This is a genomic window from Pontibaca salina (genome assembly GCF_016307205.1).
GTDB classification, from domain to species: Bacteria; Pseudomonadota; Alphaproteobacteria; order Rhodobacterales; family Rhodobacteraceae; genus Pontibaca; species Pontibaca salina.
This window is the reverse complement of record NZ_JAEIJD010000001.1, coordinates 1-224,601: the sequence shown is the minus strand read 5'-3', so window position 1 is coordinate 224,601 and position 224,601 is coordinate 1. Positions and strand designations below refer to the sequence as shown.

The window sequence follows — 224,601 nt, the reverse complement described above, 5'->3', positions numbered from 1 at the left end:
TGGTGACCAAACGTGCGCCCGAGCCGGACGAACTGGCTGATTTGCTGTTTGCGTGGAAGATCGCCAAACATGTGAAGTCGAATGCCATCGTCTATGTCAATGGCGGCGCGACCGTTGGCGTCGGGGCCGGGCAGATGAGCCGCGTGGACAGCACCCGGATCGCGGCGCGCAAGGCCGCCGATATGGCCGAAACATTGGGGCTGGACGCGCCGCTCACGCAAGGGGCGGTAGTGGCTTCGGATGCGTTCTTTCCCTTTGCTGACGGGTTGATCACGGCGGCCGAAGCGGGCGCACGCGCGGTCATCCAGCCCGGCGGATCAATGCGTGACGACGAGGTGATCGCGGCGGCGGACGCGGCGGGGCTGGCGATGGTGTTTACCGGCATGCGCCATTTCCGGCACTAGGGGACCGGAATGATGCTCTTTTTCGCGTCAGGGTTTGCCGCGTTCTTGATCGACCAGCTTAGTAAGTGGATGGTCGTGCACTGGATGGATCTGGCGCGGGTCCGGGCGATCGACGTGCTGCCGCCGCTGCTGAACTTTCGCTATGGCGAGAACCGGGGCATCAATTTCGGGCTGCTCGACAGCGATTCCGACCTGTCGCGTTGGCTGCTGATCGTGTTTTCGCTGGCGATCTCGGTGGCGGTGATCTGGTGGGTGCGGCGCTGGCACCGGCGGCCAATCATGCTGATCTGTGGTGGCCTGCTGGTGGGCGGGGCGCTGGGCAACGTGCTGGACCGGCTGGTCTATGGCTATGTTCTGGATTTTCTCAACATGTCCTGTTGCGGGATCAATAATCCGTTTGTGTTCAATCTGGCGGATGTCTTCATCTTTGCCGGGGCCCTTGGGTTGTTGGTGTTCGATACCGGGACGCGACGCAAAAACGCCCCGTGACGTCGCTGACGGAATGGGTTAGAAGCAACCAAACAGGCAGGAGAGTGGCCATGCGGATGGCACTGGGTGCAACCATTTTGACGACAACTTTGGTTCTGGCGGGCTGTGCCGACCGAGGGTTGCGCAGTTTGCAAAGCCCCTCTGACGGGCCCGAGGAATTCATGGTCCTGCCGGTCAAACCGCTGAGCATGCCAAGTAACATCTCAGCCCTGCCGCCCCCTGCGCCGGGGCAGGGTAATCTGGTCGATACCAATCCGCCGGGCGAGGCGGTGGCGTCGCTGGGTGGCAGCGCCGCTGCGTTGAATCCTACGGGGGCTGTTCCGGCCTCGGATGCGGCGCTAGTGGCGCAGGCCGGGCGTTACGGGGTGCCGGAGAACACCCGCGCGGTGCTGGCCGCCGAGGATGCCGCGTTTCGTCAGCGTCAGGCCCGGATGTCGAGTTTCCGCCTGTTTCCGGTTGACCGCTATGAACAAGCCTATCGAAAACAGGCGCTTGATCCGTTCAGCGTAACCCGTCAGGCGCGTGGCCAAGGATTGGCCACCCCCTCGGCTCCGCCCGAGACTGCTCAATAGCAGGGCCCAGCATTCACGTTTGCGACAGCCGTACTTGAACCCGCGCAATCCGCGTTGCAGGGTCACTGGCTCCGCCTGCCAAGAGAGGATGTCCGATGTTGCGCGTTTTTGTGTCTTTCGTCGCTCTGCTCACCTTGACGCAAATTGCGCTGGCCGCAGATGCCGGATCCGAGGCGGTGACCAGTTTTGAACTGGACAATGGTATGCAGGTCGTGGTGATCGAGGATCATCGCGCCCCGGTCGTGCAGCAAATGGTCTGGTATCGCGCCGGATCGGCGGATGAACCGCCCGGATCGTCGGGGGTCGCACATTTTCTGGAACATCTGCTGTTCAAAGCCACCGACACGATGGCAGCGGGAGAATTCTCTGCCACCGTCGCGGCCAATGGCGGGCAGGACAATGCCTTTACCAGCTATGATTACACGGCCTATTTCCAGCGTGTCGCCGCCGACCGTCTGGAACTGATGATGCAGATGGAGGCCGACCGGATGGTCAATCTGCGCCTGACCAAGGATGTAGTCGCGACCGAACGGGACGTCATTCTTGAGGAACGCAACCAGCGCGTCGAAAACAATCCTCGTGCCTTGTTTGGCGAACAGATGAACGCGGTGCAGTATTACAACAGCCGCTATGGCAGCCCGGTGATCGGCTGGCGGCACGAAATGGAAGCGTTGGACCTGGACGATGCGCTGGGTTTCTATCGCAGCTTTTACGCACCCAATAATGCGATTTTGGTCGTTGCGGGCGATGTTTATCCGGATGCGGTTCGGGAAATGGCGCAAAAGACCTATGGTGTGATCGCGGCCAACCTCGATCTGCCGCCGCGCGTGCGTGCGCAGGAGCCGCCGCAACGGGCTGCACGTCGCCTGAAATTCAGTGATGCACGGGTGGCGCAACCCTATGTCAGCCGCTCTTACCTTGCACCCGCGCGCAAGAGGGGGGCACAGGAAAAAGCCGCAGCGCTGACTTTGCTGGCCGAGGTATTGGGCGGTGGGACCACATCGGTGTTGGCCGAAAAGCTGCAATTCGATGAACCGGTGGCGATTTATACCGGCGCATTCTATAGCGGGACGAGACTGGACCAAACCACATTCGACCTTGCGGTGATCCCGGCGGAAGGCATCAGTCTAGAACAGGTTGAGACGGCGCTGGACACGGTGCTGGCGGACTTCATTGAAACCGGTGTCGATCCCGAACAACTTGACCGGATCAAGCTGCAATTGCGCGCAGCACAGATCTATGCGCGGGATAATGTGAATGGGCTGGCCAACCGCTATGGCAGCGCGCTGGCCATCGGATTGACCATTGACGACATTCAGGGCTGGCCCGACGTGATCCAGTCGATCACCGGCGAAGACATCATTGCCGCTGCGCGCGCGGTGCTGCGTCCCGAGGCCTCGGTGACCGGTTGGCTGGTGCGGGAACAAGAGGTAAGCCAATGAAACGCCTGTTCGCAGCACTCGCTCTGACGCTGCTGTCCTTGCCCGCTTGGGCCGAGGTCGACATCGCTGAAATCACCTCGCCTGAAGGCATCACCGCCTGGCTGGTCGAGGAACATGAAATCCCGTTCACCGCTTTGGAACTGCGGTTTCGTGGCGGAACATCGCTTGACCCCGAGGACAAACGTGGTGCGGTCTATCTGATGACCGGGCTGCTTGAGGAAGGCGCAGGCGATCTGGATGCGCGCAGCTATGCCCGTGCTCTGGAAGAGGTGGCGGCCAGTATCGGCTATGACGCAAATTCGGATTACGTCTCAATCTCGGCCCGTTTCCTGACCGAAAACCGCGATGAAGCCGTTGCCCTGTTGCGTCAGGCCATCCATGCTCCCCGCTTTGATCCAGAGGCGGTCGAGCGGGTGCGGGCGCAGGTGCTCTCGGGCCTGTCCTCGGATCTGAAACGGCCCAACGCCATCGCTTCGAACGCGTTTTCGCAGATGGCTTTTGACGGCCACCCCTACGGTTCGGACGGCAAAGGGACGCTTGAATCAGTTGCCGCGCTGAGCCGCGAGGATCTGTTGGCGGCGCATGGCGCGGTATTCGCGCGCGACCGTCTTTATATCGGGGCGGTGGGCGACATAACCGCCGAAGAACTGGGCAAGCTTGTTGACGACTTGTTAGCCGACCTTCCCGAGTCCGGTGCGCCGATACCGCCGCTGGCCAAGGTTGACATCACCGGTGGCACCACCGTGATCGATTTCGATACACCGCAATCGGTCGCCGTGTTCGGCCAGCAGGGCATCGATCGCGACGATCCCGACTTCTTTGCGGCCTATATCTTGAACCAAATCCTTGGCGGCGGGTCGTTCGAAAGCCGCCTGATGCAGGAGGTACGCGAAAAGCGTGGCCTGACCTATGGTGTCTATACCTATCTCGCCCCGCGGGATCTTGCGGCACTTTACATGGGCGGTGTCGCGTCGGCCAACAACCGCATGGCCGAAACAGTGGAGGTGATCCGTGCGGAATGGGCGGATTTGGCGGAAAATGGTGTAACACAGGACGAGCTGGACAAGGCCAAGACCTATCTGACTGGTGCATATCCACTGCGCTTCGATGGGAATGCCCGGATCGCGGGCATCATGGTTGGCATGCAGATGCAAGGACTTCCCATCGATTATATCGCCACGCGCAATGATATGGTGAATGCGGTGACTCTGGACGAAATCAACCGCGTCGCAAGCGAACTTCTGCGCCCCGAGCAATTGCATTTTGTGGTGGTGGGGCGGCCTGACGGGTTGGATTCAGACGCGATCCAATAGGTTTCGCTATTTGCGTCGCATGGCGATCTGCGCTTCGACCTCAGCGCCGGTTTCGATCACCAGATGCTGATAGCTAACCGTGCCATTGACCTTCGCGCCGGTATGTAAGGTCACCGAATCGCCGCTGATCTCGCCGTTGACGCGGCCTTTGATGGCGATGGATTTCGCCGAGATCCCGCCATCGATCTCGCCCGGCTCACCGATAACGACCGTGTCGGCGATGACCTTACCGTCGATCCGGCCAAGGATTTCCACCCGACCCGGAAATTCCAGATCACCGGTGATTTTTGAGTGACGGCTAAGGACCGAGCGATCACCAGTGGCGTCGTGCTCATCGTTGCTGGGGTATGGGGCGGTCAAGGCCATGGTATCACGTCCGTTCATTGCGGTGGGCAGCCCTTCGCGCTAGCCCAATTCAGGCAGAGCTTAACCGCAAGTTTCCGGTCAAGCAAAATAAGAAACCATATTATTCGACGCGGGATGTCAAAGCGCCCGGCTTGGTCAATCAGCGTCTTGTTCGATCCCTGCCGCGAGATCGGAGAGGATCGGGCAGAAGGAGCGCTGATCGCCAGCACATTCATGGACCAGATGGGTCAGAGTGGCGCGCATTGCCTCCAGTTCTGCCAGCTTGCTTTCAATCCGGGCCAGATGGCCTTGGGCAATCGCCTTTACGTCGGCGCTCGCACGGCTGCGGTCATCGTATAAGGCCAGCAAATTGCGGCAGTCTTCGATGGAAAACCCCAAAGACCGAGCCCGGCCCAGAAAGGTCAGCTTGTGCAGATCGGTTTCGGCAAAACGGCGATAGCCATTTCCGCCGCGTTTTGGAGTGACGAGGGCGATGTCCTCATAATAGCGGATTGTCTTGGCTGGTAGGCCTGATCGTTCGGCAACTTCACCGATTTTCATGGGAGCGTTTCCTTTCATTGCGCCGGGGCAGGGTGAGGGGCAGGGCTTCTCCCCCGCGCCGGCGTGTCGGTTTCGGACAGGACGGGGCGCACACGGCGTAGGCGCAAGGCATTGACCAGAACGAAGACACTGGAAAGCGCCATTGCGCCGGCGGCCAGCATCGGTGAGAGCAACATCCCAAGGGCCGGATAGAGCAGGCCCGCCGCAACCGGGATTAGCGCGGTATTATAGCCAAAAGCCCAGAACAGGTTTTGGTGAATGTTGTGCATGGTGCGGGCCGAGATGTCGAAGGCATTGACCACGCCGCGCAGATCCCCAGACATCAGCACCACATCGGCGGCCTCGATGGCGACATCGGTGCCGGTGCCAATGGCCAGCCCGATATCCGCATGGGCCAAAGCGGGCGCATCGTTGATCCCGTCGCCGACGAAAGCAACTTTTCTGCCATCTTCGCGTAACGTATCGAGAGCGGTGACCTTGCCCTCAGGCGCCACCTCGGCGACCACGTGATCAATGCCGATGCGGGTTGCGATCGCCTGCGCCGTGGCGCGGTTGTCGCCGGTGATCATCGCAACTTTCAGCCCCTGTTCGTGCAGCGCGGCAATGGCGGCATTGGTGGCCGGTTTCAACGGATCGGCCACCGCGATGGCCGCTGCGATCTTTCCGTCAATCGCCACATAGAGCGGTGTTTTGCCCGCGCCGCCCAGATCGGCGGCGGTCGCGTCCAACCCCTGCATATCGATGTTTTCACGGATCATCAGCCGATCTGCACCAATCAGCACCTGCCGCCTCTCGACTGTGGCGCGCAGTCCGTGGCCTGTAATCGAGGCAAACTCCGACGCTGCGGGCAGATCCAGCCCGCGCGCATCGGCGGCGCGCAAAAACGCCTGTGCGATGGGGTGTTCCGAGGCGGATTCGGCAGCGGCGGACAGGCGCAGAACCTCGTCTTCGCCCAGTTCACCGGCAAGATGAATGTCGGTCACTTCGGGGCGGCCTTCGGTCAAAGTTCCAGTCTTGTCGAAAGCCACTACGTCAATGCCCTGCAAGGCCTGCAACGCGTCGCCCTTACGAAACAGTACGCCCATTTCCGCCGCGCGCCCGGTGCCGACCATGATCGAGGTCGGCGTCGCCAACCCCATCGCGCAGGGACAGGCGATGATCAGCACCGCAACCCCCGCCACCAGCGCATGGGACAGCACCGGAGCGGGGCCGAACAAGAGCCAGATCAGCACGGTGAGGGCTGCGGTCGCAATCACTGCCGGAACGAACCACAGCGTGACCCGGTCCACCACCCCCTGAATCGGGAGTTTCGCGCCTTGCGCCTGTTCGACCATGCGGATGATCTGCGCCAGCGTGGTATCTGCCCCGACTCGGGTGGCGCGAAAGCGAAAGCTGCCAGCGGTGTTGACGGTGCCGCCGACCACCTCGTCGCCCGAGGCCTTTGACACCGGCAGCGGCTCGCCGGTGATCATGCTTTCATCGACATGGCTTTCACCATCGGTGACGATCCCATCCACGGCAATGCGTTCGCCGGGGCGGACCAACAGTGTATCATCGGTCTGTACCTGATCGACGGGAATTTCGACCATATCACCATCGCGCATCAGTGTTGCGGTCTTCGACTGCAAATTCAGCAGCTTATGGATTGCTTCGCCGGTGCGGCCTTTGGCACGTGCTTCCAGCCAGCGCCCCACAAGGATCAGCACGACAATCACCGCCGCCGCCTCGAAATAAACCGCTTGGGTGCCTTGCGGCAATATTTCCGGCGCAAAGGTCGCGATTACCGAAAACCCGTAAGCGGCGGCAGTTCCGACCGCCACAAGGCTGTTCATATCGGGCGCGCCGCGCAGCAGCGCCGGAAAGCCCTTGGTATAGAATTGCCGTCCGGGTCCGATCAGCACCAGCGTCGTCAGAGTGAACTGGATGATCCAACTGCTTTGCATGCCGATCGTTCGCGCAATCCAGTCGTGAAAGGCGGGCACCATATGGCCGCCCATTTCGAGCACGAAAACCGGCAGCGCTAGCACTGCCGCGAACAGGACGCGCCGCGCAAGCTCGGATGCTTCGGCTTCTTTGCGGTCATGGGCGTCGCTGCTAGCGGTGGCGTTATCTTGCAGTCGTGCCGGATAACCTGCCTGGGTGGCGGTTCGCGCCAATTCCTGCGCCGTGACGTGACCCGCAAGATATGTCACAGTGGCAGTTTCCGCGGCAAGGTTGACGTTGACCTCAAGCACGCCAGCCACCGCCGCCAGCGCCTTGTCCACTCGTCCAACACATGACGCGCAATTCATATTCTGAATATTCAGGATCGCCCGGTCAATGCGGGCAGGATAGCCGGCCCTATCCAGCGCATCCCGGACCGCGACCGCATCGGCAGCACCGGAAAAGCGCAAGGTGGCGCTCTCCGAGGCCAGATTGACATCGGCCTGTTGAACGCCCGGCACTTCGGCCAGCGCCTTTTGTGTCCGCTTGACGCAAGACGCGCAGGTTAGGCCGTCGATCTGTACTGTTAGATAAATTTCGCGGATCACAAGACTCATCCCTATTGGCTGTGTTCGCAAAATAGATAATGGTTCCAGTAACTGGAGGGTCAAGGGCTTGAACAAAACTATCGCAGCGCGAATGTCCTGCCTTGCATCACCAGAATGCGCAGTTACAACGGCCCGGAAATTAATCTGGAGGGTTCCGAGCCGGTGCATCCGAACGTGGTCATGGGCGCCGGATGATGCTAATCGGATAGGACATGGCCAGCAACGGAGGTAGTTTTGCGCGCGATCTATCTGACGATTTGTCAGGCGCTTGATCGGATCACCGCGTTGCTGTGCGCGCTGGCCTGTCTGGTTCTGACCGGGACGATCCTGAGCGTCGTGATCCTGCGGTTCGGGTTCGATACCGGGTTCGTAAAGCTGCAAAACCTTGGCGGTTATGCCTTTGCTGTTCTGGCGATCCTGTCACTGCCTTATTGCCTGCGGCGTGGCGGTCATGTCCGGGTCGAGGTCTTCGCCGAGCGGATGCCCCAAGGCTATGGGCGTATCGCCGATATTGTCGCGCTATTCGCCTTCGTGATCCCGGTTTTCGGTCTGCTGGCATGGGCCTGGTTGCCCGATCTTGCATATAGCTGGTCGATCCGCGAAGGCGCGATCGAAACCGGAGGCTTAGGGGGCATTTATCTGGTCAAGACGATGGTTCCTCTGGCGGGTGTCCTGATGATTTTGCAGGCGATTGCGGTGTTGCTGGACCCCCGTATTACCCATCTGGACCGGGAAGAGATGCAGCAATGATCGCGCACGAGGTTTTCCTGCTGGGGATGATGCTGGCGCTGTTCGCGGGGATTCTGAGCGGTATTCCGGTGATGCTGGCGATTGCCGGTGTGCCGTTATTGACCGCATTGCTGGGCAGCCTAGCCGGTGTTTTTGACATCGGTTTCCTCAAGTTCTTTCCGGCGCGTGTCTTCGGGATGATGTCCAATCCGCTTTTGATGGCGGTGCCGCTTTTTGTGCTGATGGGCGTGTTGCTGGAAAAATCCCGTCTGGCCGAGTCGATGCTCAAGGTTCTGGGCCGAATGCTGGGCGGATCGTCCCGCGGCATGGCGTTGTCGGTTCTGGCATTTTCGACGATCATCGCCGCCTCGACCGGTATTGTCGGGGCAACGGTGGTGATGCTGGTGCTGATCAGCCTGCCAACGATGCTGGAAGCGGGCGTTCCCAAACGGCTGGCAACCGGGATCATCTGTGCCAGTGGCACGCTGGGTCAGATTATCCCACCATCGATTCTGCTGGTTTTGCTGGGCGATCAGATCGGCAACACCTATCTTGAGGCACAGCAACAGGCGGGAAATTTCGCCCCCGATCCGGTGTCGGTGGGGGATCTGTTCGCCGGCGCATTGTTGCCGGGGCTAATGCTCGTCGGCCTCTACGCGATCTACATTTTCGTATGCTTACGCCCGATGTCTGGGCAGCCAAAGTCCCACGGCCCGGCCATGGCCTCGGTGCGCAGCAGTGAAATCCTGTCGAGTTTCGCCCCGCCTTTGCTGTTGATCTTGGCGGTACTGGGTTCGATTCTGGCCGGAATTGCCACCACAACCGAAGCCGCCGGGCTGGGCGCTGTTGGCGCGCTGATGCTGGCGGGCTATCGCAGCGGAGTAAAAGGCATCGGGCGCGGGCTGGTCCTGCTGGCGGTCGCGGCGGCATTCGCATTGATGGCGCTGCGCTTGTTCAGCGGTGCGAATACCGAAAGCGCGGCGCTGGGCGTCATTGCAGCGATATTGGCGCTGCTGATGGTTCTGGGCGTGTTGGTGGCTGGCATCCGATTATGGAGCGGCGGTCTTTTGCAAGGGGCGTTGGGTGACACGTTGCGTATTTCCGGCATGGTGTTCGGCATCGTGGTTGCGGCGTCACTATTGGCGCTGGTATTTCGGGGATTCGGCGGCGCGGAATTGGTGATGGAAGCGATGGCAGAGATCCCTGGTGGCACATGGGGTGCGCTGATTGTCGTTATGGCCATCGTGTTTGTGCTGGGTTTCATTCTTGAGGCGGTCGAGATCATCTATATCGTCGTGCCGCTGCTCGGGCCGCCGATATTGGGCAGTGACATTTCGCCGGTGTGGTTCGGGGTGCTGCTGGCGATGAATCTGCAGACCAGCTTTCTTACGCCGCCCTTCGGCTTCGCGCTGTTTTACTTCCGCTCGACGGCGCCGCGTCACATCACCACGGCCGACATTTATACAGGAGTCGCGCCGTTCGTCTTGCTGCAATTGCTGGGCTTGGGTCTGCTGATTGCGTTCCCGTCGCTGGCCACGTGGCTGCCCGATCTGATATTCGGGAACTGACAATATTCTAACACAGGGATAAGGATGCCCGATATGAAACGCAGAACCTTTTTGACATCGGGGGCCGGAGTTGCTGCTGCGGCCACCGCCCTTGCCAGCCCCGCAATCGCCCAGGGTAAAATTCAGTGGAATTTGCCGACCGCCTTTCCCAAGAACGCTCCGGGCGTTGGCGCGAACGTCAATAATTTTGCCGCTAAGGTCGCTGCCATGTCGGATGGGCGGCTGAGCTTCAAGGTGTTTGGCGGCGGCGAATTGGTGCCGCCCTTTGCGGTCGAGGACGCAGTGCAGCAGGGCAATGCGCCCGTGGGCCATGGGCCGACCTATTATGCTGCCGGCAAGAACCCGGCGCTGCACTGGTTTACGGCGGTGCCCTTCGGGATGACCGCCAGCGAGCATTTCGCCTGGCTGAAATTCGGCGGCGGGCAGGAAATTTGGGATGACATCTATGCCCAGCGGGGATTGAAACCGTTCTATTCCGGGAACTCCGGCACCCAATCGGGCGGCTGGTTCAAGAAAGAGGTCAACACGCTGGATGATCTCAAAGGATTGAACATGCGCATTGCCGGCCTGGGGGGCGAAGTCTTTCGCAAACTCGGGGTGAACGCGGTGCTGATGCCTCCGCCGGAAATCTTCCAGTCATTGCAATCGGGCGCGATCGATGCGGCGGAATGGGTCGGGCCGATGCTGGATCAGGCATTCGGTCTGCAAAAGATCACCAAGCTGTGTTATCTGCCAGCTTTGACCGAACCGGGCGCGGGACTGGCCATCGTGTTCAATCAGGATGCTTGGAACGAACTGCCAGCCGATCTGCAAAATATCTGTGAAAATGCAGCCTATGCCGCAGCACTGGAAAATCACGCAAATTTCGATTTCCATAACGTGCAAGCCATGGCCGCCCTGCAGGAGGACGGTGTGGAGTTTCGTCCATTTAGCGACGAGATCGTCGCCGGAATGCGTAGCGCGTGGCACGAAGTGCAGGATGAGCTGGCCAAAGGCAGCGAGGATGTGGCGCGGGTGCGCGCAAGCTATGATGCCTATCTGGGCCAAGCTGAAACCTATGCCAAAGCCATGATTCAGCCGATGCTGTCCGGGCGTATCTGAGGGCAATCGGATCAGGCCGGGCTCAGATAGTGCCCGGTCTGAAACAAATCTATGTGATGTTTACACTACGCGTCCGATGCACTGTTTCTGACCTGTCAGAAAGGCACCGGTACCTACTTATCAGCGCACCACGAATTCGGCGTGGAGCGCGCCCGCCGCCTTCAGGCTTTTCAAAATGTCGATCATGTCCCGGGGTGCTACCCCAAGCGCGTTTAGCCCCGCAACCACTTCAGAAAGCGACGTGCTTTCGGGCACTTCGGCCAACGAGACCCCCTCTTCCTCATCAATAGAAGCGCCGGTTCTGGGGACAATAACGGTTTCGCCTTGCGCAAAGGGATTCGGTTGCACGACTGCCGGAGCCTCCTCAATCCTTAGCGTCAAATTCCCTTGCGACACGGCGACGCGAGAGAGCCGGACGTCGCTGCCCATGACGATTGTTCCCGACCGCTGATCCACGACCACGCGCGCTTTGCGCTGAGGTTCGACCAATACATTCTCTGCCCGGCTCAGGGCGTGCGCCGTGGATGCCGACCGCGTCGCTAAAATGTCGAGAACGACCGTCCCCGAATCGCGCATCACCGCAACCGCGCGACCAAATTCACGATTAATTGCTGTTTCTATTCGGCCTGCCGTCGTGAAATCAGGCTCGCGCAGGGCGAGACGAACATTGGACAATGAAGTAAGATCAAAATCGATTTCGCGTTCAACGCGGGCTCCCGATGGAATTACACCAGATGTTGGCACCCCCTTTGTGACCGAGGCAGCCTGACCTTCCGCGACGACCCCGCCAGACAGGATCGTTCCTTGGGCGACCGCGTAAATCTGCCCGTCCGCAGCATTCAGCGGCGTCATGATCAATGTGCCACCCAGCAGGCTTTTAGAGTCTCCGATCGCTGATACTGTCACATCGACTTGCGCGCCGACCCGCGCAAATGGTGGGAGGCTTGCGGTGACAAAGACCGCCGCAACGTTTTTTGGACGAAATTGCTCTCCGGCAACGTTGACCCCCAGCCTTTCCAGGATATTTGACATGATCTCCTCGGTGAAGGGGGCATTGCGCAACCCATCGCCGGTGCCATTCAATCCAACCACAAGGCCGTATCCGATCAGGTCATTGCCACGAACACCGTCGAACTCCACCAAATCCTTGAGCCGGATCGCACCGGCTGCGCAAACCATCGGCAGGAGCAAAATCGTCAGCACTGTCGCTAGGAAGGTTTTCATTTCAGAAATGCCAGCAGCGACAGGCGCGCTGCGCGGACAGTGACGGAATAAAGGCTTTCAAGCTGAAACTGTATTTCCTCCAAACGCGTTGCGGTCTCGTAAGGGTCAACGGAAAGCAATTCATTGCGGGCGTATTCAAGGCTGCTGATCGTCGCGGAATTGCGCGCTGCGGTTTCTTCTATTTGCGATTGAACAAATCCAAGGTCGGCACGCGCTTGCGTTAATGCGTATTGACCATTTAGGATCTCGATCCCGGCGCGCTGTAAAAGTTCATGTTTTGTTTCTGCGCTGAGGCCAAGAGTGGGATCATCGGCGATTGCGGCAGTCGTTAGCTGCCGCAGAGCATCGCGAAATATCGGATCGTCGGCGCGAAGCGGAGTTGAAACCCGTTTTCCGGGACCGATTTCAAATGGGGCCAGAGGCTCATTGGCACCAGCGTACATGACCGTTTGAAAGCCTGCGGGATCATCGAACCATGCTCGCGCTGCCTGCTCAATATCTGCTATCGTAGTCAAGCCAGTTAGTACGGAGCGCAGGGATTTAACAAGCAACTGACTGGAGAGCAAAGGCGTACGATCTGAGGCTATTCCAGCGAACAGGCTGCGCCCTGCAGATCGGCTGTTGAGCGATTCAACGACTGTGTCCAGGCCCTGACGCGCCCGGACGGTGGCGTGTGATCGGTCAGCCTGTTGATTGATACCAAGGAGGGCACTGCCAACCATGCCAAAAGTATCATCAATATGGTCGAGGTTGATTTGCATGGATTGTGTGAAAGCCGCCGCCTCATTTGTAGCGATTGCATAACCTTGCAGCCGCGTCAGATTGTGCTCAATATCAGTGAGGTGAGAAAGGTCACCGCCCATTCGGCTGGATAGATTGTTGGTTTGGCCAGAGCTCAGTTCTTGCGCCAAGACAGCAATAGTCGATTTGAGTTGCGCGTTCCGGGCACGGAGCATCAGGCTTTGAGCGAGATCGCCAATGGATGTCACATTCATTTTATAGCCTCAGGATTGTCTTCATCATATCGTCAAGGGCTTGAATCATGCGTGCATTTGCGCCGTAAAGGTGCTCGATTGCCATCAAGGTCTGAAGTTCGGCATCGGTGTCCACGCCCAATTGCTGCTCAATCCGGTTGAGCTCAACCTGCGCCGCAGCTGCAAAGCCAAGGGTATGATCTGCTCTCGTACTGCGATGGGCTGCAAAGGATAACATGGAACTGCTCAGGTCCGAGGCATTGAACTGGCCTGTTCCGAAGCCGCTCGCAATTGTGGGCCGTTGTTGGCTCAGAGACGCGATGAACCTTTGCAGTTGCCGCGCATCGCCGGTGGCACCCGCAGATTGTGCGCCAATGCCTGCGCGCAAACGCCATGTCTTTCCGCTTGCCTTTGGGTCAGCTCGGGCGTTCAAGTGCAATCTTCCTGCCAGACCAATTATATTTCCTTCGTCGAAACGGTCCCCCGCGTCAGTGAACAGACCCGCTTCGCCAGTTGCGAGGGTGGGATCAGCGTTTTCGAATCGTTCGATCAAATCGCCCGCCACGACATCCAGTTCGGACTGGGCCTGCGGAGCAAGAATGTCGCGAACTTCGAAAAGAGCGCTCAATGTCCCGCCGCCGATCGGCCCGGCTGCTGCCGTGCGCAGTGACAAACTGTTCAGGGTGAGCCCGGATAATTGGCCATTCCCCAGGGTTATGTGAGCGTGCGCGTCGCGGACGGACTCAAATCCGAATGTTCCGGCTGGTCCGTCCAGAATGATTGCGCCGCCATCCGTATATAGCGCAATCTGGCCGTTGTCGCGCGAAACGACATTGATCGGGATGTTGTTGTTGATCTGGTCCACAACCTTTTGCCGCTGGTCCAGAAAGGCGTCTGTACTTTGCCCTGATACGGTGGCAGCGGTAATTGTCTTGTTCAGGGTATGTATCTGTTTGAGTGCTGCGTTCAGTTGGTCAACCTGTACGCCAATTTCGCGGTCCGCCTGATGGCGTAATTCACGTAGACCGTCGGAGGCGTGGATGAAAGATTTTGCCAGATCGGAAGCGCTGCCGGCCACAGCGTCAAGTCGTTGAGCCGAATCGGGGCGGCTGGCCGCGGCGATAAGGCTGGATTCAAATTGCGCCAGTTTTTGGGTGATCGAGGCGGCGTCAGTTGGATCACCCAGCAAATCCTGAAACCGGCTGTGAAAGTCCGCAATTACCTTGGCGTTGCCTTGTTCGGCGTCAGCATTGCGACGGTTGGCGGTAATCGCCGGATCGCTATGGCGCTGCACGCCGACCATCTGCACGCCCCGACTGCTCTGTAAATTCGATCCGAGTTCGGCCGAACGGCGAGTGTACCCCGGGGTCATAGCGTTCGCGATGTTTTCAGAAACCATCTGCGAGACCCGTTTGGCGACAGTTAAGCCACTGATAGCACTGTTAAAAGCGGCCGAAATGCTCATCCTTGCGGCTCCATTTCAAGGGCGGGATTATCGTTTCAGGTTGGCGGTTTCCTGCAGCATCTCGTCGACGGTCTGGATCACTTTCGCATTAGAGGAATAGGCGCGCTGGGTCTGAATCATGTCGGTAAGTTCGCTGGCGACATCGGTGGCGGATTCCTCGCGCGCGTAACCGATGATGTCGCCGGTCGGCCCATCGCCGGCATCCCAAAGGAAAAAGGATCCGCTTTCGGGAGAGGGAATAAAGGTCTGATAGTCTAGTGCCACCATTCCATTCGGATTAGGCATGTCGACCAGTGGCACCTTGTAGATCGTCCGGTTAAGACCAGTGTCGAACAAGGCTCGGACGTAACCCATGGCGTCTACCTCAACCGAAATAAGATTGCCGACGGGCGACCCATCTCTTGAAATGGAAACCGGCGCAAAACTGGCGGAAAGTTGGGTAAGCCCAGTGCGTTCACCAATCTGTCCGATGCTGACCTCAATGGGGCCGCTATCGACATTAACGATCACTGCTCCGGACGCCGGGTCATATGCGCCACCGGACACGGCATTGACGGATGCCAGGGTGCCGCCGTTGATCCGGTTGTCATTGAACGACAATGTATATTCACCGATCAGGGCCCCGGCAGCGGCGGAGTCGCGCAGTTCCATCGTCCATTCGTTCGAGGGACCGTTGGCGAGAACGGTTGGCACAAATGTCACTTGAATGCTTTCCGCCCGGCCCAGGTTGTCGAAATATTCGACCGGCAGCTCCTGACTGTTGCCCCCGGCAACGGCTTCAGTTGCGGCCGCCGGTAGATTGATGCCGAGCATTATTTGCGTGGTTGGCTGGCCAGAGAGCTGATTGATGTTGATCTGCACCGGCTCAAGCCCGTCAGCGGTATCGCGAGGATAGCTCGGAGTGGTGCCGTCCGATTTGATCGGCCAGCCTAGAAGGGCCAGGCCGGATTCGGTTGTCAGATAGCCATCTGCATTGGGGCGAAAGCTTCCGGTAGTCGTCAACAGCATTTGAGATTTATCACTGCCAGCCTGAATCTGGCTTTGCTGGGTGACTGGCAACATACCACGCCCGCGCACTGCCAAATCGGTGGGATTCGCGGTTGAAACAATACCGGAGCGCTCGTCTATCAGCTGTTGCGTCGATGCACGAACGCCACCTGCGATATAGGCACCGCCAACCGATGGGGCGACCATAGAATGAAAATCTGTTTGTACCCGCTTATAGCCAAAGGTCGAGGAGTTGGCGATATTGTCCGATATCGACGCCATTTTCGAGGCGTGCACATTCAGCCCCGCAACTCCGGCATGTAGCGATGAGGATATGGTCATGCGGATGAACCTTTCTGGCGCAGTAAACGTAAACTTGGGATCCAAACTAACGCGTGAGGGTTTAATACTGTGCTAACGTGTAAAATTTTCCCTATTCGGATTTTACTTGCGCAGCACGGTGACTTCGATCCGGTCATTGCGGACCGACATTGGGTTGTCTGTCGTCAAGGCGCGGTCTGCATGGCCCGATACGCGCTTGATCCGAGCTGGATCCATTCCGGCCACTCCAAGCAATCGCTGCGTGCGGCTGGCGCGGGCGAGAGAAAGCGGCCATGCTGGGTTTTTTGCCAGAACGATGGGGTGCGCGCGGACATGGCCGGAAATGGCGATGCTATTGCTGACTTTTCTCACGGCCCGCGCCACGATATTTATTAGGTCGCGCATCATCTCGGTCGGGGTGTCGGTTCCCTCTTGAAAAAGCGGCGCGCCGTCGTTGGCATAAAGCTCGATCACCAGCCCGTCGTCGGTGACGCGGGTGAGGATGTGTTTCAGCATTTCAGGCGCGACAAGGCTTTCGCCGCTGATGCCCATCAGTTCCTCTTCGATCATGCGCAATGGGTCGGTTTCGCTGTGCACCTGCGATGGTTGCTCGACGCCTGTCGCGCCACGTGCCTGCAGGGCGTTGTCTGGATTGCGGATTGTTGCGCCTAATCCGTTGCGGGCCAGTTGGTCTTCGGAGAATATGCTGTCGCCACTAAAGGCATCCTCACCGCCGCCTGAGACCCGACTTATCGGAGTGGTCGGCGAAAAGTAATCCGCCAAGCCTTTCCGTTGTTTCTCGGTTGTCGCGTTCAAGAGCCACATCAGCATGAAAAACGCCATCATTGCGGTCACGAAATCGGCATATGCGACCTTCCAGGCACCGCCATTACGCCCGCCTGCAACAATGTTTTTCTTACGCTTAATGATGACCGGCGCGGCTTTGTTGCTCACAACTATCTTTTCCCTTTGTTCACTCGCCACGAGATAGCAAATCGGGTGTTAAGGTGGTTCTAATGGGTGAATTTGGCAAAAGTTGGACGCGCCTACCGTTTGCGTGAGAAGGCAGGCCGGCGCAGTTGAGTTTAAGGGGCAAAGCGCTTAAATCAGCGCTGAATGCGCCACGCAAAGGACACATGATTTTGGCAAATTACCTGCATCAAAACGACCTGCCCGACGGGCTGGACCTTGGCCCGATTGTGGCCATTGACTGCGAAACCATGGGGCTGAATCCGCATCGCGACCGGCTCTGCGTGGTGCAGCTTTCGGGCGGCGACGGGAACGCGCATCTGGTGCAGATTGCTAAGGGGCAGACAGCGGCGCCCAATTTGGCCGCGCTGCTGGAAAACCGGGCGGTGCTCAAGCTGTTTCATTTCGGGCGGTTTGATATTGCGGCGATGTATAACGCCTTTGGCGCATTGGCCGCGCCGGTCTATTGTACCAAGATCGCCAGTCGGCTTGTGCGGACCTATACCGACCGGCACGGACTGAAGAACTTAACGCAGGAACTGATCGGCGTGGATATCAGCAAGCAACAACAGATGAGCGACTGGGGCGCTGAAACCCTGAGCGACGATCAGGTGGAATATGCCGCTTCGGACGTGCTTTATCTCCACCGGTTGCGTGACGAACTGGATAAACGTTTGAGTCGGGAAGGGCGCAGCGAACTGGCGCAGGCCTGTTTTGATTTTCTGCCTGCACGTGCACAACTCGATCTGGAAGGATGGCCGGAAATCGACATCTTTGCACATTCATGACTGGCTTTGTCGACGCCGCCCGCCGCGTTATCCGCATCGAGGCCGAGGCGCTGAACCAACTGGAAGCCAGCCTGAACCACGATTTCGATCGGGCCGTCGCGCTGCTGTTGAATGCGCAGGGGCGGGTGATCGTTTCGGGCATGGGTAAATCCGGCCATATTGCGCGCAAGATCGCGGCGACATTTGCCAGCACCGGAACACCCGCGCATTTCGTCCATCCGGCCGAGGCCAGCCACGGCGATTTGGGCATGATGGCGCAGGGCGATGTGGTGTTGGTATTGTCCAACTCGGGCGAGACGCCAGAACTGGCCGATCTGGTCGCCTATACCCGTCGTTTCGGGATCCCGTTGATCGGCGTGGCCAGCCGTGTTGGTTCGACCCTGCTCAAACAATCCGACGTTGCGCTGGTTCTGCCGCAGGCAAAAGAGGCGTGCAGCACCGGGGTCGTGCCCACGTCATCGACCACGATGACCCTTGCGCTGGGCGATGCGTTGGCGGTGGCGCTGATGGAGCATCGGGCCTTTACCCCTGAACATTTCCGCGAATTCCACCCCGGTGGCAAACTGGGTGCGCGGCTGAGCCGAGTGCGCGATCTCATGCATGTGGGCGCTGCTCTGCCGCTGGTTCAGCTTGATACACCGATGAGCGACACCCTGATCGAGATCAGCCAAAAAGGGTTCGGTGTGGCAGGTGTGGTCGGAGCTGAGGGCGCCTTGGCGGGAATCATCACCGACGGCGACTTGCGGCGCAAGATGGACGGGTTGCTATCGCACAGCGCGGCCGAGGTCATGACCGCCGATCCCACGACCATCGATCCCGGTGCGCTGGCCGAAGAGGCGGTGGCGCTGATGAATAAGCGCAAGATCACCTGCCTGTTTGTGGTCGATCCCGAAGGGCCGGGAGAGCCGCTGGGGTTGCTGCATATCCACGATTGCCTGCGCGTCGGGCTCGGATAGGTCAAAAGGGGGCGGGAATGGACCTTTATTCGCGGTGCGTCGCCCTTTTTAAGGTTCTGCTGCCATTGGCGGCACTGGCCATATTGGCGACGCTGTTCCTGCTGTCTCGCGGTGTCGACTTTACCGCCACGCCCTTTGCCCAAAAGGATCTGGCCGAACGAATGCGCGACCAGCAGATCACCGCGCCGTACTTTTCTGGGGTCACGCCAGAGGGCGACGAAATCATGTTCAAGGCTGGAGTTGTGCGCCCTGGCAGCAAGGGCGCACCGGCCGAGGCGGACGATCTTTCCGCAAAGATTACCCTAGTCGATGGTGCAAAGATCACCCTGAAATCGCAAAAAGGCAGTATCGACATGCGCCAGGATTTGGCGCATTTCAAAGGCGATGTGCGCATCACGACCTCGACCGGCTATGTGGTGACAACCGATCAGCTGGATACCGCGTTGAGCGGGGTCGCGGCGCGCACGCCGGGGCCGGTCGCAGGCACCGGGCCTTTGGGCGATTTTACAGCTGGTGGCATGACCCTGAAGTCCGAAACACCCGGTGCTTCCGTACACATGCATTTTAATCGGGGCGTCCGAATGATATATCATCCCCAAAAACCGAAAGATTGATCAGTGCCTTGTTTTCGAGTCTTGTTTATCGGTGTTTCAATCGCCCTTTTTGCCGTCGCGGCACAGGCTCAGGGGGCAAATGTCGCCTTCGGTGCGATCAAGGCCGATCCAACCCTTCCGGTTGAGGTTACGGCCGACAGTCTTGACGTCGACCAGCAGAGCGGCAGGGCTGAATATATCGGGAACGTTGTGGTCGGGCAGGGCGAAATGCGCATGTCAGCAGATCGGCTGCTGGTCATTTTCAGCGACGCAGTTAACGCGATCGAACGGCTTGAGGCCACCGGTGACGTCATTCTGGTAAGCGGCCCCGACGCCGCCGAAGCCCAGCGTGCCGAATACACGATCGACAGCGGCGTTATCGTGATGACGGGAGATGTCCTGCTGACACAGGGGCAGAACGCGCTGACCTCGGACAGCATGACGGTAAATCTTACGACCGGCACGGCGCAGATGGCGGGGCGGGTGAAGACGATTCTAATCACGGATGATGAATAATGACTCGGCCCGCATTGACACTCACCCCCGGCTCGTCTGGTTTGCGCGTTGATAATTTGCGAAAATCGTTTCGCAAACGGGCGGTGATCCGCGATGTCTCGATGACGTTGGATCGCAGTGAAGTGGTGGGATTGCTGGGCCCGAACGGATCGGGCAAAACCACCACATTCTATATGATTGCGGGGCTGATTTTTCCCGAGGCCGGCAGCGTGACCATTGACGGGCATGATGCGGGATCGCTGCCGATGTATCGCCGCGCCCGCCTTGGTATCGGCTATCTGCCGCAAGAAATGTCGATTTTTCGCGGGCTCAGCGTTGAAAACAACATATCTGCGGTTCTTGACATCACCCATTCGGATCCACATCGGCGACGCGAGCGGCTTGAGGAGCTGTTGTCAGATTTCTCGATCGAACATTTGCGTCGCGCCCCCGCACTTGCGCTGTCCGGGGGCGAACGCCGGCGGGTGGAGATCGCCCGTTGTCTCGCCGCCGATCCGAAATACTTGCTATTAGATGAGCCTTTTGCCGGCGTTGATCCGATCTCGGTTGCCGATATCCGGCATCTGGTTGCCGACCTCAGAAAACGCGGAATCGGTGTCTTGATTACCGATCACAACGTGCGCGAAACTCTGGAAATCGTTGATCGTGCCTATATATTGCATGATGGACAGGTTTTGATGTCCGGAACCCCCGCCGAGGTGGTCGAGAATGAAAATGTCCGACGGGTCTATCTTGGGGACGGGTTCCGCATCTCGTGACACAAAGGAGTTTGATTTTTCTGACCAGACAAACTCGATATTGCGCCGCTTTTCATTGACAGTTTCACTCAACCTTGCCTCAATCGATCTTACGGCAAAGGCTTGGCGCGATGGCGATCCCTGCCTATCCTGTTGATGCGGGGGATCGGTTGTAGACATCGACGAGGGTTCCCTGTCGTTCCGGCCTAGACCCAACGGGTAATGGGATGATCATTGTGAAGGAGAGCACATGCGTTACCAAATCAGCGGAAAGCAGATTGATATCGGCGAGGCCCTGCAGACCCATGTCCGCACCGAACTCGACGAAGTGATCACCAAGTATGCCATGCGCCCGACGGATGGTACTGTGGTTTTTTCGCGTAACGCGCATGAGTTCGTCTGCGAGGCAACGATTCACCTCTCGACCGGGCTGAATGTGACGGCTAAGGCGCATGCGATCGAAATTTATGCTGCTTTCGACGCTTGCGGGGAGAAGATGGAAAAGCAGTTACGCCGCTACAAGCGCCGCCTGAAGTATCATTACAAACAGCGGCCCGAACCGGTTGAACTCTTTGAGGCGTCGTCTTATATCCTTGCCTCGAAAGAGCAGGCGGACGAGGCAGAGCCTGAAACATTACAACCAATCATTGTCGCCGAAATGGAAACTCAGATACCTTCGCTTTCGGTGGGCGAGGCGGTGATGCAGATGGAGCTTGCCGGCGCGCCGGTACTGGTCTTTCGTAACGAGGGCAAAGGCGGGGTGAATGTCGTCTACCGCCGTGAGGACGGCAATATCGGTTGGATCGATCCCTGATTCAGGTACAGGCGACGCCCCGTTTCGGGGCGTCATTACGGAGCAAAGCATAGATGCAACTTACCAACATCCTCGGACACGAGGCCGTCAAGGTGGTGACTTCGGTTACCAGCAAAAAGCGGTTGTTTCAGGAAATCGGAGAGTTGGCCCATAACGTCCTTGGGCTGGATGCGACGGCGACAGTCGATGCGTTACTCGATCGCGAAAGTTTGGGGCCGACCGGGGTGGGTCATGGGGTTGCCTTGCCCCATGCGCGCATGGCCGGGATAGACCGCGTGGCGGGTGTATTCATTCTGTTGGAAAAGCCCATAGATTTTGGGGCTGTGGACCGTCAGCCAGTCGATATCGTCTTTGCGCTATTTGCACCGGAGCAGGCGGGCGTGGAGCATCTTAAGGCATTGGCACTTGTGGCGCGAACCCTGCGCGACCCGTCGCTTTGTTCAAAGCTGCGGGCAAACCCTGACAGCAGCACGGTTTACGCAATATTGACAGCATCGCAATCAATCGCTGCCTAGCTTTCGGCCCAGGACGCAAATCCGAAAGTCTGGTAGTCACGCTGATAAATGTCGGCGACCAGATTTTCGATGGCCTCATCGTAGATCTCAGCCAGAGTGAATGGCGTATCGGCGGGGGGCGGTTGCAAGGCGGGAGGTGCTGGGTGGCCAAGTTGTTGCGCGAGGGCGGGTAGGCAATCATTCAGTTGTTCTTCCCGCAAGATGTGGTCAGGCGGCATGACTTCACCGAATCCGGCCAACGCTTGCGCCTGAGAGCACCATTCTGCATCGACTCGGATGGCTGTCTGACCAGCCAAGTTGCTTTGCAAGAACCGTAGAAAGGCCTGAAATGCCGTGCGATGGGTGGCAGCCGTATAGTCGCGGTCTACGCCAGCGCGCGGGATTTCCAGCTTGAATTGGCGGCGAAGTTTTGCGCGAATTCGTGTGTAACTGCCGGGTGCCGTCGAAAGGATGCGCCGACAGAACACCGCATGCGCCCGCGCCACCGGATGGCGAAGCACGGTAAAACTGCGATGGCCCGGACGGCTGCTTTTCCACATGCGCAACTGCTTGTGATGCAGTTCGGTTGTGAGGTCCGCAGGGTCAACCCCGTCCAGCGCCGCCAGCCAATCGACGATCTCCTGACGGGGGCCGCCCCCAATCGGCAGATACAGCAGATCGGTCTTCGCCGCAGCGACATAGCTGCGCACCGCTGAACTCCGTCGCGGTTCAAGTGTGGGTATGCGCTTCACGTCCAGCCAGTCAATATCTGCCAAAGCGGCGGTCATGACATCTGGATTGGAAACCTTTCCTATTACTGAGCCCGGATTTTGCAGTTTAAGACGCGTATCGAGCGCATCGAGCCGCCCAGAGACACCCAGCCATTGCGCCAGTCCGTTTATCACCTCGACATTGTGCAAATCGTCGTAACCTAGATAAAATGCAGTCTGGCCACTGACCTGAAGGCGGTTCAAAATCTGCGCCTGAAACCTATGCAACCTATTCACATAGGCGGTGAACTCGGCGGGCTCGAATGCGGCTTTGGCTGTTCTGCGGCGGGTTAGATTGGTCAGTTTCCATTGCCCGGTCGCTTGTGCAATCTTCCACGACACATAGCTGTCCAGCGGATTGCGCGTCAGGATGACCTTTGCGCACCGCGGATCGCCTAGCGCGAGCTCCAGAGCACGCGGATCGTGATCATGAAAGAACCGAAAGCCGCCCAGCCCCTCGCTCTGTTCGCTTATGACGGCAATCAGGCGGGCCGGATCGGCGTCGCGCATTGCCTGCGTCATGCCGAAAAGTTCGCTGCGGTTGGGATAGCCGATGAAATAGGGATTGAAGGCTTCGCCATGGCAAACCAGCCCATCAATGGTGTTCAGGTTGGCTTCAAGAAAATTTGACCCAGTGCGCATTTCTGCCAGAAGGATGAAGTAATCGTAAGAATCTGCCATGGTATCTAGCGAACGAAATTAGGTGTGCGGAATTGGCCGCGCCTCAGCTTGGGTGCCGCTTCCACTGGAAGTTCCCCCATCAGATAGGGGTGCATCCCCTGATTGCGCAGATTTTGCAAGAATTGGCTGAAACCTTCTAAATCGGCCAGCTTTGGTGTTTCCGTTAGACGCTGCCCCTTGCTTGAAGCGATACCATCAAGCACCGACTGTAGCGGGGCCAGCGGCGCCTCAATGCATTCGGCTATGGTCCAAATGCGCACGCGGGCGCGGGTCTCCCTTTGGCGTAAAAAGTCCAGATACCCGCTTTCGATCTTTTGCAGCCGCGCCGCATCCCGACGCAGATCGGCAAAATCACGGCTTGAGCGAAACAGAGAAAGCGCCCAGGCCCCCGCAATCACCGAGATCTGCGCGTTCGGATCACGCGCGATTGTCGCGGCAATCGACTGGTTATCCTTGGGCCCGAACTGAAAACACTGATGTTCGCCTTGGGTATTCCATATCAGACTGGTCAGAAAAGCCTGCGGGTCATAATCGCGCCGGGCTGCGCTGTCTGACAGGGCACCGTGGTATAAGGTCTGACCATTCGCGAACTCGACGCGCTTGGGGGCGAAAAGATGCCCGTGGACGCATGCGCCGCTTGCTGCGGTCAGCCAGTCTTTAAACTCCTCAAACAAGTCGCAAAACCCTTGCAGAACGGAATAGGGGCCAGCCGTCAGGCCATTCTCCCAGCCATGCGCGGGCAGGCGGCTTTGCATGTAAAGTCCCGGACGCCCGCGAGTGCGCCGTTCGTTTGCTCGCATGAAGGTGCGGTTGATCATTCCGGGAGCGGGCTCGGCCCGTGTCACCAAGTCGTCCTCATCGGTCAGTAACGCGTCATATAACCCAGCGGCATGCGGCCAGATCTTGCGCGCGACAAAACAATCTGAGCGCCGCAGCATCTGCAAGTGATCGTCATAAAACACATGCGGTTTTCCTTGGAAGTCAAAGCTGGACAGGGTCAATGAGCGGCTTTCGATCGTCTTTGAATGGCGGCGGGCGAGAGTCTGAAAATAGCTCTCGTCAGGTATCCATACACGCCGAAAGTAATGGTCATAGATTTGCCGCGCGGGATCCTGCAGGATGGCAGAAAGAGTCTGGCGCGTCAGGCACCACCATTGGCTTCCGATATGGGGAACCAGCCCCGGCGGGGGGCGGCGTTGCAAGCCCAGACGGCGCTGAAGCCGCACGTAGCGGTCGAACAGATATCGATGTCGTTTCCAGGAAAACGGAAACCGCAGGGTAAAGCGTTCGTGATCCAGCCCACCCACCGTCCAGGGCACATCGGCTATTGTTGCGCTTTCGATAAAATCAATGTTTGGGCGTGCGGCAAGATAGGTCACAAGGTCGCGCACCGGACGTAACGGCAGGCATGACCCCGATGTCAAAAAGACATGGTTAATCTGGCCAAAGCTTTCCAGCATTAATTCGGCAGCCGATTGAGAGGCCGCGACGAGACTCCAGTTACCCCATTCGCAACGGTATCGTTTGCAAAACCGCACCAACGGGTCATCTGCTAATGCGTTGCGGAACTTGTCGAATGTGACGCCGTCGACCTTGCGATCCACATGCACAACCACAGGGCAGCCCGCAGCGGTCCAGTGGCGTGCCACCTGTTCGGCCCGGCTGAATGCCGTGTGGACCAGCATGACAATGCCCAGACTCATGTCCAGTTCCCTTTTGACATGAGCCCGAGGATTTCAAGTTGCTGCCAGTTGATGTATTTCTCTGACCATTTGCACCACAGATTGAGATCATCTGCCATGCAGTCGGCGTAAGCCTTGTACTCGATTGAACCGGAAAAATGCTGGCCACGTCCCAGTTCTTCGATCGCTTTGGAACCGAAACTATCCAGAAATTTGGGGTGCAAAAGTAGACCCGATGTCTTTTTGCCGCCCCATTCATCGTAGACGCGGTTTAAACCGCGCGGCAGCAGCGTATGGGTCGAACTGACATAGGTGTAGCGCCGGTGCCATTTTACCAGCGGTATCTTGTTCAACGCCGGTGCCTTTTCCGGTGTGTCGGGAAAGAACACCCGGCTACGTGGCCCACCCTGGATCCACAGATTTTCATATCGGTCGTTTTTGCGCAGGGTATAATTTCCGCTGTCGAACCAACTGGCGATGTCCATCGGATTGGTGCCGGGAAGATAGGGTTGCTCATCCAGCCCTCCCTTGGGGTACATGTCGAGCAGCATGGCGCTGAAGGATCTGATCGAGGATGCATCCAGCCAATCGGTCAGCGCCCGCAACGGGCGCGTGTCACAAAAAGGATAGATCAGGAACTCATCCGGATCGACCACGAGGCACCAATGGCCGTGGCCATACCAGCGTTGCAGCCAGTTCAGCCAATCCACTCCGAAACGCGCCCGCTTGTAGCTGGCCGTGGTGTGCCAGAGGGACACATCCGGTTGTTCAGCAAGATAGCTGCGCGAGTTGTCATTGCTGTCGTTGTCAACGATCAGGAAATGATTGATGCCGAGATCTCGATAGTAATCCAGGAAAAATGGCAGGCGTTTATATTCGTTGCGCTGGGTGCTGAACAGCAAAAGATCGTCAGGCCGGATCGCCGAGGTGCGATTGGCGACGGGCACAAGTTCGCGTCGCTTTCGAAATGCACGAATCCGCCAACGCAAGCGCTCATTCCGCAGGCGATATGATTGCCATAGCTGCAATTTCTGCCCCTTTCGACCTCGTTACCGCTTATCTACCCTGCGCGGATCACACTGACTCCAACACCACACGGAAATGATCTTGCCATCGGGGTGCTACAAAAACTCCATGAGAGGCATCGGATTTCGTGGTCGTTGTCTTATTGGTTAACGCTCGGATTGCATCGGCCCACTGATAACGGCATGTTTCTGCTAGGTAAATGGGAGTGTTACCGATTACTTCACGATAGACGGGCAGATCATTGCAGATAACCGGCACGCCGCGCGCCGCCGCTTCGACCGCGGGCAGACCAAATCCCTCGGCGCGGCTGGGGCACAGCATCGCCTGCGCACCAGAGACAAGCGCAGCGACGGCACCATCCGTCAATCCGGCCATTTCGCGCACCGGTCCGCCAGAGGGAAGGCGGTCAAGCCGGTCGAATACCGCGCGATTGTTCCACCCGCGGGTGCCGCAGATCAGGAGGGTTGGCGGGTGCTTGATCTGACGGGCAAGAACCTCCCAGACATCCAGAAGAAGATCATGCCCCTTGCGTGGTTCGATGGTGCCAAGGGTCACGAAATAGGGATCGGCTGGCAGAAGCCCGGCAGGGAGGGCAGCAGGATCGGCTTCATGAATATTAACGCCCAGATGGGCAACCGTGGCGATAGGGGGTGGCCCCCACTGTGCCATATACGCCTCGGCGCGTTGCCGGGTGTGTTCCGAGTTGTAAATCACAAGATCAGCATTGCACACGCTGCAACAGTGCAGTGAACCGCGCAGGCGTCCCCTTGCGTTGATAGTGCGGATAATCCAACGGAATCACGTCGTGAACCAGAACGGCAGTTCGCCCCCTGGTCTTGCGCACTGCCGATAGGATTCGGTCCGACAGATTTGCATGACCGGTGTTAAAATAGGTCATGCCAGCGGGCAGGTGGCGGTGCAGCATGGCCGACAGATTGCGGGGGAGGCAGCGGTCACGGCATAAGCGGCGCAAATCGCTCTCAGCGCGGCGCAAAACCGCGTCGCGGCGGGGGGCAAGACGTGACAGTCGATCCGTTGCGCCCCATGGCCGTGCGCCGGTCAGGCGGGAAGAAAGGCGCGGCAGGTTTTCCGGCCCGATCAGGATGAAGCCAAAAGCTGTGCGTGCAATCGCAAATAACGGCTCGGGCCGCGCCGAAAGGTGCACCAGATAGGCCAGTTCCACCCGGTCGATCCCGGTGGCGATGCGGCCCACGCGGCTGATCATACGGGTGATATCAAGCAGGCGGGCAGGTGGGGCCATGTTATCTGTCGTATAGGCCGGTCTGATGCCAACGCCATGCATCGGCGATCATCTGCTGCAAATTTGACCGGACCGGTTTCCAGCCAAGTTCGGTTTCTGCCCGGCTCGACCCTGAAACCAGTCTGGTGCAATCGCCCGTACGTCGCGGACCGATCACGTATGGCACTTCTCGGTTGGTCACGGCGCTGGAATGATTGATCACTTCGCGTACAGAGAAACCCGCTCCGGTGCCCAGATTGAAGACCCGGCTGCCTTTGCCTTGCTGTAGCCATTTCAGGCCTAGAACATGAGCGTCGACCAGATCGCAAACATGCACGTAATCGCGGATGCAAGTGCCATCCGGCGTATCGTAATCGGTGCCGAACACCGTCAGCGCATCGCGCTTGCCGTCAATTGCGTCAAGCATGAGCGGTACCAGATGCGTTTCGGGGCGGTGGCATTCGCCGACTTCCGCGTCGGGGTCGGCACCGGCGACGTTGAAATAGCGGAAAATCACGTGGCGCAACCCATATGCGGCCTCGAAATCGCGCAGCATGTCTTCGATGGCGCGTTTCGAAGCGCCATAGGCATTCAGCGGTTGTTGCGGCGTGTTTTCATCCAGCACCACGTTGTCATGTTCGCCATAGGTGGCACAGGTCGAGGAAAATACAAAGTCCAGGCAGCCCGCCGCCACCGCCGCCTCAATCAAGGTAAGCGACGCGCAGACATTGCCGCGCCAGTATCGGCCCGGTTCGGACATCGCCTCGCCGACCTGACTGAGCGCGGCGAAATGCATCACCGCCACCGGGTTATACTGATCAAACACCTGATCCAAGCGCGCCCGGTCAGCCAGATCGCCGTATTCAAACGGGCCGAATTTAACGGCCTCTTGCCAACCGGTAATCAAGTTATCATAGGTAACCGGTGTGTATCCGGCTGCTTTCAACGCTTTGCAGGCGTGCGAGCCGATATAACCCGCACCGCCGGTCACAAGTATATTTGCCATTTCCGTCCCCCGGGGTCGCCTCTTACTGGGCGGCTTTGTCCAGCTGTACCATTTCGTGCAGATATTCGGACAGGTCATTGCGCAGATCGTCACGTGCCAACGCAAAGGCGACCGTGGCCCGTAAGAAGCCTGCCTTCGAGCCGCAATCAAATCTCTGACCGTCGAAACGGTAGCCGTAAACCGGGTTCCCGGCCCGGATATCATCGGCGATGGCGTCGGTAAGTTGATATTCGCCGCCCGCGCCCTTCTTCATGGAATCAAGATTTTGCAGGATCGAGGGCGTCAGGATATAGCGCCCGATTACAGCCAGATTCGAAGGTGCCTCGTCGGGTTTTGGCTTTTCCACCATGCCTTTCACCGACACGACCGAACCCATATCCTCGGCCACATCCAGAACCCCATAGGACGCGGCCTTTTCAGCCGGAACCTCCATCGCGGCGACCATGTTGCCACCGGTTTCGGCATGTGCTTCGACCATCTGTTGCAGGCACGGTTTTTCGGCCGCAATCACGTCATCCGGCAGAATGACGGCAAAGGGTTCATCGGCGATCAGGCGGCGGGCGCACCATACCGCATGTCCCAGTCCCAGCGCACGGTGCTGGCGGATATAGGCGACGGCTCCGCTGTCCATATAGGTGGAATTGAGCGTCGCCAGCAGATCGTTCTTGCCTTTCTGTTGTAACTCCTGCTCCAGAACGGGCGCATGATCGAAATAATCCTCCAGCGCGCCCTTGCCGCGCGAGGTGACAAAAATGAACTCGGTAATGCCCGCCGCGCGCGCTTCGTCGATGGCGTATTGCACCAAGGGGCGGTCGACCAAGGTCATGATTTCCTTGGGGACAGATTTGGTCGCAGGCAGAAAACGCGTTCCCAAACCGGCCACCGGAAAAATTGCTTTGGTAACTTTCTTTTGCATAAATGGACCTCTTTAATAGGAGTGGCTGGCGAGCGCAGTATTCTGTTCCAGCAAGCCTATATCAATTGCCGTACTGTAGCATCCATAATCCTTAGCGCCACGCGCGGATCAGCCGGAGTTCAGATTCTGCGCGGTTTTTCAGGGCAGGACCCGCACAGAGCCGACCCGTTCGATTTCCGCCGCGACCCGTTTCGAGAACCTCCAAAACGAAAACAACTTCTGGCTGCGCTCGCTCTTGCCGAATATGCCGCCGCTTTGCTCCCAATAGGTGCCACGCCAACTGACCCGATGTAACAGGGCAGTAGGGGATAACAGTATTAACGTCACGTTAACGCCGTCCGCAGCCATATGGCGGGCGCGACGGCGCAACATGGGTCTTTGCCAAGGACGGCCCGCCAGAAAAACGGGCGGCTTGGTTGTGACAGCGGGAAAACGCAGAAAGCACCGCGTGGGCTTGGGCAGCAGGGGAAGGGGGGCAGGGTGGCGCTGCAGGCCATGTTCGAATCCTGCCTTCAGGCTGGCCAACAGGCGGCGCATGTCCCGGGGCTCCAATCCGCCGCGCACAAGGTGTTGTATCAATCGGGTGCGCTGTTCGTGTTGCACACGGCGCAACGCCGCCGCGCGTTCCTCAGGCACGCAATGAGCCGCGAGAAAAACGCTGCAGCTTGCCCCGATCTCGAATAGATCTAAAGGCACGCGATCAGACCGTCGTCGCGCGCTGGCAGCAAATCCGTGATGCACCTGCGCCAGCGGTACGATGGCGGTACGCACTCCCAGATCCGCGAGGCGCATGTTTACGTCGGTTTCATCCAGAAAGAACCGATAGCGCGGATCGAACCCGCCCATCGCGGCCAGTACTGACCGGCGGAGCGCCATGTTGGTGCCTTCGGTCTTGATCGCTTTGTCTCGTGTCGGGGCGAGGACGACCGGATTCGTGTCGCGCAAGTGGATCGGCGCGGTCTGGCCGGTGCCGTCCACGGATTGCGCGCGCGTTTGGAACGAGATGCCGTTCCGCCCGCGCACATAGCCGCCTGTGGCCGCCACATCGGTCTCGGCAAAGGGCGCGGTCAGGTGATGCAGCCAGGTCGGTTCGGGCACAGCGTCATCATCAATGAAGGCGACGATCTCGCCCGCTGCCGCTGCAATCCCAAGGTTGCGCGCCTGCGAGATATTGGCCCCATCAAATGCGATCAGATGCACCTGCCGGAGAAGCGGCAGGCGTCGCAACATGGTGCGGCCCATTTCATCGGCCACGACGATGATCTCGAACGCGTCATATTGCAGGCGGGAGAGTCCGGTCAGGCAGCGGCGCAGCGCATCGGGGCGGCCCCGGCTGACCACCACCACACTGACCGGCAGCCGGTTCATTCCAGGCCCATGGCCGCCATCATTGCCTCGATCCGGGGGATGTCCTCGGGGTTGTTGAGTTCCCAGAACTGCCGCCCCCGTGCCTGCACCTCGACGCACAGAACTTGGCGACTATTCTCCAGAAACCGCAATTGCTCCAGCCCCTCCAATTGTTCCAGCGGTCCTGCCGGCCAGCCGGGATAGGCGGCCAGCGCCTGCGGGCGATAGGCATAAACGCCGACATGGTGGAAGACTGGTGTGTCGGCAGTGTCGGCCCAGGTCGTGCCGGTAAAGGGGACGACTTCTTTGCTGAAGTAAAGCGCGCTGTGATCGGCGCCGAAGACGGCGGTTGTGCCGCCCACGCGGCCCGCTTGGCGGTCAGCCAGAAGTGCATTCAGTGTTGCGCCATCGCAACGCAATACTGGCGTGGCGATTTCCGCAGCCGGGTTCGCGCGCAGTCCCGCGATGAGATCCTCGATGAACCAATGCGGTGTCAGCGGAGCGTCACCTTGCAGGTTCACCACAATCTCGAACTCGCCACCCAAGGCAGCGTGGGCTTCGGAGCAGCGTTCTGTACCATTGACGCAATCGGGCGAGGTCATCACTACCTCGGCCCCAAAGCCGTGGCAGGCATCGCGAATCCGGGTATCATCCGTTGCTACCACGATGCGATCCGCGCCGCTGACGGCGTTGGCAGCCTGCCATGATCGTTCGATCAGGCTGCGTGCTGTGCCGCTTGCGCCACGCAGTTCGGCCAGTGGCTTGCCGGGATAGCGGGTCGAGGCATAGCGCGCGGGGATAACAATCAGGACCGACATCAGACGCCCTTCAGCTGCACGCCTGGTGCGAAGGCAATGAAGAACGGGTTGGCGTAACCGTCCTTGCCATAGGTCAGCGGGGTGTGATCATCGAACCGGACAACTTTGCCGCCCGCACCGGCAAGCACTGCATGACCGGCGGCCGTGTCCCATTCCATGGTACGCCCGACGCGCGGATAAAGATCGGCCTCGCCCGCGGCGACGAGACAGAACTTCAGCGACGATCCCGCGCTTTTCATGTCCTTGACCGCATATTTCGCGATATAGTCGTCGGTTGCTTGGTCGCGGTGGGATTTGCTGGCCACCACCATCAGGGCGTCGTTGTCGCTGTCCGCCACGCGGAGCGGCGTCGTCGCGCCGATTTTATCGGCGTCGAACGGGCCGGCTTCCTCGACTGCGGTGCCATCGGCCAGGGTCAGGAACATGCGATCACGCGCCGGGGCGTAGACCACACCGCGCGTGGGGGTGCCGTTCTCGACCAGTGCTATATTGACAGTAAAATCGCCGCGTCGGTTGATGAATTCCTTGGTGCCGTCCAGCGGATCGACAATCAGGAAAGTATCCCCGGACGTATCATGGGAGTCGGCCTGTTCTTCGGTTACCAGCATAATGTCGGGAAACTCTGAACGCAGCCCGGCAGAGATCAGTTCATCGGCAGCCTCGTCAGCTTCGGTGACGGGACTGTCATCGGATTTTGTCTTCACCTCAAAATCGTCGGAGTTGTAGATTTGCATGATCCGGTCTCCGGCTTGAATAGCCAGTTTGCGGATCACACGGGCAAGGTGATCATAATCCATCAGCGGGCGCTCCGTCCTTCTGCAGTCGTTGAAAAGCGATAGTGGCCCACTTATGGTGCCACGGCAACGAAACGGCAAGAATTCCCTACAGTCGCGCCATGATGCAGGAACACCGATAGATGTTTCATCCCCGCCAGAGACTGACCAAACTGGCAGGCGCCCTGCAGATATTTGAACTTATTTTTCACTCGATTGTGCGCAACATACGAAAAAAGCACAACAATGCCTTCATAGCGATATTGGTGAACATTCTACAGGTCGTGGTTTTCGTGATCGTGTTTTACGTCATGTTCACGGTTCTGGGCATCCGCTCCGCGGCCATTCGCGGCGATTTCCTGCTCTATGTCATGTCGGGGATCTTCCTGTTCATGTGCCATACCAAGGCCGTCGGTGCGGTGTCAGCGGCCGAAGGGCCAAGCAGCCCGATGATGAAACACGCACCGATGAACACAGCCATCGCCATTTCAGCGGCGGCGCTGGGGTCGCTTTACATCCAGGTTCTGTCGATGTTCGTTATCCTGTTCATCTATCATGTCGCCTTTACCCCAATCACCATAGATGATCCGATCAGCGCCTTTTCCATGGTGCTGTTGGCATGGTTCACTGGAAGTGCTGTGGGCCTGATCTTCTACGCTTTGAAGCCTTGGTTTCCGACCTTCGTGGGAATCGCGACGATCGTCTATCAGCGTGCCAATATGATTGCGTCGGGCAAGATGTTTCTGGCCAATATGTTGCCCGCTTTCATGCTGGCAATGTTTGACTGGAATCCGCTTTTTCACAGCATCGATCAGGCGCGTGGCTATGTGTTCATCAACTACAATCCGCATTTCACCAGCTGGCAATATGCGTTTTGGGTGGGGGTTGTCTTGCTGATGATCGGGCTGATGGGTGAATTTCACACCCGTCGCCATGCTTCGGTGAGCTGGGGCGCGCGTCAATAGGGCGCTTTTTCACGCCGCCTCGTCCGGGGTCAAAAGACCCGCAGCAACCAGCACGTCGGCCCAGCCAGCGGAGCCACGAAACAGATGGGTTTGCCAGCCCCGGTTGCGGGCACTGGCGATGTTGTCGGCGCGGTCATCGGTGAACAGCAGAGTTTCGGGGGCCAGCCCGCAATCGGTTTCGACCTGCCGATAGATTTCGGGGTCGGGCTTGATCACCTTCATATGGCCCGAAATGTAATGCCGGTCGAACTCGCGTAGAAACGGATAATGCGTCACCGCATGATCGAAGCTTTCGGTGCCGAAATTCGTCAGTGCGAAGACCGGAACGCCCGAGGCTCGCAGCGCCCGCAGCAGGCGCAGCGAGTGGTCGATGACGGGGCTGGCCAGTTCGATCCAATTATCGTGCCACATGCGGATTTCGTCGTGCCAGTCGGGATAGGCGCGGGCGGTGTCATAGACGGTGCCGGCGAACGCGCCGCCCCGGTCGATGTGGTCGTTCATGCCGTGAAGGTCGACAGCGGCGAACATGGCGCGGCGGCGTTCGTCTCCGATCATGCGATCATAGAACCGTTCCGGCTGCCATTCGATCAACACGTTGCCAATGTCGAATATCACTGCTTGTGGACGCATCCCGCGTTATCCGTTTCGGGGAGTAACATGGCTGGACTGGCTCCGCACCGCAGCCCGGATTTCCTGTTCCAGCGCGTCCAGAAAACGCGACTTGTCCGCCCGAGTGAAAGGTCTGCCGCCGCCTCCGACCGTATTAAGCGGATTGGCGGCGCGCAAGTCGGTCATCAGATCGCGCATGGCCAGTTGTTGGCCGATATTGGCCTGTGTTAGCGCACTGCCGTCGTGCCGCAGCACCCGGGCACCGGCGGCAACACATTTCGCGGCTAACGGAATATCTGCGGTTACCACCACGTCGTCAACGCCGCAGCGTTCGGCAATCCACATGTCGGCCTCGTCGGCACCCTCGTCGACGATCACCGTTTCAACAAGTGGGTTGGCGGAGGGCCGAAGCCCTCCGTTAGATACCAGATACATTTGCAGCCCGTGCCGGGTCGCGACGCGCTCGGCCTCACCCTTTACGGGGCAGGAGTCACCGTCGATGTAAAGCGCGACCACCGGCTTATGACCAGAGCGCTTCGGCGTGGAAGGCAATATGATCTTCGATGAAGGTCGAGACAAAGAAATAGCTGTGGTCGTAACCGGGCTGCAGACGGAAGGTTGCTTGCTGGCGACGCTTGGAAATGGCATCGGCCAGTGTTTCGGGGCGCAACAGATCGATAAACTGATCTTTGGTACCGGTGTCGATCAGGATCGGCCCGTCGAAGCCCTTTTCCAACATCAGCTTCGAGGCGTCGTGTTTGGCCCATGTGCTTTCGTCCTCGCCCAGATAGGCGGTGAACTGCTTGCGTCCCCAATCGGAATCGATCGGGTTAGAGATCGGCGAAAAAGCCGAGACCGAGCGGTAGCGGCCCGGCAGGGTCATTGCCAGCGTCAACGCGCCGTGCCCCCCCATAGAGTGGCCAGTGATCCCTTGGCGCTCGGGATCGATGGCGAACTTCTCGGCCAGCAGCGCGGGCAGTTCGTCGGCGATATAATCCCACATCTTGTAGTGCTTGGCCCAGGGGTCTTGTGTTGCATTGACATAGAAGCCCGCGCCTTGGCCGAGATCGAAATCGTCATGGTCGGCGACGCCTTCGCCGCGCGGCGATGTATCAGGGAAGACCAGCGCGATACCATGTTCGGCGGCCCAGCCCTGCGCCGCGGCCTTGGTCATGGCGTTTTCATGGGTGCAGGTCAGCCCCGATAGGAACCAGAGCAGGGGTACTTTTTCCTCTTTCGCCTCGGCGGGGAGGAACAGGCCAAAGGTCATGTCACCATCACAGGCAGTTGAGGCGTGGCTGTAAACCCCTTGGGTGCCATCAAAACAGGTGTTTTCCGAGATAGTTTTCATTAATACAGTCCTTTCTGCAAAGTTGCGTCATGGCTACAAGGCGGGGCCGAGGCCATCCAGTGCGGGAGCCTCCGGCGGGTATTTGGAAGAGAGTGAAAAGATCAGATGAGCGCGGTCAGTGTGATAACAAGCGGAATGGTCAGTATGCTGAGCGCGGTCGAAATCAGAATCGTCGCCGAAACCCGGTGTGGTGCCACGCCGTAATGCTGCGCTAGCATATAGACATTGCCGGCGATCGGCAAGGCGGCGGCGGATATCACCACAGTGGCCGAGAAACTGTCGACCGGGAACAGCACGAGCACGCCCAAAGCAACCGCAGCAGGGTGCAGCGCCAATTTGCAAAAGCTGAGCCATCCTGCGATCTGAACCCGCTCGGCGGATTTGTCGGCCAGAGAGGCGCCAATCGCGAACAGCGCGCCGGGCGTCGCGGCGGCCCCCAGCAATGACAGAAATTCATTCAGCGGGGCAGGCATCGGCAACTGAAGCCCAGACCACAGCAGCCCCAGTGTGATCGACACGATCATCGGGTTCTTCAGCAGACCCAATCCGATCGTGCCGAAGATGGCCGGCGTAAGATGCGAGCGGGCAGCGGTGAACAGCACCACGATCAATGACGAAAACACGATCATGTCGGTGGCCAGCACCAACATCATGGGGCCGATCGCGGCCTCGCCAAACAGCAGTGCGAACATGGGCAGGCCAAGAAAACCGGTATTGCCGATTACTGCACATTGGGCTTCGATCGCGGCAGTGGACATGTCGAGCCGGCGCAACATGGCGATACCGGTGGCGATGGCATAGACCACCGCGCAGCCGAACAGGTAACCCATCACCAGCGATCCATCGAACACCTTGGCCAGTGGTAGGGTGGCGGCAAAGCGGAACAACATCGCGGAAAGCGCGAAGTAGAAGACGAACTTCGTGAGCCAAGCGGTCGCTTCCGGTGGGAAGAACCGGGTGCGTCCCGCGCCGAAGCCTAGGCCGATCAAAGCGAAAAACGGGAGCGTGCGCAGGAATATTTCGACCATGTAGAAGGGGTAGCTACTGTAACACAGAGCTGCAAGCGCGTCAGCCGCTGCCGATCAGGATACCCGCCGCTAGCACCAGTGCGCCGCCCAAGACAACCTGAAACGCGGCGCGAAAGAATGGGGTTTGCATATAGCGGTTTTGGATCCACGCGATGGCCCAAAGCTCGAAAAAGACAATGAAGATCGCCAGCCCTGTGGCAGTCCAGAAATCGGCGATCAGATAGGGCAGGGCGTGACCCAGACCGCCAAGCGTGGTCATCACCCCCGAGGCCGCGCCCCGTTTCACCGGCGAGCCGCGCCCCGAAAGTTCGCCATCATCTGATGCGGCCTCGGTGAATCCCATCGAAATGCCCGCCCCGACCGAGGCAGCAACGCCAACCAGAAAGGTGGTCCAAGTGTCATGGGTGGCAAAAGCGGTGGCGAAAATCGGGGCGAGTGTCGAGACCGAGCCATCCATCAACCCCGCCAGTCCCGGTTGCACCCAAGTCAGGATGAATTGACGATGTGCGGCAGCGTTCTCTTCGGTGCGGATAGATTTGTTCAGGTGCGAGTCGGCCAGATCGCGGGCCAGCGTCCCGTGCCTTGCCTCGGCAGCGGCCAGGTCTCCAAGCAGGCGACGGGTTGCTGAATCCGTGATGTGTTTTGTGGCGTTGAGATAGAAGCGTTCAGCATCGCGCTCCATCGACGCGGCTTCTTCGCGGATGCGCTCAAGACCCAGATTCTCGATCAGCCAGACCGGGCGGCGGTTGAAATATCCTGCCACATGTTCGCGCCGGATCAGCGGGATCGTGGGGCCGAAGCGCTGTTCGTGAAGGTCGATGAGTTGCGCGCGGTGGGCATCCTCTTCGGCGGCCATCGCATCGAACGTCCGAGCGCTGGCGGGATAGGCGGGACGCAGGCTCTCCGCATAGCCGCGATAGATCCGCGCATCGTCCTCTTCCGAGGAAATCGCCAGTGCAAGGATCTCCTGTTGGCTGAGATCCTTGAACCGTTTGCGTTGGCTAAGGAAGCGCATATCGCACCGCAGATTAGAACTATTCTAACTTACGGCGAGGGCACCCGACGCGCAAGAATCAATCGATCCGGCGCACGAGCAGTTGATTGCCGTCGCCCCGTTTGGTTTCAAAGACCTTGAGTGCGGCGACCAGATCGCTCAGCTTGCGCTTGCCAAAGCTGCGGGTATCGAAATCGGGATTGGCAGCGGTGATGAATTGGCCCAGCGGCCCCAGAGCATACCAATCGTCGTCCTGATCAATCGCATCCATCGCCTTGAGGATAAGATCGCGCGCATCATTCAGCGACTTGCCGGTGGGTGCCGGGGGAGTCGTGGTGCGCTGCTCTGGCGCGGCGGTTTCAAGGTTTTCAAGATAGATGAACCGTTTGCACGCCTTGACGAAAGCTGTTGGAGTCTTGCGCATGCCCATGCCGAAAACATCCAGCCCCTGTTCGCGCAGGCGGCTGGAAAGGCGGGTGAAGTCGCTGTCGGAACTGACCAGCACGAACCCATCGAACCGGCCAGTATGCATCAGGTCCATGGCGTCGATCACCAGCGCGATATCGCTGGCATTCTTGCCGACGGTATTGGCCGGCTGGTGATGCGGGACCAGACCGAATTCGGCCTGGACCCGCGACCATCCAGCCATTTGCTGGCTGGAAAAATCGCCATAGCAGCGCCGCACCGACGCCTCACCCAAGCTGGCGATCTCGTCAAAGATCGCCTTGGTGTACCGGGGCGAGGTGTTGTCGGCGTCGATGAGGACGGCGAGAAGCGTACTGCTTGTGGACATTTAGTAAAGAACGACCGAGCGGATTGACTCGCCCTTGCGCAGCAGTTCGAAACCGTGGTTGATCTCGTCCAGCTTGAGGGTGTGGGTGATCATTGGGTCAATCTCGATCTTGCCCTGCATGTACCAGTCGACGATCTGGGGAACATCCGTGCGTCCGCGTGCACCGCCAAAGGCCGAACCTTTCCACGTCCGGCCGGTGACCAGCTGGAATGGGCGGGTAGAGATTTCGGCCCCTGCAGGTGCCACACCGATGACGATGGATTCGCCCCAACCGCGATGGCAGGCTTCCAACGCCTGACGCATGACGTTGACATTGCCGGTGCAGTCAAACGTGTAATCGCAACCGCCAATCTGGTCGAATGGGGTCTTGGTCATATTGACCAGATGCTCGACGATATTGTCGGTATCATTTGGGTTGACGAAATGCGTCATCCCAAAGCGGTTGCCCCATTCCTCGCGATCGGGGTTGATGTCGACGCCAATGATCATGTCGGCGCCAGCCATACGCAGCCCTTGGATCACGTTCAGCCCGATACCGCCGAGGCCGAAGACCGCACATTTTGCGCCCTGCTCGACCTTGGCGTTGTTCAGCACCGCGCCGATGCCGGTGGTCACGCCGCAACCGACATAACAGACTTTGTCGAACGGTGCGTTTGGATCGATCTTGGCCAGCGCGATCTCGGGCATCACGGTGTGATTGGCGAATGTCGAGCAGCCCATATAGTGATAGATCGGCGTGCCATCCAACATGCTGAACCGCGTGGTGCCATCGGGCATCAGGCCCTGACCTTGGGTCGCACGGATCGCGGTGCAAAGGTTGGTCTTTTGCGACAGGCACGAGGCACATTCGCGGCATTCTGGCGTGTAGAGCGGAATAACATGATCGCCGGGTTTCAGGCTGGTAACGCCTTCGCCCACTTCCTGCACGATCCCGGCACCCTCGTGGCCGAGAATGGCGGGGAACAATCCCTCGGGATCGTCGCCGGACAGGGTAAATTCATCAGTATGGCAGATGCCGGTGGCCTTGAGTTCCACCAAAACCTCGCCCGCCTTGGGACCTTCGAGGTTTACATCCATGATTTCCAATGGTTTTCCGGGCTCAAGGGCCACGGCTGCACGTGTGCGCATTAGAATTCTCCTTGGGAATGAGTTTGGCTAAGATTGTGCGCCAATTGCTGGGGGGGTTCAACCACACAATTTTTGCGGAAACAGGGCGCACGGGCGGGCTGTCGAGAACGGCTGACGATTGCTCGCGGAGTGCTGTGCATGATCGTATTGGGCCATGCATCCTGTTGAGCGACAGGAAGCTTCGGTACCTGATTCTGACCGGTCGATCGAAAAAAACAGGCGACCGACCAAGAAGGCTGATCACCGCTCTTGGCAAATGATAGCTTGATTTGCGGCGCAATACGGCCAAGTCTGAGATATGACCTTTTTGCCGCCTGATCCTTTTCCGCGTAACGCCGTTTCAGGGCAGATTGCTTTTCATCGCAGTGAACTGGCCGTCATCATGCCGCTTTACGGACGCATGGTCGCCGCCGGAGAATGGCGTGATTATGGGATTTCCTGCCTGCGTGATCTGGCGGTGTTCTCGGTCTTTCGCCGCACTGCAGAGCACCCGCTTTATCGCATCGAAAAACGCCCGAAATTGCGGAACAAACAAGGGCAATATGCGGTTGTGGCGATGGATGGCCGCATTTTGCGGCGCGGCCATAACCTAAAGGCTGTGTTGCGAGTTCTGGAACGCAAGCTGATCCGCGCAGTGGATTAGATTTACAGTCTTCGATGGGCGGTCACGCCACCGCCATCCTGGGCTGCGATCCGCTGGATTGCATCTTTCAGAGACTCCTGCACCACCGCCATGTGGTAGGCGTTGGCATGGAGCAGCCGATCCGGGCCGGCGATCAGGCCGACATGGCCCTTCCAAAAGAGCAAATCACCGCGCCGGGGGGCACCATCAGCCTCTTGGCCCAATGTCTGTTGCAGGTCGCTGTCACCGGGACAGGGCAGGGCGCAAGCCAGAAGCGCCGCCTGCACGAGCCCGGAACAGTCGATTCCCCAGCGGCTGTTGCCGCCCCAGAGATAGGGCGTGTGCAGTAATGTTTTGGCCACCGCGACCGGATCGGTTGCGTCGTCTTCTATTTCGCGCAAATGTGTGCGGGGGATGAAACCCTCGGCGGTTTCGATGAAATCACGATGTTCGGCCTGTGCCGCGATCCTTGCCCCTAGAGAAAGCGCAAAAAGATCCGGCGACTTGATGTGAGCGTCGCGATAAACATGGCTCGCGGGGGCCGCGACCCAATGTGTCGGCACGGTGATCGGTCCAAGTGCGCTGCTTGGCAAATAGCCGACATAGCCGTCCTTATCAGCCTGAACAAAGCTCCAGCCATTGCGGTTCTCATACACGGTAACGGGATCACCAAACAGCAATTGACGGTCGCGCGGCCCGTCGGGAGCGCGCAAGAGGTCCACTAGCGAAACGATGATCTGACGTGGCTGGCCCTGCACCCGCGTCAGCCCCGGATCTACGCTATCAAGATGCGCGGCAGCGACGCGGGCGTTGGCCGGGGTGAGACGGCGATCGCTCATAGCTTCAACAGGGCGGGCAGGGCATCGAGCAAGGCGCGCGCCCCTTGACCAACCCCGCCCTTGGGACGCCCCGGCGCGGCCTTGGGCTGCCAGCCGTAGATATCCCAATGCACATAGCGACCCTCTCCGGCGAAGCGGCGCAGAAACAGCGCGGCGGTAATTGCGCCCGCAAAGCCGCCGCCGGGGGCATTGTCCAGGTCGGCAATGTCGGGTTCGATATCGGCCTCATAGGGCGCATGGAAGGGCATGCGCCAGATCGGATCGGCGACCCGACCGGCGCCAGCGGCCAGCGCCAGCGCCGCACCGTCGTCATCGGTGAAGAAGGGGGCCAGGTCCGGCCCCACTGCCACCCGGGCGGCGCCGGTCAGCGTGGCCATCGACACCAGCAGATCGGGGGCATCTTCAGCGGCGAGTGCCAGCGCATCGGCCAGAACCAGCCGCCCTTCGGCATCGGTGTTGTTGATCTCGACAGTCAGCCCCTTACGCGAGGTCAGGATATCGCCGGGGCGCATGGCGTTGCCGGAAATTGAGTTCTCTACCGCAGGAATCAGCACCCGCAGACGCAGTTTGAGCCCCAGCGTCATGATCATCTGGGCCAAGCCCAGAACGGTGGCGGCCCCGCCCATGTCTTTTTTCATCAGCGCCATACTGTTGCCGGGCTTGATGTTGAGTCCGCCAGTGTCGAAACACACGCCCTTGCCGACAAGGGTTAGATGCGGGCCGGTGTCGCCCCATTCCATGTCAATCAGCCGGGGCGCGGCGGCGGCGGCGCGCCCGACAGCGTGGATCATGGGGAAGTTCTGCTCTAACAGGTCGTCGCCGGTGATGACTTCGATCTGGGCACCGTGCTGTTCTGCCAGATCCCGTGCTGCTTGTTCCAGTTGATCTGGCCCCATGTCTGCGGCAGGGGTATTGATCAGGTCGCGGGTCAGCGCCTCGCCTGCGGCGATGGTTTCAATCTCTGTCTTGTCCACACCTTCGGGGACAACCAGTTGCCGGTCGCGCGCCTTGCCGTCTCGATAGCGGTCAAAACGGTAACCTGCCAGCAGCCAGCCCAGCGTTTCATGGGAGCGGGCAGCCTCGGGCAAGCCCGAGGCGACGCGGTAGCAGCCTTCGGGCAGTTTGCCGGCCGCTGCGGCCAGCGCAAATCGGCCCCGCGCGCGAGCTTGGGCAGAGCCATAACCCGCCAGCGCCATCAGGGGCTTGCCCCCGGTGCTCGGCACCATGAGTGCCTCGCCCAGATTGCCCTTGAACCCGTTGGTGCGCACCCAGTTGGCGATGTCATCCGGTTGCGTGCCCAGCCAGTGAGTCAGGTCCGACGATTCGATCACATGCAACGGCAGGGCATTATCATTGGCGGGAATCAGGCGGTGTGACATTGGCAGAGGTCCATCTTGAGATATCGTGGGCTAACCTAAAGCAGCGCACGGTGGCCGCAAGCCCCGCCAAAATGGCTTCCTCTTGCGCCTCATTGAGCGCTGCCAGCGACCGGCCGCCTCACCGCATCAGTCATGAACGGATCACCCTTCCTGCTTAATTAATCCAGCCATGCGACCAGAAACGCCCCAATCGGTTATCAAAAGGTTGCGAAATATACGTGTTATCTCTCGAATTTGGTGCCTATCCAGAGTATTCACGCAGATCGAACGCCATGACACCAACAGACAGGACAACGGGAATGGAATACGCCAAACCTCTGCCGGGCTATCTTGTGCAGCGCTATCACGGCTGGAAAGCGACATCCTATAAGGAAAATGAAGTTTGGTATCGTCGGCTGGCGACTGATGGGCAGCATCCGCGCGCAATGGTGGTCTCATGCTGCGATAGCCGCGTCCATGTAACGTCAATTTTCGGCGCAGATCAGGGCGAGTTTTTCATCCATCGCAATATTGCCAATTTGATCCCACCCTATGAGGACAGCGGGAATCGACACGGAACCAGTGCAGCCATCGATTATGCGGTCAATGTGCTGAAGGTCGCGCATCTGATCGTGCTGGGGCATTCACAATGTGGTGGCGTGCAGGGCTGCATCGACATGTGCGAAGGCCTCGCGCCCGAACTGGAAGCCAAAGAAAGCTTCATTGGCCGCTGGATGGATATTCTGCGTCCAAAATACGATCAGGTCGCCAATATCAAGGATCGTGCTGAACAGGCGCGGGAGTTGGAAAGGCAGACCGTGGTCGTGTCGCTGGAAAACCTGATGACATTTCCCTTCGTTGCCTCAGCGGTGAAAGATAATTCGCTGAGCCTGCATGGCCTTTGGACCAATATCGGCGAGGGGGGTCTGGAATGTTACGATCCTAAGCAGGGCCGTTTCCATCAGGTCTGAAATGTACCCTCCGGTGCCGTAACACCGGAGGGCGGGCCGTTCAGCCCTTTTTTAGGACTCGATTGCCCAGCGTTTCGGCAATCTGGACCGCATTCAGCGCGGCGCCCTTGCGCAGATTGTCGCTGACACACCACAAGTTTAGACCGTTTTCGATGGTCGAATCCTGTCGGATACGGCTGATGAAGGTGGCGAAATCGCCGACGCATTCCACCGGGGTGACGTAACCGCCGTCTTCCCGCTTATCGATCACCATGAGGCCGGGGGCTTCGCGCAAGATGTCGCGGGCCTCGTCCTCGTCCAGATGGTCTTCAAACTCGATGTTGATCGCCTCGGAATGCCCGACAAAGACCGGCACCCGTACGCATGTCGCGGTCACCTTGATCGACGGGTCGATGATCTTTTTCGTTTCGACGACCATCTTCCATTCTTCCTTGGTCTGGCCGTCTTCCATGAACGAATCGATATGCGGGATCACGTTGAACGCGATCTGCTTGGTGAACTTCTCGGCGGGTTTGTTGTCGACCGGATTGTAAATGCTCTTGGTCTGGTCCCACAGCTCATCGACGCCGTCTTTGCCCGCGCCGGAAACCGACTGGTAGGTGCTGACCACGACGCGCTTGATCCGGGCGCGGTCATGGAGAGGTTTTAGCGCCACGACCATTTGCGCAGTTGAGCAGTTCGGATTGGCGATGATGTTTTTCTTGGCGTAATCTTCGACCGCCTCGGGGTTCACCTCGGGCACTACCAGCGGTACGTCGGGATCGTAACGATAGAGCGACGAGTTATCGATCACGATGCACCCGGCTTTGGCCGCGCGCGGCGCGTATTTCTCGGTCGCTTCCGAGCCGATTGCGAACAGCGCCATATCCCAACCGGCGAAGTCGAATGTGTCCAGATCCTCGGTTTTCAAAGTCTTGTCGCCAAAGCTGACCTCAGTGCCAAGCGACCTGCGGCTGGCGAGAACGGCGATATCCTTCACCGGGAACTGGCGTTCGGCCAGAATATTCAGCATTTCGTGGCCCACATTGCCAGTGGCCCCAACGATGACGACGCGATAACCCATGTCAGTCTCCTGATAATTTCCGATACGTTTGACCGGTCGCGGTCCTATAACGCCATTGACTACGTGTTTAAAGGGGCCGTATTGGCGAAAGCATCGCAGCGGAAACTGCACTATATTGCCGTCCGGTATGAATTGCTGTCCCCGCCAAGCAACGATCAGGCGCCGCCGCGTTTGGTTTTGCGACTGGACCGGCGGGTGCCAATTGGCTAAGCGCTGGGGTACCTAGATACAAGGATATACAATGTCCGCAAGCGTTGCTCCTATTCCACTTACATCCGCACCATGTGGTCCGCTGTCTGGCGTGGCCGAAACGCCGGGGGATAAATCGATCTCGCATCGGGCGCTGATTCTTGGCGCGATGGCCCTGGGTGAAACCCGCATCACCGGCTTGCTGGAAGGCGAGGACGTGGTCGATACGGCGCGGGCCATGCGCGCCTTCGGTGCCGAGGTGATCGACAATGGCAGCGGAGATTGGACGGTGCGGGGCGTGGGTGTCGGCGGGTTTGCCGAACCCGAGCAGGTCATCGATTGCGGCAACTCCGGCACCGGTGTCCGGCTGATCATGGGGGCTATGGCGACGTCACCGATCGCGGCGACCTTTACCGGGGATGCCAGTCTCAATTCGCGACCCATGGCGCGGGTGACCGATCCTCTGGCACTGTTTGGCTGCCAGACCTTCGGGCGCGCTGGCGGACGGTTGCCAATGACGCTGCTCGGAGCGCAGGATCCATTGCCGGTGCGCTATACGGTGCCGATGCCATCGGCACAGGTGAAATCGGCGGTGTTGCTGGCGGGATTGAACGCACCCGGCCAAACCGTCGTGATTGAACGCGAAGCAACCCGCGATCATACCGAGCGGATGCTCTTGGCGTTCGGTGCCGAGATTGCCGTCGAGGATAACGACGAGGGGCGCGTCATTACCCTAACCGGCCAGCCTGAACTGCGCCCGCAGACCATCGCCGTCCCGCGCGATCCATCAAGCGCCGCCTTTCCCGTGTGTGCGGCACTGATCGTGCCCGGATCGGACGTGTTGGTGCCGGGGATCGGGCTGAACCCGACGCGGGCCGGGCTGTTCGATACGCTGCGCGAGATGGGGGCGGATCTGACCTATGAAAATATGCGAAACGAGGGTGGCGAACCCGTCGCCGATCTGCGGGCGCGGTTTTCGCCCGATATGAAAGGTATCGTGGTGCCGCCCGAGCGTGCCGCCAGCATGATTGACGAATACCCGATCCTGTCGGTTGTCGCGGCGAACGCGCAGGGCCAGACCATGATGGCGGGGGTTGCGGAGTTGCGGGTCAAGGAAAGCGACCGGATCGACGCGATGGCGGTTGGGCTGCGCGCCTGTGGCGTCACCGTGGAGGAGGGCGAGGATTGGTTTGCGGTTGAGGGCAATGGTGCTGGCAGCGTGGCAGGCGCGGGGGTTTGCGCCAGTCATCTGGATCACCGCATCGCAATGTCATTCCTAGTGCTGGGCATGGCTGCGAAACAGGCCGTAAGCGTCGACGATGGCGGCCCGATCGCCACCTCGTTTCCAAGCTTTGAAACGCTCATGGCGGGTCTTGGCGCGACGATCCGGCGCGGCGATTGCTAAACGGAGGGACAATGGCATTCACCATCGCAATCGACGGACCGGCAGCGGCCGGAAAAGGCACCATCAGCCGTGCTGTGGCAGAGCATTTCGGGTTTGCGCATCTAGACACTGGGCTGCTTTATCGTGCCGTTGGCGCGTGCACGCTGACGGGTGCCGATCCAGTTAAGGCCGCGCGGGCGCTGGTGGCAGCGGATTTGAACGCGGACAATTTGCGCGGTCCTGCCGTGGCGGATGCAGCCAGCAAAGTTGCGGTGATCGCTGAAGTGCGCGCTGCGCTGGTTGATTTTCAGCGGGCCTTTGCGCGACGTTCGGGCGGTGCGGTCGTGGACGGGCGCGACATCGGCACAGTGATCTGTCCTGACGCAGATGCCAAACTGTTCATCACTGCTACCCCAGAAGTCCGTGCCCGCCGCCGTTTCGACGAGTTGAGAGAGCGGGGGGTCGACACCACCCGTGATGCCGTGCTGGTCGAGGTCCGTGCACGGGACGAACGCGACATGTCGCGATCCGAATCTCCGCTCAAACCTGCTGATGATGCGGTGACCATCGACACTTCCGCCATGACGATTGCAGAGGCGGTCAAGGCTGCGGTCACCGCTGTCGAGGCGCGCATGTAATTAGCCTTAGAGCGGGTGGCTAAAAGCGCGACAGCGCCAGGCCAGCCGCGACCAGCCCCGCCGCAGCAAGGCGGGGCAGGATGATGTCGCGTGCCGGCAGGCCGATCAGCCCTAAATGATCGACGGCCAGCGCCGCAATCATTTGCCCCAGAATCAATATTGAGGCAGTGGTGAGCGCGCCCAGAATCGGGATGCTCCATAAGGCTACCCAGACATAGAACTCACCTAAAGCGCCCCGCCAAAATCCGGCACCCCGCTTCAGTGATAACAGAAACACCAAGGTGACAATTTACTTCTCGAAGGCCAGCTTTCCGAGATGGCGGGCGATCGCAGGCCGCCCGCGGCGAAGGTCAACTCTCCGCCCATCCGGGCAGAACCTTTCCCTTTTCGTTTGACGCACGATATCGAACAACACTGCCTACAAGGCTCTGTGAAAGCCAATCAGCAGAATTTTAAATATTCATTTCGTCTGAGCGTCCGATTCAAAATGGGATGAAGTAATTCATGGCCTTGCGAGATGTCTCGTCAGCCGCCGGATATGAGCGATGAGGGCCCATGCATCAGCGCTTTCGATGGTTTTCTCCCAATCCTTGGCCAATCGGCGGCAACACGCAAGCCAGGCGAAGGTGCGTTCGACAACCCAGCTTCGTGGGGTCACCCCGAAACCTTTGGCCGTGTCGGAGCGCTTCACAATCTGAATGACCCATGGCCCGATCTGGGCAGCGCTTCGCTCGCGGCAAAGTTCGTCACGGCCCGTACGGTGCCAAAGATCCTAGTGATGCTGCTGCCTGCAAGGCCACGAGCGATCAAGACGTCACGAAAGGCGTTGGCGTCAGCCTTGGTGTACGCGTCGAGGTGTTTGTCCCCGCGGGCATCTATCACGTAGCCACAGGCCCTCTCAGCCGCTCTGTGGAATGTCACGGGGCGATCCTTGCCCTTGTGATGCAGATAAATGCCGACAGCTTCAGACAGCAGAACAGATGACGCTGAGATAGTGGGAGTGTGATCGGCAAAGGTCGCTCCAGCAGAGATTCTCCTCTGCCTCAGCATATGCTTCCCGGGCAACGTCACCTCACGAGACCTCAGATGATACCAGTACTCGTCAAGCTGATCCGCAGCGCCTCTCGCTCTGGCTTCGGCGATCTTCGCGGACCTTATGCGAAGCGAATAAGTGATCCGAGGGGACGTGTAGTGAGGCTTCAGCTCTTTCGGGATGCGACGGCTGAAGTAGAAAACACCATCTTTGACGAAGGTAAACGCGGGGGAAATGGTCTCCGACATGGTCTACGGCTCCTAACAAATGTTAAAAGTTGGAGTAAAACCAATGAGTTAGCTGAAGATGTGGTGCCCGGGGGCGGAATCGAACCACCGACACGAGGATTTTCAATCCACTGCTCTACCCCTGAGCTACCCGGGCATGGGAAAGGCTTGGGCCTTTGGGTGCAGGCGTTCTAGGCGCTGCAGGAGGCAGTGTCCAGAGCGATTTTGATAAATGGCGCGCTCGAAGAGTTTGAATTTGCTGGCTCAGTGAAAACTGCCGGACTGGCCGCTGAAGGCAGGCTAAACTTCTCTGTAGCCATTGACCAAACAGGTGTGCCAGGCGCGCGTTCTTAACGGGGTCAGTGACCAAGCGGTTTGACACAGAGCCTTGAGAAAAAACTAAACGACCTTGGACAATCAGAGACGTCGAAAACCGCAAATAGTTCGCAGTGCCATCTCGGCAGGTTTTAAACCATCCCGGAGAAATCGGCGGCGCTTTCCGCGGTTATATATAGAAATTCTGAGGCATGACCTCAGATAAATCTCGGGATTCGGTGCGGAATCGGTGAGTTAAGGCCTATAAATTCGGTTTATCTAAGCGCTCGCATAGCTGCTGTTGAGCCTGCTCAATATCTTCGGGCTCGTGCGATGCGATCGCGTATGAGCCGCGGAGCCATTTGACAAGGTCAAGATCGGCGCAGCTGGCAGAACAGAAAGGCCGCCAGTTACGGTCGGTGGGCGTCTGACATAAAGGGCACTTCATCGAGAAATCTCGCGCAGAGGCACGCGGCCGCGTTTGCGTTGCAGTTCGTAATGGCCGAGCGGGGTCCAGCCGGCCAGTATCGTTTCTTCGCCATCGGCGCGCAACGCAGCGCGTAGCGTGGTTTCGAACAGGCGCCGCTCTTTCTTGGGCATCGGAGCCAGATCCAACGTGATCTGGCCGCCAAGACCGCGAATGCGCAGGGCGCGGGGCAGGGTACGGGCGCAGGCCAGGTTGGCTTTCAGCCCCGCCGCAGGCGACAGGTCAGTGCCGGTGTTGACGTCTACAGCGACAAGGGCGCGTGTGGGTTCGATGAACAGCACCGCACCCCCGGTAAGCGGTTCGCGAGAACCTAGCGCCGTGTCGATCGCGGTTATGACATCATGGGTTTCCAGCGCACCCGCATCAGTGACAATCTCGGCCGGATCGGTCCACTCGCGCCATGCCAGCGCATGTGGTCCGTCACCATCGACCAATGTTTCCAGTGCATCCGAATCGTCATTCAGGAGCTGATCAGCCAATGTTTTCATTGCCGTGATATCGGCGGCGATGGCGTCGTCATCGGCTCCGGCACAGGACGACCGCAAGATCAGCCCGAATGACGAGTCTGCCATGGTGTCATGAGCGATTTCCAGCAGGCGGACGCGTTCTTCTTCGTCGCGAATCGTGCGCGATATATTCAGGCCCGGCGCATCGGGTGTGATGATGGCGTAACGGCTCTTGAGCAGTAGTTTCTGTGTGACCGGTATCGCCTTGCCGGGTTCGGCATATCCACTGACCTGCACCAATAAGCGGTCGCCGGGCGCCAAGCCTTTAACCTTGCGCAAAAAGGCGGGGCCATCGCTGGTGGTCAGAAAGACGCCGCCCTGGCCCTTGACGGGGCGGTCGGTACGCGCACGGTAGATCGTGCCGGGGGCAGGGGCGTCACTGGCGATCAGCAGATCCTCAAGGCGACCATCGACCATCAGGGCGGCGGTTTCGCGCCCTTGCAAGTGATCGAGTATGATGGTCCGGCCCTTCATGTACGGCCCTGATACAGGGGATAGCCCGCTGTCTGCAACAGGGTGGCGGTTTCGGCCAGCGGCAGGCCGACAATTGCGGTGAACGATCCGCTGATCCACGGAATGAATGCGCTGGCCGGACCCTGAATGCCGTAGCCGCCAGCTTTGCCCTGCCAATCGCCGGTGGCAAGATAGTCGTTGAGCTCAGCTTCGCTCAGGCGTTTCATCCGGACTTGGCTGACAACGTCACGCCGCCAGATTTGCTCCCCGCGGCGCAGGGCAATTGCGGTCACGACCCGGTGCCGCCGTCCTGACAGCGCGCGCAGAAAACGCGCGGCCTCTTCGGCGTCGGCGGGTTTGCCCAGGATACGCCGCCCCATCGCCACAGTAGTATCAGCGCAGAGCACCAGATCTTCTGTGTACGATGGAACTGCCCGTACCTTTTCCAGCGCCATGCGCATGCAATAAGGCCGGGGCAACTCACCCTTTTGAGGAGTTTCGTTGATGTCCGGGGGGCGAATCGCATCCGGCGTGACGTTCAACTGCGCCAGCAGGTCGAGTCGTCTCGGACTGGCGGATCCCAGAATAAACGTCACGGGTCGGTGGCGTTTACTTGAAACGATAGTTGATCCGACCCTTGGTCAGATCGTAGGGGGTCATTTCGACCTGCACCTTGTCGCCTGCCAGAACGCGGATGCGGTTTTTGCGCATCTTGCCTGCCGTGTGTGCGATAATTTCATGGCCATTTTCAAGCTCGACCCGAAATGTCGCATTGGGCAGGAGTTCTTTCACGACACCGGGGAATTCAAGCGTGTCTTCCTTGGCCATGTTGTCTCCATATGTAATTGCTCCGCGATAAGCGGTTCGCTGGCTTAGATGGGCCTAAATGCCCTGATTTTCAAGAGAGCAATTGACAGGCCCGGAGGTTTTCGCACCGTCGCGCGATTTTGCTGTTTTTCCTGCGTGATTCTCGGCCATCCGGGGCCGATCAGGCACCCTCTGTCGGCTCGCCCCATTTTTTTTTCAGATGGGTGATGATCTGATCGCGCGACTGTCGGTAATGTACCAGCTTCTCTGCACGTGCCTCGCCCAATCCGGCGGGGTCGAGAATAGGCCAATAAACCACCTCCAGGTGAAAGTATCGCGTCAGTTCCAGCGCGCGGCGCTGGCTTGCGGGGGACAGCGCCACGACAAGATCGAATGACCCCAGATCATCGCCCCATTCCTCCATCTCGTCGAAAGACCGTGACCGGTGACGTGACAGCTCGACATTGATCTCGTCGCAGACAGCGACCGCAAAGCCGTCGACCTCCATATCGGTGCTGACGCCGGCTGACTGCACATAGGTGCCGGTGCCGTAGAACTTTTTCATAATGCCCTCGGCCATCGGTGACCGTATTGCGTTATGATCGCAGCAAAACAGCACCGACTGAGGAAGCGGCTCGGCCATTCAGCCCCCGAAATGCAGCACGCAGACCAGCGTGAATAGGCGGCGAGCGGTATGATTATCGATCTCGACCTTGCCGTTCAATCGTTCCTGCAGCACCCGGCTACCTTCATCGTGGATCCCGCGCCGGGCCATGTCGATGGTTTCGATCTGGCTGGGCGGCAAGGTTTTGACTGCTTCGAAGTAGCTTTGGCAAATCTGAAAGTAATCTTTAACAACTTGCCGGAACGGCCCCAGGGACAGGTGGAATTCTGCGGCGCTGTCGCCACTCTCGGTCTGTACGCTGAACACCAGCCGCTTGTCCCGAATCGACAGATTCACCCGATAGGGTCCCTCGGGCGCTGGGCGGTCGTCACTGCCCGGCAGCACAAAGCTGTTATCTTCGAGAATGTCGAATATGGCGACTTTGCGCTCTTGTTCGATTTCCGGCGTCGGTGTCGGCAATCCCGAGTCATCAAGAACGATATCAATGATATGCGACATGGGCAGCCTACCTGTTCAGATGATCGAGACGGGCGCGCACCGACAGGCCGTGCGCCTCAAGGCTCTCGGATTGCGCAAGCGTCTCAGCGGCTGGGCCGGTGGCGTGCAGCGCTTCCGGACTCATACGGGTCAGGGTGGTACGCTTAAGGAAATCCAGCGCCGACAACCCCGATGAAAACCGGGCCGAGCGCGCGGTGGGCAGAACGTGATTCGGTCCAGCGACGTAATCGCCGATCGCTTCGGGCGTCCACTGACCGAGAAAAATCGCTCCGGCATGAATGCATTGGTCGGCCAGCCGCTGCGGTTCTGAGACGCATAGGGCCAGATGCTCCGGTGCGATCCGGTTTGACAGTGCCGCCGCCTCGTCGAGATTGCGAACCACGATGACCGCGCCATAATCGCGCCAACTGGCCCCCGCGATTGCCCGCCGTTCCAGCGTTTCCAACCGCCGGTCCACCGCCTTGATCACCAGTTGCGCGAAATCGGCGTCATCGGTGATCAGCAAAGACTGCGCGCTTTCGTCGTGCTCGGCCTGACTGAGCAGATCCAGCGCGATCCAGTCGGGATCGTTATTGCGATCCGCGATCACCAGAATTTCCGAGGGACCGGCAATCATGTCGATCCCGACCCTGCCGAACACCCGGCGTTTGGCGGCCGCGACATAAGCGTTTCCGGGGCCGGTGATTTTGTCCACGGGGGCGATGGTTTCGGTTCCATAAGCCAGCGCCGCCACCGCCTGCGCGCCGCCGACGCGATAGATCTCGTCAACGCCCGCGATCTGCGCGGCCAGAAGCACCAGAGGATTGATCACACCATCGGGCGTTGGCACCGCCACAGCAAGGCGTTCAACACCTGCCACCTTGGCCGGAATCGCGTTCATCAACACTGATGACGGATACGAAGCCAACCCACCCGGCACGTAAAGCCCGGCCGCAGAAACCGGCGTCCAGCGCCAGCCAAGGGTTGCACCGGTTTTGTCAGTCCATTGCGCATCTTCGGGCATCTGGCGGGCGTGGTAGGCGCGGATGCGCTCGGCGGCCAGTTCCAGCGCGGCACGCTCCGGGTCCGAGACCTGCGCAATGGCCTGAGCGATTTCTTCAGGCGAAAATGCCAGGCGCTCTGCTGTCAGCTCCAATCTGTCGAAGCGGGCGGTCAGTTCGATCAGCGCCTGATCACCGCGCGTCCGGACATCGGCGATGATCTCGGCCACGGCAGCGTCAACATCGGGACTGTCCTCGCGTTTGGCGCCCAGTAGAGCGGTAAAACGCGCGTCAAAGTCGGGCTGGGTGGTGGTCAGCGTTATAGGCATGGCAAAGCTCCAGTTAGGATGCTCTTTTAGAGATGCGCAGAGGCAGGCTCAAGGCGCGCGAACATGTATCGGTGTCGTGGCGATCAATCGTTGTGTTCGGGTGTCTTGCCGGACGGAGCGACATAAGGCCGAGTCACGTCCTTGAGCGAGATCTCCAGCGTTTCAACATCCAGACGGATTGCACCGTCCCCCGCGAGGATGAGAAGGACCGTTCCGCTGACCTCGTCGGACGGCTCAAAGCTGATCGACAAAAGCGAAAGGATCACATCCTTGTCGCTGCGATCCAACCCTTGGCTGGAAACATGTCGTACGTTATCCACCACCAAAAGTGAGCGCACCCGCTGCGGAGCGTGGCGGTTTCGGCCCTCGTCTTCCCAACGAAAGCGATTGAGCAGGATCGCGAAACGGTGCCGCGCCGGAGTCCACGACATTTCAGTCATGGGAAACACCGAATCCTGTGCCAACGAGGAGATGACTTGTAGATCCTCTGCCTCCAGCGCGCCAAGGTTCAACGGAACCTCGCGCCCCTCTTCAAATGTTGCGTCTCTGCTCACTTGCCCTTGATCCGTTCTATTTTCGCGCCCACACCTTGCAGCTTGCGCACCACATGCTCATAGCCGCGATCCAGATGATAGACCCGGCTGACAAGGGTTTCCCCTTCGGCCGCCAGCCCGGCCAAGATCAGCGACACGCTTGCGCGCAGATCCGTCGCCATGACCGGCGCACCTTTCAGCCGCTCGACACCGGTGACCGTAGCGGTGCCGCCGTGAACGTCAATATCTGCGCCCATGCGGATCAACTCCGGCGCATGCATAAAGCGGTTCTCAAAGATGGTTTCTTCGAGAACGCTGACCCCGTCGGCAGTGGCCAGCAGCGCCATCATCTGCGCCTGAAGATCGGTGGGGAAGCCGGGGAAGGGCTCGGTTGTTACATTCACCGCTCGCACATGATCGCTGCGCCGTTTCACGCGCAAGCCATTTGCGGTTTCGGTGACTTCCACCCCAGCCTCGTCAAGCTTGTCGCAAAAGGCCCCGACCAGATCATAGCGTCCGCCCAATAGTTCGACCTCGCCGCCGCAGATCGCGGGAGCCAGCATATAGGTGCCCAGTTCGATCCGATCGGTCACAACAGGGTGGGTCGCGCCGTGCAGGCGCTCCACCCCCTGAACGGTGATAGTACCGGTTCCCGCGCCTTCGATCTGCGCCCCCATGCGCCCGAGGCATTCCGCCAAATCAACGATTTCGGGTTCGCGCGCGGCGTTTTCGATCACCGTCGTGCCGCGCGCCAGCGTCGCCGCCATCAGGGCATTTTCGGTCGCGCCCACCGAGACCACGGGAAAGTCGATGTGCCCCCCTTTCAGGCCGCCCGGCGCCTTGGCATGGACATAGCCGTCCCGCAGATCCAGTTCTGCTCCCAGCGCCTCTAGCGCACGCAGGTGCAAATCCACAGGTCGCGCGCCGATGGCGCAACCGCCGGGCAGCGAGACAATGGCATGACCGTCGCGGGCCAGCATCGGCCCCAGCACCAGAATCGACGCGCGCATTTTTCGCACGATTTCATAGTCGGCCTTGTGGTTGCTCAGATTGTGGCTGGACATGGTCAGAACCTGCCCGTCCTGCAGGCTGCAAACCTCGGCCCCAAGCGACCCGAGCAGTTCGGTCATGGTGCGAATGTCGCTGAGCCGTGGCGCATTGGTCAAAGTAAGCGGTTCATCGCTCAGCAATGTGGCGGGCATTAGCGTCAGGCAGGCGTTTTTGGCCCCCGCAATCGGGATCTGCCCATTAAGGGGCCCGTTCCCTGTTACCAGAATTGAATCCATGGGCTGCTAGTCCTCGCTCTTGCCTGACTCATCACCCGTGTTTTCAGCCCGGGCACGCGCCTGCGCTTTGCGCTTGGCCATGTTGGCCTTCAACGCTGCCTTGAGTCTGTCCTGCCGGTTTTGCACCGGTTTGTTCGGGCTGGTCTGTGTGGGTTTGTCTGCCATGGTTCCCTCCTACAGCCTTGGCCACTTGCGGTCCAGATTTTGCATCGCGGTTTCTGCAATGGCGGTGAAAGCACCGCGCACGTTCGGGGGCTAATTGCGGAACCGAAGCAGAATCGTGAAAATGCGCTTGCACGGTCTTAAAATAGCGTCTAGTCACCCGCTGCAACGGCGCTGCTGTAGCTCAGAGGTAGAGCACTCCCTTGGTAAGGGAGAGGTCGAGAGTTCGATTCTCTCCAGCAGCACCAGAAAACCCCACAAATTCAGATACTTATCCCAACACACGCTGGGCGTGTGAAACTACAAATCATGCGAACGCATGATGCAAGTTTTTGAATAGGAAGCGTTTGTAGGTCGAGTGTAGGCTACAAAGCCAAGGAAAACCTTGCGCATCCACATCCGCCGAAGCGGCCTTGCAGGTCCGCCGGACATGTGGAAGCTCTAAACCAATATCCGGCAGACTAGCGCCGACCACCAATAGCGCGAGCGTTGTCGCCGTGTCGAAACCCAGACCAAAGAGAGCGGCGACGGGATACATCTTCCACGGTTTGTCCTCCCGGCAGCCACCGGAGCGAGGATACGCGCCAGCAAACCGCGACGGGCCAGCGCGTCAGCGATTTATGTATGATCAGGGGTTTCGCCGCGTCACATTGTCGATGGCGGCGATATGGTCGGGGTCAACCCCATGACGCAATCCCAGCGTAAATGCGGTGAGGGCGAGGCCAGTGCTGAATACACCGCCTCCCGGCAAAAGATAGTTACCGCGCAATACCGCTCAGAAAAACCCTCCCCAGCCGATGACGACAAGGCCAATGATGGCCAAGGTGATAGCGATCAGCGGTCTTGCGATGCTGTGCGGTGGTATCGGCTTGAGATATGAGCTTCCTTTCCGCTTGGCCTTTCTTCAGTCGTGGCTGTGACTGTGGGGATGTCCATGCTCATGGCTGTCCGCGTGCGGGTGATGATGCGGTGCCATCGGGCCGGGATCAATGGGGATATGTCCGCCGGCGGCGTAGGTCTTGTGCATCTGCCGCACCCAGTCGCACAGTTTTTCCACTGTTTCTGGGCGCTTGCGCGACAGGGGTAGAACCGGCGCACCGTCACGCGCATTTTCAGCATCAGTAACCATTTGCACGACGTCCACATCCACATGCTCGCCCAGATCGATCTTGTTGATGACCAGCAGATCGGCCCGGCCGATTCCGGGCCCGCCTTTGCGCGCCACATCGCCACCGCCAGCCACGTCCAGCACAAAGATCTGCGCATCGACCAGCGCCGGCGAGAAAGTCGCGGTGAGATTGTCGCCGCCGCTTTCCACCAGCACGATGTCAAGCGGGGCAAAGTCGCGCTCCATATCCTCGACAGCCATCAGATTCATCGTCACGTCGTCGCGGATCGCCGTATGCGGGCAGGCACCGGTTTCGACGGCGCGGATACGCTCTTCGGGCAATACGCCTTCTGATTTCAAGAACCGCGCGTCCTCGTCGGTGTAGATGTCATTGGTGATCACCCCAATGGCAAATTCATCGCGCAGATGGCGGCACAGGGCGGCAATCACTGAGCTTTTGCCGGTACCAACGGGACCGGCAATTCCAAGGCGCAGGGCGCGCGTTTCTTCTGTTTTATGCTCGTCTGTCATCACTGGTTCTCCTTCAAGTCAGATCGCCCAAGGCGGCCCGAGTTCGTTCAATCCTTGAGTCAGCAGGCGACGCAATGCCAGGCTGTCGGGCGCCACTGCACCAATGGCAACGCCGGGTCCGGCCAGAGGGGTCAGGGCTGCGGTTTTGTGAAAAGGCGTGGCTTGCGGGGGCATATCCGTCCAATCAGGGTCCACCGCGATGATCGATCCGACCGCGCGCCCCTGATCCACCACAGCGGCACCGTCCCAGCCGTCCGCCGACGGGCCGAAACTTAACTGCTGGTCGTAAAGCGCCGCGCCATCGCGTGTGACGCGCAACCGGCCGGTAAAATCGCCGGGCGATTCGCCATGGCGGCCCAGCAGGATTTCCTCGCGCAGGACCATCCGCGCGTTTGGGGCAAGCGCGATGCGTACATCGTGGCGATGGTCGCAGTTCGCGGCCGCGATGATCGGCTCGGGCCACCAGACGAATGTCGCGCCGTTTTCCACGCAAACGGTGATCGACATATGCGAATGACCGCCTTCCGCGCCGGGCAGGACCAGCATTGCCGAAACTTCGCTCAGCACCAGTGTGCTGCCGGCCCCGACATGGACGTCCAGCGCATAGCGGTCTCCGCCCAGCGGTCCCGCCGTACCCGCTGCGAGCGCGACGCGGGCAATGTCGTGCCGCCGCTGAGTCAGCGGTTCGGGCCCTTTCGGATGGCACGGGCGCAGCACGAGCGGGCCGTCAGAGCGCAAGGTTTCCACCCGGCTGGTGCGGCCGTCGGCGGCAAGCTTGCTGGCGAGCACCGCCCGGCCCGACATCGCACCGGCCAGGCGTTTTGGTGGTCTACGAGGCGAAGAGTCGTACATCGCTCCTCCTGTGGTGCTCGGCCGCGATGTCGGTCAGCGGCGATCCGGGCGCGGGCAGATCGGCAAACGGACGGTTCACAAATTCGGCCGCTTTTACTGCCAGCCGGTCCAGACGAGCGGTCATGCGGGCCAGAATTGCATGAACCTCGAAGGGATCGATGCGCATGAGCTTTGCGGCCGCGGCCGCGGCTCCGGCCGTGTTTTCATGCAAAATGGCCAATGCGGCCTCACGCGGGCCAAGCCCAAGCACCGCCGCCGCGACGCCCATTACGACGGGTTGATGCGGTGCCCTGCCGAGTGCTGCAAAGTGCGAGTGCGGGTGGATGCTGTTCATGGCGCGGCGCAACTGCCGCCCCAGATCGCGCGACACCTTGCGCAGCTCCGGTGACGGGATGCGGGCGTCAAGTTCGGCTTCCAGCATAGGCAGTCCTGATAGATCGCCGCCCTGCGAACCTGCGCAGGCCGCCGCCGCGAAACTGGCAGCAAGCGAGCCGGCGGTTTCGGTGCGCCCGATCAGGAACCGTTCCAACCCGGCCACATCGGTAACACGGCCAGCAGTGATCGCAGGTTCCAGCCCGCCTGAATGGGCATAGCCGCCCGCAGGCAACCGCCCATCTGCCAGCAGCAAAAGCGCCGCTTGTTTCCCAATCTCGTGAACCTGCATTCAGAATAGGAAATATCGTTGGGCCATTGGCAACTCGTCCGCCGGCTCGTGATCGGCAAGTTCGCCGTCGATCCTGACGGCATAGGTGTTGGGATCGACCTCGATCTTCGGCAATGCGGTGTTTTCGGGCATATCCTCCTTGGTGCGGCCACGGGTGTTTTCTATGGCGACAAATCGGCGGTTAGTGTTGATCCGATCCGGCAGCCCGTCCTCCATCGCCGCCTGCGACACGAAGGCAAGACTGGTTGCACCGGATGCAGGGGAGTGAACGTTGAATCCGATGCGCTCCATCACCGGTTGCGGTGTCGGAATCGAGGCGTTGGGATCACCCAGCGCCGCTGTAGCCACCATGCCGCCCGTGAACACCGTATGCGGCCGAATCCCAAATAGCGCCGGTTGCCACATCACGATGTCGGCCTTCTTGCCAACCTCGATCGAGCCGATCTCGCGTTCCATCCCATGCGTAATCGCCGGACAGATCGTGTATTTCGCCACATAGCGCCGCGCGCGGTGGTTGTCGGCGCGGTTATCGCCCGGAGCCGAGCCACGCAGCTTTTTCATCTGATGCGCGGTCTGCCAGGTTCGCATCACCGTCTCGCCAATCCGCCCCATCGCCTGTCCGTCCGAGGACATGATGGAAATCGCTCCCAGATCCTGAAGAATGTCCTCGGCGGCGATGGTTCCGGCGCGCACGCGGCTTTCGGCAAAGGCCAGATCATTGGGCACCTGTGGGTTCAGGTGATGGGCGACCATGACCATGTCCAGATGCTCGGCCACAGTGTTGCGGGTGAACGGCCGCGTCGGATTGGTCGAGGCGGGAAGAACGTTGCGCTCTCCGGCGATGCTGATGATGTCGGGGGCATGTCCGCCACCCGCGCCTTCGGTGTGGAAGGCATGAAAGGTGCGGCCCTTGACCGCCTTCAGCAAATCCTCGACGAAACCGGCCTCGTTCAATGTGTCCGAGTGAATCGCCACCTGAACACCGGACTCTTCGGCCACTGACAGGCAGGCGTCGATGGCTGCAGGCGTCGCGCCCCAGTCTTCATGCACCTTAAAGCCGCCGACACCGCCGCGGAGTTGTTCCCACATCGCCTCTTTCGACATGGTGTTGCCGCGCCCGAGGAACAGAACATTCACCGGCCACGGGTCGAACCCTTCGAGCATTCGTTCCATCCACCACGCGCCGGGGGTGGCCAGCGTGGCTTTTGACCCTTCGGTGGGGCCGGTGCCGCCGCCGGTCACAGTGGTCACGCCCGAAGCCAGCGCCAGTTGCAACATCTGCGGGCCGACGAAGTGGACATGAGTATCGATCGCACCGGCGGTGGCAATCAAACCGTTGCCTGCCATTATCTCGGTCGAAGGGCCAATCACCAGATCGGGGTGGATCCCGTCCATCGTGTCGGGGTTTCCGGACTTGCCAATCGCCGTGATCCGCCCGTCGCGGATACCGATATCAGCCTTGATGACCCCCCAATGATCCAAGATGATTGCGCCGGTGATGACCAGATCGGGCGTTCCCTCCGCGCGCGTGTGCGCCGATTGGCCCATGGATTCGCGGATCGACTTGCCGCCACCAAAGACCGACTCGTCGCCACCCCCCGAGCGGTCTTCCTCGACCTCGATGGTCAGGCAGGTATCGGCGAGCCGGATGCGGTCGCCCTTGGTTGGTCCGTAGGAGGCGACATATTCGCGGCGATCAACCTTTTGCATTGTCCAACTCTCCTTTACACAGCCCGCGCAGACCCAGAACAATGCGTCTGCCCCTGATTGGAACCAGTTCCACTTCCGCGACAGCGCCGGGCTCGAACCGTTCGGCCCCGCCCGACAGCACCGCAAGACGCTTGCCCCAAGCGGCGTCGCGGTCAAAGTCAAGCGCTGCATTCACTTCGGCAAAATGATAATGTGATCCGATCTGGATCGGGCGGTCTGATGTATTGGCCACCCGTAACGTGGTGATCTCAAGCCCCTCGTTGATGACGACATCGTCCTCGGCATATAGGATTTCGCCGGGGATGATCGGGTCTGCCTCAGGCTCAAGAGGTGCCTCCGATTGCCGTCGCGGGGCTTGTCGGGTTCCTCCGCCAGGGCGGCGCGGTTCGCTCGGGGCGCTGGTGCCGGACGACCGAGTTTGCTCTTGCGCATCGGAACTGGACTGGTCGTATTCGCGACCGGGGTCGTCGGTTTCGTGGGCGGCGGCTGAATCGTCGACTTTCTTAGATAAAAGCTTTGCGAAGGGATTGGGTTTCAGGGTCATCGGATTGGCTCCGTCACAGTGACAAGTTTGGTGCCATCCGGGAATGTCGCCTCGACTTGGACTTGCGCGAGCATTTCAGGGACACCTTCCATGACGTCATCGCGGCTGAGCAGATTGCGCCCGGATTCCATAAGGTCGATCACCGTCTCGCCGTCGCGGGCGCCTTCAAGAAGGTAAGAGGTCAGGAGCGCGGTTGCTTCCGGAAGATTGAGCTTCAGGCCCCGCTCTTTACGTTCCAGCGCTAACTTGCCCGCCGTGTAGACCATGAGTCGTTCCTGCTCATGCATGCTGAGTAACATCGCTCATCCTTTCAGTTGTTCGAAGCACCATGCGCCCGGCAATAGTTCCCGTTAAAGGGGAACCGTTTTGTCTCGCATCCGGTTCCATCTGTCCTGCCAAACATTGCACATAACAGTATTTCTGTCATCAATTTCTCACGTCAGAAGAACACTTCGTTTCAGCAAACGGCGTGTTTTTTGACGATCTCGCGTTCATAGAATGAGCCGACAAGTATGCCACCAACGCCAGCGCCAATCACGAACGACGGTGCTGCCGCGCAAAGGTCCTACAGGTTCAAAAATCGGAGATCTCGGAGCAAGCTGTTGCCGACGCGGTCATCCCGCTAAAGGCTGAGACGCGGGCCATCCGCTGTCGTTCAGTGCAGGTGGCAAGGCGCGGTGTCGTATGTAAGCTTGCCGAATTTTTCGACGAGATGCGATTCGTCGCGATCGCTGGTGCTTGATGCGCTGTGATCGCTCAGCCAAAATCGGAAAGGCTTGATTTTATCGATCGACACGATGCGCTTATTGACTGGACCAATAGCGTTTTTTGGTGCTCGAATAAAAAAAGGCCGAGCATTACGCTCGGCCAAAGTCCAACAGGGAGGTATGAAGGCCTCAACCTTCATGAGGCAGAGATAGGCACCTGCCAGTGCCCATTCAAGGCCATTTTGCAGGCGCAGCAGCATGCCGGGCATGCGTGCTTTGCATGGCTAGGTTTTTGCTAGATCTTTCAATTGCTTACGCTGGGCAATGATCTCTTCTTGGATGAAGTCGCGGAAAGCGGAAACCCGCTTAGATTGACGCAGCTCCTCGGGATAGGCGAGGTAGACCGGCACCACCGACGACTCTATTTCTGGAAGTACACGCTCAAGACTGGGGAAGTACTCGGTCACGTAATCGGGTAAAACGCCGATTCCCAGATTGTTGAGCGCCGATTGCAGGACTCCGAAATAATTGTTTACGGTCAGCAGTGAGCGGGGGTTATAGGTCAACAACTGCTTAACCAGTTCTGCTCCGGCAGATACTTGGGGGGAGGCGGCATTCTGGCAAATAAGCCGGTGTTTAGCCAGGTCTTCAAGCTGCGTGAGGGGTGCGTTCTGGGCGAGGTATTCATCGGTAGCGAACAGACGAATCTGCACCGACATCAATCGTCTGCGGACCAGATCGGCCTGACTTGGTTCCTTCATGCGGATGGCGACGTCGGCCTCGCGCATGGGCAGATCCATCACGCGCTCATCCAGCATTAACTCGACCTTGAGGTCGGGGTATTTTGCAAACAGTCGGGGCAGACGGGGCGCCAGCCAGATGGTGCCAAATGCCATTGTGGTGGTCACGCGGAGTTCGCCCAGCACCTCTTCTTCGCTGTCACGAATACGAGCGGTCGCGGCATCCAGACGTTTTGCCATCGCCTTGGACGCATCAAACAGAAGTTCGCCCGGTTCAGTCAGAATCAGGCCGCGCGCGTGGCGATGGAATAAGGGCGTGTTCAAAGCCTCTTCGAGGGCGCGAATCTGGCGGCTCACCGCAGATTGCGACAGGTTCAGAACCTCACCTGCGTGGGTTAAACTCCCCGCATCGGCAACGGCATGAAAAATCCTGAGCCTATCCCAGTCCAATGCGCTCACTTTCGGTCCTAATCTTTATGACTTATAACGCGATACACCCATCTATGTACGCTATCAGTGGTTGGCAAGGAATCTCGACGGTTTCGGCTATGCGGGTCAGCCTGTATGACCTATGAGTCCAGCCATTGATATTGATGCCCAACAGAGAGGCGGGAGATGTCCACGCAACGAATCTCATTGAACGACCGTTTCGATTTGGACCGCAGCCCGGTGCTTCTGAACGGGACGCAAGCGCTGGTGCGGCTGATGCTGATGCAAAAGGTGCGGGACCGTGCAGCGGGACATAACACAGCCGGGTTGGTGACGGGCTATCGTGGCAGCCCTCTTGGCGCGGTTGATATGCAGATGCAGCGCGCAGCTAAGCCATTGGCAGAGCATGATATCGTCTTTCAGGCCGGGTTGAACGAAGATCTCGCCGCGACCGCACTTTGGGGCAGCCAGCAAGCAGAGCTGCGCGGCGAGGGGCGTTTCGATGGCGTCTTCGGCCTTTGGTATGGCAAGGGGCCGGGCGTTGACCGCTCGGGCGATGTGGTCCGGCATGCGAACATGGCGGGAACCAGCGCGCTGGGTGGTGTCCTGATGGCGATGGGGGACGATCATACCGGCGAAAGCAGCACTGTGCTGCACCAGTCCGAATGGGCGCTGTTGGATGCCTATGTGCCGATAGTCAGCCCGGCGGGGGTGCAGGAGATACTGGATTACGGCATTTACGGCTTTGCACTGTCGCGGTTTTCCGGGCTGTGGGTCGGGCTCAAAACCATGAAGGACACAGTCGAGGCGACCTCGGTCGTCGATGGTCGCCCCGAGCGAATGCAGCTGGTCACACCCGATTTCACCATGCCACCGGGCGGGCTGAACATCCGCCTTGTCGATACGCCCGCCGCGCAGGAAGCGCGGGTGATCGATCACAAACGCTATGCGGCCGAAGCGTTCGCGCGCGCCAACGGGATCGATCGGCGCGTCTGGGGGCGAAAGGGGGCGAAGATCGGCTTTGTCGCGGCTGGCAAGAACTGGTTGGATCTGGTGCATGCGCTGAAGCTGCTGAACATCGATGAAGCCCGCGCCGAGGCGCTGGGCATCACCACCTATAAGGTGGGGCAGGTATTCCCGCTTGATGTGCGCGGGGTCAGGGACTGGGCCGAAGATCTGGACCTGATCGTGGTGGTCGAGGAGAAACGCAAGCTGATCGAGGTGCAGATCAAGGAGGCCATCTTTGATGAGCGGCGCGGCCGCCGTGTCTGGGGCTGGCACAAGGGGGGCGGCGCGGGGGTGATGCACGGGGAGGAACTGTTCCCGACGCGCGGCGCGCTGGACCCGATCATGATTGCCGAGCAACTGGGAAAGATCCTGATCGACGAGGGGCGCGACAGCGAGGCAATTCGCGCTGGTCTGGCCAGATTGGCCGAGGCGCGGGCAGGGGATAATGCCGAAGATATCGCCGCGCGCCTGCCCTATTTCTGTGCGGGCTGTCCGCATAGCACCTCGACAAAGATACCCGAGGGCAGTCACGCCTATGCCGGGATCGGCTGCCACTATATGGCGCAATGGATGGATCGCGACACATTGGGCTTCACCCATATGGGCGGCGAGGGTGCGAACTGGATCGGCGAAGCGCCGTTTTCGACGCGCGGCCATGTGTTCCAGAATATTGGCGATGGCACTTACAATCATTCTGGGATTCAGGCGATTCGCGCGGCCGTGGCTGCCGGCACCAAGATGACCTACAAGATCCTTTATAACGACGCCGTCGCCATGACCGGCGGGCAGTCAAATGACGGCGAACTGGACGCAACCCGCATTACTGCCGAGTTGAAGGCGATGGGCATCAAGCACCTTGCCGTAGTCTATGACCAGAAGGAAGATGTGGATCTGAACGCCTTTCCCGAAGGTGTCGAAATTCATGAGCGCGCTGACCTGATGGCGGTGCAAAACGCATTCGCACAACATGAAGGTGTGTCGGCTATCGTCTATATCCAGACCTGCGCCGCCGAAAAGCGCCGCCGTCGCAAGCGCGGGCTGTTTCCGGACCCCGACAAGCGCGTCTTCATCAATACCGATATTTGTGAAGGCTGCGGCGATTGCGGGGTGCAGAGCAACTGCGTGGCGATCGTGCCCAAGGAAACCGAACTGGGCCGCAAACGGGCCATCGACCAATCGAGCTGCAACAAGGATTTCTCCTGTTTGAACGGCTTTTGCCCGTCTTTCGTGACGCTGGAGGGGGCGACGCCGAAAAAAGAGGCGACCGCCGAACTGGACCTGCCCGATCTGCCCGCACCAATCCTGCCACAGATCGACGGCACCCATAACGTGGTCATCACCGGGGTCGGCGGCACCGGCGTCGTCACGATCGGGGCAGTGCTTGCGCAGGCGGCGCAGATCGACGGCAAAGGCGCGGGAATGATCGAGATGGCGGGCCTCGCCCAGAAGGGCGGGGCGGTGCATATCCACGTGCGCATTGCTGAGGAACCGTCGGATATCAGCGCGATTCGTGTGGCCACGGGAGAGGCCCATGCGCTGATCGGCGGCGATCTGGTGGTCAGCGCGGGAGCCAAGACGCTGGGCCTGTGCCAGAGCGGGCAGACCGGCGCCGTGGTCAACAGTCATCAGATTGTCACCGGAGATTTCACCCGCGATACCGAATTCGCTCTGCCCTATGACCGTTTGGAACTGGCGTTAAAGGCACGGATGAAAGACCGCCTGAACCTGTTCGATGCCTCGGAACTTGCGCGGGCGGCGCTGGGCGATTCGATCTTTTCCAACATGATGATTTTCGGCGCAGCGTGGCAACGCGGGCTGATCCCGCTGCGCCACGGTGCCATTATGCAGGCGATCGAATTGAACGGCGCGGCGGTCGAACGCAATCAGCGCGCCTTTGAGATCGGGCGCTGGGCGGTGTTGCACCCGAATGACGCGGCAGCGTTAACCACGCCCAAGAACGTGAGAACGCCGAAGTCTCTGGACGAGAAGGTTGCCTTTCGCGGCGCTCATCTGACGGCCTATCAGGGCAAGCGGCTGGCGGAACGCTATCACGCAATGCTGGAAGGTATCGAGGATGACCGGCTGAAGGAGGCCGTCGCGAAGGGCTATCACAAGCTGTTATCCTATAAGGATGAATACGAGGTCGCGCGCCTGTTGCTAGAGAGCCGTGAAAAGGCGCGGGGCGAGTTTGACGGCGATTTCCGTATAACCTTCCATCTTGCGCCGCCGTTCTTGGGTGGCACCGGGGCGGACGGGCGGCCCAAAAAGCGGCGATTTGGTGCATGGCTGGAAATGCCGCTGCGGGCGTTGAAACGGCTGAAATTCCTGCGTGGCACCGCGTTCGATCCGTTTGGTTATAGCGCCGAGCGGCGGATGGAGCGCGCCCTGATCACGCAATATGAGGCCGACCTGCGGGAGATTTTGCCGAAGGTCACGCCGCAGACCCGCGACATCGCAATTGCGCTCGCCGCCTTGCCGTTGGAGATTCGTGGCTTCGGCCCGGTCAAGACCGCCAATCAGGCGCGCGCGGCCAAGCGGCGCGAAGAGCTGCTGGCCGTATTCCGGCAGGGTGGCGCGGATATGGCGCAGGTGGCCGAATAGCTGTGGCAGAGGCGGCAATGGATTTCCGCAGGAAAGCTGCTTATGTGCACTGGGCGACGCGACTGATCGCCAAATCCACGGGGACGCACCTCAAATGAAACAGGCGCACATATGGCTGTAGGTATTTTCGATTCGGGCCTGGGGGGTCTCACGATTCTGGACAGGGTGCAGGCGCGCCTGCCAGATGTGGAGTTCCTGTATCTCGGCGACAATCTGAACGCGCCCTATGGTGTGCGCAGCGCCGATGATCTGTTCGATCTGACGGCGAAATCGGTCACCACATTGTGGGATCGTGGCTGTGATCTGGTGATATTGGCATGTAACACCGCCAGCGCTGCGGCTCTGCGCCGGTTGCAAGAGGGCGGGCTGCCGCCCGGAAAACGGGTGCTGGGTGTGTTTGTGCCGCTAATCGAGGCCCTGACCGAACGGCAATGGGGCGATAATTCCCCACCGCGTGAAGTGGCGGTCAAGCACGTCGCACTGTTTGCAACGCCGGCAACAGTGGCAAGCCGCGCCTTCCAGCGCGAATTGGCATTCCGTGCTATTGGTGTCGATGTCGAAGCACAGGCCTGCGGCGGGGTTGTCGATGCCATCGAAGAGGGCGATCTGCTTTTGGCGGAAGCTTTGGTGCGCAGCCATGTCGACGCGTTGAAGCGCAAGATGCCCAACCCCGAAGCGGCAATATTAGGATGCACGCACTATCCTTTGGTGGCGCAAGCGTTTCAGGATGCGCTGGGGCCGAATGTGCGGGTCTTCAGTCAAGCGGATCTGGTGGCCGCCAGCCTTGCCGACTATCTCACACGCCATCCGAACATGTTGGGCACCGGAGCAGGGGGCTATCTGACGACAGGCAATCCACGCCGGGTCAGCGACCGCGCGACCCAGTTTCTGCGGCGTGGCATCCAGTTTGAAGCGGCATGAACTGGCAGATGAATTTGAAGGAAGAACTCGAACATGGCTCATAAAATCGCAATTCTAGGCGCAAGTGGCTATACTGGCGCGGAACTGGTCCGGTTGATCGCCCTGCATCCCAATATGGAGATCGCGGCCCTGTCGGGCGAGCGCAAGGCGGGATTGGCCATGGCCGAGGTCTTTCCGCATCTGCGCCATCTGGAACTGCCGGCGCTGTGCCGTATCGACGAGATCGACTTTTCCGAGATTGACCTGTGCTTCTGCGCCTTGCCGCACAAGACCAGCCAAGAGGTGATCCGCGCTCTGCCACGCAATATGAAGATCGTCGATCTGTCTGCCGATTTCCGGCTGCGCGATCCGGGCGATTACGAAAAATGGTATGGCAACCAACACGCCGCGCTAGAGCAGCAGGATGAGGCGGTCTATGGGCTGACGGAATTCTATCGCGACGAGATCCGTAGCGCGCGGCTGGTGGCCGGGACCGGTTGCAATGCCGCCACCGGGCAATACGCACTGCGCCCGCTGATTGCAGCGGGGGTGATTGATCTGGACGATATCATACTTGATCTGAAATGTGCCGTCAGCGGGGCGGGGCGCAGCTTGCGGGAAAACCTGCTACATGCCGAGTTGAGCGAAGGGTACAACGCCTATGCGATTGGCGGCACCCACCGCCATCTGGGCGAATTCGATCAGGAGTTTTCGCGGCTCGCAGGGCGCCCGGTACAGGTGCAGTTCACGCCGCATCTGATTCCGGCGAATCGTGGAATTCTGGCGACAGTCTATGTGAAAGGGGAGGCGCAGGTCATTCACGAAACCTTTGCGGCGGCCTATCGCGGCGAGCCCTTTGTGCAGCTGCTGCCATTGGGCGAAGCGCCGAGCACACATCATGTGCGGGGGTCAAACCATGTCCACATCGGTGTCACTGCCGACCGGATCGAGGGGCGGGCTATCGTCATTGCAGCGCTCGACAATCTGACCAAGGGCAGCAGTGGGCAGGCATTGCAGAACGCGAATCTGATGCTGGGAGAGGACGAAACCGAGGGGCTGATGATGCCTCCGCTTTTTCCGTGAGGACGACATGAAAAACCTTAAGAAACAAAGACGTATACAGATTATCCTTGTCGCTACGGTGGCGCTGGTGCTGGCCACCGGACTCATTGGATACGCCATGCGCGACGGTATCAACCTATTCCGGGCTCCAACACAGGTTCTGGCCGACCCTCCGGCCCCAAATGAAGTATTCCGCATCGGTGGGCTGGTGGCTGAAGGCAGCATTACGCGCGGGCAGGGCGAGGTGATCCGCTTTGAGGTGACCGACGGTGGGGCCACGGTCCCGGTCAGTTTCAGAGGTGTCTTGCCCGATTTGTTCTCGGAAAACCAAGGCATGGTCGGCACCGGCAGCTATGTCGACGGTGTCTTCGTCGCGACCGAGATACTGGCCAAACATGATGAAACCTATATGCCCAAAGAGGTGATCGACGCGCTGAAAGAGCAGGGCGTTTATCAAGACGCCGAGGGCAGCTGAACGCCGCTGCGCTTCGTTCCTTCGGCGAGGATATTTGTTGCAAGAAGAAGTGCGGGCCTGCGGAGCAACGCCCGGTCCGGTTCATCTAGCTTAACTAATCTGGATCAGGGTTTCCTTGCCATAGGTGAAGGAGCCCGAATATGCAGACCGTACGCGAGATTGCAGAAGCGATCGTTGCCCGCGAAGGCGGTTTCGTGAACGATCCGGATGACCCAGGGGGGGCGACCAATCATGGGGTGACTATCCACACCCTGCGTCGCCTCGGGTTGGATGTGAATGGCGACGGTGTGGTTGACGTCGCGGACGTGCGCGCCCTTGACCGCACGCATGCGGTCGAGATTTTCATCAATCATTATTACGAACGCCCGGGTATCGACGCGATGCCGACGGGGCTGCAGCCCAGTATGTTTGATATGTATGTGAACGCCGGAGTGCAGGCGGTGAAGATCCTGCAGCGGCTGCTGAGCCAGATGGGCTATGGGGTGGCAGTGGACGGAGTGATCGGCCCCCAAACGCTGGCGGCGGCGCGCGATGCGGCAGAGCCGGATGAGACATTGCTGCGCGACGCTTATGGGGTGGCGCGGCGAAATTACTATCTAGATCTTGCCGACCGCCGCCCGGCCAGCCGCAAATTTGCCCGTACTCGGGCGGGCGGCAAGGGCGGGTGGATCAAACGGGCCGAAGAGTTTTTGTCGCCGCGATATCACCTGAGCGCTGCGGAGTTTTCACAAAGAGTTGCCGCATGGGAGTGATCAGGCAAATTCTGCGGCTTGTTCTGGGCAATGGCCGCAATGTCGTGCGTGACACCGTCGAGGTCTTTCGGGAAAACGCCGAAGCGGGCGCGCAGCGCGGAGCCGAAGCGCAGGCGCAAGCGATGGCTCAGTTCGCGGCCGAATTCGCGCAATCGCAGCCGTCGCGATTTGACCGCTTTATCGACGGCGTGAATCGCTTGCCCCGCCCAATGATGGCGCTGGGCACACTGGGGCTGTTTGTGGCAGCGATGGTCGACCCCCTTTGGTTTGCCGAGCGGATGCAGGGCATCGCTTTGGTGCCCGAGCCGCTTTGGTGGCTGTTGGGAGTGGTCGTGTCGTTTTATTTCGGTGCCCGGCATCACCGCAAAAATCAGGAGTTTCGCCGAGATATGGCGATAACGATGGCGCGTGCCCCCGAGGTAATGAACAATTTGGATCGCTTGCGAGATATGCGTGCCGTCGAACCGGCTGCCGCAAACCTGCCAATGCAGGACAATCCGGCGCTGGAGGACTGGCGGGCGCGGCGCGGGCGTTGACCCCGCGACAATGTGATCTTTGGGCGGTGTGGAAAACCATTGGAAGCCATGCTGTCCGCAGCGTATAGAGAGGCCATGATTACAGAGCTTGGCCATTTCACCCTTATACTCGCCTTCATCGTCGCCATCGTCCAGACGGTGGTGCCCATGGTAGGGGCGCAGAAGCGCTGGCCCGGCTGGATGGCCGTGGCCGAACCTGCCGCGAATTTGCAGTTTTTTCTGATCGCGTTTTCTTTCGCGGCGCTGACCTGGGCCTTTGTCACCTCGGATTTCTCACTGCTGCTGGTGGTGGAAAACAGCCATTCGGCAAAGCCGATGCTCTACAAGATCAGCGGCGTCTGGGGGAATCACGAAGGATCGATGCTGCTTTGGGTGCTGATTGTGGCCTTGTTCGGGGCGATGGCGGTTTGGTTTGGCGGCAATCTTCCCCCCGGATTGCGGGCGCGGGTGCTGTCGGTGCAGGCTGCGGTCGGGGTCGCGTTTCTGGCATTTATCCTGTTTACTTCTAATCCGTTCCTGCGTCTGGAAGTGCCACCTTTTGACGGGCAGGATTTGAATCCGTTGTTGCAGGATCCCGGCTTGGCCTTTCACCCGCCGTTTCTTTATCTTGGATATGTCGGGCTGAGCATGGCGTTTTCCTTTGCCGTTGCCGCCCTGATCGAAGGTCGGATTGATGCCGCTTGGGCGCGCTGGGTACGGCCATGGACCTTGGCGGCGTGGGTTTTCCTCACCATTGGTATCGGCTTGGGGTCGTGGTGGGCCTATTACGAACTGGGCTGGGGCGGGTTCTGGTTCTGGGATCCGGTGGAAAACGCCAGTTTCATGCCTTGGTTGCTGGCTACGGCTCTGCTGCATTCAGCAATTGTGGTGGAAAAACGCGAATCCTTGAAAAGCTGGACCATTTTGCTGGCGATATTGGCGTTCGGCTTTTCACTTATTGGGACATTCATCGTGCGCTCGGGGCTTTTGACCAGCGTGCACGCCTTTGCCAATGACCCAGAACGGGGGTTCTTCATACTGATCATCCTTGCAGTGTTTACCGGCGGCGCACTGGCACTTTATGCCCTGCGCGCAGGGGCAATGGAGGCGCGGGGCGTCTTTGGCGTCGTTAGCCGCGAAAGCGCGCTGGTGGCCAATAACGTGCTTCTGGCCGTGGCCTGTTTCGTTGTGTTCATCGGCACGATGTGGCCGATTTTGGCCGAAATGTTCTTTGACCGCAAACTGAGCGTCGGCGCACCGTTCTTCGATATGGCTTTTACCCCCTTCATGGTGTTGCTGGGGATGATTCTGCCGATTGGCGCGATGCTGCCATGGAAGCGCGGGCGGGTCGGGCGTGTGGCGTGGTCTTTGCGCTATGCTTTCGTTCTGGCAGTGGCCGTGGCGCTTCTGGTCTGGGCGACGCAGACGGGGAAAAGCGTATTGGGGCCGGTGGGGCTGTTTCTGGGTTCCTGGCTGGTCTTTGGTGCCATTGCCGATCTGTGGTCGCGTACCGGGCGCAGAGGCGGACGGTTGGCGCGGCTGACGCGGTTGCCGCGCGCCGATTGGGGCAAAGCAGTTGCTCATGGCGGGCTGGGCATAACCATGTTTGCCATCGCCGGGCTGACCGCATGGGAAGAAGAAGACATTCGTATCGCCTATCTGAACGAACCCTTCGAGGTCGGAGCCTACAGGTTGACGCTGGATAAAGTGCGGCGCGGCGAGGGGCCGAATTATTTCACCACCATGGGTCATGTGATCGTGGAGCGAAATGGCCGCTTCGTGACCGAACTCTATCCCGAAAAGCGGGACTACCCGGTGGCGGGGATGCCCACGACCGAGGCGGCGATCGACAACGGTTTCCTGCGCGATATCTATGTCGTTATCGGCGACCGGCAGGGTGACGGTGGCTGGACCATGCGTACCTATATCAAACCCTTTGCGAACTGGATCTGGGGGGGTGCGATCCTGATGGCGCTGGGCGGCGCGCTGAGCCTGTCCGACCGCCGCTTTCGCGTTGCAGCCGGGGCGCGCAAGTCGCGCCAAGAAGCGGTGCCAGCGGAATGAGGGTTTTCGGGCGCGGATGGCGGGGTGAAACTGCGCCCTATATTGCCGCCCTAATGGCGGTTCTTCTGGCGGGGCCGGTGGCGGCGGTGGAGCCTGACGAAGTGCTGGACGATCCGGTGTTGGAGCACCGCGCGCGGCATATCAGCAAGGATTTACGGTGTCTGGTGTGCCGGAACGAGAGCATCGATGAAAGCAATGCCGATCTGGCGCGCGACCTGCGCCTGCTGGTGCGCGAACGCTTGGTCGAAGGCGATAGCAACGAAGAAACGGTGGATTTCATCGTTGACCGTTATGGCGAATATGTGCTGCTGCGTCCGACCACGGGCGGCGCGAACTGGCTGCTTTGGGCGGCTGGGCCGTTGATGCTGCTTTTGGCGGGGGGGATTGGCTTTGGTTACCTGCGCGGGCGGGCGAAAGCCCCGGGTAATGCCGATGCCGTATTGACGAATGAGGAACAGGAACGGGTGCGCCGCATTCTCGAAGACTAGCGGCTTTGGTCTGTTCCGACAGATGCTCGGTGAAATGCGCCGGACGGGCTATGCCGCCGCTCTATGCCGTAGCGGAAGATAACGTTCGGGCTTACGGGGCGCTGGGGCGGCAAGCCAAGCAGGGATTACTCGCGGCCGTGCTTGGCCCAGTCTGTGAGTGTGGTTTCAAGATCGCCAAAGCCGGTTAGGCGGCGTTCAAACGCAAGACCAAGGCGCTCGGCGCAGAGGCGGGCGTGATCGGTCAGGGCGGGATCATCGGTCTGGGCCTGATAGACCAGTTTTTCATAATTGCCGAAATATATCTCGCGCAATTCTGGATGGCGGTCGAGGCCGAGCGGTTTCCACACGAACGCATCGAACTGGCGGACAAGAAAATCGGTCAGGTAGAAGGTCGTGGCCTCGTCCCGCTCGGCGAATGCCGCGTTGCCCTCGTAAAAGCTATAGCAATGCGGGCCGGCGATCATTTCAACGCCCATTTCGGCGCAAGCGGCTTGTAAATGGCCGCCAGTGCCACAATCGGCATAGACAACGAATATCCGCTCGTAATCCTTGCGGTGACTGGCGACCGCCTGACGCACCGCGTCGGTTATCCGTTCGGGATGATTGTGCAGGATCGCCGGCAGGCAGGTCAGGTCCATATGATCCCAGCCATTGCCCTTTTTCAGCGCCATGATCTCGCGCGCCAGCGCCCCGCAGGCAATCAGCAAGATCCGCCCCGGCTTGCCCGACGGAGCGGACAAGCCGGATTGGCTCAACGTGACATCGTCAAGGGCGCTTTGATTCGCAGGGGTTGCGGCGGGCGGCAATGTGGGCATTCGCCGGGCGGGGCGGCTGCGCCGTGCCATGGTTTAGGCGCTCACCCGGTTGTGTTTGCGGTGCATGAAGTCTTTGGCGGTTTCCACGGCTACCGCAGCATCGCGGCAATAGGCATCGGCCCCGATCGCGCGACCGAACTCCTCGTTCAGGGGGGCCCCTCCGACCAGCACGACGTAATCGTCACGCTTACCTTGTTCGATCAATGTGTCGATCACCACTTTCATATATGGCATGGTGGTGGTTAGCAGCGCCGACATGCCCAGAATGTCTGGCTCTTCGGTTTCCAGCGCCTCAAGGTAATTCTCGACCGGATTGTTAATCCCCAGGTCGACGATTTCAAAGCCGGCTCCCTCCATCATCATGCCAACGAGGTTCTTGCCGATGTCGTGGATGTCGCCCTTGACCGTTCCGATCACCATCTTGCCAACGCGGGGCGCGCCGGTTTCCGCCAACAGAGGCTTCAAGATCGCCATGCCGCCCTTCATGGCATTTGCCGCCAGAAGCACTTCGGGAACGAACAGGATACCGTCACGGAAATCAGCGCCGACAATCGTCATTCCGCCGACAAGGGCCTTGGTCAGAACATCGTAAGGGGCCCAGCCGCGTTCGAGCAGGATACCTACGGCTTCCTCAATCTCTTCCCTGAGGCCATCGTAAAGGTCGTCGAACATTTGCTGGACAAGTTCCTCGTCGTCCAGTTCCGACAGGATGATATCATCTTCTTGCGACATGGCGGTCACCTTTCGATATGCGGATCCTAGCAGGGATCGGCAGGTTGCTCCCTTCCTTTCTGCGACAGACGGCGTTTTTGAACTGCGTTGTTTGCGACCTCGCCCAACTTGGAACCGACTTGTCAGCCGCCGAAACGGGTGATTCCGGTTGAGATCGTGACGATCTTCATACCGAACTGGCTCCGAGCGTGTTCACGCCAAGCATCCACTTTCGGCCCTTGCATGGGCAGCCGAAGCTACAGTCGCCTGTTGTCAGCCCAAGCTGTTCAGTTGGTGCGCCGCCGTTTGCCCCGGGGCGGGCGCGCGGGTGCTGTATCCTCGCCAGTGCCGTCATTGGCGGAACTGAGTGGCCCCAGCACCTGCGTGATCAGGTCGAGCGTCGGGCGCTCGCCGCGGGGGCGTTCGTCGAGCGCGGCGCGCATGCGGCGCAGGTGTTCCGGCATGGTGCCACAGCAACCGCCGATAATGCGTGCGCCACAATCCCGAGCCATGACCGCGTATTCGGCCATCAAATCGGGCGTGCCGTCATAGTGGATGTGCCCATCGACATATTTCGGGATCCCGGCGTTGCCCTTGGCAATGATCGGCCGCTCGGTGCCCTGTGCGGCAAAACCCAGCACCGTGCGCAGCAAGTCTGAGGCACCGGTGCCGCAATTGGCACCGAAAGCAATGGGCGGGTGGTCCAGGGCTTCGACCATCTGCACCATCGCCGCCGAGGTCACGCCCATCATAGTGCGCCCGGCAGTGTCGAAGCTCATCGTCCCGCACCAGGGCAGACCGGCGAGGGTGAAGGCTTCGGCTGCTGCGCGGAATTCTTCGGGGGATGAAATCGTCTCAAGCCAGGCGATGTCGGCTCCGCCTTCCTTCAGCCCATCGGCCTGTTCGTGAAACATCTCTACAGCCAAGGCATGCGACAGCGTCCCCACGGGTTCCATAATCTCACCGGTGGGGCCGACGGAGCCAGCGACGATGATCGTCCGCTCGGCCTTGTCGGCGATGTCGCGGCCCAATTCGGCACCTACACGGTTCAGTTCATGCACCCGCGATTGCGCGCTATGCAGTTTCAGCCGCGACGCATTGCCGCCAAAGGTGTTGGTAAGAAACAGATCGCTGCCCGCCTCGACTGCCCCGCGATATAAAGCAAGGATCTTTTCGGGCGCATCCGTGTTCCAAAGTTCGGGTGCGTCGCCCGCCATCAGTCCCATGCCGAAAAGGCTGGTGCCGGTCGCGCCATCGGCAAGCAGAACGTCGTTGTCAGCGAGCATGCGGGTCAGCAGATCAGTCATGGGGGCAGTCCTGTGTTAGCAGGTTTCAGGCTTGCAATGCCGCGCCGATGTTATCACGCCCCGAAGGGCAGGAATATGTGACAACCGGAAGCGCGCGGCATCGTATTACGCAACGGGCGATGCACGGTCAGTCTAGTTCTTCCATGATCTGTGCCTTGGCGACCGGCAGCAGCTCGTCCATCTTGGCGCGGATCGTATCAGCGTCTGCCTTGGAGCCAAGATCGGCGGCGACCTTGCGCACTACGTCTTCGTGTCCGGCTTCTTCGAAATCGGACCGAACCACCTCCTTGGCGTATTCTGCCGCTTCGTCATCGGACTTTCCCAACAGTTCGGCGGCCCAGAGACCGACCAGCTTGTTGCGACGGGCTGTGGCCTTGAACAACATTTCCTCGTCATGGGCGTATTTGTTTTCAAAGGCTTTTTTGCGTTCGTCGAAGGTTGTCATGGAGGCGGCCTCTTGAGTTGAATGCAGTAGGATAAAGATATGCCTCTCCGGAGCGCTGCGCGCAAGAGGCGCGCGCGGCTTGCGACGCTCATGGCCTTGCATTATAGCGGCGCCAGATGGTGGATGATCCACTGTCCCGATCTCGAAAGGCGAAGCATGGCGCGGCGCAAAAAAATTTATGAGGGCAAGGCCAAGATCTTGTATGAAGGGCCCGAGCCCGGCACAATTGTGCAGTATTTCAAGGATGATGCCACTGCGTTCAATGCCCAGAAAAAAGATGTGGTGGATGGCAAGGGCGTGTTGAACAACCGCCTGAGTGAATATTTCATGACCGGGCTGATCAATATCGGCGTGCCGACTCACTTCATCCGGCGCCTGAATATGCGCGAACAGCTGGTGCGCAGTTGTGAGATCATCCCGCTTGAGATCATCGTGCGCAATTTTGCCGCCGGGAGCCTGTCCGAGCGGCTGGGTATCGAAGAGGGCACACAGTTGCCCCGTCCCATTGTCGAATTTTGCTACAAGGACGACGATCTCGGCGATCCGCTGGTTAGCGAAGAACATATCGCCGCGTTCGGTTGGGCCAGTCAGCAGGACATGGACGATATTCTCAGCCTTGCGCTGCGGGTCAACGATTACCTGTCTGGCGTGATGTATGGCGTCGGCATCAAGCTGGTGGATTTCAAGATCGAAATCGGGCGCGTCTTTGACGGAGATTTCCAGCGCCTTGTCGTTGCCGACGAAATCAGCCCCGATTCCTGCCGCTTGTGGGATATCGAAACGGGCCGCAAGCTCGATAAGGACGTATTCCGGCGCGATCTGGGCGATTTGACCGACGCCTATTCAGAAGTCGCGCGCCGTCTGGGCCTGCTGCCCCAAACAGCGGTGGTCAAGCCAACTCTGATCAACTGAAAAAAAGACCAAGGGAAAAGACCGATGAAGGCAAGGATTCAGGTGATGCTGAAGACAGGGGTTCTCGATCCGCAGGGCGAGGCCGTGCGCCACGCCTTGGGAGCGATGGGCTTTGATGGGGTGAATGGTGTGCGCCAGGGCAAGGTGATCGAACTTGATCTCGATGACAGCGTAAGCGAAGAGGATGTGACCCGCATGTGTGAACAGCTTCTGGCCAACACGGTGATCGAATCCTACAGCGTGGAAATGGGCTGATGCGGGCGGGTGTTCTCGTATTTCCTGGCTCGAACGGCGACCGTGATCTGGCCGTCGCGTTTCGCGCTGCCGGGTTTGACGTCAAAATGGTCTGGCACAAGGATAGCTCGCTGCCGGACAATCTAGATATCGTCGGTATCCCCGGCGGGTTCTCCTATGGCGACTATTTGCGTTGCGGCGCCATCGCGGCGCAATCCCCGATCTGTCGGGCGGTGGCCGACCATGCGGGTCGGGGGGGATATGTGCTGGGGGTCTGCAACGGCTTTCAGGTACTGACCGAGACGGGTTTGCTACCGGGTGCATTGCTGCGCAATAGCGGACTGAAATATGTCTGCCGCACTGTTGGGTTGCAAGTCGCCACTGCGGCCAGTGCTTTCACCGAAAACTACAGCGCCGGCGACACGGTCGAGATTCCGATTGCGCATCACGACGGCAATTACTTTGCCGATGACGATACGCTGGCGCGCCTGCATGGTGAAGATCGCGTGGCCTTCACCTATCTCGACAATCCGAACGGATCGGTGCAAGATATTGCCGGCATCCTGTCCGAAAATCGCCGGGTTCTAGGCATGATGCCCCACCCTGAGCGCGCCGCTGATCCGGTGCTGGGTGGCACTGACGGCAAGGCGATGTTTCATGCTTTGGCGGGAACCTTTGCCACCGCGTGACTTGAGTCGGCTGCGCGCAGCACATAGTTTGATGTGATGTCAACGTCGGGCAAACATTCTCCTCCATCGGAGACCGGCCCTGCAAGTCGCAGTCAGCCGGTCGGTTGGCGGGTGCGGGTGCTGCTTTTGATTGTGTTGGTGGCCGCGGTGGCAACCGTCTGGGTCACCAATCGATTGCTGACCGAGCGGTTCACCAAAGACACCCGTAACCGCGCCGAAGTGCGACTCGCGTTATACGGGGGCAACTTGCTGAGCGAATTGCGCCGCAACGCAATTGTACCTCAGCTTTTGGCGCGCGACCCGACCCTGATCGCCGCGCTCAATTCGAAAGATTTCAGTCAGTCCACCCAGCGCCTGATTTCGTTTGTCGACGAGATTGACGCGGCATCGCTGATGCTGCTCGATAATAACGGGCGCACGGTGGCGGCAACGGATCGCAACCGCCTTGGCTCATCGCATCGTAGCGAACCCTATTTCGTAGATGCCGTCCGGGCAAATTCTACCGTGTTCTCTGTCATCCCGCGCGAAGCGGGCGGTTACCGTTTCACCTATTCCCGCCGTCTGGAAAGCGGAAATTCGATTTTGGGCGTGATCGTGGCGGAGGTTGATCTGCAAAAATTCGAGCGCGCCTGGGCCGGGATTTCCGACGCGGTGATGGTGATGGACTCCACTGGGACCATCATTCTGGCGACAGAATCGCGCTGGCGCGGCTTGACCGAAGAACAGGCCGTGCAGCTGCAGACCCCGCAAAATGCCATCGAACGCGCGATCCGGGCCACCACCGATTGGACGGCAGTGCCCGCCGACGCTTATTTGCGCGGCGAGGCAGTGATGCGCACCCAGGCCCGGATTCCCTTCCGTGGCTGGCGGATGGCGTCTTTCACGACTTACGAATCAATCCGTGAGCGGGTGAACGGTGTGCTGGCACTCGAAATTATGGGATTCGCCATTCTTTTGGCGGCGGCTTTCTATCTGCTCAGCCGGAAGACCGCGGTGCGCATGGCGCTGTTTCAGCGGGAATCTGCCGAGTTGCGGGCATTGAACAGCCGCCTGCAGCGGGAAATCGCCGAGCGCGAACGAGTTCAGGAAAACCTTGCGGTGGCCGAACAGACCTTGGCGCAATCCAGTAAACTGGCGGCGTTGGGTGAGATGTCGGCCGCAGTCAGCCACGAACTGAACCAGCCGCTGGCGGCGATGAAAACCTATCTGGCTGGCGCGCGCTTGCTGCTGCGCCGCCACCGTCCCGAAGAAGCGCTGGCCTCGTTCGGGCGGATTGATGACCTGATCGAACGTATGGGCGCGATTACTCGACAGCTAAAATCCTATGCCCGTAAGGGAAGTGAAAGCTTTTCACCGTTGAATATGAACGATGCGCTTGCTTCGGCGCTGTCGATGATGGAGCCCCAATTGCGCCATCGACAGGTGCAGATCGCGCAAATTCTGCCCGATACGCCGGTCTATGTAATGGGCGACCGGATGCGGATTGAGCAGGTGATGGTCAATCTTTTGCGTAATGCGCTGGACGCTACCAAGACGGTCGCTGATCCCGAAGTTCAGATTATTCTTGCCGCCGGCGAAACGGCGACATTGACGGTGCGTGACAACGGTCGGGGAATCGAAGATCTGGATGCGCTGTTCGAACCGTTCTATACCACCAAGACCCCCGGCGACGGTGTCGGACTGGGGCTTGCCATCTCGTCCGGGATCGTCAGCGACCTTGGCGGACGGCTAACGGCCCGCAATGCGCAGAACGGCGGCGCGGTGTTTGAGATGCAGCTTCCAATTCACGAAGATGGAATGGAAGCGGCAGAATAGCAAAAGGTGACGAGCGATGGCGCAGGCGATGAAAATTGCAATCGTGGACGACGAACAGGATATGCGGCAAAGTATCAGCCAGTGGCTGGCGCTGTCGGGGTACGACACCGAAACCTTTTCCAGCGCCGAAGAGGCGCTGAAAAAGCTTGGCCCTGATTATCCCGGAATCGTCATTTCCGACATTCGTATGCCCGGCATGGACGGGATGCAGTTTCTGAAGAAACTGATGGGCGCCGACAGTGCGCTGCCGGTCATCATGATCACCGGGCATGGCGACGTGCCGATGGCGGTCGAGGCGATGCGCGTGGGCGCCTTCGATTTCTTGGAAAAGCCGTTCAATCCCGACCGAATGTCTGAATTGGCCAAACGCGCCACCGGCGCGCGTCGGCTGACGCTGGACAACCGCGCCTTGCGCCGCGAGTTGAGCGACGGCACCCAGTTGATGAAAAAGCTGATCGGGTCGAGCCCGGTGATGGAGCGCCTGAAAGATGATATTCTGGATCTGGGGCAGGCAGACGGTCACGTGTTGATCGATGGCGAAACCGGCACCGGCAAGACGTTGGTGGCCCATGCCCTGCACGCGGTGGGCAGCCGTGCGGGCAAGAAATTCGTCCTCATCAGTTGCGCCGCGCTAGAGGAAGATGCACTTTCCAAACGTCTGTTCGGCCCCATGCAGCCCGAGGACACGCAACTTCCGGCAATCGAGGAAGCGCGCGGCGGCACGTTGGTGCTGGAAGATATCGACGCGCTCAGCGAGACTTTGCAGGCCAAACTGCTGAGCGTCATCAATGAGCAGGGCACCCCCGCCGAAACCCGTATCGTCGCGATTTCCAACATGCAGGAGGCAGGGCGCACCCTTGAGGACGCCCTGCGGCCCGATCTTTTCTACCGTCTGGCTGCGTTGCGGATCACCGTGCCGCCGCTGCGCCAGCGTGGCGAGGATATCCTGATGCTCTTCACGCGCCTGTCCGAGCAGTTCTCCGACGAATATGGCTGCGAGGCGCCGCAAGTATCCGCACAGGAGGCGGCACAACTGTTGCAGGCGCCTTGGCCCGGCAATGTGCGCCAGTTGATTAACATCGCGGAACGCGCAGTGCTGCAATCGCGGCGCGGTTCGGGCACCATCGCATCGTTGCTGATGTCGGATCATGAAGAAATGCAGCCAGTGATGACCACCGAGGGCAAACCGCTCAAGGAATATGTCGAGGCGTTCGAGCGCATGCTGATCGACAACACCATGCGCCGTCACAAAGGTAGCATCGCCAGTGTCATGGAGGAGTTGTGCCTTCCCCGCCGGACACTGAACGAGAAAATGGCCAAATACGGCCTGCAACGATCAGATTACCTTTGACGCATTCCGGTTGGCGGCAGATAGGATTTTGACATTAGGTGTCGAAGGCGCTGCGCGTTGTTTCGGCAGAATAATAACGCTCGCCCGGCACCGCGCCCGGCAAGGGGGGCGAAATTTCCCATTGTCATCCCCCTACGCTTGGCCATATTGTGAAATGACGGAGCGCGTCGACATAAACCGCGATCCGCTAAGAGTTTCGCTGAGTCGGACTGGGCTGCAAGCCGCGCCCATGGACCGTTCAGACCGATGTGATCCTATCCGGGATCAACGTAATGCCTTTGACCGTTTAATATGTCGGCAAGGGGAATAATGGGCAGAGTCGGGGCCGCCCCGACCTGTCGGAGAAGAACCGCGATGACGCGTGCGCGAGGATTGAGCACAAGAGCAGGGGGCCAATGGGCCATGCCCTGCCTGACTGCATGCCGCGCTGCGTCTGACATCGCCCTGACAAGACATCACCCCAAACGCTCCCGTCCGCCAGGGCGGGCAGTTTTGCCGTGGTGCACCAAGGTAACATGGCCAATAAAATGCTTATCGACGCCACCCACGCGGAGGAAATCCGCGTCGTGGTGGTTGATGGAAACAAGGTTGAAGAATTTGATTTCGAATCCGAAAACAAGCGGCAGCTTGCCGGCAATATCTATCTTGCCAAGGTAACCCGCGTCGAACCGTCGCTACAGGCGGCGTTCGTGGATTATGGCGGAAACCGGCACGGATTTTTGGCGTTTTCCGAGATCCATCCCGATTATTACCAGATTCCCGTCGCCGACCGCGAAGCGTTGATGGAGGAAGAGCGCGCCTATGCCGAGGCGCTGGAAGCGGAAGAGAACGCCGCTGAGTCCTCGCGCGCGCGCCGTGGGTCTCGGACAAAATCGGTGGCCGAGGCGACGAAATCTGATGATGCTGTTGAATCGACCGATATCAATGGCATGGAAACCATTGATCCGAGCGAAGATGATGCCGCAGAAGGTACATCACCGATGGAGCGGGTTGCCGAAACGCCGGTCGAAGAGCCGCTGGGCGATCAGAACGGCGACGCGAACAGTGTGTCCGGTGCAGAGCACGGCAACGGCAGCGATCCTGTCGCTAAGGATGACACAATCGAATCTGTTGCGGATGACGATGACACCGAAGATCTGCGCCCGATCCGTAAACCGCGACCGCGTAAGTACAAGATCCAAGAAGTTGTGAAGGTGCGCCAGATCCTTCTGGTACAGGTCGTAAAGGAAGAGCGCGGTAACAAAGGCGCGGCGCTGACCACTTATCTCTCGCTGGCGGGTCGGTATTGCGTCCTGATGCCCAACAGCGCGCGCGGTGGCGGGATTTCTCGCAAGATCACCAACGCTGCCGACCGGCAGAAGCTCAAGGATATCGCCGCTGAAATCGACGTGCCCAAAGGGGCCGGGTTGATTGTGCGGACTGCCGGAGCGAAGCGCACCCGAACCGAAATCAAGCGCGATTACGAATATCTTCAGCGCCTATGGGAGCAGATCCGCGAACTGACGCTGAAATCGGTTGCACCGGCAAGTATCTATGCCGAAGGCGATCTGATCAAGCGTTCGATCCGCGATCTCTACAGCCGCGAAATCGATGAGGTTCTGGTCGAGGGCGAGCGCGGCTATCGCATCGCCAAAGACTTCATGAAGATGATCATGCCGTCGCACGCCAAGAACGTGAAGCATTATCAGGATACGATGCCGCTGTTTGCGCGGTATCAGGTCGAAAGCTATCTCAGCTCGATGTTCAATCCGACGGTACAGTTGAAATCGGGTGGCTACATCGTGATTGGGGTGACTGAGGCGCTGGTGGCGATCGACGTCAACTCGGGGCGTGCGACCAAAGAAGGCAGCATCGAGGAAACGGCGACCAAGACCAACCTTGAAGCCGCCGAGGAAATCGCGCGCCAATTGCGTCTGCGTGATCTGGCCGGTTTGATTGTCATCGATTTTATCGACATGGACGACCGCAAGAACAACACGGCAGTGGAAAAACGGTTGAAAGACAAGCTGAAAACCGACCGCGCACGGATTCAGGTGGGCCGGATTAGTGGCTTTGGTCTGCTCGAAATGAGCCGCCAGCGTCTGCGCCCCGGTATGATTGAAGCGACCACCCAGCCATGTCCGGCATGTCATGGCACTGGGTTGATTCGCTCGGACGATAACATGGCGCTCAATATCTTGCGCCAGATCGAGGAAGAGGGCGTTCGCGGTCGCTCGCGCGAGATCGTAGTGCGCGTGCCAGTCAATGTCGCCAACTTCCTGATGAACCAGAAGCGCGAGCATATCGCCCGCATCGAAACACGCTATGGTCTGTCGGTTCGCATCGAGGGTGACGTGCAATTGGTCAGCCCCGACTTCTCTCTTGAGAAGCTTAAAACCGCCAGTCGCAATGTGGAGGTCGCAGCCGATCCAGTCGTCTCGGTCGATACATCGCTGATGGATCAGGTCGATGCCAAGGCTGATGATAGCAGCACCGACATTGGCGGTGACGGTGACGATGACGAGACGCCGGCCAATGCAGAGGGTGGAAATGGCGACGGCAAAACGAGACGCCGCCGCCGCCGCCGTCCACGGCGCAGCAAAAACGGCAGGCCTGACCAAACTGGCACCGATGATAGCCAGCAGGGAGAAACCGGGCCCGAACCTGTTGAAGGTGATAGTAAATCCCCCGAACCGGCTGCTGCCGCCGCCACCACCGCTGGCGAGGACGAGAAAGAGGATGCTCAACCCTCCGCGACCCAGTCTAGGGCACCGCGCAGATCACGCTCCAGGCAGCCCAGACGGACACAGACTGACGACGTAACGCAAACGCAATCGGGTGACGCCCCGACAGCTGGTGATGCGCCCGAGGATACACCTAAAACGGTGGTGCGCACGCGGTCGCGCCGTTCCGCGCCGGCCGCTGCAAGGGCCAGCGACAAACCAGCCGTAGCCGTGGCGGCTGCGGCCGATAAGACGACGGTTGCACCAGCGAGCGACGATGCGGCAGCCAAAAGCAATGGACCGGCGGCTGAGACCAAGCCGGAACCAACGCCCAAGCCGGTCGCAGCCGTGGAGCGGCCCAGCTCGGCACCGGAGCCCACGGCAAAGCCAGACACCGAAAGGACGCCGAAACCGGTTGAAGAAGCGGTCGATACTGCGCCGGAAGACGCGGCCAAACCCAAACGACGTGGCTGGTGGTCGTTGAACCGTTAAGCCAGAAACGGCAAGGGCGGGTCCGAAAAGGCCCGCCCTTCAACATTTCCGTTTATTATCAGGCAATGGCGTTATCCGCCGCCCTTGCGGATCAGGTAGGTCTGCACGCCGCCGCTTTCCTCTTGCGCCACTAAAGTATGGCGCGCTTCGGCGCAGAAATGTGGCACATCCACCACTGCCGCCGGATCGTCCGCAATCAATTTGAGCAGCGCACCATCAGGCAGCGACCTCAGCTGTTTGCGTGCTTTGAGAACCGGCAACGGGCAAAGCAGGCCGCGGGCATCGAGAGTGTGGTCTTCATCAATCATGGTTTTCAAATAGGCTATTTCGCAGGCAAAGGGAAATCTTCCGGTGCTTGTTCAGCTAACAGCTGTCATCGGGCACGGGTTTGTGACCAAATGCGCCGTGACCTTGCAGCTATGATGGCCTAAAGGGGAGTCATGTTTGGGATTGAAATAATTGACGCCGCACTTCTGCCGGCAATGTTCGTGGCCTTGTTTGCGGGCGTTCTCAGCTTTCTCTCGCCTTGTGTGCTGCCTATTGTGCCGCCCTATCTGGCTTATATGAGCGGAGTTACGGTTCAGGATCTGAACACCGGCGCCCAAGGGCACAATCGCGCAATGTTACCGGCGCTATTTTTCGTGCTGGGACTTTCAACGGTGTTTCTTTTGCTCGGGTTCACCGCATCGGCAATCGGCACCATGTTCCTGCAATATCAGGACTGGTTCAACACCATCGCAGGCGTTTTGGTTATGGTGATTGGTGCGCATTTCGTTGGCGTCTATCGCATTCGCTTCCTTGACCGCGAAGCCCGGCTGGATGCCGGTGACCACGGGGGGTCCGCTTTCGGGGCTTATATCTTGGGGCTTGCCTTTGCCTTTGGTTGGACGCCCTGTATCGGCCCGCAATTGGGCGCGATCCTGTCGCTGGCTGCTTCCGAGGCCTCGGTGACGCGGGGTACTTCGTTGCTGGCGGTCTATGCAATCGGCCTGGGCGTGCCGTTCCTGCTGGTCGCCGCCTTCTTGCCGCGTCTGGGCGGGCTGATGGGCTGGATGAAACGGCACATGGAGCAGATCGAACGCGTCATGGGCCTGTTGCTGTGGACCATTGGTCTGCTGATGCTGACCGGCGGCTTTTCCAGTTTTTCCTACTGGCTGCTGGAAACCTTCCCGGCGCTGGCCAGTCTAGGCTGACTTGCGGCAAGCTGATAGCATCACGATGCCGGTACGGCGGCGCAGGGTGCTCTTCATCCCCGGCTATGATCCGTTTCCTCCCCGCCGCTACCGCGAACTTTACCGTCGCGAGAGCGCGGCGCAGGCGGCGATTTCAGGCTACGATCTCGCAGTGACCTGCGAGGCGCGGGGCGGCATCTACGGATGGCACGTGGAGGCTCAGATCGACGGGGTCACGACCGAAACCGACGTGGAGGTTCTGGTTTGGTCGGATATCGTTCAAAGCAGTATGGCCAACGGCATCGCCACCACCTATTTGCAACTGCTGCGCACGGCGTGGACCTACATCGCCAGTGGCGCACTGTGGCGGCTGATGCGACTGCGCAAAGGGCCAGTGATCGCGGCGTTTTATCCTGTCGTATTGCTGCTGGCGCAACTGGCGCTGGCAATGTTGGCGGCGGTGCTGGCCTTCCCAATGCTTGGGCGATTGCAGGCACTTGGGACAATCGGGCAGGGCGCAGCGCTGGTTGCGACGGGTTTGGTGGTCTGGGGTGTGCTGCGATGGTTCCGGGCACAGGACGGGCGATTCTATGCGCACTACCTGATGCATGATTACGCTTTTTCTGCCCGCCAGAACGGTGCCAACCCGCTAGAAATCGAGCAGCGGATCGCAGATTTCGCCGCGCGAATCGCCGAGGCGCTGGCCGCAGAAGTCGACGAGGTGCTGGTCGTCGGGCATTCTTCGGGCGCGCATCTGGGGGTGTCGGTGCTCGCGGACCTGCTCCGCTCAGGGCGAATGCCGATCAATGGGCCGGCGCTGTCGTTTCTGACCTTGGGGCAGGTGGTGCCGATGGTGTCGTTCCTGCCCGATGCCGACCGGCTGCGCACCGATCTGCGCTATCTCTCGGCGCGGGATGAACTAACTTGGGGCGATGTGTCCGCCCCCAGCGACGGCTGCTCGTTCGCGCTTTGCGATCCGGTGGCGGTCAGCGGGGTCGCGCCCGAGGACAAGAAATGGCCACTGGTCCTGTCGGCGGCATTCACGAAAACTCTGTCTCCAGAACGCTGGAAAACGCTGCGCTGGCGGTTTTTCCGGCTGCATTTGCAGTACCTATGCGCCTTCGACCGTCCCGGCGATTATGATTATTTTCACATCACCGCCGGGCCACTGACGCTAGGCGCGCGTTATGCGGGCCGTGCGCCATCGCGTTCGCGGATCGACGTGCCGGTATCGCGCCATGTCTCGGTACGGCCCGCATGATTCCGCCAAAACCGGCCGCGCGCGCCGATAAGGTGTCGTTCTGGCGCTATCTGCGCCTGTTCCGGGCCGATATTCTGTCGGCCCAGCCCGCGCGGCTTTATCGTGCCTGGATGGCCGAATTCCGCACGCCGTTTTTCCATTCCTTCCTGCTGAACCAGCCTGATCTGATACGTGCGGTACTGAACGATCGGCCCGAGGATTTCCCCAAATCCGACCGGATCAGTGAAGGGTTGCGGCCTTTGCTGGGAAATTCGGTGTTCGTGACGAATGCCAAGGCGTGGAAACGCCAACGTCGTATCATTGATCCGGCCTTTGAGGGGGGGCGGCTGCGTGACACCTTCCCCGCCATACGCGCCGCCGGCGCGGCGATGGTGACGCGGCTCGAGCGACGGTGCGGGCAACTCGTCGAGATCGAGGCCGAGACCAGCCACGCCGCAGCGGACGTGATTTTTCGCACGCTGTTCTCGATCCCTATCGAACACGAAGTCGCGGCGCAGGTCTTTTCCCGCTTTCGCACCTACCAACGCAGCCAACCGATCCTGAACGTTGCCGCACTTGTCCCGTTGCCGCACTGGATGCCGCGGTTCTTCGGACCGAGCACCCGGACCAGCGCGGCGCGAATCCGCGCACTGATTGCGGCATTGACCCATGCGCGGATGCGCGAGATCGAGGCCGGGACGGCACCCGACGATCTGGCAACCAAAATCATGACCACGACCGACCCACAGACCGGCGAACGGTTCAGCGTTGAGGAAATGATCGACCAAGTCGCGATCTTTTTTCTGGCCGGCCATGAAACCAGCGCCTCGGCGCTGGCATGGGCGCTTTATCTGCTGGCGCTCTACCCCGATTGGCAGGAACGCGTGGCCAGCGAAGCTGCAGCGCTGGAAGACGAGACTTTCGCGGCAATGGCGAAACTGCGCCTGTCGCGCGACGTATTCCGCGAGACCCTGCGCCTTTATCCGCCAGTACCGATGCTGGTGCGCGAGGCACGATGTCCGGCGCGATTTCGCGACCGCGAGGTTCCAGCAGGCGCGCAGATGGTGGTGAGTCCCTGGCACCTGCACCGGCATACACGGCTTTGGGATAATCCCGACGGTTTCGACCCCGCCCGCTGGCAGACCGAAAACGGCCAGATCTGCCAACGCGAGGCCTTTATCCCATTTTCCGCCGGTCCGCGCGTCTGCCCGGGTGCCGGGTTTGCCATGGTTGAGGGGCCGCTGCTTTTATCGATGCTGCTGCGCCGATTCCGGGTGCGAGCGGTCAACGGGCGCGAACCGGTTCCAGAGGCACATCTGACGGTGCGTTCGCGCGATGGAATCTGGCTGGAGTTGCAGGAGCGATGAGTCGGCCTCAGCCCAACACGCCGAGCCAGAACCACACCGTCAGCACCGAAAACGCGGTCGCAATCAGCAACGACGCCGCTGCCACGCGCTTGGCGTGGCCATACATGTTGGCAAAGACATAGCCGTTCACTCCCGGCGCCATCGACGCCATCAACACGCCAGAGCGGAACAGGTCAGTCGGGACGTCAAGTGTAGTCCCGAAACTCCAGACCAGCGCCGGGTGGATCAGCAGTGACAGCGTGCAGATATAGGCAATCACGCGAGCATCGCCCTCGGTACGATATTGCACCAGCACCCCGCCCAGAGCAAAGAGCGCGCAGGGAATGGCCGCGCGCGCGATCATCACCAGCGCGTCGTCAACGACCGTGGGTATGGGCAGGCGGGAAACGTTGACGATGAACCCCATCAAGATGGCGATGATCAGCGGATTGCGGAAGATCGCGTTGAACACGGCGCGGGCAAGGACGCGCCCGGTCGCGCCACGGTTACGGAAATACTCCATCACCGTGATCCCCAGCGCGTAGCAAAAGGGCGAGTGAAACGCGATGATTGCGAAATTGCCGACCAGATTGTCAGCCCCATAGGCCCGTTCGGTGATCGGCAGGCCCAGGAGCACGCCGTTCGAGAACAGGCAGCAAAATCCGATCACCACACTATCCTGCCATGGACGGCTAAAAATTACGCGCGCGCCGAACAAGCCGGCGACAAAACATAATGTCGCACCAAGATAAAAGCTGGCGAGAAGCCTTGGGTCAAAGCCCACCGAGAGATCGATGGTGGCAATGGCGCGAAACAGCAGGCAAGGAATGGCAAAGTTCTGAGTGAAGCGCATCAGCCCATCGGTGAGATCACCGCTGAAATAGCGCGCCCAGACCGCGCTATAACCCGCCCCGATAACGATAAAGACTGGCAGGATCACGTCGATCAGGGTGTGAAACATGGCCGATCCTTACGTTTATAGCAGCGTCAGGGAGCCTCCGGCGGGGATATTTTCCGCAAGAAGAAGCCAGAGTGGAGGTCAGAGGGGGACGTGCAGCACCATACCATCATGTGCCGGTGTGACATGGTCGGGCGTGTCGCGGTCGACTGCATCGTAATCCATATCGATGTGCATATTGGTCAGCACCGCGCGGCGCGGCCGGGCGCGGGCGATCCATTCGAGCGATTTGTCCAGATGCGCGTGGGTCGGGTGCGGCGTGCGGCGCAGCGCGTCAAGGATCCAGCAATCGAGATTATCGAGCTCGCGCCAAGCGGCAGCGGGAATTTCAGCGACATCGGGCAGATAGGCCATTCCGCCGACCCGAAAGCCGAGCGAATCGATCGAACCGTGATTAACCAGAAAGGGGCGCAGCTCTATCGTGCCGCCGGGGCCAGTCACCTGAAACGGTCCCTCGATGGTGTTCATGTCGAGGATCGGTGGATAGTGCGAGCCCTCGGGTTGCACGAAGGCATATCCGAACCGGGCATAGAGCGCGTTCTGGGTCGGATAGTCAGCCCAGACCGGCAGGCGCTGGCGCATGTTGAAGACAATCATGCGCAGATCGTCGATGCCGTGCACGTGGTCGGCATGGCTATGGGTGTAAACCACCCCATCCAGCCGCCCAATGCTGGCGTCGAGCAACTGGCTGCGCATGTCGGGCGAGGTGTCGATCAGCACGGTCGTGGTGCCTTCGGGTCCGTCGCGTTCCACCAGGATCGAACAGCGGCGGCGGTGGTTTTTCGGATTTTCCGGGTCACAATCGCCCCAATGGCCGCCAAGGCGAGGCACACCGCCAGAGGAGCCGCAGCCCAAGATGGTGACACGCAAGGTCTCGCTCATGATGGCGTCCAGGCGGCGGCCTTGGCGAACAGCCGCTCAAAGTTCTGTTGTGAACGCGCCGCGAATTCGGCGTAGTCCAGATCGAATATCTCGGCGCCAACCCGCGCCGTATGGCTGGCAAAGGCGGGCTCGTTGCGTCTGCCGCGATGGGGCGGCGGCGCGAGATAGGGCGCGTCGGTTTCAACCAGGATACGATCAAGCGGGGCGGCGGCGAAGATCTCGCGCAATTCGGTGCTTCGCGGGAAGGCGGCAATGCCCGACATCGACAGATAAAAGCCCAGATCAAGCGCCGCGCGCGCCAAGTCTGCGCCCGACGAAAAGCAGTGCATGACGCAGGAATAGGCGCCAATGCGATATTCCTCGGTCAGGATCCGGGCCATGTCGGCGTCAGCGTTGCGCGCGTGGATGATCAGCGGCAGCATGGTTTCGCGCGCGGCAGCGATATGGATGCGCAGCGATTCCTGCTGCGCTGCTGCGCTTTCGGCGGTGTAGTGGTAGTCTAGCCCTGTCTCACCGATGCCGACAAATTTGGGATGGCGCGCCAAGCCGATCAATTGGTCGGCGCTGGCCATCGGGCTGTCGGCGACACTCATCGGGTGGGTTCCGGCGGCGTAGAACACAGGCGCGTGTGTATCGGCGATGGCGCGCACTGTCGGTTCCTGTGACAGTCGCGTGCAGATCGTCACCATCCGCGTCACGCCGGCGGCGGCGGCATTCGCGATGATGGTGTCAAGCTGGCCTTCGAAATCTGGAAAGTCGAGGTGGCAATGGCTGTCGGTGATTTCTGGTATTTCGGACATGCGGCCCCGGTATTTCTCGCCGCGCGGCGGCCCTGTCACGACTGCGCGGTCTTTTGTATCCTGAAAACCGTATCTAGGACAAGCGCGGCAGGGTCAAGGTTGACCGCCTGCCCGTGCTGGTTGCGCGCGGTGATTGTGGCCGCGGTATCAGCCCAGGCGCGGCCCTTCGCGGGCGTTGCGGCTAGCCGGCTAAGGATCGCGGATTCGTCGCGCGCGGCCTCGGGCAGGGGCGGGGTGCCGGTGGCACCGCAGCGCGCCAGACGAGACAGGGCAATATCGATCAGGTTCAGCAGCAGGTCAAAACGTTCCGCTGCATTGCGTTGCGCCGCTGTCTCGGCCAGTGCCAGCGCGCGTTGGCGGTCAAGGCGGGGCAGCGAGCCAAGGATTACCACCAGATCATGGTAAAGCCGCAGCCCGTCGAGATTGAGCAGCCGCAGCGCGCCGCCCACCGAGCCGGCGGCCAGTGCTGCAAGCTGGTCGGGATTGTCGGACAGCTCTGTGCCCGCCTGTGCCAGCGCCGCCTGCATGTCCTGCGCCCTTAATGGCGCGAGCCGCAGCACACGGCAGCGCGAGCGGATCGTCGGCAGCAGCGCCGAAGGCTGATGTGAAACCAGTAGCAATGTGGTCAGCGCCGGCGGTTCTTCGAGCATCTTGAGCAGCGCATTGGCGGCGCTGGCATTCATTTCGTCGGCGGCGTCCACAATGACCACACGCGCGCCCCCGTCGGTGGCCGACAGGGCGAGAAAACGGTGCAGCTTGCGGATGTCTTCGACAACGATTTCGGTGCGCATGCGGCCGGTCTTTTCATTGGCGCTGCGCGTGATATGAGCCAAGCGCGGTTCGCTTCCGGCGGCAACGCGGCGGGCGACCGGGTGATCGGCGGGAATATCGAGAGCTGTGGGCCTATCGGTGATCACACCATCGCCAGGCAGCGGGGTGGCCAGCAAAAAGCGCGCGATGCGCCAGGCAAGGGTCGCCTTGCCCACACCGGGCGGGCCGGTCAACAGCCAGGCATGGTGTAGGCGGCCCGATGCGAAAGCGTCGAGGAAATCGGCCTGTGCCGCATTTTGTCCGAAAAGCCGCGCGGCATCGCGCGGGTGCGGTGCCCCGGCGATCTGATCGGGGGGCGGAAGGTCGGCGCTGGCGCTCATGACGTTGCGCCTTTCACGGTGGCGAAAACATCGCTGGCCACGGCATCTGGCGAGCGGTTGCCGTCGATCACCCGGATGCGGTCGGGAAACTCTTGTGCCAAGGTCAGGAACCCGGCGCGCATGCGGCGCTGGAGGTCGGCACCAAAGGCCTCAAACCGTTCTTCCGCGCCGTTGCGCGACAGCGCGCGGGTCAGGCCGGTTTCGGGGTCCATGTCGATCAGCAGCGTCAGGTCTGGTTCGCGCCCGATCATCAGGTCGTGCAACTGATCGACCAAGGCCCGCAGATCGCCTCGTGACAGCCCCTGATACATCCGCGTGCTATCGGCGAAGCGGTCGCAGATCACCACTTTGCCCGCGGCTAGGGCGGGGGCGATGGTGCGCTCCAGGTGGTCGCGTCTGGCGGCGGTAAACAGCAGGATCTCGGTGTGAGGCGACCAGCGGTCGGGGTCGCCTTCTAGCACCAACGCGCGGATCTGCTCGGCGCCGGGGCTGCCGCCGGGTTCGCGGGTCAGAACGACATCGTGGCCTTGTGCCCGCAGGCGATCTGCCAGTCGGCGCGCTTGTGTGGATTTGCCCGATCCATCGATCCCCTCGATGCTGATAAACAGGCCTTTGAGCGCGCTCACTGGGCCTCCGCAGAGCCGGAAGTGAGCCGTTTGATCATTTGTTGTGCGGCGGTTGCCATTTTGACACGGAAGCCGCCCAACGGCACGTCGCGGTCAGCGACCAAAGGCACGCGGACCTCGGGCAGTTCGGCGCGGTTTATGACCAGTTCGGCTAGTTTTTCGCCCCGAGAAATAGGCGCGTTGAAGGGGCCATTATAGACCACCTCGGCGGCAATGTCATTGCTGGCCAGCGTCGGCATCAAGATCGTCAGGTCTTTGGCAGTTACCAGCCCTATGGTTGATTGGTCCCCACGCCAGACCTCTGCCTTGAGGACCGGCTCTCCGGCGCGGGCGACGGTTTTTTCGTCGAAATGGCGAAACGACCAGTTCACAAGAGCTTCGGCTTCTCGGGCCCGCTGTGCAGCACTTTCGTAGCCCGATATCACGAAAATGACCCGACGATCTCCCTGTTTCGCGGACCCCACCAACCCATAGCCGGCTTCACGGGTATGCCCTGTTTTCAACCCGTCAGCGCCGACCCCCAGACCCAACAGCGGGTTGCGATTGCGCGTGTTTGCGGGCGCGCGGCCGTCGAACTTGAATTCCTCTTCGGCAAATAGCGGGTAGAATTCGGGGAAGTCGCTGATCAGCCGATCGGCTAGAATGGCCAGATCGTGGGCCGACATTCGATGGCCGGCCTGCGGCCAGCCATTGGAATTGGTAAAGGTCGATTGGGTCAAACCCATTTTCTGGCCGCGCTGGGTCATGAACCGCGCGAACCCGGCCTCGGTTCCATCGGGGCTGAGCGCCTCAGCCAGTACAACACAGGCATCATTGCCTGACATCACCACAATCCCGCGCAGCAGATCTTCCACCCTCACACGGTCTTGCGTATCCAAGAACATGGTCGATCCACCGTAGCTCATGGCATGATTGGAAACCGGCAGACGTTCGTCCAGCGTAAGCCGCCCGTCACGCAGTGCCTCGAAGGTGACGTAAAGGGTCATCAGCTTGGACATCGAAGCGGGGGGCAGGGGCTCGTCGGCATTTTTCGAGAGCAGCACTGTGCCTGTCCCTTGATCGAGCACATATGCGGCCCGTGCCTGCGTATCGAAGGCAACAGCACTCAGGGTGGTGGCGACCAGAAAAACGGCGGCCAGCGAAAGTCGGAGGATGGTCATCGGGCTCTTTCGGCTCCTGTCAATCGGTTACGGGATAGGTAGCGGGAAACCCGGGACCATTCACCCGTTTTCTGAAAACTGCGCGCTATCACACCGCCGTTAAGCAGGAAGGCTTCGTTAAAACCGATACGTCGCGTCATCGCGTGTCCTTGCCTATGCCATTGGTGTTTCTGTATGGGCCAGGCTCCAATGCGCAAATATTGATGTGCTGACGGGCCCGCCACGCGGATTTTGCGCGCCAACATAGCGCTTGGGCGCCCTCAAAGAAAGTGGGCAGGGGCGCAGTGGGAAAATATTTCACCAAACGGTTTTGGGCCCTGCGCGAGGTCAAAAGCGCGACACAGCAACGGGCCTGTTTTCGCAATAGTGTTGCTCCACCGCCACTTGGCTTGAGTGTAAAGGCAGGCTAATAGAGGCAAAACCGGACTTTTCCCACGGAAGAGACCGTCTCGCCGTCACACGCGAACAAGGGGCACTGCATGAGCCACAGCGATAGTTTCATCGATGAAGTCACCGAAGAGGTGCGCCGCGACCGCCTATTTAGGTTGTTCCGTCGCTATGGCTGGATCGCGGTGCTGCTTGTGCTGCTGGTTGTTGGCGGTGCTGCGTTCAACGAGATTCGAAAGGCGCAGATGCGCACACAGGCCGAAGATCTGGGGGATGCACTTCTTGCCGCATTGGAAAACGACGCCGCGACGGCCCGCGCTGAAGCCCTAGCGGGGGTTGGTGCCGAAACACCGGGCGGGCAGGCAGTCGCCGCATTTTTGACGGCGGCGGCACTGGCGGACACGGACGAAACGGCAACCGCTGTCGAGCGTCTGAACACCATTTCGACCGATGGCGCGCTGCCAGAGATCTATCGCCAGATTGCTGCATTCAAGGCGCTGACATTGCAGGGGGATGCTCTGCCGGCATCTGAACGCCGCTTGCAGTTCGAGGCGCTGGCGCGACCTGGTGCGCCGTTGCGTCTTCTGGCGCAGGAACAGTTGGCCCTGATCGATATTGGCGAGAACCACCCTGAGGGAGCGATCGACAGGCTGCAGGCGATCCTTGACGACGCCGAAGCACCTGCGGGCTTGCAACAACGTGTGGCACAGGTGATTGTGGCCTTGGGCGGCACCCCGACAAGCGCCCGGGAGGGCCAAGGGTGACGTTTTGCCCTCGTCGTGTCACAAACGAGCAGAACCAAAGACTAGTCAGGACAGGCCGATTACTATGAAGTCAGCGATCATTTCTTCCCGGTTCGGGCTGGTCTGTCTCGTAAGCGGAGCCCTGCTCCTTGGCGCATGTGCGGAAAGAGCGGTGATTCTGCCGGGTGAACGCGAGGATGTTCGCGCCGATCTGAACCTGCCCGACGAAAAACCGAAAGCGGTCAATAATGTCACCCGCGCAATCCGCATTCCGGGGCAAAGCGTCAATTCGGCTTGGACGCAGGGCCTCGGCTCGCCTGTTACGCGGGTGCAAAACGCTGCGCTGGGCGAGACGCCCCGACTGCTCTGGTCGACCTCGATCGGCAGCCCTGATGGCAAGCGTGCGCGCATCACCGCTGATCCGGTTGTCGGCGGCGGGCTGATTTACACGCTCGATTCTGGCGCGCGGGTTTCCGGAGTCACACCCGCGGGCGCCGTGGCGTGGAGTACCGACCTCACCCCGTCGAGCGAACGTCCGGGAGATTCGACCGGCGGGGGCCTCGCCTATGATAACGGGACGCTTTATATTTCGTCCGGTTTTGGCATCTTGACCGCACTTGATGCAAGCAGCGGTGCCGTGCGCTGGCGTCAAGAACTCGATGCGACCGGCAGCGGTACGCCAACCGTACGCGACGGGATCGTCTATCTGGTCGCCGGAGATGAAACCGCCTGGGCGATTAATGCAAGTAACGGCCGAATTCTGTGGCAACTCAGTGCTGCACCGAGCGTGGTCAATGTTCTCGGCGCGCCTTCCCCTGCGCTGGTCGGCGATCAGGCAATCTTTGGCTTCGGATCGGGCGATGTGATCGCGGCGTTCCGCCGGGGCGGCATGCGAAACTGGAATGCCTCGGTTGCAGGGCAGCGTCTGGGGCGGGCGGTCTCGCGCATCAGCGATGTAACCGGCAGTCCGGTAGTTGCAGGCAATGCCGTTTACGCAGGCAATCATTCCGGGCGGCTAGCTGCGTTTGACATCCAGACGGGCGAACAGCTTTGGGTCGCACGGCAGGGCGCGTTGGGTCCGGTTTGGCCCGCCGGTGACAGTATTTTCGCGGTCACTGACATCAACCAGCTGGTCCGTTTCGATGCAAGCAACGGCAGCGTGATCTGGGCCATCGATCTGCCCGGTTTCGTAAGGGACAAACCCCGCAAGCGGAGCCGGACTTGGGCGCATTATGGGCCAATCCTGGCCGGAGGGCGGATCGTGATCGCCAGTAACGATGGCTGGTTGCGCTTCTTCTCGCCGGAAAGCGGTGAGCTGGTGTCGCGGGTCGAAGTGCAAGGTGGAGCCACCACCGCACCGGTGGTTGCGAACCAGACGCTGTATGTTGTGGGCGCCAATGGCGCGTTGTTCGCTTTCCGTTGATGCGAGAATGCGCTAAGGGACGTATCTGTCCTTTGTAAAAGCAGGCGCCATGTCGTTTACCCTTGCCATCGTAGGCCGTCCCAATGTGGGAAAGTCTACCCTATTCAACCGCCTTGTCGGGCAGCGTCTTGCGCTGGTCGATAATCAACCGGGGGTGACTCGCGATCTGCGCGAGGGAGCCGCGCGTCTGGGCGATCTGCGTTTTACGGTGATTGATACCGCCGGGCTGGAAAATGTCACCGACGACAGCCTGCAGGGCCGGATGCGCCGCTTGACTGAGCGCGCGGTGGATATGGCTGATATCTGTCTGTTCATGATCGATGCACGCACCGGTCTTACTGCGACGGATCAGGTCTTTGCAGATATTCTGCGCAAGCGGAGCGCGCATGTGATTCTGGCCGCGAACAAGGCTGAAGGGGCCGCTGCTGATGCCGGCGTACTCGAAGCGTATAGTCTTGGGCTGGGCGAGCCGATTCGCATGTCGGCGGAACATGGCGAAGGGCTGAACGACCTGTATGCACAGTTGATGCCGCTGGCGGATGATTTCGCCGAACGGGCTCGCGCCGATGCCCCTGAAACCGATGTGACAATTGATGAGGACATCGACGCCGACGAGGCCATTGACGAGAACGCCCATCGCCCGACCGAGGCAAGGCCTTTGCAGGTGGCCGTTGTCGGTCGGCCCAATGCGGGCAAATCAACGCTGATCAACCAGATCATTGGCGAAGAGCGCTTATTGACCGGTCCTGAGGCGGGAATCACCCGCGATGCGATCTCGCTACAGGTGAACTGGGATGGCGTGCCGATGCGTCTGTTTGATACCGCTGGTATGCGCCGCAAAGCCAAGGTTCAGGAAAAACTGGAGAAACTTTCGGTCAGCGACGGCCTGCGCGCGGTCAAGTTTGCCGAAGTGGTCGTGGTCCTGCTGGACGCTGCAATCCCATTTGAGCAACAGGATCTGCGCATCGCGGATCTGGCCGAACGTGAGGGCCGGGCGGTGGTGATTGCCGTGAACAAATGGGACATTGAGGAAGACCGGCAGCAAAAGCTGCGCGACCTGCGCGAGGCGTTCGAGCGCCTGTTGCCGCAATTGCGTGGCGCGCCGCTGGTGACCGTCAGCGCCAAGACCGGCAGGGGACTGGACCGCCTGCAAGCCGCGATCAGCCGTGCCCATGATATCTGGAACCGCCGGGTGCCGACGGCAGCGCTGAATCGCTGGCTGAATGGCATGTTGGAACAGCACCCGCCCCCGGCGCCGCAAGGTCGGCGGATCAAGCTGCGTTACATCACGCAGGTCAAGACCCGCCCGCCAGGATTCGTGGTGATGTGCAGCCATCCCGACAAGATGCCGGCCAGCTATACAAGGTATCTGGTCAATGGTCTGCGCGAGGACTTTGATATGCCCGGCACGCCCATTCGCCTGCATCTGCGCGGCCAAAGCGACAAGAATCCGTTCAAGGGGCGCAAGAAGCCCGGCAAATCGCACCTACGCAAACATATTGAGGGCCGCCGCAGTTAACGGGATGGCACTGCGTGTGTGATCGGCAAAAGGCAAAGGGATGATAGCTTTCAGCCCTTTCTGTGAACGATGGTCAGCGTGTTGGTTCTCAGCCCGCTGCTGACCAAGAGTGATGTCAGCGCTGCGCTCAAACCAGTTGGTTTTGACCCGTCCGTGGATATAGCATGGACGCGAAATCAATCGGCGGAGTACGGCGATGAATCTGCGGGAATATACACGTCAGTATTGCGAGAAAGACAAGCGCATCGCCGCGCTCAGTTTTTTCGGGACCTTTACCGTTTATTTCGCTTCGTTGTGGCTGGCCATCATGCAGGTCGAAAACTGGTGGCTCATGCTGCCCTTGATGGTGGTTCATGGGTTTTCCGCCGTGCGTCTTTACGTGCTGCAACACGATACCGGGCATCATTCGCTGTTTCAAACCCGCGCCCAGAACGAACTGGCGGGCCATGTGCTCTCGCCCTTCACCTTTGCGCCGTTCGAGGTGATGAAACAGAATCACAACCTACACCACGCCAATGTCGGCAATCTTGAACATCGCGACACCGGCGAGATTCACACGATGACACTGCGGGAATGGAATGCGGCGGGGTTCTGGGCGCGGCTGCAATACCGGCTGTATCGCAATCCGTTCCTGCTGGTGCCGGTGGGCGCGTTCTTTACCTATTTCATCCGCTATCGCTGGCCCAAGAACACCATGCGATTCGGCTGGAAGGGTGTTGTTGTTCACAATGTTGCAGTTTTTGTCTGGGTTACGGTGATCTATGCGCTGGCCGGCTGGCAGGGGCTGGGGATCTATTTCAGCGCCTCTATGTTGGGCGGGATGCTGGGTGTGTTCCTGGTCTATCTTCAGCACAATTTCGAAGATACTTATTGGGACCGCCGCCCCGATCTAGACCCGCAGCTCGCTGCGCTTCAGGGATCAAGCTGTCTGGATTTCGGCTGGTGGTTCGACATGGCGGTGGCCTGTATTACGCTGCATGACATCCACCATCTGAACGCGCGTATCCCGTCATACCGCTTGCGGGCCTGTCATTATAATCTGCCGCCGGAATGGGCACCGCGCCGGATCAAGTTCTACGAGGCAGTGGCGGCGCTGAACCTGAAGCTCTGGGATGAAGAGCGGGGCCGGTTGGTGCCGTTTCCGTCGGTCGCGGGGCGGGATTCGTCCCGCCCGGCGGGCGAGGCCGGGTAAGCGCCCCAGCGCAAGGGAAGGCAAGCTTTTCGGCCTAAGAAACTTGCGGATGCGGTCCCTCGCGCCGCAGGCCAGACCGTAACGACAATGCGCTGATCACGATGATACCAAGGCCAGATAAGGCGACGACAGCCGGATATTGATCCCACGCGTGGCCGATTACGCCGAACAGCGCCCAGATGATGCCGATGCCGTATTCCGCAATATCGCGCAATTGCCACAGCACGATAGAGCCAAGCACCATGGCCAGCAGCAGCGCGACGATTGCGGCGGGGATGTTGTCCAGCAATCCGTAACCCGCCAGCAAAAGACCCAGAGACACACAGGCGGCTGCAGTCAGCCAGCCAGAATAAAGCGCGACCGGACCACGTGCCAGCCAGCGATCCAGCACGGGCGCACGCGAAAGCGCAGGCAGGGCGGCGGCCAGCATGACCCAGATCAGCACACTCGCCGCAACGGGGCTGATCTTAGCGATCGGCAACCAGGTTGCCCCCACCGCCAGCGACAGTGTCAGCGGTGCCCGCATTGGTTCCCAGTCAACCTCTCGGGCGCGCAGGAACAATCCGGCGGCGGCGCTGACCAGCAGCCAAAGATAGATCAGCCCCCAGATCGAGAATGCCCAGCCAGCCGGCTGCACGGCGGCATTCACTTGAGGCACCGTAAACAGATAGGGATCAAACCCACCGAACCCTGGCACCACCAGCGGTGACGCGACAAAGGCCAGCGTGGCCAGAAAGGCAAGCACCGCCATCAATGGCGTCGGGCGGTCGGTGGCCATGTCAGATCAACTCTCCGGATGCGCTCAATGTGGATTTACCACCGAGATAGGGCAAAAGGGCGCTGGGTAAAGTCACCGAACCGTCTTCCTGCTGGCCGTTCTCCAGAACTGCGATCAGGCAACGTCCAACTGCCAGCCCCGAACCGTTCAAAGTATGGACAAATTCCGGCTTGCCGCCGCCTTCACGGCGGAACCGCGCATTCATACGACGTGCCTGGAAGTCGCCGGTCGACGAAACACTGGAAATTTCGCGATAGGCATTCTGTCCCGGCAGCCATGCTTCGATATCGTAGGTGCGGCGCGCGCCAAAGCCCATATCGCCGGTGCACAGCACCACGGTGCGATAAGGGATCTCCAGCCGTTCCAACAGATCCTCGCCGCAGCGCAACATGCGTTTGTGCTCGGCCTCGCTGTCTTCCGGGCGGGTAATGCTGACCATCTCGACCTTCTCGAATTGGTGCTGACGCAACATCCCGCGGGTATCCTTGCCCGCTGATCCGGCCTCGGAGCGGAAACAGAGCGAATGGGCGGTGTAGCGGCGCGGCAGATAGCTTTCCTCGACGATGGCATCGCCCACGATATTGGTGAGTGTGACCTCGGATGTGGGGATCAACCACCAGCCATTTGTGGTTTCATAGCTGTCTTCGCCGAATTTCGGCAATTGCCCGGTGCCGAACATGGCTTCTGGTCGCACCAAGACCGGGCCGTTGACTTCGGTCAGGCCATTCTCGTCCACATGGGTATCCAGCATGAACTGTGCCAATGCCCGGTGGATTCGCGCTACTGCGCCCGAAAGGAGGACAAAGCGCGATCCTGAAAGCTGCGCGGCAGTCTCAAAGTCCATCGACGGGGCAACACCGGCAATCTCAAAATGTTCTTTTGGTGTAAAACCGAAATCGCGCGGACTACCCCAGCGGTTCACTTCGACATTGTCGGCCTCGTCATTGCCGTCGGGCACATCCTCGGCGGGCAGGTTGGGGATGCCCGCCAACCGCTTGCTCAGTTCAGCGTCCAGTTTACGCGCCTCGTCCTGCATGGCTGCGATTTCGGCCTTTTTATCGGATACCAGTGCACGCAGACGCTGAAATTCAGTTTCGTTGCCTTTGGCCTTGGCGGCACCAGCATCTTTGCTGGCCTTGTTCTGTTCGGCCTGCGCGGACTCGGCGGCCGAGATGCGGGCGCGGCGCTGCGCATCCAGTTCCAGCAAATCGGCAGCGACGGATGCTTCGCCACGGCGTGCCAAGGCGGCATCAAATTCAGCAGGGGCCTCTCGGATGGCGCGGATATCATGCATGGGGCTGTCCTTGGTCGTTGAATCGTTGATTGTACTTATGCCGTAACGCGCGCTGCTGTGTAAGGGTTCGTATTCGCGCAGTCGGCGGCTTGCATTGATCAGCTTCTGCGAATAGGTTTCGCGCGAATTCGCGGGCGAGATGTGCCCCGCGCCCAACAAAAGGATTTCCTCATGGATAGTGGCACAATCGCCCAGTTTCTTCCGCTCGTTCTGATCTTTGCGATCATGTACTTCCTGCTGATCCGGCCACAACAGAAAAAGGCCAAGGAGCATGCAGCCATGGTTGCGGCGGTGCGCCGGGGCGATATTGTCATTACTCAGGGGGGAATCGTCGGCAAGATCGTCAAGGTCAAAGACGATAACGAGGTCGAGGTCGAGATTGCCGAAAACGTCAAAATCCGATTGATTAAAAGCACCATCGCTACGGTTACCAGCAAGACCGAACCGGCAAACTGATTCTGCCGGCTGAACCCGATCGGAAGGCTGGGGCATGTTTCAGATCAATTTATGGCGGCGCGTCCTGATATGGCTGCTGTGCCTGACCGGCGTCGCGCTGGCGCTTCCTAATGCGTTCTACACACGTGTCGAACAGCATAACGATGCGATCGTCGCAATCGAGCAGGGCGCGGATACGCCGGAGAACCAGCGTTTGGCCGAACTTTGGCCAAATTGGTTGCCGTCGGATCTAGTCAATCTGGGTCTCGATTTGCGGGGCGGAGCGCATCTTCTGGCCGAGGTTCAGGTTCGCGACGTTTACGAAAGCCGGATGGAGGCGATGTGGCCTGAAATCCGCGATACGCTGCGCCCCTTGCGCGATACTGTGGGTACGATTCGGCTGCAAAAGTCGCCGCCGGGCACCCTGCATGTCCGCATCGGAGACGCCGAGGGCATGAATCGGGCGGTTGCCGCAGTAAAGGACCTCGCGCGACCGATCCAAACCCTGACCGGCGCCGGCTCAACCGATATCACCGTGCGCGGGCAGGGTGATATGTTGATTGTCACGTTATCGGATGCGGAAAAGCAAGCGAGCGACGACCGCACTGTACGTCAGGCGTTGGAAATCGTGCGCCGACGTATTGACGAGGTCGGCACCCGTGAGCCTACGATTCAGAGGCAGGGCAGCGACCGTATCTTGATTCAGGTACCAGGCATCGGCAGCGCTGCCGAGCTGAAAGAGATCATCGGCACCACCGCGCAACTGACCTTCAACCCGGTGGTCGGGCGTGGCACCGATGCCAATTCCAACCCCGGCCTTGGCAATAAGATTCTGCCCTCAATCGACGAAAACGGTGTTTACTATACGATTGAATCCGCGCCGGTGGTGACTGGCGAAGAATTGGTCGATGCCCAACCGAGCTTTGATCAGAATGGTCGCCCTGCAGTCAGTTTCCGGTTCAACACGTCGGGCGCGCGCAAATTTGGCAATTACACCGCCGAGAATATTGGTAGCCCATTTGCCATTGTGCTCGACGATGAGGTTATTAGCGCCCCGGTAATCCAGAGCCACATCCCGGGTGGATCGGGTATCATCACCGGTAATTTCACCGTCGAGGAAAGCACCAACCTGGCCGTGTTGCTGCGCGCTGGCGCGCTGCCGGCCGGTCTGGACTTTCTTGAGGAACGCACCATTGGCCCCGAGTTGGGGCAGGACAGTATTGATGCGGGCAAGATCGCGACACTGGTCGCTTTTGTGGCCGTGCTGGTGTTCATGGTCCTGTCCTATGGGCTGTTCGGGGTTTTTGCCAATGTCGCGCTGATCCTGAACGTCGCGATGATCTTCGGTTTGTTATCGCTGATTGGAGCGACACTGACGCTGCCGGGAATCGCGGGCATCGTACTGACCGTAGGGATGGCGGTGGACGCCAATGTGTTGGTGTTTGAACGTATCCGCGAGGAGCTGAAATCAGCGCGGGGCCCGGTGCGGGCGATCGAACTTGGCTATGAACGCGCGCTCAGTGCGATCCTCGACGCCAATATCACCACTTTCATCACCGCTGTGATCTTGTTTACGATGGGCTCGGGACCGGTGCGCGGATTCGCGGTCACTCTGGGATTGGGCATTCTGACCTCGGTGTTCACGGCAATCTTCGTCACACGCTTGATGATTGTGATGTGGTTCGAACGTCGCCGCCCCAAGACAATCGAGGTTTGATATGCGCTTGAAGCTGATTCCCCAAGAAACAAGCATCGACTTTTTCAAGCTGTGGAAGGTCTGGGTCGGTATCTCGGGGGTGCTGCTCCTGCTTGCGCTGGTGTCATTCATGGCACGTGGTTTGAATTATGGCATCGATTTTCGGGGCGGCACCACGATCCGCACCGAAAGCGCACAGCCCGTCGATGTTGCGGCCTATCGTGCAGCGCTTGATACGCTTGATTTGGGAGATGTCAGCATCTCCGAGGTGTTCGACCCCAGTTTCGGGCCGGACAAGAATGTCGCAATGGTCCGCATTCAGGCGCAGGACGAGCAGGAAGCGGTCACGCCTGAATTGATTGCTGCCGTTGAGGGTGCGCTACTTCAGGTCGCCCCGGACATCAAATTTATCTCGGTCGAATCAGTCGGCCCGAAAGTGTCGGGTGAATTGATAAAAACCGCAATTCTGGCCGTAGTATTGGCGATGGGGGCTGTGCTGATCTATGTCTGGCTGCGGTTTGAGTGGCAATTTGCCGTAGGGGCAGTACTGGCGTTGGTGCATGACGTGGTCCTGACCATCGGCATATTTTCCGAGATTCAGATCCGGTTCGATCTGGCGATCATCGCCGCCTTGCTGACCATCGTGGGCTATTCGTTGAATGATACGGTGGTGGTGTTCGACAGGGTTCGCGAAAATCTGCGTAAATACAAGAAGAAGCCCCTTTCCGAGGTGCTGAATCAGTCGATCAACGAGACTCTGTCGCGCACGGTCATGACGTCGGTGACAACCCTGCTGGCGCTGTTCTCGCTGTATTTCCTAGGCGGCGATGTGATCCGTGGCTTTGTCTTCGCGATGATTTGGGGCGTGATTGTCGGAACCTATTCTTCAGTCTTCATTGCATCGACAGTGGTGCTGTGGCTAGGGGTGAAGCGGGATTGGTCCAAGCCCGACAAGACCGGTGGCAACCAGTTTGCCAATGTAGATGCCTGATGATGATTTGATCACATCTGACAATGGCCGTATCCTGCTGCCGAGCCAATCGTCGACCAACGGGGTGATGCCATGCAAATGAACCAAGTCGTCTATACCGACGCCAAGCCTGTTGATGGGTATGGGCCGGGCTTTTTCCGGATCGGCGGCGAAGCGATCCAGGGCGCAGTGCTGGCCGGTCCTCGTGGCCCCCGAGGGTGGGGCGGTTTGGCCGACGCTGCGCCGTTGTTGGACTTGGTCGGAGAGATCGATGTGATCTTTATCGGGACCGGTGCCGAGATCGCGCATATCCCGGCGGCCTTGCTGGCAGAACTTGAGCAGGCGGGGCTGGGTGTGGAGGTTATGGGGTCTCCGGCTGCCTGTCGTACTTATAACGTGTTGCTATCTGAAGGGCGCCGCGTTGCGTTAGCCGTTCTGCCAGTGTGACAGTATTGCGCTTTTGCCGGACACGGCAATGGGTTATGTCGCGCCCATGACCCTGAGTGCAAGTGATTTGGCAATTTCGCGCGGTGGCGTGCGCGTGCTGGAAAACCTGAACCTGACCCTTGCGCCGGGTCAGGCACTGATTCTGCGCGGGCCAAACGGGATTGGCAAGACCACTTTGCTGCGCACCCTGTCTGGCCTGCAGCCACCGCTGGCCGGAACGATCGCCGGGGCGGATGATCGCATCGCCTATGCCGGCCATTCCGATGGGATCAAGCCGACGCTGACCGTCACCGAGAACCTGAATTTTTGGGCCCGCGTGTTCGGGACATCCTCCATTCAGGTGGCGCTTGACAGCTTTCGGCTCGCTGATCTGGCCGATCGTCCGGCAGGAGCGCTCTCGGCGGGTCAAAAGCGTCGCCTGGGATTGTCGCGCCTGTTGCTGACCGGACGCGCAATCTGGATTTTGGACGAACCGACAGTGTCGCTTGATACCTCGGCAATCGCGATGTTCGCCGACGCGGTACGCGCTCATCTGGGGCAGGGGGGCAGCGCAATGATTGCGACCCATATCGATTTGGGGCTGGACGCCGAGGTGATGGAGCTTGGGCCGTTCAAAGCAGTGCCACCACCGCTTGACGATTTCGATGGGGCATTCGCATGAACGCGTTGTTGGCCCGTGACCTCAAGCTGGCGCTGCGTGCCGGGGGTGGATTCGGCCTAGGGCTGGCGTTTTTTCTGATCGTGACAGTTTTGGTGCCGCTGGGTGTCGGACCACAATCCGCTTTGCTGGGGACCATCGCACCGGGTATTTTGTGGCTTGGGGCCTTGCTGGCCTGTTTGTTGTCCTTGGATCGGTTATTGGCGCTGGATTGGGAAGATGGGACTTTGGACCTGTTGGCCACTGCGCCGTTGCCGCTCGAGGCGGCGGTCAGCATCAAGGCTCTGGCGCATTGGATCACCACCGGCTTGCCGTTGGTCTTGGCCGCACCGGTGCTGGGGATACTCCTGAATCTGCCCGCCCCGGGCTATTTCTGGATGGTAGTTTCTTTGGCATTGGGAACCCCGGCATTATCCGTGATCGGGACATTCGGGGCGGCGCTGACCGTCGGTCTGAAACGTGGCGGCCTGTTGCTGAGCCTGTTGGTGTTGCCGCTTTACGTGCCGACGCTGATCTTCGGGGCCGAGGTTGCGCGCCGCGGTGCAGCCGGTATGGATATCGCCACACCGGCCTTGATGTTGGCCGGAATCACTGCCGCCACGATCGCATTGTTGCCATTCGCCAGCGCGGCGGTGCTGCGCGTCAATTTGCGCTAGAGAATGTGAATTGTCCTGCATGCGGGGAAAGATTAGATAGCTGCTATGTCGCTCTGGGAATATGCCAATCCGAAGAAATTTCTAACCACCAGCGAACGGGTCATGCCCTATGTCTGGGCGGTATCGCTGACCTGCCTATTGGTTGGGGTGGTCTGGGGATTCTTCTTTACCCCGGATGATTACAAACAGGGGTCGACGGTCAAGATCATCTATCTGCATGTGCCGGCGGCGTTGATGGCGATCAACGCCTGGTTGATGATGCTGGTTGCGTCGCTGATCTGGCTTATCCGCCGACATCATGTCAGCGCCTTGGCCGCCCGTGCCGCAGCCCCGGTGGGTGGGGTGCTGACGCTGATTGCGCTGGTAACCGGGGCGATTTGGGGCCAACCGATGTGGGGAACCTGGTGGGAGTGGGATCCACGGCTGACCTCGTTCCTGATCCTGTTCCTGTTCTATCTGGGTTATATCGCGTTGTGGGAGGCGATCGAGGATCCCGACACTGCGGCCGATCTGACCTCTATGCTGTGCCTCGTCGGTTCGGTTTTCGCGTTGCTGTCCCGATATGCGGTGAATTTCTGGAATCAGGGCCTGCATCAAGGTGCCTCGGTAATGCGGGTGGGGGCTATAACCGGCAGTGATACCAGCGAGAAAGTCAGCAACGTGTTTTTCTATCCGCTGCTAACCTGCATCGTCGGCTTTGTTCTGCTGTTCGTCGCGCTGGTATTATATCGCACCGGGACTGAAATCCGCGCGCGGCGGATCAAGGCGCTGCTGGCCCGCGAAAGGATCGCATCATGATTCCCGACCTGGGTAAATACAGCGATACCGTTTTATCCGCCTATGGCGCGACCATCGTGTTGTTGCTTGCATTGGTGCTTCTGTCGCTGTGGCGCGGGCGCAGGGTGCGGGCGGAAATGCAGAAACTTGAGGAACGGATGCGGCGCAATGGCTAGAAAATTTTCCCCCATGCTGCTCATCCCGCCGGCTTTGTTTGCCGGTTTCGTGATCTTGGCAGCGGTCGGCATGATGCGTGACGATCCCGACGCGCTGCCATCGGCACTGATTGGCCGGCAAGCCCCGGCAGTGGCGGTGGGTCCGATGTCGGGCAAGGCAACATTTGACGGCGCAACCTTGCGTGATGGCGATGTGAAGCTGGTGAATTTCTGGGCCAGCTGGTGCGCGCCCTGCCGGGTTGAGCACCCTAGCCTTGAGGCGCTGGCGGCCGAGGGCATCCCGATTTACGGAGTGAATTACAAGGACAAGCCCGAAAATGCGCGCGGCTTTCTGAACGAGTTGGGCGACCCTTACACTGCCGTCGGCGTCGATGAGGCCGGCCGGATGGCGCTGGATTGGGGAGTTTACGGCGTGCCTGAAACCTATTTGATCGACGGCGACGGCACGATCCTTTTGCGTTTTGCCGGGCCAATCACCCAGCGCGTAATCAGTGAGCGGCTGCGCCCAGCCCTGCAGCGGGCCGGGGCGGACTAACTCCTCTCAGGTCTTCCCCCTTGGTTTCGTATCGACCCATTGGTTGCCGGCGCGGATATCGCGCACTGCAAGAACGGGTGAGGCGTCGATATCCCCCGCCTTGAGCATCGCAGCGACCCGTTCTAGGGAGGAAACAAGCTGTGCCTGCTCCCAATCCTCGAGTGCCTCGAAGGCGGCGACGTATTGCGATTGCAAGGCGTCCGGCGCGCGTTCTACGGCGGCCAGGCCTGTGGTGGTGATCACGACGTTGATTTGCCGACGATCAGTCTGCGATGGCACCCGTGTAACCATGCCATGGCGCACTAATCGGTCAACCAGTGCGGTGACCGTGGCCTGGGTGACCCCCATTTGGACCGACAGCGTCTTGGGCGTCGTGCCGATGTCGGGTTTTTCAGCCACGATTTGCAAAACCCGTAGCTGCGGCGGCGATAGCCCAGCGGCATGTGCCAGCTTGCGTTCGTAAATTTCGGTCGCGCGCAGGATCCGTCGCAACGCGATCAAACTGTCATTGGTCCGGTCTTGGGGTGCTTGTGTCATGGGCTCAATTGTCGCGTGGGGGAGTCTGGCGACATAAATAGCAGAAAATGCATTGACAATCAATGGGTTGGGTTGGGGGATTGCTTCTAAGTGCAGACGTATCTAAGTAAAAAAAGACAATAAAAACAATGATATAAGAAATATAGGTGGGAATGTGCTTCGAACCTTGAAATTGTATTTTTGAAGCGCTACTTAGGTTGTCAAACAAAACGAGGTACAAGAGATCATGCCGAAAGATAGCGACAAACCCCGAACCCCTATGCCCCTCCTGCGCAAGCCGACTGCGGAGGATGGGGCCGAGATCTGGGAACTTGTACGCACGTGCAGACCGCTTGATGAAAATTCCATGTATTGCAATCTGGTGCAGGCGGAACATTTCCGCGACACTTGCGTTGTTGCAGAAGAAGATGGTGAGTTGCTGGGTTGGATTTCGGGGCACATAATTCCCGAAAGCGATGCGATTTTTGTCTGGCAGGTTGCTGTCAGCCCTAGGGCACGTGGCCGTGGATTGGGCCGCAAGATGCTGGCTCATTTGATAAATCGTGACGAATGCACCAACGCATCTGAACTCAAGACGACGATCACACCTGATAACGAAGCTTCTTGGGCGCTGTTCCGCAGTTTCGCCGAGCATATCGGCGGCACGTTGACGGATAAGCCCCATTTTAGGCGCGAGGAGCATTTCGGCGGACGGCACGAGACCGAGCACATGGTCACGATTGCTCTGCCGGAAGAGGTCTCGTTGGCAGAAGCCGCCTGATCTCACTCACACCACCTCTCGTAGCGAATTCCTTTGAAAGGAAAATCACATGTCTAAGAGCATGACCAATAGTCCTGTTTCTATTTACGAGCGCCGCGAAAGCAACGCACGCTCTTATTGCCGTAGCATCCCAGCGACCTTCATCGAGGGTCGGGGGTCAATTATGACCGATGCCGACGGCAATGAATATATCGACTTTCTGGCCGGATGTTCCTCGCTGAACTATGGCCATAACGACCCTGATATGAAGGCCGCGCTGGTCGAGCATATCACGAATGATGGGCTGGCCCACGGGCTGGACTTTCACACCGACGTCAAGGGCCGTTTCCTGACGGCGTTCGAAACCCATATCTTGAAACCGCGCAACATGGATCACAAGGTGATGTTCACCGGTCCGACCGGTGCGAATGCCGTCGAAGCGGCGATGAAAATCGCACGCAAAGCCACCGGGCGCACGAACATCATTGCTTTCACAAATGGCTTTCATGGCGTGACGATGGGGGCGCTGGCGGCGACCGGCAACGGATATCACCGTGGCGGCGCGGCTGCGGAGTTGAGCGGCGTGACCCGAATGCCTTACGATATGTTTATGGGCGATGGTACGGATACTGCCGACTATCTCGAAGCGATGCTGAACGATTCATCCTCGGGGATGGACGCCCCTGCGGCGATCATGCTGGAAACCGTGCAAGGCGAGGGCGGGCTGAACGCCGCGCGCCGCGCCTGGATCGAGCGGGTCGCCAAACTGGCCAAGGAGCACGGCGCGCTGCTGATCATCGACGATATTCAGGCAGGTTGCGGTCGCACCGGCACGTTCTTTTCCTTTGAGAGAATGGACATTCAGCCCGATGTGATTGCGCTGGCCAAGTCGATCTCCGGTTACGGTCTGCCGATGGCGATGACGCTGGTGCGTCCCGAACATGACGTGTTCGGCCCAGCCGAACATAACGGTACCTTCCGTGGCAACACCCATGCCTTTGTCACGGCGCGCGTCGCAATCGAAAAATTCTGGTCCGATGATTCCTTTGCCAAAGAATTAGTCGAAAAATCCGCCACATTGAGCGATGCCTTGCAGGAGATCGCGGATATGGTTCCAGGCGCACGTCTGAAAGGTCGCGGCCTGATGCAGGGTGTCGATGTCGGCAGTGGCGAACTTGCCGATAGGATCTGCGCACAAGCGTTTCAGAATGGCCTGGTGATCGAGACCTCGGGGTCGGAAGACCAGGTCGTCAAGGTGCTTGCGCCGCTGACCACGCCAGATGACCTGTTCGGCAAGGGCTTGTCGATTATGGTTGATTCAGCCCGCGATGTGATTGCGAATACACAGATTGCAGCGGAGTAAGACCAATGATTGTACGTGATTTCCACGAACTGAAGAAGACCGACAAAGCCGTGGCCGATGCCCGGTGGACCTCGGTGCGGATGCTGCTGGCAGATGATGGAATGGGATTCTCATTCCACATCACCACGCTTGAGGCGGGGTCTGAGCATCAGTTCCACTACAAGCATCATTTCGAAAGCGTTTATTGCATTTCGGGCAAGGGCTCGATCACCGATCTGGGCACAGGGGAAACTCATGAAATCCGACCCGGTGTGATGTATGCGCTGAATCTGAACGACAAACATATCGTGCGCGCCGAAGAAGATCTGGTCATGGCCTGTGTCTTCAACCCACCAGTCACCGGAACTGAAGTCCATCGCGAAGATGGTTCATATGCACCGGCAGGGGAAACAACCAGTTAATATAATGACCCAACCCACCCACACAGTCGAAAAAATCGGCGGTACGTCGATGTCGCGGATTAATGAATTGCGCGATACCCTCTTTATCGGTGCCCGTACCGGGGCCGAGCTTTACGGGCGGATCTTTGTGGTCTCGGCCTTTGGCGGGATCAGCAATTTGTTATTGGAGCATAAGAAAAGCGGCAAGCCTGGTGTTTACGGCGAATTCACCAATGCCGATACCCATCATGGCTGGCACGATGCACTGACCCGCGTGAACGACGCGATGGTCGAGGCACATAGCGCGGTTCTCGAGCATCCTGCCGACATCTCGCAAGCCAATGATTTCGTGCAAGAGCGGATTGAAGGGGCGCGCAACTGCCTGATCGACCTGCAGCGGTTGTGCTCCTACGGGCATTTCCGTCTTGCTGAACATCTGTTGCAAATTCGCGAGCTTCTTGCCGGCCTAGGGGAGGCGCATTCCGCCTTTGTCACCACGCTGATGTTGCAAAGGGCCGGCGTTGACGCGCGGTTTGTCGATCTATCGGGCTGGCGCGACGATGGCGGCGTGAGCCTTGACGAGCGGATCACCGACACCATGGCTGACATCGATACCGCCAGCGAATTGCCCATCGTAACCGGCTATGCCCAATGTGCCGAAGGGCTGATGCAGGAATTTGATCGCGGTTATTCCGAGGTCACCTTTTCCAAACTGGCGGCGCTGACCGGTGCGCGCGAGGCAATCATCCACAAGGAATTCCACCTATCTTCTGCCGATCCTAACCTTGTCGGCCCGGAGGCAGTGCGTAAACTGGGGCGGGCGAATTATGATGTCGCGGACCAGTTGTCGAACATGGGGATGGAGGCGATTCACCCTAGCGCCGCCAAGACCTTGCGGCAGGCCGATGTGCCCCTTCGCGTCACAAATGCGTTCGAGCCGAACGACCCGGGCACGCTGATCGATGATCAACCGGCGGAAGAGCCAGCGGTTGAGATCGTGACCGGTCTCGACATTATCGCGCTGGAAGTGTTCGAGCAGGACATGGTTGGGGTCAAGGGCTATGATTCGGCGATTCTCGATGTCCTGACACGTCATGATGTGCGCATCATATCCAAGGTGTCGAATGCCAACACGATCACCCATTACGTGGACAGCTCGTTAAAAACCATGCGGCGGGTTGAAAAGGATATCGTCGCCCGTTTTCCCTCGGCCCAGATTTCGTCGCGCACCCTTGCCATGGCTTCGGCCATTGGGCGCGACTTGAACGGCCTGTCGGTTCTGACCCGGGGCCTTCTGGCAATCTCCGATGCCGGATGCGAGGCGCTGGGCGCATCGCAAGGACCGCGCAATGTTGATGTGCAGTTCGTGGTGGGGCGAGACGATTTGAAGACGGTCATAAAAGCGCTGCACAAGGCCTTTGTCGAGGACAAAGAACAGGCGTTATCCCAAGCGGCCTGACAGGCAATTTTCAGGCAACTGGTATTGGATACAAGCGGGCGGCATTAGTGTTGCCCGCTTGTTTTCGTCCGTGTAAATATGGGGTGGTCAGGGGTAACCTCGGGTTACCCCATCGCCATCACGAGGTCTTGGCCGCGCGCTTGCGTTCATGGGGATCAAGATAACGTTTGCGCAGGCGGATCGCATTGGGCGTCACTTCGACCAACTCGTCGTCATCAATATAGGCGATTGCCTCTTCCAATGACATGGTGACGGGTGTCGTCAAGCGTACCGCCTCGTCAGTCCCTGAGGCGCGTACGTTGGTGTGCTTCTTGCCACGCAGCGGGTTCACTTCAAGGTCATTGTCGCGACTGTGTTCGCCGATGATCATACCTTGATAGACGTCGGTCTGTGCACCGATAAACATGTGACCGCGCTCTTCCAGATGCCAAAGCGCATAGGCAACCGATTGACCATTCTCCATTGAGATCAAAACGCCAGCACGCCGCCCCGGAATTGTGCCTTTATACGGCGCCCAGTCATGAAAAACGCGGTTCAAAACGCCGGTGCCGCGCGTGTCGGTCATGAATTCGCCGTGATAACCGATCAGGCCGCGCGATGGGACATGCGCAACAATGCGGGTTTTGCCGGCGCCTGCCGGTTTCATTTCGACCAGTTCACCCTTGCGCACGCCGGTCAGTTTTTCGATCACTGTGCCGGAAAAATCGTCATCAACGTCAATTGTGGCCTCTTCGATCGGCTCAAGTTGCTGGCCGTTTTCTTCGCGCAAGAGCACCTGTGGACGCGAAATCGACAACTCGAACCCTTCCCGGCGCATGTTCTCGATTAGTACGCCGATCTGCAATTCGCCCCGTCCGGCAACCTCGAAGGCGTCGCCACTGGGGGTGTCGGAAATCCTGATCGCGACGTTGCTTTCGGCCTCTTTCATCAGCCGGTCGCGAATCACGCGCGATTGCACCTTTTTGCCGTCACGTCCGGCCAGCGGGCTGTCATTGATCGCAAAGGTGACCGAAATGGTCGGTGGGTCGATGGGTTTGGCCTGCAGCGCTTCGTCCACTGCTGGTGCCACGATACTGTCTGCAACGGTCGCTTTTGACATTCCGGCCAGCGAGACGATATCGCCAGCCTCGGCCAGATCAATAGCCTGTTGTGACAGGCCGCGAAACGCCAGAATTTTGCTGGCGCGGAAACTCTCGATCAGGGTGCCGTCGCGCGACAGTGCCTTGACGGTTTCGCCGGCTTTCAGGGTGCCGCTTTCGACCCGTCCGGTCAGGATGCGCCCAAGAAACGGATCCGCCCCGAGCGTGGTCGCCAGCATGCGGAAGGGTTCGTCGCGTGCGGCGATCTGCGCCGGGGCAGGGACGTGCTTCACGATCAGGTCGTAAAGCGCGCTCAGATCCTTGCGTGGACCGTCGAGTTCTTCATCGGCCCAGCCCGAACGCCCTGACGCATAGAGATGCGGGAAATCGAGTTGGTCGTCATCCGCACCGAGATTGGCAAACAGGTCAAAACATTCATTCAAGGCGCGGTCGGGCTCGGCGTCGGGTTTGTCGACCTTGTTGAGCACAACGATCGGGCGCAGGCCCAGCGCCAGCGCCTTTGAGGTCACGAACTTGGTCTGCGGCATCGGCCCTTCGGCGGCGTCAACCAGCAGCACCACACCATCGACCATCGACAGGATGCGCTCGACCTCGCCGCCGAAATCGGCGTGGCCGGGGGTGTCGACGATATTGATGCGGATGTCGTTCCATTCCACCGATGTGGCCTTGGCCAGAATGGTGATTCCGCGCTCGCGTTCCAGATCGCCAGAATCCATGACGCGATCGGTGGTCGCCTGATTTTCGCGGTAGGTACCCGCCTGTTTCAGAAGTCCGTCCACCAGAGTCGTTTTGCCATGATCCACATGAGCAATGATTGCGATATTGCGCAGGTCCATTCGTTCGCCTTTGTTCGGGGATGTGGGGCCCAATTGGCCCGTTTGGGTCGCGCATATCGCGCGTTAGCCCATATTACCAGCAAAAACGGGCAAGTTTCAATGGGGGGGCGTGGCTGTTGAGAACATGTGAATCACAAAAATGCCGCTGATGATCAGGGTTAGGCCAACTATGGCGGGCAGATCCAGCCGCTGACCAAAAACCGCGAAACCGATCAGGGCGATCAGGACAATACCCAGCCCGGACCAAAGCGCATAGACGATGCCGACCGGTAAGAAACGTAATGTCAGAGCCAGTAGGTAGAAGGATATGCCATAGGCAAGCACCACGATGACCGACGGCCAAAATCGCGAGAATTGCTGACTGGCCTGTAGGGCGGTGGTGCCGATGGTCTCGGCCAGAACGGCAACCAGAAGATAAAGATAGTGGATCGGCATGGGCTGGCTCCTGTTCCGGCGGAGGGGTCAGCACTGGCTTACCTGAAGGCCGGGCGCGCCGAAAGCCTGAGTTCACGGTCCTGCTGGTGCGGTGCCATACAGTCAGGCAAAAGAAAGCCGCGCCAGCCTGAGGCGTGCGCGGTTCTTTGACCTTGCGGTCAAACGCGGCGGACATTGCCGCCGCGTTTTCGTTTCGATCTGGAACAGATCAGAACTTGTAGGAGACCCGCGCGGTGATTGTGGTCGCGTCCACATCGCCGCCTGCCTCACCATCGAAGTCACCGGTGTCGTGGTACAGAACTTCCACGCCGCCGATCCAGTTTTCGGTGAACTTGTGCTTATAGCCAACACCAGCCAGCCAGCCGCTATCGTCATAGTCGGTGCCAGCCAGATCAACATTGGCGTTGAATCCGCCTACGGTGCCGTAAATCAGGCCGTTGCCCAGATCATAGCCAGCTAGCGCCTTCAGACGATAAACTTCGTCAAGTTTGGTATCGGCGGGTTCGCCGGTCAGATCAGCCCAGTCGTAATCCAGTTCGGCACCGACGACCCACTGGCCCAGATCATACATGTAGCCAGCGTGCACACCGCCAAGCATGCCGTCGACATCGATGTCGCCGCCGGATGCGTCGCCATAGCCTACCTGACCACCGACGTAAAAGCCGGTCCAGTCGGAGATCGGCTGCACCTGAACAGGGGCGGCGATGATCGGCTCGACAACGGGCTCTTGCAGGTTGCCGGCGAATGCTGGGGCTGCCAGCAGCGCGGGAATTGCTGCGAAACGGATGAATTTCATTTCGTTCTCCTTTTTAACGGGCGCTTGGTTCACTGCTGTGCGCCTAAACTTAGTTTCGAACACGACAGAAACATAAAACGCCGCCCGAATGAAGACAACGTACCCAGCCGCAAAACCCGGTCGACGTGGCGATTTAAGCACATCGGCGGCAATCAGCCGACCATATATTATTGGGGTTTTCGGCGATTTTCTGGGGAAAACCCGCACTGTGCGCCGAACGGTCTTTGAGGTGCCCGGTGATGCGCTCAGACAAAACGCGGCAATCTTGATTGCCGCGTTTATTTTTTGGTTGACGGTTGTTGACAACCGCCAGCGTGGTTCGAATCAGCCCGCCAGCGCCTTGTTCAGATTCTCGTCAATCTTTTCAAGGAAACCCATGGTGGTCAGCCATTTCTGATCCGGTCCGACCAGCAGGGCCAGGTCCTTGGTCATGAAGCCCGATTCGACAGTTTCGACCACAGTCTTTTCCAGCGTGGTGGCAAAGTTCATCAGAGCCTCGTTCTCGTCGAGCTTGGCGCGGTGCTTCAGGCCACCGGTCCAGGCAAAGATCGACGCGATCGAGTTGGTCGAGGTCTCCTCGCCCTTCTGGTGCTGGCGATAGTGGCGGGTGACGGTGCCATGGGCGGCTTCGGCCTCGACGATCTTGCCATCGGGGGTCATCAATTGGCTGGTCATCAGGCCAAGGCTGCCGAAGCCTTGCGCCACGGTGTCAGACTGCACGTCGCCGTCATAGTTCTTGCAGGCCCAGACATAGCCGCCCGACCATTTCATTGCCGCCGCAACCATGTCGTCGATCAGGCGGTGCTCATAGGTGATTCCGGCCTTTTTGAATTTCTCGGCAAACTCGGCGTCGAACACTTCCTGAAACAGATCCTTGAAGCGCCCGTCATAGGCCTTGAGGATGGTGTTTTTGGTGGACAGGTAGACCGGCCAGCCGCGCGCCAGACCGTAGTTCATTGAGGCGCGGGCAAAATCGCGAATCGAATCGTCAAGATTGTACATCGCCATGGCAACACCGGACGAGGGTGCGTCAAAAATCTCGTGCTCAATGGTTTCGCCATCCTCGCCGACGAATTTGATCGTCAGCTTGCCCTTGCCGGGAAAACGGAAATCGGTGGCTCTGTATTGATCGCCGTAAGCATGACGTCCGACAACGATGGGCTGGGTCCAGCCGGGTACCAAGCGGGGCACGTTCTTGCAGATGATCGGCTCGCGGAAGATGACGCCGCCCAGAATGTTGCGGATGGTGCCGTTGGGGCTGCGGTACATGCGCTTGAGGCCGAATTCCTCGACCCGTGCTTCATCCGGGGTGATGGTGGCGCATTTGACGCCGACGCCGTATTTCTGAATCGCATGGGCCGCATCGACGGTGATCTGGTCATCGGTTTCATCGCGCGATTCGATGCCGAGATCGTAATATTTCAGATCGATATCGAGATAGGGCAGGATCAGTTTCTGTTTGATGAAATCCCAGATAATCCGGGTCATTTCGTCGCCGTCAAGTTCAACGACCGGGTTCTCAACCTTGATCTTGGACATGGGTGGTCCCTTTCTTCTCATGTGAGTCGGTTTGCGCGCTCTCTAGCGTGTTCCGGCGAGGTGGGGAAGACTGTATGCGGTGGCATACCGGCACTGTGGCGCCGGGGCCATCCGTCGCGCAGCGCGGGAGCATATCTGCAGGCCGGGCCCGCGTGAGCGGGCGGCCAAGACAGTTTAGCGGGTGGTTTCGGTCAGTCGGCGCTTAACGTAGTCGCTGACGGTTTCGATCATCGGATCCATATGCGGCTCCTGAAAGAAGTGGTCGGCACCTTCCATTTCCTCATGGGTGACCGTGATGCCCTTTTGTTCGTGCAGCTTTTCCACCAGAGTGCGGGTATCGGCAGGGGGTGCTACCCGGTCTGCGGTCCCGTTAATAATCAGGCCCGACGACGGGCAGGGGGCCAAAAACGAAAAGTCATACATGTTCGCCGGTGGCGAAACGCTGATGAAGCCGGTGATCTCGGGGCGGCGCATCAAGAGCTGCATGCCGATCCAGGCACCAAAGGAAAACCCGGCGACCCAACAGTGTTTGGAATTGTTGTTCATCGACTGGAGGTAGTCCAGAGCCGATGCGGCATCGGACAGTTCGCCAACACCCTGATCGTATTCTCCTTGAGACCGCCCAACGCCGCGAAAATTGAAGCGCAGGACGGTGAAGCCCATGTTGTAAAATGCGTAGTGAAGATTATAAACAACCTTGTTGTTCATCGTGCCGCCGAATTGCGGATGTGGATGCAGAACAATGGCAATCGGTGCGTCGCGTTCTTTCTGGGGGTGATAGCGGCCTTGGATGCGGCCTTCGGGTCCGGGAAAGATGACCTCGGGCATAGGGGCGGTTCCTGTCTGTTAAGGGGTGCCGGGAGCAATGTTGACTACTTCGCTAGGACACCTTAGAATTCTTCTAAATTGGCGCGAGCGATAATTGCGCCGCAGCGTTGTTGGCACATACGCATTAAGGCTCAAAACGTCAATGTTTTGGGCGTGCATAGGTCTGGAAAGCCGAGGGTTTTTGGAATGAAACTGTCCACCAAGGGGCGTTACGCCATGGTCGCGTTGGCCGATATCGCGATGCAGCCCGAGGGAGAGTTGGTTACCTTGGGCGAAATTGCGCAGCGCCAGGATATCTCGCTGGCCTATCTTGAACAGCTTTTTGTGAGATTGCGGCGTGCCGAGCTTGTGGCGTCGGTGCGCGGGCCGGGCGGCGGGTACCGCCTAGCGCGGCCATCTGCCGATATTCGCGTGGTTGATGTCTTGACCGCCGTGGATGAGACGGTGGACGCCATGCACAAGGGGGCCGGCGTGTCGGGCGGGTTGTCCGGCAGTCGGGCTCAATCACTGACCAACCGCCTGTGGGAAGGATTGAGCGCTCATGTCTATGTGTTCTTGCATCAGACCCGATTGTCGGATGTCGTGCAGAATGAATTGGCACCATGTCCAGCGGTGCCCAATCTGTTCGCGGTGGTTGACGATGCGTAAACTTTCCGGCCCTGCAGGGGGGCGCCGCCCCCCAACGCCTTTGGCGCTTCCCCCCGGGGTATTTGAAGCCAGAAAGAAGCGGGTGTGATGGAGCGGAGCTATTTGGATCACAATGCCACGATGCCATTGCGGCCAGAGGCGCGCGCGGCGATGTGTGCGGCCATGGATTTGATCGGCAATCCGTCGTCGGTTCATGCCGAAGGGCGCGCGGCAAAATCCTTGATCGAGCGCGCGCGCGCGCAGGTGGCCGAAGCCTTTGGCGCTGAAGGGGCCGATGTTGTGTTTACCTCGGGGGCAACCGAGGCGGCGGCCCTTGCTTGCGCTGGGCGCGGCCTGCTGGGCGCGGGTATCGAGCATGACGCCGTCGCCGCCTGGGTCGAGACTGGATTGACGGTTGGAGCAGACGGGGCCGTGCAGGTGACGGATCCGGCGAAGTCGGTGCTGCAACTGGCGAATTCGGAAACCGGGATTGTGCAGGACCTGCCAGAGGGGCTGGCGGTCTGCGATGCGACGCAGGGCTTTGGGAAGCTGCCCTTTGCGTTCAACTGGTCGGGTGCGCAGATGGCGTTGATTTCGGCACATAAACTGGGCGGCCCGAAAGGTGTGGGCGCGTTGGTCGTGCGGCGCGGCACCGACTTGGCGGCGCAGTTACGTGGTGGCGGTCAGGAGATGGGGCGCCGGGCCGGCACCGAGAATCTGATCGGAATTGCCGGATTTGGCGCGGCCGCCGCTGCAGCAGCGCGCGATCTGGCAGATGGCAAGTGGGACAGAGTGTCCCTTTTGCGGGATAAATTGGAGCAGGTTCTTGTGACTGGCGCAAGTGTGACTATTTCTATCGGGAAAGAGTCGCGCCGTCTTCCCAATACGCTTTGCCTTGTCACACCGGGCTGGAAAGGCGAGACGCAGGTCATGCAGATGGATCTGGCCGGTTTCGGGATCAGCGCTGGATCGGCGTGTTCCAGCGGAAAGGTCAGTGCCAGCCGAGTGTTGCGTGCAATGGGATTTGACGAGCTTTCAGCGGCCAGCGCGATTCGTGTGTCGCTGGGGCTGGAGACGAGTGAGCAAGATGTGCTGCGCTTTGCCGATAGGTGGCTGGCCAGCGAAAAGAAACATCGCGCCCGTGCGGCGTGACGTGAAAGCAAAGAGGAGCGATCAAATGACCGCATTAGACCACAGCCAAGTTAAGGAAGGTGTCGATCAGGACACGGTTGATGCCGTACGCGAGGTCGGCAGCACCTATAAGCACGGCTGGTCGACCGATATCGAGATGGAATACGCTCCTAAAGGGTTAACCCATGATATCGTTCGTTTGATCAGCGAAAAAAACGAAGAACCGGAATGGATGACCGAGTGGCGGTTGGGAGCCTATGACCGCTGGTTAAAGATGGTCGAGCCGGACTGGGCAATGGTCGACTACCCAAAAATCGACTTTCAGGATCAGTATTATTACGCGCGTCCGAAATCGATGATGGTCAAACCGAAATCGCTGGATGAGGTCGATCCTAAGCTGCTGGCAACCTATGAAAAGCTGGGCATTCCGCTGCGTGAGCAAGCAATTCTTGCTGGTGTCGAAGGGGCCGAGGGCGCGCCTGCCGAAGGCCGCAAAGTCGCGGTGGACGCGGTGTTCGATAGTGTTTCGCTTGGCACAACATTTCAAGATGACCTGAAGAAGGCAGGGGTCATTTTCTGCTCGATCAGCGACGCAATTCGCGACTATCCCGACCTGGTAAAGAAATATCTCGGCACCGTGGTCCCGGTCTCGGACAACTATTATGCGACGCTGAATTCGGCCGTGTTCTCGGATGGTTCATTTGTTTATGTGCCGCCGGGGGTGCGTTGCCCGATGGAGTTGAGCACCTATTTCCGCATCAACGCCGAGAACACCGGCCAGTTCGAGCGCACCTTGATCATCGCCGACAAGGGATCCTATGTCAGCTATCTCGAAGGGTGCACCGCCCCGAAGCGGGACGAAGCGCAATTGCACGCCGCTGTGGTTGAGATCATCGTCGAGGAAGACGCCGAGGTGAAATACTCCACCGTCCAGAACTGGTATCCCGGCGACGAGGACGGCAAGGGCGGGATCTATAACTTCGTGACCAAACGTGCCGATTGCCGGGGCGACCGCTCCAAGGTGATGTGGACGCAGGTGGAAACCGGCGCAGCGGTGACGTGGAAATATCCCAGCTGCATTCTGCGTGGTGATGACAGCCAGGGCGAGTTCTATTCGATTGCCATCACCAACAACTGGCAGCAGGCTGATACCGGCACCAAGATGATCCATCTGGGCAAAAACACCAAATCGCGTATCGTCAGCAAGGGGATCAGCGCCGGCCAGGCGCAAAACACCTATCGCGGACTGGTGTCGATGCACCCGAAGGCTAAAAACGCGCGCAATTTCACGCAGTGTGACAGCCTGCTGATCGGCAGCAAATGCGGGGCGCATGCGATCCCCTATATCGAGGCTAAGAACAACTCCGCCCGGGTCGAGCATGAAGCGACCACGTCCAAAGTGGACGAGAACCAGTTGTTCTATTGCCGCTCGCGCGGGATGGACGAGGAAGAGGCCGTTGCACTGGTGGTCAATGGCTTCTGCAAGGACGTTCTACAAGCGTTGCCGATGGAGTTCGCCATGGAGGCGCAGCAATTGGTCGCGATTTCGCTGGAAGGCAGCGTCGGCTGACCCGGAGCGGGCAAAGAAGGGGCGCCGGACAGTTTCGCAATGCCTGTCCCGCCTCGGGCCGATCATTACAGCGCCGCCTGCGCGGCGTTGTAGGCAATACCTGAAACAGCCGGCGCATGACGCTGGGAATATGAGACAGATGACGAGGATATTATGCTGGAAATCAAAGACCTGCACGTCGAACTTGCCGAAGAAGACAAGGCAATCCTGAAAGGTGTGGACCTGAAAATCGAGGCCGGTAAGGTCCACGCGATTATGGGGCCGAATGGCTCGGGGAAATCGACACTGGCCTATGTGCTGTCTGGTCGTCCGGGCTATGAGGTCAAGCAGGGTACTGCCACGCTGGACGGCACCGACCTTTTGGAACTGGAGCCAGAGGAGCGCGCCGCAGCCGGTCTGTTTCAGGCGTTTCAGTACCCCGTGGAAATTCCCGGCGTCGGCAATATGACCTTCCTGCGCACAGCGGTAAACGCGCAGCGCAAGGCTCGCGGGCAGGAGGAGCTGAGCGCTGCGGAGTTCCTGAAAGAGGTGCGCGCCAAAGCCAAAGATCTGGAAATCGATGCCGAGATGCTGAAACGTCCGGTGAATGTGGGTTTTTCTGGCGGCGAGAAAAAGCGCAATGAAATCTTGCAGATGGCGATGCTAGAGCCGCGTATGTGCATGTTGGATGAAACCGATTCGGGGCTGGATGTCGACGCGATGAAGCTGGTTGCAACCGGCGTCAATGCGCTGCGTGACGAAGGGCGTGCGTTCATGGTTATTACCCATTACCAAAGACTGCTAGACCATATCAAACCGGATGTCGTGCACATCATGGCCGACGGACGAATCGTGAAAACGGGCGGCCCCGAACTGGCGCTTGAAGTCGAACACAATGGCTATGCCGATATTCTGGCTGAGGTGGCGTAAAAATGGCCCTTCCCAAGATTAAGGAAACCGCAACCGAGACCCGGCTTGCCGCGCTCAGTCTGCCAGAAGGGGGCTGGAGCGAACCTGCGCGCCGTGCGGCACTGGCAAGGGTGCAGAGTTCCGGCTTGCCGGATCGACGCGACGAATACTGGAAATTCACCCGCCCGGACGTTTTGGTAGGGCCGGATGCGCCGCACGCGAAGGCTCTGGAGACCGACGAAGGCGAGTTGTTTGACAGCTTTGATCGGCTGAAGATCGTTTTCGTGGATGGCGTATTTGACGCGCAAGCCTCGGACGATCTGAAATTAGAGGGCGTCAGTATTGAACGTCTGGCCGAGATCGCCGATCAAGACATCCATTGGGCGAGAGATCTGTACGGCACACTGGAAGAGCGCGCTCAGACCCCGGTGGCACGTCCACTGGCGGCGCTGAATACGGCCTTCGCGCCGGATGGCGTCGTAATTCGCGTCACTGGAAAACCAAGCAAGCCGATCAGCGTGGTCTATCACCACGTGGCAGAAGATTCTGATCCGATGCTGCACCATGTAATCCGGGTGGAATCTGGGGCCGAGGCTACGATTCTAGAAAATGGACCCGCTGGCGCGCGTTTCAGCAAGTGCATGGAAATCGACATCGCCGATGGTGGCAAGCTGCATCATATCCGTTCGCAAGGGCGCGACCATGAGCGCAGCGCCGTGACACATATCTTTGCGCGCTTGGGTGCTGAGTCCAGCTTCAAATCATTCACCATGACGGTGAACGGACACCTAACCCGCAATGAAGCGGTGGTGGAACTGACCGGTGATGATGCGATCGTTCATATCGCGGGAGCCTGTGTAGGCGACGGTGATTTTTTACATGACGATACCATCTTTATCACCCATGATGCGCTGAACTGCGAAAGCCGTCAGGTGTTCAAAAAGGTGCTGCGCAACGGCGCGGTGGGCGTCTTCCAGGGCAAGATCCTGGTGAAAGAGGGCGCACAGAAGACCGATGGTTATCAGCTTAGCCAAGCGCTGATGTTGGACGGTGACAGCCAGTTTCTGGCAAAGCCCGAGCTGGAAATATATGCCGATGACGTGGCGTGCTCGCACGGGTGCACCAGCGGGGAAATCGACGAAACCGCGCTGTTCTATCTGCGCTCTCGCGGTGTGCCGGAAGATCGCGCGGCGGATCTGCTGACGCTGGCATTTTTGGCCGAAGCGGTGGACGAGATCGAAGATCAAGCGATCGCCGAAGACATCGTTTCCCGGCTGGAAAACTGGCTCTCACGCCGACGCTGATGCCAGTGACCAATGACATCGCGGCAACCTATGCCGCGCCGGGGCGGGTCATGCGGCGCCTCATGACGATGGGCCAGCGCGAAGATCGCGCGCTGGCCTTTCTCATGGGTGCCTGCGTCATCGTATTTATTGCGCAGATGCCGCGCCTTGCGCGAGAGGCCCATCTGACGGGTGAGGATTTGAATATGCTGATGGGGGGCACCTTGCTGGCCTGGATCTTCATTGCTCCCTTGCTGATGTATGCGCTGGCGGGAGTTTCGCATTTGCTGGCGCGGATACTGGGCGGGAGGGGCGATTGGTTCGGGGCGCGTCTGGCGCTGTTCTGGTCGCTTCTGGCTTCAACCCCGTTATTGCTGCTGCACGGGCTGGTGGCCGGGTTCATCGGGCCCGGACCGGCGGTTTCGGGGGTTGGCTTTGTCTGGCTGGCGGTGTTTGTGTGGTTCTGGATTTCCACCCTAACAGTTGCCGAAAGGGCTCCGACATGACCGGTACCGACTGGCGCCCACTGACCGTTGCCACCATCACCGACCCAGCGGGAGCAGCCCGAACGCTGATCGGCCTTGGCCTGACGCGCGATGTGCTATGGACTGCGCTGTTGCTGGTGGCTGTGTTGAATGCCCTGTTGTTTGCGGTGTCCAACATTGCATTGCCGCCGCCCCCGGAGCTTAGTGTGCTGTTACCGGCGCCAATCCTGTATTTCGTCGTCGTCGCTGCTGGGTTGTCGCTGAGCGTGGTGTCGCTGCACGTATTTGGTCGACTGCTGGGCGGGACCGGCACGCTTGAAGATATCATGGTTCTGGTGGGCTGGATCCAGCTTCTGCGTGTGGCGATTCAGGCTGTCGCGTTGTTCCTTGCGTTGCTGGCGCCCGTGCTTTCGGCGATGGTGGTGCTGGCGGCTGTATTCTACGGTATCTTCATTATGCTGCACTTCATTAATCAGGCCCACAATTTTGGCTCGCTGATGCGTTCGGCTGGGGTTCTGCTGATCTCGGCGCTGGCGATCCTGCTGGTTCTGACGTTCATCCTGAGCTTTGTCGGAGGCTCGTTCCTGGAGGCATATGCCCATGTATGACATTGACAAGATTCGTGCCGATTTCCCGATCCTGTCGCGCAAGGTCAACAGCAAACCGCTGACCTATCTCGACAACGGAGCTTCGGCACAAAAGCCGCAAGTGGTCATCGACGCAATCACGCGTGGTTACGCCGAAGAATATTCCAATGTTCACCGGGGTTTGCACTATCTTTCCAATATCATGACCGAAAAATACGAAGCCGTACGCGGCATCGTGGCGCGTTTTCTGAACGCGTCCTCGGAACATGAAATCGTGCTGAATTCCGGCGCAACCCAAGGTATCAACATGGTCGCCTATGGCTGGGCCATGCCGCGGCTGCAGGCGGGCGACGAGATCGTCCTCTCGGTAATGGAACATCACGCCAATATTGTGCCCTGGCATTTCCTGCGTGAACGCCAAGGAGTTGTATTGAAATGGGTCGATGTGGATGCCACGGGAGCACTGGACCCGCAGGCGGTGATAGATGCCATCGGACCGCGTACGAAACTGGTCGCGGTCAGCCATTGCTCCAATGTGTTGGGGACCGTTGTTGATGTAAAGGCGATTACGCGAGGTGCCCATGACAAGGGCGTGCCGGTTCTGGTCGATGGCAGTCAGGCGGCGGTGCATATGCCTGTCGACGTTTCCGATATCGGATGTGATTTTTACGCGATCACCGGCCACAAGCTTTATGGACCATCGGGGTCGGGCGCGATCCATATCCGTCCCGAGCGCATGGCCGAGATGCGCCCATTCATCGGTGGCGGAGACATGATCCGCGAAGTCAGCAAGGACCGCGTGATCTATAATGATCCGCCGATGAAGTTCGAAGCCGGCACACCGGGCATCGTTCAGGCCATCGGAATGGGCGCGGCGCTGGAATATATGATGGACCTTGGGATGGAGCAGATCGCGGCGCATGAAGGGGTGTTGCGCGATTACGCGCTCGAGCGCCTTGGCGGGTTGAACTGGCTAACCTTACAGGGCACGGCGCCGAATAAGGCCGCGATTTTTTCCTTTACCCTGGAGGGCGCCGCACATGCCCACGATATCTCGACGATTCTTGACAAGAAGGGGGTGGCCGTGCGGGCGGGCCATCACTGTGCCGGTCCGTTAATGGATTTTCTAGGGATTTCTGCTACCTGCCGCGCTTCGTTTGGCCTGTACAACACCAAGGCCGAGGTTGATGTATTGGTTGAGGCTTTGGAACTGGCTCATGAACTGCTTGGTTGACTGTGGGTGAATTTGCGATTGCGGGCGGGGCACTGTCCCGTTATACCCCGTCCTCGTGACCTTAGCCCGTCAGGACCGCGACATTTCTTGCAGATGTCAGGTTCGGAGCTGCCGACGGTCGCAAGGAATGAGAGAAGTGAGACATTACGACCCTGCCCGAACTCCGTTGCGGGAACCAAGGGCACCCATAGCTCAGCTGGATAGAGCGTCGCCCTCCGAAGGCGAAGGCCTCAGGTTCGAATCCTGATGGGTGCACCATATATTTTTTAACCTATTGCTTTATAACGATATTTGCTGGCAATTGGGCACTTATGTCAGACGAGTGGGCACTTTCCGTTCCTGAAATGATCCGGCGCACGTCTGCCGCGCGGCCATAATGGTGCGCTTCTGATGCGGAATCGTGCCCTAGCCAAGCCATCCGCTGATCAAGCGTTGCGCCGTTCTCGCGCATGACGATTCCGCGCGACTTGCGCAGGCCGTGGGCGGTCTTTCCAGCGATTCCCGCAGCCCGTGCCGCAGTGGCAAACCATGCCCCGAAGGCTTTTGATGATCGAGCCTTGCCGGTTCGGGTGACGACCCAAGTCATGTGCCGGTCCCTTTGCGCCGCGATGGCGTTGGCCAGGTGCTGGTCTGGCTCTGCCCATTCAGGGGCGGGCGCAGTGAATGGCACCTCGACGCGCCCGCCTGTTTTCTGCTGCACATAGACCAGCCAGCCCTGCGCATCGACCATGCCGGGGCCAAGCCTCACGACATCACTGCGCCGCGCACCGGTCCAAAAGATCAGCTCAAACGCAAGTCGGTGCGGGGTATCGTATCCCCATCGCGCACGGAATGCCTCTATCTCTGCGCGATCCCACGGTGCGTGCCCTTCCGTCTTTGGAGTTTCTCGGGCGGTCACATCGCGGGCAGGGTCCATGTCCAGCAGCCCCGAGTTTACCCACCATTTGCCAAGAGCGCGCCAGACCTTGAGGCGATTGTTTGCCGGATGCGGTGGCAGCTTCGCAAGGTCCTTGCGGATGTGGCGGGGCAGCAGGTCGGCCATCATCGCCTTCCCATAGTCTGCTTCCAAGTGCTCCAGCATGCGCCGCCAGACAGCGCGGGTTGATGCGGCTCGGCTCAGGTAGTGGTCGGACGCCAGAAATGCCCTGATTCCGGCTCCGATGGTTCCGGTCTGATGATTGGGGCCAGGTTGCGGTCGTTCGTCAAATTGTTTTGCAGCAGCGGCATATTGTGCCAAGAATTCAGGGTGATCGGCAGGGAAGTCGGGCAGGGGAATGCGGCGACCGGCGCGGCGATAATAGTACCGGGTGCGCCCGCTCTTGAAGCGGCCATTCGCCATTAAGTATTTCAGCCGAACAGATCGTCGCACGTATTTTCACCCTTAGGCTCATCATAAGGCAGCGAGTCGGCATAGGCGTCAAGGTCGCGGGCGTCATAGAGGCGCCGTGACCCCAGCGCGCGCCGGGGGATTGGCAGCAGTCGTAATGTGCTGACGGACACCGCAAGATACTCAGCCGCCAGCGGTGCGGACAGCAATCTAGGCGTGACACGCAGCGGGGCCATGTCTATTCGCCCTCTGGCGCGGGCTGCGTTGTCAGCATCACGGGCGGATGCCCGGTGCCGATGATGGTCAACCGAACCGCCCCGCCATTGGCAAGGTCCGCCATCTCGCGGGGCGCTGGCTCCCACACGCTGGTCATGGTGTTCACGCCGCCGATTTCTTCGTCGCGGATGGCCAGCGCATAATATTCATTCTGGGTCTCAGCGAGGACGCGGGTTGCGTTGGAAATTCGGAGGGGCTGCATCAGTTCGCCCTTCCACGCGTAGCCTTCATGACCGCGATGGCCCGCTCTTGGAAACGTTCAATTTCGGCTCGCCAGTGTGACATAAAGTCGAGATCGCCGTTTGTTGGATCTTCCTCCTCATCGAGGCTGGCAAGAAGGAGCGCGTTGATTTCCTGCGCGCCGGCAAAGAAGGCAATACGCAGGGCGTTCACCTGGTCGGGCGCCGCGCCGGGATAGACCGCCCGCTGAAACACCTTGAAGGTGGTGTCCATGAGCTTGCCGTGACGGGCAAGCTTCCGGATTTTCGGGCGCGACAGAGCGCGGAGTTCCTTGGGCGTCATGTCTGCCTCCATTCAGATCAGGGTGTAAAACAGGATGCAGAGCAGCAGGCCGATCGGGGCCGCGAGGATGATCAGCGCGGGGCCGATCCAGGCAATGCGGCGGGCGCGCTGGATGCTGGCGATCCTTCTGTCGTTTTCGGCGGCGCGCGCCACTTCGTCGATGATCCACTGGTCGCGCCAGTCGTGGTGGACATCATTCATGCCAAAGCCCTCCGATGTGCGTCTGCCGCAGGAGATGCAGCGAAATCTTGTTGTATGCGATCGCGGGCTGTAGCGTTTGTGCTGGGTACGCCCTTACACGACGCACCCAGCCGCATCCCCTTGTTGCAAGCCCTGAAGGAGACACGATTCAAAATGGGAGATACGAGATGGGCCAAGAAGCCGACGAAACCGACGAAACCGATCCCGATCGTCACGCCACCGCAAAGGCCGATGCCACCGGTACCCCAGCCGGATCGATTTCCGCCGGGGGTGAAACCGCCGAAAAAGCCACCGAAATAGAGCTTGTGCGCTTCGACTTGCTGCGATGCGCGCTTTATCACGACATCAGTCAGCACTGGCTTGGGCGCATCCATCGCGGCCTGACCTTTCTCATGATTGTTCTGGGGTCTGGCGCAATCGCCGGATTTGGGGCCAGCTATCCGATAGTTGGTCAGGCTGCGGGCGCGCTGATTGCTGTTATAGGCGCTGCATCGCTTGTCTGGGGCTTCGGCGAATCCGCCGTGCTCCACGCGGACCTGCGCCGCCGTTACTATGGTCTGCTTGCTGAGCTTGAGCGCGGAGCCGACATGGCTGACGTCAAGGCAAGAATGACTACGATCTATTCTGACGAGCCGCCAGTCAGCAATCGCATCAACAAGCGAGCGCACAATCAGGCGGGACAATCCCTGTTCGGAGATGACTTCAATCGGGCGTGATCCGATCATGCCAGCGTCCCTCCGAAGATCAGCGGCGCGGGGCCGGTGATGCCGAGCTCGACGGCGCGGGCGTGGATCCGGGGGCGGATGCGTTCAAGGACCGGATCAGCCGTGACGACACAGTGCCGCGACGCGCCGATATGGCGGGGATCGACGCCTTGGCCTCGGGCTTCCTTGAGGATGCGCCATGCCGCCGAATAAAGGTGCGGGCGATCGATGTAGTGCTCGGGGTGGGTGGCGACAAAGCGGGCGGTTTCGGTGTTTTGGTGGGAGCTCATATTGTCAGCCTCCGAAAGCGTGGGCGGCCAGCGGGCCGGCATAGAGGGTAAGGAAGATCGCGGCGCCGCCGACTACGTCGATGATGAAGGCGATTCGGTTAGTGCAGACCATTGCGGCTTCCCTTGTGCTCGATATAGATCGATTATGCATAGCGCATAGCCCGGAGTCAATGCTCGATGCATAGAGGGTATGCGGGATGTAGATCGCCAAAGAATCACCTGATATGCTGGAATGGAAAAACCGGCGCGGGGACTGATGGGGGAGGTGGTATGGCGCTAGCAGAATCGAGCACAGCTCGGCATCCTGTCCGGATATGTGCGGGGGATAAAATTATGCGCCGGGATGACGATTTGATCCGAACGTTGATGCCGGATTTTGAGGACAGCGACGAGCCGCTTTTATTAGCGGCTAAGCATCTTAGTATGACCCATGAGGAATGTAGGCGATACTATCACCTAAAGTGCCTAGCTGACGCTGGGTTTCTGGAGGAGAGTGGACGTTATGGTGGAATTTTCAGGATGACAAACGCCGGTCATGATTTCTGCGCGGCGATCCGGGACGACAAAATTTGGCAAAAAACCAAAGTAGCATCCGCGAGTATGGCGGGAGTAAGTCTCGGAATCATGAAAGATATTGGCGTCGGCTATTTGCGCGCTAAGCTCGCCGAAATGGGTGTTCCACTTGGATAGGTGGCACGATGCTGATCGCTGCCGGTGGTTGTTTCCAGCCACCGGCGACGAAGAAAAACCCCGCCGGAGCGGGGGTTGAGGGTTTGGGGTTAGGAGCAGCCGAAGTATCTCTTGATTTTTCGTGGGGTGTGCGGCGATGTGCAGACTCCATTCCTAACTCGCAGAAAGGTCTGTGCATTCATCTCCTTACGGATTTTAAAGATGCCTTGGTGAATGCCTGCGTTAAGCTTTACGGCTTCTCGCACAGATGCTTTGCGGTAAAGGATGTAAGATTGGTGGCGCAACCAGGGATGTTCATGCGCCTCAATCCGGCAGGTAGGATCGCAGAGGTCGTTGGTCCACGTGGTAATGGACACGATTAGATTGAGGCCGTTAGCGTCTGTGTCATTGCATATCACATGAAGATGCGGGCGCGCGCTGTCGTGAGAGGGGCCAGATGGGATGAGAATAGTCCCTGCACGCCGAAAAGACATTCGGAATCAGAGCGTCTGAAAAATACGGTCAATGTGGTCGAAATCGCGCACAGTGGCAACCTGTTCTTCCACGTTGGGTATGTTGAGGTGTCCCATAATCCGCTCTAGCGGGATAACCCATGAGGAACTACCAGGGTTCTCCCACTCAGGAATGTTGGCTTGGACGTGTGTCCAGTCGCGCAGCTGCCATTTTCCCATATGCCCGAAGCGATCCCAGGTCGCATTTAAGGCTTCAATATCGGCCTCGCTAAGTTCATCGAGGTCATCCTCGGTCAAGTCGGGTCGGGCAAGGGAAATCTTATTGTCTTCGCGATCGCGTAGATACAATGACCAGCCAGTATTAGCTGGGTCACACTCGCCGTTTATCATCGAGTAGGTGTCGGAGTTCACAGGCCCGTGTTTCATTGAGACCCGGTCTTCGTCCTGAATGGGGAAGCCGAAGCGGCTGATGCTTTCACGATCCGCAAGGTATACGAGCTTTACCGCTTTGATAACGGCAAGCGGTAGCGCACCGTTCTTCATAACGAAGAACGCGATTGTCTGTGCAGCTTTTCGGGCGTTGTAAGTCATGTCTCCACCATCAGGCGCGTCTTGCGCCAATTAACAAATTAAGAGACGTTCGGTTGCCCTCTACATATAGGGACGAGCCCTTCTTAAGTCTACAGGTATCAAACGTCTACCCCGCCCGCGCCGCGCCTTTCTCTCCAGATCCACGGGTCAATGAGGCCGGGCGCGAGAGCGCCGGAGGCTCATATTTACCAGTTGCAAGCCTCGCGAAGTGGCGCGATCTCCTCCTCTAGTCCGGAAATGTTAAATGTCATCTCGACAGGTGATTCGCTGAATGGAGTGGCGCGGACATAAAGGCTGACCCCGCCGAACATCGCCTTTATGAAGGGAATAGAAGATGCTCCGTTCCAGAGGCCTAGAGCCTTATTGTCAGTCGATGCTCTCATGCTTGACCTCGCAGCCTTCCTGTCATCTATGCGGTAGTCTACTCGACCCTTGCCTTGAATGTCGGCCATAAAGTGTCCGCCCCAAGTAAGGTATATGGAGGTCGTATTCTCTTGGCAGCGAATGATCAGATTGCCCGCGGATGACCCGCCAAGCTGTTGAGTTATTGAGTTGTCGCTATCGACTGCCATTACGACAGTAGTGCTGTCGTCTAGCTTTGACTTGTCGATTCGAACATCCCAGTCGCTAGCGGTTTCTACTATCTCAGTGACCTTATATGAGTGATCGAAACAGTTGAGTCGATCATCTGGGTCCGCAATCTTAGCGCACTCCTCTTGCGCGGCTGCCGCTTCCATAGAGATCATCAAAATTGTGGTTGCCATAAGTCCACGCATCAAATTAATCCTCAATAGTCTAAACTTTTCGCCCATACCAAAGTACTTTCCCAACAACATTTAGGTCGCCTTTGCTGGCCTCAATGTCGCGAAAAGCGGTGTTATCCGAGATGATAGTCACGTGTCCGGGCTTGGCGGATCTGCCGACTCGCTTCACGTGTAGCGCATCATCAAAGCGGATTACAAAAAGGCCGTCAAAGCTGAGGTTTGTCTTCGAGGTGTCAAGTAGAACCACATCATCATCCACCAGCGTCGGGTCCATGCTGTCGCCCTTGACGCTGATGATCGCGAGGTTCGTAGGGCTGCTGCTGGTCAGCTTTTTCAGGTAGTCGGGTGGGAACGCGAGGCTGTAGATTTCGGCTTCGTACTCGACCACCGTTCCATTGCCGGCGCTGGCGGCGACGTCATAGACTGGTACCAGGGCTGCATTGCTGGGCGCTGGCTCGCCGTCTTCCACGCGGTCAATATTTTCGTCGCCGTATAAAAGCCAGTGAGCGGTGACGCGGAAGGCCTTTGCATAGCGCTGTGCTGTTTCAGCACGAAAGCCCCGCGAGCCATTCTCATGGGCGGCATAGGTTGGGTATGGCCAGCCAAAGGCGCCGGCTGCATCGGCGGCAGTTTCATAGCCTGCTTTTTCGCGAGCTTCTTTAAGTCGATCGTATATTGCATTCATGCATTGCTCTTAGCTGGTTTGTCTATGCAATAGGCATTGACAGGAAAAAATACATAACGCATATAGTTATGCATGAAGCATATCCTCACCCTTTGGCCGTCTATGGCCGCGCTCGCTAAGGACATCGGGTGCCCTTACCCAACGGTTGCGGCCTGGCGTCATCGGCAAAGCATTCCGGCCCACTATGACGTCGCATTAGTTGAGGCGGCTCAACGGCGCGGTCTTGAGCTGACGCTTGAAAGAATCGCCCTTGAGAGGGCGCAAAGTCACAGGGAAAAAACGGGGGCCAGCCAATGACCCCCGCAACCATTCGTAAAAACAACAATCCAATTTCCTCCTCACTCCACAAGCATGGAGTAACCCCATTGAAAAATCTTGCGAGTAATTCGGTTGATCACGAAACCGCCAGCCGCCGCTGGTTCGCGGCGCTGCTCTGGCGGGCGTTCCCGTCCTCATCGGAACATGAAATCTCACACAAGGCCGCGCGGGTGCTCGATGTGTCACCGCGGCAGGTTCAGAACTGGCTGCGCTGCAACAATGACGCCTCGTTGAGATACGTCACTGCGGTCGCACTGATCGCCGGTGTTGAGTTCGGCCTGTCCAGCTTCGGAGGGCGTCCGTGAAGGTCTTTACTTACATCAAAGCCCGTTGGTTCGAGGCCCGCTCCGAGCGGGCCTTGTCCAAGTATTTTCGGCTGAAATCAAAAGCGGAAAAATATTTCCACATGATCGGAGGAGTGCAGTGATTGCTTGTTTGGGCCCAGAGTGGATCAAGATCGATGGTGTCCGTTTTGTGCGGCACAGTAAACCCGAGGTCAGTGAGAGTTATGCCCAGTCTCTTTCTCGGCTTGGGCTGCCAGCTCCAGGAGGAGACGGCCTAACTCGGCTGCTCGGTGCGCGTCTGGTGCGCTGCAGTGAGCCTGCTGTTGGGGAAAAGCCCCAGTTGGCAACATGAATACCCGGTTCGACAACCTGCTTTCTCCGTCCTCATCGGGGGTTTGCCTGGCCGGGAAACTGGGACGGCGTGCGCATGGGGATGTCCGCGCCGTCCACCTTTCTTTCAAGGGAGCGTTTTCATGAATTTTCCAACACCTGATCTTATTCCGCTGATCGAAGCGCGCATGGTCCGGGTGAGTGAGCCTAAGCCTGGGCCTGGGCCAATGCTGCCAGAGGGCATCGCGTTATCTATGCGTGCAGGCGCCACTGGTGACATCATTCCGATGCTGACGCCAGTGCGTATGATCCGCGGCCATGGGGAGCATTGATCATGGCCGCGCTGCATCACTCGTCCGTGTCGATCGGATTGCAGGGCTGTCCGTTTGTGTTCAGCCAGCCTGCCGCGACGCCGCCTGCGGTAATGGTGCGCGCCAGCGAGAAGGCGACGATCGGGTTGAGGTTGAGCGTGACCTCGGATCCGTCCGCCTGGCGAAAGCGTGCCGCGATACCATCGGGTAGGGCGTGCAGCGCAAGGCCGGTGGTTCGGGGAATTTCATCCGCGTTGGGGTATTCGATCGGGCTTGGGCGCTTCGTTTCTGCGGCCTCTTCCCATTGGGTCATCTCCAAATCGGAGAAGCGTTTTCTTCCTGCCATGTCTGTTCGCGCCTCCTTCTGCGCCGCGGGGGTAGGTGAGGTCCACTTGACCTGTCGGACCGCTGATAGCACGGCACAAAGGCAGGTGTCCCGGCCCGTTTTGGCCGCGCGGCGTCACAACCATTGCCATAACCGAACATCCGCGCGTGGGCTTTCCTTGCCTGTCTGGGTCGCGACCGAGGGGGGCGCGTCGCGCGGAATGGCCCCCCTAATTCCCTCCCGAAGCCGGGGCGCAGACGGTTTGCGTCCCGGTGCGGTGGCGGGGGTGACGATATGAAACGTTCGGAGATACTGGCGACAGCCAATGAGTATGTGAGCCGCGATCGCGCAGCCACACATGGCGATGCAGAGCGCAATTTCGGTCGAATTGCAGCCTATTGGTCGGCGCATCTGGATGTGCCAGTGGGCGCGGATGATGTGGCCGTGATGATGGTCCTTCTCAAGTGCGCGCGGATCAAGAGCAATCCGGCTCACATGGACAACTGGATAGATGGCTGCGGATATCTTGCCTGCGGTGGCGAGATCGCGGCACAGCGGCGCACAGCGGATGATGCGGACAAGGCGCTGACGGCGGCGTTGGCGTCCGGTCGGCGCTGTGATGAGGGCGGACCCTACGGCGAGAATAACGGCCCGGTTTCCGGTCGCACCAAAGCTCAGGACTGTCAGGTTAAACAGTGCAAGACGCACATCCTCGCGGAGCAGCACTTTGCGCGTGACCGTGATCCGTGGGTGGCGGCATGAGGCCTTGGGCGAGGATCAGGGTTCCGGACGATGTCGAGTTTCGGCAGCTGTGGGGCAGTGGTGCTACGGTTGAGAAGATCGGCGAGCGTTACGGCGTGAGCGGGCCAGCTATCAGCAAGGCGGCGCGGCGGTACGGTTACGATCCGCGCATGGTAACCCGCGGGGATGGTTATGTGCGCCGCAAGCGCGCGCAGAAGAAGCGGCCGGCAGCGAAGGTCGCGCTCGCGATAGTAGCGTCGGAGAGAGAGGTTCCCGCAGGCGAGCGCCGTCTGATGGTGGCGCGGGAGCGGGGCACTATACCGTTTCCGGATTTCTGGACGCTGGATCGCGACCTGCAGTTGCTGCGCTGTCAGGGTCGGTATGAGGCGATGAATAATTTGTCGCTGGAATTGGGGATTTCCTATTCGCGCCTGCTGTCGCGCTGGCATGTTCTGAGGACTTTGTGATGGACCGCGCGCAAAAGGCGCAGGCGGCGCTGATCACAACAGCAGTGGCCCTGGTCACGGGCGCATGGTCCGGGCCGAACGCGGATCTGTGGCGCGAGGTTCTGACCGGCGCGCTGAAAGAGGTCGACAAGTGTTCGTCGCATCTGAAGCCAGTGCGCGACTGCGCGGTTGCCTTTGTTTCGGCAGATGGCGATCGGGCGCGGGCGGCTGAACTGGTCTATCTGCAGCGCGCCCTGCGCAAGTTTTATGAGCATCAGGCGTCTACTCACTGGGACGCCCTGAACTCCGGGGAGGCGCAGCATGACTGAGCAACAGCGTATCGAGGCGCTGGAGACCTGGCGCGCGGACATGCTCCGGGAAATGCGGCTGGAAAAGACCTGTGGTCAGCTGGCGCTTATCCTGATGTCGATCCCGGAAGAGGATATTCCGGGCGTCGCCGAGTTGATGCAGGGCTGGCTGGAATACGTGTCGGCCGGCATGCCGGATGTAGATATCTGGAGCAAGCTGCGGTCTGATGCCGGATTTTGGGCCGATATCGCCACCACAGCAGAGATCGAGGCTTATGTCGGTGCCGGATTGCGGCGCATCGAGCGCGCCACATTTGCCGAAAGCGCACGCAAGCGCATCTTCGTGGATCTGTGGGAGCAGATGAGCAATGCCGATCGGCATGCATTCATGGCGCGCGTTGATCCGGAGGGGAATTTCCAGAGAGGCGCAGCGTGACCGTCGTGTCGCCAGAAGAGGTCGACCGGCTGCTGCGTTACCTGCCGATTTTGGTGCGTGATCGCAATGTGACGCCTTGGGAGAGGGGCTTTTGCATTTCGATCTTGGGTCGGGTGAGGCGTGGACCGTTCGCGCCTTCGGCCAGGCAGCTGCAAGTGCTGCGCCGCATCGTTGACGACTTTCAAACCCGCGAAATGAGGATAACATGACCGATGAGAGCAACCCAAAGAAGCGCGATCCGCTGTCGAGCGTCACGCCCTTGTTTCCGGACGGGTCGCGCGATGCTGTGCCGGCCGATCCTGTCCCCCCGGCTGATCCGGGCCCAGATGCCCCGCAGCCCCCGCAGCCCGATGACGTTGATCCCGATCGCCTGCGTCATGCCGCCCAGCAGCCGCTGAATGATTATGGCAATGGCCAGCGCTTCATCACGCATTTCGGCGAGGATGTCATGTTCGTGCCGCGTGTCGGTTGGTTCTCATGGACCGGGCAGCGCTGGCTGAAAGATCCTGATGAACTGGCAATTCGCAGTCGTGCGCAGAAGGTTTGGTCGCTGATCGAGCGTGAAGTGGATTTCATCGAACCGACCAAGCGCGAGGCCAAGCTGTTGGAAGAAGAGCGCAGCCTCAAGGCGCGTCAGGTCGAGCTGGAGGGAATGGCCGCCGCGCAGCGGCAGGATGATCACGATTCCGAGCTTAGCCAGATCGTGACACGGCTGAAGGCCATCGACGGGGTGCTGAAATCGCACAAGAGCGCGGTTGGCCGTCGCCTGACCCATGCCAAGAACGCCGGGAACAACGGCCCGATCACGCATATGATGCACGAGAGCCGGACCGATCTGGCAGAGGATTTCGAAAGCCTCGATGCCAATGAGCTGGACGTGAACACCCGCACCGGTTTGCTTCGGTTTTCGGTTGATGCGGATAAGGATGGCAAGGGGAAGATCGCCTCGCTTGAGGTGATCCCGCACGAGCGCGACCAGCTGCTGTCGAAGATGATCCCAGTTGAGTATGATCCCGATGCGACCGCGCCGCTGTTTGAGGCGTTTCTTGAGCGGGTGCAGCCCGACATCGAGATGCGCCACTTTCTGCAGCGCTGGCACGGGGCCTCGATGTCGGGGCTCAAGATCGCCAAGCTGGCCTTCTATTTCGGGGACGGGGCCAACGGCAAGTCGGTGCTGGTCGACCTGATTGCGCGAATCCAGTCGGATTACGCCGCCTCCCTGCGCATCGAGAGCCTCACCGGCAACAACCGGCGCGCCGGGGCCGAGGCCACGCCTGACCTGATCCCGCTGCTGGGGGCCCGGTTCGTGCGTGCCTCTGAGCCTGACCAGGGCGAGCGCCTGCAGGAAGGTCTGATCAAACTGATGACCGGCGGCGAGCCGATCCCGGTGCGGCCCAACTATGGCGAGCAGATCGATCTCGATCCGCAATTCAAGCTGACCATCAGCGGCAACCACAAGCCGGAAATCCGGGGTGCCGATGGCGGCATCTGGCGGCGCGTGATGCTGGTGCCATGGGACGTGCAGATCCCCGAGGATGAGCGCGACGAGCAGCTGGGGGCCAAGCTCTGGGAAGAGCGCACCGGCATCCTGAACTGGCTGGTCGAGGGGCTGATGTCCTATCTGGAAATGGGTCTGGCGCCGCCGGACAGCGTGCTGGAGGCGACCGAGGATTACCGCGAGGAAAGTGATCCGATCGGAACCTTCCTGACCACCTGCTGCACGATCACGGGCGAACATGGCGACACGGTGCTGTCGAAAGATCTGGGCGATGCGTTCAACTATCATTTGCTTGAGCGCGGCCTGAGCACATGGAAGCCGACGACCTTTGCCAAACAGGTGTCCGCCAAGAGCCGTCAATGGCGCCATCCCCAGACGGGCCTGCAGTTCCAGAGAACCAAGTCGAGCCTGTCGCAATATAGCGGCATCCGGCTGACAGATGAGTTCGACAAGCGTTTCCGCAACGCGCCGCGCGACAGTCAGGGCCGCCCCATCGGCGTCCATCGCCCCGACGATCCAGATACCCCTGACCCCGTTTGGTGACGATTACGGGAAGGTAGGGAGGGTAGGGAGGCAGGTTTGGGAAGGTAGGAGGCTTAAAGGGCGCGGGGTAAAGTGATGAAAGATCAACGGCTTAGGTGGCTTTACGGGAAGGTAGGGAAGGTAGGGAGGGTAATCCCGTCACGCGCGTGTGCGCGCGCGCGTAATACGGGGTGTCCTTATCGGCATCGGAGTAAAGGCAGAGAAAAAACGTTCCTAGTAAAGTGTTCATATTATCCTCCCTACCCTCCCTACCTTCCCAGAGCGGGGATAAACCATAGAGATAACAATAAGATAGAAGGGGCGGATTTACGGGAGGGTAGCGGTTCGAGCGATTGGCTACCCTCCCTACCTCCCCAAAGAGAAACAGCACGACACAACATGTAGTGGCCGACGCGGCGCGACACACCAAACAAGCGGAAATGAGCGTAAGAAGGAGTTGAGATCATGAGCAGGGCAGTGAAACTGAAGCGTGGAACACGAGACTTTGCCAAGCCCAGAGGCAAGGTGAGCCTGGCACAGCCCCGGTGGGACCATGGGGCGAGCGGTCCGGCGAACCGGATCGGTCTGGTGGCGGAGGATCGCGGGCCACGTGATGTAAAGACCGGCAAGGTGATCAACCCCAACGGCGTCAAGGGCGTGCGCCGGGTCGACATGCTTGAGATCTATCACAGTCGGGGCTGGATCAGCGATCGTGGGTACACGGCGGGCGAGCGGCTGCGCGATGCCTGGGCGGCAACGCAGAAAAGCAAGGGCATGGACTGGTCGGCCGAGCGGGTGGACAGTACGCCGCGGCCCGATGCGATGATCGACATTCAGGTCGAGCGCGTCTCGCGGCTGACGCGGGTGACACGGTGCATCCAGCGCGGCGATGAGGACATCTTGTGGGCGGTGGTAGGTGAGGGACGGTCGGTTGGGCATCTGCCCCGCTATCGCGCGCAGAACCACGGTGCGGGCCGTGAACACCTATACGAGGCGCTCGACAGGCTTGCTGATGCGATGGGGTGTTGACAGGCGCTGATTAGTTGTGCCACATGATAGTCAGTCTGAACGTGCGCCGCAGGGAAACCGAGCGGCGCATTTTCGTTTCCGGGACTGTTCTCGGCAATCAGGGAATAATCGGTGAGACGTAAACTCTGCGCCACGGCGGGCTGCGAGGATGTTGCCTTGTCCGGCCTGTCCCATTGCGAACTGCATGAAGAGCAGCGGCAAGCGAAGCTGGCGGCCAGTCGCGCGAAGGCACAGACCTCGCCCGCAGCTGCACAGGCGCGGCGGCTCTATGCTGATCCGCGCTGGGTCTCAGCCAGTCGCCGGTTCCTTCGGCGGCATCCGCTTTGCGCCGATTGCGGCGAGCTGGGCGCAGTGGAGCCAGCAACGCAGGTCGATCACATCATCCGCCATCGCGGAGATCGCAAGCTGTTCTGGGACAAGAGCAACTGGCAGGCGCTTTGCCAGCGCTGCCACAGCCGCAAAACAGCGCGCGAAGTTTTTCACGGCGCATAGGGGGGGTATCCCGGAAATTAACAGCCCCTGCTCGGGACCGGCGGGGGGAGCTTTCTCTTTGCGCGAGTTGAATTGGAGATTTTTCACCACTGGTCAATTGCACCAGTGAGGATCAGGAGCACGATATGAAGGGCGCGAAGCCAAGATTGCAGAACGTCATTCCGATGAAGGGCGATTCTATCCGGCATGTTCCGGACGCGCCTGATTTTATGAGCGATGAGGGGCGCGCGGTCTGGCAGCGGCTGGCGCCGATCGCGGTTCAGAAGGAACGGCTTGAGCCGCACTTCGAGGACATGTTCGCGGCCTATTGCGAGGCGGCGGCGGACTTCATCCGCTTCACCGGAGAGATTGCGGCGTATGGCAGTTACTATGTGACCGAGGGTCGGCATGGGAAGCAGGAGAAGAAGCGCGCGGTCTGGGGGCAGCGGCAGGATGCGCTGTCATCGATGCAACGTCTCTCGGCGCTGTTCGGGATGTCGCCGGTCGATGAGAGCCGGATCGGATCGGCCGGGCAGGGCAATCTGCTCAACATGCTTGAGAAACAGTTGAACGGCAATGGAGCCAATTGATCACCCGGTCAGCCGGTATGCCCTGGCTGTCATCGAGGGGAGGATCGTTGCAGGTGACCTGGTGCGCATGGCGTGCGAGCGGCATCTGATGGATCTGGAAACAGCTGGCGATCGAGGATGGTATTTCGATTGCCAGACAGCCAGCCGGATTCTCAACTTCTCGGGGCTGATCCAGCACACCACCGGCCCGCTGGCCGGGGAGCCGCTGACGCTGCAGCCCTGGCAGGAATTCCGGCACGGCTCGGTGTTCGGCTGGCGCCACAAGGAAACCGGACTGCGTCGGTTCCGCTCCACCTATCACCAGGTGGGCAAGAAGAACGGCAAGACGACCGACACAGCGGTGCCGATGCTCTACACGCAGCTGTTTGACGGGGAGGCCGCGCCGCAAGGCTTCTGCGCCGCCACCACGCGGGATCAGGCAGGACTGTTGTTCAAGGAATTGAAACGGATGATCCGGGGGTCCGGGGCCCTGTCGCAGCTGATGAAGGTCTGGCAATCCTCGATCGAGTCGCCGGGAACGAACGGCACGATCTCTTGCCTCAGCCGCGACGGCAACTCGGCGGACGGGATCAACCCGCATTTCGCGGCGCGCGACGAGGTGCACCGCTGGACGGATCGGGAGCTGGCGGAAATTGTGGTTAACTCGATGCTGGCGCGCGCGCAGCCGATCGACTGGGCGATCACCACTGCAGGGGCAGATCGAGCAACCATCTGCGGGGAAACACGCGAGTACGGGGAGAAGGTTCTGCGCGGCGATGTCGAGGATGACAGCTTCTTTGCTTATATCGCAGAGCCGCCAGAAGATGCGGATCCCGGCGATCCGAACACTTGGGCGATGGGCAACCCGAACCTTGGTGTGAGCTTCCAGCAGGAGGACTTCGCGCGCATCTACGAAAAGGCGCTGGTCATTCAGGGCGGCATGCCGAACTTTCGGCGGCTGCATCTGAACCTCTGGACCGAGGGCGCGCAGACGTGGATTGGACGCGATGTCTGGGACAAGGGCATGGCCTGTGCGCCGTTCGAGATTGAAAAGCTGTTCGGGCGCAAGGCGTGGGTGGGCCTCGATCTCAGCCGCACCACAGACATGACCTCGATCGTCCTGGCGATCCCGGTCGAGGGTCTGATCTACCTGGTCGCCTATACATTCATTCCGGAGGGGCCGAAGGGGTTTATCGTCCGGGCGCAGACCGAAAACCGCGACTTCGTGCACTGGCGCGATACCGGCTGGCTGGAGGTCCACCAGGGCGGCGTGATCGACGAGGACAAGATCATCGCGCGGATCAAGTGGCTGCGCGAGCATTTCGACATTCAGGAAGTCGCCTATGACCGCTGGGGGATGACCTACATTGCCAACGAGCTCGAAAAAATGCGCTTGCCGCTTCTGGAGCACGGGCAGGGGGCGCGGGGGATGTCGTCGCCGATCAAGCGGTTCGAGAACTGCGTGATGACCAACCGCATCCGGCATGGTGGAAACCCGGTTCTGGCGTGGTCGGTCGGCAATGTGATGCTGGATATGGACAAGGCAGAAAACCTGTCGCCCAACAAAAAGAAATCGACCGGACGGATCGATACGGCTGTTGCTGCCATCATGGCGCTTGGCCGCGCCGAGGCAGGCGAAGAGAAACGCAAGGCACGGGAAATCCTGATCGTATGAGACTTTTCGGAATGGAGATCAGGCGCGAGCGGTCCCGGCAGGACGCGCAGCGCGTCGAACCGCCTGTAGTGACGGCCGCCGCGACCAGCGGGACGCAAAGCCCAACCGCCTGGATGGGTGAAATCGGCTGGGGCGGTTCCATGCCGTCCGTCAAAGGCCTGCCCCGGGTGACGCCCCGGCGCGCCGAACAGCACGCGACGGTGTTCGCCTGCTGCAACAACATTGCCGGTGATCTCTCGAAGGTGCCGCTGAAACTCTATCAGCGCGACAAGGACGGGCAGGAGGTGCGGGTGCGCGATCATCCGGCGGCCTATCTGCTCAACATCGAGGCTGCGCCCGGTATCGCAGCTCAGGTCGCGCGCTACGCGTTGATCTATGCCTATGCCCTGCGCGGCAACGGCTATGCCTACGGGCCGCGTGATGGCGCTGGCGAATTGATGATGATCGATCTGGTCACTCAGGATCAGTGCAGCATGCTGAAAGCGGGTCGCGCTCGCTTCTATGAGTTCGAGGACGGTTCCGGGGTCTATCGCCGAGTGCCGGCGCGCTCGATGATCCATCTGCGCTATGGCGCTTCGGATGGCTGGACCGGACGGTCGCCGCTGGAAGCGGCCAGCGAATCGGTCGGCCTGGCGTTGGCCGGGCAGTCCGCTGCCGCGCGCACGGCCAATGGCGGCACCACGAAGGCGGTGATCAAGCTCGATGACTTCTATGACAGCGACGAGGATCGCGCCCGCAACGCCCGCCGGGTGAAGGAACAGATCACGCGCCCCGATGCGGACGGCATGCCGGTGCTGGGGCCCGGCGAGGATATCAAGAGCCTCGATCTGTCTGCGGCGGATCAGGAGCTGCTGGCCAGCCGCAAGTTCGATCGCGAGCAGCTGGCCGCGATCTACCGGATGCCGCCCAGCAAGCTGCAAATGCTGGAACACGGTGTGAAGGCCAATGGCGAACAGCAGGCGATCGACTATCTGACCGACTGCCTGCTGCACTGGTCCGTGCTGGTCGAGGCGCAGCTGATGCTGGCGGTGCTGACGGAAAAGGAACGCCGGGCGGGGTTCTATCTGCGCCATGACTTTGGCGCGCTTCTGCAGCCGACGACAAAGGATCGCAACGAGGCGTTGGTCAAGGCGACCGGCGGGCCGTTCCAGACACCCAATGAGAGCCGCAAGATTGTCGGGCTGGCCCCGGTCAAGGGCGGCGATGATCTCAACCCCGCGCCCAACATGACCCGCGTGGAATCTGCAGAGACCGAAGAGGAAGACGCATGAAACCGAACACCGTTGCAGCGATGATGTCCTCATCGCAATTGGCGCTCAGCGTCGAATATGGCGCTCCGCTGCTGGGCATGGAACTGCCCCGCGATGTTGCGGCGGATGTGCAGGCATCGGCCACCATCGAGCCGGGGCAGCGGTTCGGGATTTCACGGGGCCTCGGCGTTGTGCCGGTCCGCGGCCTGTTGACGCCCAACGCATACATGCTGGAGCGCTGGATGGGGTGGACCACCTATTACGGCCTGGCTGAAACCATGCAGGAACTGGCCGACAATGAGGCGGTCTCGGCCATCGTGCTGGAAATCGACAGCCCCGGCGGGATGGTTATGGGCATCGAGGCGGCGGTCAACGCGATTGCCGCGGCCGCTGCGGAAAAGCCGGTGCATGCGTTGGTGCATCCTTTGGCGGCATCGGCTGCCTATTGGCTCGCCAGTCAGGCCACGGACATTTCCCTGACGCCGGGGTCGCAGGTCGGATCGATCGGCGTCATGGCACAGACCTGGGCGCCCGCCACGCCGGACCGGTCCGGCGACATGAACTATATCGTGACGTCCAGCCATGCGCGCGCCAAGCGCCCGGACCCCGCGACCGAAGAGGGTCAGGCCGAGCTGCGCCGCCGTCTCGACCAAACCGAGAGCATCTTTCACGCTGCTGTTGCCCAGGGCCGGGGCATCGCCCCGGATGATCTGACCGCTCAGCTGAGCGTGACGGATGATGTCCGGGATGGGGGCGCTGTGTTCGCTGGCGACGATGCGCGCACGCGCGGGCTGGTTGATGCGCTGGAAACGCGCGCGGCCTTTTATGACCGAGTCGGCGCGCAATATGCCCCGCGGCCCCGTTCGGCCTCGCGCGCGTTCCGGGCACAGGCAGCCGCCGCCATGGCCCGCGCCCTGATCTAAATTCACGGAAAATTCCCCGTGTTCGCATCCCTGCCTTCGCGGCGGGGCTTTTGGGCTGCGCGATGCAGCCTGTTCCATCAAAAAAAGGAGTATCCTGATGGACATCAATGATCTGCGCCGCGCCCGCAAGGCGGCGGCCGACAAGATGCAGAGCAGCGCCGATGCGATCTCTGCCCTGGAAGCGGTCGCGGGTGGCCCTGACGCCGACGATCTCGCAGCAGCGGAGGCGGCGTTTGCAGAGGCACAGCAGGAATTTGCCGCAGCAGATGCCAAGGTGAAGCGGGCCGAAACCGTTGAGGCCGCTCAGGCTGCGTCTGCCGTGTCGGAGACCGACACGCCCCCGGTCCAGCCGCAGGCACAGGCAATGCCCGCCCGCGCAAAGGAGCCGGGACAGGAGGGCGTCGAGCTTGGCTTCATGGTACATGCCCTGGCCAACGCGAAAGGTGATCGCGATCGGGCCGTTGCACGGCTTGAGGCGGATGGTCACAGCGCCATCTCGGCCTCATTGTCCGGCGCCAGTGAAGCGGCTCGCGGTGTGACCGTGCCTCGCGCTCTGGCATCCGGCATCATCGATCTGCTCAAGCCGCGAGTTCTGGTTCGGGCATCGGGCGCGCGTGTCCATGACATGCCGGCAGGTGAGTTGCGCAATGCGCGGGTCGCTTCGGGCCCGACCGCCAGCTACGCGGCTGAAAATGCGGCGATGGAGGATAGCGAGCCGACCTTCGACAAGGTGGACGAGAAGTTCAAGAAGCTCACCTGCCTGGTTCCGGTCGGCAACTCGCTGCTGCGCCACTCCAGCATCGGGGTCGCTCAGGTCGTTCGCGATCTCATGCTCGATGCGATGGCGCTGAAAGAGGATATTGCGTTCCTGCGCTATGATGGCAGTGCGAATGACCCCAAGGGCTTGCTGCACTGGTGCCTCGCCGCCAACTGGCAGGACGCTGTCGGCAACAGTGCTGCTGTGGTCGAAGCTGCATTGCGTAAGGTGGTCAGCGACGTCGAGGACGCCAATGTCGGCATGATATCGCCCGGATGGGGCATGCGCGCCAGCACCAAGAACTTCCTTGCAAGCCTGCGCGACCCGACCGGGGCGTATATGTTCCCGTCGATCCTGCAGAGTGGGACGCTTCTGGGGTATCCGGTCCGCACAACGTCGCAGATCCCGAACAACCTTGGCGCTGGCAGCGACGAGACCGAGGTCTATTTCGCGGACTTTGCCGAGATCATGATTGGCGAGAGCCAGCAGATCGTCGTCGGCAGTTCGACCGAGGCGGCGTTCGTCAACCAGGCGGGTGATACCGTGTCGGCCTATCAGAGCGATCTGACGCTGATGCGTGCGATTGCCGAGCACGATCTGGCCCCCGCGCATGACGAGGCGATCGCAGGGCTGAACGGCATCGGCTGGTCGCTCTGATCGATCGCGGGTTGGCCTGCCGCACCGGTGGGCCAGCCTGACCTTTTCCGCGATCAGGTGATCGCACCATACGGAGTTGAAGAACATGTCGAAAACCGTTGTCGAAATTCAGCGGACCTGGGGCCGCTATGTGAAGGGCGATGTCGCCGGGTTCGAGCCAGCGCAGGCAGAGCGCCTGACCGGATCTAAGCCGCCGATCGCCAAACTGTTCAAGGGCGAGACCCCGCAGCGCGCGGCCAGCGCTGGTTCGGCGGATGCAGCCGATATCGCAAAGCGCATGGCCGCCCTCGATGAGCGCGAAAAGCAACTGGCTGCGCGCGAAGCGGAGCTTGAGCTGGCCGCCGCGGCGAAGCCATCCAGCGACGCAGCTGGAGCGCCGCCCAAGCAAGGCAGCAAGTAAGGGCAGGGTGAACCCATGAAGTATATCGGGGCAGGGGCCGTGCCGAATGTGGTGTCGGCGACTGAGTTCAGGCGGGCGATCCCGAGCGCGGAGATCTGCCCCGATGATGATGCGCTGATCGAGATGTATCTGAACGCGGCGCAGGAGGTCGTGTCCTATGCCTCCGGCCGCCCGCTGGCTCCGGGCGAATATGAGTTCACCGTGCAGGGGTATTGGCGGCGTTGGTGGTTTCCCTGCGCACCAGTCAGCGCCATCACCGGGCTGGACGTCATGGGAGTGGATGGAGACTGGCAAGAACAGCCCCTCGATGACATTCAGCTGGTTAATGGCGCAATGGAGCCGCAGCTTGTCCTGCCGGTCGGTTGGGGCGGGTTTCATGATAGCACGGGCGAGATTCGGGTGCAGGCTGTGGTTGGGCACGAAACGCCGCCGCTGGCGCTGAAACAGGCCATCATCCTGCTGGCCAAAGAGTGGCTGGAAGCCGGACTGGCGGTGGGCGAGGTCGAATTGCCGAAGCTGGCGTTCGGCATCACGTCCCTGATCCGGCAGCGTCGCTACATGCGGCCGCGGGAGTGCGCGTGATGGCTGTTGTCTTCAACTGTCGCATTCAATTCCAGCGGGCGCAGCCGAACGATGATGGATACACCTCGGCACCGGTCTGGACCGGGACGGCAGACGACAATCATGGCGCGCCGGTGCGCGCGGAGCGGACCGACATCAGCGATGGCGAGCGTTGGCGGGCGAGCGAGGTCGCTGCGCATGTCACCACGCGCTTCATCGTTATGCGATCGACCTTCACCGCCGGCATTACGCCGAAGGACCGCATTGTTAGCGGCGATGTCACCTTTGAGATCGTCGGGATCAAGGGTGTTGAGCGTAATCAGATGATCGAGATCACAGCGGCTGCACGGAGTGACCAGGCATGAGCGTTACCGTTGATTTGGTTGGCTTCAAGGAATTGGAGCAGGAGCTTGACCGGCTGTCGAAGGCCGCAGGCAAGGGTGTGCTGCGGCGCGGGCTAAAGAAGGCAGCCGAGCCGATGGCGGAATTGGCAAACAGCTACGCGCCCGTGGGAGAGACCGGCGAATATGCCGAGTCGTTCGTTTACTCGACCAAGCTGAACAAGCGGCAGAGCGGCGTTCATCGCAAAATGTTCCGCAATGACAAAGCGGCGGTTGAGGGCTTCGTCGGCACCAACAACCCGGCGGGCGTTCAACAGGAATTCGGGAATATCCACCACGGGCCACAGCCTGCGCTTCGCCCCGCGTGGGACGAGGACAGCGGGCCATTCCTTGACCGGCTGGGGCAGGAGCTTTGGCGCGAGTTTGAAAAGAGCGTGAAGCGGGCCGAGCGCAAGGCCGCGCGGGAAGCGGCGAAGGGGTAAGGATATGTCGGTTATTGTACCGTTTTCGAAGTGGCGAGTTGGGTTGTATTCGCGGGGGCTGATTGTGTCGTTCACCGCCAAGTGGACTGGATCGAACCTGTATCGCCAGCATTGTCGCATCGGGCTGCGGGCGAAAGGCTGACCACACATGGAAAAAGAGTTTCGCGCCCTGCTGTTGGCTGACAGCGGGGTTTCGGCGCTTGTCGGCACGCGCATCGACTGGGGGGCGCGCCCGCAAGGCGCGCCGCTACCGGCCATTGTGCTGCACACGGTCAGCGACGTGTCGGGGCATACGCTGGACGGACCGTGGGCGTTGACTACGGGGCGCGTGCAAGTGGACTGCTACGCAGACAGCTACGGCGCTGCAAAGGCGCTGGGGCGCGCGGTTAGGGCTGCACTGGATGGGACCAGAAGCGGCAATATCAACGCCGTTTTCTATCAAAATTCGCGTGACGGGCGCGAAGGCGGCACAAACGAAGCGGACAGGCCGTTTCGGGTGTCGATGGATTTCCTCGTCAATTACCAACTCTAGGAGACAGAGATGAGTGAACAAATCATTGCCTATGGCGCGACCGTCGAGCGGTCCACGGATGGCACAACCTATGAGGCTATCCCTGAGTGCAAGGGCGTGGCCGTTCCTGCGGTCACGACAGAATATCAGGAGGTCACCAGCCTCGACAGCCCGAACGGCTTTCGTGAGTACGTGAAGGGCTTGAAGGATGCGGGCGAGATCACCGTTCCAGCGGGATATACGTCTGCGGGATATGCCCAGCAAATCTCCGATCAGAACGCGAACGGGGCGATCTATTATCGCGTGACCATGCCGTTGCAGCCGTCGCAGACGACCGAGGGCGATGTGTTTGAGTTTCGCGGGTTCCCGACGCCTGAATTGGAAGCCAATGACCTTGGCGCGCCGGTCAATATGAATATCAATCTGCGCCTGACGGGCGACGTGACATGGACGGCTGGCACATGATCGGTATCGAGTTCAAAGCGGGCGGGGGTGACTACACCCTCGCCATGACCACAAACGCGATGGCGCGCTATGAAGAGGCGGCGGGCGAAAGCATGATCCGCGCGTTTGATCGGATGCAGGACGATCCGTCGATCACGGTTATTCGTCGGCTGTTCTGGTCGGCGGTCAGGCCTCAGATCACCGAGGATGAGGCGGGCGACCTGATTGACGAAATCGGCTTTGATCAGACCATCAAGCTGATCGAGGGGGCGGCGGAAAAAAGCCCTTTGGCCTCGACCGGCAAGAAAAAGGCGGCCTCAAAGACTGGCTGACCGCGTGGCTTGAGGCGGGCTTTGATTACGAGCAATTCTGGCGGCTGGGCATTCGTGAGATTGAAATGATCTTGCGCGCGGACGATGCGCGCAGGATCGAGGAAATAGATCGGCAGCGGTTTATGCACCACGAGGCCGCCCGCCTCATGGCCTATGCGTTCCATGATCCGGGCAAAATGCCGGAGTTCAAGTCCATCAAAGCACCAGAAAAGAAGCCGAAAGTTTCCGATGAAGCGGACCAGGCGCGGGTGCGCGGATTCTTCATGGGCTTGGCGATGCGCGCGTCAGCCGGGGGTTGATGAGGAGACATCAAGTTTCCTCCTCTGCCAGCCAGCCGTTCTTGCGCCTCTCTGGCTTGGATGGGGTCAGGATAGAGTAGCTGATATAGAGGCGCTTTTTGTCTTCAAGTTGCCATTGCCGAAGGCCTTCAAGACGGATTGATATCGGCATTTCACTTGGGAGGGATCGCAGTTTCTTGGCGCTACCTGCGTCAACGTAACCGATCATCCAGCGGTTTTCGGGCGATAAGGCCCAAGCCCATACTTGATATGGTTGCGGGTCGTATTTGTCCGTATCTTCGCTTACCAGGATCGCGCCGTGCGGCTTGTCGATGTTATTGCCTTTGGTAACTGCATCTACAAAGGCTAGATTCGCGGGCATGTGATGGTGGGTGCCGGCGACTTCACGGCGCTTTCCAAATTGAACCCACTTAAATTCTTCGGGGGTGGGTCAGGATTGAATGAAAGGTTAATCCAGCTGCGATCTTGCTCTTGATCGACGTACATGCTCCCGTGCTTGTCCTTGAAGGACTTGTCTGGCGGCTTTGGTTTACCGAACAGCCGCGAAAGCCAACTCATGATTCTCTCCTGATCGTTTCGGCAAGTGTCCGCATTCGCGCAACTGTGAGTCAAGCGCAGGGTCAGTCGCCGTCGTGAAGGTTGCACCTAGAAGAAAGAAAGGATCGATCATGCTCATGAGCTGGTCCATATTGTTGGAAGTCTTCGCTGAAATATTGGCGTGTTACTGCGCGATGGTTTTTGGCCAAAAAATCAAAAGCGATGACCAACTTCACCGCGTCTACGTTTGGCGGGGGAAGGAATACGCCATCTAGTCGTCGTCGGAGGGGGATGGGTCATCAAACGTCACTTCTAAATCGTGACCAAGCGTCGCCATCCCTTCAACAAGCGCTTGCAGCCGCAAGCGCTCGCGGGGGTCTGTGGTCCGCTCGTAGATGTCCAGCGCACGCCTGATGTTGCTTAGGTGGATGTGCATCACGTCTGAGGGTGCTGGATACTTCTCTTCCAACGTGGCGACGATCTCGGCGTTCATGGATCGGTTGTTGTTGGCGGCGGCGTCCTTAATGCGGTCGCGCATCCCGTCGGGAAGGCGGAGCATAAATTGCTCAGTGAGTGTTCGGTTCTGTGGCTCTGACATCCTTGTAGCCTTAGGGTATAAAAGCTATTGACCTCAATAGTAGCCTTAGGCTATGCCTACCATTAGGATATAAAGGGGACCTGATGATGAATAGAAGGATGATTGACCAATATATGCTTCGCCTGCCTCCGGGTTGGCGGGACGTAATCAAGATGGAAGCGAAGAAGGAGCACCGCACGATGAACGCTGAGATCATCGCGGCCATCGAGACCGCGATGCGGATCAAGGGGGTAAAGCTAGATGCAGAGTCCTGAAACGAGTGAAGCCGCAGGTGCTGTAACACCCACGGCCTCGATGAAAATCCGCCCAACAACGAAAGGAAGTTCAGCAATGAATATGCCACTAAAGCACGACGATTTCAACGGTCTTGTGAGCGAGAGCCTAAAAACCACCAGCCGCATCATCGCGGACCGGTTCGGGAAGCGCCACGACAACGTTCAGCGCGACATTCGCAACCTGATCGAAGAAAGCCCTGATTGGGGTGTCCTCAATTTTGAGGAGACCCCCTATGTAGAGTCAGCCAACGGCCAGACCTACCAGATGTATGAAATGACCCGCGACGGCTATTCAATGCTGGTCATGGGCTTCACCGGCAAGAAGGCGATGGAGTGGAAGATCAAGTTCCTCGAAGCTTTCAACGCGATGGAGGCAAAGCTACGGCAGCCGGTGATCGACGTGCGAAACCAAGGCCAACTAACGCAGATCGCGGTGCAGCTGATCGAGGTCAATCAGGAGCAGGCCAAGCAGATCGAGTCTATGCAGGAGGACGTGGCAGCACATGAGCGACTGACCAAGGCGGACGGATCGCTGAACGTGACGGAATCCGCCAAGAACCTCGGTATGCGCCCAAAAGACCTGTTCGACTGGCTGTCGCATAACGGCTGGATTTACAAGCGTGCTGGTGCGGGTAGCTGGCTCGGCTATCAGGATAAGTGCAATCGGGGGCTGCTGGAGCACAAGACCACGACTGTATTGCGCGCGGATGGCAGCGAGAAGGTAACCGAGCAGGTGAGGGTCACAACCAAGGGGCTGTCGGTGCTGGCAAGGCTGATCTTTCCGACCGCCAAGTTGATCGGGGGTGCAAAATGAAGCGCCGTGATTTTATGAAAGCCGCGCCTGCCGCTCTGGCCGTGAGCACGTTGCCGGCGGCAACGTTGGCGCATGAGGAGGCAGACCCGATCTTGCCGCTGTATCGTCAGTGGGTTGATGCGCGAAAGGAGTGGTACCTCTACGCGGATCTTCCCGGCAATGGCGACTGGGATATGCCTGAAAGCATGGCCGCACAGGCTAAGGAAGATGATGCATTCTGGGCAATGATTGAAATGACCCCGACCTCGACAGAGGGCATTGCGGCTTTATCGCATGTTCTCTGGGACTTGGAGGGTCCGAGCGTTGTGCCTGAGCATAAAGAATATGCAGAGCGAGCGAATGAGCCGCACAGAAAGCTTATGCGAGCCATCTGGCGCGCTGCCAGCGGGCAGAACAGTCTGCCGCCGGATTGCAAGATGGAGCAGGCATTCGCCTGATCTAAATTGAAACTGAACAAACCAAGGCTCCGAGCGGCAACGCTTCGGGGCCTTTTTTGCATTAACTAGGAGTTCATCATGGCATCATCCGTCATCGGCAGCTTGCGCGTGGATCTCGGCTTGAACTCCGCCAAGTTCAGCCGCGGCATGTCCGACGCCCAGAAGCGACTGAAAGTCGCGCGCAATCAGTTTGCGGCTATGGCTGGCGTGGCAACCGCGATGGGTGCGGCCATTTCAGCGGCGGCGATCAAGGGCGCGCAAGAGATCGACCGCGTGGCGAAAGCGGCGCGGCGGCTGGATACCAGCATCGGCGGCTTTCGGGCGATGGAGCTTGCCGCCGGTGAAGCGGGTGTTTCCCTGTCGAGCCTGACAAATGACGTGCAGACGCTTGAGCGCGAGATCGCGAACATCGGCGTATCTGGAAATGCCGACCGGGCGCTTAAGGCGCTGGGGCTGTCGGCCAAGGCGCTTGAAGGCAGCACGGCGGACGAAAAGCTGGCGACTATTGCCGACCGGGTGAAAGAACTTGGCCTGTCCACCGGCGAGGCCTCGGCGGTCTTGCGGGATCTGGGCATCCGCAACCGCGAGATGGTTCTGCTGGTGCAGCAGGGCGGTGATGCGCTGCGCGATGCCCGAAAGGACATTGCGGATTACGGGCTTGCATTAAGCGCGGTGGACGCGGGCAAGATCGAGGCGGCTAATGACCAGATCGGGCGGCTTAGCCTAATCACGCAATATTTGGGCCAGCGCCTGGCGGTTGAACTTGTGCCGGCATTGGGGCGCTTTGCCGAGGCCATGACCAACAGCCTGCGCGAAGGCGGCTTGTTGCGGTCCATGATCGACGGGCTGGCGGGCAGTTTGGACGTTCTTGCCGCGTCGCTTGCAGCGCTGACCGCAGTCGCCGGTGTTAGGCTCGTCCTTGCTCTTGCAGCGGCGACAAAGGGTGTGGGGCTTCTTACCGGCGCGCTGACCCTGCTACGGGGCGCAGTGGCGCTTGCTGGGGGGCCGTGGGGTGTGCTTGCGGCGCTGGTCGCTGGGGCCGCGACTTACATGCTGGGGTTCAAGAAGAGCGTTCACCCGGTCACAGAGGCAATCGACAGCGCGAAGGAGTCGCAAGAGGCCCTTAATGCCGTGCTTGGCACTTTCTACCAAACAGCGGCGCCGAGCGCGGGCAAGGAGGCGGTGGAGTTAGCGAATAACAACTACAAGCTGGCCCAGAGCGCGCTTGCTGCTGCCGAAGCAGAGGTCGCAAAGATGGAGGCGATCAAGCAAACGGCAAGCCAAGAATTTGAGAATGATTGGTATTTGCAAGGCAAAGATAGTTCAAAGATGGATGCGGCGCTTGATCGCCAAGTCGCAAAGGCAGAGGAAAGAGCCGAACGGGCGCGCAAGGTTCTGGACGAGGCGAAGCGGGCGCTCGATCGGGCGGCAAAAGCTGTAACCGGCGCAAAGTCTGAAACCATGTCAAAAGAGCTTGAGCTTGCTAAGGATCTGACGATTTCAATAAAAGGGCTGTCTGCCGCAACTGGCGGCGCGGGAGCGGCAGCCCTAGATGCAGCTGGCGACATCGAGCAGATGAACATCGGCCTGCAAGAGCAAAACCCCCTGATCGACTCTCTGTCGCGCGCGTGGGGTGATTTTGTCGGGCGCGGGTTCAAGGACTTCAAGGGCTTTGCAAAGGGCGTGTTGGACACGTTCAAGCAAATGCTCTTGAAGATGATTTTCACCGCCAATGCGAACAGAATACCGATCAGCATCGGCATGAGTGGCGGGGTTGCCGGGACGGCGGCAAGCGCGATGGGCGGCGCTGGCGGCGGCGGGCTGGGGATGCTCGGCCAGTTTGGCGGCATCGGCGGCGGCATTCTCGGCACCCTTGGCAGCACGGCGGCTGGCACGGTCGGGACCGGGCTTATTGGCGGCTTCGGCAATGCGATGGGCATCGGGCTTGCGGGCTTCAACCCCTTCGCCATCGGGGCTAACGCGGCGCTGGCGGGCGGCGGTGCGATGGCTACCGCGGGGGCGGCGCTTGGCGCAGTGGCGCTTCCCATCCTTGGGATTGCGGCGGCGGTGTCGTTTTTCAAGACCAAGACCAAGCTGCTCGACAGCGGCATCCGCGTCACGGTCAAGAACATGGACGTGCTGGCGCAGACCTTCAAGAAAGTCGAAAAGTCGAAGTTCTGGGGGCTGAGCAAGAAGACCCGCACCACCTATAAGAACGCTGGCAAGGAGATGACTTCCGGCATTCAGAGCACCGTCGATAGCATGGGCGCAAGTGTGCTGGAAATGGCCTCGGCCTTCGGCGCGGGCGAGGATGCGCTGGATAATTTCAGCGCCGCTTTCACCCTGTCGCTGAAGGGGCTGAGCAAGGAAAAACAGCAGGAGAAAATTGCCGAGGCGCTTGGCGAGTTTTCCGACAAAATGGTTGCGGAGATCTTCAGCACCACAAGCGCAGTCACGGACTCCACTTCCGGGTGGGCGGGGAACAAGGTGTTCGCCTTCCTAAGCGAAAGGCTCGGCAACATTGGATTATTTAGCAAGTACGCAGGGCGTGATGCGTCGCAGGCAACAAAGACTGTAAGGCGGCTGTCCGACGCCTTTCTAGAAATCCAGCGCGAAGGCGAAGGCGCAACCGAAACTTTGCAGCGGATCTATCTTGCGATCACTGGCGTCAACGATGCAATGGACCTGCTCGGCCACACGCTGATGGACGCCACGCTCAAGGGCGGCGATCTGGCGTCCACGCTGGTCGATGCGTTCGGCGGGCTGGACGCGATGACGCAGGCGGTCGGGGTGTTCTGGCAGAACTTCTACACCGAGCAAGAGCGGCTGGACACGACCACGCGGCGCTTGGGCGAGGCATTCGAGGAACTGGGCTATGCCATGCCAACGAGCCGCAAGGCATTCCGTGACCTGATCGAGGGGATCGACACCACCAGCCATGAAGGCGCAACCCTTTACGCCGAGCTTATGAAGCTCGCGGGCGGCATGAATGACGTGCTGGCTCCGGTCGAGGAATTGACCAAGCGCACCCGCGACATGGTGCGTTCGATCCTCACCGACTTGGATCTGATGCCGACCAGTCGGGGCCAATACGCGGCGCGCGGCGGCATCCATATGGCCGAAGTGGTGGCGGCGGCGCAGGCGGGCGACATGCAGGCGGTGCGGGGCTATCTGCGCGACATCAAGGCGCAATCCGTCAGTGACCTTGCCTACCGCGAAACGGCGGCGCGGGTGCTGGCGCAATTCGGCTCCGGCAATGTCTATGGCACGGCCAGCGGGCCGATTGATCTCACCGCCGGGAGCGGCAAAACCTCCGAGCAGCAGATTGCGGAGCGCTTTGACGGGCTGCGCGAGGAAATCCGGCTGCTGCGCGAGGAAAATCGCCAGCTTGGGCTGCGGGCCGACCAGCAGCGCAAAACCACCGCCGACACGCTGGAAAAGTGGGATAGGACGGGAATGCCAATGGAGCGCACGCAATGAAGATGATCGCGCCGATTACCATGACGGACGGGCAGCTGGTCTCAAGCGACGTGCCAGAAGATGACGCGCCGGTGTGGGCCGCTGGCACGACCTATGGCGATGGCGCCGAGGTCATGCTCGATCACCGCGTCTATCGATCGGCGGTGGCGGGCAATAGCGGCAATGACCCGCGCACCGATGATGGCACCAACTGGATCGACCTCTACGCCACCAACCGCTGGAAGGCGTTTGACAAGCTGGTGTCTGACCCGGTGCAGCAGGTCGAGAAGATCACCTATCGGATCACGCCAGCCGAGGCGGTGGGAGCTGTGGCTTTCGTCAATCTCGGCGCGTACCGGGCGCGCGTTCAGGTGTTTTCGGCGTCGGGCCAGAGGCTGTATGACAAAGAGCAATTCATCGGCGGTATCAGCGCAATCTACGATTATTGGACATTCTTCACCGTCGATCTGTCGCTGTCGATCATGCAGGAGATGGTGTTCGCCAATATCCCCGGCTATCCCGGCAATGAGATCCTGATCGAGCTTTTCGCGGAAACCGCATCGGCCACCGTGTCTGTCGGTCAGATTATCACGGGGCCGTCCTATACGCTCGGAATAACAATGTCCGGCACGGCAACGGGCATCAAGGATTTCTCAACAAAGGACCGAAATCAATTCGGTGATAGCATCATTGTCGAGCGCGCCTTTGCAGACACGACCAGCTATCAATTCGCCCTGCCATCCCGCACTGCGCACAACGTCAAGCGCCTGCTCTCAAAACAGCGGGCCACGCCGAGCTATTACTATGTGTCTGAGGATGCGATGGAGTTCGGCGCGCAGGTCTACGGTTTCTTTCAAGACTTTGAAATCCCGCTGAATGCTGGTGGGACTTCCTATGCCAATCTCAAAATAGAGGGTCTGACATGACGATACCCATCACGGGGATGCCACCCGTTCCGCAATTCACCGATCCCGTGAATTTCAACACGCAAGCGTTGAATATGTTTGACTGGATCGTGAACGACCTCACGGCGCAGTTGAACAACGTCGACCCGAACGATTTCTTCTCGGTGCAGGCCAGTCTGACCGACACCACGCCGGGGCGGCTGATGGCAGTCGGCGCGTTTGGGCTGGGAGAGACAGGGAGCGCGTCTCTGTTGGCGAATATAGACGACCCCAACATGGCTGCCGGGGCGTACTACTTTGACGCGACCACAGCAGGAACCAAGCCTACGGGATACACCGGCGGCGCGGTAATTGTGGGGCGCGGTGGCAGCGGCGAGTTCTTCCAGATTGCGGTACACACACAAAGCGGCTCCGTGTTGACGTGGCGCACCTATGACAGCGGCTGGAGGCCGTGGCGCAAAGTTATGTCCGACGCCGACAAGGCCACCCCCGCCGAGGCGCAAGCAGGCACGCGGGACGATGTGTGGATGACGCCAGCGATGGTTGCTGGAGTGGCTTCGGGGGTGGGGCAGTCGTGGCAGGATGTGACTGCCAGCCGGTCGGTTGATACGGACTATGTAAACACCACGGGCCGCACGATTGTAGTGTCCGTAATAAGAGGTGTCCCATCATCGGGGTCACTGAAGATATTGGTCAATGGCTTTAGGGTGACAGAGATAGGCAGGACTAGCGGATCGGGTGGCATGACGTTTCCCGTGCGGGCGGAGGTACCCCCAGGAGATACGTACAGGGTCGAAGGCTCTAATATTAACGCATGGGCGGAATTAATCTTATGAATCACGGATTTTATCACCCGGAGCGCGGCTATTGGCAGACGATCACGACGCCAACGCCGGAGCAGATTGCAGCCTTACCCGAAGGCACGGTTACTGTGCCGCTGAAACCCGGCGCGGATTACGATTGGGACGGGACGCAGTGGGTGCATACGCCGCCCGACCCCGTCGAGGCGTTGGAGCAAGAGCGCGCGGGCATGGTCGCCAGCCGGTTTCAGGCCAAGGCCGCGCTCTCCGCTGCTGGATTGCTGGACGCGACCGAGCAGGCCATTGCCGCGGCTGACGATTTCACCAAGCTGGCATGGGGCGAGGCGGTGGAGTTTCGCCGCAACAGCCCAACGATTGCAGCCTTGGCCGCCGCACTGGAGCTGACGCCTGAGCAGGTGGACGATCTGTTCCGCGCGGCGATGCAGATCGAGGCTTAGGGGATATTCATGACGGACACGCACCATTCGCGCATGATCGAAAACAGCGACCGGGGTATCACCCTCAACAAGGCTTTGGCGTGGACAATGGCGAGCGGTCTGATTGCGGCGGGTCTGTATGTCGGGTTGCAAGTCGCCACCCTCTCGACGCGGATCGACGAGGCATCGCGGGCGTCATTGGCGGCGACGGGTGAACGGCAGCAAATCGAGGTGCGCGTCCGGTCGCTGGAGCAATCCAAGGCGCGCGACGACGAGCGGTTCGCTCACATCCTCGCGATGCTGAGCCGGATCGACAGCCGCCTTGAGCGGATCGAGCGGGGCAGGGGCGAGTAGCTCCACCCACAGCCGAGACAAACGCGCCGCCTTCGGGCGGTTTTTTATTGCGCGGAGATAGCATGAGACAGTTTTTCGCCGCCCTGATTGGGCTGTTCCGAAGGCCCGACCCAGACAAGCCCAAAAGCCAAGCCAAGAAAGGCGCGGTCGCGGGGCTGGCGCTGACCATCGCCTTTGTCAGCGGCTGGGAGGGGACGCGGTACGTGGCTTACCGCGATCCGGTCGGCATCCCGACGATCTGCGAGGGCATCACCAAGGGCGTGCAGATGGGCGACACCGCCACGCGCGCGCAGTGCGATGCGATGCTGACCCGCGAGCTTGAAACCCATGAGCGCGGGCTGGACGCCTGCCTTGATCCGCCAACGCCGTTGCCGGTCAAGACTAAGGTCGCGCTGGTGTCGTGGACCTACAACGTTGGCGTTGGCGGGGCGTGCCGGTCAACTGCCGTGCGGCGCTTCAATGCGGGCGATTATCGCGGCGGCTGCGATGCGGTGACGATGTGGAACAAGGCCGGGGGGCGCGTCCTGCCGGGGTTGGTCAATCGGCGGGCGGCTGAACACAAACTTTGCTTGGAGGATTTGTAAGATGATTGGGCCGCTTTCACGGATTACCCTGCGCTGGATCGCATCGGCGCTTGTCACCTATGGGCTGGTGACCCCTGACGCAGGCGCGCTGATTGCCGTTGACCCGGACCTGATCGCGCTTGCCGGCGTCATCATCGGCGCGACGGTTGAAGGCGCTTATGCCATCGCCAAGCGCAACGGGTGGCAAACATGATTCGTCTCGGCTGGCAGCCGCTCAGCCGCGTCTGGCTGGTCTGGACGTGGCCCGGTGTGCTTTTGGGACGTGCCGCTATGAGCGCGACGCTGATCGCCCTGCTAAGCGGCGCTGTGGGCGTGATTGCGACAGCGCTGGGGGCTTACATCAAAGGGCGGCGAGATGGCGCTACCCAAGGAGAACGACACGCTGCGGAGGTTAAGGCGGCCTCACTGGAAAAAGCAAAGGGGGTGCGTGATGAGGTCGATGCCAAAAGCAGCCATGATGTGCACGCTGATCTTGCTGACTGGATGCGTGACACCGACAGGTGACTGTTGGTCATCGCCGATTCGGCCAAGCGTGAATGATGTGCTGACCGAAGGTACTGCGCGCCAGATCCTGACACACAACCTTGCCGGGGCGGGTGTCTGCGGCTGGGAGAGGTAGTGCAGAAGCTTCGGAAGGGCAGTGTCTGAGCTGCCAGTGCGCGGATGCGCGCCCGCCCATGAGGTATACATAAGTCGCTGAAGAGGGCATTAGGCGGCCAGGCGGCATCGGATTGGCAGATTGCGCGATCGGTCCACTGTCGGCATTCACGCGAGTCGCAGGGAATGACCGCTGTCAGCCCAAAGCGACCGCATGCCTGCCGCGCGGCCAGTCGGGCCTAGCACATACAGACAGGGCGGGGAGCGGTCGTTCGCTGCGTTGCGTCATGGCCGACTATCAATCCCCATAGGCAGTGATTCAGACCTTATGCATTCTATCTCAAGTAGACGGAGCTGATGGGCGAGCGGGTGCGGCACACTCAGAATTTGGACTCAAGTTCGACAAGAGAGACGCGCGCTTTTTCAAAATCGTGATCTTGCACATCTTTGGCGTGTGCATCATATCGCGCTTTATTAACAACTTCCATATGATACTCAAACTCAGACTTATTCATTTCAAGTGAGTGTTCGAATTTATCCCAAAAACCCAAAATAATTGACTTGAGTTCATCAAAGTAAAGCGGGCTGGCGCCTTCCGCTAACAGGCTATCAAAGTCAACTCCTGCCACGTCGGTCCGACGTCGCTCCATCAGCTTTGAAACAAGGTTTACCCTTCGCTTTGCCCTGGAGAAATGAACGCTGAAAACAGTTCCTACGTGAACTCGAATTTTTCTTTCAAGTGAATTCCGCCGTTTTGAGATTTCAGCCAATCGATCTTCTGTACTGAGTAACTTTACCGGTTTGGCTTTATTTGCGAAATATTGCTCAACAACGCCAATATTAAAATAACTCCCCTCAATACCCTTCTTGAGTACGCCATAGCCATATAAGTGTTCAAGAAGGCTTTGATCTTGTTGGGCGAGAGCCTCGAAACTCGCCAAGTCTCCTTGACCAATATACTCAAGCATTAGGTGCTCGTCTGGGTACTGTTCTTCTAATAATCCTACAACAGATGCGACATAACTTTCTGCTTCGGTCGTATATTCGTTAACACCTCTTGCATATAGTGTGCGGTCAACTTTAACAGGTCGAACGCCTGCCGACTTTGCGATGAAGCTACACGCATACCGTGTGAGAAATGGGTGACCGCCAAAATCTTGAAATAATTTCATGCGGCTTTCAGCGTCAAATTCAACACCCATGATGCCACCAAGGTCCGCCACCATCTCCGAAATTTGGTCAGGTGTAAACATAGGGATAAAACGCTTTTCAACATTCCCATACAAAGGATTATCGCTTTCAAATAGTTTAATTGCCTCGATGCAGTGTGGGTTAGTTCCAACTATGAGATACACAATTGGGGATGAGGAGCTTTGAAATGCTGCCCGCATTGACTGCCAAAAAAGAAGAAAGTCACGTTCGTTGTTCCAATGGCTTGAGGATGCTGTTCCGGGCGCTATACGCTCAATCTCATCAAACAGAACGGCTACGAACTCTTTCTTCGCCTGCTTTCCGATCACCCTAATGTCCTCGAGGAAAGTGGTCGCAGCATTCTTGGCACCGTATGCCTCTACGTTTCCAATTTTATGTTTGACAGAAAACGCATGCTTAAGCTCTGAAGCAATATGATGGAGGAGTTCATTCCAGTGCAACTGATGAACAGATGGGGATTGACAATCAATAGTTACGCTCGCGCCACTCCTGGTCGAAAGCGCTCGGCTTATTCCAGATATCAAAGAGGTCTTGCCACTTCTGCGCAGCCCAAAAAGACCGAAGTTTTCGCCAGAAGAAAGTTTTGAAGATATTTCATTGATAAGGTCGGAGCGTCCATAGAAGTATAGCTCACTGCGAAGTGGCGATGACATTGAAAATAGGTCTCTGGAGAATGAAAATTCTCGCATCCTTGAAACAATATCCGCTTCCAAAGTCGCAAGGGAAAACTCGGAATAGTGATAAGGAATGACCACCGGAGCATCCGGTCTGCTTTCAAATAAGGAACGGAGTTTTTTTCGGATTTCTACATCACCGCTCACTAAGATACGCGCAACCTTCTCGATGCGAAATGCTTCCGGGAGTTGCTCCATGATGTGATCGAAAGCATCTATCGAACGCGGTTGAAACTCTTCATACGCTGAGAAAACAACCAATACCTCCCGATCAGTGTGAAGGATGCCGCGCATCTTCCCACACGGTTTTACAAGAGCGTAGCGGTAGCTACTTTTTTGTTTTCCTACAGCTATCTCACCATCTCGGGTAAGATGGAATATTTGCTCCATTCGCCGCAGGACTCTTTGTTCAACCGGATCAAAAATGGTTATATCAAAATTCGGATGGCGTCCCGGCTGGACCTCATTCATCATTTCGGCGTGCTCCGGTATTCTGTGGCTTTTCTTGCGGATGATTGGCAGTGTAGGTGGTATCGGCCTGGAATGCTACTCTGGTGAAGCTGCATTGCAGCATAGAATCCCCCTGTGAACGTCCGCTATGGGCCGGTCACGCAGCTCTGCCACGCGCATTGGCGCCAACTATGCAAAGTCCGTTTCCTGCGCATTGCTGCTCTTAAACCCCATGATCGCCGTGTGAGCAGACTGGTTCGGCGGCATCTCCCGCGGCATTCTCCGTTCCAGAAGCAAGGGTGAGAAACCAAGAAGCGCCCCGAGAGTCGAATCTCTCGGGGCGCCAAGTCGTGTCGATGTAGTGATGTCTTATGGGCGGTGTGCTATAGACCGAATTCGCTCAGCTATATATCGACGTGCCTCCCACGTGATCAGAACTTGTACGAGATCCGTGCGCTGATCGTGGTCGCCTTCAGGTCTAGTCCATCAAGCTCTCCTCCGAGGTCACTTATCTTGTGGTGCAGTGCTTCGACACCACCGATCCAGTTCTCGGAGAACTTGTGCTTATAGCCGCCGCCAAGCACCCAGCCATTGTCGTCATCACTCTCGCTGAAACCTGGTTCAGACACCTTCAGATTGCCGTTAAATACACCGGCTGTCGCGTAGACCAGACCCTTACCCAGATCGTAGCCACCGATCAGTTTTAAGCGAGCAACCTTATCGATTTTAAGTTCGGTGCCGCCGAGATTTTGCGAAATATCGGACCGATCATAGTCCAATTCACCACCAAGAACAAAATCGCCGAAATCGTGCAAGTAGCCAGCATGTACACCGGCAAAGCCACCATCAAGAGCGACGCCGACTGGCGAAGTCCAAGCGTCACCGTAGCCCAGCTGAGCACCGAGATAAAAGCCGGTCCAGTCAGAGATCGGCTGCACCTGAACGGGGGTTGCAATGATCGGCTCAACGCTGGGCTCTTGCAGGTTACCTGCGAAGGCAGGGGCTGCGAGAAGCGAAGAGATGGCGACGGTGTTAAGATATTTTTTCATAACAATAACCTTTTTGTAACGTACGAAGGGAGCCATTAACAAATCCAGATCACAGCCTCACTATCAACGTGGGGCTCGAAAAACTTTTTCTGAATTGGTGATGTGGCTTTGCAACACTTGTGGGCTGTGCTGAGGGCCTAAACCACACTGATTTTACAAAGAGGCTGGCTCTCAAATAGGTGGGCTGCCTACCAGCGCCGATCACCACCGGTGGCGTCAGCCTGCTCTTCCAGCTGGCCAAAGACTGCGCAGCCAGAATGACCGCATAGCCAATCACAGATAGCGAAAGGCCTTCGCTCCTAGCTCTTGCCGGCACCACCACTTGGAGTGGTGTTCTACGAAAAGTCAGCGTTTTATCAGGCTCAAGAATTCACGGCGTAGATCTGCATTTGATAGGAAGGCCCCGCGCATGACCGAATTGGCCATCATGGACTGATTGTCCTTCACCCCGCGCCAGTGCATGCAAAAGTGGTCCGCCTCCATCACTACCGCCAGTCCGTCGGGATGAATGCGCGTCTCCAATTCATTGGCCAGCATCACGACGGCTTCTTCTTGGATTTGCGGGCGGCTCATGATCCAGTCGCAAAGGCGCGTGTATTTCGACAGGCCTATGAGCTCGGATTCGGCGCTCGGCAAAACTCCGACCCAGACGCGCCCCATGATCGGGCATAAATGATGCGAACAAGCGCTTCGCACCGTGATCGGGCCGATGATCATCAGTTCATTCAGGCGGGAAACATTGGGAAATGCAGTAACATCCGGCGCAGCCTGGTAGCGCCCGGCGAAGACCTCATCGATAAACATCTTGGCAACGCGGCGGGGCGTGTCTGTTGTGTTGTGGTCACGGGACGTGTCGATCACCAATGCTCTCAGCACCCCTTGCATAAGCTCGGCAACTTCGTCACGTAGCGCGTCCAGTTCACCTTCGTTTAGGAAAGCTGCGATGTTGTCGTTGGCGTTGAAGCGTACATTAGCCGCAGTCAGACGGGCACGGATACGTTCAGAGACTGATGCATCCGGTGTAGGGCGGCTGCGACGTTCTGTCGTGTCAACTGAATGGACTGGCATGGCTGATCTTTCGTTCAATAACTGGAACGTGATCCCTGCCAGATTGAAGTATTAAATACCAGCCGCTCGCTGATCCCGAATTTCGAGGAAAAACCTAGCCTGCAGCATGCGTGGCCATGTTCAGCTGCGTCGGTAAGATTCGCATCCGGCATGAACGCCAGCAGTCTCTGGTCGTATGTGACATCGCTTGGTCCCCACAGCAGCCAAAAATTGAGGCACCTATGTGGTATATGGTTCGGCTCTGGATGTGGGGTGCAAGCATCCCTGAAAAATGTGCACTTGGCATCCTAAGTTATTGATTTGTATGGGCGCTACTGGTGGGCACTTTGCGGCACAAGCCCTTGAAATTGCGCAATGTCATGCAGTCCTGATGGGTGCACCACCTTCTCTTTGACGCAACCTGAAATCCGCCTGCGAAACAATCGCCGCGCTGCAGTCGCGATGGGCGAGGCTGGTAACTTGGGTGACCTAGGCTATGATAGTTCCGTCGATCGCACTTTGTGGAATGGTGGGTGATAAGAGATTTGAACTCCTGACATCTTCGATGTGAACGAAGCGCTCTACCACTGAGCTAATCACCCATTAAGGGCGTAATACATTTACTCTGAATGCTCTGCAAGTGGGTCTTTGGATCGCGGCAGGTGTGTATTTCTCACAATCCGATCATACGGACGGATGCGGTGAGCGGGACGATAGCCATAGCCGTTTAGGCGTCGGATTGGCGCGGCAGCGGAGGTAGGATGTCTGGACGATCGCGTGGCGTATTTGGCTCACAAGCTGGACATCGGCAACACATCAGGGTGGTCGGGCCGGGCGCATGTTCGAAGATTGGGGTAAGTGTTCGTTCAAATCGTCTTGGCTGCGACGGGACGGCAGGACAACCCGTGATAAGCGCCCTGACATTGGTGGAGTAAGGCCGTGAGAAAAGAGATGAAACAAGGCCTAATGCAGTCTCTGTTGCGTGACAGTTCTTTCCTCTTGTCGCTGATGACGGTCCTGGGGATGCTGTTGGCGCTGGCTGGAATATGGCTGCCGGGAGAATGGTTTGCCGCGCTTAGCTTTCCGGGGCTGGCAATTGTGTATCTTGCCGGTGGTTTTCCAGCAGGTTGGCGGGCAGTGACGGCACTTTGGCGAGAGCAGGTTCTCGATATCGATCTGCTGATGGTCGTCGCCGCCGTGGCGGCGGCTGCGGTCGGCGCACCGCTGGAGGGGGCGATTCTTCTGACGCTGTTCAGCGTTGCCGGCACGATGGAAAGTCGCGCACTTGGCCGCGCGCGCCATGCGATCGAGGCATTGATGGCGCTGCGCCCCGAGACCGCGCTGCGCAAGACCGCATCAGGATCAGTCGAAGAGGTCGCGGCAACCGCGTTGGAGGTCGGCGATATTGTAGTGTTGCGTCCGGGTGCACGGGTGCCGACCGACGGCACGATCGCTGTGGGTCACGGCGGCGTTGACGAAGCCAATATCACCGGCGAATCCATGCCTGCATCAAAGGGACCGGGCGAGCCAGTTTACGAGGCCACGGTAAACCTTGACGGGGTGCTGGATGTTACGGTGACCCGCACGGTCGGCGAGAGCACCATCGCCCGCATGATTCGTCTGGTGACCGAAGCGCAAGCCGCCAAGGCCCCATCCGAGCGCTTCAGCGCATGGTTTGGCCAGCGCTATACCATCGCGGTTCTGATCGGTGCGTTCGTTGCATTTGCCGCTTTTTACTGGCTGTACAGCGACTGGCAACAGGCCATGTACAAGGCCGCGACGTTACTGGTGGCCGCCAGCCCCTGCGCAATCGTTATCTCGGTTCCGGCGGCGATCTTGTCTGCGCTGTCCGCCGCCGCGCGTGGCGGGGTATTGTTCAAGGGTGGCGCTGCGCTGGAAACGCTTGCGGCGGTCGATAGTTTTGCCTTTGATAAGACCGGTACGTTGACCACCGGGCAGGCTGTGGTGACGCAGATCGTTGCGCTGGATGAGGACACGCAAGGGTTTTTGTCATTGCTGGCCGGGCTTGAAGCGCATTCCGAACACCACATCGCCACGGCAATCCGGCGCGAGGCCGCAAAACGCGGGCTTGACCCTGCCAAGGTGGCCGGAGTCAGCGCCCGACCGGGTGCCGGAATCACGGGTCATGACGGTTTCGGTACGGTCTGGGCGGGAAACGCCTATTTGGCCGCGGCCATGGGCGCGCCCGTTGAAGTCGGGCGGTTACAGGCACTGGCAGATAGTGCCGATACGGTGATCTATCTGGGGCGCGGTTCTACGGTGCTGGGCGCGGTCAGCGTGGCTGACGAGGCGCGCGCAAGTTCCGGGCCGGCTCTGGATGCCCTGCGCGCCAGCGGTGTGCGCCGGGTCATGATGATGACCGGGGACAGGCGGGCGGTGGCGCAGCGGATCGGGGCAGGGCTTGGCTTTGACCCTAACGAAATCCACGCTGAAATGCTGCCCGAGGATAAGGTGCGTGGCGTTGCGGCGCTTGCGGATACTGGCAAAGTGGCTTTTGTCGGGGACGGGGTCAACGATGCGGCGGCGCTTGCGCGCGCCGATATCGGTATCGCAATGGGAGCCGCCGGTTCCGAGGTTGCGCTGCAAGCTGCCGACGTGGCGCTGTTGTCCGAGGACATGCGCCAACTTTCCGAGGCACATGACCTTGCCCGTCGCACGGCCTTGATTATCCGCCAGAACCTGATCTTCGCCATCGTGGTCATGGTGGTGCTGGTCACTGCCGGGCTGTTCTTTGACCTGCCGCTGCCACTGGCGGTGATCGGGCATGAGGGCGGCACGGTGTTGGTGGTGCTGAACGGGCTGCGCCTGCTCGCAAGACGTCCGACCCGAAAACACAATGTTTTGACGTCTGCCAGCACGGAAAAAAGAGAGGCGGACGCTTGAAGCTAATTCGACTGGCATTCTGCCACAGGTGGGGGAAGATCACCGCAGTAGAGCCGATGTCTGGCGCTTGCTCTATCGTTTCGGCGCCTCCGTATATGTGAACCCGTCCCAATAGGGGCAGTGTTCGTTGCCGTTGGTGATGGGGCGCTGCATGAATGTCCGGATCAGCGACTGGTCGTGCACGATCTTTTCGTAAAGGCAATCTTTCAATTCGCGAACCTGCGGGTTCTGGTCGACTATACCTTGTCGGATCGTCTCGGCGACACTGCACTGGGTGCGCAGGCTTTCGCGGAACAATCCGGTCAACGCATCACGTCCCGGTCCGGTTGCGATCACGTCCTGCCACGTTTTTCGCACACCCGGTATGCGCCGTTGCACTGGCAGGGGTACCAGTGTCTCCAGCAGGATTGCTTGAAAGTCGGATAAAAGCTCTTGTTCAATAGGGGACATCGTTCCATCCAAGCTCGGGGTCTTCAAAGGCGCGGATCGCCATGGCGGTGATCGTCAATGTGGGGTTGAAACTGCCGGTCGAACAGAACGCACCGCCGCCCAAGATATAGAGATTGCGAAAATCGTGCGAGCGACAGCGGTCGTTGACGACGCCGGTCTCGGCGCTTAGCGACATGCGCAATCCGCCCAGTGGGTGGTTGCCATTGATCCCGCGCCCGTTTTGGAAAAACTGGGCAATGCCGTCGCGAGCGCCGATTTCTGCGGCCAATTCCTCCAGCCTTGCCAGCGTCCTCTCGTCCATTTCCGATAGCCCCAGATCGACGCGACCGATAGGAATGCCGAACTTGTCCACCGCGTGTGGGCTGAGTGTCAGGCGCTTTTCAGCGGTCATCTCGGTCTCGAAGATCATCGAAATGCAAAAGCGCCGCTCGAAACTGTCCAGCAGGTTGAACAGGTGCCCGCCCCAATGGCCCTGCTGGACATGGGCGTCAAAGTGCTGCCAAGGACCGTAGCCCAAAGTGAAATCATTGTTCCAGACCTCAAGCGTGATCCCACCCTCGCGCGTGCCGGGGTCGCGCCGCACCCACTCGATGACGCTGCCATGGGTGGGGCGACCGCGGACCGGAAACACATCTTCGTTCATCACCACGGTATAGGTGACGGACGCATGGGACGAGAAACAGCGCCCGACCCATTGGCTACTCTGGCCAAAGGATTTACCCGTCTGCGCCTCGGAGTATTTTATCAGGCGGATGTTCTCAAAAGCGTTGCCGCACAGGAAGAAGGTCTCAGCCTCGATGGGGAATGGCTGATCTTCGCCGTGGGTCTTGCAGGTCACATTGGTGATCCGGGCTGCGTCGATATCCCAGTTCAGGCAGGTGACGGCGGTTTCAAACAAGATCTCCAAATTGTCGTTGAACATGATCTCCGGCAGAATTCGTTCATTCCCCTTGAAGATCGCCCGCGCCGCGCAATAGCTGACACAGGTTTTCGCACCGACGCAGCCGCCCTCATCGGCGGGCCTGTTGCGTACCGCGTGGGGTTGGGGCACCAGCTCGCCCAGATCTCCCAGCACGGTCTGGAACTTGTTGTCGAGATAGCTGAGCGGGAAGTGCGGATAGACGAAATCATTGTCCCAAGGCCAGTATTTGAATCGCTGCCGCGTTTCGCCCGCTGGGCCAGCAACTTCGAGAAACTGTTCGGCCCGGTCGTAAAACGGTGCGATATCTGCATAGGAAATCGGCCAGTCCTTGCCGTAGCCATAATAGGTTTCGGTCTGGAAATCTTCGGGTGCCAATCGCCAGGACATGCCGCTCCACATCTGCGACGCGCCGCCGATTCCGTACCACATGTTGTATTTGAAGCTCCACGGCGGCAGGCCGGATTCGTTCTCGACCAGATCGTCGAAATATTTTCGTTCGTTCTCGAAGCTGTTTCTGTAATGCAGATAGCCGTTCTCCTGTGCGGGCGAGGAGTGGACGGATTCTTTCCACCAGGTCCGGCGGTCAGTCTCGTCCGGGGCATATTCGCCGCCGCGTTCGATCACGAGAACCGACTTGCCTTGAGCCAGCGCGGCCTTGGCGGTCATCAGGCCGGTCAAACCACCGCCGATGATGCAAACGTCGTATTTTCTTGTTTCCGTTATTTTTCTATCTTCTTCTATGGTTGGCGCCTAGATATCCACTCTAGAGGCGGCGAGCTGATGCACTCCGCCTCACCAATATCCCCGCAACAGCTATTGATTGGCCGGCCGGATCTGAGCGGCCTTGCCGAATTCGGTTCCGGGGGGGATGCCAAGAATATCGGCGAACCGTGCGAGGCGCTTCGGGCCAGCAATGCGCAGGGGCTCGACGGGTTCATCAGGCATGGCAACTGAGAACCGGACGCCGTATTGCTCTGCCAGTCGAAGGTTGTGGTCGGCAAATTCATCCAGCAACTCGCGCCGCAACCGGCTGCCCAAGGCCTGTTTTCGGGTGTTTTTGCCCAGTTCTTTTTCGATATGTTGCCGCACCTTCGGAACATGGACCCGAACGTAGCGGTTGGCCGCTGCCAGAACGGCGGCAAACTCCATGCTCGGGCTGACATTCTTGCGGACCTCGCCACCTTCGAGCGGAATCCCAGAGACGCGAGCGAAATCGGCGACGATACCGTCTGAGGCGACAACGTCTTCAAAGCTATACGCGTGAACTACACCGACTGTCTGCCAGAATTCTAGAAGGCTCAAATAGTCAAACCGGTTTCGGATGCGTGGCTGCCGTATGAAAGGCTGGATCCCTTGCTTGACCTTCCCTTCCCGGCTGAACTGATTCCAAAGTGACTCGGCATAATAATCTTGACGACGTAGGTAACAAACCACTTCCACATCGAAATCGTCTTTATACCGACCCATCAAGGCATGTCCCTCACGCAGGTTGGAAAAACCCTCTTCGCTTAGAATAAGGGTTGAGGCCCCCGAGTTACGAAACTCATCAAGGATAGTATGATACTCAATGTCGAAAGCAGCCGCGCCAGAGACCGTGGCCCAGACAAGACTTGAGTGCGAGGGCTTGTCAGAATGCGGGGGGCGGGAGGTATCGGCATAGAGAAACCCCTTCGCCAATAATTGCTCCCTTTGCGCCGCGAGTAATGACTGCAATGTGCCTGAAGCAGTTTTGAATGTGCCAATGTGGAGGATAAGCTTAGGTTTCATACTGTTTACTTCGCTCCTTCAGGAATGACGATCACGCGAAACTCGTCAGTTAGGTCATCGGGTTCTTGTTTTTCGCAGGCCAATGGCTTCAAGCGCCCGGCGTGCGGTATTCATTTTGGGTGCTGGCTTTGGGAGCGGCGCCGACGCTGCTGGCTTGGGAAGTTGGAACCGCCATAACATCGTCTTATCATCCGGCCCGCCCCGTCGGCCCAGGCTGATGGCTCCATCGCGCCAACACAGCCATTGCCCGCCCGCTGGACGCAAGCAAAACACATCGCGCCCCCTCTGCCGATAGATGAGCCAACTTGTCGGCGCAGCGACAAAGCCGTCCATTGCCCTGTGCAGCTCTATCTGTCCGCTGGGTATGGCGCTTAGGCAGTGCTGCAGTTCGTTCTGGTTGACGATCCGCCAGCTGCCGTCTGCTTGCGGGTGCAGGTGCCAATTGATCCCGGTCATCCAAGAAGGAGGGTTGGCATCGGCGACCATCGCAACGCGCCGCTCATGGGCGATCCCGTCGACATGGCAAGCAGGGTCTGCGAGCGGGCGCATATACAGGTTCTGGTCTGCCGGCACCGGAGCGCCAGCCAGTACAAATCTGGCGCGAACCAGGTCCATCCGATCGCCGGGATCCATCTGAACCGGTTTCATGTGCCGACCTTTTTCTGAGAGGTCAGGGGCAGGTGCAACACCTTGGGGCCAGGGCTGGAACTGAGTGCCATTTCCTGGAGCCAGAACTCCTGTTGCGATGTTGCCTTCAGCCGGGCGGCGTAATGGGCGCGCACCGAGTCGAACTCTTGTGCCAGCCGGTCAACCAAGCAGAACAATTCGCTTGCGGCGCGATTGACCCGGATCAGGTTCTGGGGATCAGCGGGGCGATAGACGCGATGTGTTTCAGCGTGCGGATTTTCCAGAATGACCCGCTCAAGATCCGGATGCCCCTCAGTCGGCATATAAAGGAAACCAAAGCGCCCTACCACCTGACCGTTGTGCGCCGCACCCTGGCTGATCGTGTTCAGAACTTCGTCGGGGATACATTCGAATAACCCATCGAAGGCTTTGAACGCCTGAAGCTTGGTCAGGTAATGATCGCTGAATCCGGGTTCCAGAAAGACATTGCAGCCCAGAACGTCGCGCAGCACGCTGCCATATAACTCCAGACCGCAGGCGTCACCGACGCTCAAATGTGCCAAGGCACGCTGTTGAAAGAACGCCAGAAAATCATCCACCTTTTCCTGACCATAGGCCATGTTGATCATCATGCCATGGGCAATGGACATATATTCCTGCGCGTAGGAATGGGCTGGCTCATGCCAGACCGCCAAGTTGGGATTGGACATGGTTCGCCCGCCCTCGGCACGATTGCGCAGGCTGTATTCGATATCGTCGCCGCGCAGAAAGAAGGCAGCGGGATAGCCTAGCTCGCGAAACCGGGAGTAGGGCAGGCTAAGAAAGATGAAGGTGCAGTATTCTGGGTAATGTGCACCGGCCATATCATCAAGATGATCGAATCCGTTGAACTCCAGATTATGGCGCAGCAGCCGTGGCGCGATCGCATTGCGCTCCGGCAAATTTTCGCGGCCCAAAAACCTACCCCAGAACGCGCCGTCCTCCCACATCTTGCGCGGCTGGGATTTCATGAATACCGGCAGGGTGAATATGGTGCTGTCGGTTCGCATCAGTGTGCCGGCCCAGTGGCGGCGCAGCGACTCCAGCGATATCAGCAGGTCATCGTCCAGCAACAGCAATTCGCCCACATCCACGCCGGACGCTTTGACCGCGCCCGACAGGGCAAGCAGCGCCTGGCTCATATTGCCGCCACCGCCCATATTCGGCCCCCGGAAAACAAAGCTGTTGAGGCTGTTGAGGTGCTTGAGCGTGTCATAATCTGCCGCTTCGATCCCGGTAGAGGTGTCGAGAATCATGAAGAAAGTGTTGCGCAGCATCCGCGCATACCCATTATCGGTAGCAGCCTGCCGTTGCGCGGATTCAAGCATAGCCAGAATATCCGCAGTGCGCCCGAAGGTGCGCAACACCACCAGCATACGTCCCGGCACCGATTTCGGCGCAAGGGCGCGCCACGCGCCGTTGTGCAGCATTGCGCCATCCTCTAGCGCAGTAACACTCCAGAACAGGCGGGCGTTCTTGGGAACGTCGCGCCGCAGGTCGATGTCAATATCAATCCCGTATCGGGCCGTGCCGTCGCCGGTGGCCGTGTCGGTCCCCTTGGGGGACAAAACCTTCTCCAATAGGGTGCTAACCGGTTGGCCGGGCGTTGCTATTTTTATTTTCAACGCGAAACTGCCGGTCAGTTCCAGATGCAGGCGATAGTGTTCAAACCCGCTGTGGCGCAAAAAAACTTCGGGATAGAAGGAATTTCGCAGCGTTCCCGTATTGAGTTTTTCAAAGCAGGTAAACTCGACCGGACCTGTTCCGCTGGGCGAAATGTGTTCGATTCCGTCGACAAAGAACATCGAATCCAGCGCGCGGCTGGAATTGCTGCGATCCAGTCCCCCGATGGTCAGCGGCTCGTTCCGGCTGACAGAGCGACATTGCGCCGCCCAATCGGCAAGGGCCCGAGCAAGTTCGGGGATTAGATTTTTCATAGCAGATCTCTCTACTTTACCGAGAATCCCAGGGGGGCTGCTTCAGATCGTTGACCGGGCTTAGGCTCAGAGTCAATCGCATCGTAACTGACGTTGTTTGGCAATCAGCCGCTGACATGCAGTCAGGTTAGCGCCAGTCTGATTGGCGGATTGATTGCTCAAATTCTTGAGAGGTATATATAAGCCTATGTAAATTAATGATGAAATTTACGTGGGTGCGCTGGTGTGGTCATGGGTAGCCCGTATTTTCCTGAACTGAAAAGCTTTGGATTAGAGCGTTGTGAAGTCTTCAAGAGTGTGTCGGGACAAAATCTTCACTGCGAGGTGCTGCAGCCTTAGGTTGCGAATGGGTTTGAGCTTCTGATCCGCTCGAGCGGCGGGCCAAGATGTTTGCCCTCCCGTCAGGATCCAGGATTCTGAAATGTTTTGCTTGGACGAACAGCGTTGGCCGTAGTGGGTTTAGGTGAGGCGGCGCGATCAGCAATCTGGCGCACTAACAAAAAAGAACCAAAGCGCGGTTGGCCCTCTCGTGAGCGACTTTGTGTCCGATGGGTTCGAAACAGATTGGAATACATCCCAGCAACAAATGGGGTGGCGGAATTACGTTCTCTAATATGGACGGAATAGCCACCAAACCCTCCTTGCGAATGGGCGGATTGCAGGCCATTCGGGAAATATTCCTGATTGTGGAGCTTCCGCGTTGCTTGCGAACATTCGACTGTTATCGGCTTTGACATGCCATCGACAGAGGGCGTCGTCGATCCTGCCAGATTTGTGGTGAACGGGTCTCCGACAAGCAGGTGGTCAGCAAGCTAACGGCAGCAACGAGAAAGCCCAACGTCAGATATTGATAATGGAGACGTAAAATGACCCTCGATCTAAATACCGATTCTCAACTCAACGCCTCTAAGGGTAAGGCGCAGATCAAAACCGTCCGGGCACTGGGCGAGTGGGAAGGGGGCATGGCAACGGTGATGACGGTGCGCAACCATCAGTTCCGCGCCGATGAACCCGCATATCTTGGCGGTAAGGATGAGGCGGCCACCCCGATGGAACTGGTGGCGGGTGCCGTTAACGCGTGCGTCACCGTCGTGATCGCGACTGTCGCGAACGAGCTTGGCCTCGATATCAAAGACATACGAACCGAAAGCGCGGCGGATATCGACGTGCGCGGCTTTCACGGGACGGCTGATGTGTCACCCCATTTCTGCAATTATCGGCTGACAATCGCTCTGACCACCGACGCGCCGCGTGAGCTTCTAGATGTGCTGCGTGAGCGAGCCGAAAAACGCTGCCCTGCGGTGAACTTGGTGCGCGATTCAGGGGCCACGGTCGAAGTGGTCTGGAACATTTCTGCAAGCCGGGGGCAAAAATGACAGCGGCGGGAGCATGGACCATCGGGCTTGCGGTAATTTACACCGTCGCGCTGGTGGTCGTCGGGCGCATCGTTCTGAGCCGGCGCCACGCCGATGGTAGCGCCAGCGGGTTTTTCGTTGCCGGTCGGAACTTCAGCCCGCTCACGGTTGCATTCTGCATCACGGGACTGTTTTCTGGCTCGTCCTTCATCGCGATTATTGAACTCAGCTATCGTACGGGGATTTCGGCAGTCTGGTATGGCGTGGCCGAGACTGTGCAGGTGCTGCTGATTGCAATCGTTCTGGTCAAACCGCTGCGGGAAAAGTTGGTGGTGACGGTCTCCGGTGTCATCGGCGAGCGGTTTGGACGGGTCGCGCTTGGGGTCGGGGGGGCGATCACCGCCTTCACTTTCCCGATGTGGTCGGTCGCGACGGCGATTGCGTTTGCCTCGGCACTGCATACGTTTACCGAATTGTCGATCTATGCCTCGATCATCGCAACCGCAGTTTTACTGCTGGTGTTCCTGTGGACTGGCGGAATGCGGGCGGTGGCGTTCACCCAGACCATGAATTGCATCCTTTTCGCGGCCATGGTTGCTGTTGGCATGGGGGCTGTCCTGATCAAGCCGGGTATCTCCGGTCTCAGTGATCTGATAACTGACCGACCCGCGATGTTTGATCTTTTCGCCGCCGGTCCGACCCTGATCGTCGCGTGGTTTGGCACCTTCATCGTTAATGTCATCCTCGCGCAAGCCGCGTTCCAGATGGCCCTTTCCTGCCGCACCGCAAAGGATGGCCAAAAGGGGCTGTATCTGGCGGCTTTGTTTGGCACGCCCTTGATCTTGGCCAGCATCGTGCTTGGCACCGCAACCGCCATTGTCGTACCCGATCAGGGACGCGCTCTGGTCGCTGTGCCAATCTATATCGCCGAGGTGTTGCCCGCACCGCTGGTCGGGGTCTTCTTCCTTGGCGTCTGGGCATGTGCGCTCAGCTGGGCGGGGCCGTGCCAGTTTTCGGGGGCCACCAGCCTTGGCCGCGATGTGGGTCGCGCCATCCGCCCGAATGCCAGCGAAGCCGATCTCATTCGCTATACAAGATGGGCCTTGGTGCTGCTGACGCTGCTGATGATCTTCTATGCTTTCCTGCGTGCCGAAGATTCGGCCTGGTGGAATGTGCTGGCCTGGACCTTGCGCAATGGCGCGACATTGGCACCGATGCTGGCAGTGTTCTTCTGGCCACTGGCCAACCGTGGGGCCGTCATTCTGGCCATGCTGGCCGGTTTCGCGACCGGTCTGGGTTGGTACCATGCGGGGGATTGGTCGCCGCAGACGTTCTTCCTTGACCTGCATCCGGTCTGGGTGGGGATGTCAGCCAATCTTGCGACCTTGGTGGTGGTGACTTTGCTCACGGCACGCTGGCAATTCACGACCAACATGCAGCGCCAGCGTACTGCGATGGCCTTTGGCGGGGCGGTCGGCGCGCTGATCGCAACTGTGGTGCTGGCAGGGCCAATGCTTGAAAGGCTGGGTTTCGGCGGGTTGGTGCTATTTGTTGGAGTGGTTCTGGCATCGGGGGCGGCTTTCCTCCTGACCGCACCCGCAGCGCTTGCTCAAAACCAAAAATATACCATTCAGTCCCGCAAGCTCCCGTCATAAACGTTGGCACCGCGCGGGCAGGGCATCTGTCTGCGCGGTGCACTAGGGGATGGGGTCGGTTTAACATCCCCCGTGGGGTCGAGGATTGGGCTTGACCCTAATACGACAATTCCATACTTCACGATTTATGGATAAATATCGTGCACTCGACGCCTTTGCCGCACTAAGTCAATCAACGCGTCTCGACGTGTTCCGCTTGCTAATCAAGGCCGGCGAGGCGGGCATGTCGGCTGGCAATATCAGCGATACTCTTGAGGTCCGCCAGAACACCATGTCGGCCAATTTGGCGATCTTGGCGCGTTCTGGCTTGATCCGGAGCGTGCGGGAAGGGCGCAGCATCCGTTACTTTGCCGACATGAATGGGATGCGTGGTCTGCTGGCTTTTCTGATGGAGGATTGCTGCGGCGGATGCCCAGAGCTGTGCCAGCCTGTCCTTGATGAACTTGTCTGCACATAAATGCACTATCACCCACCTTAAAAAACTGAGTGATCAATATGAGCGATACATCACTTCCGGCTGCTGCGGGGCTGGGTCTTTTTGAACGCTGGCTTTCGGTTTGGGTGGCGCTTGCCATCGGCGGGGGGCTGCTGCTTGGCAATCTTTTTCCGGGCCTCTTTTCCGTTCTGGCCGCGATGGAGATCGCCTCGGTCAATCTGCCGGTGGCGGTGCTGATCTGGGCGATGGTCTATCCGATGATGGTTGGCGTGGATTTCGGGTCGCTGCGCCAGGTTGGCGATAAGCCGAAAGGCCTGATCGTGACCCTTGTGGTGAACTGGTTGATCAAGCCGTTCACGATGGCGGCGCTCGGCGTGCTGTTTTTTAACTACGTTTTTGCGGGCCTGATCCCGCCGGACGATGCGCAGGCTTATCTCGCGGGCGTCATCCTGTTGGGGGCTGCACCCTGCACCGCAATGGTGTTTGTCTGGTCGAACCTCACGCGCGGCGATGCGACCTATACGTTGGTGCAGGTCAGTGTGAACGACGTGATCATGGTCTTTGCCTTCGCGCCCATCGTGGCCTTGCTGCTGGGTGTGACCGACATCGTGGTGCCGTGGGACACGCTGCTGCTGTCGGTCGGCCTTTACGTTCTGCTGCCACTGTTGGCCGGCTATGTGACCCGTCAAAACCTTGTTGCCAAGGGCGGCGAAGCGGCGGTTGATGGGTTCAAGGCGCGGGTGCAGCCGTTTTCCATGCTCGGGCTTCTGGCCACGGTGGTGCTGCTGTTCGGGTTTCAGGGCGAAGTGATCCTTGATCGCCCGCTCGTCATCGTGCTGATCGCGGTGCCGCTGCTGATCCAGTCCTACGGCATCTTTTTTGTGGCTTATGGTGCAGCGCGAATATGGCGCATTCCCTTCAATGTGGCAGCCCCTTGTGCTCTGATCGGCACGTCGAATTTCTTTGAACTGGCCGTCGCCGTCGCGATCAGTCTGTTCGGGCTGGGGTCCGGCGCGGCGCTCGCCACCGTCGTCGGCGTTCTCGTCGAGGTGCCGGTGATGCTGTCGCTCGTTGCCTTCGCCAACCGCACGCAGCATTGGTTTCCAAAGGAAGGGGGAGCGTCGTGAGCATCGTCATCCATCACAACCCCGATTGCGGCACCTCGCGCAATGTGCTGGCGCTTATTGAGGCCTCGGGCGAGACACCGATTGTGATTGACTATCTTCAAACCGGGTGGACCCGCCCGCAGCTTCTGGCGCTATTTGCCGCGGCCGACCTGACGCCCCGCAGCGCATTGCGGACAACAAAATCGCCGGCGGAGGAATTGGGGCTGCTGGATCCTTCCGTGGGCGACGAGACGCTGCTCGCGGCAATGTTGGAGCACCCTGTGCTGGTCAACCGCCCCATCGTTTGCTCGCCCAGGGGAGTGCGGCTTTGTCGTCCGAGCGAGGCCGTTCTCGGTCTTCTTGACCGCCTGCCACCCGGCCCGATGGTCAAAGAGGATGACACGCCACTGATCGACGACAAAGGGTGCCGCGCCAAGGAGGGTTAGCATGGATCAACATCGGCTTCAGGCAACATTGTCGATCATTCCGCTGCCAATTGTCGTGATCGGCGCGGATGACAGGATTGATTTCGCCAACCCGGCTGGCGAAGCGATTGTGGGCGCGAACCAGATCGGTCGGCATCATGCCCTCGCCCTGCGCCAGCCCGCCCTGCTTGCCGCCATTGAGGCGGCGCTGCGTCAGGAAACGACGGGTTGGGCGCGCTATGAGATTCTCGGCCCGTCATATCAGCAGACTTATCGCGTCACGGTTTCGCCAATATCCTTGGATGATATGCCCGGCGCGCTCTGCGCCTTCGAGGATATCACCGAGAAAGAGCTCATCGGCCAGTTCCGGCGGGATTTTATTGCCAATGTAAGCCACGAATTGCGCACCCCGCTGACGACCCTGATGGGTTTCATCGAAACTCTGCAAGGCACCGCCAAGGACGATCCGGCTGCGCGTGAGCGCTTTCTTGCGATCATGCAACGCGAGGCCGAGCGGATGAACCGGCTGGTTCAGGAACTGCTGTCGCTGTCGAAAGTCGAGGCGCAAGAGCGGCAGCGCCCCTCAACAAGAGTTAATATTGTTGAACTGGTTAATGCTACCGCGACCAGCTTGCGACCGGTTGCCGATGAGGCGGGAATTGAACTGGAGATTCTCGGACTCGATACCGCGCCGGATATCCGCGCTGATGCAGATCAACTGACGCAGGTGTTGCAGAACCTGATCGAAAATGCGCTTAAATACGGCTCGGATGGTAAGCGGATCACAGTCAATTTACGCTCTCGCGCAGATGATCCGAAGCTGCGTATCGACGTGATCGACCGGGGCGAGGGGATCGACGCGATGCATTTGCCGCGCTTGACCGAAAGATTCTATCGCATTGACGATCACCGGTCGCGCGAGAAAGGCGGCACCGGTCTGGGCCTGTCCATCGTTAAACATATTCTCAACCGACATGGCGGCCAACTCGAAATCAGCAGCGAGCGCGGCAAAGGGTCATGCTTTTCGGTTATCTTGCCAAAGGCTGACTAAGACAGCCATGTTTCATGAAACTGTTACATGACTGTCGTAAAACTGTAGCGGACCGAGGGTAGAGCGGGGGTGCGGATCGTCTTCGAACGAACCGCCGCGACACAACAGGAGAAGCTCCATGTCCCGGATGATACTCACGACCTCTGCTCTGGCCCTATTTGCGGTTTCGGCCACCGCTGCCACCGCCCGCGATCAAGTGCAGGTCGCCGGCTCGTCCACCGTGCTGCCCTATGCCACGATCGTTGCCGAACTTTTTGGCGAGAACACGGATTTTCCCACGCCGGTGATTGAATCTGGCGGGTCTTCGGCTGGCCTGAAACGTTTCTGTGATGGCGTGGGCGAAAACACCGTCGACATCGCCAACGCCTCGCGCCGGATCAAGGATAGCGAAATCGCGGTCTGCCAGGCCAACGGGGTGAACGACATCATCGAAGTGCAAATCGGCTATGACGGGATCGTGTTTGCCTCCGACATCGAAGGTGCTGGCTTCGCCTTCACCCCGACAGATTGGTATAAGGCGCTGGCCGCCGAGGTTGTCGTGGACGGGAAGCTGGTTCCCAACGACGTGACCCTGTGGAATGAAGTGAATCCCGATCTGCCTGCGCAAGAGATCGCGACTTTCGTACCCGGTACCAAGCACGGCACAAGGGAAGTGTTCGACGAAAAGGTGATCGAACAGGGCTGCAAGGACAGCGGCGCGCTGGCCGAACTGGAAGCTCTGGCTGGCGAGGAGGCGGGTAAACTCTGCACGTCACTGCGCACCGACGGCCGCGCAGTGGAAATCGACGGCGATTACACCGAAACGCTGGCCCGGATCGCCAGCAACAAGGACGGGATCGGCGTGTTCGGGCTGTCGTTCTACGAAAACAACACCGCGAAACTGCAAGTTGCCACGATGAGCGGCATCGCGCCCTCCACCGAGACCATTGCTTCGGGCGAATATCCGGTGTCGCGACCGCTCTATATCTACATCAAGCAGGCGCATCTCGGCGTAATCCCCGGACTGAAGGAATATGCCGAATTCTTCATCTCCGATGATATTGCCGGCCCCGGTGGGCCGCTGGCGGAATACGGGCTGGTGCCCGACCCGGAACTTGCGGCTACGCAGGCAGTGGTCGCAGATGAAGCCCTGATGAACTGATTCGCGCAACTTGTTCAACTGGGCGATCCGGTTTTGGCCGGTTCGCCCAATACTGCCGACTCTTGGAGGGCTCATGTCCGCATTCTGGACCGTGACGACCGTGCTGTTATTCGCCGCTTCAGCCTATGTATTGGGCCGCGCGCGCGCCCTTGCCTGTGTCAATGGCGATGTCCGCAAACTGCACTCCCTGCCGGGTCATTACGGCTGGGCTACGGTTTTCTACGCGTTGGTGCCGGGGCTTGCCCTGTTCGCCTTGCTACAGATTGGCACGCCGCTGGCGCCACTTGATACCATCGCCGCCGTGGTCTTGGCGCTGGCCGGACTTTTCTGGTCGCTGCGCCGCATCACGGCAGACTTGCGCGCCCGCAAGACGGTCGAGTTTGTGGCGCTGGTTTTGCTGATCCTCGCCGCCTGTGTCGCCATCGCCACCACGGCGGGGATCATCGCATCTTTGGTTTTCGAGACGCAGAATTTTTTTGCCCAATACGGTTGGCGGGATTTCTTCCTTTCGACCACTTGGGCACCACGATTTCAGGGAAATTCAGATCTGGGATTCCTGCCGCTGCTTTGGGGGACGCTCTATATCAGTGCTATCGCGCTGGTCTTCGCGGTGCCGGTGGGGCTTTTTGCGGCGATTTACATGGCGGAATATGCCGGGCGCCGGTTTCGCGGGGTGGTCAAGCCCCTCATCGAGATCCTCGCGGGGATCCCGACCATTGTTTATGGGCTTTTCGCGCTGATCACTGTCGGCCCCTTGCTGCGCGATTATTTCGCACAGCCGCTTGGGTTGGGATCGAGCGGATCTTCGGTGATGACTGCAGGCCTCGTCATGGGGATCATGCTGATCCCATTCGTTTCGTCGCTGTCCGATGACATTATCAGCCAGGTTCCGCAATCCTTGCGCGATGGCTCGTTGTGCCTTGGGGCGACGCAATCCGAGACGATCCGTCAGGTGATCCTGCCCGCCGCCCTGCCAGGCATCGTCGGGGCCGTGCTTCTGGCCGCCAGTCGGGCCATTGGCGAAACCATGATCGTGGTCTTAGGGGCCGGAGCTGCCGCCAAGCTCAGCTTGAATCCGTTCGAAGCGATGACCACGATCACCGTTAAAATCGTTAGCCAATTGACTGGCGACAGCGATTTCGCTGCACCGGAGACGCTTGTGGCCTTCGCGCTGGGCCTAACGCTGTTCGCGATTACCCTGTGCCTGAACGTGGTGGCACTGGTGATCGTACGCAAATACAGGGAACAATACGAATGAGCGATCGCTTGCGATTTGAGGACCCGCGACCGGGCTCGCTGCTTGAACGCAGCGACCGCACCGCACGGCGCAGTGCCGCTGAAGCCCGATTTCGCGCCTATGGTTTGGGCGCGGTCCTGATCGGTATTCTGGCGCTGGCAATGCTGCTGACGTCAGTGTTGTCTTCGGGCCTTGGCGCGTTCCGCCAAGCCTATCTCCATGTTCCGATCTATCTAAGCGAAGCGGCGCTGGATAAATCCGGCACCCGTGATGTCGAAGACCTGAAGAAGGTCACCACAATCGGCTATGGCAAGGTAATCGCCGCGGCCCTGAACAATGCCGTGGCGCGGGCGGGTATTGTCGTAGATGGGCTGACCGACAAGGAAATCGCCGACCTTATCTCAAGAGAAGCGCCTGCGCAGTTCCGTAATATGGTCTTGGCTGACCCTGACCTGCTCGGCCAGACCGTCGAGGTGCCGATCCTTGCCAATGGCCGGATCGACGGCTACCTGAAAGGCCGGGTCACGATGGAAACCGCGGCGCTGGACAGCAATGTTTCCCCCCGGCAGTTACAATTGGCCGATGCGATGATCCAGCGGGGTCTCATGTCGCTTGATTTCAACCGCGCATTCCTGATCGCTCCCGACGCATCTGACCAGCGTCCCGAGGCGGCGGGGCTTGGTGTCGCGATCCTCGGATCGGCCTACATGATGCTGATTGTGCTGGTGCTGGCGCTGCCGATTGGCGTGGCGGCGTCGATCTATCTGGAAGAATTTGCTCCCAAGAACCGCTTGACCGATCTGATCGAGGTAAATATCGCCAATCTCGCCGCCGTGCCGTCGATCGTGTTTGGCATCCTCGGCCTTGCGATCTTCATCAATTTTGCCGGATTACCGCAATCGGCGCCGATGGTGGGCGGGCTTGTTCTGACATTGATGACCCTGCCCACGATCATCATCGCCACCCGCGCCAGCCTCAAGGCGGTGCCGCCTTCGATCCGCGAGGCGGCGCTGGGCGTCGGGGCGTCGCGAATGCAGGCGGTCTTTCATCATGTCTTGCCGCTGGCCGCGCCGGGCATCCTGACCGGTGCGATCCTCGGCTTGGCGCAGGCCTTGGGCGAGACCGCGCCGCTCTTGCTGATCGGCATGGTCGCCTTCGTGCGCGAATTCCCCGACGCGCCCCCTGAAGGGCTGTTTGATCCCGCCTCGGCGCTGCCGGTCCAGATCTATAATTGGACCCAGCGCGCCGATCCGGCTTTTGTCGAGCGTGCCTCGGGCGCGATCCTCGTGCTGCTGGCCTTTCTTCTTGTCATGAACGCTGCGGCCATCTTGCTGCGCCGCCGATTTGAACGCCGTTGGTAAAGGAACCGCCGTGAAAGATATATTGATACCAGAGTTGGATGTGACCGCCGACAGTACCAAGATCAGCGCCCGTGGCGTTCAGGTCTATTATGGAGAGACTCATGCCATTCGCGACATTGACGTCGATATACCGGATAAGGCAGTGACCGCCTTGATCGGGCCGTCGGGCTGCGGCAAGTCGACCTTTCTGCGCTGTCTGAACCGAATGAATGACACAATTACCACTGCCCGCGTGCAGGGTGACATCCGTATCGACGGCGAGGAGATCCACGACCCGCGCATTGATCCAGTGCAACTGCGTGCCAAGGTCGGGATGGTGTTTCAGAAACCCAACCCATTCCCCAAATCCATCCGCGATAACGTGGCCTATGGCCCAAAGATCCACGGCCTGACCCGCACCCGCGCCGAGTTGGACGAGGTGGTGGAAAAATCGCTGCGTCGCGCCGCCCTCTGGGACGAGGTTAAGGATCGTCTTGATGCCCCCGGTACCGGCCTTTCGGGCGGGCAGCAGCAGCGTCTTTGCATCGCCCGCGCCATCGCCACCTCGCCCCAGATACTGCTGATGGACGAACCCTGCTCGGCACTGGATCCCATCGCCACTGCCCAGATTGAGGAGCTAATCGACGAGTTGCGTGCACGATTCTGCGTGGTGATCGTTACCCACTCCATGCAGCAGGCCGCCCGGGTCAGCCAGCGCACCGCGTTTTTTCACCTTGGCTCTTTGGTGGAATACGGAGAAACAGGCGATATCTTTACCAATCCTGCCGACCCGCGCACCGAAAGCTATATCACTGGCCGGATCGGCTGAAGGAAGACGAAATGACACGTAAGCATCATATTACTACTGCATTCGACCGCGATCTCGAAGCGATACAGGCCATGATCACCCGTATGGGCGGTCTGGTCGAAGCCGCGATTCTGGATGCGGTCCGCGCTTTGGAAACCCGCGACGTGGAACTTGCCGACCAGGTGCGCCGGGGCGACGCCACGATTGATGCGTTGGAAGAACAGATCAATATCGAAGCCGCCCGTCTGATCGCATTGCGCGCGCCCACCGCTGCGGATTTGCGCACGGTGCTGACGGCCATGAAGATTGCAGCCGCCTTGGAGCGCTGCGGCGACTATGCCAAGAACCTCGCGAAACGCTCCAACGTGCTGTCCACGATGCCCGCCATTGAGGGTGCAGCGGGGTCGATCCGCCGCATGGGCAAGGCGGTGCAGTTGCAGTTGAAGAACGTCCTTGACGCCTATAGCCAACGCAATGCCGATCTGGCGGAGCAGGTACGACAGGGTGATCACGATGTGGACCAGATGTACAATACCCTTTTCCGCGAGTTCCTGACCCATATGATGGAAGACCCGCGCAATATTTCGGCCTGTATGCATTTGCATTTCATCGCCAAGAATATCGAGCGCGTGGGCGATCACGCCACCGGTATTGCCGAACAGGTAATTTATCTGGTGAGCGGCGTGTTGCCAGACGATGATCGCCCAAAGGCCGACAATACCGTCATCTCGTCCGGCACCAGTGGATAGGAGCAGCAGGGTGAGCATGGACAAACCGTTGATCCTTCTGGTCGAGGACGAAACCGCACAGCGCGAGGTCATCCGCTACAATCTCGCGGCCGAAGGCTATCGCGTGAGCGAGGCGGGTGATGGCGAAGAGGCGCTGCTGCTAGTCGATGAAAACCCGCCCGACCTGATCATTCTTGACTGGATGATGCCCAAGCTGTCGGGAATCGAGGTATGCCGGCGGCTGAAGCGGCAAAACGAGACGCGGGCAATCCCGGTGATCATGCTGTCGGCGCGCTCGGACGAGCCGGACCTTGTCCGCGGTCTTGAAACCGGTGCCGACGATTATGTGGTCAAGCCGTATTCTGTCGCCGAACTCATTGCACGGGTTCGCGCCAATCTGCGACGGGTGCGGCCCTCGGCGGCCGGTGTGGTTCTGGAGTTCGCGGATATCCGGCTTGATAGTGAAACCCACCGTGTTACCCGCGCGGGCAGGGCTTTAGAGCTGGGGCCGACGGAATTTCGACTGCTTGCCACATTGATGGACAAGCCCGGACGGGTGTTCAGCCGCGCGCGGCTTCTAGATCTTGTCTGGGGCCGGGACATCCACGTCGAGACCCGCACCGTCGATGTTCACATCGGCCGCCTGCGCAAGGCGTTGTGCCAGCATGGCGGGGATGATCCGCTGCGAACGGTGCGCGGCGCTGGCTATGCTTTGGGCTGAGAAAAATCGCAGCGGAAATCGCGCGAGAATAGGGTAGAGGGGCGTCAGCGTCGCGCGAAGCTTTGCCCTGAAAACCAGCCAGCGATCCATCCGCCGAGATGCGCCTCCCAGGCGAGACCACCGGAAAGGACAACGAAGAAGACGACATTGGCTGCGACCAGCCCGAGGATCGCCGTGACGATCGGCTGCACCGGGAGCTTGGATCGCCGGCGAATCTGATAGTCTGCAGCTTGCCACAGCCCGATCAGGCCAAAGACCGCGCCGGACGCGCCGATCATCGGCGCAGTGCTGGAGGACAACAGCGCGAAACATGCGGCGCCCCCGACTGCTGACAGAAATAGGACCAGCAATGTCTTGGCCGCTCCGACATGGGTAGCGGCAAACTTTCCCAGCGACAGTAGGATGACGCTGTTCATGGCAAGGTGCAGGAAACCGCCATGCAGAAAAGCGTAAGTGATAAACATCAAGACAGACTGGCCGGGCAGGACCGGGGGCATTGTGCCGGTCAGGATCGGCTGCCAGAATGCCCCGAATGTGAAGGCGAGCCACCGTAAGTTCGGCGTCCCGAAAAAACCGGATGCGGAAAGGCTCAAGACCAGTTCGATCGCTGCCATAACGCCGACCAGACACCACAAAAATCCCGGCGCGCCAGTCTGCGGTGCCGGGCGCGTCGGTCGCCGACGATCTGCGAATGTAGACTTCATGAGCGGAAGATAGTCCTTCGACACAAGGGGGCCAAGATCAAACCGCCAGTTCGGATCACATCGACTGGGCCGCTATATTTTTTCTCGGATGATGCGTCAGACTCAACCGGTACCAAGAAAACAGCGCCACTGAAACCAGCCGTGCCGCGTGAAATCGGCAAACAGCTCTTTGGAGGGTGCCTCTAACTGCCTGCAATACTTTGAGAAGCCTTCTTCTCAAGGCTCCGAACGTCGGCGCTCTGGCGCGGATTAGGCGTTTCTGACTGCTTCACAAGGGTTTTGTTGTCGCTGAGCTGCCAAGCGAGTCATCGCACTTTGGTTTGTTCTTCAGGCGTCGCAACGGATTGAGTTCTGGCCTGCAGAAGATAGGTTTCGATGAGGCCGGGGCATACCGCAGATTCATAAGGTGCTCTGCGATTCATGAAGTGCTGCATTTTGGGTTTTATCTGCCTAATATGTGCCTACTGGGCCCGAAAACCAGCGTCCCGCGCTTTGGCGGGGCGTGGTGTGATGTTGGCTTTGCAGTTATATTGGCTCCGGCGGTTGGGGCAGAATCCGAAGTGCACAGCGTTGATATACAACGATAAAAAAGGTCTTGGTGTTGCGCAGCACCAATTTTAGTAAGGAACTGTGCCATGGCGTTGGTGAGCGGGCAAGGGCTGCGTAAGCCGAAAGTGGCCAAGGGGTAGTTGTCTGCGCTCCGATTTGCGAGTCCCCGACCGAGCCCACAGTACGAGTGACTCCTGAGCCGCCCCGCGCGGGTGAGGAGAGGCCCCAGGGGTAGCGATCAGGCCGTGCGGGGGCTGTCATAGAAGGCGCGCAAATCAGGTTCCGCGCGGCCAAGTTCGTGCGCAGAGCGATGGTCCGCCCGTCAGTCAGGAAGACGGCTTAATTCGACGGGTCTGGGGCCACGACTTTAGAAACCATCGAGCGCTGCCGCATTTGTGGCGTCAGACGGCCAGTGCCACAATAGGCTTTCATCCCGCGCCAACGTAGCATTAGTGATAGAAGCCATAAGTTAACGTCGCTGGCTTAGCGGGCTGTGCATATGCGTGAGAACGAGTTGAAAATCTGAACCTTGGTCGCTGCTAGCGTTGCCGTTTACCGGTTGGCCTGTGAATCCTGCACTCAGCCCTGGTTGCTGAAGTTCAACGCCGCCACTTCGCGCAAATGCGCTTCAAAAAAATCAGTGAATGTCGCCACCACGGGAGGCAGAACCTCGTAAGGCGGATAATACAGCGTCAGCCAGAGCGGGGTGATAGACCAATCGCTCAGCACCACCTCGACCTCGCCGGTGGCAATGCCATCCTTCACGATAAAATCTGGCAAAACAGCTATGCCATTCCCCAACCTCGCCAAGGAATACAAGAAATCTCCGTTGTTGGAGATGATGGAAGATCCTGCCGAAAGGTTCCGTTTCGCGCCCTCTTTGCGGAACTCCCAGACCTCTGCCTTGCCAATCGCTGAATAGGACATGCAGAACGATGGATCGAGGTCATACGGGGTTTCGGGCCGCTGCATTCGCGCGAACAGGCTGGGCGCTGCGACGGCATGGCGGGGCACCTCGCAAATCTTGCGCCAAATGGTCGATTTGTCGCTGGGCGGACCTGACACCCGAATGGCAAGATCGCAGTTTTCCTCGACGATATCCACCAACTCATCGGTCAGTTGCACATCAAGCGAAATATTCGGGTAGGCCAGACGAAACCGGTCAAACAAAGTGGGCAGCAGCCGCAACCCAAGCGACAAGGGCGCATTCAACGAGAGACGCCCGCGATCTGGCCAAACAGCGCGGGTGATTTCCTCGGCGACCTGATCGAAGTCGTTGACCACTGGGCGAAAACGCGCAGCCACCATGGCACCGGCGCTGGTCAGAGCTACCTGCCGGGTCGTGCGCACCAGAAGTTGCTGGCCAAGGTCTTGCTCCAGCCTGGCGACGATGCGCGTGACCGAGGCGGGCGTCATGTTCAAGCTGCGCGCGGCTGCGGCAAAGCTGCTCAACTCGGCCACTTTTAGAAACACGCGGATTGGTTTGATATCCTGCATGGCCGATTATTGCACTACGGACAACAGTAAGTGCAAGAGCATTTCTATTTTTGGCAGCACTACAATGCCCTATCTTAATCACAACACGAGACAGACAGCTAGAAAGGCGTAACGATGATCAAGGAAATCAAAGGCCTGCACCACGTCACCTCGATGGCGGGCGATGCGGCTGAAAACAACGCGTTCTTCACCCAGACGCTCGGCCTGCGCCGCGTCAAGAAGACAGTGAATTTTGACGCTCCGGAAGTTTATCACCTCTATTACGGTGACGAAATCGGCACGCCCGGCTCGGTCATGACCTATTTCCCCTTTGGCAACATGCCCAACGGACGGCGCGGCACGGGCGAAGTCGGCACAACCGAATTTGCGGTGCCAAAGGGCGCGCTGCCATTCTGGAAGGAACGGCTCGGCAAGTACGGGGTGACAGGTTTAACCGAAAACCGTTACTTGGGTGAACACCGCTTGCAATTCAATGGTCCGGATGGCGATGGCTTTGCTCTGGTGGAAAGTGCCGAGCGGGGCCGCAAGCCGTGGACCGGCACCGACGTTCCGGAGGATGCCGGAATACTGGGCTTTCACGGCGCACGGTTCAACTTGCGCGATGCGGCGGCAACCGGCGAGTTGTTGACCTTCATGGGGTACCAAAAGGACGACACCGACGGAGCCATCACCCGCTACCGCATCGAGGGCGGCAATGCGGCGGATACCATCGATCTTGAAGAACTGCGGGGCGCGAAAATCGCCGGTCAGGGCGCGGGATCAGTCCACCATATTGCCTTCGCAGTGGAAGATCGGGCCAAGCAGTTGGAGGTGCGCAAAGCGTTGATGGACACCGGCTATCAGGTGACGCCGGTGATCGACCGTGACTATTTCTGGGCGATCTATTTTCGCACCCCCGGTGGGATTTTGTTCGAGGTTGCGACCAATGAACCGGGCTTTGATCGCGACGAAGATACCGCGCATTTGGGCGAGGCCCTGAAGCTGCCCGACCGGTACGAACCGCAGCGCGCCCAGATCGAGGGTCTGCTGCCCCCGATTGGCGAGTAAAGGAGAGCAATATGTCGATCGATACCTATCACGCCTTGAGCAAAGCGCCCAAACTCGGCGCGCCGCTGCTCTTCGCCTTTCACGGTACGGGTGGGGATGAGACCCAGTTCTTTGATCAGGCCCAGCAGATCCTGCCCGACGCGGGAATCGTCTCGCCCCGGGGCGATGTGTCGGAAATGGGGGCGGCGCGGTTCTTCCGGCGCACGGGGGAGGGCGTCTATGACATGGACGATCTTTCCCGGCGTAGCGAAGCAATGGCGAAGTTCGTGGCGGCGCATAAAGCCCAGAACCCGGGCGCGCCGGTCTATGGCTTTGGCTATTCGAACGGGGCCAATATCCTGGCCTCTGTCGCCATGGCGCAGCCTGACCTGTTCGACCGCATCGGCTTGCTGCATCCGCTGATCCCATGGGAGCCGGAGGCCGTCCCGACCCTCGCCGGTAGGCGCGTTCTGATCACAGCCGGGAAACATGACCCGATCTGCCCTTGGCCGCTGAGCCAGCGGTTGATCGACTGGTTCGCAGCGCAGGGCGCTGACGTGGCTACAGAAATCCATGAGGGCGGGCACGAATTGCGCGAGCCGGAGCTTTTGGCCCTGCGAACCCTTTTAACCGCCCAATGACCACGCGCGACTGCGTCCCGCACAGAGAAAAGGAATCAAAAAATGACCACCCATGAACTTGAAACCCTATGGGCCCCGCGCATGCTCAGCGTGTTGCGGATCGTGACCGCGCTGATCTTCTTCGCGCATGGAACTGAAAAGATCCTCGGTTTCCCGGAAGCCCGCTCGGCCGACCCGTTTACGCTGTCATGGATCGCCGGCATGATTGAGCTTTTGGGGGGCGCTCTGCTGATCGCCGGCCTGTTCACCCGCCCGGTTGCTTTCTTGACCTCGGGCACCATGGCTTTTGCCTATTTCCTCGCGCATGCGCCGCAAAACTTCTTTCCCTCCCTCAATGGCGGGGATGCGGCAATCCTCTATTGCTTCGTGTTCCTCTATCTCGTCTTTGCCGGCCCCGGACCGTGGAGTGTCGACGCCCTGCGCAAGCGCCGTTCCGGCGAACGGGGCGCAGGTGTCTGACACGATCCCCGAAAACTGCCCGCCGATCGCTGGCAGCGACAAGGAACCAACCGAACCACCCAATGTTACCGCAACAGGTAACCACCCTTGATCAACCCAACTGACAGGACACATATCATGACCGTCAAACTCGCGATCATCTACTATTCCAGCTACGGCTCCAACCACCGGATGGCCTCCATTGCCGCCGAGGCGGCAAAGGCCGCCGGGGCAGAGGTGCGGCTGTTGAAGACACCCGAGACTGCCCCGGATGAGGTGGTTGCCGGCGTCGATGCGTGGCAGGAACAAGCCGAAAAGACCGCCGATATTCCCACCGCAACCGCCGATGATATGGAATGGGCGAATGCCTATCTGATTTCGGCACCGACCCGTTTTGGCATCATGGCCAGCCAGATGCGCGCCTTCATCGATACGCTGGGCGGGGTCTGGGCCAAGGGTGGGCTGGCCAACAAACCGGTATCAGCGATGACATCCGCGCAGAATACCGATGGCGGCCAGGAAACGACCTTGGTGTCCTTCTATACCACCGTCATGCACTGGGGCGGGATCGTCGTGGCGCCGGGCTATACCGATGAGGTCATCTACAAGACCGGCGGCAACCCCTATGGCTATAGCCACTCGCAAGGCGAAGAGTTCACCGAAGAGGTAAACCGCGCCATCAGCCATCAGGCACGCCGGCTGGTTGAGGTTGCGGGCAAGCTGACCTGAAGCGTCTCGCACTTCTGAGAAATCACGCCGCAAATGTACCCTTCTTTGTATTCGGCACTTGCTCAAAGCCCGACGGTTTACTGGCCTATGTCCGAGGTGAAGCTGCGCTCCATTGCGGCGAAAATCCGGCAATAACCGTTAACTGAATCGACGATAAAATGGGGTGGCATTTAGCTGCCCCATCTTATCGTTTATAGATATAGGTCCCCTGCAATACCGCCGACCACACAACGTATCTGGGAAGGTGCCCTGTTGACCTATTGACGAAAGCCAACCGGCTGCATGGCCTGCTTCGCCTGCTGGCCTCAGCCCCGCTGCGGCTGTTTTTGAACCGGCTTTGATCTGGCAGCGCATCGCGGCTTTCATTCGTTACTGCTGGGCTGAACGCGCTGTGACGTGGATCGTGAGCGGCGGGGTGTATCGCTTTGGTGCGCTGAGAAGTTCCTGCACGGGCTTCGACGGGACCCTGCAACTCGGGGGCTATCAGGGCTGAAATCGCCTGACGCGCCCCTCCCGCAAGGGCGGTGATCCGATCCGTGTCGCGCATTGCTGGGCGCATGCGCGCCGCAAGCTGAAGGAAGTGTCCGACCGCGATGGATAATAGTAAGCGGCAGCTGGCGCCTACCTATTCCTGATCTGCTTTTTTTCTGAAAAGCCATGCCTGATCTGGAGCAGGGAAGGAGGAAGAGGCGTTGAAGGTTTTCCCGTCGGGCGGAGCGTCGCGTCGCCTCCAGCGGCATTGGCGGTCGTCCACCCACCGGCACCCAGAAGCGTCACGCTAATAGACCAGAGGCCAACAATGCATTAAAATTCAAACTGGACCATCTTGGACCACCCGATGGGTGCATTCCATTGGCTGCCATCAAAACGCAGGAGATCGGACCAATGACAAAAGCAGAATCATTTGAAATGTACCCTATACAGATGACCTATAACCAAGGGATACAGATAGGCTACGGCATCAATCCTGTTACCGGCAATCAGACCACTATGAGAGTTGGCGGGATTACTCCCTTTCCAACCGAGAGCCCGGGTGGAATGCAAAACACCAAGATAAAATGGTCGTTCATTCAGACACAGAGCCAATATTCTACCAGCTGGGGGATCGAAGGCTCTGTCAGCGGAAATTACGGTCTCGTCAAAGGTTCGATGAGCGCAAGCTACTCGACGCAGGAGGCCTACAGTTCCTCGCAGGTGGTTCTGTCCGCGACCTGCGTCAATATGGATGGCCAATACATGATGGATCCCGAGCAGCCCGGCCTCGACGTTTCCAATGTTCTTTCCGAAATAGAGAAACAGGGTAGTTATGACAAATTCGTTGCAAAATATGGCACACATTTTGTTGCTGGAGTGATATACGGCAGCGAATATATTGCAAGTTATACAACGACATACGAAACCAGTTCAGAAGCCTCGAATGCACAAGTCGCGCTATCTACCTCGTATAATGGGGTCGTAAGTTCAGGATCGATCACATCTGATTATACCATTACGGCGACCTCACAGGCTGGCTACAGCTCGATCTTTTCGAATCAGACCAATGCGGGCGCTTTCACGCCTGCGGGTCCTGCCAATCCCGACACGATCAATGCCAACCTCGCGGCCTTTCCGGGGACGGCGAAGGGATTGCCTCTCTGGTATGTGCTCTGGGATTGGCGAGAAATTCCGGAAATTGCGGCTGCAGCGGGAGAGTCCGAAATCAACTGGGCTCAATTTTACAACAACCTGAGCAGCGTGCAGAACACATTGTCCTCGCTGGTTTTCAATCAGAGCTCTGCGCAAAGTGCAAAAGCGATTGGCGCGACCAGCATGTCAAATCTGAGCGCCTACATCACTAATGCGCAAGCAGCGATCGATGAAGTCCTGACTTATGGGCCGCAAGATGTGGCCGACTTCAACGCGACGACCTACGCTCCGACAGTTGATCAGATCACCAACATAGTAAATATTTCGGATGGTATGGCGACCGTGCGACTAACTGCGACAACTGACGACTCCTTTGATCAGAACCCTCCGCCGCCCGTCCAGGGTAACTACTTGCCCTCCGATAAATTCGTGGCAATTGACGTGAAAAAGGGGAGTAAGACTTGGGCGTTCGGGTTCATATATTCCAAGGCAGGAGATTTCACGGTACGGATGGGACAGCTGAAAACTGCGCCTGATAACTTCGATTCCAGCTGGCAAGGAACCGGCACCTTGATCTATTCGTCAATCGATACTTCCGTCACTGTGCCGCTGAGCAACGGCGCGTATCCTTGGATCACAGCAACCGTACAGGTCCTATAGCTGCTCGCTACAAGAGAGCCCATGGCGAGGTCAGTCTGATAATGCCGGGGCCAGCCGCACTGATGTCCCATTTCGTATGACGACGGACATTAGGCTCAAGTACCGAGACGGCTACCTACCGCGTCGGAAATGTGCCCCCGTCCACGCCAAAAGGGGCTAGCTTTTCAGCTAACCCCTTGAAATTATTGGCTCCGGCGGTTGGGATCGAACCAACGACCAATTGATTAACAGTCAACTTTAGCCCTATATCAGCCGTTATCACTCATTATCGACTGTAGCAAATATTTGTTTGTTATCAGTATTTTGGCTGTATAATTCTGTAACATTCGCTATCGCCCAATATCTGCACCTTGTGCCCCCGTTTGTGCCCCCGTATTGCTGTTGATACAAATTGACTAAATGGGGGGCATCATGGCGAGGCTAACAGATAGGGGCGTTGCGGCGATAAAGCCGACCGACGAGCGGCAACAGATTGCGGATGACAACTGCAAGGGGCTGTCGCTTATCGTGCATAGAACGGGCCGAAAAACTTGGTCCATCCGTTACCGCGTGGGCGCAGTGCATCGACGGTTTACGCTTGGCGAATATCCAGTGATGGGTTTGGCTGAGGCGCGAGATAGGGCGCGCGAGGCGATGGCGGATGCACAGGCCGGGCTTGACCCCCAAGGTGAGAAAGAGCGCGCCAAGGCGGACACTGTGGCCGCTGTGGTGGATGAATTTAATCGGTTTCACCTATCCAAGCTGAAAAGCGGCAAGAACGCCTTGGGTTTTCTGAATCGATCCATCGTGAAAGAGTGGGGGCATCGGCCAGTTGTCGATATTACCAAGCGGGACGTATCGCGGTTGCTGCTGAACATTGTGGCGAGTGGTCGCGAAGTTACGGCAAACCGGACGTTTGCCCATGTGCGCAAATTCTTCAACTGGTGCGCTGAACATGGCTATCTAGAGAACGCACCTACTGACCGCATGAAAATGCCGACCAAAGAGGAAAGCCGCGACCGCTTTCTAACTGATGGTGAAATAGCTTTGTTCTGGGCGGCAACTGAAAAGATGGCTTCACCATACCGGCAGGCGCTACGTCTCTTGTTGCTGACAGGGCAGCGGCATGGCGAGGTGGTGGGTCTAACCAGCGACGAGGTTACGGGCGACCTGTGGCACCTACCTAGCGCCCGCACAAAGAACGGTATCGCGCATGACGTGCCGCTTACCGAAGCTGCGCTCGCTGAACTGGCATCGTTGCCCCGCATTGGTGACAGCCTCTTGATTACCACGAACGGAACCAGCCCAATAACCAACCTAAACGCCAAGGCGGATGAATGTTTAGCCTTGATGGTGGATCTGGCCGGATGTGAGATTGAGCGCTGGCGTCCCCATGATCTACGGCGGACGCTGGAAACAGGGCTGGCGCGGCTGGGAATCGCTGAAAGCCTGACCGACCGAATCACTAACCATATGTCGAGCCAGCCGAAGATCAGGCGCGTCTATAACCGCCATGATTATGCACAAGAAAAACGGGAAGCGCTCACTATCTGGGCTGCACATATCACGGCAATAACCAACCCCCGTTGAGCATAGTAAATAGTGACTAAATAGACTATCTAGCGGGGTCGCTGCCCACTTGTAATTCCTGTTGTCAAGTGTTATATTGCGGTATCAGCAAAATAAAAGGGGTTGACAGTGCTAGAAAAACACATCGGGACAGCGGAGCTTTGCGAGCGAATCGGGGTAACCCGCGTGACCGTTCATCGTTGGATCAATAATAAAGAAATGGGCTTTCCACGGCCTGCGCTTATCGGCGGCAAGAATTTCTGGCCGGAAAGCGTGATTGCGGAGTTTTTCGCCAATGCCAGAGCCTAACAAAGAAAAGACCCGGTAGGAACCTCCATTCCCGCCGGGTCAAAATCTGTTTTTGTTACTACCAAATAACACGGGGCTGCTACCCCTCATACAAGGATTAATATAAGTGAAACATACTGACATTGCAAGTAACTATGGTGAAAAAGAAGGGGCGATTAGGTCCTTCATACAATCGGCGCGACAGGCCGGATGTGTTCCGTATGGTGAGGATTTGATTATAGATGGGAACATTCACCACAATGGGCTGGGAGTTTATCAAGCTGTCATTGACGATGATGGTTACATGGTAGGACGCTGGCAAAGATGGGGTGATGACGGATCCTATAGCGATAGGATCAAGAGTAGCTGGGGCGGCGAGGCAGTCGCCAAGATTATTGCAGAAAAACAGGAGGCGCTACGGGGGGCGAGTTGGGTGCAAGACTGGCGCGACTACATTGATGCCCACGAAGAAACAGCACGGCAACATCCTTGGTCCAGTGACGAAACAGCGCGGCGATATGCCAGCAAGGCATGGACGGTTCACAAATTCATCCCTGCAAACGGTACGTCATGGGTTTATGGTAGCCCCGGAAGCCTGAAATCATTTTTTGCCTTGGACATGGCTTGTCATGTCGCGACCGGACGCGAATGGGCAGGGCGTAGGGTTCGACAGGGTCCGGTTCTTTATATATCGGCAGAAGGTGGCGATGATATTCATTTGCGCCGTGTTGCGTGGGAGCGTGACCACGGGATAAAGGCCGGGATGCTCAATATAGTCAGCATCCAGCCGCAGCTAGATGAATTAAAGGGCGCGGGGTTCAACCTTGTTAGAAATCATATTCAGGCGATCGAGGACGTTACCGGCTCTCCACCATCTCTAATTGTCATTGATACCTTTGCGCAAACCGCGTCGGACGATACTAGGGAGGGTGTTAGCAGATACACGCGGAACCTTGTCGAGTTGCGGGAAAGTTTTGCCCCTGATGCTGCCATTATGGTTATTGACCATACCACAAAGGAAGGCCGCACTTGGATGGGTTCCGGCGCTAAGCACGGAAATACTGACATGATGTGCCTAGCCGAGAAAAAGGGCGACACCATGACACTTTCCATGTCGGGCGGTAAAGGCAAAATCAAAGGCGCTGCAGAGTGCGAAGATATTAAGTTGACTGCCAGAGTTACGGGGTCCGGTATTTATGACGATGAAGGCGAAGAATTGACCACGCTTGTGCTGGATCACTCTAGGGTCACGCTGACCGATAGGCAGGCCACCATGCTGGCCCTGATAGATGGAGGCACCACACGGGGCGATCTAAGGCCGCTGTGGGGCGATCAGGACTTTAATGCTGGTGCTAAGCCCGGAGCCGTCAGGGCTAGCTTTAACCGCGCTCTTGATGCGCTTGAAGGGTTTGATCTTATCACGGTTGAAGGCACCGAAGACGATTCCATGATTGCCCCCGTATAGGTCGGTTTAACCTATAAAAAGAGTGCAACGCCGTGTAACGCCTAGTTTGTGTTACACGGCTTTTTTGTCTAAAAAGTTGGTGTGGCAAGTGAGATTTTCCTTATATAACAAAGGCACTTACGGTCATGTAACGCACCCTGTCACATATGTGAGATGGCCCGTTACCACATAGCCCCCCCCTTTAGGGGGGGGCATATGTAACGGGGGCGCTTCACACATGTATAAGGTTACAAGAGGAGAGAATAAATTGATTATTGATGGTGTTCTGGTTTCTGGTGATATTTTCCCAATGCATGCAATTATAAATGGTCAGCGGCGTCTTGTGGGTCATATGGCAGAGATTAGAGGAAAGTATGAACCCAAGATTGGGGGGGCTGTAAGTAATGGTATTGAAAGCTGGGTTGCTGAACGGGTTGACCAGTCTGCTAATGGTTACACGATGCTGCTTAGTAGTATCTAGAAACTACATAGTAACTATCCACTATATACCCTACAAGCCCCGCCTATGTGCGGGGTTTGTTATTAGGTGCTATGCTATTGGTTATGGATTACTATGAACGCATAACCGCCAAACATGAGCAACTGCTGAACCGCTATGGGCAAGGGCTTATTGAGATTGGCAGAACCGAAACGATTGACGACCCCGACGATCCGTTTGCACCGCCGATCACTACAACAGTCTGGGACGCTGTGCCGGGTATTGCTGGCGGCTTTGACAGTGCTTTCGTGGATGGGTCAACGATACTTGCAACGGATGTACGCATTCAGACCGTAGTGCCTGACGTTGTGCCTAGTCCTGGGGATATGGTGCGGATCGACAACGCCACGCCATTGACCATTGTGAAGGCCGATCCGCTGCCGGGTGCTGGGTCGCCTGTTGGGTACGTATTGCAGGCGCGTAGGGGTTGACGTGATGGATGTTCGGCTTGCTGTGATGGCTGTGTGTGTCTGGTTGGCTTGGGGCAATGCGTTGATTGCTTTGGGGTTGTAATGGGTACTGCATGTTGTGGTTGGCGCTGCGTTCAGTGCTGTATGCTGTGGGTCCCAATGGCTCGAAACAACTTTGGGGGTAGTGCCGTAGTGGGGGCCTTTGCGTTCGCGCTTTAGAGAAATGAGCAAACCAGCTACTAGAACCAAAAAGATACCGTCGCAAGCCATTAAATTCATTGAGCAATTAAAGATTGTTGAAGGCCCCAGTGCTGGGAAGCCCCTGAAATTAGGCGAGTGGCAAAAGGATTTTATCCGTGGTGCGCTTGATCCTGATTATCAATATGCGATTTTAAGTTGTGGGCGCGGCGCTGGGAAAACCATGCTTTTGGCTGCAATTAGCCTAAGCGGGCTTATGGGTGTTTGGGATAATCAGCCTAGCAGGCAAATTATCTGCGCCGCTCGAACTGCTGAACAGGCCCGAATTATCTGGCATTATACGCGGCTGCTAATTGAGACACTGCCCGAAGAGGAACAGGCCAAGTTTTCAGTTAAGCAAGCCCCGCGTTTGGAAATTCACTATGAAGGCAACGGCAATGGGATGCTTAAGGCAATTGCCGCCGATGCAAAGAACGCTTTGGGCCTATCTCCTGCGCCATTGATTGTGTGCGATGAAGTCGGGCATTGGCCTGATGAAGCTGGCGCTGAATTATACGCTGCTCTGGAAAGCTCTATGGGTAAGCGTATGGCGAAGATGATCCTGATTAGCACAAGCGCATCGTCCGATCTGCATTTCTTTTCAAAGCTGATTGATGAGCCTAACGATAATGCGTTCGTTGTTGAGCATCGCGCCCCGGATGGAAAGCCCCTAGACGACCTTGATGGCATTAAACTAGCTAATCCCGGCTGTGAACATGGGGTTGGCGCGCCATTGAATTGGCTAGTCGATCAGGCAAAGCGCGCAATCAAGCGCGGCGGTCATGCTGCATCGTCATTCCGGCTGTATCATCTTAACCAAAGGGTGCAGGCTGAGAATAACGCGGTATTCCTGACAACGGATGAATATTTGAAATGTGAAGTCTCGCCTGATGAATTGCCGCCCCGCGATGGCCCTTGCGTTGCTGGGGTCGATCTGGGCGGGTCGCGTAGCCAATCCGCAATGGTGTTTTACTGGCCTGAAACGGGTCGCACAGAAGCCTATGCAGCGTTCCCTAGTAACCCTTCACTCGCTGACCGTGGCATCGCTGATGGGGTAAGGGATCGTTACGTTGAAATGGAACAGCGCGGTGAACTTGTGACCATCGGTGACAGGGTTGTTCCGCCGGGGCCTTGGCTCAAGGACATGGTTGAAAAGCTGGACGGGTATCCTATCGCCGCGATTGTGGGTGACCGGTATCGCTGGGGTGAGTTTCAGGACGCTTTGAAGGATGCAGGGCTTGAGCGGGTGCCGTTTGTGCCGCGAGGTAATGGCTACAGGGACGGCGGAGAGGACACGGAGCGGGCAAGGTCTGCTGTGTTCGATAACAAGGTGAAGCTGGCCCCGTCGCTGCTTATGCGCTCTGCAATGTCGGATGCAATCGTGGTGATTGATGATAGCGGAAACCAGAAGCTGACCAAAAAGCGCAGCCTTGGACGCATTGACGCCGTGTCGGCTTTGGTGGTCGCGGTGGCCGAGGGGCAGCGCATGGTGAACCGTCCTAAGCCTAAAGCACCGGCTATGGCATGGGGGTAAAGGAACACCGACGACATAGTGCCAAGGTTACCAGAACAAGGCGCTGGAAGTCACTGCGCGTTGAGGCGCTACGCCGTGATAATTACAAATGCGTTGAATGCGGTGCGCGGGGCAGGCTGGAAATAGATCACATATTGCCAGTGCGCAGCCATCCTGAATTGAGTTTTGAAATAGATAATTTGCAGGCGCTATGTGTTTCTTGCCATTCTAAAAAGACAATTCGGGAAATTGGATTGCATAAGCCCGATCCAGAAATTGATAAGTGGCGCGATCTATTAAAGTCCGGTAATTTTTAGTTTCACCTGTAATGCGTTAAGATTACTTCATTGTAACTTTAACCATGCATGGTGATAATTGAATGCTTGATAGTGTCAAGATTAGTCGGCGGCAAAGTGAAATCCGCCAAACTCTTTCGGAACTGGTTGGCAAAACTGACGCCACCGAGGACGAAACCCGCTCGATGGAAAGCCTCGATAAAGAATATCGGGCCAATGAAGTGAAATATCGTGCGGCACTGATTGCCGAGGATGAACAGCGCAGCGAAGCCAAGGGCGAACTCGAAACCCGTTCGGATCGTGAATGGTCTGAAATGATGGGCGGCTTTGAACTGCGCCAAGTGGCAATGGCTCTGGATGAAGGCCGCAAGCTGGACGGTGCAACTGCTGAAATCATCGAGGAAATGCGTTCTGCTGGTGGTTATCAGGGTATCCCGGTTCCGATGGAAGCCCTTGAAACCCGTGCCGGTGAAACCGTGTCGGGCGATCAGGTGTTGAACCCGAAGGCTGTCCGTCCTCTGATTGACCGCATTTTCCCGAATAGCGTTGCATCGCAGCTTGGTATTCAGCGTGTCAGCATTGCGCAAGGTGAGGTTGCCTTTCCTGTTGCAACGGCTGGTGCGGTCTTTGGTTGGCAAACTAATGAACTGGCTGACGTTGGCGCTGCAAACCCGTTCGAGACTTCGGAGCGTAGCCTTAACCCGGATCACACCGGCGGGGCGCAGATGGTTATTTCGCGCAAAGCGCTGAAACAGTCGGGCGCTGGCCTTGAGGCTGCTATTCGTCGTGACCTTAACGCGGTGATTGCAACGGAACTTGACCGCGTGGTTATCAACGGTTCTGGCGCTGCTGGTGAGCCTCTGGGCATCATCCCCGGTGCTGGCACCTATGGTATCACGTCCACCGCTATCGGCGCTGCGGCATCGTGGGCGGCGTTCCGGGCCGAGATCGTGGCCTTTATGGAAGCCAACGCGATCACTAGCCCTAGCCAAGTCAACCTTGCCTTTGATCCTGCCATCTGGGCCGATCTGGACGAGGCGCTTATCAGCGGCACGGCGGTGAGCGAATGGAACCGCCTGACAAATCATGTCGGCACCCCTGCAATCAGCAACACAATCCCCGCCGAAAGCGCGATCATGACCGCTAACGTCAAGGGCGTCGCGCCGGGTTATCTGGGTGTCTATGGTGGCGTGGACCTTATCCGCGATCCATACACGAAAGCCGGTTCGGGTTCGCTTGTGCTGACTGGTCTTGTCACGGCAGATTATACTGCGCCACGTGGGCTGCAAACGCGCATCCTGACTGGGCTGACTGCGTAATGCTTTGGGCTGGACATGGCGGCGGCCTAGAAATCCGCAAGCGGGCATCTGGCGAGTTGTCGTTGTCCGGTTCCTTTCCCTACGGTGTTCCCGCTGTCTTGAGTGACGGCGGGCGCACCGGGCGACCGAAGAAAGAGATCATCGCTAAACGGGCGTTTGAGTATCGTATCAACACGCCTTCCGATCACGATGGAAAACCAAAAGAAATTCATCTGCTATCGGGCCATGATTTTGGGAAGCCTTTGGCATCTGTTCGCTCTGGCACGTTGTCTTTGAAAGACAGTGATAAGGCGCTGACGTTCACGGCCACCATTACCGAAGAGATGCAGGAAGTCAGCTATGTGCGCGACGTTCTCGCCGCCCTCAACGCTGGTTTGGCTGTCGGTATTAGCCCCGGCTTTCGCCTGCCACCTAAGCGGCGCGTTGCTGAGCCTGAGACTGTCGAGGATGAAGGGATGCGCCCCGAAGAAGGGGCGTTCAATGCCATAATCCGAACTATCAAATCGGCTCTGCTTTATGAGTTGAGCATCGTCACAAGACCGGCTTACCCGCAAACACAAATCGAAGCCCGCAACTGGTCAATGACCGATGGTGGCGTTGCTGTTCCTGTTCATGCTTACAATCGCTGGAGGCTCTGAATGTCGCTCTTGCATATCGACGAGGCGGAACCGGCCACATGGCCTGTTGTGCTAGGTGATCTTAGCCCCGCTGCCGCTGCTCTTGAACCGGCCTTGATCTGGCAAAAGATTGAGGCTTTCATTCGTTGCCGCTGGGCCGAACGCTCGGTGACGTGGATCGTGAACGGTGGTGCCTATCGCTCTGGTGCTGGTGCCTATTGGACGCCTTCGCTCTATCCCGCTGGTGCTTTGACTGTCGAGGTCTGGAACCGTGACAGTGAGGATTGGCAATCGGTGCAGGTTAAGAAGACGCCTCTGGGCGGCTGTCTGCTGGCCCGCAATGATACCTATCGCATCACGGCAACCGTAGGCAGCACTGACGCGCCACCGGCTGCGGTGCTGGAAGCCTATCGCCGCTTGGCTGAATACATTGCTGCTGAACAGTCTGCACCTGCTGGGGCGCGTTCGTATTCAATCGACGTGGGGCAGATTAGCGAAAGCATCCGGCTTGATCCAACACACATGGCGAAGGCCATTTACAATTCCGGGGCTGCCGATCTGTTGCGCCCTTATCGCCGTTTGGGGGTGACAGATGAAACTGCTTAATTGGTTCAAGAAAGCCGACAAACAAGAACAGCGTAGCTATACAGGGGCGGGCTATACTGCCGACATTATGGCGGCGCGCTCTAACTGGATCAACGGCACAACCGGCGTTGCTGAATTGACTGCCACTGTGCAAGGCGCTGTGAGCCTCTGGGAGCAAGCCCTAAGCCTTGCTGACGTTGACGGTGCCGACATGCTGGACCGTCGCACTATGGCCCTGCTGGGGCGCTCTCTGGCGCTGCGTGGTGAGTTTGTCGCGTATATCTCCGAGGATGGTTTAGTGCCTGCCTCTGATTGGGTTATCTCGACACGCAACGGCAAGCCCCGCGCGTATAGTCTGACCTTGCCCGATACCAGCGGGGGCCATGAAGTGACTGCCCTTGCGGGTGAGGTGCTGCATGTGGTTATCGGTGCCGATCTGGCGCAACCTTATTTCGGTTCTAGCCCGTTGCGCCGTGCAAGCCTGACCGGCGATCTGCTGGCAACGCTCGAATCAGCATTGGGTGAAGCCTATGCAGCCATGCCGCTGGGGTCGCAGATTGTGCCATTCCCCGAAGCCGGTGACGCTGATATGGACACGCTGGCCCGTGGTTTCCGTGGTAAGCGCGGTCGGGTGCTGTTGCGTGAAAGTGTAGCGGTAACTGCTGCGGGTGGTCCTGCACCTAGCCAAGACTGGAAGGCGTCGGACGTGTCGCCGGATATGCAGAAAAGCATGAGCCTAGAAACGCTGGAAAGCGCCAAGCATTCCATCAGTAACGCGTTCGGGGTTCTGCCCGGTATGGTGACGAAAGATGCACAAGGGCCGATGGTGCGGGAAGGTCAACGCCACCTTGCACAATGGACCTTGCAACCGATCTGCGCGCTGGTAGCCGAAGAAGCATCGGCTAAGTTTGGAAGCCCCGTGCGCATCGACGTTATGCGCCCGATGCAAGCCTTTGATGCTGGTGGCCGTGCAAGGGCTGCGGCTGGTATCATCGAGGCTCTGGCGCTTGCTAAAGAAGCCGGTGTTGATGCTGACAAGGCTATGCATCTGGTTGATTGGGCTGATGGTTGAGCCGGTTCATCTGTTCTATGGGCCGTTGATTGATCGTGACACGGCAAAGCGCGAAGGGCTTAGGCGGTATTTCACCGGCAAGCCCTGTAAGCGTGGTCATATAGAAGAACGGCAAGTTACTACGGGTGCTTGTATGGCGTGTGTGCGGTTGGCTATGCGTGAACGCAACTCGGTCATTGGACCGCCATGCGGCACACGTGTTACGATTAGACGTGAACAGGATAGGAAGTCTGCACAGTTACCTATTCCGTTCAAATTCGACTGACTGGCACCAATCTAGTCAGTTGATGCTATCTCCCCGGTCGCTTTCATGCGGGTTGTAGGTAGCTGGGGGTTCGCGGGTATTTTTCCTTTGTCGGGTATCCGCGAACCCCTGCGATTTATTAGATTGCGCCTACCCAGCTAGTTGAGGGGCCTTTAGGAATGTCGGCACTATCCATCCGAGCTATACGATAGAAAATTGGATGCTCGGTCTGCGCATCTAAGACGCCCTCACTTAGCGATCCAGATTCGCGCCCTTCTTCAAGCGTATCGGTGCCTTCAGGTAGTCCGTGTAACTTCTCGACTTTTACTAGGTTCTCTCGGGCTTCGTCCGAATACATCAGCAACACAATCTTCATCTTCACTCCCCCTTTCAACTGTCACCGTGACCATGGCCGGACCATATCACTAACACAAGCTTTAGTTGATTCGGGCGGGTGGTGCAGCGTGACCGGAATGTGCCCCCGTTGTGCCCCCGCAAAGGGAAAGGGCCTAGCGAATGAACGCTAAGCCCTTGAAAACTTTGGCTCCGGCGGTTGGGATCGAACCAACGACCAATTGATTAACAGTCAACTGCTCTACCGCTGAGCTACGCCGGAATTGTTTCGGCCATATAGCAACCTAGTTCGCGGGCGTCCAGAGCGATTTGTGTTGAATTGGCGAAATCTTCAACAATTGATCAAATTAGAGAAAACTCGGTGTTTTCATCGAGAGAAACAGCGGGCGTGAGCCGTGACTTTTTTGTGAGATCAATAAGATGCGCCAGTACATTGCGCTCGGCTGCGGGCAGGAGCGCCGGGGGGATGTCGGTATAGATTCGCCGCGCCAGCGCTTGGGCTGTGGCCGGGCCTGCGCTCAGCTCTTGCAGGATGGCAGCCTCGCGCCTCTTGCGGTGGGAGATCAGCCAGTCAAGTCGGCCGGCTGGGTCGGTGATTGGTGCCCCGTGGCCGGGGTGAAAGATGTCCCAATCGGTCGCGCGCAGGCGGTCGCAAGATGCCATGAAATCGGTCAGGTCGCCATCGGGTGGCGACACCAAGGAACTGGCCCAGCCCATGACATGATCGCCGGTGAAGCAAGCCTTTCCCCATGCCAAGGCAATATGGTTGCCAAAATGGCCCGGAGTGTGGATGACCTCAAGCGTCCAGCCATCGCCATAAATCAGTTCGCCATCATGAACCGTGCAGTCGGGAGCGAAGTCGGTATCAATTCCTTCGCCACGGTTGGTCAGGCCGCTTGCGGCGAGTTCGGTCATGATGGCGCTGCGCCCCGCAGTGGCGTCACCGAAGGCAAACACTGGCGCTCCGGTCTGCGCGGCAAGTTCACGGGAAAGGGGGGAGTGATCGTTATGGGAGTGGCTGACGAGGATGTGACTGATCCGCTGGCCCGGCTCTAGCGCGGCAAGAATTGCTTTGAGATGGGCCGTATCGCGAGGGCCGGGATCGATCACCGCCAGATCGCGGGTGCCCAGAAGATATGTATTCGTGCCGCGCCATGTCATCGGCGAAGGATTGGGGGCAAGGATGCGGCGTAAGCCCGGAGCAAGCGTGATGGGCAGGCCGCTAGGCGGATCGAACGGGGCTGGCGGGATAGTCATTATGGTGTTGTCCGTGAAGGCTGCCTGCGGGCAGTCTGTTCTACGCCCATCGAATCACTACGCGACGACGGGTATGAATTTGGATACCGTTTAAGATCATCTTGTTCTAGGCTTGCCGCATGTTCTTTCGCTGGCTCAAACATGTCATGCCGCGCGGTCTCTATGGACGCACGGCACTTATTCTGGTGCTGCCGGTTGTGACCTTGCAACTGGTGGTTTCGGTGGTGTTCATCGGGCGCCACTTGGGGGATGTGACAACCAAAATGTCGCAAGCGCTGGCCCGTGAGCTGCTGGTGATCGTCAATGATACTGCAGTGGCCACGACCCCGGAGGAGGCGTTGGAGCGCCTGCGTCCGATGTTGACGGAGCTTAACATGCAGGCGCGTTTCGTGCCGCAAGACGTCGTGCCAAAAAACGATCAGATTCGTTGGAACGATTTTTCGGCCGATGTCGCGCGCGATACAATAAGGCACGTGGTGCCGGGGGTCTTGGCGTTGCAGTTCCCGAACAACGACATCGTGCATGCCTTTTATGGCTCCCGCTTTGGCCCGCTTCAGATCGACTTCGACCGTCGGCGAGTGCGGATTTCAGCGCCGCATCAGCTGATCGTGACAATGGTGGTCTTTAGTATGCTGATGACGGTGATCGCCTTTGTCTACATGCGCAACCAGTTGCGTCCGATCACACGGCTGGCGCGGGCGGCGCAAGCCTTCGGGCGCGGACATAATATCGTTTACCAACCCGCCGGTGCCATCGAAGTGCGCGCAGCGGGGCATGCTTTTCTGGATATGCGCGACCGGATCGAACGGCAGATTGAGCAACGGACCATGATGTTGTCGGGCGTCAGCCACGACCTGCGCACGCCCTTGACGCGTTTGCGGCTGGGGCTCGCGATGATGGACGATACCGAGGATCTGTTGGGTGACGTGGACGAAATGCAAAAGCTTCTGGATGCATTTTTGGATTTCTCGCGCGGCACTGTCGAGGGTGACCCGGAATTGGTCGATCCCGTGGCGCTGATTGAACAGATCGTCGATGACGCCACACGTTGTGGTCGCCAGGTCACTTTGATCGAAACCGAAGGGGCAGGGCTGGTGCCATTGCGCCCGATGGCAATTCGCCGAGCGGTGGAGAACCTGATCGGAAATGCAGTGCGCTATGGCTCTCGGGCCGAGGTCTCGGTGGCGGTGAGGGATACTTCGTTGCGCATCCGGGTCGAGGATGACGGCCCCGGTATTGCCGAAGCGGACCGGGCCGAGGCGGTCAAACCGTTCTTTCGGCTGGATCCGGCCCGCAATCAGAACCTCGGCAGTGGCGTTGGGTTGGGGCTGGCCATAGTTGCCGATGTGGCCAGCGTCCATGGCGGCAGTCTGCAATTGGGGCGCAGCGATCGGCTGGGCGGCTTGCGCGCGGACATCATGATCGGACGATGAAGGCGGCATACGCGCGCTGGCGGCGGAGATTACGGCGCTACCCGGATAATGCGTGCGTTGGGGGCGAAAGCATCACGATCACGGGCGCGCGTCAATAATGGCCGGAAACGCAGGAAACCGGCGGTACGCTGAGCTACTGGTCGGTTTAATGGGCAATCTAGCGGATTTACGGAAGAATACGGATTCCGCCGGCGGGCGAGTTGGGGTAGATCTGACCTATGGATATCATTTTGATTACAACGATCATTGCTGCGCTGTTCCTGGTGTTGGGTCTGGCTGAACCATTGGCGGCAAAGCTGCGCTTGCCCTATATCGTGATATTGGCAGTTCTGGGTATTTTGATTGGCGCATCGGCTTTGCTCATTTTGGCCATCGATTACGTCGATGTTCTGAACCCGGTGGCCGAAGCCATTTTGGCGCTGCCAATCCGATCCAACGTTTTCCTTTATGTTTTTCTGCCGACTTTGGTGTTTCAGGTTACGCTGGGATTGAACTTGCGGCGCATGGCCGACGATTGGGTGCCCATCCTGGTGATGGCGGTGATCGCGGTCTTGGTGGCCACGCTGACCGTTGGCTATGCGCTTTCCTGGGTCACTACGCTACCGCTGGCGGTCTGTCTGCTGATTGGCTCAATCATTTCCACGACCGATCCGTCGGCAGTTGTTGGTGTTTTCCGCTCGATCTCGGCCCCGCGGCGTCTGGCGCGGATGATCGAAGGCGAAAGCCTGTTGAACGACGCCGCTGCAATCGCATTATTCGGCGTGTTCATCGAACTGGTCATGGCCGGTGTACCGGACCCGACCTTCAGCTCCGCCTTGGGACGCTTTCCCATGTTGCTGTTCGGAGGGGTGCTGGTGGGATGGGTGGCTGCAAGGGTGGCAGTTTGGCTCATGACCTTGGTCAAGAGCTATGAAATGGCGCAGATCTCGATATCCGTGGCTCTGCCATATCTTGCCTTTATCGGTGCGGAGCAGACCATCGGGGCCTCCGGCGTGATCGCCGTGGTGGTTGCGGCAATGACCTTGCAACTGAGCGGACCCGGGCGCCTGCCCCCGTCCGCCTGGCAGAACCTGCGCGAGGTCTGGGACTTGCTGGCGCACTGGGCTGGGGCGCTGATTTTCATTCTGGCGGCATTGCTGATCCCGCGCGTAATGGAAGATATCCGCCTGACTGATTTTTTCCTAATCTGTGTGGTGGTCGTGGCCGCGATTGTGGCGCGCGCGATCATTCTTTACGGGTTGCTGCCGATGCTGACAGCGCTCCGCCTGTCACCCGTGGTCGAACAGCCCTATCGCGTGGCGATGATGTGGGGTGGTTTGCGCGGCGCGGTTACGCTGGCATTGGCACTGGCCGTGACCGAGAGCGTTTATGTCCCGGTTGATGTCAAACGGGTCGTGGGGATTGTCGCGACCGGGTTTGCCCTGTTCACTTTGCTGGTGCAGGGAACCACGCTGCGCTGGATGATTACCTGGCTGCGATTGGATAAGCTGTCGCCGCTGGATCTGGCGCTTTCCAACCAGGTCATCGCGGTTGCGCTACAAACTGTGCGCGAGGATCTGGCGACAACAACAGAAAATTATGCCCTGACACATGACACGGTGCGCAAAGAGGCGAAGCGGTTCGGCGCGCGTCTGGATGACGCGGTCAAGGCTGCCGAAGATAACGCCGAAATTCTTGACCGCGACCGGATCACGCTGGGCCTGATTGCCTTGGCCGGGGCCGAGCGGGATACGATCTTGCGCCTGTTTCGCGAGCGTACGATTTCATCGCGCTTGTCTGACCGTATTCTTTCCGAAGCTGACCGCCTGATCGAAGCCGCGCGAAACAATGGGCGCACCGGATACCAGCGTGCCGCGCGGCGCAGCATCGCATATGGTCCCACCTTTCAACTGGCGCTGCTTCTGCACAACCGGCTGCACATCTCGGTGCCCTTGGCCCTGATTACAGCCGACCGATTCGAATTATTGATCTCCCAGCGGCTCGTGCTGCGTGACCTGCACGGCTTTATTGATGGGCGTATCCGGCGGATTCATGGGCGCCGGGTGGCTGAACTGCTGCACGAATTGCTGAATCGGCGCATGGAGGCAGTTGAAAAGGCGCTGGAAGGGCTGCGCCTGCAATATCCTGGCTATGCCGAAGAACTTGAGCGTCGCTTTATCCGCCGCACCGCGTTGCGGCTGGAAGAGCGTGAATATGACCATTTGCTGCATGATGGCCTGATCGGTGAAGAACTGCATACCGAACTGGCTCAGGATATCGCCAAACGCCGCCACAGTGCGGAACACCGTCCCAAGCTGGATCTTGCGGTGCAAAAGGCGGCATTGGTGCGTCAGTTTCCACTATTTTCAGACATGGACGATCGCGCGCTGCGCCGGTTGGGCCGGGCGCTGGTCACGCGTTATGTCAACGCAGGTGAGATTATCATGCGCCGTGAGAATACGGCGCGAAGTGTGTTTTTCATTGCCAGTGGAGCGGTCGAACTGGAAACCGCACATCAGAAGTGGCGCTTGGGGCGCGGCGAGATGTTTGGTCAGATGGCGATCTTGATGCAACGCCCGCGCCGTACCGAAGGCCGCGCTATCGCGCCGACAACGCTGCTGGTGTTGGACGAGACCCGGTTTCTGCGCCTGCTGCGCCGCAGCCTGCCCTTGCAAGAGGCGGTTCTGGAAAGCGCAGCCAAACGGGGTATTGACCCAGAACTGCTGGAGGTTGTGACCCAGCAGGCAGCCGAATGACGTCTCGCGGGCTTTTGCTGGACTGGCAACGGCCCGCGGCGATCAGGGTTGCGCCGGTGGCCAAGGTTTGTACCCGCATGGCGTCCGCAGGCGAGCCGTGGCGGCGCTATGTGCCGCCACGAGAATGATATCAGACGAGAGAGATTCAGCCGAACACCCGCCCCAGAGCGCCATCGACGGCATCGGTGATGGTGTCGATATCGTCTTTTGTCGCGATCAGCGCCGGACTGAAGCATAGCGTGTTGTTGTAACCGGGAAGCGAGCGGTTGGTCATGCCGATGATCACGCCCTGTGCCATGCAGTCGGCCACAACTTCTGCGACGCGGGCTTCGGCCATTGGCTCGCGGGTGGTGCGGTCGGCCACCAATTCGGCACCGCAGAACAGCCCCTTGCCGCGTACGTCGCCCACGACCTTGTGGCGCTCCATGAGGTCATGCAGGTTGTCCATCAGCCGCGCGCCCATGGCGTTGGTGTTGTCCAGCAGGTTCTCTTCCTCGATGATCGCCAGATTTTCCAAAGCGGCGACGGGGCCGGCGGTGCAGCCGCCGAAGGTCGAGACGTCGCGGAAATAGTTCAGCGGATCGCTGGCATCGTCCTTGAACATATCGAACACCTCTTCGGTGGTCACCATACAGGCAATCGCGGCATAACCCGAGGCCACGCCCTTGGCCATGGTTACGAAGTCGGGCTGGACGCCGTAATGTTGATAACCGAACCAAGTGCCGGTGCGCCCGACGCCGCAGACGACCTCGTCGATATGCAGCAGAATGTCGTATTTGCGGCAGATTTCTTGCACCCGTTCCCAATAGCCCTGCGGCGGCGGGATGACGCCACCGCCTGCCGTGACCGGCTCAAGGCAAAGCGCGCCGACCGTGTCGGGCCCTTCGCGCAGGATCACCGCTTCGATCTGATCGGCAGCCCATTGCCCGTAATTTTCAGTCGGTGCGCCGTCCTGCTCGCGGGCGCGGTACTCCAGACAGTGGGGGACCCGTACAAAACCGGGGGCGAAGGGGCCATATTGGGCGTTGCGCTCGTCCTGACCGCCCGCCGACAGCGTCCCGATGGTAGTGCCGTGATAGTCCCGGTCGCGATACAGGATCTTGTATTTTTTGCCGCCATAGCGCTTGTGGGCGATCTGGCGGATCATTTTGAACGCCTTCTCGTTCGCCTCGGAGCCCGAGTTGCAGTAATAAAGCCGGGTCAGTCCGGGCATCTTTTGGATGATCCGTTCGGCAAAGCGCGCGCCGGGGATCGAACCGGCGGAGCCGGCGAAATAGTTCAGCTTGATCAACTGGTCGCGCACCGCATTGGCGATGCGCTCGCGGCCATAGCCAACATTGACGGTCCAGACGCCGCCGGAGACCGCGTCGAGATGTTCCTTGCCCTTTTGGTCCCAGATGCGCATGCCACGGCCTTCGACGAAGATGCGGGGGTCGGAGGTTTCATAGGGTTTGTGCTGGCTGAGATGATGCCAAATATGGGCTTTGTCGGCCGCGACAATCCGGCTGATGTCGTTTTCGTTGAAAATGCCGTCCATGACCTGTCCTTTCGTTCAGAGAAACGTGCCGCAACCGACCTGCGACCGGGGCAGCGCGCAATGATGCCAGGGTAGGGCAAGTCAGGTAGACGGTTTGTTTCCAGCGTATACGATGGCACGGCGCGCCGTCCAGAGCATCGGCTCATCGGCATGGGGGCGCTGCCCCCGGGGTATTTTCGAACCAGAAAGAGGCAGAGCCGGGTGCGGTGACAGTGTCTATCTGACTCGACGGCGCCATCTTGGCGGTGGCTGGTACGCGTTGGCGGTCCGGCGCAAACCTGGGACTGGCTGCAGGTGGCATCACCAGACTGGAACTTGATGTCGAAACCGTGCATTGAACCAAGACACATTCGGACAGGAGCATGCCATGACCGTGATAAGGACCAGTCCCGCGCAAGGCGACGTTTCGGCTGAAGTGACCGGATTCTACGAGCCGGATACGGGCAGCATCCAGTATGTCGTGAGCGATCCTGAGACGAAAAAGGCTGCGCTGATCGACGTGGTGATGGGGTTTGACCATCGCAGCGCCAAAATTGACTCCGCCGCCGCGCAGGAGATTTTAGATCATGTGAAGACGGAAGGACTGGAGGTGGAGTGGATTCTCGACACGCACCCCCATGCTGATCACCTGATGGCATCGTCATGGCTGAAAGAGCGGCTGGGCGCGCCGAACGCTATTGGCAGCAAGGTCGCGGAGATCGCGGAATTGTGGCGCGAGATCTATCATATGCCCGATGCGTTTGATGTTGAGCGCGATTTTGATCGGTTGTTTGCGGATGGTGATCGCTTCCGCATTGGCGGGCTGGATGTGCGGGTGATGCTCTCGCCGGGCCATACCCTGGGTTCGATCACCTATGTCGTGGCCGATGTGGCCTTTGTGCATGACACCTTCATGCAGCCCGATGTCGGCACCTCGCGCGCTGATTTCCCCGGTGGCGATGCCGGGATGCTCTATGACAGCCTGCAGCAGATCCTCGAACTGCCGGATGAGACCCGCCTGTTTATCGGCCATGATTACGGCACTGAGCAGCGGGACCAGCCGGAATGGGAATCGACGGTCAAGGCGCAGGGCGAACATAACAAGCATATTGGCGGCGGAGTCGGCCGTGCGGCATATGTCGCGCGTCGCACCGCCCGCGACAAGACCCTGGCCTTGCCAAATCGCATGTTGCATGTTTTGCAAATGAACCTGCGCGCCGGGCGTTCCCCGGTGCCCGAAGCGGATGGCCACAGCTATCTGAAAATTCCCCTAAACCGTTTCTGAAAGGTAACAATTATGAAAAGCGAACAGATTGAAACTGGAACCCTGCACCACTGGACCCCGCAGGAGGTGAGCGAGGCGCTGGAATCAGCCAGCATCGTCCTGATCGACGTGCGCACACCGCAGGAATTCGCGTTCGAGCGGATTCGCGGTGCGTTGCTCTCGCCGATGCAAGAACTCGACCCTGCCCATATGCCGCGCCCGATCGAGGGCCGCCCGGTGGTGTTCCACTGTGGCTCGGGCATGCGCTCGCGCAAGATGGCGGAACTGGCGATGCAAGCGGGTTGGGCCGAGGCCAACCACATGGAAGGTGGGTTCGGCGCGTGGAAAAAGGCCGGGCTGACCTATATCGGCACCCAGATGAGTACGGGGGCGCCCAAGGACATGACCCCCCGTTAATCTGCTCTCTGTTGTCGTGGGCGCGTGATCAGTCCTTGTTGGGCTTGATCGCGCGCCGCGTCGGTGCCCCCTGTCCGCCCTTGGCGGCAGCGCGGGCGCGGTTCTTCTTGCTGGTCGGCTTGCCAATCGGCGGTTTCGGGCCTTTGCCCGGTTTACCGAAAGATTTGCCTTTTCCGCCTGCGCCCGGTGCTTTGTCGCCGGGGCGGGGTTTGCGCGCCGTGACGACGCCATCAGGGCGCGTTTTCTCGGGGCGTGCCGGGCGTTTGGGCTTTGCGGACGTGACACCGGTGCGGGGCTTGCGCCCGGATCGTGACGGATCCGCCATCTCTGGCCGACGCGTGCTGACGGGTTGCGGGGCAGGCGGCGCGCTGGGCGCGGGGGCCGGCTCGGCCTTTTCGGGCAGTGGCCCAGATTTATCCGTGGTTTTACGGGTCGGGGCCGATCGTGGTCGGCCTTTATCACGTGCGGCAGGGCGTTGCGACAGGTCGGGTGCCTTGTCCAGTCGGGACAGCACTTCGCCGTCGCGCAGGGTCATGTCCGGACCGATCTGGTCGAGAAATCCGGCCACCGCGCTTTCGCGTAGTTCGATCACTGCGTGATCATCGCGCATCCGGATCGCGCCGACATCATCGCGGGTGATGTCACCTTCCCGGCACAGCATCGCCAGAAGACGGCCCGGATCAGCACCCGAAGTGCGCCCGGAATTGATCGAGAACCAGACCGAGGGGCCGAACGGCGCGCGTTCGCGTTTCACGGCTTTGGTGTCGGCTGGTAGCAGGTCCTCGGGCGGCGATTGGCGGCTGGCAAACAGGTGCAGACAGGCGGCGGCGATATGTTCGGCGCTGTACCGTGCGGTCAGGCGCTGCAGCAGCGCCGCGTCGGTTTCGTCGAGCGGATGTTCCCAGATCGGATCGGCCAACATGCGTTCCTCGTCGCGGGTGCGCACGGCATCGGCCGAGGGTGCCTCGCTCCAGTTCGCGTTCAGGCGCGCGGATTTCAGCAGCCGTTCGCATTTGCGCCGCGCTGCGGGGGGCACGATCAAGGCACTGACCCCTTTGCGCCCGGCGCGCCCGGTGCGGCCCGACCGGTGCAGCAATGTTTCATGGTTGTTGGGAAGCTCCGCGTGGATCACGAGATCGAGCCCTGGCAGATCAATCCCGCGCGCCGCCACATCGGTGGCGACGCAAACCCGCGCCCGCCCATCGCGCATGGCCTGTAGCGCGTGGGTGCGTTCCGCCTGGCTGAGTTCGCCAGACAGCGCGACAACGGCAAACCCACGATTGCCCAGCCGCGTGGTCAGCCGGTTCACGGTGGCGCGGGTATTGGCGAATACCAGCGCATTGGGGGCTTCGTGAAAGCGCAGTACATTGACGATGGCGTTTTCGCCGTCGCGTGCGGCGACCGTCAGGGCATGATATTCGATGTCGCTGTGCTGCGCCTTTTCGGCAGCGGTGGTCACCCGCACCGCATCGCGCTGGTAACGCTGCGCCAGATCGGCGATACCGCGTGGCACCGTGGCCGAAAACAGCAGGGTGCGGCGCTCTTTGGGGGTTTCGTTCAGGATGAATTCGAGATCTTCCTGAAAGCCCAGGTCCAGCATTTCGTCAGCTTCGTCCAGCACCACGGCGCGCAACGAGCCAAGGTCGATCGAGCCGCGCATGACATGGTCGCGCAGCCGCCCCGGCGTCGCCACGACGATATGGGCGCCCCGCGCCAATGCGCGGCGTTCATCGCGCATGTCCATGCCGCCGACGCAAGAAGCAAGTGTCGCGCCCGCCATGCCGTAGAGCCAGCCAAGTTCGCGTTTCACCTGCAGCGCCAATTCGCGCGTTGGTGCGATCACCAGCGCCAGCGGGGCGGCGGCAGCAGCGAATTTGCCGTTATCGTCGAGGATCGTCGGCGCGATGGCCAGTCCGAACCCCACCGTCTTGCCCGACCCGGTCTGGGCCGATACCAACAGGTCGGCGGCGCCGAGCGCATGATCGGTTACGGCCTGCTGGACCTGAGTCAAAGTTTCATAGCCCTGTTTGGCAAGGGCATCGGCAAGGGTCTGGATCACGTTGGGGAGCTTTCGGAATCGTGCGCGCGGCGCGGGGTATCAGACGCGTGCACATAAGACCTCTTTACGCAGATGTATAGCGCCTATTGCTTACCCCAGCCGCCGCCGCCGGGGGTGCGCATACCAAAGATCGCGCCCTTGGGCAGATCGATCTCGGCATTGCCGTCCAGATCGATGCGGCTCCCGTCGGGCAGTTCGGCCCAGTTCAAGCCGACCGCGCCGGGCTGGCCGCCCTGGGCGCCGAAAGGTGGTACCACCCGGTGCGAGCACAGCGTCGTGACCGTGACCGGGGCAAGGAACCGCAAGCGACGTCGCGCCCCATTGCCGCCCCGCCATTCGCCGGCGCCGCCGGTGCCGTCGCAGATTGAAAACTCCTCCAGCCGGACGGGAAAGCGTCTTTCAAGAATTTCGGGATCGGTCATGCGGGTGTTGGTCATGTGGCTTTGCACCGCGTCACAGCCCGGAAATCCCGGCCCCGCCCCGGTGCCGCCGCCGATGGTTTCATAATTCTGGAACTCGTCATTGCCCCAGATGAAATTATTCATCGTGCCTTGCGAGCCAGCGATCACCCCGAGTGCGCCATAAAGCGCGTTACACATGGCCTGTGACACCTCGGTATTGCCCGCGATCACGGCAGCCGGATAGCGTGGGTTCACCATCGTGCCTTCGGGAGCGATGATCTTCAGCGGGTGCAGGCAGCCTTCGTTCAGCGGGATATTCGCACCCACCAGCGTGCGGAAAACATAGAGCACCACCGCGCGGCAGATCGCAAAAGGCGCGTTGTAATTGCGCGGATGTTGCGGCGAGGTGCCGGTGAAGTCGATCACTGCTTCGCGTCGTTCGTGATCGACGCGCACGCTGACATGAATTTCTGCGCCGTCATCCATCGGATAGACAAAACTACCGCCCGGCAGGTCGCCCAGCACCCGGCGCACGCTTTCCTCGGCATTGTCCTGCACATGGCCCATATAGGCGGTGACGACGTCGAGCCCGTAATGGTCTAACACCTTTCGCAGCGCCTGCCGCCCGGTTTCATTGGCCGCGACCTGCGCCTGAAGGTCGGCCATGTTCTGCGCGATATTGCGGCAGGGCCAGCGCCCTGATCCCAGCAATGCCTCGGCGGCTTTGTGCTGGAAATCCCCGCGCGAGACGAGGCGGAAATTGTCGATCAGCACGCCTTCCTCGTCGATATGGCGGCTGTCTGGCGGCCCGCTTCCGGGCGTGCGCCCGCCGATATCCGCATGATGGCCCCGGCTGCCCATCCAGAACACCGGTTTGCCGTCGGCAAAAACCGGCGTGATAACGGTGACATCGGGCAGATGGGTGCCGCCGTTGAACGGCGAGTTCAGCATGAAAGCATCGCCCTCGTGAATGTCACCGGCATTCTCGCGCATCACCGTCTTCACGCTGTCCGACATCGAACCCAAGTGCACCGGCACATGCGGCGCGTTGGCCACCAGATCGCCATCCGCATCGAAGATCGCACAGGAAAAATCCAGCCGTTCCTTGATGTTGACCGACCAGGACGTATTCGCCAGCGTCGCGCCCATCTGGTCGGCGACTGACATGAACAGGTTGCCCATGACTTCAAGCAGGACCGGATCAGCCCCGGTGTCCGCTTCGGCGCGGGCCTGTGGTTTCTTGCGCTCAAGGATCAGATTGCCCATCTTGTCCAACCGCGCAGCCCAGCCGGGTTCGACGATGCTGGTGCCGGTTGCCTCGGTGATGATGGCGGGGCCGGAAATGTGGGTATCTTGCGGCAGGCTCTCGCGGGCAAAGAGCGGCACGTTGCGCCAATCGCCCTCGCAATACATCGGTACTTGCGCATGCGGCTCGGGATCGTCGCCAAAAGTCTGCGGTGTGGGCACCTGGCTGGCTTCGCCTACGGCCTCGACTGCCAGCATCTCGAACAGAATCGCGCGACCCTGCGAGGTGAAGCCGAACCGCGCCTTATGGGCCGCTTCGAACGCGTCCTGCATCTCGGCCACGCTGCCGAAGGGCACTTCCAGCGGCTGGTGCGAACCGTCATAGCGCAGATGAGCGTGCGCGATGGAGCGGATCTGTTCCACCCCCTGAGCGCGTACTTCGGCGCTTGCGGCTTCGGCAATCGTCGCCAGCGCGGCGCGGGCGCTGTCGATTTCTTCCAGCGGGGCGTCCATCTGCACTTCGCGCAGGGCGCGGATTTCGGCCAGACCCATGCCATAGGCCGAGAGCACCCCAGCATGGGGATGGATCAGCACCTGCGACATGCCCAGCGAATCGGCGACAAGGCAGGCATGTTGCCCACCGGCACCGCCGAAACATTGCAATGTGTAATCGGTGACGTCATGGCCGCGCTGCACGCTGATCTTCTTGATGGCATTTGCCATGTTGTCCACGGCGATGCGCAGAAACCCGGCAGCGATTTCCTCGGGTTCGCGGGGCGGCTCGCCGGTTTCGCGTGCGACCTCATCGGCGAGCGCGGCGAATTGCGCGCGCACGGTCTCGGCGTCGAGTTTCTGATCGCCATCGGGACCAAATACCGCCGGAAAGTGATCCGGGTTCAGCTTGCCCAACATGACATTGCAATCGGTCACGGTGAGCGGCCCGCCGCGCCGGTAACAGGCCGGGCCGGGGTCGGCACCGGCACTTTCCGGGCCGACCTGAAACCGTCCTTGCGCGAACCGGCAAATCGACCCGCCGCCGGCGGCGACGGTGTTGATGTCCATCATCGGCGCGCGCATTCGCACGCCCGCGACTTCGGTTTCGAAGCTGCGCTCATAGGTGCCGGCATAGTGGCTCACATCGGTCGAGGTGCCGCCCATGTCAAAGCCGATCAGCCGCTCATGGCCGGCCGCCTCGCCGGTCTTGACCATGCCGACGATTCCGCCCGCAGGACCAGACAGAATGGCGTCCCGCCCCTGAAACAGCCGCGCATCGGTTAATCCGCCGCTGGATTGCATGAACAGCAGCCGCTCGCAGGCGCGGCCCATATCAAGCGCGCCGGCAACTTGATCGACATAGCGGCGCAGGATTGGCGAGAGATAGGCGTCGACCACTGTAGTATCGCCGCGTCCGACCAGTTTCACCAGTTTGCTGACCTCGTGGCTGGTCGAGATCTGGGTGAAGCCGGTCTCGCGGGCGATCTCGGCGACGCGATCTTCGTGGATCGGGTTCAGATAGGCGTGCAGCCCGGCGATTGCCACCGCGCGCAGCCCTGCGTCATATGCCTCCTGCAAAGCTTTACGCGCCGCGCTTTCATCGAGCGGGCGGATCACTTTGCCGTTCGCATCAAGCCGCTCGTCCAGTTCGGCAACGCTCTCATAGAGCAGTTCTGGACGCTGGATATGCAGATCGAACAGGCGCGGGCGGGTTTGATAACCGATCTTCAGGAGATCGCGAAACCCGCGTGTGATCATCAGCAAAACCGGCTCGCCCTTGCGTTCCAGCAGCGCATTGGTTGCGACGGTGGTGCCCATCCGCACCGAGGAGATCGCACCGTCAGGCAGGGGGCCGTCGCTGCCGATCAGATCGTGGATTCCCTGCACCGCCGCATCGGCATAGCGCTCGGGGTTTTCCGACAGCAGCTTATGCGTGACCAATGCGCCATCGGGACGCCGGGCCACGACATCGGTGAATGTTCCGCCCCGATCGATCCAGAATTCCCATTGCGCAGCCATCGTGAACCCCCATTTGGTATCGGCGCTCAGGTTTTGCGGGCTGGCGCTGGAATGTCAACGCGTCCGCATCATCGCTGTGGTAGAATCGCGCCCGATCATGCTAGGTCTTGCGGTATGACCCGTGAAAACCTCTATATCAGCGACGCCCGCCCCATCATCCGGCAGTTGGACGAATCCGCGATCAACCGGATCGCAGCGGGCGAGGTCGTGGAACGCCCGGCTTCGGCGGTCAAGGAACTGGTCGAAAACGCCATCGACGCGGGGGCTACGCGCATTGCCATCGACATTGCCGAAGGCGGCAAGACGCTGATCAGGGTGAGCGACGACGGATGCGGTATCGCGCCCGAAGATCTGCCGCTGGCGCTGGCGCGGCACGCGACTTCCAAAATCGACGGATCGGACCTGCTGAATATCCACTCTTTCGGTTTTCGCGGTGAGGCGCTGGCCTCACTTGGCGCGGTGGGTCGGCTTAGCCTCACCAGTCGCGCCGCCGGACATGACGCCGCCCGTATTCGCGTGTCGGGCAGTCGCATCGAGCCGGTGCAGCCCGCCGCCCTGCGCAGCGGCACCGTTGTGGAACTGGCTGACCTGTTCTTCGCCACGCCCGCGCGGTTGAAATTCATGCGTACGGACCGGGCTGAAACTCAGGCGATTAACGATGTGGTGAAACGTCTGGCGATGGCCGAACCGTCAATCGGGTTCACTCTGCGTGATGTCTCTGGCGGGGGTGAGGGGCGCGTGACCTTTCGTGCCGATGCCGAAACCGGAGATCTGTTCGATGCGCTGCATCACCGGTTGGCCCGCATATTGGGGCGGGATTTCGCCGAGAACGCGTTGAAAATCGACGCCACGCGCGAGGAATTGCGCCTGTTCGGCTATGCTGCGCTGCCGACCTATTCGCGCGGTGCGGCGGTGGCACAATACTTGTTCGTCAACGGCCGCCCGGTGCGTGACCGGATGCTGACGGGCGCGTTGCGCGCCGCCTATGCCGACTTCCTGTCACGCGAGCGCCATCCGGTTGCAGCGCTGTTTCTGGATTGCGATCCGACGTTGGTGGATGTGAACGTCCATCCGGCCAAATCCGAGGTGCGCTTTCGTGATCCCGGTCTGGCGCGCGGGCTGATCGTCTCGGCGCTGCGTCATGCATTGGCCGAGGCAGGGCATCGTTCCTCGACCACGGGCGGTCAGGCCACTCTGGGCCGGATGACCCCCGAACCGACCGGCGCGCGGGTCTATCAAATGGACCGCCCGTCGCAAGCCGCCCGCGTGGCGTCATTTCAGGCGCAATCGCCCGGTTTCGCCGAGACGCAAGCCGCCTATAGCGCCCGCGTGGTCGAAGAACCCGATGAACCCGACGCGCCTGCGCAGCATCAAGCAGCGGAACATCTGCCGCTGGGTGCCGCGCGCGGGCAGGTGCACGAGAATTACATCATCGCGCAGACCGAAACCGGCATGGTCATCGTCGATCAGCACGCCGCCCATGAGCGATTGGTTTATGAAAAACTAAAACGCCAGATGGCTGAAGCCGGCGTCGCTGCGCAGGCCCTGCTGATTCCCGAAATCGTCGAGCTGTCTGACACGGACTGCGCGCAGCTTCTGGAAATCGCTGAGGATCTTGGGCGACTGGGGTTGAGCATTGAAGCTTTTGGCGGCGGTGCTATCGCGGTGCGCGAAACTCCGGCTATCTTAGGCGAGGTCAATGCCAATGGGATGATTCGAGACATCCTTGATGAGCTTTCCGATCAGGGTGACAGTCTGACCGTGCAGGCCCGGATCGAGGCGATCCTGAGCCGCATCGCCTGCCACGGCTCGGTCCGTTCAGGGCGACGGATGCGCGCCGAAGAGATGAATGCGCTATTACGCGAAATGGAGACGACGCCCCATTCCGGCCAGTGCAACCATGGCCGGCCCACATATGTCGAATTGAAACTATCCGATATCGAACGGCTGTTCGGGCGCACTTGACCGGAGCTGATTGAGAACGTAATGAGAACATCATGGCATTTGAACCCGATCTCTGGTTGATATGCGCGGCGCTGGCCGCGGGAATGGCGGCGCTCTGGCTGGTCTGGATGGGAAAGCTCTCCCGCGCACAAACAGCGTTGAAAGCGGCAGAGCGACACGCGGGCGAACTGCGGCAGGAGCTGACCGTGCGCACGGTCGAGGCCGAACGCCTGCCGGCGCTGGAAGAACGACTGACCCAGATCGACCGACTGTACGATACCGAGAAAGAGGCGCGTATTAGCGCTCAAACGGCGCTGGAATCTCTGAAACGCGAACACGCGGGGCGGTTGGAAGAACTGCGCGACATGAAAAAGGAACTGGAAGACCGCTTCGAAACCTTGGCCAGCGGCGTCCTGCAAAAAAACTCCGAGCAATTCTTAGGGCTGGTCAGCGAACGGTTTCAGAAACACAGCCAATCCGCCAGCGAGGATATTGAGAAGCGGCAATTGGCCATATCAAACCTTGTCAAACCCTTGGACGAAAAGCTGGGCCAGTTCGATCAACGCATTAAGGAAATTGAAACCGCCCGGAACGAGGCCTATGGCGCGATCCGCCAGCAGGTCCATGAACTGGCGCAGGGGCAGATGACGCTGGGCCAGGAAACCCGCAAATTGGTGCAGGCCCTGCGCGCGCCCAAAACCCGCGGGCGCTGGGGCGAGATGCAGTTGCGGCAGGTGTTCGACATGGCAGGCATGAGCGAAAACGTCGATTACACGCTGGAAAAGCAGATCAACACCGATAACGGCGCACAGCGTCCCGATGCAATCGTGCAGATACCGGGTGGCAAAAGCATCGTGATCGATGCCAAGACGCCGCTGGATGCTTATCTGAACGCGCTGGAAAGCGACACGCCCGAAGCCCAACAACAACAGCTAACGCGCCATGCGGGGCAAGTCCGTACCCATGTGCGGCTATTGTCTTCAAAGGCGTATCAGGACGCAATCGCGACGACACCAGACTTCGTGGTGATGTTCATTCCCGGCGAAACTTTTGTGTCGGCGGCGGTCGAGGCTGATCCGTCGCTGCTGGAATTTGCGTTTGAGAACAAGGTTCTGATTTCTACGCCAACGACGCTCATGGCGCTGATCAAGGCTATTGCCTATGGCTGGCAGCAGGAAAAAATGGCCGAAAACGCGGCCGAGGTTCAGCGCGTGGCCCGCGAACTTTACGACCGGTTGGGCCGGTTCGGCGAACATCTGGGTAGGGTCGGCACACATCTCGACCGCGCCGTTGGCAGTTACAACAGTGCGGTCGGATCAATGGAAGGGCGGGTTTTGCCCTCGGCCCGCAAGTTCGAGGCGATGGGGGTCGTGCCGCCCAAAACCGAGATTGCCGCCCCCACGGTGATTGAAAGCGAAACACGTCAGCTGACGGCTTCCGAACTCACCGACTAGAGCAGCACTTGCCGGACATTGTGCTCTGTCCGGTAAAGAGTTTGCTCAATTGTCGTGTTTGTGGAGCAACGCACTGGCGATGCGGCGCTGAACATCTGTATTTTCACGCTTCAATGCCGTCACTATGTTGCGCAGATCGCGCCGTGCACTGTGCAATTGATCAACCAACGACATGATCATTCCCAAGGCGTCCTCGTTCAGATCGAATTCATCGGATAGTTCGCATAGCAGATTCAAGCGGGCCACGTCGATTTCGCGAAAGGCGGGGCCGCTGTCGGTCTGCACCGGGGTTATGATCTCGGCCTGAATGAATGTGGTTAATTGGGATTCTGTCAGTCGGTCAATGGTGCGAACAAGCTGGGTTTCCGAATAAAGAACGGTCATGGTTTCATCCCTTTTCTCGGATCATAGGAATGTTTCTTACGCCATTCCTCCATGAAGCTGGCCAGCTCTTCATCCACTTTAGGAGGTGCGACAATCGAAAGTTCGACCCGCTGATCGCCTCGCGGAGCATTGCCGGCGGGCTTTACGCCGCGCCCGCGAAGCCGCAATGTCTGCCCGCTGCTGGCCCCTTTGGGAATAGTCAACATAACCGAGCCATCAATCGTCGGCGTTGCCACTTTGCTGCCCAGAATCGCCTCGTCGATCGTGATGGGCAGGGTCACCACGATGTCGTTGCCCTCGCGGTGAAAGATGGGGTGAGGGCGGACTGTCAGGGTAACCAATGCATCGCCCGGCGGCCCACCATTAAACCCCGGTTGGCCCTTGCCGCGCAGGCGGATGGTCTGCCCGTCAGCGGTGCCTTGTGGGATCTTGACCTCAAGTGCATTGCCGTCCGGCAGGGTAATGCGGGTTCTGGTCCCATTGACGGCTTCCAGAAACGGGACTTCCAGCGCATAACGTGCGTCGGCGCCGCGCGCCGCGAAGCCCTGACCACCGCCGGCACCGCGCTGTCGAAAGAATTGCGCGAAGATGTCAGATGGATCGGCATCGTCGAAATCCGATGCGCCCTGTCGTTGCTGCCCGCCTGAGAATCCGCTGCCATAGGGGTTGTCGGCGGCTCCGGCATAGTCACGGTAATATTGGCGCTGGCGATGCGCCTGTGTCTCGGCACCGGTGGCATCGATTTCCCCGCGGTCAAACCGGGCACGGGTTTCGGGATCGCGCAGCAAATCATAGGCAGCCGAGGCCGCTTTGAACCGGGCCTCGGCCTCTGCATCGTCGGGGTGCAGGTCCGGATGGCTGGTGCGGGCGATCTTGCGATACGCCTTTTTTATCTCCTCATCGGTGGCCGATTTTTTCAGACCAAGCGCAGCATAGGGGTCCATGCTCTTGATTTCCTTTCTCGGCACGCCCCTATGGGCGGCGGCTCATATCACTGTTACGAGATATGAAAGGGCAGGCCGAGTAAAAATCAAGACTGGATTCAAATCCATTTTGCCAAGGGCGGCAGGCTCATCAGCACGGCATTCGCATCATGGCCAGTTTCCAGACCGAATTTTGTGCCGCGATCATAGACCAGATTATATTCGGCATAGAGACCGCGATGCACCAGCTGTGCTTCTTTGTCAGTCTCGTTCCAGTCCTGCACCCGCCGTTTTTCGACCAGCGGAACGAAGGCGGGCAGAAACGCGCGCCCAATGTCCTGCGTCAGCGAAAAATCCTCTTCCCAATCGCCGGTGCAGTGGTCATCCATGAAGATCCCGCCGACCCCCCGCGCGCGATGGCGGTGCGGGATATAGAAATACTCATCTGCCCAGGCTTTGAACTTCGGATAGTAAAGCTGACCGTGCCGATCCAAATGCACCTTTTGCTGGTGATGAAAATGCTCGGTATCGGCGTCATATTCGATCGCCGGGTTGAGATCTGAACCACCGCCGAACCACCAGCCATGCGGGGTCCAGAACATGCGCGTGTTCATGTGAACTGCCGGTACGTGCGGGTTTTGCATATGGGCGACTAAGGAAATACCGCTGGCCCAGAAGCGTGGGTCTTCCTTCATGCCCGGCAAGCCCTTGCGCGCCGCCATCGCTTCCTGCGCGCGCGCGCCCAAGGTGCCGTAGACAGTCGAAACATTGACGCCGACCTTTTCGAAGACCCGGCCGCCGCGCATCACGCTCATCAATCCGCCGCCAGCGTCCGATCCATCGGACGAAGCGCGTTGCGTCTCGGTGACCTCGAACCGGCCCGCATCTGTGTCCGATAGCGGGCCGCTCTGGTGGCTGTCTTCCAGCCGCTCGAATTCGGCGACAATGGTATCGCGCAGCTCGTAAAACCAGCCTGCGGCGCGTTGTTTTTCGCCACGCATCGTGTCTTTCATCAGGTCTGATCCTTGCAGGGGCGGTGGTTATTCACGCCAATCAAAAAAGCCGGGTCCGGCCTGAGCCAGCATGTCTTTGCCCATCGCATGCCCCATCTCGGCCCCGTCCGCGATTGCACAAGTCCGGTCATCACTGATCGCCTCAGATCCGTCCGGGCGAAGCACCTCGCCGCGCAGGCGCAGGCGGTCGCCGTCCAGAAGCGCCAGTGCCGCAATCGGGGTTTCACAGGACCCATCCAGGGCCGCCAGAAAGGCGCGTTCGGCGGCCAGCCGTTTGCCGGTTGCCCGATCATGAATCGCGGCCAGCATCTCGGCCACGCGATCATCGTTTTCGCGCCGTTCGATCCCGATCGCGCCTTGGGCTACGGCGGGCAGCATATCGTCGACGGAGATCGGAGTGGCGGGCACATCGGTGCGTCCCAGACGTTTCAACCCGGCCATCGCGAGGAACGTGCATTCTGCCACACCATCGGCCAGCTTTTTCAGCCGAGTCTGCACATTGCCGCGAAATTCGACCACCTGCAAATCAGGGCGACGGTTCAGCAATTGGGCGCGCCGCCGCAGGCTCGAGGTGCCGACAACGGCCCCTTCGTCCAACTCGTCCAGACGGGATTTCGTCGGCGACACAAAACTGTCGCGCTCGTCCTCGCGGGGCAGATAGGTGTCCAACAACAATCCGCCCGGTTGCAACACCGGCATATCCTTCATGGAGTGCACGGCAATGTCGATACCTCCATCCAGCAAGGCTTCTTCGATTTCGCGGGTAAACAGGCCTTTGCCGCCGATTTCTTTCAGCGGTCGGTCGATGATGCGATCACCGGTGGTCTTGATCACCACAATTTCAAAAGCATCCTCGGGCAGGTCGAACGCCGCCGCCAGACGATCACGGGTTTCGGTTGCTTGCGCGACGGCAAGCGGTGAGCCGCGGGTGCCGATTTTCAATGGCTGCGCGGGAGAGGGAAGAGGCTGTATCATGCCCCGTCTTTAGCCGCGTCACATTGCCCTTACAACCGTCTGCCCTTGACAAATTGCCGCGTAGGGCAGACCCGTGGGCTGACAATTGACCGGGGGCATACATGGCTGACAAGACTATATTACGGGCTTTGGCGGGCGAGACGCTGGACACGCCACCGATCTGGATGATGCGGCAAGCCGGGCGGTATCTGCCCGAATATCGCGCCACGCGGGCCGAGGCCGGCGATTTCCTATCGCTTTGCTATAACAGCGATCTGGCGACCGAGGTAACGCTGCAACCGATCCGGCGCTTTGGCTTTGACGCCTCGATCCTGTTTGCGGATATTCTGTTGATCCCGCAAGCACTGGGGGCTGATCTGTGGTTCGTTGACGGCGAGGGGCCGCGCTTGTCTACGATCACGACGCAGGCGGACTTTGACGCGCTGAAACCGGCGGATGTCATTCACGAAACGTTGAACCCAATTTATCAGACCGTGCGCAACCTGACCGAGGCACTGCCGCGCGAGACGACGCTGATCGGTTTCGCAGGTGCGCCGTGGACCGTTGCGACCTATATGATCGCCGGGCGTGGCACGCCCGACCAAGGGCCGGCGCACGCGTTGAAGGATGGAAACCGTCCGGTGTTCGACGCGCTTATGGAGCGTATCACCGAGGCGACAATCCTCTATCTCTCGGCGCAGATCGAAGCCGGGGCCGAAGTGATCAAACTGTTCGACAGCTGGGCCGGATCGCTTTCAGGTGCGGATTTCCAGACCTATGCTCTGGAGCCGTGCCGACGCATCACCCAAGCGCTGAAAGAGCGCCATCCCGGTATTCCGATTATCGGCTTCCCGCGTGAGGCAGGCGACAAATATATCGGCTTTGCCAAGGCCACCGGCATCGATTGCGTTGCCCTGGACAATTCTGTCTCGCCTGAGTGGGCGGTAAAGCATGTGCAGGTCGATGGTTGCGTTCAGGGCAATCTGGCCTCATCGCATATGGTGACGGGTGGCGACGCACTGGTTGAGGAGACTCGCCATATCGTGCGCGCGTTTTCCGGTGGGCCGCATATTTTTAATCTGGGCCACGGCATTACGCCCGATGCGGACCCAGCCAACGTGCAGTTGATGATCGACACGGTGCGCGGCGCTTAAGCGGTTCTGGCCAGTATTCTTGCGGTCTCGGGTTTTTGTGCCTTGACGACCGCAGGATGCTGGCCTAATTGCGGGGACGCTTTTGGCGGAGTAGCTCAGGTGGTTAGAGCAGCGGAATCATAATCCGCGTGTCGGGGGTTCAAGTCCCTCCTCCGCTACCAATTTCCCATACACCTATCTTGGGTCGAGAAGAGGGCGTTCAGACGCCCTGAGTGTTGAGGGCTTTATCCTTGCGCGTGGTGCTGACCGCCGCATGAAGATCGAAGTGGTATTCTTGCCTAGAACTGACCGGGTGTTCTGCAGTTCTAAAAAAGCAGGGCCGGCAAATCACCAGCTGAAGAGACAGGTCAGGCGCCGCGGGGGGCCCACAGGATGATCGCCGCGCCCAGTAGGCAGATGCTGGCGCCGATGAGATCCCAGTGGTCGGGACGATGGCCCTCGACTATCCAGAGCCATAACAGCGACGACGCGATATAGACGCCGCCATAAACGGCATAGGCACGTCCAGCCTGTTCGGCGGGACTTAGCACCAGTAGCCATGCGAACACAGCCAGAGAGGCCATCCCCGGAAACAGCCACAGCGGAGACTTGCCCAGCCGGAACCAGAGCCAGAAGGCGAAACACCCGGCAATCTCGGCCAGAGCGGCGGCAAAATAGATCAGTATAGCCTGCATTTTGAGAGGGATACGCCACTTGATTGATCAAGTCTATTGCCAGTTTGAATGGGCGTCGCTTAGTGGGGTCATGGTTGCGTCGAGCCATGACTGTGTCAGATTAACGCAGGCTGGTTTGTTGAAACGCGCTCGATCTGGGCCATTGGCGCATAAAAGCTGCACCGACTGACGGCCCATCTCGTGGTCCGGTGCTGCTGTCAGTCAATCGGGATGACGTTTGAGTGCTTTGATTTGTGTTCCGGCTCGACATGAATGGTGATCTCGGCATCCGTGAGAGTGCGTTTTATCGCCTGTTCGACCCGGTCGCAGATCTCATGGGCATGAAATACCGACATGTCTCCTGGTACAACGAGGTGAAAGTCGATGAAAGTCGCGGGACCAGCTTGGCGGGTTCGGAGGTCATGCGCCTCCACGGCTCCCGATGCTTCCGATGAAATGATAGCGTGAACCAAGGCCAGCGTCTCTTCTGGCAGGGCTTCGTCCATGAGGCCGCTGAGGGACTCCTTAACCAGTTTCGAGCCTGACCAAAGTATGTGGATGGCCACCGCCGTTGCCATGATCGGATCCAGCAAAGGCCAACCGGTTGCCAGGGCCAGCAACAGTCCGACGGCCACGCCGACCGAAGTCACGACATCCGCAAGAAGGTGCTTGCCGTCAGCCACCAGAGCCGGCGATTTTTCTTGGTTGCCTTTCGTGATCAGAATCCAGGCCCATCCGGCATTAAGTGCGGTTGCCGCAAGGTTTACCAAAAGACCAGCGATTGGCGCATCCAGAACGTGGGGGGTGATAAACCCACCATAGGCTTCTTTCAGGATCAGAATCGCCGCGACGACGATTAAAACGCCCTCAAGCACCGCACTGAAGTACTCGGCTTTATGGTGACCATAAGGGTGGTCGGTATCGGCTGGCTGGGCGGCGACGCGAATCGCGATAAGAACGGCGAAACCAGCCGCGACATTCACCGTGCTTTCAAGCGCATCGGACAGAAGCGCAACGGATCCTGTCATCCAATATGCCAGCGTCTTGAGGCCAAACACCAGAAAGCCAACGATCACGCTTCCGAGTGCAAGTTTGAGGGTAAAAGCCATCGCGCGCTCTTGTTACAGCTTGCGCCCATGAAGGGCAAACGGCGACGGAAATGCAACCGTCTGATATTGCCAGCGAAAAATAGGCGCGTAGACGAAAATTAGTCGGGGAGGGGCACCGTCAACCTGCTCGCCTGGCGCAGCGAGGCTGCTGCCTGCTGGTGCAGTCAGTCTGTGTGAACCGGTATTAAAGTGCCCTCCGCATATGCCTCAGCTTTGCGGGTTTATGTTAGCTTCCGGCTCGAGAGGATTGAGCAGCCCGCGAATTTTTGGCCGGTTTTATTAAAACCGGCATTTTGTCGTCCTTGAGTTGAGGGAGAGGCTTGCGGCTTCGCTCAAGCCCCGCTAAAGCAGGGGCGCGGGTGATTAGCTCAGTTGGTAGAGCGCTTCGTTTACACCGAAGATGTCGGGAGTTCGAGTCTCTCATCACCCACCATTTTAAGCCCTCGTGTAACTTACACCCACGCTTTCTCTAGCACACTAAATTGTGTGCTGAGTGCACGGCTGCCCGTTGGTGAGCAGATGGCGGCGCTTGATGGTGAGGGGCAAGGGGAAGCTGCGAGGCTAGGCCTATGGTTGAGGGCGTCCCGCGCAGCACGATCTTGTTCCCCATTTCTTCCGAAGCAGTCTACTGCAGCAAGGGCAAGCTGGGGTGCGAATGTTACTTATTGTGCGAAAATATGCACTTGAGGGGGTAAGTGGCGGACCGAGGAGGATCTCCAGAATCTATAAATTTCAGTGGCTTAGTGTATCCTTAGACATTCAATTGCCCCAATAGGTTTCAATGGTTTGTCAAGTCACTTGTCTAATCCTTTCCGACCGGAAAGCTGTCAAGCGCTAATAGGACAGGGGCCAAAATCTAACGTAGTTATTGAATGCCGCGACTATGACCCGGCTTCTGAACTGGCCCCCGTTTCGACCGGACACCTTGGCCTGACCAAGGAGGCTTAAGGATAGCCTTAAGCACATGCTTATGTCTGAGATTGAAATCATC

235 protein-coding genes, 7 tRNA genes and 2 pseudogenes (1 of these 244 only partly in view) are annotated in these 224,601 nt (G+C 59.2%); 138 read left to right on the top strand and 106 right to left on the bottom strand.

Translation table 11 applies throughout. The features are described from left to right. The 5 genes from purH to JAO82_RS01190 all read left to right on the top strand — a co-directional run. Nucleotides 1–404, top strand: partial view of a bifunctional phosphoribosylaminoimidazolecarboxamide formyltransferase/IMP cyclohydrolase gene (gene purH / locus JAO82_RS01210; RefSeq protein WP_198684504.1) — the 3' portion only. Its footprint begins 1,186 nt before the window's first position; only the last 404 of its 1,590 coding nucleotides appear in the window; its start codon lies off the left edge, out of view; the stop codon is at nt 402–404. A gap of 9 nt (nt 405–413) precedes the next feature. Continuing rightward, nucleotides 414–893, top strand: a complete 480-nt coding sequence (gene lspA, locus JAO82_RS01205) for a signal peptidase II (RefSeq protein ID WP_198684503.1) — start codon at nt 414–416, stop codon at nt 891–893. Nucleotides 894–943: 50 nt separating this feature from the next. After that, complete coding sequence (locus JAO82_RS01200; RefSeq protein ID WP_198684502.1) at nt 944–1,465, top strand: DUF3035 domain-containing protein; 522 nt, start codon at nt 944–946, stop codon at nt 1,463–1,465. Between the two features lie 95 nt (nt 1,466–1,560). Next, entirely contained in the window at nt 1,561–2,907 is a 1,347-nt protein-coding gene (locus JAO82_RS01195; protein ID WP_198684501.1) for a M16 family metallopeptidase, read from the top strand. Then, on the top strand, nt 2,904–4,220 hold the full coding sequence (locus JAO82_RS01190) for a M16 family metallopeptidase (RefSeq protein ID WP_198684500.1): 1,317 nt from the start codon (nt 2,904–2,906) through the stop codon (nt 4,218–4,220). The genes JAO82_RS01195 and JAO82_RS01190 overlap by 4 nt, the downstream gene beginning before the upstream one ends. Nucleotides 4,221–4,226: 6 nt before the next feature. Here JAO82_RS01190 and JAO82_RS01185 read toward each other — a convergent pair whose 3' ends face one another. The 3 genes from JAO82_RS01185 to JAO82_RS01175 all read right to left on the bottom strand — a co-directional run bounded on the left by JAO82_RS01185 (nt 4,227) and on the right by JAO82_RS01175 (nt 7,666). Further along, nucleotides 4,227–4,604, bottom strand: coding sequence for a bactofilin family protein (locus tag JAO82_RS01185; protein WP_198684499.1), 378 nt, complete (start codon nt 4,602–4,604; stop codon nt 4,227–4,229). Nucleotides 4,605–4,721: 117 nt separating this feature from the next. Beyond that, nucleotides 4,722–5,126, bottom strand: coding sequence for a Cu(I)-responsive transcriptional regulator (gene cueR, locus JAO82_RS01180; RefSeq protein WP_198684498.1), 405 nt, complete (start codon nt 5,124–5,126; stop codon nt 4,722–4,724). A 14-nt stretch (nt 5,127–5,140) separates the two neighbouring features. Continuing rightward, on the bottom strand, nt 5,141–7,666 hold the full coding sequence (locus JAO82_RS01175) for a heavy metal translocating P-type ATPase (protein WP_198684497.1): 2,526 nt from the start codon (nt 7,664–7,666) through the stop codon (nt 5,141–5,143). A gap of 225 nt (nt 7,667–7,891) precedes the next feature. On the opposite strand from JAO82_RS01175, the gene JAO82_RS01170 reads away from it, so the two are divergent. Genes JAO82_RS01170 through JAO82_RS01160 form a run of 3 tightly spaced genes read left to right on the top strand, consistent with a single transcriptional unit; the run spans nt 7,892 to nt 11,055 of the window. After that, nucleotides 7,892–8,407 (top strand): TRAP transporter small permease subunit, encoded by a 516-nt coding sequence (locus JAO82_RS01170; RefSeq protein ID WP_198684496.1) that lies wholly within the window; start codon nt 7,892–7,894, stop codon nt 8,405–8,407. Next, nucleotides 8,404–9,954 (top strand): TRAP transporter large permease, encoded by a 1,551-nt coding sequence (locus tag JAO82_RS01165; protein WP_198684495.1) that lies wholly within the window; start codon nt 8,404–8,406, stop codon nt 9,952–9,954. The genes JAO82_RS01170 and JAO82_RS01165 overlap by 4 nt, the downstream gene beginning before the upstream one ends. Before the next feature lie 33 nt (nt 9,955–9,987). Beyond that, a complete protein-coding gene (locus tag JAO82_RS01160; RefSeq protein WP_198684494.1) occupies nt 9,988–11,055 on the top strand; it encodes a TRAP transporter substrate-binding protein in 1,068 nt (355 codons plus the stop codon). A gap of 120 nt (nt 11,056–11,175) precedes the next feature. On the opposite strand, the gene JAO82_RS01155 is transcribed toward JAO82_RS01160, so the two are convergent. The 5 genes from JAO82_RS01155 to JAO82_RS01135 all read right to left on the bottom strand — a co-directional run bounded on the left by JAO82_RS01155 (nt 11,176) and on the right by JAO82_RS01135 (nt 16,986). Then, nucleotides 11,176–12,279 (bottom strand): flagellar basal body P-ring protein FlgI, encoded by a 1,104-nt coding sequence (locus JAO82_RS01155; protein ID WP_198684493.1) that lies wholly within the window; start codon nt 12,277–12,279, stop codon nt 11,176–11,178. Further along, nucleotides 12,276–13,274, bottom strand: coding sequence for a flagellin (locus JAO82_RS01150; protein ID WP_198684492.1), 999 nt, complete (start codon nt 13,272–13,274; stop codon nt 12,276–12,278). Before JAO82_RS01150 ends, JAO82_RS01155 begins: the two co-directional genes overlap by 4 nt. Nucleotide 13,275: 1 nt before the next feature. Further along, on the bottom strand, nt 13,276–14,718 hold the full coding sequence (gene flgK / locus JAO82_RS01145; protein ID WP_198684491.1) for a flagellar hook-associated protein FlgK: 1,443 nt from the start codon (nt 14,716–14,718) through the stop codon (nt 13,276–13,278). Nucleotides 14,719–14,745: 27 nt separating this feature from the next. Then, nucleotides 14,746–16,047, bottom strand: a complete 1,302-nt coding sequence (locus tag JAO82_RS01140; protein ID WP_198684490.1) for a flagellar hook protein FlgE — start codon at nt 16,045–16,047, stop codon at nt 14,746–14,748. Between the two features lie 102 nt (nt 16,048–16,149). After that, the gene (locus JAO82_RS01135) at nt 16,150–16,986 is read right to left on the bottom strand and encodes a flagellar motor protein MotB (RefSeq protein WP_198684795.1); all 837 of its coding nucleotides are present in this window, start codon (nt 16,984–16,986) and stop codon (nt 16,150–16,152) included. 182 nt (nt 16,987–17,168) lie between these two features. Between JAO82_RS01135 and JAO82_RS01130 the strand changes: the two genes are divergently transcribed. The 7 genes from JAO82_RS01130 to JAO82_RS01100 all read left to right on the top strand — a co-directional run bounded on the left by JAO82_RS01130 (nt 17,169) and on the right by JAO82_RS01100 (nt 21,914). After that, nucleotides 17,169–17,783: a ribonuclease D gene (locus tag JAO82_RS01130; RefSeq protein WP_198684489.1), complete on the top strand. Its 615-nt coding sequence runs from the start codon at nt 17,169–17,171 to the stop codon at nt 17,781–17,783. After that, nucleotides 17,780–18,739 carry a KpsF/GutQ family sugar-phosphate isomerase gene (locus JAO82_RS01125; protein ID WP_198684488.1) on the top strand — a complete coding sequence of 320 codons (960 nt, stop codon included), beginning with the start codon at nt 17,780–17,782 and terminating at the stop codon, nt 18,737–18,739. The genes JAO82_RS01130 and JAO82_RS01125 overlap by 4 nt, the downstream gene beginning before the upstream one ends. Before the next feature lie 17 nt (nt 18,740–18,756). Beyond that, nucleotides 18,757–19,353, top strand: a complete 597-nt coding sequence (lptC, locus tag JAO82_RS01120; protein WP_198684487.1) for an LPS export ABC transporter periplasmic protein LptC — start codon at nt 18,757–18,759, stop codon at nt 19,351–19,353. Between the two features lie 21 nt (nt 19,354–19,374). Then, nucleotides 19,375–19,848: an LptA/OstA family protein gene (locus JAO82_RS01115; protein ID WP_232897164.1), complete on the top strand. Its 474-nt coding sequence runs from the start codon at nt 19,375–19,377 to the stop codon at nt 19,846–19,848. After that, nucleotides 19,848–20,606: an LPS export ABC transporter ATP-binding protein gene (gene lptB / locus JAO82_RS01110; protein WP_198684485.1), complete on the top strand. Its 759-nt coding sequence runs from the start codon at nt 19,848–19,850 to the stop codon at nt 20,604–20,606. Before JAO82_RS01115 ends, lptB begins: the two co-directional genes overlap by 1 nt. A gap of 229 nt (nt 20,607–20,835) precedes the next feature. After that, the gene (gene hpf, locus JAO82_RS01105; RefSeq protein ID WP_198684484.1) at nt 20,836–21,399 is read left to right on the top strand and encodes a ribosome hibernation-promoting factor, HPF/YfiA family; all 564 of its coding nucleotides are present in this window, start codon (nt 20,836–20,838) and stop codon (nt 21,397–21,399) included. Nucleotides 21,400–21,452: 53 nt separating this feature from the next. Further along, on the top strand, nt 21,453–21,914 hold the full coding sequence (locus JAO82_RS01100) for a PTS sugar transporter subunit IIA (RefSeq protein WP_198684483.1): 462 nt from the start codon (nt 21,453–21,455) through the stop codon (nt 21,912–21,914). Here the strand turns inward: JAO82_RS01100 and JAO82_RS01095 are convergent. The 10 genes from JAO82_RS01095 to cysQ all read right to left on the bottom strand — a co-directional run bounded on the left by JAO82_RS01095 (nt 21,911) and on the right by cysQ (nt 32,176). Continuing rightward, entirely contained in the window at nt 21,911–23,344 is a 1,434-nt protein-coding gene (locus JAO82_RS01095) for a sulfotransferase family 2 domain-containing protein (protein WP_198684482.1), read from the bottom strand. The two genes, JAO82_RS01100 and JAO82_RS01095, sit on opposite strands and share 4 nt — an antisense overlap. 5 nt (nt 23,345–23,349) lie before the next feature. Then, complete coding sequence (locus JAO82_RS01090; RefSeq protein WP_198684481.1) at nt 23,350–25,047, bottom strand: DUF5927 domain-containing protein; 1,698 nt, start codon at nt 25,045–25,047, stop codon at nt 23,350–23,352. Beyond that, nucleotides 25,044–26,054 (bottom strand): glycosyltransferase family 2 protein, encoded by a 1,011-nt coding sequence (locus JAO82_RS01085; protein ID WP_198684480.1) that lies wholly within the window; start codon nt 26,052–26,054, stop codon nt 25,044–25,046. Before JAO82_RS01085 ends, JAO82_RS01090 begins: the two co-directional genes overlap by 4 nt. A 46-nt stretch (nt 26,055–26,100) precedes the next feature. Then, nucleotides 26,101–26,766 carry a glycosyltransferase gene (locus tag JAO82_RS01080; protein ID WP_332872452.1) on the bottom strand — a complete coding sequence of 222 codons (666 nt, stop codon included), beginning with the start codon at nt 26,764–26,766 and terminating at the stop codon, nt 26,101–26,103. A 4-nt stretch (nt 26,767–26,770) separates the two neighbouring features. Continuing rightward, complete coding sequence (locus JAO82_RS01075) at nt 26,771–27,313, bottom strand: hypothetical protein (protein ID WP_198684478.1); 543 nt, start codon at nt 27,311–27,313, stop codon at nt 26,771–26,773. Nucleotide 27,314: 1 nt separating this feature from the next. Next, nucleotides 27,315–28,298, bottom strand: a complete 984-nt coding sequence (gene galE, locus JAO82_RS01070; protein ID WP_198684477.1) for a UDP-glucose 4-epimerase GalE — start codon at nt 28,296–28,298, stop codon at nt 27,315–27,317. 22 nt (nt 28,299–28,320) lie between these two features. Beyond that, nucleotides 28,321–29,214 carry a UTP--glucose-1-phosphate uridylyltransferase gene (locus tag JAO82_RS01065; RefSeq protein WP_198684476.1) on the bottom strand — a complete coding sequence of 298 codons (894 nt, stop codon included), beginning with the start codon at nt 29,212–29,214 and terminating at the stop codon, nt 28,321–28,323. 138 nt (nt 29,215–29,352) lie between these two features. Next, entirely contained in the window at nt 29,353–30,582 is a 1,230-nt protein-coding gene (locus JAO82_RS01060; protein ID WP_198684475.1) for a glycosyltransferase family 2 protein, read from the bottom strand. Beyond that, nucleotides 30,579–31,379, bottom strand: coding sequence for a 3-deoxy-manno-octulosonate cytidylyltransferase (locus JAO82_RS01055; protein ID WP_198684474.1), 801 nt, complete (start codon nt 31,377–31,379; stop codon nt 30,579–30,581). The genes JAO82_RS01060 and JAO82_RS01055 overlap by 4 nt, the downstream gene beginning before the upstream one ends. Then, nucleotides 31,379–32,176: a 3'(2'),5'-bisphosphate nucleotidase CysQ gene (cysQ, locus tag JAO82_RS01050; RefSeq protein WP_198684473.1), complete on the bottom strand. Its 798-nt coding sequence runs from the start codon at nt 32,174–32,176 to the stop codon at nt 31,379–31,381. The genes JAO82_RS01055 and cysQ overlap by 1 nt, the downstream gene beginning before the upstream one ends. 119 nt (nt 32,177–32,295) lie before the next feature. On the opposite strand from cysQ, the gene JAO82_RS01045 reads away from it, so the two are divergent. Continuing rightward, on the top strand, nt 32,296–33,117 hold the full coding sequence (locus JAO82_RS01045) for an ABC transporter permease (protein ID WP_198684472.1): 822 nt from the start codon (nt 32,296–32,298) through the stop codon (nt 33,115–33,117). 9 nt (nt 33,118–33,126) lie between these two features. Here JAO82_RS01045 and JAO82_RS01040 read toward each other — a convergent pair whose 3' ends face one another. From JAO82_RS01040 to JAO82_RS01010, 7 genes are all read right to left on the bottom strand, one after another. Beyond that, nucleotides 33,127–33,747 carry an HAD family hydrolase gene (locus JAO82_RS01040; RefSeq protein ID WP_198684471.1) on the bottom strand — a complete coding sequence of 207 codons (621 nt, stop codon included), beginning with the start codon at nt 33,745–33,747 and terminating at the stop codon, nt 33,127–33,129. A 6-nt stretch (nt 33,748–33,753) separates the two neighbouring features. Next, entirely contained in the window at nt 33,754–34,242 is a 489-nt protein-coding gene (locus tag JAO82_RS01035; RefSeq protein ID WP_198684470.1) for a YaiI/YqxD family protein, read from the bottom strand. 4 nt (nt 34,243–34,246) lie between these two features. Continuing rightward, entirely contained in the window at nt 34,247–35,077 is an 831-nt protein-coding gene (gene fghA, locus JAO82_RS01030) for an S-formylglutathione hydrolase (RefSeq protein WP_198684469.1), read from the bottom strand. A 101-nt stretch (nt 35,078–35,178) separates the two neighbouring features. After that, the gene (locus JAO82_RS01025) at nt 35,179–36,105 is read right to left on the bottom strand and encodes an AEC family transporter (RefSeq protein ID WP_198684468.1); all 927 of its coding nucleotides are present in this window, start codon (nt 36,103–36,105) and stop codon (nt 35,179–35,181) included. A gap of 40 nt (nt 36,106–36,145) precedes the next feature. Next, complete coding sequence (mbfA, locus tag JAO82_RS01020) at nt 36,146–37,120, bottom strand: iron exporter MbfA (protein ID WP_198684467.1); 975 nt, start codon at nt 37,118–37,120, stop codon at nt 36,146–36,148. Between the two features lie 58 nt (nt 37,121–37,178). Continuing rightward, nucleotides 37,179–37,892: an NYN domain-containing protein gene (locus JAO82_RS01015; protein ID WP_198684466.1), complete on the bottom strand. Its 714-nt coding sequence runs from the start codon at nt 37,890–37,892 to the stop codon at nt 37,179–37,181. Beyond that, nucleotides 37,893–39,020, bottom strand: a complete 1,128-nt coding sequence (locus tag JAO82_RS01010) for an S-(hydroxymethyl)glutathione dehydrogenase/class III alcohol dehydrogenase (protein ID WP_198684465.1) — start codon at nt 39,018–39,020, stop codon at nt 37,893–37,895. It lies immediately after the preceding gene. Nucleotides 39,021–39,318: 298 nt separating this feature from the next. Here JAO82_RS01010 and JAO82_RS01005 point away from each other — a divergent pair, with 298 nt between their 5' ends. Then, the gene (locus tag JAO82_RS01005; protein WP_198684464.1) at nt 39,319–39,663 is read left to right on the top strand and encodes a DUF2794 domain-containing protein; all 345 of its coding nucleotides are present in this window, start codon (nt 39,319–39,321) and stop codon (nt 39,661–39,663) included. Nucleotides 39,664–39,665: 2 nt separating this feature from the next. Here JAO82_RS01005 and JAO82_RS01000 read toward each other — a convergent pair whose 3' ends face one another. Together JAO82_RS01000 and JAO82_RS00995 are read right to left on the bottom strand one after the other, a co-directional pair. After that, a complete protein-coding gene (locus JAO82_RS01000) occupies nt 39,666–40,481 on the bottom strand; it encodes a C40 family peptidase (protein ID WP_198684463.1) in 816 nt (271 codons plus the stop codon). Continuing rightward, nucleotides 40,478–41,860 carry a leucyl aminopeptidase family protein gene (locus tag JAO82_RS00995; RefSeq protein WP_198684462.1) on the bottom strand — a complete coding sequence of 461 codons (1,383 nt, stop codon included), beginning with the start codon at nt 41,858–41,860 and terminating at the stop codon, nt 40,478–40,480. Before JAO82_RS00995 ends, JAO82_RS01000 begins: the two co-directional genes overlap by 4 nt. A 299-nt stretch (nt 41,861–42,159) precedes the next feature. Between JAO82_RS00995 and JAO82_RS00990 the strand changes: the two genes are divergently transcribed. Next, nucleotides 42,160–42,810, top strand: a complete 651-nt coding sequence (locus JAO82_RS00990; protein ID WP_198684461.1) for a carbonic anhydrase — start codon at nt 42,160–42,162, stop codon at nt 42,808–42,810. Between the two features lie 40 nt (nt 42,811–42,850). Here JAO82_RS00990 and JAO82_RS00985 read toward each other — a convergent pair whose 3' ends face one another. Next, nucleotides 42,851–43,873, bottom strand: a complete 1,023-nt coding sequence (locus tag JAO82_RS00985) for an aspartate-semialdehyde dehydrogenase (protein WP_198684460.1) — start codon at nt 43,871–43,873, stop codon at nt 42,851–42,853. A 241-nt stretch (nt 43,874–44,114) separates the two neighbouring features. Between JAO82_RS00985 and aroA the strand changes: the two genes are divergently transcribed. Then, nucleotides 44,115–45,467: a 3-phosphoshikimate 1-carboxyvinyltransferase gene (aroA, locus tag JAO82_RS00980; RefSeq protein WP_198684459.1), complete on the top strand. Its 1,353-nt coding sequence runs from the start codon at nt 44,115–44,117 to the stop codon at nt 45,465–45,467. Between the two features lie 11 nt (nt 45,468–45,478). After that, nucleotides 45,479–46,084, top strand: a complete 606-nt coding sequence (locus tag JAO82_RS00975) for a (d)CMP kinase (RefSeq protein ID WP_198684458.1) — start codon at nt 45,479–45,481, stop codon at nt 46,082–46,084. A gap of 19 nt (nt 46,085–46,103) precedes the next feature. Here JAO82_RS00975 and JAO82_RS00970 read toward each other — a convergent pair whose 3' ends face one another. The 14 genes and pseudogenes from JAO82_RS00970 to JAO82_RS00905 form a co-directional block, all read right to left on the bottom strand. Next, a complete protein-coding gene (locus tag JAO82_RS00970) occupies nt 46,104–46,361 on the bottom strand; it encodes a DMT family transporter (RefSeq protein WP_332872451.1) in 258 nt (85 codons plus the stop codon). 225 nt (nt 46,362–46,586) lie between these two features. After that, nucleotides 46,587–46,799: pseudogene (locus tag JAO82_RS00965) on the bottom strand (transposase); the annotation flags it as partial. Then, a complete protein-coding gene (locus tag JAO82_RS00960; RefSeq protein ID WP_232897163.1) occupies nt 46,772–47,365 on the bottom strand; it encodes a DUF6538 domain-containing protein in 594 nt (197 codons plus the stop codon). The gene JAO82_RS00960 and the pseudogene JAO82_RS00965, both read right to left, overlap by 28 nt. Before the next feature lie 61 nt (nt 47,366–47,426). After that, a tRNA-Phe gene (locus JAO82_RS00955) sits at nt 47,427–47,501 on the bottom strand. 420 nt (nt 47,502–47,921) lie between these two features. After that, on the bottom strand, nt 47,922–48,107 hold the full coding sequence (locus JAO82_RS00950) for a DNA gyrase inhibitor YacG (RefSeq protein WP_198684457.1): 186 nt from the start codon (nt 48,105–48,107) through the stop codon (nt 47,922–47,924). Further along, complete coding sequence (locus JAO82_RS00945; RefSeq protein ID WP_198684456.1) at nt 48,104–49,126, bottom strand: ribonuclease E/G; 1,023 nt, start codon at nt 49,124–49,126, stop codon at nt 48,104–48,106. Before JAO82_RS00945 ends, JAO82_RS00950 begins: the two co-directional genes overlap by 4 nt. Continuing rightward, nucleotides 49,123–49,701, bottom strand: coding sequence for a Maf family protein (locus JAO82_RS00940; protein ID WP_198684455.1), 579 nt, complete (start codon nt 49,699–49,701; stop codon nt 49,123–49,125). Before JAO82_RS00940 ends, JAO82_RS00945 begins: the two co-directional genes overlap by 4 nt. A gap of 13 nt (nt 49,702–49,714) precedes the next feature. Then, a complete protein-coding gene (gene infA, locus JAO82_RS00935) occupies nt 49,715–49,933 on the bottom strand; it encodes a translation initiation factor IF-1 (RefSeq protein ID WP_005978431.1) in 219 nt (72 codons plus the stop codon). 160 nt (nt 49,934–50,093) lie between these two features. Continuing rightward, a complete protein-coding gene (locus JAO82_RS00930) occupies nt 50,094–50,555 on the bottom strand; it encodes an arsenate-mycothiol transferase ArsC (protein WP_198684454.1) in 462 nt (153 codons plus the stop codon). Then, complete coding sequence (locus tag JAO82_RS00925; protein WP_198684453.1) at nt 50,556–51,035, bottom strand: UPF0262 family protein; 480 nt, start codon at nt 51,033–51,035, stop codon at nt 50,556–50,558. It lies immediately after the preceding gene. A 7-nt stretch (nt 51,036–51,042) separates the two neighbouring features. Then, nucleotides 51,043–52,344 (bottom strand): histidinol dehydrogenase, encoded by a 1,302-nt coding sequence (gene hisD / locus JAO82_RS00920; RefSeq protein ID WP_198684452.1) that lies wholly within the window; start codon nt 52,342–52,344, stop codon nt 51,043–51,045. Between the two features lie 83 nt (nt 52,345–52,427). After that, nucleotides 52,428–52,898, bottom strand: a complete 471-nt coding sequence (locus JAO82_RS00915; RefSeq protein ID WP_198684451.1) for a DUF2948 family protein — start codon at nt 52,896–52,898, stop codon at nt 52,428–52,430. Next, nucleotides 52,895–54,163: a UDP-N-acetylglucosamine 1-carboxyvinyltransferase gene (gene murA, locus JAO82_RS00910; RefSeq protein ID WP_198684450.1), complete on the bottom strand. Its 1,269-nt coding sequence runs from the start codon at nt 54,161–54,163 to the stop codon at nt 52,895–52,897. The genes JAO82_RS00915 and murA overlap by 4 nt, the downstream gene beginning before the upstream one ends. Nucleotides 54,164–54,169: 6 nt before the next feature. Further along, on the bottom strand, nt 54,170–54,328 hold the full coding sequence (locus JAO82_RS00905; RefSeq protein WP_198684449.1) for a hypothetical protein: 159 nt from the start codon (nt 54,326–54,328) through the stop codon (nt 54,170–54,172). Nucleotides 54,329–54,498: 170 nt separating this feature from the next. Between JAO82_RS00905 and JAO82_RS00900 the strand changes: the two genes are divergently transcribed. After that, nucleotides 54,499–54,573, top strand: a tRNA-Thr gene (locus tag JAO82_RS00900). A gap of 380 nt (nt 54,574–54,953) precedes the next feature. On the opposite strand, the gene JAO82_RS14445 is transcribed toward JAO82_RS00900, so the two are convergent. The 9 genes from JAO82_RS14445 to JAO82_RS00855 all read right to left on the bottom strand — a co-directional run bounded on the left by JAO82_RS14445 (nt 54,954) and on the right by JAO82_RS00855 (nt 61,631). Then, nucleotides 54,954–55,076 (bottom strand): HoxN/HupN/NixA family nickel/cobalt transporter, encoded by a 123-nt coding sequence (locus tag JAO82_RS14445; protein WP_408635486.1) that lies wholly within the window; start codon nt 55,074–55,076, stop codon nt 54,954–54,956. Nucleotides 55,077–55,229: 153 nt separating this feature from the next. Beyond that, nucleotides 55,230–55,964, bottom strand: coding sequence for an urease accessory protein UreG (gene ureG / locus JAO82_RS00890; protein ID WP_198684447.1), 735 nt, complete (start codon nt 55,962–55,964; stop codon nt 55,230–55,232). Between the two features lie 18 nt (nt 55,965–55,982). Next, nucleotides 55,983–56,816: an urease accessory protein UreD gene (locus JAO82_RS00885; protein ID WP_198684446.1), complete on the bottom strand. Its 834-nt coding sequence runs from the start codon at nt 56,814–56,816 to the stop codon at nt 55,983–55,985. Further along, complete coding sequence (locus JAO82_RS00880; protein WP_232897162.1) at nt 56,794–57,480, bottom strand: urease accessory protein UreF; 687 nt, start codon at nt 57,478–57,480, stop codon at nt 56,794–56,796. Before JAO82_RS00880 ends, JAO82_RS00885 begins: the two co-directional genes overlap by 23 nt. Beyond that, nucleotides 57,481–59,190, bottom strand: coding sequence for an urease subunit alpha (locus JAO82_RS00875; protein ID WP_198684445.1), 1,710 nt, complete (start codon nt 59,188–59,190; stop codon nt 57,481–57,483). Further along, nucleotides 59,177–59,497 carry an urease subunit beta gene (locus JAO82_RS00870; protein ID WP_198684792.1) on the bottom strand — a complete coding sequence of 107 codons (321 nt, stop codon included), beginning with the start codon at nt 59,495–59,497 and terminating at the stop codon, nt 59,177–59,179. The genes JAO82_RS00875 and JAO82_RS00870 overlap by 14 nt, the downstream gene beginning before the upstream one ends. Before the next feature lie 233 nt (nt 59,498–59,730). Beyond that, entirely contained in the window at nt 59,731–60,033 is a 303-nt protein-coding gene (locus JAO82_RS00865; protein WP_198684444.1) for an urease subunit gamma, read from the bottom strand. Between the two features lie 356 nt (nt 60,034–60,389). After that, nucleotides 60,390–60,710, bottom strand: coding sequence for a hypothetical protein (locus JAO82_RS00860; protein WP_198684443.1), 321 nt, complete (start codon nt 60,708–60,710; stop codon nt 60,390–60,392). 15 nt (nt 60,711–60,725) lie between these two features. Further along, entirely contained in the window at nt 60,726–61,631 is a 906-nt protein-coding gene (locus JAO82_RS00855; RefSeq protein WP_198684791.1) for a LysR family transcriptional regulator, read from the bottom strand. 165 nt (nt 61,632–61,796) lie between these two features. On the opposite strand from JAO82_RS00855, the gene JAO82_RS00850 reads away from it, so the two are divergent. The 8 genes from JAO82_RS00850 (at nt 61,797) to JAO82_RS00815 (ending at nt 71,475) form a co-directional block, all read left to right on the top strand. Continuing rightward, nucleotides 61,797–65,219 carry an indolepyruvate ferredoxin oxidoreductase family protein gene (locus JAO82_RS00850; protein WP_198684442.1) on the top strand — a complete coding sequence of 1,141 codons (3,423 nt, stop codon included), beginning with the start codon at nt 61,797–61,799 and terminating at the stop codon, nt 65,217–65,219. Nucleotides 65,220–65,330: 111 nt separating this feature from the next. Further along, a complete protein-coding gene (locus JAO82_RS00845) occupies nt 65,331–66,140 on the top strand; it encodes a glutamate racemase (protein WP_198684441.1) in 810 nt (269 codons plus the stop codon). A 33-nt stretch (nt 66,141–66,173) separates the two neighbouring features. After that, a complete protein-coding gene (argC, locus tag JAO82_RS00840) occupies nt 66,174–67,202 on the top strand; it encodes an N-acetyl-gamma-glutamyl-phosphate reductase (RefSeq protein WP_198684440.1) in 1,029 nt (342 codons plus the stop codon). Nucleotides 67,203–67,209: 7 nt separating this feature from the next. After that, a complete protein-coding gene (gene ccmE / locus JAO82_RS00835) occupies nt 67,210–67,656 on the top strand; it encodes a cytochrome c maturation protein CcmE (RefSeq protein ID WP_198684439.1) in 447 nt (148 codons plus the stop codon). 140 nt (nt 67,657–67,796) lie between these two features. Continuing rightward, nucleotides 67,797–68,408, top strand: coding sequence for a holin-associated N-acetylmuramidase (locus JAO82_RS00830; protein ID WP_198684438.1), 612 nt, complete (start codon nt 67,797–67,799; stop codon nt 68,406–68,408). Beyond that, complete coding sequence (locus JAO82_RS00825) at nt 68,399–68,944, top strand: holin family protein (RefSeq protein ID WP_198684437.1); 546 nt, start codon at nt 68,399–68,401, stop codon at nt 68,942–68,944. The genes JAO82_RS00830 and JAO82_RS00825 overlap by 10 nt, the downstream gene beginning before the upstream one ends. Nucleotides 68,945–69,019: 75 nt before the next feature. Next, the gene (locus JAO82_RS00820) at nt 69,020–70,987 is read left to right on the top strand and encodes a heme lyase CcmF/NrfE family subunit (RefSeq protein ID WP_198684436.1); all 1,968 of its coding nucleotides are present in this window, start codon (nt 69,020–69,022) and stop codon (nt 70,985–70,987) included. Next, complete coding sequence (locus tag JAO82_RS00815) at nt 70,984–71,475, top strand: cytochrome c-type biogenesis protein (RefSeq protein ID WP_198684435.1); 492 nt, start codon at nt 70,984–70,986, stop codon at nt 71,473–71,475. Before JAO82_RS00820 ends, JAO82_RS00815 begins: the two co-directional genes overlap by 4 nt. A gap of 125 nt (nt 71,476–71,600) precedes the next feature. Here JAO82_RS00815 and JAO82_RS00810 read toward each other — a convergent pair whose 3' ends face one another. From JAO82_RS00810 to JAO82_RS00795, 4 genes are all read right to left on the bottom strand, one after another. Next, a complete protein-coding gene (locus JAO82_RS00810) occupies nt 71,601–72,320 on the bottom strand; it encodes a DUF1638 domain-containing protein (RefSeq protein WP_408635474.1) in 720 nt (239 codons plus the stop codon). 3 nt (nt 72,321–72,323) lie between these two features. After that, the gene (locus JAO82_RS00805) at nt 72,324–73,022 is read right to left on the bottom strand and encodes a corrinoid protein (protein WP_198684434.1); all 699 of its coding nucleotides are present in this window, start codon (nt 73,020–73,022) and stop codon (nt 72,324–72,326) included. Between the two features lie 266 nt (nt 73,023–73,288). Continuing rightward, a complete protein-coding gene (gene bmt, locus JAO82_RS00800; protein ID WP_198684433.1) occupies nt 73,289–74,308 on the bottom strand; it encodes a betaine--homocysteine S-methyltransferase in 1,020 nt (339 codons plus the stop codon). A gap of 127 nt (nt 74,309–74,435) precedes the next feature. Beyond that, nucleotides 74,436–74,753 carry a DUF1476 domain-containing protein gene (locus tag JAO82_RS00795; RefSeq protein ID WP_198684432.1) on the bottom strand — a complete coding sequence of 106 codons (318 nt, stop codon included), beginning with the start codon at nt 74,751–74,753 and terminating at the stop codon, nt 74,436–74,438. Between the two features lie 156 nt (nt 74,754–74,909). On the opposite strand from JAO82_RS00795, the gene purC reads away from it, so the two are divergent. The 6 genes from purC to JAO82_RS00765 all read left to right on the top strand — a co-directional run bounded on the left by purC (nt 74,910) and on the right by JAO82_RS00765 (nt 82,948). Beyond that, on the top strand, nt 74,910–75,665 hold the full coding sequence (gene purC / locus JAO82_RS00790) for a phosphoribosylaminoimidazolesuccinocarboxamide synthase (RefSeq protein WP_198684431.1): 756 nt from the start codon (nt 74,910–74,912) through the stop codon (nt 75,663–75,665). A 24-nt stretch (nt 75,666–75,689) separates the two neighbouring features. Then, nucleotides 75,690–75,920: a phosphoribosylformylglycinamidine synthase subunit PurS gene (gene purS / locus JAO82_RS00785; protein WP_198684430.1), complete on the top strand. Its 231-nt coding sequence runs from the start codon at nt 75,690–75,692 to the stop codon at nt 75,918–75,920. Further along, nucleotides 75,920–76,588, top strand: coding sequence for a phosphoribosylformylglycinamidine synthase subunit PurQ (gene purQ, locus JAO82_RS00780; protein WP_198684429.1), 669 nt, complete (start codon nt 75,920–75,922; stop codon nt 76,586–76,588). Before purS ends, purQ begins: the two co-directional genes overlap by 1 nt. Nucleotides 76,589–76,624: 36 nt before the next feature. After that, a complete protein-coding gene (locus JAO82_RS00775) occupies nt 76,625–78,403 on the top strand; it encodes a sensor histidine kinase (RefSeq protein WP_198684428.1) in 1,779 nt (592 codons plus the stop codon). Nucleotides 78,404–78,419: 16 nt separating this feature from the next. Beyond that, the gene (locus tag JAO82_RS00770) at nt 78,420–79,754 is read left to right on the top strand and encodes a sigma-54-dependent transcriptional regulator (RefSeq protein WP_198684427.1); all 1,335 of its coding nucleotides are present in this window, start codon (nt 78,420–78,422) and stop codon (nt 79,752–79,754) included. 515 nt (nt 79,755–80,269) lie between these two features. Continuing rightward, complete coding sequence (locus tag JAO82_RS00765; RefSeq protein WP_198684426.1) at nt 80,270–82,948, top strand: Rne/Rng family ribonuclease; 2,679 nt, start codon at nt 80,270–80,272, stop codon at nt 82,946–82,948. A gap of 71 nt (nt 82,949–83,019) precedes the next feature. On the opposite strand, the gene tusA is transcribed toward JAO82_RS00765, so the two are convergent. Further along, a complete protein-coding gene (gene tusA / locus JAO82_RS00760) occupies nt 83,020–83,256 on the bottom strand; it encodes a sulfurtransferase TusA (RefSeq protein ID WP_198684425.1) in 237 nt (78 codons plus the stop codon). 132 nt (nt 83,257–83,388) lie between these two features. Between tusA and JAO82_RS00755 the strand changes: the two genes are divergently transcribed. Genes JAO82_RS00755 through JAO82_RS00745 form a run of 3 tightly spaced genes read left to right on the top strand, consistent with a single transcriptional unit; the run spans nt 83,389 to nt 86,727 of the window. Then, the gene (locus JAO82_RS00755) at nt 83,389–84,141 is read left to right on the top strand and encodes a cytochrome c biogenesis CcdA family protein (RefSeq protein WP_198684424.1); all 753 of its coding nucleotides are present in this window, start codon (nt 83,389–83,391) and stop codon (nt 84,139–84,141) included. 25 nt (nt 84,142–84,166) lie between these two features. After that, nucleotides 84,167–85,381 (top strand): hypothetical protein, encoded by a 1,215-nt coding sequence (locus tag JAO82_RS00750; protein WP_198684789.1) that lies wholly within the window; start codon nt 84,167–84,169, stop codon nt 85,379–85,381. Further along, on the top strand, nt 85,378–86,727 hold the full coding sequence (locus JAO82_RS00745; protein ID WP_198684423.1) for a cytochrome P450: 1,350 nt from the start codon (nt 85,378–85,380) through the stop codon (nt 86,725–86,727). Before JAO82_RS00750 ends, JAO82_RS00745 begins: the two co-directional genes overlap by 4 nt. Before the next feature lie 7 nt (nt 86,728–86,734). Here the strand turns inward: JAO82_RS00745 and JAO82_RS00740 are convergent, their stop codons facing one another. From JAO82_RS00740 to JAO82_RS00715, 6 genes are all read right to left on the bottom strand, one after another. Beyond that, nucleotides 86,735–87,667 (bottom strand): AEC family transporter, encoded by a 933-nt coding sequence (locus JAO82_RS00740; RefSeq protein ID WP_198684422.1) that lies wholly within the window; start codon nt 87,665–87,667, stop codon nt 86,735–86,737. Nucleotides 87,668–87,745: 78 nt separating this feature from the next. Next, nucleotides 87,746–88,546 (bottom strand): MBL fold metallo-hydrolase, encoded by an 801-nt coding sequence (locus JAO82_RS00735; protein ID WP_198684421.1) that lies wholly within the window; start codon nt 88,544–88,546, stop codon nt 87,746–87,748. After that, entirely contained in the window at nt 88,543–89,346 is an 804-nt protein-coding gene (locus JAO82_RS00730) for a TatD family hydrolase (protein WP_198684420.1), read from the bottom strand. The genes JAO82_RS00735 and JAO82_RS00730 overlap by 4 nt, the downstream gene beginning before the upstream one ends. Nucleotides 89,347–89,381: 35 nt before the next feature. Beyond that, the gene (locus tag JAO82_RS00725) at nt 89,382–90,497 is read right to left on the bottom strand and encodes a DNA polymerase III subunit delta' (RefSeq protein ID WP_198684419.1); all 1,116 of its coding nucleotides are present in this window, start codon (nt 90,495–90,497) and stop codon (nt 89,382–89,384) included. Further along, a complete protein-coding gene (tmk, locus tag JAO82_RS00720) occupies nt 90,494–91,123 on the bottom strand; it encodes a dTMP kinase (protein WP_198684418.1) in 630 nt (209 codons plus the stop codon). The genes JAO82_RS00725 and tmk overlap by 4 nt, the downstream gene beginning before the upstream one ends. After that, complete coding sequence (locus JAO82_RS00715) at nt 91,120–92,283, bottom strand: D-alanyl-D-alanine carboxypeptidase family protein (protein ID WP_198684417.1); 1,164 nt, start codon at nt 92,281–92,283, stop codon at nt 91,120–91,122. The genes tmk and JAO82_RS00715 overlap by 4 nt, the downstream gene beginning before the upstream one ends. A 479-nt stretch (nt 92,284–92,762) precedes the next feature. Between JAO82_RS00715 and JAO82_RS00710 the strand changes: the two genes are divergently transcribed. From JAO82_RS00710 to JAO82_RS00695, 4 genes are all read left to right on the top strand, one after another. Next, nucleotides 92,763–93,434, top strand: a complete 672-nt coding sequence (locus tag JAO82_RS00710) for a hypothetical protein (RefSeq protein ID WP_198684416.1) — start codon at nt 92,763–92,765, stop codon at nt 93,432–93,434. Between the two features lie 64 nt (nt 93,435–93,498). Then, entirely contained in the window at nt 93,499–94,836 is a 1,338-nt protein-coding gene (locus tag JAO82_RS00705; RefSeq protein ID WP_198684415.1) for an outer membrane protein assembly factor BamB family protein, read from the top strand. Nucleotides 94,837–94,885: 49 nt separating this feature from the next. Beyond that, on the top strand, nt 94,886–96,355 hold the full coding sequence (gene der / locus JAO82_RS00700) for a ribosome biogenesis GTPase Der (protein ID WP_198684414.1): 1,470 nt from the start codon (nt 94,886–94,888) through the stop codon (nt 96,353–96,355). A gap of 196 nt (nt 96,356–96,551) precedes the next feature. After that, the gene (locus JAO82_RS00695; protein ID WP_198684413.1) at nt 96,552–97,547 is read left to right on the top strand and encodes a fatty acid desaturase; all 996 of its coding nucleotides are present in this window, start codon (nt 96,552–96,554) and stop codon (nt 97,545–97,547) included. A 34-nt stretch (nt 97,548–97,581) separates the two neighbouring features. Here the strand turns inward: JAO82_RS00695 and JAO82_RS00690 are convergent, their stop codons facing one another. Both JAO82_RS00690 and serS read right to left on the bottom strand, forming a co-directional pair. After that, the gene (locus JAO82_RS00690) at nt 97,582–98,325 is read right to left on the bottom strand and encodes a hypothetical protein (protein ID WP_198684412.1); all 744 of its coding nucleotides are present in this window, start codon (nt 98,323–98,325) and stop codon (nt 97,582–97,584) included. A 1-nt stretch (nt 98,326) separates the two neighbouring features. Beyond that, a complete protein-coding gene (serS, locus tag JAO82_RS00685; protein ID WP_198684788.1) occupies nt 98,327–99,619 on the bottom strand; it encodes a serine--tRNA ligase in 1,293 nt (430 codons plus the stop codon). A 171-nt stretch (nt 99,620–99,790) separates the two neighbouring features. Between serS and yajC the strand changes: the two genes are divergently transcribed. The 9 genes from yajC to JAO82_RS00640 all read left to right on the top strand — a co-directional run bounded on the left by yajC (nt 99,791) and on the right by JAO82_RS00640 (nt 105,969). Further along, complete coding sequence (gene yajC / locus JAO82_RS00680; protein ID WP_198684411.1) at nt 99,791–100,075, top strand: preprotein translocase subunit YajC; 285 nt, start codon at nt 99,791–99,793, stop codon at nt 100,073–100,075. A gap of 34 nt (nt 100,076–100,109) precedes the next feature. Further along, nucleotides 100,110–101,771, top strand: coding sequence for a protein translocase subunit SecD (secD, locus tag JAO82_RS00675; protein ID WP_198684410.1), 1,662 nt, complete (start codon nt 100,110–100,112; stop codon nt 101,769–101,771). A gap of 1 nt (nt 101,772) precedes the next feature. Further along, nucleotides 101,773–102,741 (top strand): protein translocase subunit SecF, encoded by a 969-nt coding sequence (gene secF, locus JAO82_RS00670; protein ID WP_198684409.1) that lies wholly within the window; start codon nt 101,773–101,775, stop codon nt 102,739–102,741. A gap of 72 nt (nt 102,742–102,813) precedes the next feature. Beyond that, on the top strand, nt 102,814–103,167 hold the full coding sequence (locus tag JAO82_RS00665) for an Mth938-like domain-containing protein (RefSeq protein WP_198684408.1): 354 nt from the start codon (nt 102,814–102,816) through the stop codon (nt 103,165–103,167). Between the two features lie 46 nt (nt 103,168–103,213). Continuing rightward, on the top strand, nt 103,214–103,828 hold the full coding sequence (ccmA, locus tag JAO82_RS00660) for a heme ABC exporter ATP-binding protein CcmA (protein ID WP_198684787.1): 615 nt from the start codon (nt 103,214–103,216) through the stop codon (nt 103,826–103,828). Continuing rightward, the gene (ccmB, locus tag JAO82_RS00655; RefSeq protein ID WP_198684407.1) at nt 103,825–104,481 is read left to right on the top strand and encodes a heme exporter protein CcmB; all 657 of its coding nucleotides are present in this window, start codon (nt 103,825–103,827) and stop codon (nt 104,479–104,481) included. The genes ccmA and ccmB overlap by 4 nt, the downstream gene beginning before the upstream one ends. Nucleotides 104,482–104,526: 45 nt before the next feature. Beyond that, on the top strand, nt 104,527–105,279 hold the full coding sequence (locus tag JAO82_RS00650; RefSeq protein WP_198684406.1) for a heme ABC transporter permease: 753 nt from the start codon (nt 104,527–104,529) through the stop codon (nt 105,277–105,279). Beyond that, nucleotides 105,276–105,434, top strand: coding sequence for a heme exporter protein CcmD (gene ccmD, locus JAO82_RS00645; protein ID WP_198684405.1), 159 nt, complete (start codon nt 105,276–105,278; stop codon nt 105,432–105,434). Before JAO82_RS00650 ends, ccmD begins: the two co-directional genes overlap by 4 nt. Before the next feature lie 13 nt (nt 105,435–105,447). Beyond that, complete coding sequence (locus tag JAO82_RS00640) at nt 105,448–105,969, top strand: DsbE family thiol:disulfide interchange protein (protein WP_232897161.1); 522 nt, start codon at nt 105,448–105,450, stop codon at nt 105,967–105,969. A gap of 6 nt (nt 105,970–105,975) precedes the next feature. On the opposite strand, the gene JAO82_RS00635 is transcribed toward JAO82_RS00640, so the two are convergent. Next, a complete protein-coding gene (locus tag JAO82_RS00635; RefSeq protein ID WP_198684403.1) occupies nt 105,976–106,506 on the bottom strand; it encodes a MarR family winged helix-turn-helix transcriptional regulator in 531 nt (176 codons plus the stop codon). A gap of 226 nt (nt 106,507–106,732) precedes the next feature. On the opposite strand from JAO82_RS00635, the gene ectA reads away from it, so the two are divergent. Genes ectA through JAO82_RS00615 form a run of 4 tightly spaced genes read left to right on the top strand, consistent with a single transcriptional unit; the run spans nt 106,733 to nt 110,447 of the window. Beyond that, complete coding sequence (gene ectA / locus JAO82_RS00630) at nt 106,733–107,266, top strand: diaminobutyrate acetyltransferase (RefSeq protein ID WP_198684402.1); 534 nt, start codon at nt 106,733–106,735, stop codon at nt 107,264–107,266. A gap of 49 nt (nt 107,267–107,315) precedes the next feature. Next, entirely contained in the window at nt 107,316–108,608 is a 1,293-nt protein-coding gene (gene ectB / locus JAO82_RS00625) for a diaminobutyrate--2-oxoglutarate transaminase (RefSeq protein ID WP_408635472.1), read from the top strand. Between the two features lie 5 nt (nt 108,609–108,613). Further along, nucleotides 108,614–109,009, top strand: a complete 396-nt coding sequence (locus JAO82_RS00620) for an ectoine synthase (protein ID WP_198684401.1) — start codon at nt 108,614–108,616, stop codon at nt 109,007–109,009. 4 nt (nt 109,010–109,013) lie between these two features. Then, nucleotides 109,014–110,447 carry an aspartate kinase gene (locus tag JAO82_RS00615; protein ID WP_198684400.1) on the top strand — a complete coding sequence of 478 codons (1,434 nt, stop codon included), beginning with the start codon at nt 109,014–109,016 and terminating at the stop codon, nt 110,445–110,447. A 118-nt stretch (nt 110,448–110,565) separates the two neighbouring features. Here JAO82_RS00615 and typA read toward each other — a convergent pair whose 3' ends face one another. From typA to JAO82_RS00590, 5 genes are all read right to left on the bottom strand, one after another. After that, nucleotides 110,566–112,383, bottom strand: a complete 1,818-nt coding sequence (gene typA / locus JAO82_RS00610) for a translational GTPase TypA (RefSeq protein ID WP_198684399.1) — start codon at nt 112,381–112,383, stop codon at nt 110,566–110,568. A gap of 96 nt (nt 112,384–112,479) precedes the next feature. After that, nucleotides 112,480–112,818, bottom strand: a complete 339-nt coding sequence (locus tag JAO82_RS00605; protein ID WP_198684398.1) for an SMR family transporter — start codon at nt 112,816–112,818, stop codon at nt 112,480–112,482. Between the two features lie 208 nt (nt 112,819–113,026). Continuing rightward, entirely contained in the window at nt 113,027–113,614 is a 588-nt protein-coding gene (locus tag JAO82_RS00600; protein WP_198684397.1) for an outer membrane protein, read from the bottom strand. 324 nt (nt 113,615–113,938) lie between these two features. Beyond that, nucleotides 113,939–115,153: an NADP-dependent isocitrate dehydrogenase gene (locus tag JAO82_RS00595; RefSeq protein ID WP_198684396.1), complete on the bottom strand. Its 1,215-nt coding sequence runs from the start codon at nt 115,151–115,153 to the stop codon at nt 113,939–113,941. Between the two features lie 174 nt (nt 115,154–115,327). Beyond that, a complete protein-coding gene (locus JAO82_RS00590) occupies nt 115,328–115,981 on the bottom strand; it encodes an alpha/beta hydrolase (RefSeq protein WP_198684395.1) in 654 nt (217 codons plus the stop codon). Nucleotides 115,982–116,167: 186 nt separating this feature from the next. Between JAO82_RS00590 and iscR the strand changes: the two genes are divergently transcribed. The 9 genes from iscR to JAO82_RS00545 all read left to right on the top strand — a co-directional run bounded on the left by iscR (nt 116,168) and on the right by JAO82_RS00545 (nt 124,044). Further along, nucleotides 116,168–116,629 (top strand): Fe-S cluster assembly transcriptional regulator IscR, encoded by a 462-nt coding sequence (gene iscR, locus JAO82_RS00585; protein ID WP_198684394.1) that lies wholly within the window; start codon nt 116,168–116,170, stop codon nt 116,627–116,629. Between the two features lie 87 nt (nt 116,630–116,716). Then, nucleotides 116,717–117,760 carry a cysteine desulfurase family protein gene (locus tag JAO82_RS00580; RefSeq protein ID WP_198684393.1) on the top strand — a complete coding sequence of 348 codons (1,044 nt, stop codon included), beginning with the start codon at nt 116,717–116,719 and terminating at the stop codon, nt 117,758–117,760. Nucleotides 117,761–117,785: 25 nt separating this feature from the next. Then, the gene (gene sufB, locus JAO82_RS00575) at nt 117,786–119,309 is read left to right on the top strand and encodes a Fe-S cluster assembly protein SufB (protein WP_198684392.1); all 1,524 of its coding nucleotides are present in this window, start codon (nt 117,786–117,788) and stop codon (nt 119,307–119,309) included. Between the two features lie 153 nt (nt 119,310–119,462). Further along, the gene (gene sufC, locus JAO82_RS00570; protein ID WP_198684391.1) at nt 119,463–120,218 is read left to right on the top strand and encodes a Fe-S cluster assembly ATPase SufC; all 756 of its coding nucleotides are present in this window, start codon (nt 119,463–119,465) and stop codon (nt 120,216–120,218) included. Between the two features lie 2 nt (nt 120,219–120,220). Then, on the top strand, nt 120,221–121,501 hold the full coding sequence (locus JAO82_RS00565) for a SufB/SufD family protein (protein ID WP_198684390.1): 1,281 nt from the start codon (nt 120,221–120,223) through the stop codon (nt 121,499–121,501). Then, entirely contained in the window at nt 121,501–121,986 is a 486-nt protein-coding gene (locus JAO82_RS00560; RefSeq protein WP_198684389.1) for a YIP1 family protein, read from the top strand. The genes JAO82_RS00565 and JAO82_RS00560 overlap by 1 nt, the downstream gene beginning before the upstream one ends. After that, nucleotides 121,983–122,573, top strand: coding sequence for a YIP1 family protein (locus JAO82_RS00555; RefSeq protein WP_198684388.1), 591 nt, complete (start codon nt 121,983–121,985; stop codon nt 122,571–122,573). The genes JAO82_RS00560 and JAO82_RS00555 overlap by 4 nt, the downstream gene beginning before the upstream one ends. Continuing rightward, entirely contained in the window at nt 122,566–123,786 is a 1,221-nt protein-coding gene (locus tag JAO82_RS00550; protein ID WP_198684387.1) for a cysteine desulfurase, read from the top strand. Before JAO82_RS00555 ends, JAO82_RS00550 begins: the two co-directional genes overlap by 8 nt. 181 nt (nt 123,787–123,967) lie before the next feature. Then, nucleotides 123,968–124,044: transfer RNA gene (locus JAO82_RS00545), tRNA-Arg, on the top strand. 13 nt (nt 124,045–124,057) lie between these two features. Here the strand turns inward: JAO82_RS00545 and JAO82_RS14405 are convergent. The 5 genes from JAO82_RS14405 to JAO82_RS00520 are packed head-to-tail and all read right to left on the bottom strand — an operon-like array spanning nt 124,058 to nt 126,112. Then, entirely contained in the window at nt 124,058–125,155 is a 1,098-nt protein-coding gene (locus JAO82_RS14405) for a tyrosine-type recombinase/integrase (RefSeq protein ID WP_198684386.1), read from the bottom strand. After that, entirely contained in the window at nt 125,134–125,349 is a 216-nt protein-coding gene (locus JAO82_RS00535) for a DNA-binding protein (protein ID WP_198684385.1), read from the bottom strand. The genes JAO82_RS14405 and JAO82_RS00535 overlap by 22 nt, the downstream gene beginning before the upstream one ends. Nucleotides 125,350–125,351: 2 nt before the next feature. Continuing rightward, nucleotides 125,352–125,591 (bottom strand): hypothetical protein, encoded by a 240-nt coding sequence (locus tag JAO82_RS00530; protein ID WP_198684384.1) that lies wholly within the window; start codon nt 125,589–125,591, stop codon nt 125,352–125,354. Next, nucleotides 125,591–125,911: a hypothetical protein gene (locus tag JAO82_RS00525; protein ID WP_198684383.1), complete on the bottom strand. Its 321-nt coding sequence runs from the start codon at nt 125,909–125,911 to the stop codon at nt 125,591–125,593. Before JAO82_RS00525 ends, JAO82_RS00530 begins: the two co-directional genes overlap by 1 nt. Nucleotides 125,912–125,923: 12 nt before the next feature. After that, nucleotides 125,924–126,112: a hypothetical protein gene (locus tag JAO82_RS00520; protein WP_198684382.1), complete on the bottom strand. Its 189-nt coding sequence runs from the start codon at nt 126,110–126,112 to the stop codon at nt 125,924–125,926. 167 nt (nt 126,113–126,279) lie between these two features. Between JAO82_RS00520 and JAO82_RS00515 the strand changes: the two genes are divergently transcribed. Next, nucleotides 126,280–126,828 carry a hypothetical protein gene (locus JAO82_RS00515; RefSeq protein ID WP_198684381.1) on the top strand — a complete coding sequence of 183 codons (549 nt, stop codon included), beginning with the start codon at nt 126,280–126,282 and terminating at the stop codon, nt 126,826–126,828. A gap of 5 nt (nt 126,829–126,833) precedes the next feature. On the opposite strand, the gene JAO82_RS00510 is transcribed toward JAO82_RS00515, so the two are convergent. Next, nucleotides 126,834–127,106: a hypothetical protein gene (locus tag JAO82_RS00510; RefSeq protein ID WP_198684380.1), complete on the bottom strand. Its 273-nt coding sequence runs from the start codon at nt 127,104–127,106 to the stop codon at nt 126,834–126,836. Between the two features lie 333 nt (nt 127,107–127,439). On the opposite strand from JAO82_RS00510, the gene JAO82_RS00505 reads away from it, so the two are divergent. After that, on the top strand, nt 127,440–127,796 hold the full coding sequence (locus tag JAO82_RS00505) for a DUF2513 domain-containing protein (protein ID WP_198684379.1): 357 nt from the start codon (nt 127,440–127,442) through the stop codon (nt 127,794–127,796). A gap of 479 nt (nt 127,797–128,275) precedes the next feature. On the opposite strand, the gene JAO82_RS00500 is transcribed toward JAO82_RS00505, so the two are convergent. From JAO82_RS00500 to JAO82_RS00490, 3 genes are all read right to left on the bottom strand, one after another. Further along, nucleotides 128,276–128,839, bottom strand: coding sequence for a Panacea domain-containing protein (locus JAO82_RS00500; protein WP_198684378.1), 564 nt, complete (start codon nt 128,837–128,839; stop codon nt 128,276–128,278). 185 nt (nt 128,840–129,024) lie between these two features. Next, nucleotides 129,025–129,651 carry a type VI secretion system-associated protein TagO gene (locus tag JAO82_RS00495; RefSeq protein WP_198684377.1) on the bottom strand — a complete coding sequence of 209 codons (627 nt, stop codon included), beginning with the start codon at nt 129,649–129,651 and terminating at the stop codon, nt 129,025–129,027. After that, nucleotides 129,635–130,288, bottom strand: a complete 654-nt coding sequence (locus JAO82_RS00490) for a LexA family transcriptional regulator (RefSeq protein ID WP_198684376.1) — start codon at nt 130,286–130,288, stop codon at nt 129,635–129,637. The genes JAO82_RS00495 and JAO82_RS00490 overlap by 17 nt, the downstream gene beginning before the upstream one ends. A 365-nt stretch (nt 130,289–130,653) precedes the next feature. On the opposite strand from JAO82_RS00490, the gene JAO82_RS00485 reads away from it, so the two are divergent. Beyond that, a complete protein-coding gene (locus tag JAO82_RS00485) occupies nt 130,654–130,911 on the top strand; it encodes a hypothetical protein (protein ID WP_198684375.1) in 258 nt (85 codons plus the stop codon). Nucleotides 130,912–131,363: 452 nt separating this feature from the next. After that, nucleotides 131,364–131,552: a hypothetical protein gene (locus JAO82_RS00480; protein ID WP_198684374.1), complete on the top strand. Its 189-nt coding sequence runs from the start codon at nt 131,364–131,366 to the stop codon at nt 131,550–131,552. A 16-nt stretch (nt 131,553–131,568) separates the two neighbouring features. On the opposite strand, the gene JAO82_RS00475 is transcribed toward JAO82_RS00480, so the two are convergent. Next, nucleotides 131,569–131,877: a hypothetical protein gene (locus tag JAO82_RS00475; RefSeq protein WP_198684373.1), complete on the bottom strand. Its 309-nt coding sequence runs from the start codon at nt 131,875–131,877 to the stop codon at nt 131,569–131,571. A gap of 273 nt (nt 131,878–132,150) precedes the next feature. Here JAO82_RS00475 and JAO82_RS00470 point away from each other — a divergent pair, with 273 nt between their 5' ends. The 20 genes from JAO82_RS00470 (at nt 132,151) to JAO82_RS00375 (ending at nt 146,508) form a co-directional block, all read left to right on the top strand. Beyond that, nucleotides 132,151–132,618, top strand: a complete 468-nt coding sequence (locus JAO82_RS00470) for a DUF6378 domain-containing protein (protein WP_198684372.1) — start codon at nt 132,151–132,153, stop codon at nt 132,616–132,618. Next, nucleotides 132,615–133,064, top strand: a complete 450-nt coding sequence (locus JAO82_RS00465; protein ID WP_198684371.1) for a hypothetical protein — start codon at nt 132,615–132,617, stop codon at nt 133,062–133,064. The genes JAO82_RS00470 and JAO82_RS00465 overlap by 4 nt, the downstream gene beginning before the upstream one ends. After that, nucleotides 133,064–133,372: a hypothetical protein gene (locus JAO82_RS00460; protein WP_198684370.1), complete on the top strand. Its 309-nt coding sequence runs from the start codon at nt 133,064–133,066 to the stop codon at nt 133,370–133,372. Before JAO82_RS00465 ends, JAO82_RS00460 begins: the two co-directional genes overlap by 1 nt. Continuing rightward, entirely contained in the window at nt 133,365–133,787 is a 423-nt protein-coding gene (locus JAO82_RS00455) for a hypothetical protein (protein WP_198684369.1), read from the top strand. Before JAO82_RS00460 ends, JAO82_RS00455 begins: the two co-directional genes overlap by 8 nt. 205 nt (nt 133,788–133,992) lie before the next feature. After that, nucleotides 133,993–135,828, top strand: a complete 1,836-nt coding sequence (locus JAO82_RS00450; protein WP_198684368.1) for a phage/plasmid primase, P4 family — start codon at nt 133,993–133,995, stop codon at nt 135,826–135,828. A gap of 444 nt (nt 135,829–136,272) precedes the next feature. Beyond that, nucleotides 136,273–136,836, top strand: coding sequence for a hypothetical protein (locus JAO82_RS00445; protein ID WP_198684367.1), 564 nt, complete (start codon nt 136,273–136,275; stop codon nt 136,834–136,836). Between the two features lie 111 nt (nt 136,837–136,947). Continuing rightward, nucleotides 136,948–137,328: an HNH endonuclease signature motif containing protein gene (locus JAO82_RS00440; protein WP_198684366.1), complete on the top strand. Its 381-nt coding sequence runs from the start codon at nt 136,948–136,950 to the stop codon at nt 137,326–137,328. A gap of 125 nt (nt 137,329–137,453) precedes the next feature. Beyond that, the gene (locus JAO82_RS00435) at nt 137,454–137,897 is read left to right on the top strand and encodes a P27 family phage terminase small subunit (protein ID WP_198684365.1); all 444 of its coding nucleotides are present in this window, start codon (nt 137,454–137,456) and stop codon (nt 137,895–137,897) included. Continuing rightward, entirely contained in the window at nt 137,884–139,551 is a 1,668-nt protein-coding gene (locus JAO82_RS00430; protein WP_198684364.1) for a terminase large subunit, read from the top strand. The genes JAO82_RS00435 and JAO82_RS00430 overlap by 14 nt, the downstream gene beginning before the upstream one ends. After that, a complete protein-coding gene (locus JAO82_RS00425; RefSeq protein ID WP_408635471.1) occupies nt 139,548–140,822 on the top strand; it encodes a phage portal protein in 1,275 nt (424 codons plus the stop codon). The genes JAO82_RS00430 and JAO82_RS00425 overlap by 4 nt, the downstream gene beginning before the upstream one ends. Further along, nucleotides 140,819–141,724 carry a S49 family peptidase gene (locus tag JAO82_RS00420; protein ID WP_198684363.1) on the top strand — a complete coding sequence of 302 codons (906 nt, stop codon included), beginning with the start codon at nt 140,819–140,821 and terminating at the stop codon, nt 141,722–141,724. The genes JAO82_RS00425 and JAO82_RS00420 overlap by 4 nt, the downstream gene beginning before the upstream one ends. 97 nt (nt 141,725–141,821) lie before the next feature. Further along, a complete protein-coding gene (locus tag JAO82_RS00415; protein WP_198684362.1) occupies nt 141,822–143,138 on the top strand; it encodes a phage major capsid protein in 1,317 nt (438 codons plus the stop codon). An 85-nt stretch (nt 143,139–143,223) separates the two neighbouring features. Next, a complete protein-coding gene (locus tag JAO82_RS00410) occupies nt 143,224–143,538 on the top strand; it encodes a hypothetical protein (protein WP_198684361.1) in 315 nt (104 codons plus the stop codon). A 15-nt stretch (nt 143,539–143,553) separates the two neighbouring features. Further along, complete coding sequence (locus JAO82_RS00405) at nt 143,554–144,120, top strand: head-tail connector protein (protein WP_198684360.1); 567 nt, start codon at nt 143,554–143,556, stop codon at nt 144,118–144,120. Continuing rightward, a complete protein-coding gene (locus JAO82_RS00400; RefSeq protein WP_198684359.1) occupies nt 144,120–144,464 on the top strand; it encodes a phage head completion protein in 345 nt (114 codons plus the stop codon). The genes JAO82_RS00405 and JAO82_RS00400 overlap by 1 nt, the downstream gene beginning before the upstream one ends. After that, nucleotides 144,461–144,922, top strand: a complete 462-nt coding sequence (locus JAO82_RS00395) for an HK97 gp10 family phage protein (protein ID WP_198684358.1) — start codon at nt 144,461–144,463, stop codon at nt 144,920–144,922. Before JAO82_RS00400 ends, JAO82_RS00395 begins: the two co-directional genes overlap by 4 nt. Before the next feature lie 148 nt (nt 144,923–145,070). Beyond that, entirely contained in the window at nt 145,071–145,454 is a 384-nt protein-coding gene (locus tag JAO82_RS00390) for a DUF3168 domain-containing protein (RefSeq protein WP_198684357.1), read from the top strand. Nucleotides 145,455–145,463: 9 nt separating this feature from the next. Beyond that, nucleotides 145,464–145,898: a phage tail protein gene (locus JAO82_RS00385; protein ID WP_198684356.1), complete on the top strand. Its 435-nt coding sequence runs from the start codon at nt 145,464–145,466 to the stop codon at nt 145,896–145,898. After that, nucleotides 145,880–146,209, top strand: a complete 330-nt coding sequence (locus JAO82_RS00380) for a DUF3445 domain-containing protein (RefSeq protein WP_198684355.1) — start codon at nt 145,880–145,882, stop codon at nt 146,207–146,209. The genes JAO82_RS00385 and JAO82_RS00380 overlap by 19 nt, the downstream gene beginning before the upstream one ends. Before the next feature lie 71 nt (nt 146,210–146,280). Then, nucleotides 146,281–146,508, top strand: a complete 228-nt coding sequence (locus JAO82_RS00375) for a hypothetical protein (RefSeq protein WP_408635470.1) — start codon at nt 146,281–146,283, stop codon at nt 146,506–146,508. A gap of 10 nt (nt 146,509–146,518) precedes the next feature. Here the strand turns inward: JAO82_RS00375 and JAO82_RS00370 are convergent, their stop codons facing one another. The 3 genes from JAO82_RS00370 to JAO82_RS00365 all read right to left on the bottom strand — a co-directional run bounded on the left by JAO82_RS00370 (nt 146,519) and on the right by JAO82_RS00365 (nt 147,604). Next, the gene (locus JAO82_RS00370) at nt 146,519–146,869 is read right to left on the bottom strand and encodes a hypothetical protein (protein WP_198684353.1); all 351 of its coding nucleotides are present in this window, start codon (nt 146,867–146,869) and stop codon (nt 146,519–146,521) included. Next, nucleotides 146,854–147,066: a hypothetical protein gene (locus tag JAO82_RS14210; protein ID WP_232897160.1), complete on the bottom strand. Its 213-nt coding sequence runs from the start codon at nt 147,064–147,066 to the stop codon at nt 146,854–146,856. Before JAO82_RS14210 ends, JAO82_RS00370 begins: the two co-directional genes overlap by 16 nt. A 250-nt stretch (nt 147,067–147,316) precedes the next feature. Next, nucleotides 147,317–147,604 (bottom strand): Arc family DNA-binding protein, encoded by a 288-nt coding sequence (locus JAO82_RS00365; RefSeq protein ID WP_232897159.1) that lies wholly within the window; start codon nt 147,602–147,604, stop codon nt 147,317–147,319. Nucleotides 147,605–147,726: 122 nt separating this feature from the next. Between JAO82_RS00365 and JAO82_RS00360 the strand changes: the two genes are divergently transcribed. The 11 genes from JAO82_RS00360 (at nt 147,727) to JAO82_RS00310 (ending at nt 156,212) form a co-directional block, all read left to right on the top strand. Further along, nucleotides 147,727–147,897: an Arc family DNA-binding protein gene (locus JAO82_RS00360; protein WP_198684351.1), complete on the top strand. Its 171-nt coding sequence runs from the start codon at nt 147,727–147,729 to the stop codon at nt 147,895–147,897. Further along, nucleotides 147,884–148,732, top strand: a complete 849-nt coding sequence (locus JAO82_RS00355; RefSeq protein ID WP_198684350.1) for a Rha family transcriptional regulator — start codon at nt 147,884–147,886, stop codon at nt 148,730–148,732. Before JAO82_RS00360 ends, JAO82_RS00355 begins: the two co-directional genes overlap by 14 nt. Next, nucleotides 148,729–149,169: a hypothetical protein gene (locus JAO82_RS00350; RefSeq protein WP_232897158.1), complete on the top strand. Its 441-nt coding sequence runs from the start codon at nt 148,729–148,731 to the stop codon at nt 149,167–149,169. The genes JAO82_RS00355 and JAO82_RS00350 overlap by 4 nt, the downstream gene beginning before the upstream one ends. A 78-nt stretch (nt 149,170–149,247) precedes the next feature. Next, nucleotides 149,248–152,649, top strand: a complete 3,402-nt coding sequence (locus JAO82_RS00345) for a hypothetical protein (RefSeq protein WP_198684348.1) — start codon at nt 149,248–149,250, stop codon at nt 152,647–152,649. After that, nucleotides 152,646–153,554, top strand: a complete 909-nt coding sequence (locus JAO82_RS00340; protein WP_198684347.1) for a hypothetical protein — start codon at nt 152,646–152,648, stop codon at nt 153,552–153,554. Before JAO82_RS00345 ends, JAO82_RS00340 begins: the two co-directional genes overlap by 4 nt. Next, nucleotides 153,551–154,369 carry a pyocin knob domain-containing protein gene (locus JAO82_RS00335; RefSeq protein WP_198684346.1) on the top strand — a complete coding sequence of 273 codons (819 nt, stop codon included), beginning with the start codon at nt 153,551–153,553 and terminating at the stop codon, nt 154,367–154,369. The genes JAO82_RS00340 and JAO82_RS00335 overlap by 4 nt, the downstream gene beginning before the upstream one ends. Next, nucleotides 154,366–154,791, top strand: a complete 426-nt coding sequence (locus JAO82_RS00330; RefSeq protein ID WP_198684345.1) for a hypothetical protein — start codon at nt 154,366–154,368, stop codon at nt 154,789–154,791. Before JAO82_RS00335 ends, JAO82_RS00330 begins: the two co-directional genes overlap by 4 nt. Nucleotides 154,792–154,800: 9 nt before the next feature. Continuing rightward, a complete protein-coding gene (locus JAO82_RS00325) occupies nt 154,801–155,124 on the top strand; it encodes a hypothetical protein (RefSeq protein ID WP_232897157.1) in 324 nt (107 codons plus the stop codon). 62 nt (nt 155,125–155,186) lie between these two features. After that, nucleotides 155,187–155,708: a lysozyme gene (locus tag JAO82_RS00320; protein ID WP_198684344.1), complete on the top strand. Its 522-nt coding sequence runs from the start codon at nt 155,187–155,189 to the stop codon at nt 155,706–155,708. Nucleotide 155,709: 1 nt separating this feature from the next. Beyond that, nucleotides 155,710–155,901, top strand: coding sequence for a hypothetical protein (locus JAO82_RS00315; protein WP_198684343.1), 192 nt, complete (start codon nt 155,710–155,712; stop codon nt 155,899–155,901). Beyond that, on the top strand, nt 155,889–156,212 hold the full coding sequence (locus tag JAO82_RS00310; RefSeq protein WP_198684342.1) for a hypothetical protein: 324 nt from the start codon (nt 155,889–155,891) through the stop codon (nt 156,210–156,212). Before JAO82_RS00315 ends, JAO82_RS00310 begins: the two co-directional genes overlap by 13 nt. A 473-nt stretch (nt 156,213–156,685) precedes the next feature. On the opposite strand, the gene JAO82_RS00305 is transcribed toward JAO82_RS00310, so the two are convergent. The 4 genes from JAO82_RS00305 to JAO82_RS00290 all read right to left on the bottom strand — a co-directional run bounded on the left by JAO82_RS00305 (nt 156,686) and on the right by JAO82_RS00290 (nt 161,339). Then, a complete protein-coding gene (locus tag JAO82_RS00305; RefSeq protein ID WP_198684341.1) occupies nt 156,686–158,665 on the bottom strand; it encodes an AAA-like domain-containing protein in 1,980 nt (659 codons plus the stop codon). A 407-nt stretch (nt 158,666–159,072) separates the two neighbouring features. Next, entirely contained in the window at nt 159,073–159,690 is a 618-nt protein-coding gene (locus JAO82_RS00300) for an outer membrane protein (RefSeq protein ID WP_198684340.1), read from the bottom strand. Between the two features lie 345 nt (nt 159,691–160,035). Beyond that, on the bottom strand, nt 160,036–160,758 hold the full coding sequence (gene folE / locus JAO82_RS00295; protein WP_198684339.1) for a GTP cyclohydrolase I: 723 nt from the start codon (nt 160,756–160,758) through the stop codon (nt 160,036–160,038). A gap of 506 nt (nt 160,759–161,264) precedes the next feature. Then, a tRNA-Val gene (locus JAO82_RS00290) sits at nt 161,265–161,339 on the bottom strand. Between the two features lie 349 nt (nt 161,340–161,688). On the opposite strand from JAO82_RS00290, the gene JAO82_RS00285 reads away from it, so the two are divergent. Next, on the top strand, nt 161,689–163,641 hold the full coding sequence (locus JAO82_RS00285) for a heavy metal translocating P-type ATPase (protein WP_232897156.1): 1,953 nt from the start codon (nt 161,689–161,691) through the stop codon (nt 163,639–163,641). Nucleotides 163,642–163,713: 72 nt separating this feature from the next. Here JAO82_RS00285 and JAO82_RS00280 read toward each other — a convergent pair whose 3' ends face one another. The 5 genes from JAO82_RS00280 to JAO82_RS00260 all read right to left on the bottom strand — a co-directional run bounded on the left by JAO82_RS00280 (nt 163,714) and on the right by JAO82_RS00260 (nt 169,383). After that, nucleotides 163,714–164,091: a hypothetical protein gene (locus tag JAO82_RS00280; protein WP_198684338.1), complete on the bottom strand. Its 378-nt coding sequence runs from the start codon at nt 164,089–164,091 to the stop codon at nt 163,714–163,716. Then, nucleotides 164,078–165,736: a GMC family oxidoreductase gene (locus JAO82_RS14400; protein ID WP_332872468.1), complete on the bottom strand. Its 1,659-nt coding sequence runs from the start codon at nt 165,734–165,736 to the stop codon at nt 164,078–164,080. The genes JAO82_RS00280 and JAO82_RS14400 overlap by 14 nt, the downstream gene beginning before the upstream one ends. 90 nt (nt 165,737–165,826) lie before the next feature. Then, on the bottom strand, nt 165,827–166,780 hold the full coding sequence (locus JAO82_RS00270) for a hypothetical protein (protein ID WP_198684337.1): 954 nt from the start codon (nt 166,778–166,780) through the stop codon (nt 165,827–165,829). Nucleotides 166,781–166,834: 54 nt separating this feature from the next. Beyond that, nucleotides 166,835–167,428, bottom strand: coding sequence for a hypothetical protein (locus tag JAO82_RS00265; RefSeq protein WP_198684336.1), 594 nt, complete (start codon nt 167,426–167,428; stop codon nt 166,835–166,837). Further along, the gene (locus tag JAO82_RS00260; protein ID WP_198684335.1) at nt 167,425–169,383 is read right to left on the bottom strand and encodes a glycosyltransferase family 2 protein; all 1,959 of its coding nucleotides are present in this window, start codon (nt 169,381–169,383) and stop codon (nt 167,425–167,427) included. Before JAO82_RS00260 ends, JAO82_RS00265 begins: the two co-directional genes overlap by 4 nt. An 866-nt stretch (nt 169,384–170,249) precedes the next feature. Here JAO82_RS00260 and JAO82_RS00255 point away from each other — a divergent pair. From JAO82_RS00255 to phoB, 12 genes are all read left to right on the top strand, one after another. Further along, the gene (locus JAO82_RS00255) at nt 170,250–170,759 is read left to right on the top strand and encodes an OsmC family protein (protein WP_198684334.1); all 510 of its coding nucleotides are present in this window, start codon (nt 170,250–170,252) and stop codon (nt 170,757–170,759) included. Further along, nucleotides 170,756–172,393: a sodium:solute symporter family protein gene (locus tag JAO82_RS00250; RefSeq protein WP_198684333.1), complete on the top strand. Its 1,638-nt coding sequence runs from the start codon at nt 170,756–170,758 to the stop codon at nt 172,391–172,393. The genes JAO82_RS00255 and JAO82_RS00250 overlap by 4 nt, the downstream gene beginning before the upstream one ends. A gap of 127 nt (nt 172,394–172,520) precedes the next feature. Continuing rightward, on the top strand, nt 172,521–172,850 hold the full coding sequence (locus JAO82_RS00245; RefSeq protein WP_198684332.1) for an ArsR/SmtB family transcription factor: 330 nt from the start codon (nt 172,521–172,523) through the stop codon (nt 172,848–172,850). A gap of 38 nt (nt 172,851–172,888) precedes the next feature. Next, nucleotides 172,889–173,956 (top strand): ACR3 family arsenite efflux transporter, encoded by a 1,068-nt coding sequence (arsB, locus tag JAO82_RS00240; RefSeq protein ID WP_198684331.1) that lies wholly within the window; start codon nt 172,889–172,891, stop codon nt 173,954–173,956. Next, nucleotides 173,953–174,381 carry an arsenate reductase (glutaredoxin) gene (gene arsC, locus JAO82_RS00235; protein WP_198684330.1) on the top strand — a complete coding sequence of 143 codons (429 nt, stop codon included), beginning with the start codon at nt 173,953–173,955 and terminating at the stop codon, nt 174,379–174,381. Before arsB ends, arsC begins: the two co-directional genes overlap by 4 nt. A gap of 1 nt (nt 174,382) precedes the next feature. Next, nucleotides 174,383–175,411, top strand: coding sequence for an ATP-binding protein (locus JAO82_RS00230; protein ID WP_198684329.1), 1,029 nt, complete (start codon nt 174,383–174,385; stop codon nt 175,409–175,411). A 118-nt stretch (nt 175,412–175,529) separates the two neighbouring features. Next, a complete protein-coding gene (locus tag JAO82_RS00225; RefSeq protein ID WP_198684328.1) occupies nt 175,530–176,552 on the top strand; it encodes a substrate-binding domain-containing protein in 1,023 nt (340 codons plus the stop codon). 73 nt (nt 176,553–176,625) lie between these two features. After that, complete coding sequence (gene pstC, locus JAO82_RS00220) at nt 176,626–177,810, top strand: phosphate ABC transporter permease subunit PstC (RefSeq protein WP_198684327.1); 1,185 nt, start codon at nt 176,626–176,628, stop codon at nt 177,808–177,810. Next, complete coding sequence (gene pstA / locus JAO82_RS00215; RefSeq protein ID WP_198684326.1) at nt 177,807–179,150, top strand: phosphate ABC transporter permease PstA; 1,344 nt, start codon at nt 177,807–177,809, stop codon at nt 179,148–179,150. Before pstC ends, pstA begins: the two co-directional genes overlap by 4 nt. Nucleotides 179,151–179,169: 19 nt before the next feature. After that, nucleotides 179,170–179,958 carry a phosphate ABC transporter ATP-binding protein PstB gene (gene pstB / locus JAO82_RS00210; RefSeq protein WP_408635485.1) on the top strand — a complete coding sequence of 263 codons (789 nt, stop codon included), beginning with the start codon at nt 179,170–179,172 and terminating at the stop codon, nt 179,956–179,958. Between the two features lie 11 nt (nt 179,959–179,969). Beyond that, complete coding sequence (gene phoU, locus JAO82_RS00205; RefSeq protein ID WP_198684324.1) at nt 179,970–180,686, top strand: phosphate signaling complex protein PhoU; 717 nt, start codon at nt 179,970–179,972, stop codon at nt 180,684–180,686. A 16-nt stretch (nt 180,687–180,702) separates the two neighbouring features. After that, a complete protein-coding gene (gene phoB / locus JAO82_RS00200) occupies nt 180,703–181,386 on the top strand; it encodes a phosphate regulon transcriptional regulator PhoB (RefSeq protein WP_232897177.1) in 684 nt (227 codons plus the stop codon). Between the two features lie 44 nt (nt 181,387–181,430). On the opposite strand, the gene JAO82_RS00195 is transcribed toward phoB, so the two are convergent. Both JAO82_RS00195 and JAO82_RS00190 read right to left on the bottom strand, forming a co-directional pair. Then, entirely contained in the window at nt 181,431–182,090 is a 660-nt protein-coding gene (locus tag JAO82_RS00195; RefSeq protein ID WP_198684322.1) for a rhomboid family intramembrane serine protease, read from the bottom strand. 1,128 nt (nt 182,091–183,218) lie between these two features. Beyond that, a complete protein-coding gene (locus tag JAO82_RS00190; RefSeq protein WP_198684321.1) occupies nt 183,219–184,136 on the bottom strand; it encodes a LysR family transcriptional regulator in 918 nt (305 codons plus the stop codon). Nucleotides 184,137–184,250: 114 nt separating this feature from the next. On the opposite strand from JAO82_RS00190, the gene JAO82_RS00185 reads away from it, so the two are divergent. The 17 genes and pseudogenes from JAO82_RS00185 (at nt 184,251) to JAO82_RS00110 (ending at nt 199,084) form a co-directional block, all read left to right on the top strand. After that, on the top strand, nt 184,251–185,183 hold the full coding sequence (locus JAO82_RS00185) for a ring-cleaving dioxygenase (protein ID WP_198684320.1): 933 nt from the start codon (nt 184,251–184,253) through the stop codon (nt 185,181–185,183). Nucleotides 185,184–185,194: 11 nt separating this feature from the next. Then, nucleotides 185,195–185,803 (top strand): alpha/beta hydrolase, encoded by a 609-nt coding sequence (locus tag JAO82_RS00180; RefSeq protein ID WP_198684319.1) that lies wholly within the window; start codon nt 185,195–185,197, stop codon nt 185,801–185,803. Between the two features lie 42 nt (nt 185,804–185,845). Continuing rightward, nucleotides 185,846–186,262 (top strand): DoxX family protein, encoded by a 417-nt coding sequence (locus JAO82_RS00175; protein WP_198684318.1) that lies wholly within the window; start codon nt 185,846–185,848, stop codon nt 186,260–186,262. Between the two features lie 117 nt (nt 186,263–186,379). Continuing rightward, entirely contained in the window at nt 186,380–186,970 is a 591-nt protein-coding gene (gene wrbA, locus JAO82_RS00170; RefSeq protein ID WP_198684317.1) for an NAD(P)H:quinone oxidoreductase, read from the top strand. Nucleotides 186,971–187,421: 451 nt separating this feature from the next. Next, nucleotides 187,422–187,556, top strand: a pseudogene (locus JAO82_RS14205) (IS66 family transposase); the annotation flags it as partial. 299 nt (nt 187,557–187,855) lie between these two features. Next, nucleotides 187,856–189,256, top strand: a complete 1,401-nt coding sequence (locus tag JAO82_RS00165; RefSeq protein ID WP_198684316.1) for an MAC/perforin domain-containing protein — start codon at nt 187,856–187,858, stop codon at nt 189,254–189,256. 411 nt (nt 189,257–189,667) lie between these two features. Further along, nucleotides 189,668–190,825, top strand: a complete 1,158-nt coding sequence (locus JAO82_RS00160) for a tyrosine-type recombinase/integrase (protein WP_198684315.1) — start codon at nt 189,668–189,670, stop codon at nt 190,823–190,825. Between the two features lie 108 nt (nt 190,826–190,933). Beyond that, nucleotides 190,934–191,113, top strand: coding sequence for a helix-turn-helix transcriptional regulator (locus tag JAO82_RS00155; RefSeq protein ID WP_198684314.1), 180 nt, complete (start codon nt 190,934–190,936; stop codon nt 191,111–191,113). A 106-nt stretch (nt 191,114–191,219) separates the two neighbouring features. After that, nucleotides 191,220–192,557 (top strand): AAA family ATPase, encoded by a 1,338-nt coding sequence (locus tag JAO82_RS00150; RefSeq protein WP_198684313.1) that lies wholly within the window; start codon nt 191,220–191,222, stop codon nt 192,555–192,557. A 217-nt stretch (nt 192,558–192,774) separates the two neighbouring features. Next, nucleotides 192,775–193,017: a hypothetical protein gene (locus JAO82_RS00145; RefSeq protein ID WP_198684312.1), complete on the top strand. Its 243-nt coding sequence runs from the start codon at nt 192,775–192,777 to the stop codon at nt 193,015–193,017. Nucleotides 193,018–193,100: 83 nt separating this feature from the next. Next, nucleotides 193,101–193,466 carry a hypothetical protein gene (locus JAO82_RS00140; RefSeq protein ID WP_232897154.1) on the top strand — a complete coding sequence of 122 codons (366 nt, stop codon included), beginning with the start codon at nt 193,101–193,103 and terminating at the stop codon, nt 193,464–193,466. Nucleotides 193,467–193,668: 202 nt separating this feature from the next. Then, a complete protein-coding gene (locus JAO82_RS00135) occupies nt 193,669–195,216 on the top strand; it encodes a terminase large subunit domain-containing protein (protein WP_232897153.1) in 1,548 nt (515 codons plus the stop codon). Continuing rightward, the gene (locus tag JAO82_RS00130) at nt 195,207–195,512 is read left to right on the top strand and encodes an HNH endonuclease (RefSeq protein WP_198684310.1); all 306 of its coding nucleotides are present in this window, start codon (nt 195,207–195,209) and stop codon (nt 195,510–195,512) included. Before JAO82_RS00135 ends, JAO82_RS00130 begins: the two co-directional genes overlap by 10 nt. Nucleotides 195,513–195,574: 62 nt before the next feature. Continuing rightward, entirely contained in the window at nt 195,575–196,810 is a 1,236-nt protein-coding gene (locus tag JAO82_RS00125) for a phage major capsid protein (protein WP_198684309.1), read from the top strand. Then, nucleotides 196,810–197,448 (top strand): HK97 family phage prohead protease, encoded by a 639-nt coding sequence (locus JAO82_RS00120; RefSeq protein WP_198684308.1) that lies wholly within the window; start codon nt 196,810–196,812, stop codon nt 197,446–197,448. The genes JAO82_RS00125 and JAO82_RS00120 overlap by 1 nt, the downstream gene beginning before the upstream one ends. Further along, on the top strand, nt 197,449–198,033 hold the full coding sequence (locus JAO82_RS00115; protein WP_198684307.1) for a hypothetical protein: 585 nt from the start codon (nt 197,449–197,451) through the stop codon (nt 198,031–198,033). Next, nucleotides 198,020–199,084: a phage portal protein gene (locus JAO82_RS00110; protein WP_198684306.1), complete on the top strand. Its 1,065-nt coding sequence runs from the start codon at nt 198,020–198,022 to the stop codon at nt 199,082–199,084. Before JAO82_RS00115 ends, JAO82_RS00110 begins: the two co-directional genes overlap by 14 nt. 383 nt (nt 199,085–199,467) lie before the next feature. Here JAO82_RS00110 and JAO82_RS00105 read toward each other — a convergent pair whose 3' ends face one another. The 3 genes from JAO82_RS00105 to JAO82_RS00095 form a co-directional block, all read right to left on the bottom strand. After that, on the bottom strand, nt 199,468–199,704 hold the full coding sequence (locus tag JAO82_RS00105; protein WP_198684305.1) for a hypothetical protein: 237 nt from the start codon (nt 199,702–199,704) through the stop codon (nt 199,468–199,470). 165 nt (nt 199,705–199,869) lie between these two features. Then, nucleotides 199,870–199,944 (bottom strand) — tRNA-Asn (locus JAO82_RS00100). 80 nt (nt 199,945–200,024) lie between these two features. Further along, nucleotides 200,025–200,939 carry an MBL fold metallo-hydrolase gene (locus JAO82_RS00095; RefSeq protein ID WP_198684304.1) on the bottom strand — a complete coding sequence of 305 codons (915 nt, stop codon included), beginning with the start codon at nt 200,937–200,939 and terminating at the stop codon, nt 200,025–200,027. Between the two features lie 119 nt (nt 200,940–201,058). Here JAO82_RS00095 and JAO82_RS00090 point away from each other — a divergent pair, with 119 nt between their 5' ends. Both JAO82_RS00090 and JAO82_RS00085 read left to right on the top strand, forming a co-directional pair. Further along, on the top strand, nt 201,059–202,372 hold the full coding sequence (locus JAO82_RS00090; RefSeq protein WP_198684303.1) for an ATP-binding protein: 1,314 nt from the start codon (nt 201,059–201,061) through the stop codon (nt 202,370–202,372). Between the two features lie 218 nt (nt 202,373–202,590). Beyond that, the gene (locus tag JAO82_RS00085; RefSeq protein ID WP_198684302.1) at nt 202,591–205,107 is read left to right on the top strand and encodes a cation:proton antiporter; all 2,517 of its coding nucleotides are present in this window, start codon (nt 202,591–202,593) and stop codon (nt 205,105–205,107) included. Between the two features lie 145 nt (nt 205,108–205,252). Here the strand turns inward: JAO82_RS00085 and JAO82_RS00080 are convergent, their stop codons facing one another. Beyond that, the gene (locus tag JAO82_RS00080) at nt 205,253–206,644 is read right to left on the bottom strand and encodes an aminotransferase family protein (protein WP_198684301.1); all 1,392 of its coding nucleotides are present in this window, start codon (nt 206,642–206,644) and stop codon (nt 205,253–205,255) included. Between the two features lie 367 nt (nt 206,645–207,011). Between JAO82_RS00080 and JAO82_RS00075 the strand changes: the two genes are divergently transcribed. Both JAO82_RS00075 and JAO82_RS00070 read left to right on the top strand, forming a co-directional pair. Continuing rightward, nucleotides 207,012–207,908, top strand: coding sequence for an MBL fold metallo-hydrolase (locus JAO82_RS00075; RefSeq protein ID WP_198684300.1), 897 nt, complete (start codon nt 207,012–207,014; stop codon nt 207,906–207,908). A gap of 12 nt (nt 207,909–207,920) precedes the next feature. Beyond that, complete coding sequence (locus tag JAO82_RS00070) at nt 207,921–208,304, top strand: rhodanese-like domain-containing protein (protein WP_198684299.1); 384 nt, start codon at nt 207,921–207,923, stop codon at nt 208,302–208,304. Nucleotides 208,305–208,332: 28 nt separating this feature from the next. Here JAO82_RS00070 and JAO82_RS00065 read toward each other — a convergent pair whose 3' ends face one another. Both JAO82_RS00065 and JAO82_RS00060 read right to left on the bottom strand, forming a co-directional pair. Next, nucleotides 208,333–210,363, bottom strand: a complete 2,031-nt coding sequence (locus JAO82_RS00065) for a DEAD/DEAH box helicase (RefSeq protein ID WP_198684298.1) — start codon at nt 210,361–210,363, stop codon at nt 208,333–208,335. 83 nt (nt 210,364–210,446) lie between these two features. Then, a complete protein-coding gene (locus JAO82_RS00060; RefSeq protein ID WP_198684297.1) occupies nt 210,447–214,022 on the bottom strand; it encodes a hydantoinase B/oxoprolinase family protein in 3,576 nt (1,191 codons plus the stop codon). 114 nt (nt 214,023–214,136) lie between these two features. Between JAO82_RS00060 and mutL the strand changes: the two genes are divergently transcribed. After that, nucleotides 214,137–215,987 carry a DNA mismatch repair endonuclease MutL gene (gene mutL, locus JAO82_RS00055; RefSeq protein ID WP_198684296.1) on the top strand — a complete coding sequence of 617 codons (1,851 nt, stop codon included), beginning with the start codon at nt 214,137–214,139 and terminating at the stop codon, nt 215,985–215,987. Between the two features lie 32 nt (nt 215,988–216,019). Beyond that, the gene (gene rmuC, locus JAO82_RS00050; RefSeq protein WP_232897152.1) at nt 216,020–217,420 is read left to right on the top strand and encodes a DNA recombination protein RmuC; all 1,401 of its coding nucleotides are present in this window, start codon (nt 216,020–216,022) and stop codon (nt 217,418–217,420) included. Nucleotides 217,421–217,465: 45 nt separating this feature from the next. Here rmuC and JAO82_RS00045 read toward each other — a convergent pair whose 3' ends face one another. From JAO82_RS00045 to hemC, 4 genes are all read right to left on the bottom strand, one after another. Beyond that, nucleotides 217,466–217,804 (bottom strand): hypothetical protein, encoded by a 339-nt coding sequence (locus tag JAO82_RS00045; RefSeq protein ID WP_198684295.1) that lies wholly within the window; start codon nt 217,802–217,804, stop codon nt 217,466–217,468. Then, nucleotides 217,801–218,748, bottom strand: coding sequence for a DnaJ C-terminal domain-containing protein (locus JAO82_RS00040; protein WP_198684294.1), 948 nt, complete (start codon nt 218,746–218,748; stop codon nt 217,801–217,803). The genes JAO82_RS00045 and JAO82_RS00040 overlap by 4 nt, the downstream gene beginning before the upstream one ends. Nucleotides 218,749–218,846: 98 nt before the next feature. Next, nucleotides 218,847–219,740 carry an oxygen-dependent coproporphyrinogen oxidase gene (gene hemF / locus JAO82_RS00035; protein ID WP_198684293.1) on the bottom strand — a complete coding sequence of 298 codons (894 nt, stop codon included), beginning with the start codon at nt 219,738–219,740 and terminating at the stop codon, nt 218,847–218,849. Between the two features lie 27 nt (nt 219,741–219,767). Continuing rightward, nucleotides 219,768–220,715, bottom strand: a complete 948-nt coding sequence (gene hemC / locus JAO82_RS00030; protein ID WP_198684292.1) for a hydroxymethylbilane synthase — start codon at nt 220,713–220,715, stop codon at nt 219,768–219,770. A 101-nt stretch (nt 220,716–220,816) separates the two neighbouring features. On the opposite strand from hemC, the gene hemE reads away from it, so the two are divergent. Next, the gene (gene hemE, locus JAO82_RS00025) at nt 220,817–221,848 is read left to right on the top strand and encodes a uroporphyrinogen decarboxylase (protein ID WP_198684291.1); all 1,032 of its coding nucleotides are present in this window, start codon (nt 220,817–220,819) and stop codon (nt 221,846–221,848) included. 84 nt (nt 221,849–221,932) lie between these two features. Then, a tRNA-Met gene (locus JAO82_RS00020) sits at nt 221,933–222,009 on the top strand. A gap of 186 nt (nt 222,010–222,195) precedes the next feature. Here JAO82_RS00020 and JAO82_RS00015 read toward each other — a convergent pair. Together JAO82_RS00015 and JAO82_RS00010 are read right to left on the bottom strand one after the other, a co-directional pair. Then, a complete protein-coding gene (locus JAO82_RS00015; RefSeq protein WP_198684290.1) occupies nt 222,196–222,522 on the bottom strand; it encodes a YnfA family protein in 327 nt (108 codons plus the stop codon). A gap of 197 nt (nt 222,523–222,719) precedes the next feature. Beyond that, entirely contained in the window at nt 222,720–223,610 is an 891-nt protein-coding gene (locus JAO82_RS00010) for a cation diffusion facilitator family transporter (protein ID WP_198684289.1), read from the bottom strand. Between the two features lie 357 nt (nt 223,611–223,967). On the opposite strand from JAO82_RS00010, the gene JAO82_RS00005 reads away from it, so the two are divergent. Further along, nucleotides 223,968–224,043 (top strand) — tRNA-Val (locus JAO82_RS00005). The last annotated feature ends 558 nt before the right edge of the window (nt 224,044–224,601 follow it).

Bases quoted from the DNA above. Each gene is read 5' to 3' on its own strand.
- JAO82_RS00330 (WP_198684345.1), top strand. From the start codon at position 154,366: ATGAATCACGGATTTTATCACCCGGAGCGCGGCTATTGGCAGACGATC.
- JAO82_RS00755 (WP_198684424.1), top strand. From the start codon at position 83,389: ATGTTTGGGATTGAAATAATTGACGCCGCACTTCTGCCGGCAATGTTC.
- ccmD (WP_198684405.1), top strand. From the start codon at position 105,276: ATGATTCCCGACCTGGGTAAATACAGCGATACCGTTTTATCCGCCTAT.
- JAO82_RS00450 (WP_198684368.1), top strand. From the start codon at position 133,993: ATGACCGATGAGAGCAACCCAAAGAAGCGCGATCCGCTGTCGAGCGTC.
- JAO82_RS00495 (WP_198684377.1), bottom strand. From the start codon at position 129,651: ATGGGCGAAAAGTTTAGACTATTGAGGATTAATTTGATGCGTGGACTT.
- hemF (WP_198684293.1), bottom strand. From the start codon at position 219,740: ATGAAAGACACGATGCGTGGCGAAAAACAACGCGCCGCAGGCTGGTTT.
- JAO82_RS00115 (WP_198684307.1), top strand. From the start codon at position 197,449: ATGTCGCTCTTGCATATCGACGAGGCGGAACCGGCCACATGGCCTGTT.
- JAO82_RS00730 (WP_198684420.1), bottom strand. From the start codon at position 89,346: ATGTCCGAAATACCAGAAATCACCGACAGCCATTGCCACCTCGACTTT.
- pstC (WP_198684327.1), top strand. From the start codon at position 176,626: ATGTCCGCATTCTGGACCGTGACGACCGTGCTGTTATTCGCCGCTTCA.
- JAO82_RS00715 (WP_198684417.1), bottom strand. From the start codon at position 92,283: ATGACCATCCTCCGACTTTCGCTGGCCGCCGTTTTTCTGGTCGCCACC.
- JAO82_RS00875 (WP_198684445.1), bottom strand. From the start codon at position 59,190: ATGCAAAAGGTTGATCGCCGCGAATATGTCGCCTCCTACGGACCAACC.
- fghA (WP_198684469.1), bottom strand. From the start codon at position 35,077: ATGAAAACTATCTCGGAAAACACCTGTTTTGATGGCACCCAAGGGGTT.
- JAO82_RS00990 (WP_198684461.1), top strand. From the start codon at position 42,160: ATGGAATACGCCAAACCTCTGCCGGGCTATCTTGTGCAGCGCTATCAC.
- yajC (WP_198684411.1), top strand. From the start codon at position 99,791: ATGGATAGTGGCACAATCGCCCAGTTTCTTCCGCTCGTTCTGATCTTT.
- JAO82_RS01055 (WP_198684474.1), bottom strand. From the start codon at position 31,379: ATGTCGGTCCTGATTGTTATCCCCGCGCGCTATGCCTCGACCCGCTAT.
- ureG (WP_198684447.1), bottom strand. From the start codon at position 55,964: ATGACAGACGAGCATAAAACAGAAGAAACGCGCGCCCTGCGCCTTGGA.
- JAO82_RS00225 (WP_198684328.1), top strand. From the start codon at position 175,530: ATGTCCCGGATGATACTCACGACCTCTGCTCTGGCCCTATTTGCGGTT.
- JAO82_RS00130 (WP_198684310.1), top strand. From the start codon at position 195,207: ATGGGGGTAAAGGAACACCGACGACATAGTGCCAAGGTTACCAGAACA.
- JAO82_RS00145 (WP_198684312.1), top strand. From the start codon at position 192,775: ATGTATAAGGTTACAAGAGGAGAGAATAAATTGATTATTGATGGTGTT.
- JAO82_RS00995 (WP_198684462.1), bottom strand. From the start codon at position 41,860: ATGTCACACCGCCTGATTCCCGCCAATGATAATGCCCTGCCGTTGCAT.
- JAO82_RS00435 (WP_198684365.1), top strand. From the start codon at position 137,454: ATGAAGGGCGCGAAGCCAAGATTGCAGAACGTCATTCCGATGAAGGGC.
- JAO82_RS00960 (WP_232897163.1), bottom strand. From the start codon at position 47,365: ATGTCGGAGACCATTTCCCCCGCGTTTACCTTCGTCAAAGATGGTGTT.
- JAO82_RS01095 (WP_198684482.1), bottom strand. From the start codon at position 23,344: ATGGCAGATTCTTACGATTACTTCATCCTTCTGGCAGAAATGCGCACT.
- JAO82_RS00710 (WP_198684416.1), top strand. From the start codon at position 92,763: ATGAGCCACAGCGATAGTTTCATCGATGAAGTCACCGAAGAGGTGCGC.
- JAO82_RS00705 (WP_198684415.1), top strand. From the start codon at position 93,499: ATGAAGTCAGCGATCATTTCTTCCCGGTTCGGGCTGGTCTGTCTCGTA.
- bmt (WP_198684433.1), bottom strand. From the start codon at position 74,308: ATGACTGATCTGCTGACCCGCATGCTCGCTGACAACGACGTTCTGCTT.
- ccmE (WP_198684439.1), top strand. From the start codon at position 67,210: ATGAAAAACCTTAAGAAACAAAGACGTATACAGATTATCCTTGTCGCT.
- JAO82_RS00365 (WP_232897159.1), bottom strand. From the start codon at position 147,604: ATGCTCCGCCTTCCCGACGGGATGCGCGACCGCATTAAGGACGCCGCC.
- JAO82_RS01125 (WP_198684488.1), top strand. From the start codon at position 17,780: ATGACTGGCTTTGTCGACGCCGCCCGCCGCGTTATCCGCATCGAGGCC.
- hemE (WP_198684291.1), top strand. From the start codon at position 220,817: ATGGCTGACAAGACTATATTACGGGCTTTGGCGGGCGAGACGCTGGAC.
- serS (WP_198684788.1), bottom strand. From the start codon at position 99,619: ATGCATGATATCCGCGCCATCCGAGAGGCCCCTGCTGAATTTGATGCC.
- JAO82_RS00505 (WP_198684379.1), top strand. From the start codon at position 127,440: ATGCGCCGGGATGACGATTTGATCCGAACGTTGATGCCGGATTTTGAG.
- JAO82_RS00090 (WP_198684303.1), top strand. From the start codon at position 201,059: ATGTTCTTTCGCTGGCTCAAACATGTCATGCCGCGCGGTCTCTATGGA.
- JAO82_RS01150 (WP_198684492.1), bottom strand. From the start codon at position 13,274: ATGAATGTGACATCCATTGGCGATCTCGCTCAAAGCCTGATGCTCCGT.
- JAO82_RS00510 (WP_198684380.1), bottom strand. From the start codon at position 127,106: ATGAGCTCCCACCAAAACACCGAAACCGCCCGCTTTGTCGCCACCCAC.
- JAO82_RS00185 (WP_198684320.1), top strand. From the start codon at position 184,251: ATGATCAAGGAAATCAAAGGCCTGCACCACGTCACCTCGATGGCGGGC.
- wrbA (WP_198684317.1), top strand. From the start codon at position 186,380: ATGACCGTCAAACTCGCGATCATCTACTATTCCAGCTACGGCTCCAAC.
- secD (WP_198684410.1), top strand. From the start codon at position 100,110: ATGTTTCAGATCAATTTATGGCGGCGCGTCCTGATATGGCTGCTGTGC.
- JAO82_RS00750 (WP_198684789.1), top strand. From the start codon at position 84,167: ATGCCGGTACGGCGGCGCAGGGTGCTCTTCATCCCCGGCTATGATCCG.
- phoB (WP_232897177.1), top strand. From the start codon at position 180,703: ATGGACAAACCGTTGATCCTTCTGGTCGAGGACGAAACCGCACAGCGC.
- JAO82_RS00370 (WP_198684353.1), bottom strand. From the start codon at position 146,869: ATGCCCGCGAATCTAGCCTTTGTAGATGCAGTTACCAAAGGCAATAAC.
- hisD (WP_198684452.1), bottom strand. From the start codon at position 52,344: ATGCCTATAACGCTGACCACCACCCAGCCCGACTTTGACGCGCGTTTT.
- JAO82_RS00340 (WP_198684347.1), top strand. From the start codon at position 152,646: ATGAAGATGATCGCGCCGATTACCATGACGGACGGGCAGCTGGTCTCA.
- JAO82_RS00075 (WP_198684300.1), top strand. From the start codon at position 207,012: ATGACCGTGATAAGGACCAGTCCCGCGCAAGGCGACGTTTCGGCTGAA.
- arsB (WP_198684331.1), top strand. From the start codon at position 172,889: ATGAGCGATACATCACTTCCGGCTGCTGCGGGGCTGGGTCTTTTTGAA.
- JAO82_RS00360 (WP_198684351.1), top strand. From the start codon at position 147,727: ATGATGAATAGAAGGATGATTGACCAATATATGCTTCGCCTGCCTCCG.
- JAO82_RS00135 (WP_232897153.1), top strand. From the start codon at position 193,669: ATGAGCAAACCAGCTACTAGAACCAAAAAGATACCGTCGCAAGCCATT.
- JAO82_RS00620 (WP_198684401.1), top strand. From the start codon at position 108,614: ATGATTGTACGTGATTTCCACGAACTGAAGAAGACCGACAAAGCCGTG.
- JAO82_RS00095 (WP_198684304.1), bottom strand. From the start codon at position 200,939: ATGACTATCCCGCCAGCCCCGTTCGATCCGCCTAGCGGCCTGCCCATC.
- purC (WP_198684431.1), top strand. From the start codon at position 74,910: ATGGCGCGGCGCAAAAAAATTTATGAGGGCAAGGCCAAGATCTTGTAT.
- JAO82_RS00500 (WP_198684378.1), bottom strand. From the start codon at position 128,839: ATGACTTACAACGCCCGAAAAGCTGCACAGACAATCGCGTTCTTCGTT.
- mutL (WP_198684296.1), top strand. From the start codon at position 214,137: ATGACCCGTGAAAACCTCTATATCAGCGACGCCCGCCCCATCATCCGG.
- cueR (WP_198684498.1), bottom strand. From the start codon at position 5,126: ATGAAAATCGGTGAAGTTGCCGAACGATCAGGCCTACCAGCCAAGACA.
- aroA (WP_198684459.1), top strand. From the start codon at position 44,115: ATGTCCGCAAGCGTTGCTCCTATTCCACTTACATCCGCACCATGTGGT.
- mbfA (WP_198684467.1), bottom strand. From the start codon at position 37,120: ATGCGCTTCCTTAGCCAACGCAAACGGTTCAAGGATCTCAGCCAACAG.
- JAO82_RS00595 (WP_198684396.1), bottom strand. From the start codon at position 115,153: ATGTCCAAGATCAAGGTTGAGAACCCGGTCGTTGAACTTGACGGCGAC.
- JAO82_RS00735 (WP_198684421.1), bottom strand. From the start codon at position 88,546: ATGAGCGAGACCTTGCGTGTCACCATCTTGGGCTGCGGCTCCTCTGGC.
- rmuC (WP_232897152.1), top strand. From the start codon at position 216,020: ATGGCATTTGAACCCGATCTCTGGTTGATATGCGCGGCGCTGGCCGCG.
- JAO82_RS00105 (WP_198684305.1), bottom strand. From the start codon at position 199,704: ATGAAGATTGTGTTGCTGATGTATTCGGACGAAGCCCGAGAGAACCTA.
- JAO82_RS00665 (WP_198684408.1), top strand. From the start codon at position 102,814: ATGCAAATGAACCAAGTCGTCTATACCGACGCCAAGCCTGTTGATGGG.
- sufB (WP_198684392.1), top strand. From the start codon at position 117,786: ATGACCGCATTAGACCACAGCCAAGTTAAGGAAGGTGTCGATCAGGAC.
- JAO82_RS00795 (WP_198684432.1), bottom strand. From the start codon at position 74,753: ATGACAACCTTCGACGAACGCAAAAAAGCCTTTGAAAACAAATACGCC.
- JAO82_RS01190 (WP_198684500.1), top strand. From the start codon at position 2,904: ATGAAACGCCTGTTCGCAGCACTCGCTCTGACGCTGCTGTCCTTGCCC.
- JAO82_RS00140 (WP_232897154.1), top strand. From the start codon at position 193,101: ATGGATTACTATGAACGCATAACCGCCAAACATGAGCAACTGCTGAAC.
- JAO82_RS00110 (WP_198684306.1), top strand. From the start codon at position 198,020: ATGAAACTGCTTAATTGGTTCAAGAAAGCCGACAAACAAGAACAGCGT.
- JAO82_RS00880 (WP_232897162.1), bottom strand. From the start codon at position 57,480: ATGCAGGTTCACGAGATTGGGAAACAAGCGGCGCTTTTGCTGCTGGCA.
- JAO82_RS00580 (WP_198684393.1), top strand. From the start codon at position 116,717: ATGGAGCGGAGCTATTTGGATCACAATGCCACGATGCCATTGCGGCCA.
- JAO82_RS00745 (WP_198684423.1), top strand. From the start codon at position 85,378: ATGATTCCGCCAAAACCGGCCGCGCGCGCCGATAAGGTGTCGTTCTGG.
- JAO82_RS00255 (WP_198684334.1), top strand. From the start codon at position 170,250: ATGACCCTCGATCTAAATACCGATTCTCAACTCAACGCCTCTAAGGGT.
- infA (WP_005978431.1), bottom strand. From the start codon at position 49,933: ATGGCCAAGGAAGACACGCTTGAATTCCCCGGTGTCGTGAAAGAACTC.
- JAO82_RS00395 (WP_198684358.1), top strand. From the start codon at position 144,461: ATGAGCGTTACCGTTGATTTGGTTGGCTTCAAGGAATTGGAGCAGGAG.
- JAO82_RS00070 (WP_198684299.1), top strand. From the start codon at position 207,921: ATGAAAAGCGAACAGATTGAAACTGGAACCCTGCACCACTGGACCCCG.
- JAO82_RS00165 (WP_198684316.1), top strand. From the start codon at position 187,856: ATGACAAAAGCAGAATCATTTGAAATGTACCCTATACAGATGACCTAT.
- JAO82_RS01175 (WP_198684497.1), bottom strand. From the start codon at position 7,666: ATGAGTCTTGTGATCCGCGAAATTTATCTAACAGTACAGATCGACGGC.
- der (WP_198684414.1), top strand. From the start codon at position 94,886: ATGTCGTTTACCCTTGCCATCGTAGGCCGTCCCAATGTGGGAAAGTCT.
- purS (WP_198684430.1), top strand. From the start codon at position 75,690: ATGAAGGCAAGGATTCAGGTGATGCTGAAGACAGGGGTTCTCGATCCG.
- JAO82_RS00555 (WP_198684388.1), top strand. From the start codon at position 121,983: ATGACCGGTACCGACTGGCGCCCACTGACCGTTGCCACCATCACCGAC.
- JAO82_RS00590 (WP_198684395.1), bottom strand. From the start codon at position 115,981: ATGCCCGAGGTCATCTTTCCCGGACCCGAAGGCCGCATCCAAGGCCGC.
- JAO82_RS00945 (WP_198684456.1), bottom strand. From the start codon at position 49,126: ATGAAGGGCCGGACCATCATACTCGATCACTTGCAAGGGCGCGAAACC.
- JAO82_RS01010 (WP_198684465.1), bottom strand. From the start codon at position 39,020: ATGCGCACACGTGCAGCCGTGGCCCTTGAGCCCGGAAAACCATTGGAA.
- JAO82_RS01160 (WP_198684494.1), top strand. From the start codon at position 9,988: ATGAAACGCAGAACCTTTTTGACATCGGGGGCCGGAGTTGCTGCTGCG.
- JAO82_RS00385 (WP_198684356.1), top strand. From the start codon at position 145,464: ATGAGTGAACAAATCATTGCCTATGGCGCGACCGTCGAGCGGTCCACG.
- JAO82_RS00305 (WP_198684341.1), bottom strand. From the start codon at position 158,665: ATGATGAATGAGGTCCAGCCGGGACGCCATCCGAATTTTGATATAACC.
- JAO82_RS01075 (WP_198684478.1), bottom strand. From the start codon at position 27,313: ATGGCCCCACCTGCCCGCCTGCTTGATATCACCCGTATGATCAGCCGC.
- JAO82_RS00230 (WP_198684329.1), top strand. From the start codon at position 174,383: ATGGATCAACATCGGCTTCAGGCAACATTGTCGATCATTCCGCTGCCA.
- JAO82_RS01040 (WP_198684471.1), bottom strand. From the start codon at position 33,747: ATGCGTCCACAAGCAGTGATATTCGACATTGGCAACGTGTTGATCGAA.
- JAO82_RS00820 (WP_198684436.1), top strand. From the start codon at position 69,020: ATGATTACAGAGCTTGGCCATTTCACCCTTATACTCGCCTTCATCGTC.
- JAO82_RS00355 (WP_198684350.1), top strand. From the start codon at position 147,884: ATGCAGAGTCCTGAAACGAGTGAAGCCGCAGGTGCTGTAACACCCACG.
- JAO82_RS00905 (WP_198684449.1), bottom strand. From the start codon at position 54,328: ATGGCAGACAAACCCACACAGACCAGCCCGAACAAACCGGTGCAAAAC.
- JAO82_RS00350 (WP_232897158.1), top strand. From the start codon at position 148,729: ATGAAGCGCCGTGATTTTATGAAAGCCGCGCCTGCCGCTCTGGCCGTG.
- JAO82_RS00390 (WP_198684357.1), top strand. From the start codon at position 145,071: ATGGAAAAAGAGTTTCGCGCCCTGCTGTTGGCTGACAGCGGGGTTTCG.
- JAO82_RS00765 (WP_198684426.1), top strand. From the start codon at position 80,270: ATGGCCAATAAAATGCTTATCGACGCCACCCACGCGGAGGAAATCCGC.
- JAO82_RS01045 (WP_198684472.1), top strand. From the start codon at position 32,296: ATGTTTCATCCCCGCCAGAGACTGACCAAACTGGCAGGCGCCCTGCAG.
- ccmB (WP_198684407.1), top strand. From the start codon at position 103,825: ATGAACGCGTTGTTGGCCCGTGACCTCAAGCTGGCGCTGCGTGCCGGG.
- flgK (WP_198684491.1), bottom strand. From the start codon at position 14,718: ATGAGCATTTCGGCCGCTTTTAACAGTGCTATCAGTGGCTTAACTGTC.
- JAO82_RS00345 (WP_198684348.1), top strand. From the start codon at position 149,248: ATGGCATCATCCGTCATCGGCAGCTTGCGCGTGGATCTCGGCTTGAAC.
- JAO82_RS00470 (WP_198684372.1), top strand. From the start codon at position 132,151: ATGAAACGTTCGGAGATACTGGCGACAGCCAATGAGTATGTGAGCCGC.
- typA (WP_198684399.1), bottom strand. From the start codon at position 112,383: ATGGACCTGCGCAATATCGCAATCATTGCTCATGTGGATCATGGCAAA.
- JAO82_RS00125 (WP_198684309.1), top strand. From the start codon at position 195,575: ATGCTTGATAGTGTCAAGATTAGTCGGCGGCAAAGTGAAATCCGCCAA.
- JAO82_RS00850 (WP_198684442.1), top strand. From the start codon at position 61,797: ATGTCCACGCAACGAATCTCATTGAACGACCGTTTCGATTTGGACCGC.
- JAO82_RS01060 (WP_198684475.1), bottom strand. From the start codon at position 30,582: ATGAACCGGCTGCCGGTCAGTGTGGTGGTGGTCAGCCGGGGCCGCCCC.
- JAO82_RS00045 (WP_198684295.1), bottom strand. From the start codon at position 217,804: ATGACCGTTCTTTATTCGGAAACCCAGCTTGTTCGCACCATTGACCGA.
- JAO82_RS01015 (WP_198684466.1), bottom strand. From the start codon at position 37,892: ATGTCCACAAGCAGTACGCTTCTCGCCGTCCTCATCGACGCCGACAAC.
- JAO82_RS00550 (WP_198684387.1), top strand. From the start codon at position 122,566: ATGTATGACATTGACAAGATTCGTGCCGATTTCCCGATCCTGTCGCGC.
- ectA (WP_198684402.1), top strand. From the start codon at position 106,733: ATGCCGAAAGATAGCGACAAACCCCGAACCCCTATGCCCCTCCTGCGC.
- JAO82_RS00640 (WP_232897161.1), top strand. From the start codon at position 105,448: ATGCTGCTCATCCCGCCGGCTTTGTTTGCCGGTTTCGTGATCTTGGCA.
- JAO82_RS00480 (WP_198684374.1), top strand. From the start codon at position 131,364: ATGAATTTTCCAACACCTGATCTTATTCCGCTGATCGAAGCGCGCATG.
- JAO82_RS00830 (WP_198684438.1), top strand. From the start codon at position 67,797: ATGCAGACCGTACGCGAGATTGCAGAAGCGATCGTTGCCCGCGAAGGC.
- lspA (WP_198684503.1), top strand. From the start codon at position 414: ATGATGCTCTTTTTCGCGTCAGGGTTTGCCGCGTTCTTGATCGACCAG.
- JAO82_RS00175 (WP_198684318.1), top strand. From the start codon at position 185,846: ATGACCACCCATGAACTTGAAACCCTATGGGCCCCGCGCATGCTCAGC.
- JAO82_RS00535 (WP_198684385.1), bottom strand. From the start codon at position 125,349: ATGGCCCCGCTGCGTGTCACGCCTAGATTGCTGTCCGCACCGCTGGCG.
- JAO82_RS00250 (WP_198684333.1), top strand. From the start codon at position 170,756: ATGACAGCGGCGGGAGCATGGACCATCGGGCTTGCGGTAATTTACACC.
- JAO82_RS00410 (WP_198684361.1), top strand. From the start codon at position 143,224: ATGTCGAAAACCGTTGTCGAAATTCAGCGGACCTGGGGCCGCTATGTG.
- JAO82_RS00265 (WP_198684336.1), bottom strand. From the start codon at position 167,428: ATGAAACCGGTTCAGATGGATCCCGGCGATCGGATGGACCTGGTTCGC.
- JAO82_RS00615 (WP_198684400.1), top strand. From the start codon at position 109,014: ATGACCCAACCCACCCACACAGTCGAAAAAATCGGCGGTACGTCGATG.
- JAO82_RS01090 (WP_198684481.1), bottom strand. From the start codon at position 25,047: ATGAGTCTGGGCATTGTCATGCTGGTCCACACGGCATTCAGCCGGGCC.
- JAO82_RS00300 (WP_198684340.1), bottom strand. From the start codon at position 159,690: ATGAAAAAATATCTTAACACCGTCGCCATCTCTTCGCTTCTCGCAGCC.
- JAO82_RS00740 (WP_198684422.1), bottom strand. From the start codon at position 87,667: ATGTTTCACACCCTGATCGACGTGATCCTGCCAGTCTTTATCGTTATC.
- phoU (WP_198684324.1), top strand. From the start codon at position 179,970: ATGACACGTAAGCATCATATTACTACTGCATTCGACCGCGATCTCGAA.
- JAO82_RS01000 (WP_198684463.1), bottom strand. From the start codon at position 40,481: ATGAGCGATCGCCGTCTCACCCCGGCCAACGCCCGCGTCGCTGCCGCG.
- JAO82_RS00725 (WP_198684419.1), bottom strand. From the start codon at position 90,497: ATGAGCGCCAGCGCCGACCTTCCGCCCCCCGATCAGATCGCCGGGGCA.
- JAO82_RS01165 (WP_198684495.1), top strand. From the start codon at position 8,404: ATGATCGCGCACGAGGTTTTCCTGCTGGGGATGATGCTGGCGCTGTTC.
- JAO82_RS00885 (WP_198684446.1), bottom strand. From the start codon at position 56,816: ATGTACGACTCTTCGCCTCGTAGACCACCAAAACGCCTGGCCGGTGCG.
- JAO82_RS01100 (WP_198684483.1), top strand. From the start codon at position 21,453: ATGCAACTTACCAACATCCTCGGACACGAGGCCGTCAAGGTGGTGACT.
- JAO82_RS00060 (WP_198684297.1), bottom strand. From the start codon at position 214,022: ATGGCTGCGCAATGGGAATTCTGGATCGATCGGGGCGGAACATTCACC.
- hpf (WP_198684484.1), top strand. From the start codon at position 20,836: ATGCGTTACCAAATCAGCGGAAAGCAGATTGATATCGGCGAGGCCCTG.
- folE (WP_198684339.1), bottom strand. From the start codon at position 160,758: ATGCCAGTCCATTCAGTTGACACGACAGAACGTCGCAGCCGCCCTACA.
- JAO82_RS00475 (WP_198684373.1), bottom strand. From the start codon at position 131,877: ATGGCAGGAAGAAAACGCTTCTCCGATTTGGAGATGACCCAATGGGAA.
- JAO82_RS01025 (WP_198684468.1), bottom strand. From the start codon at position 36,105: ATGGTCGAAATATTCCTGCGCACGCTCCCGTTTTTCGCTTTGATCGGC.
- JAO82_RS00770 (WP_198684427.1), top strand. From the start codon at position 78,420: ATGGCGCAGGCGATGAAAATTGCAATCGTGGACGACGAACAGGATATG.
- JAO82_RS01005 (WP_198684464.1), top strand. From the start codon at position 39,319: ATGACCTTTTTGCCGCCTGATCCTTTTCCGCGTAACGCCGTTTCAGGG.
- JAO82_RS00245 (WP_198684332.1), top strand. From the start codon at position 172,521: ATGGATAAATATCGTGCACTCGACGCCTTTGCCGCACTAAGTCAATCA.
- JAO82_RS00010 (WP_198684289.1), bottom strand. From the start codon at position 223,610: ATGGCTTTTACCCTCAAACTTGCACTCGGAAGCGTGATCGTTGGCTTT.
- JAO82_RS00985 (WP_198684460.1), bottom strand. From the start codon at position 43,873: ATGGGTTATCGCGTCGTCATCGTTGGGGCCACTGGCAATGTGGGCCAC.
- JAO82_RS01185 (WP_198684499.1), bottom strand. From the start codon at position 4,604: ATGAACGGACGTGATACCATGGCCTTGACCGCCCCATACCCCAGCAAC.
- JAO82_RS00085 (WP_198684302.1), top strand. From the start codon at position 202,591: ATGGATATCATTTTGATTACAACGATCATTGCTGCGCTGTTCCTGGTG.
- JAO82_RS00415 (WP_198684362.1), top strand. From the start codon at position 141,822: ATGGACATCAATGATCTGCGCCGCGCCCGCAAGGCGGCGGCCGACAAG.
- JAO82_RS00650 (WP_198684406.1), top strand. From the start codon at position 104,527: ATGTCGCTCTGGGAATATGCCAATCCGAAGAAATTTCTAACCACCAGC.
- JAO82_RS00690 (WP_198684412.1), bottom strand. From the start codon at position 98,325: ATGGCCACCGACCGCCCGACGCCATTGATGGCGGTGCTTGCCTTTCTG.
- JAO82_RS00270 (WP_198684337.1), bottom strand. From the start codon at position 166,780: ATGAAACCTAAGCTTATCCTCCACATTGGCACATTCAAAACTGCTTCA.
- JAO82_RS00460 (WP_198684370.1), top strand. From the start codon at position 133,064: ATGGACCGCGCGCAAAAGGCGCAGGCGGCGCTGATCACAACAGCAGTG.
- JAO82_RS00465 (WP_198684371.1), top strand. From the start codon at position 132,615: ATGAGGCCTTGGGCGAGGATCAGGGTTCCGGACGATGTCGAGTTTCGG.
- JAO82_RS00405 (WP_198684360.1), top strand. From the start codon at position 143,554: ATGAAGTATATCGGGGCAGGGGCCGTGCCGAATGTGGTGTCGGCGACT.
- purQ (WP_198684429.1), top strand. From the start codon at position 75,920: ATGCGGGCGGGTGTTCTCGTATTTCCTGGCTCGAACGGCGACCGTGAT.
- JAO82_RS00285 (WP_232897156.1), top strand. From the start codon at position 161,689: ATGAAACAAGGCCTAATGCAGTCTCTGTTGCGTGACAGTTCTTTCCTC.
- JAO82_RS00195 (WP_198684322.1), bottom strand. From the start codon at position 182,090: ATGAAGTCTACATTCGCAGATCGTCGGCGACCGACGCGCCCGGCACCG.
- JAO82_RS00520 (WP_198684382.1), bottom strand. From the start codon at position 126,112: ATGAATGATGTCCACCACGACTGGCGCGACCAGTGGATCATCGACGAA.
- JAO82_RS00335 (WP_198684346.1), top strand. From the start codon at position 153,551: ATGACGATACCCATCACGGGGATGCCACCCGTTCCGCAATTCACCGAT.
- JAO82_RS00455 (WP_198684369.1), top strand. From the start codon at position 133,365: ATGACTGAGCAACAGCGTATCGAGGCGCTGGAGACCTGGCGCGCGGAC.
- lptC (WP_198684487.1), top strand. From the start codon at position 18,757: ATGGACCTTTATTCGCGGTGCGTCGCCCTTTTTAAGGTTCTGCTGCCA.
- murA (WP_198684450.1), bottom strand. From the start codon at position 54,163: ATGGATTCAATTCTGGTAACAGGGAACGGGCCCCTTAATGGGCAGATC.
- JAO82_RS00280 (WP_198684338.1), bottom strand. From the start codon at position 164,091: ATGTCCCCTATTGAACAAGAGCTTTTATCCGACTTTCAAGCAATCCTG.
- JAO82_RS00525 (WP_198684383.1), bottom strand. From the start codon at position 125,911: ATGACGCCCAAGGAACTCCGCGCTCTGTCGCGCCCGAAAATCCGGAAG.
- ectB (WP_408635472.1), top strand. From the start codon at position 107,316: ATGTCTAAGAGCATGACCAATAGTCCTGTTTCTATTTACGAGCGCCGC.
- JAO82_RS00190 (WP_198684321.1), bottom strand. From the start codon at position 184,136: ATGCAGGATATCAAACCAATCCGCGTGTTTCTAAAAGTGGCCGAGTTG.
- JAO82_RS14210 (WP_232897160.1), bottom strand. From the start codon at position 147,066: ATGAGTTGGCTTTCGCGGCTGTTCGGTAAACCAAAGCCGCCAGACAAG.
- JAO82_RS00925 (WP_198684453.1), bottom strand. From the start codon at position 51,035: ATGTCGCATATCATTGATATCGTTCTTGATGACTCGGGATTGCCGACA.
- galE (WP_198684477.1), bottom strand. From the start codon at position 28,298: ATGGCAAATATACTTGTGACCGGCGGTGCGGGTTATATCGGCTCGCAC.
- JAO82_RS00420 (WP_198684363.1), top strand. From the start codon at position 140,819: ATGAAACCGAACACCGTTGCAGCGATGATGTCCTCATCGCAATTGGCG.
- JAO82_RS00825 (WP_198684437.1), top strand. From the start codon at position 68,399: ATGGGAGTGATCAGGCAAATTCTGCGGCTTGTTCTGGGCAATGGCCGC.
- JAO82_RS00380 (WP_198684355.1), top strand. From the start codon at position 145,880: ATGGACGGCTGGCACATGATCGGTATCGAGTTCAAAGCGGGCGGGGGT.
- JAO82_RS00320 (WP_198684344.1), top strand. From the start codon at position 155,187: ATGAGACAGTTTTTCGCCGCCCTGATTGGGCTGTTCCGAAGGCCCGAC.
- tusA (WP_198684425.1), bottom strand. From the start codon at position 83,256: ATGATTGATGAAGACCACACTCTCGATGCCCGCGGCCTGCTTTGCCCG.
- JAO82_RS01155 (WP_198684493.1), bottom strand. From the start codon at position 12,279: ATGAAAACCTTCCTAGCGACAGTGCTGACGATTTTGCTCCTGCCGATG.
- iscR (WP_198684394.1), top strand. From the start codon at position 116,168: ATGAAACTGTCCACCAAGGGGCGTTACGCCATGGTCGCGTTGGCCGAT.
- hemC (WP_198684292.1), bottom strand. From the start codon at position 220,715: ATGATACAGCCTCTTCCCTCTCCCGCGCAGCCATTGAAAATCGGCACC.
- JAO82_RS00015 (WP_198684290.1), bottom strand. From the start codon at position 222,522: ATGCAGGCTATACTGATCTATTTTGCCGCCGCTCTGGCCGAGATTGCC.
- JAO82_RS00860 (WP_198684443.1), bottom strand. From the start codon at position 60,710: ATGCCCGGCATGCTGCTGCGCCTGCAAAATGGCCTTGAATGGGCACTG.
- JAO82_RS00695 (WP_198684413.1), top strand. From the start codon at position 96,552: ATGAATCTGCGGGAATATACACGTCAGTATTGCGAGAAAGACAAGCGC.
- JAO82_RS00180 (WP_198684319.1), top strand. From the start codon at position 185,195: ATGTCGATCGATACCTATCACGCCTTGAGCAAAGCGCCCAAACTCGGC.
- JAO82_RS00560 (WP_198684389.1), top strand. From the start codon at position 121,501: ATGCCAGTGACCAATGACATCGCGGCAACCTATGCCGCGCCGGGGCGG.
- JAO82_RS00565 (WP_198684390.1), top strand. From the start codon at position 120,221: ATGGCCCTTCCCAAGATTAAGGAAACCGCAACCGAGACCCGGCTTGCC.
- JAO82_RS00120 (WP_198684308.1), top strand. From the start codon at position 196,810: ATGCTTTGGGCTGGACATGGCGGCGGCCTAGAAATCCGCAAGCGGGCA.
- JAO82_RS00815 (WP_198684435.1), top strand. From the start codon at position 70,984: ATGAGGGTTTTCGGGCGCGGATGGCGGGGTGAAACTGCGCCCTATATT.
- JAO82_RS00845 (WP_198684441.1), top strand. From the start codon at position 65,331: ATGGCTGTAGGTATTTTCGATTCGGGCCTGGGGGGTCTCACGATTCTG.
- JAO82_RS00080 (WP_198684301.1), bottom strand. From the start codon at position 206,644: ATGGACGGCATTTTCAACGAAAACGACATCAGCCGGATTGTCGCGGCC.
- JAO82_RS01200 (WP_198684502.1), top strand. From the start codon at position 944: ATGCGGATGGCACTGGGTGCAACCATTTTGACGACAACTTTGGTTCTG.
- JAO82_RS00430 (WP_198684364.1), top strand. From the start codon at position 137,884: ATGGAGCCAATTGATCACCCGGTCAGCCGGTATGCCCTGGCTGTCATC.
- argC (WP_198684440.1), top strand. From the start codon at position 66,174: ATGGCTCATAAAATCGCAATTCTAGGCGCAAGTGGCTATACTGGCGCG.
- JAO82_RS00530 (WP_198684384.1), bottom strand. From the start codon at position 125,591: ATGCAGCCCCTCCGAATTTCCAACGCAACCCGCGTCCTCGCTGAGACC.
- sufC (WP_198684391.1), top strand. From the start codon at position 119,463: ATGCTGGAAATCAAAGACCTGCACGTCGAACTTGCCGAAGAAGACAAG.
- JAO82_RS00600 (WP_198684397.1), bottom strand. From the start codon at position 113,614: ATGAAATTCATCCGTTTCGCAGCAATTCCCGCGCTGCTGGCAGCCCCA.
- JAO82_RS00325 (WP_232897157.1), top strand. From the start codon at position 154,801: ATGACGGACACGCACCATTCGCGCATGATCGAAAACAGCGACCGGGGT.
- JAO82_RS00425 (WP_408635471.1), top strand. From the start codon at position 139,548: ATGAGACTTTTCGGAATGGAGATCAGGCGCGAGCGGTCCCGGCAGGAC.
- lptB (WP_198684485.1), top strand. From the start codon at position 19,848: ATGACTCGGCCCGCATTGACACTCACCCCCGGCTCGTCTGGTTTGCGC.
- JAO82_RS00490 (WP_198684376.1), bottom strand. From the start codon at position 130,288: ATGAATGCAATATACGATCGACTTAAAGAAGCTCGCGAAAAAGCAGGC.
- JAO82_RS00445 (WP_198684367.1), top strand. From the start codon at position 136,273: ATGAGCAGGGCAGTGAAACTGAAGCGTGGAACACGAGACTTTGCCAAG.
- JAO82_RS00160 (WP_198684315.1), top strand. From the start codon at position 189,668: ATGGCGAGGCTAACAGATAGGGGCGTTGCGGCGATAAAGCCGACCGAC.
- JAO82_RS00950 (WP_198684457.1), bottom strand. From the start codon at position 48,107: ATGAAGTGCCCTTTATGTCAGACGCCCACCGACCGTAACTGGCGGCCT.
- JAO82_RS00605 (WP_198684398.1), bottom strand. From the start codon at position 112,818: ATGCCGATCCACTATCTTTATCTTCTGGTTGCCGTTCTGGCCGAGACC.
- cysQ (WP_198684473.1), bottom strand. From the start codon at position 32,176: ATGGATTATGATCACCTTGCCCGTGTGATCCGCAAACTGGCTATTCAA.
- JAO82_RS00315 (WP_198684343.1), top strand. From the start codon at position 155,710: ATGATTGGGCCGCTTTCACGGATTACCCTGCGCTGGATCGCATCGGCG.
- JAO82_RS00040 (WP_198684294.1), bottom strand. From the start codon at position 218,748: ATGGACCCCTATGCTGCGCTTGGTCTGAAAAAATCGGCCACCGATGAG.
- ccmA (WP_198684787.1), top strand. From the start codon at position 103,214: ATGACCCTGAGTGCAAGTGATTTGGCAATTTCGCGCGGTGGCGTGCGC.
- JAO82_RS00260 (WP_198684335.1), bottom strand. From the start codon at position 169,383: ATGAAAAATCTAATCCCCGAACTTGCTCGGGCCCTTGCCGATTGGGCG.
- JAO82_RS01065 (WP_198684476.1), bottom strand. From the start codon at position 29,214: ATGCAAAAGAAAGTTACCAAAGCAATTTTTCCGGTGGCCGGTTTGGGA.
- JAO82_RS01195 (WP_198684501.1), top strand. From the start codon at position 1,561: ATGTTGCGCGTTTTTGTGTCTTTCGTCGCTCTGCTCACCTTGACGCAA.
- secF (WP_198684409.1), top strand. From the start codon at position 101,773: ATGCGCTTGAAGCTGATTCCCCAAGAAACAAGCATCGACTTTTTCAAG.
- JAO82_RS01140 (WP_198684490.1), bottom strand. From the start codon at position 16,047: ATGACCATATCCTCATCGCTACATGCCGGAGTTGCGGGGCTGAATGTG.
- pstA (WP_198684326.1), top strand. From the start codon at position 177,807: ATGAGCGATCGCTTGCGATTTGAGGACCCGCGACCGGGCTCGCTGCTT.
- JAO82_RS00635 (WP_198684403.1), bottom strand. From the start codon at position 106,506: ATGACACAAGCACCCCAAGACCGGACCAATGACAGTTTGATCGCGTTG.
- JAO82_RS00975 (WP_198684458.1), top strand. From the start codon at position 45,479: ATGGCATTCACCATCGCAATCGACGGACCGGCAGCGGCCGGAAAAGGC.
- JAO82_RS00805 (WP_198684434.1), bottom strand. From the start codon at position 73,022: ATGTCGCAAGAAGATGATATCATCCTGTCGGAACTGGACGACGAGGAA.
- JAO82_RS00930 (WP_198684454.1), bottom strand. From the start codon at position 50,555: ATGGCCGAGCCGCTTCCTCAGTCGGTGCTGTTTTGCTGCGATCATAAC.
- JAO82_RS00775 (WP_198684428.1), top strand. From the start codon at position 76,625: ATGTCAACGTCGGGCAAACATTCTCCTCCATCGGAGACCGGCCCTGCA.
- JAO82_RS00865 (WP_198684444.1), bottom strand. From the start codon at position 60,033: ATGTTACTCAGCATGCATGAGCAGGAACGACTCATGGTCTACACGGCG.
- JAO82_RS00810 (WP_408635474.1), bottom strand. From the start codon at position 72,320: ATGGCACGGCGCAGCCGCCCCGCCCGGCGAATGCCCACATTGCCGCCC.
- JAO82_RS00400 (WP_198684359.1), top strand. From the start codon at position 144,120: ATGGCTGTTGTCTTCAACTGTCGCATTCAATTCCAGCGGGCGCAGCCG.
- JAO82_RS00515 (WP_198684381.1), top strand. From the start codon at position 126,280: ATGGGCCAAGAAGCCGACGAAACCGACGAAACCGATCCCGATCGTCAC.